The organism is Paenibacillus sp. OAE614 (genome assembly GCF_040546645.1).
GTDB lineage: Bacteria > Bacillota > Bacilli > Paenibacillales > Paenibacillaceae > Paenibacillus_AQ > Paenibacillus_AQ favisporus.
The window spans coordinates 5,520,172-5,750,857 of sequence record NZ_JBEPOD010000001.1 but is presented as its reverse complement, the minus strand read 5'-3'; the positions used below and the strand labels follow the sequence as shown (position 1 = coordinate 5,750,857).

The window sequence follows — 230,686 nt, the reverse complement described above, 5'->3', positions numbered from 1 at the left end:
GATCGAGATGCTGAATCAAACGACGAACAATATCATTGCCGGCACCTCCCGGATGTTAAAGGACCAAGGCGTGGCGATCCAGAAGCAGGCCATCGAAACCAGCGTCTCCGTCGACACGCTCAAGCAGGCTTTCTCCGATGCCATCTCCGCCTTTGAAGCGATCAGCTCTTACAAACAGGCGGCGCTTCCGAAAATGCGGGATACGATCAATCAGTTCCGTGCCTTGTCCGATGAGGGGGAGAAGCACATTCAGCGTCTGGAAAAAGGGAAAGCGCTGGGTCTGTGACCGGTTTCATGGAAACTCTATATTGGAAGTGCGAAGACAGCCGGTTTTGTGACCGGCTGTTTTTTTGAATCCATTTCTCCATCATGTCACATAATTAAATCATGAATTGTCTTTAAGAGTATCGAGACCAGGAGGGAGAGATTGAATTTATGGAAAAGCTGCTTGTCATTAATGCGCATCCGAAAGTGGAGGACGATTCATCTGTAAGCTTGACCGTGCTACGGCACTTTTTAGAAACTTATCGAAACTTAAATCCGGAGGGACCTATCGAACAAATTGATTTATATGCGGAAGATGTGCCTTGCATTGATCGGATATTTTTCAGCGCACAGGAAAAAATGCAAAAAAATGAGCACTTAACGGAAGAAGAGCAGCGGCTCACTTCGCGGATGTCGGATATCCTTCGGCAGTTCAAGAGCGCCAAGAGGTACGTCATCGCCATGCCGCTGCATAACTTTAATATTCCTTCGAAGCTTAAAGATTATATGGATAACATCCTGATCGCCAAAGAGACCTTCGCCTATACAGACAAGGGATCGATCGGTCTGCTGACCGACGGCCGGAACGTTGTCGTCATTCAGGCAAGTGACGGGATTTATACGAACCAGGATTGGTACACGGAAGTCGAGTACTCCCATCGTTATTTGAAGTCGATGTTTAATTTTATGGGCGTCGACTATCAAATCATCCGGGCACAGGGCAATCATTCCTTGAAGAGGGATGAGGTGCTGGCTAAGGCATTTCAAGAAGCCGAATCTGCGGCGGCTTCTTTGGCACATCAGGGGATGCAAGTGTCCAATCAGGCAGGGAGCAAGTAATTCATCGTGAGGGCGTCAGCCCCGGATTCACGTCGGCTATGTTACAATAAGCGAAAAAAGAGCGGGGACGGAGATGGATAGATGGCAACAGATACATCCAGTTTATATGTAGAGTATAAGCCGCTGCTGAGCAGCATCGCCTACCGAATGCTGGGGTCGCTCACGGACGCCGAGGATATTGTACAGGATATTTTTACTGCGCTGGAGACGATACCGACCGGTCATATTTTAAACATGAAGGCCTATTTGCTTAAAATGGTTACCAACCGGAGCATCAATGTGCTGAAGTCGGCCCGCAAAACACGCGAAGTATATACCGGCCCTTGGCTGCCGGAACCTGAGACGGCTGATGCAGGTCAAACTCCCGAAACGGCAGCGATCCAAGCCGAATCGGTCTCCTACGCGCTGCTCGTCCTTCTGGAACAGCTGTCGCCGGTGGAGAGGGCCGTCTTCATTCTCCGTGAAACGCTCGATTACGATTACCAGGATATCGCCGAGCTGCTGGACAAAAGCGATGCGAACTGCCGGAAGCTGTACAGCCGGGCGAAGCAGAAGGTCAGCACCGCGCCGGTTCCGGGGCGGGAGGAGAGAGCGGCCGCCGAGCCGCCGATTGCAGTGCCTGTAGAAAGCACTCGCGTCACTTCCGACCAGGCCAAGCATGCGGAGCTGCTATCCCGCGCTTTTATGGCAGCGGCGAATTCCGGCGATTTCAGGGAATTTGTCGGCATGCTTGCGGATGATGCCCGATTGTACACGGATGGCGGCGGCAAGGTTCGCTCGGCGATCTTCCCGATCATCGGCAGCAATCGTATCCTGGCCTTCCTTCAAGGGATTGCCCCAGGAAATATCAAGCCGGAGAATCAGCTGCTGATCGACGTCAACGGGCAGCCCGGCCTGCGGTTGAACCGTGGTGACGAGCTCTTTGCGGTGCTGTCCTTCCAGTTTGGCAGCGACTCGCGGCCTGTCCGTATGTTTATGGTCACGAATCCGGATAAACTGCAGCATGTGACCCTGTAACGGCTTTTTTTGGCAGACATAAAAAGGGTTTCGGAAACAACATGTAGAATATCCCATATGGTTAAAAATTCCAGAAGGGAAAGAGGTATGCATTTTGAAATTTGAACAACAAAATTTAAGCCATTCAAGCTTCAATTGCTGCGACCTCAGTGAAACGGAAATTCAATGCTGCAATGGCAGCGGGATGAGCATGAACGATGTGAATTTGACGGGAATGCATATTTCCGATGCGAATTTGAGCGAACTTGCCATTGACGGTGCTCAATGGGGCGGCGCACATTTTCAATCCATCGGCTACGGAGATCCAAGCCAGCCTGATACAGAACACAACAAGGAAGGCGTCCGTTTTACAGACTGCAGCTTCCAGAACGGGCGGATCACCGACTGTGATTTTACGAACGCCAATTTTCAAAACTGCGACATATCAGGATTGGTCATCAATGGGATCAACATCGAAGAATTAATCCAAAAGCATGTTCCTGTGGAACAGAGAGAGTAGGATACAGATAAAGCAACGAAAGCCACCCCAGGATATGGGGTGGCTTTCATGGTTATGCCTGCCGTACCACATCATCCGCATCCGTGGAATAAGCGAGATCTTTCTGTGCGTCAAGCGCGGCCAATCTGTCCAGCAGAGCTTCCCGGATTTGCTCATAGGCATCGCTGCCCAGAGCCATCCGGATCGGACCGTCTCCCTGATCGACGCGGCGGATGATCTGCTGCGCCATTTTATCGGGATCGCCGACAACCATTTGATTGAACATGCTCATATCGATGCCCGGCAGTTCCCCTTTCATCAGGCTGACGAATTGGCCTGCCTCCTTGTCCCGATATGCGTCCATCCGTTCTCCGAATACCGCATTGCTCGTAATGAAATTCGTACGGATTCCGCCCGGCTCCACGATAGTCGTCTTAATATTGAACGGCGCGGCTTCCTTGGCCAGCGCTTCAAAGGCGCCCTCGACCGCCCATTTGGAAGAACAATACAGCCCCATTCCCGGCGTGGAATAATGCCCCGCCATGCTCGATATCTGCACGATGTGCCCGCTGCCCTGTTTGCGGAAAAAAGGCAGGACGGCACGCGCTGCGCGCAGTGATCCAAGGACGTTGGTCTTGAACAGATGCTCGATCTGCCCGTCGCTTGCTTCCTCCACCGCACCGTACAATCCATAGGCTGCGTTATTGACAAACACATCGATCGTACCGAGTTCCTCCCATGCCCGTTCGATCACCTCAACAATTTGCTGCGGGTTCGTCAGATCCAAATGAGCCTGCCATAATCGGGAACCATATTGAGCTTTCAGATCGTCCAGCACGCCCGGCTTGCGCACCGTTACGGCTACACGGTCGCCTCTTTCAAGCAACCGGCGGGTGATGCGCGAAGCCAAGCCTCCTGACGCTCCTGTAATAAACCATGTTTGCATGCTAAATGCCCTCCAATCGCTGTATTCCTCTGTATCATACGAGTAGCGGAAGGGCACTAGCCACAGCATGTTTATACTATTAACGGGAGTAACAGTCTACGATCATGATCTGAATGTCCACTTGCAATCCAGGCAAGATCGGTTCTGCTCTATTGAGGCAGCCGTTCTTGTTCCAGCAGAGACATTAACCTCTCCTCCGTGCCTGAACCGGGTACCGGTACGAAGAAACACCAGTGCAGGTCCGGGTCGCCGTCAATGACGGCCGCGGAATGGAGCATAAACTCCATTTCCTGACCGTCCGGAAGACGAAACAAAGCGGTGGTTACACGCTTTTGCTTGATTTCGTAGAGGTTCCAGTAGTACTCGAATTCCTCACTTTCCCGTCTCAAGCGTTCGAAACGTTCCATATACAACGGGTTGTCTTGGCTTCGGTCAAAGCCTGCCCGCAGCACCGCCGCCGAGTAGCGGGCGAAGCTTTCCCAGTTCACAAGCCGTTTACGGTAATCCTCCTTGAAAAATATAATGTTCAGCATATATCTTTCATTCTCCGGCATACGGCCGAAGTCGGCGATGACCAGTTCTGCGGCGCGGTTCCAGGCGATCACATCCGTGCCCGCATCCGTGATGAAAGAAGGGTACCACAGTTGATCGACGATTTGCTGCAGCACGCCGGGATCCGGTTCCTCGCTGTTCGAAACGGCGCCGGCGCTTGCCGGGTCCACATGGGCCAAATCGAACAGATGCTTCTGCTCGTCTTCGTCGAGCTGCAGCGCATGGCTGATATTTAACAGCACTTCCGGCGAAGGATTAGCTTCTCTGCCTTGCTCCAGCCAGGTGTAGTAAGTCACGCTCATGTTGGCAAGATATGAGACCTCTTCCCGCCGAAGCCCTGGGGTACGCCTTCTTCCGGGCAGCGGCTGGATCCCCGCTTCAGAAGGCTGCAGCCGTTCCCTGCGCGATTTGATGAAATCACCCAATGGAGATGAAGAACGATTTGTTTTCATTTTCATGTACGTCACCATCCTTGCGTTTCCATGTAGGCCGACAACAGCCATTTAGAACATTGTAATCCTTTCAACCTGTTGATTTCCATCTTCCGCTTCTGAACGGTTTAACTGCATTGAAACAAATGGAAGTAAAGTGTTTGACGAAGAATCTTTATATTTATATTATTAGAAATATAGAAATAAAGATAACTAATGAAGCCAATATCTGAAAGAAGGTGTGGTAAGGATGACTCATAAACCTCTATTGGTAATTGTAGGGGCCGGTTCGGGCGTAAGCGCGGGTATAGCTCGCAAATTCGGGAGCAATGGCTTCCGGGTGGTTCTTCTATCGAGAACCGAGACTTCGCTGCAGCGCAGCTTGGAGGATCTTCGTCAGGTGCATATCGAATCATATGGAATAACTGCAGATGCTTCAGATCCGGATTCCATCAAAACAGCCTTTACACAGATCGAAAACTTATATGGAATCACCGATGTTCTGGTATATAATGCGGCGCACATTGCGCCAGGAGATGCGTTATCGTTAACGGAACAGCAGCTGATCGATGATTTGAAAGTAAATACGGTCGGTGCTTTGACCAGCGCGCAGCAAGTCATTCCGGGCATGGTCGAACGGAAACAGGGGACGCTCTTTTTCACAGGGGGCGGTATTGCGTTGAACCCGAATCCACTGTATGCTTCTTTATCCATTGGCAAAGCCGCGGTCCGCTCACTTGCGCTTTCCCTGGCCGAGACGCTGGGGCCCCATGGAATTTATGTGGGCCAGGTTCTTATCGCCGATCACGTTCAGAAAGGGACTTTTTACGATCCGGACCGGATCGCCGATGTGTATTGGGAAATGTATAACAATAGAAACCAGAAGGAATATTTATTTAAGGAATGATCATTGACGCCTATTCATGGGCCAGGATTGGTACATAAAAAAGGACAGCTGCAGAGCGCTCGCAGCTGTCCTTTTTTTCACCTCAATAATGCAAGTATAGACCACGCTTTAGATCATGCTCTTTTCCCATGCACCTCGAATTTCCACGCCGGTTGACTTGGCGGCCCGTTCCAATTCTTCGATTTCAGCATCCGATAATTGGACGTCCATAGCCGACACGGCGCTGGCGATATGGGACGGTTTCGTCACGCCGATAATCGGCACCGTTCCTTTGGCGATCGCCCAGGCAATGGCGATTTCAGCAGGTTCAACATGGTGACGGAGGCTGATTTCTCTCATTACCCCGATCAGATCTTCCAGCTCGGCAAGTACCTTCTCATCAAAGGCGTCTCCTCGGCGGGTCCCTGCTTTAAAAGGATGTTTTGTATTATATTTCCCGGTTAACGCCCCTTGCTCCAGCACCATATAGGAGAAGAAGATCAAATCATTGGCATTGCAGTATTCAATAATGCCGGCTTCTTCCGAGGAACGGTAGAGCAGACTGTAATGGTTTTGAACGGCTGAGAGCTGAAGCCCCTCTTGAGCTAAAATGTCCGCGGCGAGCTTGATTTCCTCCAAATTATGATTGGAGACCCCGGCGTATTTAACTTGTCCGCTCTTCATCAACGGGATCAGCTTAGAGGTCCACCGCTGGACGTCATTCGGATTGTGGATCCAATAAATGTCGGCATGATCCCTTTCAAGCCGCTGCAAGCTCCCGGCGAGAAATTCTTCAACAGCCTCGTCCGTCTGCTCGCCGCGGGGCGTGAATTTCGTTGAAATCAGGACGTCATCTCTCCCGCGGATGAACTGGCCCAAAATCGTCTCCGAAGCGCCCATGCCGTAAACTGCGGCCGTGTCCCATAGATTTAATCCGGCATCCATCGCCGCATCAAATACGGGCTTCAGATCCTTGGCAGTCAGGTCATTCCCGAAAACCGCATCTCCTCCGTTGGCGCCGTTCCCCCAGGACCAGGTACCGAGGGCTACAGCCGGGATCGTTATGTTTTTTAACTGAAAAGTTTTCATCGTATATTTCTCCTTTAACAGTGGGATAGAACAAAGACGGCTATCTTTTTCCGGGAAATCCATGCTGCTTCGCGCTCAAGGCGATGATCCAAGCGATCAGCAGCAGAATCAGCAGCACGGCCGGGAACGACTGGACGCCGATGAGCTCCAGCAAGGCTCCGCCGACGATGCCCCCGCCGGCGATGGCCAGATTCCATACGGTCGTATTGATGGGCATCACGATGTCCACGCCTTCTTCGCCGCTTGCATTCGCTTGGGCGGTTTGCAGCAGCGTAGCTGCTCCGCCGAAGGTAAGTCCCCACAAAGCGACGGCGGCATAGACGACCGGTACCGATGTGCCGCCAACCCATAATGCGGCCGAAACCAGCGCAAAACCAAGCAGACTGAGCAGCGTCAACAGGCGCAGCTTGCGGTCGATGAGCAAACCTACAATCCAGATGGACACAATCGCCGCGAGACCAAAGACCAGAAGGATCAGATCTACGCGGCTTCCCAGCCCGGAACGCTCGAGAAACGGCGCAATATACGTATATAGGATATTATGGGCCAACATCCAGGTGAGTACCACCATAAGAATGGGGCGGATGCCGGGCAATACAAACACTTGACCAATCGTCATGCGCTCGTCTGCGGGCTGCCCGGGATAATCCGGCACTTTCCACAGCACCCAAACCATGAGAACAAGGGTCAGAAGGGACATAAGCCCAAATACGGCCCGCCAGCCGATCAGGTCGCCGAGCAGGGTTCCGGCCGGTACGCCGAAGGTAAGAGCAATCGGCGTTCCTACCATGGCGACTGCCAAGGCGCGGCCTTTTAAGGCATCCGGTACCATCCGCCGCGCGTACCCGGCGATCATGCCCCACGCCGCACCGGCGGCCACACCGGCAAAAAAACGGGCTACAAGTGTCAGGGCATAACTGCTCGAAATAGCGGTAATGGTGTTGAATACCAAAAATCCGGCAATAATGGCGAGCAGCAGCGGACGCCGCCTCATCCCGGCGGTAAACATGGCAAACGGAATGGCTGCAACAAGCGAGCCGATGGCATACAGGGTGACGAGCTGACCCGCCATTCCTTTGGAAATATTCAGCCCTTCCACGATGTGCGGCAGCAGCCCGGCCGGAATGGTTTCCGTGAGAATACAGATAAATCCGGTCATGGCAAGCGCCAGCAGCGCCAGCCAGGGAAGCCTGGTTGGGACGGAAGCCGGCTGGACCACTTCCGTGGAAGATGACATATGGGACAAGTGAGTGACCTCCTTCGAATGGTAACATAATTTCTGGATCGATCATTCCATATACTAAGTTCAGCCCGGCTGACTTGTCAAGAACTTCTGGATCGATTAGTATAAAATTCATGAAGGGGGTAATCGTATGCCACGGACAGGACGCCCCCGTGCGTTTAATCGGGACGAGGCTGTACTTGCCGCGATGTTTCTGTTCTGGGAGCACGGCTTTGAATCCACTTCGCTGGCCCAATTGCGCGCGGAGATGGGGCATATATCCGCAGCTAGCTTTTATGCGGCGTTTGAATCGAAAGAGGCGCTGTTTCGCGAGACGGTGGACCGGTATAAAGCTACTTACGGCCGGGTGATGGAGAGCTTTCATGATCAGCGATTGGCACCGAAGGCTGCCATCGAACAAGGGCTGCGCCGCTCGGCGCGAATGCAGACCGAAGGCTCTCATCCACTGGGCTGTTTGGTGGTGTTATCCGGTATAAGCTGTTCGCCCGAGAACCAGCATATCCAAGAAATGCTGGCCAAGGAGCGGGAAAAAAACCGGGACGGGATTAAGGACTGTATCGAACGGGCAGTTGCCAATGGTGAGCTGCCCGATACAGTCGATGTTCCCATGCTGGTGACTTTGTTCAACACCTTTCTCCTTGGCATATCGACGCAGGCGAGAGACGGTATCCCGTTCAAACAAATTGATGCAGCCATCACTCAGTTGATGAGCATTTGGGATGCCCTGTCTCGAAAAAACGGATGACAAGGAATACAAATCGTCTGATGAAAGCAGCGGGGGAGAGAACATGAACAAAACGGAACGGCAGCTCGCCATTACGCTGGAGCTGCAGCGAAACAAGCTGGTCAGAGCAGAGGATTTGGCGGCCCGGTTCGAAACGAGCGTCCGGACGATCTACCGCGATATTCAGGCACTAAGCGAAGCGGGGGTTCCAATCGCCGGGGCTCCCGGGCAGGGATATTCCCTGATGGAGGGCTATTTCCTGCCTCCGGTCAGCTTCACGGCGGAAGAGGCCGTGGCCCTGCTGATGGGCTCGGACTTTATCGAGCAAAGGCTGGATGCGGACTACAGCCCGGTGGCGGAGGCGGCCAAACGCAAAATTGAAGCGGTTCTGCCGGAGCCGGTACGCGCTGAGTCTATGCGAGTGCGGGAAACGATGCGCCTTCTCCAAGCCGGCGAGCCGATAACCAGCCGGAAGGAAAGGGACTATCTCGGACAAATTCGGCGTGCGATTCTGGAGCGCCGCAAAATCAGGTTTGCGTATTTAAAAAAATACCCGGAAACGGACGGGAGCCGGATGAATATAAGGGAGGCGGCTCCATACGGACTGACGCTCGTTCAGGGGAATTGGACATTGGTCGCGCACTGCGACCTGCGGCAGGATATCCGCCATTTCCGATTGTCGCGGATGACGGAGCTTGCTGTGCTCGAGGAGGGCTTTGCCATGCCGGCCGGATTCGATTTGAATCGTTACCAGCCGCCCGACGACCGCAACGTACGGGTGGTGGTTCGGGCGAATCCGGATATTGCCGACAAAATCGCCGAGACCACCCATTTTTATATGGAAGAGACGGAAGAACGGGAGGACGGTCTGCGGGTCACCTTTCGTGTGCGTCAGCCGGAGGAGCTGCTCCCCTATATCCTTGGCTGGGGCGGGGCGGTTGTCGTGCTGGAGCCGGAATCCTTCCGCCGCCAAATTCAGACCGAGGCCGAAAACATATTAAACCGCTACTGACACGCTGCTGTCAGGAGCGGTTTTTTATAATGGGAGAAAATCCATAAATAAAGAGGAGTTGTTCCCATGTTGAAAAGCACAGCGAACGCATTGCAGGATTTGGAGACGTCGGTAGAACGGTATTTGATTGAACTGGAGAACTTTGATATGGAGCAGTTGCTGATAAAAACGAACGAGGAAGAATGGTCGATTGGGCAGATGTATATACATTTGATTCAAACGGCGCAGTTCATGCACCTGCGGCATGTCGATAGCTGTCTGGCCGGCAACGGGGTGGCACTCGCCACCGGTGAGGACAAGACGGAGATTGGCAGGAAGGTATACGAGCTGGGGAGCTTTCCGCCGGTCCGCGTCCGGGTACCGGCTTCACCGCAGTACACCCCGCAGCAGCCGGAGAGCAAGGAGCAGATTATCGAAGGGCTCTGGAGCGTAGTGGAACGGATGAAGCGGACGGAGCCTGCTTTGGCCGGAGCGTCTGAGCAATCTAAGATCCTGCATCCGCGTTTTGGTCCTTTAACCGCCACGGAATGGTTTTTGCTGGTTGAAATGCATTACCGGCACCATTTTATGCAGCTGGATCGGTTGAAAGGCGAGTTAAGCCTGGTTTAGCCCGTTAGCGTTGCCTCCTGTATTCTGAGGCCCCAAAAGCAGAAAATACAGCCGCAGTCCAAGGCTTTCATCTTCCTCGGCTGCGGCTGTTTTTTACTTAACGGTCGCTCCATTTAAAAACACCACAGCCAGCGGGGCATTTGCTCTAGGGAAAGGGATTTGGTTCAGAAGGAATCATAGTTATTCCAGATTGCTGTTGACAAATAAAATTTCATTGCTTAATATATCGATAAATATAGAATTATAAACCTATGGAAGGAGGGCAACCCCATGAACAAGGAGCAGTCACATCAGGAAGCTGTAAAAATATACAAAGCACTCGGGGAGCCGACCCGATTAAATATCGTCAAACTCTTATGCAAGCATGATGAATTAAGCTGCAGCCAGATTGAGGAGCAGCTGAATTATAAAGGTTCCACCCTGTCGCATCATCTGAAACAGCTGGTGGAGTGCGGGGTGTTGAGGCTGGCGCGCAAGGAAGGGACTTATCATTTTTATCGGGTCAATCAGGATACATTAGATCGTCATGTCGTGCTTCAGCCAGATTAATTTTTTTTGGCCCTATATTTCGATAAATTTAAATATATTAAGATAAGATCCAAATGAGTGTGCTGTCATTAGCGGCAGCTTCTTTTTCGACCAATAGATTGATAGTTTTAAATATATAAGAATACAAGAAGGATGTGGTTTAACATGTATGTATTTTTATGATCAATATTTCGATAAGTATAAAAACATCAAGTAATTCATGTTAATAACCTAAAAGGAGAGGATGCAATGAATAAAATGGGACTCGTTTATCTGCTTGCTTTCGGCGCTTTTGTCATGGGGACGGCTGAAATGGTCGTCATGGGGATTTTGGGGATGATCTCGAATGATTTGACCGTATCCGTAGGCACAGCCGGGCAATTAGTTACGCTGTATGCGGTTGTATTTGCGATCGGAACCCCGATCCTTGTATCGCTTACCGGCAAAATGAAGAGAAAAAGGCTGCTGCTGCTGACCTTTACTTTGTTTGTCATTGGTAATTTGGTCGCCTTCTTTAGTCCGAATTTTACCGTCCTGATGATTTCCAGAATGATTTTGGCAGCCAGTCAAGGCGTATTTACGGTGGTGGCCCTCATGGTCGGCTCCAGCCTGGTGGAGCCCCAAAAGCAAGGGAATGCCATCGGCATCATTTATATGGGATTTAGTACAGCCTTGGTTGCAGGCACTCCGCTCGGAACCATCATCTGCGAATATTGGGGATGGCGGCCGGTGTTTATGCTCATTGCGGCATTGAGTGTGCTTGCCATGATCGGAATCGCCGCGTGGATGCCGAAGGTACAAGAACAGAAGCCGACTTCGATTCGGGACCAGCTGCTTGCGCTGAAGGATCGCCGAATGGTCAGCGGCTTGATGATCACTTTTTTCTGGATTGCCGGGTATCAGTTGATGTTTACATACATTGCGCCTTTTCTTGAGACAGCCGTGGGCATGAATACGACGATGATCAGCACGGCGCTCTTCGTATGCGGCCTGTTCGCTGTCATGGGATCACGCCTTGGCGGGTACGGCGCGGATAAGTGGGGAATTGGCAAAACGCTGCTTGTCAGCCTGCTTCTTCATGCAGCCGCACTGGCCGTACTTCCGCTTGCCGCAGCCACGATAGTGAGCGCGCTGATCATTCTGGCGGTCTGGTTCGGAGCGGCTTGGATGACGACTCCCGCTCAGCAGTATTACCTCATCTCTCTTTCCCCGAAGACTTCGGGTCTTGCGCTGGGACTGAACAGTTCCATGCTGCAGCTTGGAATGGCGATAGGCGCCGGGGTAGGCGGATGGGTGGCCAATCAGACGTCTCTGATGCAGCTGGGATGGGTAGGAGCGGTAAGCATTCTGCTTAGCGTGATCACTGCGCTGTACTCTTTTTCGCTCAAAAGCAGAAAAGAATCGGTATTGAGCAACTAACCCCAGAAACTCACCGCGAAAGGGGGGATGCCTGACCTTAAAACATGCTGCAGGAATCATTTGAACAGAACATTTTGCTGTCGTATACAACCAAAACTTTAAAATGAGGTGTGAAAATATGTCTGAATATCAACTTACTTTGAAAGATAACCGTATCGTATGGGGACAGGCAATCGATGTGGATCCGCGAATTGGAAAATCTTCGAATGACTCGATCCGGCAAGGGGCGGGCAGCGCCTTGGATTGGAATTTGCCTGCTGGTGTATATCGGGCAAAAGAGGTCGTCATGGAGCTCGATCAACTGCTTGAGGCGATGCTGATTCAGCTGGGCGAACCGGTAAACAGCGATCCGACGGTGCTGCTGGACAGCCTTCAGGCGAACTTGGCGATTTCCGGACGCGTGTCATCTCTGCCGCTCGGTCCCCTGGCTTTAGAGGATAAAGCCGGCACCGAGCTTACGGCCCAAGCAGTACGTATCGGCGAGCAGCTGGTAAGCTGGGCGCGGGAGATTAATTCCGGGAAGAAAACCCTCGCGGAGTATGGGCCGGAAACGCTTGGAGAGCTGGAATTTAGAAGCCACTGCTATGGTCATGCCCTGATCCCTGACGCTGTTGCACAGGTTTGGGGACCCTTTGGCGGCCCAAGAATCATGCAGATCTATAATGAATACCTGCACCAAATGGTTTTGCTGCGGGATGCCTTGCTTCCGTTTGCCAATTGGGAGCAGGTTCCGTTTGAAGTGAAGGAACATACGGAGTTTAAAGGGCTCCGTTTTCTGGAACCAGCCCGGGAGGTCTTTTTAACTCAGCTGCTTGGGAAAAAGTTGACACACAAATCGATTGTCCAGTATGCGCAAAGTGTGGTCAGCTCGGGTCTGTCCACAGCCGGTTACGGATTCCAATATCGTCTAGGCACCGTATTGCCTGCCGGGCTGGGAGAGCCGGCCGGTACGGCGGCGCGGTACCTGCTGAAATGGCATCCGGTACGAACGATACTGGCAGAAGGAACGCAGGATATGGCTGCGATCTCGTTCGATTACGAATATGACGATTATTATGCGGCACCGCGCACCGAGGCGGGAAGCGGTACACCAGGGAATAAAGATACGCTTCCTGTCTCCTTAGGGGAGTTCGCTGGTCCGAACGTCGCGCGTTTACTGCCGATTACAGCTTCTGATCGAATGACCCTGCGATTGAGCTTGGAAGTGGACGGACGTGAATTTTCGGTGGATCTCGGTCAGCTCTTTAGAGGGCATCGCTTTATGTACCGGCCCGAAGGAAACGACAACGCCGATGTCGCTATTGTGAAGCGTACCTCTGTCAGCCTGCATTCGGCAGCGGACATCCTTGCGCTTTCCGGATTGGTGACAAATACAGACGGAATCCACTTCATTCCAACCGATAGAAACGAGCTTGTTCGGTGGGCATTGCTTGGTAAGCTGTATCCCGAAAATGTGGTTATATTAGACAACGGAGATCCAGAAGAACTGGAAAAAGCCTATGTTTCCGGTAAGGGCTTTGGGACGCAGTTTTTAGTGTTGTAAGTTCATCGGTCGGGGGTGCCTATTTGCCCCGTAGACCGTCACATATAATCGACACGATGCGCTCGGGATATGGAGCACTCCCGCAGTGCGCTTGCAGGATACCGACAAGCAGGGCCCGGATGTCCCCAACGCTGGCATCAGGCCGGACGGATCCGTTTTGCTGGGCCCGGGCTAGCAGCTTGCCGAGCTCGCTCCAGAAGTCTCCCGCAACTTCCTTGAGCGCGGCGTCCTTGTCCAAACCGCTGCCCACAAGGGCGTCGGTTATCGCTTTGTTGGCTATGGCTTCACGGATCACGATTCTAAAATAGCTGAAGAAGGCTTCGCCCGGATCCTCGTGGCGGAGCCATTTTTTTGCTTCCTCAACAAGACGCGCCTTGTAGCTGACCATCACCGCTCCAAACAATTCCTCCTTGGTCGGGAAATGCCGATAGGCGGTGCCTACGCCAACCCCGGCATGTCGGGCAATTTCATCCATCGAGACGGTGATGCCCTCAGTAGTAAAGAGTCTGTGCGCAACATCGAGCAGTTTATTCCGATTTCGTTTGGCGTCGGCACGCAGTGCTTTGGAAGAAGACATGGCACCGTTGGAGTCGGTATCCCCACCGTGATCAGCCGGTATGTTATGTTCTGACATCTTAGGATAACACCTCGCTTGAATCCATATTACACAATGAACGTATCGTTGACAAACGGAGAATGCTCTCCGTATAATAATAACCGGAGAATATTCTCCGGTTAAGATCAGTGATTCCTAATTCATGAAGCGAGGTGATCAGCTTGACAGAACGGACACAATCAGCCGGCGCCAGTCCGCGCGAAATCATTGAATGTTTTATACGGGCTACAGCTGACAATGCATGGGATGAACTTGCAGATCTATATGCTCCTGACGTGGTTATCGAAATCCCGTTCGCTCCACCTGGGGTTCCTAAACGGACGGAAGGAAGGGAGGTACTCCGCGAACGATTTAAGAGCGTCGCCGGAATGAGACGGTGCGATAAGGCTGAGTTACTCGCCCTGCACGAGACCCGGGATCCGGAAGTCGTTGTTGCCGAATGGAATGTTCACGGTCATGTGACAGAGACCGGCCGCTCATTCACCTTTTCGTATATTATGGTGGTCAGGGTTAGAGACGGACAGATCTTATCCTCACGCGACTACTCCAACCCGATCGACGGGGCGGAGGCGTTTGACAGACTGCCACAGTTATTCCAGGCGCTTACGGACCAGACGCCATCGAATTGAGCACTAAGCTGTGCAACCCAGCAACAGGCCTAGTACCTTCATTTAGGCAGAGAAGCTTTTCCCGGTAGGGAAAAGCTTCTATTTTGCAGAAAGTTTAGTTAATGAATTTTTCTCCTTGTTAACTTTGCTGCTGCACGCCTTTGAGCCACACGGCTTCGATCGACAACGTATCCGAGATATGACTTGTCGGGTCGCCATTCACCAGAATAAGGTCTGCGCGCGAACCTGCGGCTATCCGTCCGCGATCGTGAAGCCCGAAGCGGCGGGCCGGTTTCGAGGTGGCGGACTGAAGCGCTTCGATCGGAGTGAACCCGGCTTGAACGAGCAGCTGCATTTCATGATGGACGCTGGCACCGTGCGCAAGGCCGCCGAGATTTGGAACGGGAACAGGGGAGACATCCGTTCCAACCAGAATGTCGACGCCGGCCCGATGAAGATCCATCACGTTCTTAAAGCTGTTCTCCATATCGCCTTGCGGGAACGTATTGAAGCTGGAGTTCAGAATATCGATCCATTCCGGGCTTAATTTGGAATGCACCCGCGGATCATTGGCCAAATCGGATGCCGGATTTCCAAGGATGGACGAGTTCAATACGAGGCACGGCGTCACAAACGCGCCAGAATCGGCGATAGATTGGACCAGATCGGGCGTGAGTTCAGGTCTGTCGATAAACAGGTGGCCCAATCCGTCCACTCCGAGAGCGATGGCGGTCTGCGAAGAACGAGCCGTCAGGACGTGGGCGATGACGATTTTATCAAACTTGTGGGCCTCTTCCACGGCAGCTTTAAGAATTTCGTCGCTCAGGACAGGCAGGCCGGGGGCACCCATGACCGTGCCTTCTTCAATCATGATTTTAATATAGTCCGCTCCATTCTCCACCTGCGTATGCACGTGTTTGATCGCTTCTTCCACCGTCGTCACCTGGGGCACTTCTTCGTGATCGTGGGCGTAAGCCGCCAGCATCGCTTCCCGGTCTTCCTTCGATAACTTCTCCAATTCCTTTAACACGAACTCGGGGATCTCGTCCCCATCAGGCAGCAATTCATCCGGATGACCGCCCGGAGCGGTGATCGCGGTTCCGGCGGAACGGACATCGGCTGCGCCTTCTACATTTTTCAGCTGAATCGCCCGTCCTCTTTCCGTAAAATCTCCGTTCATTTCGAGTTCGGTTGTCACACCGAATTTTACAGCATCCCGTAGTCCTCCAATGGAAGTGTGAACATGGGCATCTATCAAGCCCGGCAATAATGTCGCATGGTTCGCATCCACGATGACTGCATCCTCCGGAACGTCAGTGCCCACGGCAATGATGGTCTCCCCTTGAATGAGCACATTTCTTGCCTCAATTACTTGTTCCCCGTCGAAAATCTGTGCATTTATAATGGCCGTAACCTTGTCCAGCGTATTCTTCATTTTCGTTATTCCTCCTTGGATATGTGCTTGATAACAATTCGAAGTATAACAATTAGTTTTCTAATAGTCAATAAACTAACATTTAAATTGACAAGCTTCCGGAATCCCCGTATAGTTTAAATGTTAAAAATTAGTCTCCTAATATTTTGAGGAGGAACGATCATGAAACCTCGCAAGGATACACTCTACCTGGACTTGTTTCAGATTATCGGCCTGAAGTTGAAGAAAAAGGCGGATGAAAGCATTAAAGAGCTGGGATTAAACGCGCAGCAAGGCAAAGTCCTTGATTATATTCATAAAAACCAGGATAAAGATATCATCCAAAGGGATTTAGCCGATCGGTTTCATTTGCAGGGGGCCAGCATAACAAGCATGCTCCAAGGCCTCGAGAAAAAAGGATATATTGAGCGGAAAATTCCGGCCAATAATGAACGGCAGAAGAACATCTATGTTTTACCAAAGGCCGTTGAATTGATTGATGCCTTTAACGAATCCTTTCAGAAGGTGGAGGACGAAATCGTTCAGACCCTGACCGAAGAGGAGAAGCAGCTGTTAAAGGGACTGCTGGTCAAAATTAATGAACGCTTATAATCCGTTTGCGAGAACCAATCGGACAGCCCAAAAAAGACGATCATCCCATTTAAAGGGCGATCGTCTTTTGGTGCTGGATGCGCGTTTAAAAACCGAAATCGAGGGAGCTGCCCGTCTCGGCGATGGACTTGATGTTGCTTAGAATCATCCACCAGAACTTCTCGGTTTTCAGGAACAAAGGGTTGCTGTCGGTCCATTGATCATTGATGAGGTGCAGCTTGGTGCACGATCCCACCGGCTCTAACCGAATCGTCACCCGGCTCTGCATCGTCTCGTGTTCGGCGAAGTGGGAGGGACCGGGATGGTCGGTGTAGCTGAGTACCCGGTATTTTTCATAGGCCAAAATTTCTCCGTAAATGTGCACCGTGTTTTCCCCGTCAGGCCCAGGGCCGACGAACCGGATCGGGTCGCCTGCCTGCAGATTCGATTGAATGACGCCTCCCATAAATGCGCGGGACGATTTCTCAGGGTTGAACAGCACGTCCCAAACCTCTTCGGGGCTGGCTCCAATGTAGAAGGTGTACTCTAACTGCATGTCGAATCCTCCTTGAAACAAAAATATTTACGTTGTATACATGTAACGTACCATTTCCGTCCTTCAGGTTTCTTGTAAAAACGCGCCATTAGGGGGAATTCGATGCGCCATCAGGTGAACCCTAACCGAGGGATATTGCATTTTGACTCGGCACAAACGAACGTCAGAATTACACGTCATCTGCCATCAGAACAGCTTCGGCATTTGATCCAGCATTACTGGTTCGTCGAATGGAATTTAGAGGGGCAGCCGCCGTATACGCAGGAGGTATTGCAGCATCCCGGGGTCAACATCGTGTTTGAACAAGGAAGTTCGTACGTCTGCGGAATCGAAAGCAGGAAAGCCGCTTATACGCTGCAGGGAAAGGGGATGATTGTAGGAATTCTTTATCGGCCAGGGGCCTTTTACGGTTATACGTCAGAGCCTATGTCGGAGCTGGTGGACCGTAAAATGGGTATCTCCAGGTATTTTCCGTTTGATGCGGAAGCTGCAGAGAAGAGGATATTTGCATCGAACCGTCTGGAAGAGAAGGTTGCCTTTATTGAAGGACTGCTGTCCGGTAACATTCCGGAGCCGGATGACAAAGTGGACGAGCTGAACAAGATCGTCAGGGCGATCATGGAGGATCGTTCTTTGACCAGCGTAGATTTGTTGGTGAACCGGTTCAACGCATCCAAACGCACGCTGCAGCGCTTGTTTAGACAGTACTTAGGCGTAAGCCCCAAATGGGTCATTCAGAGATACCGCATGCACGAGGCCAGCGACGCGATTGAAAATGGAGCTGATATCACGACGGTAGCCTTGGAGCTCGGTTATTTTGACCAAGCGCATTTCAGCAAAGATTTTAAGGCGATCGTAGGGGCGTCTCCTCATGCCTACCGGCGGGGGGATTAAGGTAGTCTATTTTATTTAAAGATTTTGAAATATCATTGAACAGGTTGTTCAGCCTGCAAACGTAAAGGGCCGGCAAGACGTTGTCTTGACCGGCGTTTTTGTAGATATATGAAAGTATGCGCTTCGGTGGCTTGGAATTTTATTGCATGAAGTCAGCAAAATCGGGAATGCTCGGTCCCACTCCATCAGATCCATGTTCACAACATCCAAATCCTTCTGAAGATTGGTTAAGCCTACATTATTGAACAGCACCGTAAATGTGCCAAAGTGCTTGACGGTAAACTCGACAGCTTCCCGGATCGAGCTCTCGTCGCCTGCATCGAGGAACAGGCCGTAGGCTTCTCCGCCTTGTGCGTTGATCTCAGCAGCTGCCTGCTGCGCTCCTTCCGCATTAAAATCCGCAATCACCACTTTGGCTCCCTCTTTAGCCAACAGTCTTGCGGAGGACAACCCAATTCCTGAAGCACCTCCCGTTACAAGGGCAACTTTTCCTTCTACTCTTGCCATATGAAATGAACACCCGCCTTTTTGTTTAGAACATTAATATTTATACATCTAAATAGTGTCAAAGTTTATTGGGGCAGGCAAGTTTAGGGCGTCCGCAGGGCTGGAAAGTCATGACTAATTATTAAAATTTAGTAAATCAGTTTTTGGTTTGCTCTGTTAACATGATTCGTAGACGACCGGAAAGGGGCTTTAGGATTGAAAAAGGGAATAGGATTTGTTGCATGGTTTTTGTCTGCTGCTTTTGTGTTTTCAGGATGCGCTTCGGACAAGCCGGCGAGCGGTTCACAAGGCGTCAAACAGTCCGCTACTCCTTCGATGGACAAAGAGCAAGGGCCATCTAAGCTGCTCAGCGCTTCTGAAAATGGAGAGGTAAAGCTTTTTGAAACAAAAGATGGAGTCATTGTAGACGTTAACGGCAGCCAAAAGAAATTCGATTGGAAAATACTTAAAGGTGTTTCTAATCCACAGGTGTCTTATGTTGATCTGACAGGTGATGGTAAAGAAGAAGCGGTCATCATTCTGATAACGGGATATGGTACTGAATTAGATACGAATGAAGCCCATATTTTAAACGGGAAAAACCTTGCGGAAATAAAGATACAACGTATGGAGGAGATTTTTGCGGATTTAGAAACCGAAGTTAGCCAAAAGGGCGATGAACTGCTAGTGAAGGCTAAGGCTCAAGGGAAAGAATACAAATTCAGTAAAAAAGTCAGTGAGTTAGCGTTAATGCATAATTCAGATGGTCAATATGAAAACAAACTTTGCTTTGGTAATGTAATTCTAAACAATGTGAAGGATCAGAAACTGACAGTTGATATAGTCGGATCTGTTAGACCCATTGATGGCGTGCTTCCAGACTACGTATGCACTGTTCATGTAACGTATAAATATGATCAAGCCCTAAATGAGTTTGCTGCAGATCAAATACAAATTACCTCTGATCAATAAAGAAGAAGCTGGCCCCAATTGGTCAGCTTCTTCTTGGCGTCGTACTTTACATAAAGGTTATTTCTATAGTGCAGCTATTAAATTGCCCTGAACGCATCCATTAATAATAGCGTCGCTTTGCCCAAGAGGTGTTTATCTTTATAAACGATGCCTAGCGGAACGATAGGGTGGATGTCGGAAAATGGACGGATGACCAAAGAACCCTCCAGTTCGAGTCCGCTGTACATCGGAACGACCCCCACGCTGGATGCTTCCTTAAGCATTTGCTGAATGACAAAGAAACTTCCTACCTCCATACAAGAGAAAGGATGGGGTTCCGTTTGGCTCACCGCCCTCTCCCAAAGCTTCCGATAGATACAAGTCGGTTCTTTAACCAGAACCGTATGTCCCGCGAGGTCGCTTACCGCAATCTCATCCCGTTTGGCAAGCGGATGATCCACATGCATCATCACCCCGAGTTGATCCTCGAACAGCGGTTCAAAATCCAGCATGAATTTCGCCGAGGGAACCGAGCATATCCCAAAGTCCAGTTCGCCGGACCGAACCCTGTCCGCAATCGGCTGGCTGCCGCTCACTTCCATCGTTAACTGCACTTTCGGATACAGCCTGCAAAAATCGGCCACGACCGCCGCCAATCTTTGGCTTGCGATGGGTTCGATCGCGGCGAAACGAACGGTCCCGCCTTCTCCCGAAGCGATTTCGGAAACGGTCTGCCTTATGGATTGGACGGACTTCAGCAAAGTCCCGGCTTCTTGATGAAGCCATCGGCCAGCCTCGGAGACGATCACACGTTTGCCATCCCGAATAAATAAAGAAACACCCAGATCAGCCTCCAAACGCTGGATCTGAAGGGTTACCGTAGAAGGTGCATATTGGAGCTCCTCGGCAGCTCTCTGGAAGTGGCCGAGACGTACGCACGCTTCGAACGTTTTTAAGGCTCGCAAATCCATCTTCGTCCCCTCCTCAGTTTAAGATAATTAAACAATTCATTCATATAATTCAATTTTACAAAATAATCGCGCTCTTTTAAACTAATTTCAAACCAATCAATGGAAGGAAAATCAAATGATGGACCAAAAATCGGCATGGAACGGGATCACTTTGTGGGCATCGCTGTTATTTGTCGTGATCCTCGGTTTTTCCCGGCTCTCTTACGGCATGTTTCTGCCGGGAATTCAGCGGGAAATCGGGGGGAGCTACAGTCAATTGGGTATGTTGGGGACGGTCAATTTTATCGGTTACTTGGCGGGGACCTTGTGCCTGCCTCCATTGATCTCGCGGTTTCCGGACCGGAAGCATGCCATCAATCGAACGACATGCTTTTTGCTCGGGTTGGCCATGATCGGCTCGGCATTCAGTGATCATTTGGCCCAACTCGGTTTATGGCGTTTTGCCATAGGATGTCTATCAGCTCTCGCCACGGTGCTGGTCTTGTCTATTGCAATGGACGCCGTTCGGCCGGCTGAGCAGGGATCGGCTTCGGGCTTGATTTGGCTGGGCGGCTCCGCCGGCATTCTGCTCACGGGTTTATCCGCACCCTTTACGATTGACCCGTCACATTTGCAGGGGTGGAGGTATGCTTGGGCAGCCATGGGCGTATTTGGCATCGCGGGGGCGTTCGGTTTTGCGGTGGTCACGAGCAAGCGGAGACAGGGAAATTCATCGTCCCAGGCAGAAGTGAAAAATCCGGATCAACAACGCGTCACAATATTCCGGCTTCTATTCAGCCCCGAGAAGCTCTTGTTTTTAATCGGTTCTTATTTTTTCTTTGGTGCGGGATACATTATTTATTTCACGTATCTGATCCCTTATCTGGTAAGCAGGGGCATACCGGCCCTCTTCGCCGGATTAATCTGGTCCGGTATCGGCTTGGCGGGCATGTTTAACGGCTGGGTCGGCGGCAGGGCTATCGACCGGTGGCCGAGCGGGTATACGCTGGCGGCGGGGCTGTCCTTGGGAACCGTCGGGGTGCTCGGCATAACGACCGGGAATTTGTTCTTTACCGCACTAGGAGCAGTGATGATCGGACTTGTTTCTTTTATTACTCCGCCGCTGATGACGACTTCGCTGCTTCGGCGCCACGTTCCACATCGTGCCTATGCAGCCTGCCTCAGCATCGCTACCGCCTTTTTCGCGGCAGGACAAATGATAGGACCCATCGTCGGCGGGGTAGGAGTGCAGCAGTACGGTTTGCAATTCGGCGCGGCGTCAGGCGCGATCTTTATGGGAATATCCGCCGGGTTGGCGGGCTTGTATGGACAGAAGCAGCGAAAAACGATAACACGCGACCTGCATCTTGGCGCTTGAATCGTATAAATAGGAGGGAACAGTACAATGACGGAGCATACTCCATTGGCACAAAGGAAGTATTTTAAATCGGGAAATCTTCAGCTGTCCTATCTTGATTTTGGCGGAGACAGTAGGCAGGTGCTGGTGATGCTGCATGGGTACATGGCCAATGCAAGGACCTTCTCGGAGCTGGCGGCCCGATTCAAGGATTGGCGGGTGATTGCTCTGGACCAGCGGGGACATGGATGGAGCGACCATCCTCCCGGACAGGAATACGCTAGGGAAGATTACGTAATGGATATTTGGAATCTGGTCCAGTCGGAGCTCGGGGGACAGTCGGTTACGATTTTGGGGCATTCTTTGGGTGGATTAAATGCTTATCAATTCGCGGCCCGCTATCCTGAACTGGTGAGCTCTTTGATCGTGGAGGATATCGGCGCGGAGATTAACGCAGACTTTTCCTTTGCTGCCAAGCTTCCGTTCCGGTCGCCTTCCTTGAAGCAGCTGAGGGAATCGCTTGCAGACGCAGGACTCCGGGCGATCGACTACTTTGCCGAAAGCGTGCTGGAGGATGAACGGGGCTGGGGCTTCCGAACGGATTTGAAAAGGCTGCAGGTATCCGTTCCCCAATCCAACGGGGTGTGGTGGGACGATTGGCTGCGCTCAAGCTGCCCGATCCTCCTGATTCATGGCGGCAGGAGCTTCATCATGGATACCGAACAGGCGAGACGTATGCAGGCAAGAAGACCGGGCACCAAGCTTGTCGTTTTCGAACAATGCGGTCACGGTGTCCACTCCGATGATTTACACGGTTATGCTCAAGCGGTGAACGACTTTCTGGCTGACCCGTATGGCACCTGAAAAAGAGCCGGCATCCAAACACAAGAAGGTTAACCTTAGGAGCGCTTCTTGCGCTTTAAGATTAACCTTATTTTTTGTTACTTGGTTACAACACCCAAACTCTTGTACCGAACGTTGATTCACGGTAAAGCAGAATTAATATAACCGTTCTTCGCCGGTTACCGGATTTTTGAATGCGGACTTGATGTCGCTGCGGCTGAGTTCTCCGGCAAATTCGGTGTCCGGGGCTTCCGAACCCTTGTTACGGTTTGCTTTGGCTGCTTGTTCCTTCGCTTCGGCTTCGTTGGCTAAGTGGTTATCCTTTTCCATTTCGTTTCGATGCCTCCCTTGTCTAACATCCATTTATCATTAGGATGCAACTTCCAGTCTGCGTCTATGCATCCCTGCACGGATATTAAACGGCTATATTTTTTCTTTCCCTATCCCCCTAAAGGCCAATGAACTATGATCAGAATAGCGAAAATTCAGGAAGCGAATCGGGAGGGAAAAGATGTTCGAATCGATTTACGATCAATTGAACCGATGGGGGAAGGACGACACGTTTTTCGTGCGCATCATTGAGCGGATCAAGCCTGACGGAATAGCTGATTTAGGCTGCGGAACCGGAAGGCTGACGCTACATTTGGCGAGTAAAGGTTATCACGTGACCGGTTTGGATCCCGACGAGGCGTCGATTCGGATTGCCAAGCAGAAGGACACCGAGAACGCCGTGCTATGGGAGGTTGGAACGTCCGAGAAACTGGGGGCGGAGCAGTTTGATGTAGTGATGATGACGTCCAACGTGGCACAGGTTTTTGTGACGGACGCGGAATGGACAGCCACGCTGCACAACATTTTTCAATCCTTGAGGCCGGGAGGGTATCTTCTGTTCGACACCAGAAATCCTCTCGCACGCGCTTGGGAACGCTGGACCAAGGAACACTCTCTTAGTGAAGTCGTGGATCCGGCAACGAAGGCGAACATCAGAACCTGGCATGAGACGACCTCGGTTTATCTGCCCCTGGTGACGTACGATACTTTTTATGAAAATTTGGATACCCATGAAGTTTGGAGCGAAGACGACACGCTGATTTTTAGGGAGAGGGAGACGCTCAGGCAGGATCTGCTTGCTGCAGGCTTTCAGCAGGTGAATATATACGGAGACTGGGAATTCCAGCAGGCGGGGCTCCATGCCAAATCCTTTATCTTTGCTGCTAAAAAGTAAAAAGAAACAGAATAGCCGCATGGTTTCTGCAATGAAACAGCCTGTCGGCCTAAGCCGGCAGGCTGTTCTGCTAACGTGCGAGATTCATGAGAACGACGAGGGTTAGATGCTGAACCGCCCCGGATTTTACGAAAAAGCTGCTTACTCTGCGGTTTCGTCCAAGTCTTCCGTATAGGCCAAAATGCCGCGCTTGAAATAAAGCAGCTTTTCATCCGTAGTCGATGCCATGAGATTGGTAATCAGGAGTTCGACGCTTTCTTTATACTGCTGGCCGTTGTACAGCGCCATGGCCAGAAAAACCTGGAGTGCCCGGTTGTCAGGGAACTCCTGAACGCCCCTGCGGAGCGTTGCGATCGCCTTCTCATATTGGCCCCAGTACCGGTATGTGCTCCCCAGACCGAGCAGACAGCGCTCCAGATCGTTACCGGAAAGGCCGAGCTGCAGGGCGCGTTCGTAGTAGGGGATGGCTTCTTTCCCCAATCCCGAGTTGTCATGGGCGATTGCGGTCTGGTAGTTCACCTGCGCATCATTCGGATCTTCGTTCAGCAGTTCCAACAGCCGGGCGCGCACATCGGCCAGAAGCTCTTGATCCTGGTTGGCCCGTCCCTGTTCGCGAAGAGCAATTAATTGCTGCAGTTGGTCTTTTGGCACGTTGCTTCACTCCTCTTTTTCCACATGAAGGAATTTTAACACAGCATCTGAAGGGCGTCTATTTGAAGTCTGGTTAAAATGGTATGATGACGAATAGAAACCTTGCTCTTTGGGTTAGAGAGGGTGAAATGATGCGAGTAATTACTTTATGCGGGTCTACTAAATTCAAAAGGCAGTTTGAACAGGTCAACGCTTATTTAACACTTAAAGGAAATATTGTGATAGGCCTGAGAATTACGATATTCCCCTTTTCCTTCTCACGGCGTCCCCCTTACGGGGGATTTTCTATTATACAAAATCGTTTTATAGTATTAAAATACAGCTCAAAACAATCAATAAGTATGCAAAGGAGGGGTATCATGAATACGCGCTGGAACCCATGCCTTAGAGGAGAAAACCATGGGGGATTAACATGACGTTAATCTATCGGCGCTAGAATGAGAGGCAGCATCCGCATGGATTTGATCGCATCGTTATAGCCCGGGGGCTTATGCCGTCAGCAGATCAACACGTTGATTCTAGCGATTTTATTATTTGGGAGGAAATATCCTGATGAGTTTAAAAGGGAAATCGATATCGATTCTATCGGCGGCTGCCCTGCTGGGCGCCCTGGTGCCGCATGTATCCGCAGATGCGTCCCTGTCCGACATTTCAAACAGTCATGCCAAAGACGCGATAAATGAGCTTGTCAGCAAAGGAATCATCCATGGAACAGGCGATGGAAAATTCAATCCGGCTAGCGGTATCCAGCGGCAGGATTTTGCGATCATCATGGCCAGAGCGCTCCAATTGGATCTTAGCCATCCGCCGGTAACGCCGACCTTCAAAGACGTACCGAAAGAAAACTATGCCTATGCTGCCGTGGAAGCGGCGTTCAAGGCAGGATTGATCAAAGGCATGGGGAACGGGATTTTCGGAGCGGGCCAAAACCTCACCCGCGAGCAAATGGCAGTGATTTTCGTGAACGCCCTAGGCGTCAACCCTGCAGGAAAAGGTAGTAATTTAACGTTCTCCGACGCTGCATCCATCTCCGCATGGGCCAGAGATGCCGTCGCCGCTGCCGTTGAATTGGGACTCATTCATGGATACCCCGATGGGACCTTCAATCCCGGAAATCAGGCGACCCGCCAGGACGCAGCCCTGGTGACGGTCCAGTTTCTGAACGACAAGGCAAAGGCTGACGAAGGCAGCACCCAGCCGCCCAAGGTACCGCCCGCAACGCCAACGTCGCCCACAACACCAACACCAAAACCAACACCGACTCCGACTCCGATTCCGTCGACGCCATCTTCCGGCGGGGACGCTCCCTCCGATGGAGGAGGAGAAACTCCTCACCAGAATCCGGATCAAGCCGCTGCAGAACAGGTAAAAGCCGAAATCGCAGCATTGCCTGCAAAAGCAAATATCAAGTTATCCGACAAACCGGCCGTCGTCCAAGCCCGCGCACACTATGATGCGTTAACAGATGCACAAAAAGCCTTGGTAGGCAATATCGCCAAGTTGACGGAGGCTGAACAAACGATTGCCGAACTGGAAACCCAAGCAGCGCTGGATGAGCAGGCCGCAGCGCCGGTCCGAGCCGAAATCGCGGCATTGCCGGCGAAAGCGGATATCAAGCCGACCGATGAACTGGCTGTAACGGCAGCCCGCGCCCATTACGATGGTTTAACGGATAGCCAAAAGAAGCGGGTAGGCGATATCGGCAAACTGACGGACGCCGAGGACATGATCAGGGATTTGAAAATCGTGGCCGCGGCCAAAGGGAATTTGCAGGTCGTTTACAACGGCGTTGCGGAGAAGATCGAGCTGCCAAGCTCCCAAGACGGCGCGATAATTACTTGGATCCTGAAAAACACGGATCAATCAACGATCGTGGATATAACGACCGGCAGCGTTCAGCGCGAAGGATTGAACGAAAATACGGACGTCGTCCTCGTCGCGACCATCGCCGCAGGAGCTGCTTCGGATACGAAAGAGATTAGTATTCGCGTGAAAGCTATCAAGGACGAACCAGAGGTGATCACGAGCAAAACCATCGCCGATTTTGACTTTTCCACCATCTATGCAACGCAAGCCCGAGGGGAGAGCTTCAAGGTTCGCACGACCGACTTCCAAAGCGAGCCCAAACATTTTACGATCAGCGACGGGACGATAACGATCCCTGTCGATTTGACATGGAATATCCCCCAAGGGGAGTTTACTGTAGGGCAAGTCGTTGGCTCGGCCGTCGACAGTTTTATTCAGGATTACTGCAATGCGCATGGAATCGACCTGGGGAAGCGAACTTTGGGTGCCGTCGGATTCGGGGATACGTTCTCGATCTTTGCATTCAGTACCGGCTCGGAGTCTTCCGTTACGTTAGGCGGATCTGACTGGCAATATTTCTTTCCACAGAGCCAATATAACGGAACCGATATCGACCATAGCAAGAATCGAACGTTTAACGTGAGCGATGGGGAGCATACGGCCGTCGTAACGTTAGATTGGCAGTATGCCACCATGGATGACTTGGTTGGAGCCATTAATCGCCAGCTGCAAGGTGCATCCGTATCTGCCGTAGCAGAAAAGGTAAACGACAATCAGTTCAGACTGGTTGCCAATTCGACGGACATTCAGCTAAACGTTTCCGGCGTGGATAAAAATCAGTTTTTCGAGGAATAAGCATGCAAAGCCCGTATCTACCGGCAGGTGGTTCGGGCTTTTTTCAGTACGCCCATGCCGATCAGACTAAGTAAAAGGCCCGCAAGAGATGGAAATCGCTTGATAAAAGCCATTCCACTCGGTGTCGGTGCCTAGTAAATGCCATCTTGGAGCCTGGGAGCGCTATGATGTGCCTCCAGCCTAACTGTCATGCGAATTCTGCCCTATGTTGGCGTTAAAGTAATCGACGAGCCAATTCGTCAATTGCTGCTGGGAGCCGCTAATAAATCGATCCGCATAGTACATCAGATCGAGATGACGCACCGGCGTCGGTCCGGTAATTGGGATCGATGCAATTTCGGGCCGCTCCGGATTTTGTCTGAGCAATCCAGCCGGTTGGATCGTCGCGCCTACCCTGGCTGATACGAGTTGCAGCAGCGAAGTGGCTGAACTGGCCTCCATCACCGTCGTTAATTCGAAGCCCTCTTGTCTGCATACGTCATCAACCAGATCGCGGCCGAGATACCCTTTTGGATACATTACTAAGGCATGCTCCTTCAGTTCCTCCAGCGTGATCTCCTTTCTATTGGCGAGCTCGCTTGCCGAATTTACGAATAGATGATAGGGTTCGCATCCAAGCGGAATTTGGGTCAGCCTTTTATCGACCGGCCCGCGCAATCCAATGCCGAGATCTACTTTATGATTAAGCACTTCGTCCTGGACGAAGATCGTTGAGAAGGCCTGCAGCTGGATGTCAGGATAGGTGGATTTGAACTGGACAAACAGCGGAACGAGCTGAAAATCCAGGTCAGAAGGCAGCACGGCCAGCCGAACGGTGCCTTGTTTGCCGGACTGGAGCTCCTTGATGGCATTTTTGGCATCCCGTTCCGCCTGCAGCATTTTCGTTCCATACTCCCGCAGAAGCCTACCGGCTTCCGTCGGAACCACCTTCTTGCCGATGCGGTCGAAGAGCGGTATGCCGAACTCCGCTTCAAGGATGCGAATCTGCTGGCTTAGTGTGGGCTGGGAGATACCTAGCTCATCGGCGGCTTTTGTAAAATGAAGATGCTCATATACGGCCATAAAGTACTGTACATTTCGAGTGTCCATGCAAGGTCTCCTGATTTTAATAGTATTTTACTATCATAATAATATAAATTATAGGATTGAACAATGAAAGGTGGTTCCATATACTGAATGTACATAAAGCAGATGGGTGGAGGAAATCGATGAGAAAGTTCTATTTATTATTAGCTATATTTATCGCGGCGTTGAACCTGAGGCCGATTCTTACGTCTGTTGCCCCTTTGCTCGGTACCATACAGAGCGATTTGGGAATGAGTGGGTTGACCGCAAGTCTGCTCACGACGCTGCCTGTATTATGTATGGGGATTTTTGCTCCTGCAGCGACGGCGCTGAGTGATCGGCTGGGGCTGGAACGCACGATTGTCATCGCTTTGCTGCTCATTACAGGAGGCACTGCTTTGCGAGGAATCGTCGGCTCCGTCACGATCCTGGTGGTTACTGCGCTGGTAGGCGGGATCGGGATCAGTTTGGCAGGGCCTCTATTGTCCGGTTTTATTAAAAAATATTTCCCGACGAAGCCCGGCATCGTCAGCATCTACTCCGCATCAATGACTGTGGGGGCAGCATTAGCATCCGCCTTCTCCATTCCGATATACGACCGGAGTCATCACAGCTTAACGTTGACCTTGTCATGCTGGGCTATTTTGGGTGTTATTGCCCTCTTGATCTGGTCGGCATTTCTCCGGAACAAGGCCGAGCGGAAGAGATTGGTTCGTTCCAGGCTGCCCATCCGTAATAAAAGAGCGATATTATTAACGTTATTTTTCGGTTTTATGGCAAGCATGTTCTATTCCATTACCGCATGGATTTCACCGATTGCCCACAGCTTCGGGTACAGTCCGTCGAGCTCGGCGGTGTTCCTTACCGTGTTTACGATTATCCAAGTTCCTGTATCCTTAATCGTTCCGGGTCTGGTGTCCCGCTTTGGCAAAAGAAGATTGTTTCTGGTTTTGTGCAGCGTGTTTGAGTTGATCGGCATTGTAATGTTATTGTTCCACCGGCCGATACTGCCGGCTATCATCTGTTTGGGAATTGGGGCAGGCGGATTATTCCCGCTGGCGCTGATGCTGCCGATTGTTGAGACGAACACTTCGGAGGAAGCGGGGGCATGGGCCGCGATGTCTCAGTGTGGAGGTTATATTATCGGCGCATTCGGTCCGCTGCTGGTGGGAACGATCCATGATTACAGTGGAAGCTTTCATGCTGCGCTTCTCGCGATGCTCGTAATCATCGTGGCGATGATCGGGGTGCAGCTGCTGATCGCAGGCAAAAAGGCTGAGGAGGGTGTAGGTTCTTAAAGGCTATTAGGGAGATTGACTGGGAAGATAGAACCGGCCTCGCGCCGGTTCTTCTTTTAATATTGGTAATAGAACCTCAGCTTACCGCTAATGGACAGGATACTTTAATCATAGTCATTTTCTACCGTACCTTTCCCTATTTCTTCGAGTAATATAGTTGTAGTTCTTGCAGCGTTTGAATGATCAAACCGATAAGATTAAAGGGGAACTCGCATTAGTTAGCTCCATTAAACTGCGAAATGCCCAGCCGTGGAAAGAGGGGTATATTTGAGCCAATTATCGCCAGAGACGGTCATCCGTAATTTTCAACATGCAGACATGCCTTTACTGGGTGATCTGTACCAATCGGTAACAGCCAAAGGAAATGCCGTCTTTTGGTGGGTCGGAGATGAAGACAATTGGAATAACGTGTATTGTGCATTTGAAAAGGGGAAAATGGTCGCAAAGGGTCAAGTGAGCATTATAAACGTTGTGCCTCCGGGTCGCTCCAAGGAGAACCGTCATTCCATTTATATGAATCTTAAAACCATTCCGGAAAGAAACAATGACATGGATCTGCTTGAAAAAGTCTATTTGTATCTCCTGGCCAGAGCCCATCAATTAAAAGAGACTTTGTCTGAAGAATACGGAACGATGCTTTGTGTGGGGAACGATTCATCAGAAACCGCAAACAATCAGTTTTTTATCCAAAAAGGATACCTTCATCTGAATAGTCTATACCGTATGAATCGAAACCTAGCTGAACCCATTCCTGAGTTAGAGCTTCAAGATGGGTATCAGTTTGCGTATTGGCAGATGGAGACACCTTCCGAGGAGCAACAATATTTGGACGTAGAAGCTGAAATCTGGCCAGATACGCCGCTGGGACTGAATAGACTTTCCGAATATAAGAAAAATCATATTTGGACGTCTATGGTCATACGCCAGTCGGACATTATTGTTGGTGGGTTGATGACATGGCAGGAGGAAGACCATGGCGTGATTGAGGACGTATTTGTCCGTGAACCGTGGAGGAATCGTGGTTTTGCCAAATATTTGCTTACGCAAGGCTTGAGATATCTCGGCACTAATCAGTTAAGCGAAGCTTATCTCATGCTATTAACCACGAACCGATCTGCCCTATCGCTGTATGAATCTGTCGGTTTTTATGCGGACCGGGAAGAAGTAAGGTACTTCACTCCATTGAATTAGGCAAAAAAGAGGGCTTGCTAGCCCTCTTTTTAAAAATTTAGCTGCTGTTATTCCCCCGACTTAAAATCCTCCCTCAAAAGCCCCATCACGATGGTGTCGACGTACTGTCCATCAATATAGGAATGCTCGCGCAGCCTTCCCTCAATAACGAAGCCGCACTTCTCGTAGGCGCGGATAGCCCTTGGGTTTCCGCCCCATGTTTCGAGTTGAACACGTCTTAAGTTCATCGTCTGGAACACATACCGGATCAGCGCTTTCAAGGCATCCGATCCCCAGCCTTGCCCCCAGAAGTCCTTGTTTCCAATACCGATGCCGACGGTGCAGCGGCGGGAGACGATGTTCACGTCCCGGTACTCAATGAAACCGATATGCTCGGGTTGTTCGCCGCACGTGTAAATGGAGAATCGTCCTTTTTCCCGCTTATCCAGTTCCAGGATTTCCTTTCTGTATGCATCCTCCAAATATTCCAGTGGAACATGGCTGAACAAGAACAGGGCCGAACCCGCTTCCAGCTTGGCTGTTTCCTCATCGTTCCTCCATGCGTATGCCCGTCTGTAATCATCCAGAGAGACGGGGCGCAGTTCGACCTTTTCACCAGTAATCAATGGGATCTACCTCCATAACCGTTTTTGATCGTCGCAATCTTGATGAATTGATTATTACAGAAAGGGGAGCGAGGGACAAATGCTCTTGAATGGCTGTACGGATGAATTGCCTGTTTACCCTTAACATTAATAATGGAAATTGGTAGGATAAGGGATGGGGATTGGATAAGATAGAAAACTTATAGAAGGAGCGATGACAAAACATGAAGAAGATCATCCCAAGCATTATTTTTGCATTCATTCTTGCGATCGCATCGTCGCCTGCTTATGCAGCGAACCATCCCATCCAAATTGACGGCGTCGCGGTGGCGTCCGATGTGAAGCCGGAGACGAAAAACAAGCGTACGATGGTGCCTTTGCGCGTAGTCAGCGAAAATTTGGGGGCCAAGGTCGATTGGTCGAATTCGAAAGTGACGCTTACCAAAAGCAGCATGAAAGTGACGCTGCAAACGAACAGCACGGCGGCTGTAAAAAATGGTGAAGCGGTGCAACTGGATGTCAAGCCGTATATCAAGAACAATCGCGTGATGGTTCCGCTCCGCTTTATTGCCGAAACGTTCGGCTGTAAAGTGAATTACAGCAATTCGAAGGTTACGGTCGAAACCGCGCCACTCGTCATTCACAACGTGAAAGTAAAAGCACTGCAGTATGAATACCACATGACGATGGGGGGCGTCGTTCAGCAGGTTAATGGAAATGCGTATAACGCAGCCATTTATGACGCTTTTGTACGGAACAAAGGCGCCAAAGTCGATGCCCCAGCCAGTTACTCGTGGATGGCAAACATTGATGTGCCCGGGTCGTATCAAAAAAATGCTCAGTATGATTTTCTGGATGAGAAGGGGAGCAGCGTGCAGCGGTTTGATGTTTATTCTCTCGTTCGCGCATTTCCCGATGAGCTGTTGACCGGCTACCCGGAAGTTCTCCTGTATGATGCTAACGAGGACCAATGGTACCTGTTCAGCGGAGCGGCAAGAGACTCCATCCAATCGTTGGTGGATGCGGCCGGAAAGAACGGATTTCTGAAGGTAATCAGCAATACGGTTGCATAAACAGAGGCAAGCATAGGGCCATCCTGCAAAGGGTGGCTTTTTTGCGTGATCACTTCCTCCGACAATTATTAAGTTTTATGAACGATATTTAATTCCCAAGGGTGCTTCTTACGAAAGTACTGCCTATGTGAAAAAACGGAAGTGTACGCTGCAGGCTGAACCGCTTTAGACTATTTTTGAAAGCGCTTTATTCATTGGCGAAAGGTTCTGACTGCTTTCACAGCATTCAAAGCATGGGCAAAAGTCGAGGTCATCTTGCGCCAAAAGGAGGTGGGGAAGTCTCCCGGGACGGGGAGGATGTGTGTACGATACCTAGACAGGAGGTTATTCAATTTGATGCGTAAAAGATGGAAAGCAAAGCTCGCGGTGCTTAGAGCCATTCCCGCCATCGTGCTGGCTGCCGGTACGGTTCCGTTCGGAACACAGCCGGCCAGCGCAGCCGCGGAGAAATTCCCGACCTTCGTTCAGCACGCTGTCCCCAGTCTCACTTCAGGTACGGCCGATATCGCCGGCACCGCGTTTGTGGATCAGGACGGGGAGTTTCACTGGATGTATTCCGTCTCCAACTATGAGCAGGCGGACAACGGGGGATCCTGGATCAAGTACAACACCAGCACAGACCTGGGCAAGCTGAACACGAATTGGGGCACCCCTGTGACTTATAATTCTTACTGGAACCGGCCGGGGACGATTAATTACAAAATCGACGAAACGAACGGCATTCCGACGCCTTATCAGGATGATCACAACGACGGCATCGGCATTTGGGTCGATCCGGATACCGGTTACTGGTACTCGCTCACCAATGATGAGTATCAATTTAATCCATTTGCTACCGGGAACCCGACGAATAACCAGCGAATCGCCACGGGCGTGCACAACAACCGCGTTCTCTCCATGTACTCGACCGATAAAGGCAAAACATGGAACCTGATCGGACAGGTGGCGACCTCGCCGTGGAACGACAGTGACGAAGCGGTCACCGCGAACGGTTTTCCGGGGAAGACCTGGTCGTACGGGGTGGCCGGGACGCGCTTCTTCGTCGATAACGTTAACGGCTATTTTTACGTTTTATACAACAACCATATTAATTGGAAAACGGGCTACAGCAATGTCCTCACCTACTTCCACCTCGCCCGCTCGCCAATCAGCGCAAAGATGGCCGAAGGCTCGTGGGACGTATGGTACAACGGCACGTGGACGCGCTCTGCCCTGAAAGGGTACGCCGGTTGGATCGGAAGTCCGATGGGCGCAGGCAACGATCATAACCTCACAGTCAACTATACGCCAGAGACGGATGACCTGAGGCTGACCGGCATCGGGATGGATAACTCTTCGCTCGATATCGGCTATACGAAAGTGCCGAGCAGCGGTGATTTCACTTTCAAAGACCCGGCAGGCAGCACATATACGGCGAATACGGTGAGCGGAACGATCACCGGTCCTGGCGGCAGCGTTCCTTCGGTGACGTACTCTGATCCCGCACTGGATGCAACGGTAACGGTCTATGTCGAGAGCGGCGCGGTATGGATCAAGCAGGAGAACAACGCTACCGGCTATGTGACCTCGGTCAAAGTCAGCGCAGGCAATCCGATCTTTAAAGATACCGTGACGGAACGGCTTTTTGTTCCGGTCAATACGCAGTACGAGAACGCCTTTTCGTATAACGTGTACAGCGGCAAATACCGCTCTGTCGGCTACGACGGCTACGTCTATGAGACCGATGATCTCGGCAAGCCGGACACCTTCCGCCTCGTCGGCAAGCTGCCTGCCACGGTGGGGAGCTATATGTCCCAGATCGATTCCGGAAGCCTAACGAACCAACAAGTCAGCGGCTACTCGTTCCGGGCGATCTCCGACTTGTCCGGCAAGCAGATCAGTTATTCCCTGCCCGAACCCGATGCCGGCCATGCCTACTATTCTTCTTATAATCCGCCGAAGGATAACGATGGAACGGATATCTCCCCGCTGTCCGCATACACGGTCTCTGTCGGAGGCAGCGACCTTAAGGACGGCGCGGCGAGCCAGTGGCAGTTCGTTCCCGTACCTGACGAATTCGACCCGTCGAAGAACAGCGGCTTCTACCGATTGCAAAATGTGGAGACCGGAAATTATCTGAAGGTATCCGGATCGACGCCGGCGCAGACACGGGCGATGGGCGCAGCAGTCACCACGGGGCTTGCGGATCCGAATGCCGATCCGAACGGCAACGGCGGAAACGGCGCTGCAGCCGGAAGCGATCAGTGGTATCTTCTTCCGGTCGGCAACGCGAAGGCGGCTGACCTATCCCCGGATTCTTCGGTTCCGGATATCGAGGCCGCAACGAATACGAGCGTAGCCGGGATCACCAAGTACAGGCTGGTCAACCGGGCCAGCGACCGTGCTGTTGAATTCGTGTCGGGTCAAGCGTCCATCCAGGGGATCAAGTTCGATGCCTCCAATGCTCAGGTGCTGACGATTACGCCGACGACTGCAGGATTGGCTGCACCGACCGGGTTGACCGCCAAGGCAGCGGGCCAATCCCAAATCGACGTCACCTGGAACGATGCTAATGGGGCAGCAAGCTATGATCTGTTCGTGGATGGCGCGCTGATCAGCGGAGTAAGCAGCCCATACAAGCATACGGGGCTTGATGCGAGCTCGACGCATACGTATCAAGTAAGAGCCCGCAGCAGCTCGGGATCGAGCCTGTGGAGCCTGCCGGTCCAAGCCACGACGACGTCGGGGGTCATCTCGGAAGGCAAGACGGCAACGGCAAGCTCATTCCAAACGGGGAACAATATCGAGTACGCGAATGACGGCAAAGCCGGCACGCGCTGGGCGGCCGTCACGAATTCCTACCCGCAGTGGTGGAAAGTCGACCTTGGCGACATCATGCATATCACGAAACTCGAGAGCTACTGGTACAACAGCGCAACCTACCCGAGATACTACCAATACAAAATTGAAGGCAGCAATGACGATGTCACGTACACGGCCCTCCTGGACAGAACGGACAATAAAACGCAGAGCTTGACGACGGATACCCTCGATGCGGCGTACCGCTATCTCCGCGTAACGGTGACGGGATCCAACTACAGCGGAGGAAGTGCTTCCAGCTACGAATTCAAGGTGCATGGAGAACCTGTTCATGACGATACCGTCCCTGCGCCTCCAGCCAACCTGACGGCTAAGGCGGCAGGCGACAGCGCGATTGAATTGAACTGGAACGCGGTAGAGCAGGCGGAAGGGTACAGCGTCTACCGGTCCGAAAAGGCCGACGGCGAATTTGTCAAACTTAACGACGAGGTACTGTCTAGTACGACGCATACCGACACCGGCCTGTCGGCTTCGAAGGAATATTTCTACATCGTCAAAGCCGTCAACGCAGCCGGTGAATCCGCTCCATCGGATGTGGTGTCCGTGAAGACGGATCAGCCGCACGTTACCGGCATCAACGTAACACCGGAACAAGTAGAGTTGAAGGAAGGCGAAACCGCACAGCTCACTGCGGTCGTTACACCGGAGGATGCGGGAGATACGACCATCAAGTGGACATCGAGCGACACCGGCATAGCGGAAGTGAGCGACACAGGTAAGGTAACGGCCAAAAGTCCGGGGACTGCGGTAATCACGGCTGCAGCCGCCGGCGGCGAATATACCGCGACCGCCCGCATTACTGTACTGGATACGACCTCGCCGACCGTCGTGCTGGATGAACCGGGGAAATTGACGGGCAATCACTACAATGTGGAAAAGGGAACGCTGCGCGTTACGGGTACAATCAGCGAGCCCGGCATCGTTCTCGTGAATGGAGTACAGGCTGACGTGAAGGATGACCTGACGTTCAGCGCGGATATTGACCTTCAGCCGGGCATGAACCGGATCGAAGTCACGGCATCGGATCGGGCGGGCAATACGGCCGAGCCTGTCGGCTATAACGTAGTGCCCTCTAAGTAATGATGTGAGGCAGCCGCTTTCGGTCACTGCTTGGCATCCCGCAACGCTAAAACTGCATACGTGAGTATGATGTTCGTCTCAAAAAATAAAAATCCTGAACCTTGCCGGTTCAGGATTTTTATATTCGCGGGACAAGTTGAGCGTTATTTCTTACCCTCCGCTAAGCTTATGAAATGTCAAAATGAATGCCTGTTCGTTCTTCGCCAACGCTCCACAGACGTTCAGCGGCTTTCGCATCAACAGCGCTTGGATGCACGCCGGCAATGCCGATCTGATCCTCATCAATGAGCGGAGAGACGTCGACGTTCTCACAGTATACGCCTCCCATACCGTCCAGCTGACGGCTCGCCGCGCACCAAACGATGGTGGCTGCCCCTTCCTGAACGGTCTTCCGTTCACTATCGTATTCGGTATATTGCCGTTGCCCCTGCTCGTTGATCGCGCCCATGGTCATCAGTTCGTCATCCGACAGATGCCGGGCTAACGAGGTGACAATCGAACCCGGGTGCACCGAAAATGCCCGGACACCATGGGCATGTGCTCTCCGGTCCAGCTCCACCGCGAATAGGGCATCCGCCGTTTTGGACTGCCCATAGGCAGACCATTTGTCATAGCTGCGCTCCTTGTAGTGGATGTCTTCGAACACTATCGGACTGAACTGGTGAGCCCGGGAAGATACCACGACCACGCGCGCTCCACCGGCCATCCGGAGTGCCGGCCAGAGCCGCGCCGTCAGCTGAAAAGGGCCCAAGTAGTTCGTGGAAAAGTGAAGCTCGTTGCCCCGGCTGTCATACTGCTGGGGTACGGCCATAATTCCGGCGCTGTGGACCAGCATATGAATCGGCCGCCCGGAACGGATAAACCGCTCCGCAAACAAATCGATGGACTGCGGGTCGGTTAAATCCAGAAGCTCCGCCTCTGCGCCTGGGATAAAGGCAATGGCAGCTTGAGCAGCTGTAAGGGATCGGGCCGGGACAATGACCTTGGCACCCACTTCCGCGAGCACTTTTGCCGTTTCCAAACCCAGTCCGGAATGACCGCCGGTAATGACCGCCGTTTGTCCGGTCAAATCGGCTTGTCCGAGTGCTTCAATGGCTGTAGTCCGGGGTCCAAATCCGGACCCGATCGGTGTTTGGGGAGTTTTCTGCATGATCTGATCTTCCTTTCGTTCAACCGTCTTTAATTTCCTGAAAATGATCCAGCTTATACTTGACGAGTACGAGCGTTTCGTTCAATGCGGCCATCTGTGTTTCAATGCGGATCCGGTGCTCGTCAAGCAGCCGATAGCACAGCTCCTCATCCTGATCGTCATACGCCCGAATGTACTCCTGAATGTTTTTAAGCGGCATCTCGGTATTTTTGAGATGCAGTAGAAAATGAATTTTGCCGATGTCTTCCTGGCTATATAAACGGGACCCACCCGGTCCGCGTTCGGGGGACGGAATAAGTCCAATCTTTTCATAATACCGAAGGGTATCGGGAGTCAAACCGGTTTTTTCAGCTATTTCGGAAATGGAATATTGTCGCGACATGCCTTCTCCTTTCATCTCCTTTGTCGTCCGGACAGCTATAGGATAGCCCTTGGAGTGAACTCCAAGTCAAGCGTCTGTAACTTCCTTTATTTGGATTAACCGAATGTTTGGATTGGCGCGTAAATGACATAAAAATAAAGAAAAGCAGTCCGCTGGTATTGGCGGACTGCTTTTTGGTGTTGGGAGGCGTTTGAATGTCAGCTTTCCTGCGCTTTCTCCTTATCGAGCTATGGTGTTTGTTTTAGAACGGTAATCTAAGTCGTAGAGCGAACGGGGTCAGACACGCGTTCCCGATGGACCAGTCCCCACTGGGCCATGGCATTCAAAACAGGAATAAACGTCCTGCCGTATTCGCTTAGCGAGTACTCGACTTTCGGCGGAACTTCCGGATAGACGGTTCTAATAATGAGGTTATCTTGCTCCAGTTCCCGAAGCTGTTCCGTTAACATTTTACGGGTAATTTGCGAAATCGAACGCTGGAGTTCGTTAAAGCGCCTGGTCCCACCAACCAAACGCCATAGGATCACAGCCTTCCACTTTCCTCCAACCACGGACAATGTTGCCTCTACCGGACAACCGCCCATATCCATCACATCCAATCCGTCCCATGATGAAGTTACCAAATGGGTACTATGTCACGCAAAAGTGCGTACTTACAGGGTTATTCTCCATTCAGTATACTTCATTTTGACCGGAATAGTAGCTGTCTTACCAAAGACGCTGCTCGTGAATGGTTGTTTATTCCGGATATAAGCAAGACTCGTATCCATTATATTTGATCCCTAAGGAGGAACCATCATGCCGCTTGACCCTCAAGTTCAGGTTGTGTTGGAAAATATGAAGAAACAAGGGGTCCCGCCTCTTCACACGCTATCCGTGGAGAGGGCCAGAACCGTCAACTTAAGCTCCATGGCCGCCCAGCCGGAAGAAGTATGGAAAGTCGACAATCGAAAGATCCCGGGTCCGGCCGGTCTCATACCGGTTCGGGTATATCGTCCTCAAAGCAAATACCCGCTCCCTGTTCTCATCTATTATCATGGAGGCGGCTGGGTCGTCGGGGACCTGGATGCAGCAGATGTGTTATGCCGACAGTTGGCCAATGGGGCAAACGTTATCGTAGTCTCGGTAGATTACCGTTTGGCGCCGGAGCATCGGTTTCCCGCTGCCATCGAAGATGCCTATGCGGCTGCTGCCTGGGTTGCGGAGAATGCCGTTTCGCTAGGAGCGGATCCCAACCGGATTGCGGTCGGCGGCGACAGCGCGGGCGGAAATTTGGCCGCTGCCGTAACCTTGATGGCAAGGGACCAAGGGTTGTCCTTCATCAAGTTTCAGCTGTTGTTCAATCCGGCGACCCACTACGCGTTCGATACGGATTCTTACCGTAACAATGCCGAAGGGTACGGCCTGACGACGGACACGATGCGGTGGTTCTGGGGCCAATACTTGGCGGAGGATCAGGACGGAAGGAACCCCTACGCTTCGCCATTATTGGCTGCCGATTTCAGCAGTCTTCCGCCCGCTCTCGTGATTACAGCCGAATTTGACCCACTGCGCGATGACGGGGAGGCTTATGCAGCGAAATTAAAAGCCGCCGGTATTCCCGTGGAAGCGAAGCGCTATGACGGCATGGTCCACGGCTTCATGCTTCAGACCGGCGGTTATGACCAAGGAAGACAAGCGGTGCAGCATGCCGTAAGTGCACTGCGGAAGGCTTTGCATGGACAGGAGAGAGGCGGAGAGACAGCAGTATAAAGTGTGCGAGGATTAAAACCGAACCGGTAAATGTATATTCAGTTGATCTCCGTCAAACTTCAATATTTCAGCATTAGGGCATCCTTCAGGGATGCCCTAAACTTTTTGCTGCATCATGCCTGGCATATACAGAGGCCGAATGTTCGGTGACAAGCCATTTAAACTTTATTCCGAATTATGGATTGACAGGACACCTATAGGTGTCTTATTATGAACTCATAAGACACCATTTGGTGTCCTATCATCGAGCAGAATAGGGATGATGGGAATGGATGAACAACATGAAGCGAGGGATGTATATGCCGCGGTTGCCGATCCGACGCGGCGCAAATTGCTTAGATTGCTGGCCGAGGCGGAAGAATTGCCCTTACACGAATTAACGGTGCATTTCGAGATGGGGCGGACAGCCGTTTCCAAACATCTGGCGATCCTCAAAGCCGCCGATCTGGTCAGGCAACGCAAGGCCGGGCGGGAAACAAGGTATCGATTGAACGCAGAGCCTCTGCGAGAAATTGAAGATTGGGTCACTTTTCACACGGCTTTTTGGAACCAAGGATCAGCTAAGCTGAGTCAATTGTTGAAGGAGGAAGAGGAATGAAACCGGAAGTAAAGCTTGATTTTCAATTCGATAGTCCGATTGAGAAAGTATGGCTTGCATTGACTGATTCCAACATGCTTGCGAAATGGGTGATGGATAACGACTTTAAGCCGGTTGTGGGCCATCACTTTCAATTTCGGGCCAAACCGTCGAAAATGTGGGATGGAATCGTCGATTCAGAAGTGCTGGTCGTGGAAGAACCTCACCGCCTATCCTACACCTGGGTAACCGCGGGAGTAAGTACGGTCGTTACATGGACGCTCCATTCATCCAGTGGCGCAACCCGCCTTCATCTTGAGCATACCGGATTTGAAAGCGAGAGCTTGTCGTATAACGGAGCCAGACTCGGTTGGGTCAAGATGGCCGACCAGCTTGAAGTGGTATTGGCTGAGCTGTAATCCAAATGATGTTGTGATCGAATAGGAGGAGATTGACATGGCCATTTTTACTATCGTTCTTCAATCTTTGCTGATTGCTTACTACCTCTTTTCGGGTACCGCCAAAATGATAGGGGCTAAGTACTGGGCAGACATGTTCGAACACCTTCACCTGCCGCAATGGTTCCTTAAGGTAACGGGCCTGGTCCAACTGGCAGGTGCTGCCGCGCTGATCGCTGGCTACTGGTATACCGGACTGGTCGCATGGGCAGGAGTGTGGCTTGGCGTGACGATGCTGGTGGCGAGCCTGGTGCATATCCGCACGAAAGATCCGATTGGCAAAACGGCGCCGGCTTTGTTCTTTGCCGTACTGAATATTGCCCTGATTCTTGCGAATGCCGGCCAAATGCTCCAGCCTTTTGCATAATCAAACCAGCTGCATCCAGGAATAAAAAGCTCCACATGTTCGCGGTGAACATGTGGAGCTTTTTTGCGATATAAACCCATACCAATGCAGACTCCAGCCGCCTGATCGCAAAATGGCAGTTGGATAGACCCGTTTCGGGGGCATGTACTTTATTTATAAATGGTGACATACAGCTGTCACCTCTTATTCATTATACTACTTTTATAACAAGAGGGAGGTTTTATTCAATGTCAGCGATTGTCTATTTAAACTTTGATGGAGTTGCAGAACAAGCGATTGATTTTTATGCGGAGGCTTTAAACGCAACTGAAGTAAAAAAAGTAAAATTTAAGGATTTCCCGCAAGATCCAAATCACCCGCTGCCGGAAAATGAGCTAAATATGGTCATGGAGTCTTCAATAGCATTTGCAGGCGGGAAAATCATGATGTCGGATATTTTGCCTTCAATGAAGAATGTAACGGGCGAGTTCGTTCAAGGCAACAATATGCTGATTAGTATCGTGAATGAGGATCAACAGACGTTGGAAAATTACTTTTCTAATTTGTCCGAGGGCGGTTATGTCATCATGCCGTTATCCAATACGCCGTGGTCTTCGTGCTTTGGCATGCTCGTTGATAAGTTTGGCGTATCCTGGAAGTTTAATGGTGACGCAGATCAGTTTCTTGATAACGTCATATCTAACAAACAGTAACTCATGCTGAAAAATGGTCTTGCAACGGATTGAAAGGATACTTTTTCAAACATGGAAGTAGATCGCTTAATTCCGGTCCTATCGAGAGAAGCATTAAGGTTTTGGCTGCAGGAAAATAGCAAGACTGAAAAATCTTGTTGGGTCTTGGTTCGTATGACGCCCAAATCGGATACGCTCTTATATTTGGACGCGGTCGAGGAGGCTTTGTGCTTTGGATGGATCGATGGAGTCAAGAAGAAAATATCTGAAACGGAGCTGGCTCAGAGACTGTCCCCTCGAAGCAAAAAAAGCTCATGGACTGAATTGAATAAGGAGCGTGTCCGCCGCCTCGAAAGGTTGGGGCTGATGACAAACGAAGGAAGAAAGGTCCTTCCTGATATGAATTACGATTCTTTTCGAATCGATCCGGTTATAGAGCAAAGGTTGCAAGAGGAAAAGCAAGTGTATGAGAATTTCATGGCATTTCCAGATCTTTATACTAGAGTCCGGATCGACACGATCCAAAGCTATAAGAATCAGCCCGAATTATTTCAGAGCAGATTGGACAAATTCATAACAAATACGCGTGAAAACAAAATGTACGGTCAATGGAACGATCATGGCCGTCTACTAGATTATTAAGTCATCCAATCTGGATGCTCCCGACTGTCGACAAAGTGTCGGCAGTTTTTTTCTATCGAAAATTTGGCTATTCTATAGCTCCGGTCTTACGTGAGGAGGATGTTTGGTTGAGAACTCCAAAATCATTGACAAACAGAGGAGCACACCCTTAATATAACGTTGTAAGATAAATCTAACTTAGTTAAGGGATGATGAAATGATATGGATTCACTATCTGTCCTAATTATCGGTGGCGGTCTGGGCGGACTTGCACTGGCACAAAGTTTGAAAAAAAATCACATTGATTTTCATGTTTGTGAACGTGAGCAGGCAGACCATTTTGTCCAAACCGGCTATCGAATCAAAATCAATGAGAATGGATCAAATGCACTGCGGTTTTGTCTTCCTGAAAAACTGTATGATCTCTACATGGAAACGTCTGTATTAGGACCGGCACACCCTGTTTTCTTAGATCCCATTTCTTTGGAACCCACAGAAGAACAGCATCCTATGTACAACAAAGCGGAAGCCACACCATCGGTAAATCGGTTTACCTTTCGCGAAGTTTTGCTTGGCGAACTAGGTGACAAGGTCAGCTTCGGATACCGGTTTACCCATTATGAAAGGTTAGAAAACGGACGCTTCAGAGCATGGTTCGATCATGGGGAGTATATGGATGCGGATGTCCTGGTTGGTGCTGACGGGGGAGGATCCAAGGTCCGGCATCAGTACAAACCTGGGGTGAAAATTTTTGATACGGGGGGCAGGGCTTTGTATACCAAGGTATTTCTGGATGATGAGCGGAGAAAGGAACTTAACATGCTCATTGGGGATGGCAGTATGAGATGCCTTACGAATCCAGAAGGAGATGCTTCGCTTTCCCTTCTTCTTGAAGACATGGCTTTCAAGCCGAATATTGAACAATTACCGGAATCCTTGTCCCTTAATGTGAAGATTTCTCCTCAACAGGATTACCTGTACGCTGTGTTTGCATGCTCGCCTGAATGGTTTGGGATTCCTGATGAGCAGCTCTTCCAATTGGACGGTTTGGAATTGTTGTCTTTTACGCAAGAGAAAATCAAACATTGGCATCCACAAGTAAAACGGATGTTGAAATTAGCGGAGCCCGAGAAAACGGCTGTCTATCACCTCCGTAATGTTCTGCCGTATAAGCCTTGGAAAGAAACGACTCCTCTGGTCTTGCTGGGAGATGCCCTGCATCCCATGACACCGGCAGGTATCGGTGGGAATGCGGCACTTTTTGATGCTTTTGAACTCTCGAAGGAATTAATCAACGTGAAGAGCGGGGAAAAGGAGCTTTTGACCGCTTTACGCGATTATGAAGTGAGTGCTATTGAGCGTGGGATGCGGGATGTTCGACTTTCCTCAAAGGCAGGAGAAAGCATGTTCAACCAGAAGCCGCTGCCCGCTGAAGATGTAGCATTGGAGGAATAACTATATAGAGTATAATAAGTCATATCAGAATTTTTGGAATGGAGTTGGAATGTTTTTTATGCCTAAACGCAGGCCACATATCAGCGAAGAGAAAATCATTGCAGCCTCATGGAGGCTTCTCGCTGACCAGGGAATCGAAAATTTTACGATGAGAAACCTTTCCAAGGAATTGAATGTTCAAGCCCCCACGATCTACTGGTACTTCGAGAGCAAGCAAGTCCTTTATCAAACGTTGGCCAACCTGGTTTCAAGAGAAATCATAAGTGAGCTTCCCAAGCAAGGAGACTGGCGAGAAAGGCTTCAGCTAAGCGCAACGGTCATTCGAAGCAAGCTTCAGCAATTTCCTTGCTCCGGTCAGCTTCTGATGAAGTCAAGGCCGGAGGCTGACTTTATGGAACTGTTCGAATTTCTATTGCAGATGATCGAACCGACATCATTAACGGATAGACAAAAATTTTCATATACGACCCATGTGTTGAACTACGTCATCAATTTTGTCGTTGAAGAATATGAACAACGGAAGTTACAGATCCCGTTAGAGGAGGAGCCTAACGAGAGTACCCATGTGGATCTATCCCATTTTAAATTGCTTCAGCGGATGCACGGAGAAGGTATATTTAAGTTAATTGGTTCGGATGAACTGTTTAACTCTGGAGTTTCCTTATTGCTTGATGGAATAGAGCAGCGGGTTAACAATGTTTGAGAAAACCGAAATCATGATTCGAAATGTCGGGGGTTTCCGCCGTCAATCCTTTGATTCCGTGCAGTCCCGATCAGCATAGGAATGGAGATCAGAAGACTGAATACAACCGGAACAATAGAGCCCTCAAGTCCGAATTCGCCCCCTGTGAGAAGCGCGGCACCGTTCACTTTTACAGTAAACAGACCTGCAGCAGAGTGTCCGGAAACAGAAATGCCAAGCAAGCCCTCCATGGCATTCCAGGCAAAATGCAGTCCTATGGTAAACCACAAGTTCCGCCGCCACAGGAAAGCGGCTCCGAGCAGAACACCTGCTTCCAGGACGATGGCGAATGCGCTCCATAATGTTGCCCCGGCATTTCCAAGATGGGCAGCGCCAAAGAATAGAGAGGTCACAGCAAGGGCGAGCGCTTTTCCCCCCAATTGATCAATAGCCTGAAACAGAAGTCCACGAAAGATAAGTTCCTCAACAATGGCTGCTCCTAAAGCTGTTTCAATAGTAGATATGAGAACAAAACCCGTATTCCCGGAACCTGCCCACTGAAAGGAATATCCCCCCAGAGCAATAATTATAAAAGCGGACGCTGTGATAAAAATCGCCCCGGTTAGTACGCCCAGAACCGTTTCGATCCCTGCGTGCCGTCTGGATATCTCTGGGGTGGACCGCCGGGCCAGGTAGGTCAGTGTGAGCTTGTATACCAGCATGGCCAGAATTCCCATCACTAATGTAAATATAAGGGGGACTACCCCCTCTAATCGCTCTGTCAGCTGCCGGAATAACGTATCGATGAGAATAATGCCGATCGTCCCCGCAATCATCCAGACGATTGGAAAAAGCCAAAATGACACTTTGTTCTTCATGTCTTACATCGCCACCTCTGTTGTTTGATGCTATGAGTATAGGCTGAAAAAGTCATAAAGAGACAGTGCCGTTTGGTCATCATTTAACGATCCATCATTCCCGATTCCCGGGCTTTCCGGGCGGCCTCCCGCCGTCCTTTCACATTAAGCTTTGAATAAATCGATGAGATATAATTTTTGACCGTCCCTTCGCTAAGAAACAATGCCTCGGCAATTTCTTGATTACGCAGGCCGGCAGCCAGCTTATGCAGCACTTCGATTTCACGGGCAGTGAGCCCGAATTCATTATGTTTCGCAGGGGTGGTACTGTTCATGTTCTTGATCATTTTACTCGCCATTTCCTGCGAAATTAAAGTCCCTCCCGCCTGAACCACCCGTATGCCTGCAGCCAAATCTTTTGGATGAATGGCTTTGAGCAGATAACCTTCCGCTCCGTGGCTTAACGCCGCTAACACATATTCTACTTCCTTATAGGAGGTCAGCATGATGATTTTGGTTGCAGGCATTCGCTCTTTAATCAGGGCCGTTGCGGTGACGCCGTCCATGACCGGCATGTTGACATCCATCAATACTATATCCGGCTTAAACTGCTCGCAGCCCTCTACGGCTTCTTCCCCATTCTTGGCTAAACCGACAATTTCCAGATCCGGTTCCATGGACAGCACGATATGTAAGCTCTCGAGAATCAACTCTTGATCATCAGCAAGCAGCACTTTAATCTTCTCCATGCGGCATGACTCCTTTCAGCGGGATTTTGCATCTGACTTCGGTGAACACTGGAGTACCCTCCCCGGATGATAGCTGTAAGCTGCCTCCCAGCCGCTCAACCCGATGTTTCATCGTGGTCAAGCCGAAGCCATACTCTAGTTTGTCGATCGGCCTGCCGTTATTTCGAACGGACAATTGCAGATGGCTCTTAGAAAAAGTAAGCTCCAGATGCAGTTGGGTTGCCTTTCCATGTTTTAGTGCATTCGTAAAGGATTCCTGGATGACCCGAAGGATCGCTTGCCGTACTTCGAAACGTATGGACCGCTCTGTCCTCGGCAGACTTAAGGTCAGGGCCGTACCCGTGTGCTCCCCGAAACGGGTTGCAAGGGATTCAACCTGTCGGATCAGACTGGATTCCTCTTCTTCGCCCATTTCGTGCACGATGTTCCTCATTTCCTCCAGATTGTTCTCAGCCAATGCCCTTAAGCGAATTAACCGGTCTTTGGCCTCGGCAGGCTTGCTATCCATCAGGGCAATAGAAGCATCAAGGCTGAGGATGAGTGAGATAAAGGAATGCCCCAGTGTATCATGAAGCTCCTTGGACATGCGGTTGCGTTCTTCAAGCAAAGTCATTTTCTCGACCTCGGCCGAGTAGTGAGTTAAGAGTTTATTTTGATGCTCCACTTCGGCTGCCAGTTTATTCTTCTGATCATACGCATTGGCTACGGAGCTTGCCCACATGCCGATGAAGCAGAACAGCAGATTGTCTGTTCCGATACCCAGGGTTTGCTCCCAAGATAATTTTAGGGAGGACTGAAAGGTAAAAGGAATGAAAACAAGTAAGGGAATGACCCAAAGGGTTTGCTTGGTTAATAAGTACCCGATAGTAAGACTCGGCAGCAAATAGTCCGCTTTTGAAGTCAGGTCCGGATGAATGACCGAATTCACATAATAAGAACCGCCAAGCAATAGCTCCAATATGCAAAACCAGACTTTGTTCATCCGGCGCCCGGGAAACCAGAACAGCAAAGGGGCGACAAGGGCCATGCTCAGCCAGATCACGTTTAGTAACGTCCGGTTCGAAAACTCGCTTACTGCCAGAACCCGGGACAACAGCAAAATATAATGGTATAAACGAAGAGCGAATATACCCCAATCCATGAAAGATAATATTTTTTTCATAGCATCATCATACAGGAAATCTAAAAAAACTTGCATGAAAATTACAAGAAAGTTGACCATAAACAGCAATAGAACCATGTTCTTGCCGAACTTCTATATAGCAAAAGGAGCAGTAGACAAACTGCTCCTAAGATTGATCATATAATCCTAACGAACTAGAAACTTGCACGGCCTCATTGCACACAGGGATTCATCAAATGAGGTTGTGATAAATTTCCGTCTCCAGCTTGGACTCATCCTCGTTCCAGTGGCCATAAACCTCAATCAGGGGAAGCTCTTTGTGTTCTCCTGCGGCTTGGACGAGCGCATCAATACGCCGGTAAGTGGCGTCCAATTCACTGTAAGGTCCGACGTGCTTGCCATAGGCGTATTTTTCGAGCACGACTTCTTTTTTCTTCAAGATGGAGTTCTCCTCAGGCGGAGTCACCAGCTCAATTCCTGCAAACACCATGTTTCCCTGCTCATAGACGACGTGATTGATCCCCCTGTGAGCGAGTTCTTTGCTGCGTACTTCATGCCAGACCTGGTCAAACAATTCGAAAATCGTCTCACTGTACGGCTTGCCCGGATCATGAGCTTTGGAACATCCGAACAAGGTAAACGCCTTTCTTTCCGTCTTGATCACAGGCTCCACCATCGGCTCCATCATCGGCCTCCTCTTTCCGCTATTCGCGGAATCATGTTCGATCGATGACTACTTCGGCTCGGCCGGTCACAATTCCTACTGCAAATTTACGACATTTTGGACCGAAACGCCATTCTACCAGTCCACCGCAATGCGGGTAATATCCTCTTGAGCAAGATCAGAGCCGAGCAGGACTTCCACCAGCTCCAGAGGAGTAATGGCCTTGATGCCATGATTGGCGCCGGCCGGTATCTTCAGTACGTCACCGGCATTCAGGCGGAACCGCCGCTCCTCCATGAGAATTTCCGCGCTGCCCGTCACCATGGTCAACAATTCTTGCCGGCGGTGATGAACGTGATAGCTAGTAGACTTGCCGGCGGCAAGTCGCACCTGCTTGATCATCGTCTCCACGCCAGATTCATCTTTCCCGTAACTCAGGATCCGGCAGGAGCCCCACCGTTTCTCTTCGTACATCGGGATTTGAGGCGCCAAGGCAAGCCGTTCCTTGATCCGATGCGCATGCTCCTTGCTTGCGATCAGGATGCCGTCGGTGCTGGCCGCGGCAATGATCCCAGAGACACCAATCATTTCAATGGGGTAGGGGAGCTCGTTGATGAGATGGGTATCCGCGGAATCGTCCGATATGTGCCCGAGTCCGATCACTCGATCCTTCATATGGCCGGTAAGCGCCATCCAGCTGCCCAGATCGGTCCAGTGCCCTCCGTATTCCATGGCAACGACAGGGACGGTCGTTTCGACAACTTCCCGATCGAAGCTGGCTTCGGGAAGTTGTTTGTATTTTGCCAGCCATTCCGCGATCCGGACAGGGTGGCCCTTGTCCTTCAAATAGGTCAGCATGAACCTCAAGGGAAAGGCGAAGACGCCGCAGTTCCACATCGCCTGATGCGTCATGAGGCGGCGGGCCGTGCGTGTATTTGGCTTTTCGATAAACCGCCGGACGAAAGCATACTCGCCGTCCGCCTTGGGCAGAGCCGGGACGATATAGCCGAACTGATCCGAAGGCTGCACCGGCTTTGTGCCGAGGAGAGCAAGATCCGCCCTGGAGCGTCCCAGGACGCCGGGAAACCGGTGCAGCAGCCGGAAGAATGCGGTGTCGACGTACGTGTCCGCCGGAAGGATGCAAATGGTTTCGTCCGGATCGGCCTGCAGCTTTTCATGAAGATAACTGGCGGCCAATGCAACGGCCGTGAACGTGCCTCTTTTAAAAGGCTCGCTGATGATCGGGATATTGTCGCCGACATAGCGGCGCGTAATCTCCGCCTGACTGTGATGGGTGACGATACAGGTGGATTGGAGCAGCCCCGCCTCGTCCAGCTGTCTGCAGATCCGTTCGATCATCGACTCTTTGACCCCGTCTTCAGTGGTCAGCAGCCTTAAGAATACCTTGGAGCGTATATCGTTGGATAAAGGCCACAGCCTTTTCCCCGATCCCCCGCACAACAGTACAATACGCAAGTTTCTCATCCTCCTTCCTTGGGGAACCATCACCCTTCATCTTTATTTCTTGGAACGCATCGTCTCTTCAATCGCCTGCTTCATGAGCTTTCCGGCCTGGTCCCACGAGAACTGGAGCATATCTTTTCGGCCCTGGCCTCCTTTCTGTTTACAAAGCCGGGGATTTTCGTACGCTTGCCTCATAAGCCTTTTGAGGCTGCTTAAATCCGGCTCAGCCCATCGCTGCCCCTTCTGTGCAAACAGGTTGCTGAACCTTCTTGAAATGGCGCGGTTCATGCTGCTTGCCGGGCTCTTGAGCTGATACGGGACCAGGAAGGAGTTGCGGGGCGTCAGGAAATCCATCTGCCCGCCCCAGCCGGTGGCGATGACCGGTATGCCGCTTGCCAGCGCTTCTAAATAAGGCAGCCCGACACCCTCGCCGCGCGTAGGAAGGACGAAGGCATCGCCGAGCGCATACAGGCCTTTAAGCTGGCTTTCACTCATATGGCGGCCGATGATGACGACAGGGGCCGTATCCTTTTGGATGCCCAGCCTCTTTTTATACCGCATGACCTGCTGCTTAATCCACGACTCCGTCTCATTGGCCGCATATCCGTTCGTTTTGATGACCAAGATGACGTTATCTTTGGAAGAGAACTCTTCCCAATACGCCCGGAGCAGTCCTTCCGGGTTTTTGCGGTGCTGAAAGCCGAAGACGGATACGAACGTAAACTTCCCGGCGGCAGCGGGCAACGATAGCTTCGGATGGTTCGGATGAAACTCCCGGGCGTTCACCCCATGGGGAACGACGAAAATCGGGACGGTGACGCCGCAGTTCCTGAGAACCCGCCGATTATGCTGGGACGGCACGCACACGGCATCGAATTTGTTCATATGGGGCAGCCAGCTTCTGGGGAGCCTGCTTGTTTCCCAAACCGTGTTCAACAGGATGAAGTCATACGTGCTGCGCTCTTTTTTCCACTGCATGCGGCTGGGAAGATGGTGGTATATGAGAACCTTTTTGACTTGGGCGGCGTTTGGCTTGCGGTGGTCTTGCGGACTTAACCGGACGGCGACCCCTTGCCGCTTCAAGGATTTGACATAGGCTCTGCTGGCACGGCCAAGACCGCTGGCTTTGTGGACGGGGCCTTTCCAGACAACGATATAGGGCTTCATTTAGGTCTCACCTTGGAAGATTTCGAATACCCTTTTCGTTCGTGAAAAGAAACAGACCGGTATTTTTGCTGCAGGGACGACATTTTGGAAGCCGAAATTTGAGAAAAGCTCATATGCAGGCTTTTGTTGTTGGCCTGTTTCAGCACCATCCTGCCGGGCTCCGACGAATACAGGAAGTTGCCGTACGTTTCAAACTCGGAGAAAGCAAACTGCTTCGATTTGTTCATGCTTCTCATAATGGCGGAGTACCAGCTCGTATGATGTTTGGACTCGATCGCCTGCTTTAACTGTTTGACTTTGGCCTTCTCGAACAGCATGTAATGCGTGACGAAGGAGCGCTTGGAAGCGCGGCTTTTGCCCATCAGCTTCTTGTACGTGTTGAAATATTCGGGCTGGCTCCAGTTCCGGCAGTAAAAAACGGTCTTGTCGCCCGTCTTGAACGTATGGGGGCGAATGAGCACAGTGTCGGCGTCGATCACCAAATAGTATTTGGATGAGCATACCTTATCGCCGCCCAGCTTCAGCAGCTGCTGGTACAACCAACCGGACCGGTCCCACGTTTTGGACTGGTAGTGTATGTCCTTTTTCGTAATGGGCAGAACCGTGTCTTCGTTTACGAATCGGCAGCCCTTTTTCGTACACAAATCCACAATCCGCTGCTTCCGGGGGGCTACGATGATCATTTCGTGGATCGGATGCTGTACATATTTTCTGACGGCATCAATGACATGGGGGAGGGTTGCCAAATCCTTCTCAATCGCCGGAATGAACACATCAATGGGGGTTGTCATCTGCTCATCTCCAAATATCAAATGTATGAGTATCATATGCCGGAAGAGAGAAAGGGAATGGGCATAGAGAGATTATAAAACGCACAATAATCAAGGGATTTGCCGCATTGGAGCAAACGTGGGGGTTCGCAAACACGGCTATGAAAATGATTTTTATAGATCAAAAGCAGAGAATACAAGAAGATCGAAGGGCGCCTTGGGCATGCCGATCGCAGGAGAAGGCTGAGGAAACTTGGACACTTCAGAAAGGAATCGGCATCATGAGAAAAATGAAAGTTTTTTATCTTATAATAAATTGGTGATAATTTTTTACCAAAATCGCACGTCCGCCTAACATTCCGTTGACACTCCGTCCCTATAGTGAAGAGGTAAGCGAAACATCCGGATACCAATCACGCTTCACTAATTCTGAATGAACGATGGGGAGGCCATACGATATGAGGTCAAAAAGGAACGGAAACGTGAGGAGCATTCTGACGGTAAATGCCAACGGAAAAACGGAGATCGTGCGGGATACATATGCGCCCAAAGGAAAACGGACCGCCTGGTCCTGGCCAGGCAAAGCGGCGGCGCTCATCTTGGGCACAGCCCTGCTGCTGACCGCATGCGGGCAGGGAGAAGGCGGCTCAGACGCATCGGCCAAGCCGGCGGGAACGGTGCAGAGCGCGGATACGGCAGAGGCGTCCGGCAGCGAAACGCCGGATGCGCTGTACGAGCAGGCCAAGAAGGAAGGCAAGGTCATCGTCTACTCGACTTCGGGGCGTGCCAATGACGCTGCGGAGACGTTCATGAAGCAGTATCCCGGCATCAAGGTTGAGGTAAGCAAAGTCAAGTCCGATGAGATGATGGACAAGGTGACGAAGGAGCAGGACGCCGGGCAGTTCAACCCGGACGTGATCATCACGAAGGAAGTGAGCGGGGCTGTCGAGGAGGAGATGGTGAAGCCGGGACGGTACGTCAAGTACCTGCCGGAGGATCTGGCGGAGAAGGTGGATGAGCCGTACCGCACGCAGGCCGAAGGGTATGCCAACTACCTGGAGTTCCGCACGCTTTTCTATAATACCGAGCATTATAAGTCCGCGCCGGTAACGAACTGGTGGGATCTGACCACCCCGGAATTCAAGGGCAAGGTCTATACGGCCGATCCGCTCAGCTCGCCGGCATTCATGGACCTGTTTACGACGATGGTCATCCACAGCGACGATATGGCGGCGGCGTACAAGGAGAAGTTCGGCAAGGACATCGAACTGCACGGCACGGAGAACGCGGGGTACGAGTTCATTCAGCAGCTGTTCGACAACGGGCTGGTCGTGTTAAAAGGAAGTGACGATGTGCTGGATGCGATCGGCAAGGCGAACAGCGACGCGGTCGGGCTGGCGGTATCCGGCGACGTATCCAAGGTCGAGGAGAAGGGCTGGAGCATCCTGCCGATCTATGACATCAAGCCGAAGACGTCGGTACCCGATTCGGGTTACCTGTTCCTCGCGAACAAAGCGCCGCATTCGGCAGGGGCCAAGCTGTTCATCCGCTGGATGATGGGTGAGAAGGACGGCCAGGGCGAAGGCATGGCGCCGTTCAATGAAGTGGGCTCCTGGGTGCCGCGCTCCGACGTCAAGACCAAAAACGAGGTGGCCTTCGAGGATTTGAACCTGTGGGTTTTTGACGGGGAGAAGCTGTACTTCGAGGCGCCGAAGGTCCGCGACTTCTGGATCAAGCAGAAATGACGGAACGAAAGACCGAAATGACACAAACAGGAGGGAAACGGGATGCTGCATAAGCCCGCGCTGAATACATGGCAATCAAGGTGGCTGAACCGGTGCCGGGACGCGCTGCGGAATCCGCTGTACCTGATCGGGGCGGCGGCCCTTCTGTTTCTGGCGTACACCATCGTCTGGCCGGTCCTGAACCTGATCTGGTCGACGTTCGTATGGAGAACCCAGGACGCCCGGCTTACGCCCGCGGCGGACCCGGGGCACCTGACGCTGTACCACTGGAGCCGCGTGCTGGCAAGCGATATGAGCTGGTCCCTCTTCTACAAGCCGGTGCTGAACGCACTGGCGGTGGGGGTGACCGTCTCGGCGCTGTCCATGGTGTTCGGCTGCGGGCTTGCCTGGCTCGTGACGCGGACGGACGTTCCGCTCAAGAAGACGATTACGTTTCTGGCGATCATTCCGTACCTGCTGCCGTCATGGATGCTGTCCCAGGCGTGGCTGACCTTTTTCAAAAACAGCAAAATCGGCGGCACGCCCGGCATTCTGCAGTCGGTGCTGCATGTGACGCCGCCGGACTGGCTGGCGTACGGCTTCGTGCCGATCGTGCTGACCCTGTCGATCCACGACAGCGTGTATTTCTTCCTGCTCGTGGGCGCGGCGCTCAGCTCGATGAACAGCCAGCTGGAAGAGGCGGCCGAAATGGCCGGCGCGGGGCGGATGCAGGTGCTGCGGCGGATCGTGTTTCCGCTGATGCTGCCGTCGGTGCTGTCGGGGTTCATCCTGATCTTTACGAAAGCGGTCAGTTCCTACGGCGTGCCCGCGCTGCTCGGCACCCCGGTGAACTTCTACATGATTTCGACGATGCTGTACTCCAGCATGCGGTCGCGGCTGACGACCGAGGCGAACGTGCTGTCACTGACGCTGATGCTGATCACCATGCTGGCGATCTATTTCAACCAGCGCCTGCTTGGCGGCCGGCGCAGCTATGTGACGGTGACGGGCAAGGGCAGCGCGGTGACGCATGTGCCGCTCGGCAGATGGCGGCTTCCGGCAGCGGCGGGAACGGTGGCCGGCATGGCATTGATTGCAGTCGTACCCTTTATCGTGCTGCTGCTGCAGACGTTCCTGCTGAAGGACGGCTCGCTCAGCCCGGACAACTTCACGCTTCATTACTGGGCGGGCGGATCGGATCCCGAAATCAACACCGGGGAGAAGGGCGTGCTGCAGAACCCGATTTTCCTGCTCGCGCTGAAAAATTCTTTGATCATCGCCGGCATCGCCTCGGTCGCGGCTGCGGTTATCGGACTTCTGTTCGGTTACGCGGTGGCCCGCGGCAAAAACACGGCCATGGGCAGGCTTGTCGATCAGCTGTCGTTTTTCCCGTATTTTATCCCGGGCATCTCGCTCGCGGCGATTTATATTACAATGTTTGCAAAGCCGGTGCTGTTCATTCCGGCGCTGTACGGCACCATTACGATCATTATTCTGATCACGGTGGTCAAAGAGCTGCCCTTTACCGTCAAGGCGGGCGGCGCCGCCATGATGCAGATCGGCCCGGAACTCGAGGAAGCGGCCGTGCTCGGCGGCGCCTCCTGGTTCACGCGCTTCCGGCGCCTGCTGCTGCCGCTCAGCCGCAAGAGCCTGCTGTCCGCCTTTATCCTCGTGTTCATCGGGGCGATGAAGGAGATGGAGCTGATCATCATGCTCGTGACGCCAAGGACGGAGACGCTGACGACGCTCACCTTTTATTATGTGGAAAAAGGGTATGACCAGCTCACCAACGTCGTGCTGATGATCATTATCGCGATCGTCGTGGCGGTCTACGCCCTGGCGGTGAAGTTCGGGAAGGCCGATTTGACCAAAGGATTGGGAGGGCAATGAATGAACGCGATTGAACTGCGGCAGATTCATGTGCATGTGCAGCAGAAGCATATTTTGAAGGGCATCGACCTGACCGTCGAAGAGGGAGATTTCGTGACGCTGCTCGGCCCGTCAGGCTGCGGCAAGACGACCCTGCTCCGAACGATCGCCGGCCTGCAGAAGCTGAACGAAGGAACGGTCGTCATTTCCGGGAACAAGGTGGCCGACGGCAATCTGGCTTACCATCTGGATCCCGCCAAGCGGGGCGTGAGCCTGGTGTTTCAGAGCTATGCGCTGTGGCCGCATATGAACGTCTTTGACAATGTGGCCTTTGGCCTGCAGGTGCGCAAACATCCGAAGGCCGAGATCCGCAAGAGCGTCATGGCGGCGCTGGACAAAATGCGCATCCCGGAGCTGGCGGACCGCTATCCCGGCGAGCTGTCCGGCGGGCAGCAGCAGCGGGTGGCGATCGCCCGGGCGATCGTAACGTCCCCGTCGATCCTGCTGCTCGACGAGCCGCTCTCGAACCTGGACGCCAAGCTGCGGACGGAGATGCGTGCCGAGCTGAAGCGGCTGCACCGCGAGCTGGGCACGACGATCGTCTACGTGACCCATGACCAGCATGAGGCGATCACGCTGTCGACGAAGGTCGCGGTGTTTTTCGGTGGCGAGCTGGTGCAGGCGGATACACCGCGCGAGCTGTACCGCCATCCACGGACGCTGCAGGTGGCGGAGTTTATGGGCAGCTCGGACCATCCGCTGAACCGGGTGGAGGGCGTGTGCCGCACGAGCGGAGACGTCAGCACCGTCATCACGGCGCTCGGAAGCTTCCGGGTTGCGGGAATGGACGGGGGAGCGGAGGAAGCGGAAGCGGTTGTCCTGACTGTGAGGCCGGAAGACGTTGTGCTGCACGAGACCCGCACCGCCGGTTCCATCCCGGTGAAGGTGGAGGACGTGCTGCCCGCCGGCGGCGAAACGCTGGTGAGGGTCGTCTACGGCCAGGAGAAGCTGGGCGCGCGCGTCATCGGCGACCCGGATTACGCGCCGGGACGCATGCTGTACGCGTCCTTCCGCGAAGAACGCATCAACTTGTACGTCCGGGAGACGGGCAGACGCCTGGAGACCGGCGTGAAGACCATTACACCCATATTGGAGGAAGTACACCGATGAATATTGACTTTCACTTTCATGTTAAATTGTCCAAGAAGACCGAGTTCTCCATGGACCACTTCAACGAGATGCTGGATGAAGCCCGCGATCAGGGGCTGCAGGCGATCACGCTGACCGAGCATTTCAATACGCGCCGCTTCGACGAGGTCTACGGGACGCTCGACCGGATGCTGCCGGGCAACAACCACTACTACGACCGCGACGGGTTTAAAATCTTTACAGGCATGGAAGTGGACGTAGCCGAGGGCGGACATATTCTCGTCTCCGGACCCAAGGACGCCTTGCTCGAAATCCGCGCCCTGCTTGAGCCGCATACAGCTGCCGGTTCATTCATCGGGCTGGCCGAGCTGTTTGAGCTGTGCGAGCCGCGGGGCATGATGGTGATCGGCGGCCACCCGTTCCGGGAATCCAACCATTTGTACCATGTGGACCGCGAGCTGCTGCGCCGGTTCGACGCGTTCGACCTGAACGGCAAGGACCTGCACGAGATCGGCATCCAGGAAAATATCGCCCTGGTGCTGCCGCTTGGCGCGGAGCTGGGTGTGCCGGTCGTAGCGGGCAGCGACGCCCACCAGATGTTCCAGGTCGGCTGCGTCTACAACGTCCTGCCGGGCGATTATGAGACCGTCGCCGAGCTGAAGGAGGCTATCCGGGCGGGGGCCAGCAAACGGGTCATCTCTCCGAGCTTGCACTTGCAGGTGCGCGCGGCGGGCGCAGTGAAGAAGCTATTGAAGAAGAAGGTCGAAGTGGAAGCCGTGTAACATTAACACTTCATTCCCTGCATCGTTAACACCGTTGATCATTCATCCCGCTATAGAGAGGTGGCAATAAAGACTATGAACCTTGCACTGGAAGGCTATAAGCTATCCCGCGGACACCAGCGGATCGCGGATTATATCAGCAAGCATATGGAAGACATCCCGTTTATGGTGGAGGAAGACATCGCCGCCGTCTGCCAGGTCAGCACGTCGACGGTGTCGCGGTTCTGGTCCGAGGTGGGATGCCGAAACCTGAAGGAATTCAAGCAGAAGGTGAAGGACGAAATGCTGCTGTCCCCCTCGCAGAAGCTGCAGTCGGCGTTTTCGAAAATGAACGAAAACGACGCGGCTGCGAGCCTGCTCGTCGGCGCGGATTATTTGCAGCAGACGGCCGACCGGCTCAGCCAGGAGACGTTCGACCGGGCGGCGTCGCTGCTGCGCGACGCGGGGACCGTGTACATCTACGGCCCCGGCTCCGCGGAGAGTCTGGCCGCGCTGACCGATTTCCGGCTGACGCGGTTCGGCATGCGGGTCAAGCGGCTCGACCGGGGCGGGCACGAGCTGTTTAACCTGCTGGTGCATGTGCAGCCCCAGGACGTGATCGTCATCTTCGGCTTCGTGTCCGAGTCGCCGGAGCTGTCGGTGCTGCTGGACCACGCCAAGGTGAAGGGCTACCGCACGCTGCTCGTCACCGATCTGGCGGTCAGCGGCATGCTGGAGAAGGCCGACGTGACCCTGTACACCGCACGCGGCCAGCTGTGGGAGTTCCACTCCATGGTGGCGCCGGTGGCCTTGCTCGAGACGCTGATCGTGGCGGTCGGCAAGCAGATGGAGGAGCAGGCGGTTGCGGGAAGCGAGGAGCTGCACGAGCTGCGGCGCAGATATCAGAAATTGCTGCCAAAGCGGGTCTAGAGCCGCTTGGCAGCTTTTTTTGTGCGGTAAAAAGTTAGGGGTGTTAAGGATATGATCCGTGGTGTAAAGAGCCGACGGTACGGATCCGGTCGCCTTAAATTTAACTGGTTTACTGAAAGATCGTTAACTTAGTTCTTTTCATATAAGCTAATTCACGGAATGAAAGGAGTCCAATATGATATAATAGGAGTATTAAGCGTTTGGAGCGGAGGACAACATGAAAAAGATAGAGAACAAAAATTTGTTCCTGGATAAAATCAAGCCGGTGTTGAGAAAAAGCAAGTTCAGCACCATCAATATGGACGACATGGCCCGCCACATGGATATCAGCAAAGTGACGCTGTACAAATATTTTTCATCCAAAGACGAAATCATTGAAATGTTTGTGGATCACTGCATCGCCTTTCTGCAAAATGCGGACGTCCAATTGCAGGACGAGGAGCTCTCATGGGGCAAGAGGTTCCACATGTTATACATCCAATCATTGCAATGCGTGCTGTACGTGCCCGATATTTTGCTGGAAGACCTCAAGTCGGTATACCCGGTTCTATATGACAGGCTGAGCACAGCGGAACTGGAGCGGCACCGGAATCTTCGCCGGTTTTATAAGGCAGGCGTGGAGAAGAATGTTTTTCATCCGGTTAACTCCACCTTGTCTGTTGTACAAGACGATCTCATGCTCCGCCATCTGGTAGAGCCTTCGTTCGCTGTGAGGCATGACTTCTCGTTGAAGCAGGCGCTGTTTGAATTTTATAAGATGAAAAAATACCAGCTGTTCGTCCCGGACATGCTCGATTCCGTGGATGATGCCGAGATGGAAGAGCTGCTGCTGCAGACGATCCAAAAAATATCATATTAAAAGGTCGTATAGAGCAAGACGAAAAATCCGTATCCGTCCCTTTGGTAAACTGCCCCCCTATGTAATGAACTGCTATGAACTTACAAGTAATCCTTTAGTTAACATTCTTTTTCAAAGGAAGTCAATGGCGAGATATCGCCATTTGGCTTCCTTTATGTTTTTCTTTGGTTGCATAGAGCCGGAAAGGCATTCGAAGATGTCAGGGTTGTCTGCATGTATTGCCCCTTGTCCGAATACGCTAATAAAAGAGAGATCAGGACAAACAGTGGGTGGGATGTGACCAATGGGATTGAACAAGCAAAGCTTTATCCGTGGAACGTTCGTTTTGACCCTGTCGTCTTTTTTTACCAAAGGGCTCGGGTTTGTGAACGGCATTGTGCTGGCGCGTTTTCTGGGAGCGGAAGGGGTAGGGCTCTTGATGATCGCCCATCCGCTGCTTCCGCTGTTTATTACGATGACCGAGCTCGGGCTGCCTGTTGCGATTTCGAAGCTGGTGTCCGAGGCGGAAGTCAAAGGGGACGAGGCGAGGATTAAACGGATTCTCGCCGTCTCGCTGTCGGTAACGGGAACGCTCAGCGTCGTGCTGACGCTGGCCGCGTTGTTCGGCTCCAAGTGGATCGCTTCGATCGTGCTGGCCGACCAGCGGGCGTATTATGCGATGGTGGCGATTACGCCGATCATCCCGATTATCGCCATGTCTGCCGTGCTGAAGGGTTATTTCCGCGGCCGGCAGAACATGAACCCGCTCGCCTTATCCGACATTCTGGAGAATGTGGCCCAGATCATCGTCATCATCGGCGTCGTCAACATGCTGCTGCCTTATGGCATCGCCTACGCGGCGGCGGGAGCCATGGGGGCCTCGGTGATCGGCGAAGGCGTCGGCCTGCTGTATTTGTTCTCCGTTTTCAAGTGGGCGAACCGGGGAAAATCGAAGGAGCAGCGGCGGTTTGTTCCGAGCGTGCGGCTCAAGGGGGACCGTACGCTGCGTGACCTGCTGCGCATCGGCCTTCCGATGACCGGTAGCGGCTTCATCCATTCGATCTATCATGCGTTTCTGCCGCTCGTCATTACGAAGAGTCTTGTTCTGGCCGGCGTCGGCGTGGAGATGGCCACGAAGCAGTTCGGCATGCTCGCTGGGTACGCGATCCCGCTGCTGTTCCTCCCCGGCTTCTTCACCCAGTCGCTGTCGACGGCGCTGATCCCGGCGATCAGCGAAGCCAGCGCGGAGGGTGACACCCGGCTCATGCACAGCCGCATGGACATGGCGATGCGCACGGGACTGCTGGTCGGCGTGCCCTGCACCGTCATCCTGTATATGTGGGCGGTGCCGCTGACGACGGTCGTGTACCATTCGCCGGAAGCGGGCGTGCTGCTGCAGCTGCTGGCGCCGCTGTTTTTCCTCCATTATTTTGAGGCGCCGCTGAAAGCGATTCTGCTTGGACTTGGCAAAGCATCCACCGTCATGTGGAACCATATCATGACCAACATTTTTGAGATCAGCCTGATCTTCGTGCTCGGTTCGAACCTGGGGATCCGCGGCGTGGCGCTCGGGTTCGGGCTCGGCATCCTGATGCTGACCGTGCTCAACTTCTACGCGGTAGCGGGCTCAATCGGTTTTTATTTTGACTTCCGCATGGTGATCAAAGCGGGCATCGGGGGGATCGTCATGACGGTGACGGGGCTGGCCGCGCATCGTTTCCTGGAGCAGCATGTTCAGCTGGGAGCGACGGCTGCGCTGCTTGGGGCCATTCTTGTATCGCTGCTCGTGTATGCCATCACCCTGCAGGCGACCCGGGCTTTGCGCAGCCGGCCGAAGGCGCCGACGATTCCGGTGTCCTGAGAGAGGTTGAGTTCATCCTTACTGCAGAAGAGTGGGTCGTATACTCTCATATGCATCTTTCCATAGGATCAAATGATGCAATTTTCTTGTGCTCATTGGACCGGTTGGAGGGTGCATTTTTTAATGTGCGGCTAACGGCGATCACAAAATACTCGATAGGTCCAGCCATCAGCTTAGCGGGATCATTGACGGGGCGATACGGACTTCATAGAATGAAAAGGAGAAAGAAGCGTCAAGGGAAAGAGGATGCTAACTTTGGGAAACCGTGTTAAGAGTTTTGTAGTCAGTATGGAGCGCTTTAAACCTCACACCTTTCAGGCAAGTCAAGGTGAAGGCCTCTTTATGTCGCATTCCCATGAATATGATGAGTTAACGCTTATTTTGGAAGGGGATGGATACTACAGCTCTTCCGAGCAAAATATCAAGGTGGCTGCCGGCGACCTGATCCTGATCCCTTCCGGGCTTCATCATGGCTTCGTGTGTACAAAACCTTGGAAGGGTGTTTCCGTTCATTTTCTCCATGATCTGCTTCCGGTCCACTGCCAGTATCTCTTTCATGAAGCGGAGAGTGAGTCGCAGCGCATCCGGAGTAGCCATCTCGACGCTGACGATACGCGCTGGGTGGAAATCAGTTTGTTTCAGTTGGAGAAAGAATGGAATTCCGAAAGGAAAACGATCGACTCCTACAACATGATGAGGATCGCTTTGGAGACAGCACTGCTGGTATTCCAGCGTAACATAGAATCGGCGGTGCCTGGAGCAGATATCCGTCACGGGGTCATAGAAGAAGTGTTAAAAGAAATTCACAGCAGCTATCATACCCGCATTACCGTCAATGAACTGGCCGCGCGTCATTTTCTGTCCGAAAGCAACCTTCGGAAGAAATTTACGGAGTCGGTCGGCGTCTCGCCCAAGCAATATATCATCAGCCTTCGTTTGATGGAGGCCAAACGGCTGTTACAGCAAACGAGCAAGGCGATCGATTCGATCGCCTCTGAGGTTGGGTTTACCTCATCCAGCCGGTTTTATGAGTTCTTTATCCAATCGACTGGAGTCACTCCGCTGGAATGGCGCAAACAAAATCAATGAATTGAAGGATGATGAGGACCGTTCGGCAGGACGGTTCTCTTTTTCGTCGGTCGAAAACGATTCGCTAATTCCTTTTTATGCGCAAAAAGTAAATCGCTTTCAACATTGTTTACCTTAGGATCGCACGGGATAATTAGAGGGATGACTGCTTTGTTCAGGGAAAAGGAGTGAGAAGATGTCCACCAAAACGAAGACGTTTTGCAATCCCATCGTAGCCAACGCTGCCGATCCCTGGGTGCTTAAGCACACGGATGGCAGCTACTACTTTATGGCAACAAGGTCAGGCTGCTTGGAGCTTACCCAATCTTCCAGCTTGACCGGATTGGTCTGGGGGCGCAAGAAGACCATCTGGACGCCCGAACCGGGAGGTTCCTACAGCTGCAATTTGTGGGCGCCGGAAATACATTATTTGGATCACAAATGGTACATCTACTATACTGCGAACGATGGGGGAGGCGATGAATCCCGCCGGATATGCGTACTGGAGAACGAAAATGCTGATCCGCTGGAAGGCGAGTGGAGCTGGAAAGGGGCGCTTGGAACGCTTGTCCCGGGATTGGATGGCACCGTGATGTCCTTGCGGAACGAGCTCTATTTTCTGTATGCCGGCTACGGAAACTTCCCCGACTATGGATCTGCGATTTATATTGCCCAAATGGCCAATCCTTGGACATTGATAGGGGAACATCACTTGCTCACTGCCCCGACACTCCCGTGGGAAAAGCAAGGCGGAATGGCGATTAATGAAGGTCCCGTCACGCTGCATCGCAATGGCCGGATTTTTCTGGTGTATTCGGCAAGCACCACGTGGTCTGAGGATTATGCTTTAGGTATGCTCACGATGAATGAAGATGCCGATCCGCTGGATCCGTCTTCATGGCAAAAATCGATGCAGCCTGTATTTCGCAAAAGTGTAGAAAATGGAGTATATGCAACAGGCCATAACAGTTTTACGAAGTCTCCGGATGATCAGGAGGACTGGATCGTCTTTCATGCCCTTCCTTCGCCCGGCTCCGATACGAGCCTCCGCTCGACGCGCATACAGAAGTTCGGCTGGAATCCGGACGGTACGCCCGATTTCAGCGTTCCCTGGAGCGATACGCATTATCTACCTGTGCCTTCTGGAGAGGAATAAGCGAAGGAAGGCTAGTAATATGAAAAAAAGTATCACAAAAGGCTCAGACTAAGCGGCATGTTCTTGCAAACATAACCGTTTGGCCTGAGCCTTTGGCTTAGTAGCGGATTCGAACTTGAATGTCCTGCCCGTAATTGCCGAAGTGCCTGCCGAACAAGCTGACGCCGCCGGCGTTCCGCGCATCCTCCGGCGACAGAATACGGAATCGGATTTCTTCTCTGGGCAGGATCGGAAAATCCTGTATCGATACATCCGACATCCGCACGCCGTCCATATATGTGCCGGAAGAGGTCACCAGCAGCGTTTTCAGCAGGCCGTGCTGGGAGCTTCCGGGATCCCACCACGAAGGGTTCAGCTTTCCGCGTACGCTGCCGAAGTCGCCCGGAGAGGTCCAGACGCACACGGGAACGTCATTGAGCAGAAACGTAATGTCCGACGGCCAATCTTCTGCGTAGCCGGGGGCCTCCGAGCCGATCTCCAGGGAGATGCGGAGCTCGCTGATGCTGTTTTTGCTGGAGACGTAGTTCGGAATGCGGTATTCGACATAGCCGGCGGCAAACCAAATATGCTGGGCTTTGACATGCTCCGGCTCGGCGAAATACCGCGGATCGTCGCGCATGCCGATCAGCTTGGTTTCAGAAGCCAGTCCGCAGGTGGGCTTGACTTGGCAGCTGGAGTACTGGCCGACGGGAATGTCGACGTCATAGCCGTCTTGATGCGGCTCGGACGGCAGGACATCGTCCGTTTTGAACACCAGCGATGCCTGCTCCAGACGAAGAGAGCACTGCTTCTGCATGCCGCGCTTGCCGGCGGTCACCTCTGTACGGAGAATGCCCGCTTCTTCCAGCTGCTGAACATGCTTGGTCACGATGGCGGAGGAGAGATTCAGCCTTTGCGCCATTTCCCTAATATTGAGGTTTTCTTTGCTGAGCATTTCGACCATACGAATGCGCGTATTCGACGCCAGCGCAACGAATAACGGCAGATTTTCCTGGCTTACCTTGATTTCCATAGATGCCTCCGATTCGGTCTGATAGGTGTTGTCTATCCATTGTATAACCAAATGGTTAACTAAACAAGAAAATCATTGACTAAATATCACAGGTATTTTACTATCTATGTGAGTATTTTGGGATTAATCATTAATTAATTAGTTAACTAAAAATCAACCCGAAAAGGAGCTATTCTATGGAATCGAACCTCAGCATCCCCCGTCCCGAATACCCGCGTCCGCAATGGGTGCGGGACCGCTGGCTGAATTTGAACGGCCCTTGGCAGTTCGAAATCGATCACGGCAAGAGTGGGAAGGAGCGCGGCTACCACCAGCCGGAGCATGCGCTCGAAGGAACGATCACCGTTCCGTTTTGTCCGGAAAGCAAGCTGTCCGGCGTAGAATATATGGACTTCATGGCCGCTGTGTGGTATAAGCGGGAATTCACCTTGCCGGAGGATTGGAACAACGGCAGAATCCTGCTTCATTTCGGCGCGGTCGACTATGAAACCGAGGTGTGGGTGAACGGAACCTCCGTCGGCACGCATCGCGGCGGGTATTCCTCGTTCAGCTTCGATATTACCCCGCATATCAAGGAAGGCGCCAACGTGGTGACCGTCTATGCGGAGGATGACGTTCGGTCGGGAAGCCAGCCGCGCGGCAAGCAAAGTGAACGCTTCCACTCGCATGGCTGCGACTACACGCGCACGACGGGCATTTGGCAGACCGTATGGCTGGAGCAGGTCCCTGAAACCTATCTAGCGGACATGAAGGTGGTGGCCGATCCGGCGAATGCATGCGTGCACCTGGAAGTGAAGGTCAGCGGAAATACCGCCGGAGCGCAGCTGAAGGCGTCCGCCTTCTATGAAGGAAAGGAAGTCGGCGAGGCCACGGCTGTGGTTCAAGGGCCATGCGTCAAGGTGACCGTGCCTGTATCGGAAGTCCATTTGTGGGAGGCGGGCCACGGCCGGCTGTATGACCTGAAGCTGTCGCTCGAACGGCCGGACCTGACGGATGCCGATGCGGTTGATTCGTATTTCGGCCTGCGGACGGTGCGGCTGGACGGCATGGCGTTCCGGATCAACGAAAAGTCGGTGTTCCAGCGGCTCGTGCTGGATCAAGGCTTTTACCCGGACGGCATCTATACCGCACCTACGGACGAGGATCTGCGGAAGGATATTGAGATTTCGCTGGGGCTCGGATTCAACGGGGCCAGACTACATGAGAAAATGTTCGAACCGCGCTTCTTGTATTGGGCCGACCGGCTGGGGTACCTCGTCTGGGGAGAGCATGCCAACTGGGGGCTGGATATTACTACTCCCGCAAGCTTGTCGCGGTTTTTGCCAGAATGGCTGGAAGGTGTGGAGCGGGATTATAATCATCCGGCGATCATCGGCTGGTGCCCGTTCAATGAGACGTGGGACCGGGACGGCGCCAAGCAGGATAACGAAGTGCTGCGCATCGTGTACGAGACGACGAAACGGCTGGATCCGACGCGCCCGGCGATCGATACCAGCGGTAACTTCCACGTCGTGACGGATATTTTCGACCTGCACGATTACGATCAAAATCCGGAGACGTTCCGGGCCAGATACGAGCCGATGAAAACGGGCGGCGAGGTGTATAACACGTTTCCGAACCGGCAGACGTACGGCGGGCAGCCTTATTTTATCAGCGAATACGGCGGCATCTGGTGGAACCCCGACCAGAAGGACGACAAGGCTTGGGGCTACGGCGACCGGCCGACATCCGAGGAGGCGTTTCTCCAGCGGTACGAAGGGCTGACGAGCGCTCTGCTGGAGCACCCGATGATGTTCGGATTTTGTTATACCCAGCTGTATGACGTGGAACAGGAAGTAAACGGGCTGTACACCTACGACAGACGTCAGAAGTTTGATCCGGAAGTGATTCGCCGCATCAATTCCCGCAAAGCGGCCATTGAAGATTAAGGTTTAGGCGAAGGTTGCGGTATGAGTTTATATTCCCGAAGAGGAGGATGCCTGTACATGAAGGCTATAGTGCGTAATCCGCTGCTGCTTGCGTTATGCATGCTGCTGCTCGTCCCCATGGGGCAGGTCACGGACGCGGCTTCCAGCCGGAACAATGTTTATAACGTCGTCATGCAGGATGGAGCGGACCCCTGGGTTTACAAACATACGGACGGTAATTACTATTTCACGAAAACGACGGGCGGCAACGTAACGATTTGGAAATCGGCCGAGCTGACGACGATCGACGCGGCCCCGACCCGAGTTGTCGAAACGGGCTGCTGCAATATTTGGGCTCCCGAGCTTCATTATATTGACGGGGCCTGGTACATCTATTACGCCAAGGATGACGGCGACAACGCGAATCACCGCATGTACGTGATGGAAAATACGTCGGCGGACCCGACGCAGGGAACCTGGCAGGACAAGGGGCAGATCACCGACTCTACGAATAAATGGGCTATCGACGGTACCGTGCTGCAGGCAGACGGACAGCTCTATTTTATTTGGTCGGGCTGGGAGGGGGATGTCAACGTGAGTCAGAACCTGTACATCGCCCATATGAGCAATCCTTGGACGATCGACTCGAGCCGCGTTGAAATTTCCAGGCCGACCTATCCGTGGGAGACCAACCACTCGCCTTATGTCAACGAGGGCCCGCAGGTTGTTGTGCGGGACGGCGTCATCAGCCTGGTGTACTCAGCGAGCGGAAGCTGGACGAACGATTACTGTCTTGGGCTCATCACAGCCAGCGTTTCCAGCGATTTGCTGAATCCGGCCTCTTGGACGAAACGCAGTCAGCCGATCTTTGCGTCCGGAAATGGGCTATACGGCCCGGGACATCATTCGTTTACCCAATCGCCCGACGGAACCGAGGACTGGATCGTGTACCATACGGCCAAATTCGACGGTGCCGGTTGGAACCGGGAGATCCGCATGCAGAAATTCACGTGGAATGCCGACCATACGCCCAATCTGGGCGTACCGGCCGATCCCAATGTCCCGATTCCGCTGCCTTCCGGTGAAACGCCGCATATCCGCGTCGAAGGGGAAAAAGGGACGTTCGGCGGAGCGGCGTATGCTTCGCAAAGTCCAAACGGGTCAGGCGGCATGAAGGCCGGACATATCGATACGCCGGACAGCTACGTGGAATATGCCGTGAAGGTGCCGAAAGCCGGCGAATATATATTGCTGGCACGAACCGCGAACGGAACGGCCGGTGGGGACTGGTCCCATCTTCAGCTGGCCGTCAATTCGGGCATGCCGAGCTCCTTTTACATCACGAATAAAGGCTGGGAGAACTGGGGATTGTCCACGGCGCGTATTCAGCTCCATGCAGGCACCAACACCATCCGCTTCACCAAGGGCGCAGGCTACGGGGAGATCGACTTTTTTGACATCAAGCGGGCCAAATAGAATTATGAATCTGCACGTAATCATAGGCTAAATTTAATCCGAACGTTAACGTTAAAAATTTTCGTTGGCCGGCTCATTCCTGAGCCGGCCTTTGGTTTTTGGGGCAGCCGCGCGCGGTCTGACTTCAAGGAATGTACGTCGATGCACGTTTTTCTTGCTTTCGACCGTCGAATCCGGTTTATCTTATGTTTATTTGTCCGGCAGAAATATGCCGCTTTCCGGAACTTTACATGCCTTTCCTGGCCTATAATGGTTTTTGCGTGATCGCGATCAACAAAACCACTATACATACCGGAGGTGCCAGAACAATGTATGCTGTCAGAAGAATCGGTTTTAAATGCACATCGCTCATTCTTCTCTTTATGCTGACATGGACTTCTTTTGGGGCTTACCCAACGTCAGCTGCGTCAACGATGAACTATTCAAACCCGATCAATACGGCGGGAGCGGATCCGTACGTGATGCTGCATTCGGATGGGTACTATTACTTTACACGCACGTTAGGCAACAGGCTGGACATTTGGAAATCCAGATCACTGACTGCGATCGATCTGGGAGAACGAAAGACGGTATGGACGCCCCCTTCCGGCTTGAAGGATATTTGGGCGCCTGAGATCCACAATATCGACGGCAAATGGTATATCTACTATACGGCGAATACCGGCTGCGGCGATGATTGCCGGGGAGTATACGTCCTGGAGAATGATTCCCCGGATCCTTTACAGGGCAGCTGGACGGACAAAGGCAAGTTGAATACACAGTATGCTGGACTTGACGGCACCGTATTCGACTATAATGGCAGGCTGTACTTCTTGTATGCGGCATATGGGGATTGGTCGGGCAGCCACGGCAGCGCGATCGCCATCGCACCTATGTCGAATCCGTGGACGCTGGACGGAGACAGCAGTATCCTGACCAAGCCTGAATACGATTGGGAAATGAAAGGCATGCCTGTTAATGAAGGCGCTGTCATCTTAAAAAACCAGGGGAAAATATATCTCGTCTTTTCCGCAAGCGCGTGCTGGGAAGATGACTACTCGCTTGGTATCCTGAGCGCCGATGCTGCAAGCGACTTGCTGAATCCCGCGTCATGGACGAAGAGCGAGCAGCCGGTTTTCGCCAAGTCTGTGGCCAATGGCGTCTACGCTCCGGGACATAACTCCTTTGTCCCATCCAAGGACGGGACGCAGGATTTGATCGTGTACCACGGCAACAGCGGACCCGGCCAAGGCTGCGGCGCCCGGCCGACCAGGGTACAGCCTTTTACCTGGAGTAACGACGGTTCCCCGAATTTCGGAGTTCCGACCAACGGTCCGCTGGCGGTTCCGTCCGGCGATTATCGGATTGAAGCGGAGCATGGAACACCAGCCAAAGCGTTAGTAAAGGACGGGGAAGGTGCGTCCGGCGGCAAAGTCGTGCGGCTCAATAACACGAACAGCTCCTTATCGATTAAGGATGTCATTGTGCCCGAAGAAGGGAGCTATACCTTAAACATTAGGTATTCAAACACCGCAGGTCCCGATGCCTCGGAACAGGTGTCGGTGAACGGTAGCCCAGCCGTGACAGTGGCATTGCCTCACACGGGAAGCAAGCAATATGAAACGGCTTTGATCCAGGTCGAGTTGAAGAAAGGCTACGACAACGTCATCGAATTTGCGAAAAGCAAACATGCCATTGACATCGACTACATTGAACTTGCTGGCAGCAACACATTCTCGATTAAGCCTGGGGCAGAGTATAAACTGATTAACCCGAATGGCGGCAAAGCTCTCAGTGTGGCCGACCCAAATGCAGCGGGCGAGACATGGACCCAAATGAAGGACGATTCCGACGGAGGGGCGGCGCAGCGCTGGAAGATTACCCTAAATGAGGACGGAACCTATTCATTCGTGAATCCAGAGTCCGGCAAAGCCTTGACCGTGATCGATCCTGCGGCCGCTTGGGGGAGAGCGGGCTTAGCTGAGTATCAAGGCCTGGATACGCAAAAGTGGAAGCTCGTGGATACCGGCAACGGTTACTGCAAATGGTTTAATGTACAGACGGGAAAAGCGCTTGACGTTAACGGAGCAAGCATTAATAGCGGTACGGATGTAGGAACGTGGCAGGACATTCCCGGCGGAACCGCACAGTTTTGGCTGCTGTATCGTTTGGATTGAAGATATAGGAGGTACCAATATAAGACGGCTTCTGTTACAGGAAGCCGTCTTTTTTGTTGCTGACGCCCCTTACTTTACAGTCTCTATTTCCGGCGCTCCAAGATTGCAATAGCGGGATGCGGCTGTTTCCGTTACTATGAATATGGATGACTTCAAGTGAAGCGAGGCTCAGGAGAATTTGGTTAAGAAAATCATCATATTCATTACATATTTAGCCCTCATGCTGGGGGCAAGATGGTTCTGGTGGGATACGTTTGGTACGGATGAGCAGCCCAAGGTTGTGCAGGGCACTCTTGATCTGCGCGGGCATCCTATGGAAGACAGGCATTCCCTCTTGTTGGACGGGGATTGGGAGTTTTATCCGGATCAGTTGATCTCGGACAGCCGCCAAGCGGACGAAGCTGATCAGGATAGGCGTATGATCCATGTTCCCGGAGATTGGAGCCCGGCTTGGCAGGACAAAGGCGGTTCGTCGTTCGGGTACGGGACCTACAGGCTCCGGATTCTTGTCGATGAGCAGCCGGACGAGCGTTATAAATTATGGATAAAAGAAATTAAAGCTTCATCTATTGTGATCGTCAACGGGAACATCGTCGGCGAGGCCGGCAAACCGGCGGTGAGTGCTAAAGAGTATATTCCGGTCATCCAGTCTTTCGCCGAAAACGCTGCTCCGAACGAGCAGAACGTGATTGATATTTTCGTACAATCGGCGAATTATCATGATCCCACGAGCGGGGGCATCATCGAGTCCATGCGGTTCGGGACGCAGGCGGCGATTGATTTTGAGTGGTGGTATTCGATTGTTTTTCAGGTAGTCGTGTTTACGATCCTGCTTCTTCATGCGCTGTACGCCGGTATTATGTTCTTGATCAACCCGCGAGAAAAGCTGCTGCTTGCCTTTGTGTTCCTGCTCATTTTCGCGGGATTAACGGTGGTTTCGGACCACGAGTATGTGTTAATGAGCTGGTTCCCCCTGAATTATACCTGGATGCTGAAAATTCGGATTTTGTCGTATTTGGGCGTTCCGTTCTGCATGCTGCTGATGGGCAGGGGTTTTACCGGGCAAATCCGGCGCGGGCCGGTATTCCTTACGTATTCGGTAGCCTCTGCGCTGTATTGGATCTTTATACTTGCAGCCCCCGCCAATCTGGTTCATATCACAAGGACCCATCATGTCTTTGGCTTGTTGTACCTGATTCCGAGCTTCTGGTTTTTTGGGCTCATCGGCAAGATGGTGTATCAAAAGCGGAAAGATGCCTTCATTATCCTGCTGGCGGCAACGAGCGTCATTTCCAATATCGTATGGGGATTTGTCAATTTCGACTGGAATTTCACCCCGATTTATTATCCGGTCGATATCGTGGCTGGGGTCGTCGGCTTCTCGGTGTACTGGTTTAAGCGATATTTCCGGAATGCGGCCGAAAATGCCAGGCTGAACGCCGAGCTTCGCCGGGCGGACGAACGGAAGGATCAATTTCTGGCGAACACTTCCCATGAGCTGCGGACACCTCTGCACGGGATCATCAACATTGCGCAATCGGTCCTTTCCCGCGAAGGACGCTCCATGTCGGAAGAGAGCCAGCAAAATATGGAGCTGCTCGTCACCATCAGCCGCCGGATGTCACAGCTGCTGAATGATCTCCTTGACGCCGTCATGCTGAAGGATCAGCGGATTGTGCTGCGCCGGGAAGCGCTGCAGGTTGAATCGGTCGTGTCCGGCGTGGTCAGCATGCTGGCTCATATGACGGATGGGAAACCCGTTCAAGTGGTCCTGTCGATACCGGACAAGCTTCCTCCGGTTGATGCGGATGAACAAAGACTGACCCAAATTGTGTTCAACCTGCTGCACAACGCGATCAAATTTACCGATGAAGGCGTCATCGAAATTTCGGCCGAGGCCAAGGAAGAGGCGGTTGTCATTCATGTGGCCGATTCGGGCCGAGGGATGGAACAAGGCGCATTGGAACGGATTTTTCTTCCCTACGAGCAGGCTGAGGATGAAGACGATCATGGGGGGATCGGGCTTGGCCTCAGCATCTGCAAGCAGCTGGTCGAGCTGCACGGGGGGAGGTTGACTGCCGAATCGGCCCCTAGACAAGGAACGGTATTCAGCTTTACCCTTCCTAAGGCTGAAGGTTGGCTGCAGGCGGATCTAGAGCATTCCGAGGGAGGCTGTACCGAGCCGGGGCTGGAGAATGCCCCATCGGATCCCCTGCACTTCACAGAGGCGGCAGTCTCCATGGAGACGGTTTATGCTGGCCAAGCTGGTGGATCGCTGGACGAATCGATATCTGGTGGAATCAAAATTTTAGTCGTCGAGGACGATCCGGTAAACCTGAGGGTGCTCGCAGGCATTTTTGCGGAGGAGCCGTATGAGATTCAAACCGCTTTATCGGCGAAGGAAGCGCTGCAGCAGCTCTCGTCCTCGACCTGGGACCTGCTCATTTCGGATGTCATGATGCCGCATACGTCGGGTTATGAGCTGACGCGAATCGTCCGCGAACGGTACAACAGCTTCGAGCTGCCGATTCTGCTGCTGACCGCAAGAAGCCGGCCGGAGGATATTTATGCCGGATTTATGGCCGGCGCCAACGATTATGTGGCGAAACCGGTGGATGCGCTTGAGCTGAAATACCGGGTACGTTCCTTGGCGACGCTTAAAAAATCGGCAAAAGAGCGCCTCCGGCTTGAAGCGGCATATCTGCAGGCACAGATTCAGCCTCATTTTCTGTTTAATACGATCAATTCGATTATGGCTTTAAGCGATATCGACCTGGATCAAATGCGGGAGCTGGCTGATGCCTTTACTTCCTATCTGCGGATCAGCATCGATTTTATTAACTCGGAGGAAGCGGTGCCGCTCTCCCATGAACTCGAGCTTGTCCGTGCATATTTATACATCGAGAAGGCGCGTTTCGGGCCGCGGCTGGCGGTCATTTGGGATATCGATCCGCAATTATCGCTGTTTATACCGCCGCTCACGGTGCAGCCGCTTGTCGAGAATGCAGTTAAGCATGGCCTGCTGAGCCGGATTCAAGGCGGAACCGTGCAGATTATCATCCGCCGGGAAGAGGATGGCACGCGATTTGAAGTCAGGGATAACGGAAAGGGCATGACTCCAGAGGAAGTACAGAATCTGCTTCAACCGCATTCCACGAGCGAACCGTCATCCGGTGGCATTGGACTGAAGAATACGAACCGGAGGCTTCTGCAGCGGTACGGCCGAGGACTTCAGATCGAGAGCCAGTTGGGGCAGGGGACGGTGATGTCCTTCGTGATTCCGAGCCAAGGCTCCGGGGACCATCGGGAATTCGAGCCCCCTCAAAGCATAGAATAAAGCACAAAGCAGCCTGTTCAGCAGGCTGCTTTGTGGTTTGTTCATCGTATTCAGCGTTTCATTCCCTGGCTTATTTGGTTTGGCTTGCCAACAAGCTTTGTTCCAGTGGTACCAGGATCGTTCCGGAACCCGCAGCCTTCAGGCTCAAGCACTGTGCGATTCGTTTCAGCGTGACAGCCAATCTCGCGGGTTGAACGGGCTTCAATAAATAATCGAGGGCATTCACCTGAAATGCGTGAACTGCAAACTGTTGAAAGGCAGTCACAAAAACGATGTGCATCTGCGGATGAATCGCGAGCAGCTGCTCAGCCAGTTCCATGCCGGACATCTCCGGCAATTCGATATCCAAAAAGGCCACATCGGGTACCTCGATCCTGCATGCCGCCAGCGCATCGTGCGGATTCATATAGGATCCGATCACATTCCACGGAACATGAACAGCGGTCTGTGTCTGAAGCAGTTTTTCCATTTTTAATAATGCCAGATGCTCATCATCGACGATAATTACCTTCAAGCGGCTTTCTCTCCCCTAACAGACCCTTGTTTTCTCGGATGCGGTATACTTATGTATTCTGAAACTATTCTAACGCTCCATTTTTACCCGGTTGCTCATACGTTCCTTCTTGTACGACCGAACACGTATGCCAATCATCCATGGCCATGTACCCGCGGCGGACCAGCGCAAAAATCGTATTTGTCGTACAGCACCATTCGACACCAGGCAACCTTGTCGAGCCACTTCTTGCCTTCGGCAGTACGCCCTCATACGTCCAAAAGCCTCCGTCATTCCAACGAACAAGCTTACCTCCATGCTTCCAGGCTTGTTTTAAAGCTTCTTGCTGTATTTTCGATAACATTCTTTCACCACCAAGCAAATCCATTAGTTGATAACAATACTTATGCCTCCGTTTAAAGCGATACCTCCATTAGACCACACGGCTCTGAATACGTTCTGAATAATCTCCAAGCAACAGGATTGAGCATAACTTGACGTTACCAGGGACAATCTAAGCAGAAAAGGTTGTACTTTCCTAGAAAGGAGCAATCCTGCGATGGCTGAAGAACAGCAGAAACAACCGTCGGGGAAAACGATCGCGGCCATTGCCTCGGTTCCCTTTATCATGACGTTCGGCAATTCCATGCTGATTCCAATCTTGCCCCAAATGGAGTCGAAGCTTCATATTTCATCTTTTCAAACAAGCCTGACGATCACCGTGTTCTCTTTGGTTGCAGCCTTTTTTATTCCCATCCTCGGGTATTTGTCCGACCGTTTCTCCCGGAAAATTGTCATCGTGCCGGCGCTGATCCTGTACGGAATCGGTGGTCTGCTGGCAGGATTCGCGGCTGCTCTGTTCCCCAAACCGTTCCTTTGGATTATGGTGGGCCGGACGCTTCAAGGCATAGGCGCGGCAGGGACAGCCCCGATCGCCATGGCGCTCACGGGCGATTTGTTCAAGGGATCCGCGGAGAGCAGGGTGCTTGGATTGGTCGAGGCATCCAACGGCTTTGGTAAAGTCATCTCGCCGATTCTCGGATCGCTGGTGGCCTTGATCGTATGGTACAGCGTATTTTTTACTTTTCCGGCGGTCGTGATTATTTCGATCGCGCTCACCTGGCTCCTGATCAAGGAGAAGAAAAAAGAGAAGGAACCGATGCCTTTTAAGAAATACGTCAATGGTCTTGGCAGCGTGTTTAAGCATGAGGGCCGATGGTTGATCCCTGCGTATCTGGCCGGCGCCACCTGTTTGTTTGCGCTGTTCGGCATCCTTTTTTACCTGTCCGACATGCTGGAAAAGGAACACAATATCGTGGGAGCCGTCAAAGGGCTGGTTCTGGCCATTCCTTTGCTTGTCATGTGCACCACGTCCTATGTGACCGGCAGCCAAATCGGGGAAAATAAGAAGCTGATGAAACGGCTCATCGTGATCGGATTCGTACTGATGACGATTGCCTACGTTCTGCTGGCCTTTATCGGGCATTTGACCTTGTTCATCTCCATTCTGGCCGTCAGCAGTTTGGGAACGGGCCTGATCCTGCCCTGCGTCAACAGCTTTATTACGAGAGCGGTCGGGAAGGAAAGACGGGGCATTGTGACCTCCCTGTACGGGTCGGTACGGTTCTTCGGGGTGGCCGTCGGTCCACCGCTGTTCGGATGGATGACGGGATGGTCGCGGCCGGGCATGTTTCTGTCCATTGCCGGACTGACGTTTGTGATCGGGCTTCTGGCCCTTTTCCTGATCCGGGTCGATTCCGGGGAAGGCAAGCCATCCGGCGGCAAACGCGCCAAAGCTTACCGCAACAAGCCGGCGGGCCTCATTCGGCCGTTCGGCGGACGCCAAAAAGCCGGATCTTGATCCGGCTTGTTCTATTAGATGGATCATGCGGATTGTATCAGCTGAACAGGAGCAAGCTGCTACTTTTTACTGCGCCAGGCGAATCCGGCCGTCCATCTCCGCTGCGGCTTGCGGCCGAGCAGATAGTTGATGACGCGTGTGGAGATCATTTGGCATCCGATGGCAAAAAGGATAATTCTCCAGTTGACGACATATGCCGCCAGAATAAAGATAACCCCGTTCATCCAGAAAAGGGATGTGCCGGGTTTTATTTTTTTATACTTATATATCACCAAGGCGGTATAGCCGATGCCTCCGTTGGATACCCGCTGCCTCATCAGCATGGCGACGCCTGTACCGAGAATAAGGGAACCGATCAGGAGATCGAGCCACACGTTCAGCAGCGGCGGCCGAACATATACCTCAAAAAAATTGACCGATACGGACGTGGCCGTGATCACGTAAATGGTGCCAATGGCACTGAATATGCCTAAATGATGGGCGGTAAAAATGAGAAAGGCGAAATTGGCAACCCAGAAGCCGAGGCTCATGGGCAGGCCGAACCCGTGGTTCAGCAGCACGGCAATACCGGCACCTCCCCCGGAAGGAATGCTGTGCGGGAATAAAAAAACCGCCATCGCAAAGCCTTGAAGCACCGCTCCCGCTGTAATGAGGGAGACTTTCCTGCCGAGGCGGCGGAAAAACAGGTGCCGGTGGTGCCGGTAACGGCCGGGAATTAACTGTATTTTCAACCCGATCATCCTTTGGAGAATAGTTTGGTGGTCATAAGTTGGTCAAGCCTTACTAAAATGTATGCTTGTCTGCGGACAAGGATGCCAATTCATGCCGGGCGGGCAAGGTATGCGGAACTGTGGTATGTTTACTTTTAAAAGAAGGGGGAGGAAAGCATGGAGCAGGACAAACATCAGGGGTGGGAACTGGCCACATTTGCGGGCGGGTGCTTCTGGTGCATGGTGCAGCCGTTTGACGAGCTGCCGGGGATCCATTCGATCGTGTCCGGTTATACCGGGGGCCATACGGAGCATCCGACTTATGAAGAAGTTGGGACCGAAACGACGGGGCACTATGAAGCGGTTCAGATCGCTTTTGACCCCATTGTGTTTCCGTATGAGCGTCTGCTGGACCTCTATTGGCAGCTGATCGATCCGACCGATGCGGGCGGGCAGTTTATGGACCGGGGGAACTCTTACCGGACGGCCATTTTTGTACATAGCGGGGAGCAGCGGGCCAAAGCGGAGGCCTCCAAGCGGGAGCTTGCTGCAAGCGGGCGGTTTAAGGGGAACATCGTCACCGAAATTTTGCCCGCGGGGCCGTTCTATCTGGCTGAGGATGAGCACCAGGACTACTATAAAACGCACCGCTACGACTACAACCTCTACCATGAAGGGTCGGGGCGGGGAACGTTTGCCGAAAAGTATTGGCGCAGAAAGCAGGATGATGCCGCGCTGTGCAAAAGGCTGACCCGCCTTCAGTACGAGGTCACGCAGCACGGCGCAGATGAGCCGCCGTACGAGAATGCGTACTGGAATAACGAGCACGAAGGGATCTACGTGGACGTCGTGAACGGCGATCCGCTGTTCTGCTCGCGGGATCAGTTCGATGCGGGGATCGGCCTTCCAGCGTTCACGCGGCCGATCCACGAAGGCTTCCTCCGCCGAAAGGCCGACCTGCGCAGCGGCAAAGCACGCACCGCTCTGTACGGCCGCTTGTCTGGTTCGTACCTGGGCCACCTGTTTCACGACGGCCCGCCGCCAGCCGGGCAGCATTACCAGGTCAACTCGGCGGCGCTGCGCTTTGTGCCGCGGGAGGAGCTGGAAGGCGAAGGGTACGGGAAGTACGAGGAAATGTTTGAGGGAGAGCAAGGGGGAGAGTAGGGGGGAGCAACCTAAGGCCATCCTTCAAGGACGGCCTAATAAGGGCATGGTTCGTTAAAGTGTAAAGCCTGTGGCTGGGTCAAGCCCGATGAAGTTCATGACGGAATCTTCTAAAGAAGATGCGTATATCCTCAACGAGCAGATCCGGAACCTCCATGGCCGCGAAATGCCCGCCGTGTTCAAACTCGGTCCAATGGACGATGGGATGTTGGCGCTGTGCAAGAGAATATACCGGTAATGCCAAGTCGTAAGGCAGCACGGACACGCCCAATGGTACGGGACACCGAAGGGGCCCCTTCGATTTTGTACTTTCGTAATACAACCGGGCTGATGATCCGGCGGTTCCCGTAAGCCAATAGAGCATCACATTCGTTAGCAGCCGATCGGCGTCCACCCTGCAGGCAGGATCGGTCCATTCGTAAAACTTCTCGGCGATCCATGCCAGCTGCCCGACCGGCGAGTCCGTGAGCGCATAGGACAAAGTTTGGGGCCTGGTGGATTGGAGCCTCGCATACCCTGCCGGCGCGGACCGGTAACTCTGTGCGCGTTCGAGCCTTTCACGGTTTTCTTTAGACAGTTCACACGGATCGAAGTCCTCCGCTGGAACGGTATGCAAATAATTCACATGGACGCCGCACACATGCTCACTGTCATATTCGGCCAACAATCGGGAAATGCCTGCGCCCCAATCGCCGCCTTGGGTGCCATAACAGCCGTACCCGAGGCGACTCATCAGCTCCGCCCAAGCCCGGGCAACCCGGCGCATATTCCATCCCTTATCCAGGGTAGGGCCCGAGAACCCGAAGCCTGGGATCGAGGGAATGACCAGATGGAAAGCCTCAGCCGGATCGCCGCCGTGAGACCGCGGATCCGAGAGAGGTCCGATGAGATCGAGGAACTCGATGATCGAGCCCGGCCAACCGTGAGTAAGAATCAGCGGCAGAGCATCTTTCTCCGGGGAAGGGATATGCAGGAAATGAACGTTGGCCCCGTCGATGGTTGTAGTAAACTGTGGCAGCCCGTTTAACCGCTTTTCGTACTTGCGCCAATCGTATGAATTGAGCCAGTACTCCGCCAGTTCCTTGAGATAGCCGAGCGGCACGCCGTAATCCCAACCGGCATCCGGCAGTTCGTCAGGCCAACGGATACGGGCGAGACGGTCCCGGAGGTCGTCGAGTGCACTTTGCGAAATTTCGATGCGAAACGGCTGTATTTTGGTGCTGTCCATCCTATTCATAAAAATATGCTCCTTCCCTTTATATGGTTGATAAATCAACGTTGTATGAGGAATATATCATCTGTATTGTTGATTTGTCAACCATAATAAAGCGGTGTGGATCGCAAAAATACTGCACAAAAATACTGGCACTGACATTGCGTAATTTCGAAGTGGTTACCTCTAGTGCTCCCGCAAAAATAGCTGCATGATTACAACGATTTCAACCTCGTTCTCTCGCCAAAACCACAAAGGGGCAGCCCCTCACGGATGATTCCGTGAAAGACAGCCCCTCGTTTACCACTATCCACAACCTACGCGCAAATCACTTTCCCGCGCCCTGCCACTGCGCGATCAGCGCATCCACATCCGCAGTCAGCACAGCTTTGGCGTCATCCTTGACGTTGCCGCTCTGGCCCTTGTTGTCCAGATGCTTCAGGAAGTCCTGCAGGTGCTTCACGGCCTGGTCCGGCTTGCCGCCGTCCCATTGGTGCTGCGCCTGCTTCAGCGCATTGGTCAGCTGCGGCACAAGCCCGCCGCCCAGGTCGCCTGCGGCGCTGTAACGGTCAATCAGCTGCTGGATGGAGGCCGGGCCGGTCGTCACATGCAGCTGCAGCGTCGTCCGAGCCGGCTCGCCCGAGCCGCCGTACACGTCCACGGTGACCGTCTGGTCGCCCAGCTTACCGGCCAGGGCCACGTCGACGCCAGCCTGCTGCGCATCGACCTTATATTCCTTGCCGGTCAGCGTCAGCACGGCCGATCCGCCTGCGGCAAGGCCGCCGCCGGCCTGGAAGGACAGCACCGCGCTGTCGTCCAGCGTATCGCCGTCATTCACGGCCGTACCGTTCACCGTCAGGGCGAAGGCTGGCTCAACCTTGCTGTCCACCGTGACGCCTTTGGACACGTTGCCCGATTTGTCCACAGCCTGGAGCAAGATGCTGTAGTCCTTGCCGTCCTCGATGCCAGGGATGACGGCCTTTTGAATGCCGCGCTTCACTTCCAGCACGTCACCGACCTGCTGGCCGGCGCTCGTCACGGTGACCCGGATTTTGTCCGCGTCCAAATCGTACGGGCCATCCCAGGTCAAGGTCAACTGGCCGTTACCGCGGCTGACGAGCACGTTCTCCACGTCGCCCGGCGGCACATGGTCTTCCACCGGTTCCGTCGGCGGGTTCGGTGCCGTAAAGACGGACGGGTCGCCAAAGGTGAACTTGTCGAGATTGTACAGATAGTCCGAGCCTTTAAAGAGCAGGAACACGATATGTTTGCCGGTCACCGGTGTGGTCACATCGGTCGAGAACACTTTGAAGTTCTGCCAGCCGCCCGTTCCGGTGACCTTGTTGCTGGCGATGACCGGACCGTTCAGGCTGTCGATGCGCACCTCGACCGTGCCGCCGCTCGTGTCGCTGGCCGCGTTGACGTGGAACTTCGTCGGGCTTGTGTTGCCAAAGTCAACGTAGTTGTACATGGCGTACCCGTTGTTCGGGCCGAAAATACCGGCCAGATAGGTCTGGCCACCGCCGCTTTCCGTGCCGAAGCCGACGCCGTTCGTCCGGTTTTCAGCTTCCAGCTTGGCGTAAGCGTCCCGGGCCGTGCCCTTCATCGTCGTAAAGGTGAACCAGTCCAGGTTGCATGGGAAGTCGCTGCCGTCTTTTCCGTGGAAAATGAGGTACACATCATGCACGCCGGTGGCCAGCTTGTCGTCGATGTTCGCCATGATGTCCACCCAATTATCCCAGCCGCCGAGAGCTGGAATCTCCACGACGCCTGCGGTTGGGCCGTTCAGGGAATCCAGCTTCACCTCGATCGATCCGCCCTGATTGCCGCTGGCGACATGGACCGTCATGCCGGCGGCGCCGGAGCCGAAGTCGATGCCTTTATAAGAGGCATAGGCGTTGTTGTGTATCGCGTCGAGGAACCCGGCCTGCGCTTTGCTCAGGCCCTCGCTACTGTCATAGTTAACGCCCTTGAGCTTGGCATAAGCGTCGGTGCGGGTCGGGTCGCTGGTGGTGAATTTAAACCAGTTCAGGTTGAACAGGTATTGGTCTTTCGTTTTGGTGAAAACGAGATAGACGTCATGCGTGCCGGTAATGGTAACCGGATTGCCTTGGTCATCCTTGAGCACGGTGACGGCATCGATGTAGTTGTTCCACCCGCCGGTGCCTTCGACGTTCAGCGTTCCGACTTTCGGTCCGTCAAGCGAATCCAGGTGGACTTCAATGTTGCCGCCGCCGGTTCCGCTGGCCGCTCTCGCGATCAATCCTTTGGCGCCGGATGTGCCGAAGTTGACGTTTTTATAGGCCGCAAAGTCACCCGCCTCGATGCCGCCCAGCTGCAGCGTTCCTTCCAGTGCGCCTTCCAGGACAAATCCTTGGCCGATGTTATAGCGCTCGGCTTCGATTTTGCCGTACGGGTCCTTTTCCGGATAATGAATCTCGGCATCCTGAGGCTTCAGCGCATTCAGCGCTTCCACAGCTGCAGCGGACGACCAGGACTCGTACGTGCCGGAGAGCAGCTGTCCCGCCCAGTTGCCGTCGACGATATTGTCGGCGTTCCGGTGCGTCCAGGCAAGCTCGGCATTGAAGGAGACCCACGCGTCAAACTGCGCGCCGAAGTCCTTGTATTTGCTTTCGGTCCGCTCGTCCAGCGCCTTCTGCAGGAAGGACAGGTTGCGGAGCAGGATCGTTTTGCCGCCCTTCAGGTCACCGTTCGGTCCTTCGAAGTTCAGCACGCCCCCGTTATCGACCAAATGGTCTTTGGTAAAAGCCGCCGCCTTGACCGCTTCGTCCAGATAGGAGGTGTCCCCGGTAATGCGGTACAAGCCTACCGCCGCCCCGATGTATGTACCCTGATTGTAGTGCGTCGCGTCCGGGATCGGCCCTTTTTCCGTTTCGATCCGGTCGAACACTTTGCCGTTGCCGTCGGTCAGCATCGTTTTGCCCCATTTGAAAATTTGCTTCGCGGCGTCCAGATAATGCTGATCCTTGGTGACGTTGTACAGATAGACCGCCGCCTCAGCCGCCGGGAAGTTGATGCAGGCATTCTTGGTGTTATGCTCACTGTTCAGCCACCAGATGCCGCCGCCGGCAATGTCTTCGTCCCACTGCGTATTGAATACCCAGTCAAAATGGTACTTCGCCGCGTCCAAATACTTCTGGTCGCCGGTAATTTCATACGCCCGCGCACTGCCCATCGCCCACCACATAATGTCGTCGTTGAAATGGTTGTTGGTCCAGTCGCTGCCGTATTTGGCTACCGTACCGTTATACAGGTCGTCGATTTGCTTGCGCAGCTGCCCTTTCAGCTCAGGATCCGACGTATGGAGATACGAGTCCATCACCAATTCCCACAGTTCGGCTTCCACCCAGAAATCCTGGTGATCCTTGCGATCCGTGTTCTTCCAGAACATGCCGGCCGCCGGATCCCAGAACTTGGCGTTAAACGCTTCGATGGCCGTGTCGCCGTCCTCGGCGCTGAACGCATAGGTTGTGCCCGGCCCCCAGACGGTGACGGAGCCGAAGGTGAGGGCGGCCGCCAGGGGCACGCTCAACAGCCGGGTCATGCGGCGTTTGCTCTTAGTCATTAAAGTCTCCTCCTTTATGATGGTTGTGGAACGCTGCAACGATGGATTATATGAACGGTCCCCGCCTGCATTCGGCGTTCGGATAAAGATAAAGGCAGAAATTTGCAGGATTATAAACGCCCGAAGGGCAGAGGGGACCGTTAATCCCGTGACTTGTTACTTGGCTTCCGAAATAACTTTGTTGATTTTGTCCGCCATGGTGTTCAGCTCGCTGATCGGCGCTTTGCCCATCAGGACGTTCTTCCAGGAAGCTTCGATGAACGGATTCGCTTTGCCTGCCCAGGACGAGAGGAAGCGGACCGGCTGCGTATCAGGCGATTTCAAAATGTGGTCGATGCCTTCGCCAACATCGGCATGGCCCGCCGTCTTCAGCGCTTCAAAGTAAGCGGAAGAGGATGCCTGGTACGCTGCCGGAGCGACCGGTGTTTGCGGAAGCACTTCTTCGTACATTTTGGAATCCAGGAATTTCAGCACTTTCCAGACGGCTTCCGGATTTTTGACCGTTGTCGGGCTGCACCAGCCCACCGCGTCGTAAATCTCGGATTGGGTGTTCACGACCGGCATCGGCACGAAGCCCCACTGCAGATCTTTCGGCGCCGTACGGATCAAATCGTCCGCAACCCACTGGCCTTGAAGCGTCATCGGCACCTTGCCCTGCTTAAAGGAGCTCATGACGTTGGTCAAATCAAAGGTCGGCGGATTCATGTAACCGTTTGCAATAGCGGTTTTGTATTTCTCCACGCCCTCCACGAACTTGTCGCTGATCTCCACTTTGGTCGGATTGAGGATGGAGTCGGCGAATGGAGCGGCGCCCGAGGAGACCGAATAGAGCGACAGATAGAACGGATCAAGCGGAGCGTAATAGCCGAACTGCTGCACACCGCCCTGCTTGCTGGACAGCTTCTCCATAGCTGTGAACAGATCGTTATAAGTCCAGCCGATTTTCGGCTCGGTCAGGCCGGCGTCCTGGAACGCTTTTTTATTATAGAAAATGCCGTACGTATTTAGCAGGCCGGGCAGACCGACGAGCTTGCCGTCATAATGCCAGCTATCCACGACGCCTTTGTAGAAGCCGTCCATGAATTCCTTGTCCTGCTCCGCTTGGGACGTCCAGTCGTACAGCAGTCCCTTGGATGCGTTGTCCAGCAGCATATCGTTGCCTGTCATAAAAATGTCCGGGGCCTTCTTAGCGGTCAGCATCCCGTTGACCTTGACGCCGTAATTGTCGAGTGGGGTAGGGATGAGTTTCACCGTAATGTCGGGGTTTTCCTGCTCAAACTGCTTCATGGCCGCCATGATTTTATCGTTCATTTCTTTCGATTCCCAGGTGATCATCGTTACTTCGACCTTCTTGCCGGACGATTCCGAACCGGACGTACCACCCGAATCGGACGTGCCCGTCGAACCGGCGGAATCGGATGACCCGCCACCGCCGCACGCGGCGAGCAGGCTGGAGAACAGGAGTAACGTGAGCATGCCGCTAAACCACTTTTTTGCACCCTTTGTCATAGAAAGACCTCCCTGATATCTCATTTCGAATACATTTGACAACTGTACCTGATATATCATTTCCTTGATCCCACCGCCGGCAGGCACCACCTCCTAACCGCCCGGGGCGGCCGATTTATTTTAATGAAGCGGAATTGACGGAGCCAAGCCCCTGCATGAAGAACTTCTGGCCGAAGAAAAAGATGAGCAGCATCGGCAGAATGTAGATGAGATCCGCGGCCATGAACAGGTTCCAGGCGGTCGCATAGGTGCCTTTGTAGGAAGCCATCGCCAGGGACAGCGTCCATTTGCTCGGGTCGATAATATAAATCAGCGGCTCGAGATACTGGTTCCATGCTCCCTGGAAGGAGAAGATGACCATCGTCATGATGACCGGCGTTGTCATGGGTACGAGCACTTTCATCAGAATGTAGAAGTCGGAAGCACCGTCGATTTTGGCCGCCTCGTCAAAGGAAACGGAGATTGTCTTCAAATACTGGACGTACAGGAATGAGAATGTCGCGTTCCCGAAAAAAGCAGGCACGATGATCGGCAGCCAGGAGTCATACCAGCCCAGGCTCGTGTAGAGGTTAAAGAGCGGGATCATGCCGACAAAGCCCGGCAGCATCAGGCTGCCCACGAACAGCGAGAACCACAGCTTCCGGCCGGGAAAGCTTAATCGGGCAAGCCCGTAGCCGACCAGCACGGAGCTGGCGACCTGGCCGATCGTGCACAGCACCGCGATGAACATCGAGTTGCCGAACGTCTGCCAGAAGTTGATCTCCCGCGTTCCGGTTACGAAGTTGGACCAGTGAAGCTCCCGGGGAAACCACTCGGGCGGGATTTTAAACACGTCATTGTTGCCTTTCAGGGCAATGGTCACCATCCACAGCAGCGGAAACAGCATGGCGATGGCACCGATGGTCAGGATAATAAACCGGATGGTGTCCAGGATGCTGAATTTCCGTCTGGGTTTGCGTGTTGTTGTCCGTACTTCCGTTTGCATCACCATCAGCAGGGAACCTCCTTATTTCGAATTATCGCTTTCGTAATACACGAACCGGTTCGAGTACCGGTAAGTCAGCGCGGTGAAGATCATGATGATGACGAACAGCACCCAGACCTCTGCGATCGAATAGCCGAACATGCGGCCGTTAAAGGCGTCGTTGTAAATTTTGAAGTTGAGCAGGGATGTAGAGAAGTTCGGGCCGCCGCCGGTCAGAACCTGTACCTGGTTGAAGGCCTGGAAGGCGCCGATGATGCCGAGTATGAGCTGAAGGAACAGGATGGGAGTAATCATGGGAATCGTAATGTGCAGGGCCATCCGCCAACGGACGGCTCCGTCGACTTCGGCCGCCTCGTACAGCTCCTGGGGAACAGACTGCAGACCGCTCAAGAAAATAATGACGCCGGATCCGACCTGCCACAGGCCGATCAGCACGATGGAAGGAAGTGCGGTCGTTTCGCTCGTCAGCCAGGTGCCTTCGGGCAGTCCGAGCAGCCTGAGCAGCGAGTTGGCGAGCCCGTACTGGGGCTGATAGATAAACAGCCACAGCGTGAGTGTCGCGATGGACGGCACGACGGTCGGCAGGTAATAAATCGTGCGGAACCATTTGATGCCGGGCAGGCTTTTGTTCAGCAGCATGGCCAGCAAAAGGCCCAGAATCAGAGATAAAGGAACGCTCATGATGACAAAATACAGCGTCGCCCGGACCGAAGGCCAGAAGGCCGGGTCCTCCGTGAACATGTATTTAAAGTTGTCGAAGCCGACAAAACGGGGCTTATCGTAGCCGCTCCATTCCGTTAAGGCGTAATAAATGGACGACAACAGCGGATAGGCAACAAACACGCTGAAGCCAATAATGGAAGGCAGAATAAACAGATAGCCTTTGGCCCAGCCGCGAAGCTTCTTTTTGCTTACCGTCATTTTTCATATACCTCCCTCATTCAGCATCCGGACAGGAACGGTGCGTGTACCCGCCGTTATGTCCCGCCCCTGTGCGTAAAAGTAAAGTACGGTGTAACCAACTGCATGCGGAATGCAGGCGATCCGTGGATCGGTCCGTTCTGGCTGCACTCCGGCCCCCTGTTTTTTTCTCCTTTCTTCAATTTCATCTGCTTCCTTTAGAGCAAGGTCACGTAAATAAACCGCTTACATTTCTCAATATAATGACATAACAGTATAGTGTCAATATACTAAATTAAGTTTTTTGTAACTGTTGTTATATTATTTAGTGATTGAATACGCATATCATATGAGGCGAATGGGGAAGAGGCTGAGAAAAGCGGTTCGGCATTCGTCGTGGCAGCAGCGTGAATCGGAAGCGGGAGCGTGACGAAATGGGATATAACCGACAAAACTGGGGTATAGCCGACAAATCCGGGCAGAGAGGCGAGCTCATGTCTTTTATTGCGTGCAGCAAACAAGCGTGGATACCGGATCTGTTTTTTCAATCTAGTCCGGAGAGGAGGAGGCTGCGGTAGAAAAGACATGATATATCATGCTATGTAAAAGACAAGGCTGCTATTGCGCTTATGTGCAAGGGCTTTTCGTTTTGTTCGCGGTGCGCCGTGCCTGCCGGATTCAAGTGCACTGTCGAAATTTGCTGCTAAAACAGGGCTTCAAACCTCTGGTTTTGTCTCGATCTTAGTTACAAAGCTCCTATCCAACGATGAAATATAATTTTATATTGTTAGTGAATATTTAATTTTATTTTACATTAACCTGACAAAATTTTACGAAGAGAGGGGAGATGGCTTTACACGCTACCGCTATACTTTGCTGTCGAGGCGTTCTATGAAGGACCCGAATTCTGTCAGATCGAATGGGAGGCAAGGATGGAATGATAAGAAAACGGACGAGGAGCCTATGGGCGTCGCTGCTGGCCGGCACGCTGGTTCTGACCCTGGCTCTGCCCGGCGGGCGGCCCGTGCTGGCGGCGGAAGCCGGCGGACAGGCCGCGGCAGCCGGAAGCATCGTCGACGAGCGGCAGGTCCAGATCGGACCGGGCGCGGTCTATACCTGGAAGGACATGAAGCTGGACCGCGGGTTGGAGAAGCTGCACATGGTGGAGTTCGATCCGTCCAATCCGGCGCTTACGCTTGAGCCCGGCATGACGGACGGCAAAGTATACGGCATGCAGCCGGTCAGCAAAATGGCTGCGGATATCGACAGAGCGGGGAATCGGGTGATCGCCGGGATCAACGGGGACTTTTATGATATGTCCTCCGGCGTCCCGCTCGGTTACTTCATGGGCAGCGGAAAAATACTGACGAGTCCGCCCAATGACTGGTACGGGTTTGGCATCAAGGAGGACGGCACGACGATATATGGACCGAGTCCGAAGCTTACGCGGACGCTGGAGATCGATGGACAGAAGACTGAGCTGACGTCCATCAACCGGACGCGAGGCAATAACGATCTCGTATTGTACACACCCGACTTCTACGGCACGACCATGACCAACGATTTGGGAGACGAAGTTGTTCTAGACATCGTGAAGGGAGAGGTCAAGAGCGGGGAGACGCTGGCGCTGAAGGTAGCCGACGTCCATAAAGACAAAGGCAGCACGCCGATAGCCCCGGCGCAGGTCATCCTGTCGGCTTCCGGCAGCCAGCGCGCAGTGCTCGCCGGCCTTAAGGCAGGCGATACGGCATCGGTCTCCTTCAGCCTCGAACCGGCCTGGAGCGGCGTGAGGATGGCCATCGGCGGTTCCGCGCTGCTCGTCAAGGACGGGGTGGCGCAGCTGAACACCGACCCGGCGGCCCATCCGCGCACGGCGATCGGTACGAAAGCGGACGGCTCCGTCGTCATGCTGGAAATCGACGGGCGCCAGCCGGGCTTCAGCGAAGGCGTGACGCTGGCCGAACTGGGGCAGATCATGGAGGAAATAGGCGTCGTGAACGCCATCAACCTGGACGGCGGCGGCTCGTCGACATTTATCGCCCGCATGCCGGGCGACACCAGCCGAACGCTGCTGAACTCCCCCTCGGACGGCGGGGAGCGCAAGACGGCCAACGGGCTGCTGCTTGTGAACAGGGCGGCGGAAGGGCCGGTGGACAAGCTAGTCGTCCAGCCGCAGTTGGCGAGGGTGCTGGCCGGCTCGACGGCGGCCTTTAAGGCGGCCGGCGTGGATGCCAACCTGCATCCGGCCGCGATGGACGGCACGCCGGAGTGGAGCGTCAGCCCGGCGATCGGAACGATCGACGGCGGCGGCGTCTTTACGGCCGGTTCCACGCCTGGACAGGCGGATATCGCCGTCACGTCCGGCGGCGCAAGCGGAGCCGGCAAAGTCGAGGTCGTCGATACGCTGACCGAGCTGAAATTTGGCGATCAGCTGCGCAGCTTCCCGCCGGGCCAGTCGGAGACGCTGAAGGTGACGGCGCTCCGCGACGGCCAGGTGGTGCAGGCCGACAACCGCCTGCTGACATGGCGCGTCGAGGGGCCGATCGGCTCGATCGACGAAGCCGGCGTCTTTACCGCTGCGGAAGGCAATGAGCTGAGCGGGAAAATTGTGGTGAGCTACAAGGGGGTGGAAGCTCAGATGGATGTGACCATCGGCCAGCCTCCGGTGGTGCTGGAGGATTTCGAAAACGGCCTGGACAAGTACCTGCCGTCGGCCGGCGCGCAGTTTAAAACGTCCATAGTGAGCATCGAGACAAATGAAGATTTGGTCCGTTTCGGCAGCGGTTCGCTGAAGCTGGAGTATGATTTTACCGGCACGCCGGGAACTTCGGGCGCCTACCTGCAGAGTAAGACGCAGGCGGAGGCCCTTCAAATTCCGGGATATCCGGAGAAGATCAGCATGTGGGTATACGGGGACGGCAAAACCCACTGGCTGCGTGCGCAGCTGCGCGACAGCAAGGGAACGATTCCGCTCGATTTGACCGATCAGAACATCGGCATCGATTGGACCGGGTGGAAGTACCTGGAGGCGGAAGTGCCCAAAGGCCGGACGCTTCCGCTGATCATGGACATGCCGGTGCGCTACATGGAAACTTCATCGGCCAAGAAGGATGCCGGGGCGATCTATGTCGATCAGATCCGGGCCTTGTACGGTCCGAATCAGGACGACATGGAGCCGCCGGTCCTAAAGGACTTCTCGCCGGCGGACGGAGAGACGATCCGCAGCAACCAGCCGGTGATCAAGGTGTACGGTGAAGACGCGGGATATGATCCGGCGCAGCATCCGGGCACGACGCTGATCGATCCGGACTCGATCCGGTTCGACCTGGATGGCCAACGCGTGCAGCACACGCTGTATCCGCCGGAAGGTCGGATTTATTACACACCGGCGACGCCGCTGGCGGACGGGCTGCATCAGGTCAAGGTGTCGGTGACAGACCTGGCCGGCAACCGGACGACCGAGGCGTGGACCTTCAACGTGGACACGGGTGGCTCGAAGCTGACGTATGACACGCCGAAAGAACTGTACGGGGGCCGTACCTACACGGTCGACATCAAAGGCGTGAAGACCTCCGGCTTGCAGGGAGGACAGCTTCGGCTTGCTTTTGACCTGAGCAAGGTGGAGAATCTCAAGTTTATTCCGGGCGGCAAGCTGGATGCGACCCAGGCAAGCGCAGTTATCGGCGAGGACGGTACGGCCGCGCTGACCTTCAGCCGGTTGGACCAAGCGGGGCTGACCGACAGCGATTTGATCGGACAAATCAGCTTTGACGTGAAAAAGGACGCCGCCGGAACAAACGAAATCCGGTTCGAGTCCGGTAACGTTACCTTTGCCGGTACAGGCAGCGTGGTGTATCCCTTCTTTGGGCTGCCGCTGGAATCGGATATCAAGAGCGCCCTGTCGCTGTCCTGGAACGAGAACGGCAACATCCAGGGCTACGAAACGGTCTTTTCGGTCAAAGACGAGTCAGGGGAGCCGGTGGAAGGCGCGCAGATCACCGCGGACGGCAGCCTGGTTGGAACGACCGATGCACAGGGCGAGCTGAGCACCAAGCTGCTGACGGCTGAGGTCAAGACGTATCAGGTGCAGGCGATGAAGGGAGACCAGTATAGCCCGGTGGCGGAGTTTAAGGTGTCGCCGCTGTCCGGTACCGAAACGCCGTACAACATCAACGTCGGCATGGGCGAGGATCCGGCCGCATCCCGCCGGTTTCATCTGGCATACGAGTCCGGCTGTTGAGCAGACCGTGGTTGAAGTGGTGAAAAAAGCGGATTTTACCGGGTTTGACCAGCCGAATGCGGTGAAAACGGAAGGAACAAGCTATCTGTACCAGACACTCGATCTGGGTGCGGTCCGTGTGCATAAGGCGACGGTGGGCGGCCTTGAGCCGGGCACCGAATACGTGTACCGTGTCGGTGACGGAAGCGGTCATTACAGCCCGCAGGGCACGTTCAGGACCGCTGAGGTTGACGGCGATCATACCAAGTTCCTGTATTTCGCCGACTCCCAGGCGGGAGATTTGGCAGGGTTCAAGCTGTGGGGCAGCACGGTGAAGAAGGCGGTGGAAGATTCGCCGGACGCCGAGTTTATGGTCCACGTCGGCGACATGGTCGACAAAGGCTTCAACGAGCAGGAATGGAAGTGGTGGTTCAGCGAAGCACAGGAGGCGTTCTTGAACACGACGCTGGTCGGCGCGATCGGGAACCATGAGGTGATGGGAACGAAGGAAAACAACGATTTCCTGGCCCATTTCAACCAGCCGGGCAACGGTGTGCCAAGCCTGGCGGGAAGCAATTTTTCCTTTGATTACAAGGACATTCATTTTGTCGTCCTGAACAGCGAATACCAGTACGAGGAGCAGAAGGAGTGGCTCGACCAGGACCTGTCCAGGACGGATAAAAAATGGAAGATCGCCATTTTCCACCGCGGCCCGTACGGCAGCATTTACGATACGGCCGACATCCGGCGGCTGTGGGCGCCGGTGCTCGAGCGGCATCGGGTCGATCTCGTCCTGAACGGCCATGATCATATTTACCTGCGGACCTTCCCGATGATGAACAACGAGATCGTCCCGGACGGGCAGGGGACGACCTATGTCGTGGCCGGCTCGACCGGACCGAAGTTTTACTCACTGACCAAACGGGACTGGCAGCGAATTACCGATGATGAAGCGACGCAAATGTACGCTTCGGTCGAGGTGGACGGCGACAGCCTGCACTTTGTGACCAAGACGGTCGGCGGACGAACCGTCGACGAGTTTACGCTGTCGAAGCAGACGGAGGCTCCGGCCCCGGAATCGGTCGAGATCGAGCAGCAGGACGTGAAGCTGGCCGTCGGCGAAACCCGGCAGCTGACCGCCAAGGTGAAGCCGGATGGAGCGGACCCGGGCGTCACATGGTCCGTCTACAGCGCCGAGCCGACCGGGGAGGGCGGCGAAGTGGTAACGGTATCGCCGGAAGGCCGGTTGACAGCGACCGGCACGGGATCGGCCGTCATCCGGGCGGCAAGCACGGTGAACCCGGATCTGTTCGCGGAGACGATCGTCACCGTGAACCCGGCGCCGGAAGGCGAACCGGAATCGTTGTCGCTGACGGGCAAAGTAGTGCTGAAGGAAGGGGAGACCGATCAGACGGTAACGGAAGCGGTCTACGCAGACGGCACGCGCATCCAGGTGCTGGAAGGTGTAACCTTCAGCAGCAGCCATGAGGACGTCGCTTCGGTGAGCGAACAGGGCGTAGTGACTGCGCTGGCCGAAGGGAAGACGGTGATATCGGCCGCTTACGGATCGTTGTCGGCCGAGTATGAACTTACCGTTCAAGCTCCGGAGCAGCCGGGCGGGGGAGATAATCCAGGCGGAGGTGACCCGGGCAACGGCGGGGGAGATAATCCAGGCGGAGGTGACCCGGGTAACGGCGGGGGAGATAATCCAGGCGGAGGTGACCCGGGTAACGGCGGGGGAAATAACCCTGGCGGAGGTGACCCAGGCAACGGTGGAGGAGGCTCTCCTATACCGGTGCAGCCGCCGGTGACTCCACCCGCCCAGCCGGATCCAGAGCCGGGCCAAGGCGGCAAATGGAAGCTGAACGCCGCGCAGCTGACGGCGATTCTGGCGAAAGGCGGAGCCGTATTGGACACAGATCAGCCGTTCAATGAGCTGATTCTTCCGGGCAGCGCCGCATCGCTGCTTCAGGGACAGCCGCTGACGGTGAACGCGGCTGACCTGAAGCTGTCGCTGCCCGCAGGCATCCTGCAGGCGGTCAGCGGCAAGGTGCCCGCCGATCAGCTCGAAGGCAGCACGATTCGGCTGGCGGCATCCCGCGCCCCGGAGACGGAGGCCGCAGAGCGGGTGACGAAGGCCGGGCAGGCGGAAGGCGCGGTGCTCCGCACAGGAAGCAGCCTCTTTACCCTCAACCTGAGCCTCATGTCGAAGGATGGCCAGGTTCACCCGATCACGGCGATGCAGCAGCCGATAACGCTGGAGCTCCCCGTGGCTTCGGGGCTGGATGCCAAGCTGACCGGCCTGTATGGTCTGAACAGCCAAGGTAAACTGACTTACATCGGCGGAATGGTCACAGGCGGCAAGCTGAAAGCCGAAGTAAGCTCGCTGGATGCCGCTTACGCCGTTCTGGAGTACACCAAAAGCTTCGCCGATACGAGCGGGCACTGGGCTTCCGGCGTGATCCGGGAGCTGGCGGCGAAGCATCTCATCGACGGCGTCGGCGGTGGCAGCTTCGCGCCGGATCAGCCGGTGACCCGCGCCGAAATGGCGGCGATGCTGGTCCGCCTGCTGCACCTGAAGGGCGACGGCACCGCGCCCTTCAGCGACGTGCCTTCCGCGGCATGGTACGCGGAAGCCGTATCCGCCGCCGCCAAGGCGGGCATCGTCCAAGGCGTCAGCGGCGCAAGCTTCGCGCCGGACGCCTTGATCAAGCGCCAGGAAGCGGCGGCCATGATCGTCCGCGCCTACCGGGCCGCGGGCGGAACCGCCCCAGCCGGCGGGGAAACGGCGCCGTTTACGGACGTCGCCGGTTCGCCGGCCTGGGCGCAGGAAGCCGTCCGGTCTGCGTACGCCGCCGGACTGATTCAAGGGCAGGGGCCTAGCCGGTTTCATCCGGACGGCCAGGCCACCCGGGCCGAAACGGCCCAGATCTTGTATAACGTCCTGGCCAAGCTGGGGCAGGCGGGGAAATAAATGAAGGTAACGATCCGGTAATTTACGATCCAACCAGTTACTGATCCAACAACAAGAAGACCGGTAGGGAACAGCTTGGTGAGCTGACCCTTCCGGTCTCTTTTGCCATCGTCCGTATGATATGCTGGCGGAACACTTTCATTGCGCCATCATTCCCTTGTTCCGTACTCAGTTCCGTGAAGCTTAATGCCAATTTAGTCCAAAAACATCATTTTTAAGGAAGCGGAGAAAGATTCCGCTTCTTTTTTGGTGTCCAAATGTGGTATCGTTATGTATTACGACGTAAAAGAACGGCTTGTGGTGACTTGGATGAAAAGTACACAGGTTTCGTGATTAAAGAATACAGGTTTAAAGTAAAAGGAGCATATATGAACTTTAAAGATTTGAAGCTTGACCCGAATATTTTAAAAGCGCTGGCCAAACAGAACTATACCGAGCCGACGCCGATTCAGGCACAATCCATTCCTGCCGTGCTGGCCGGACGGGATCTCTTGGGCTGCGCCCAGACGGGAACCGGCAAGACCGCTGCATTTTCCCTGCCCATCATACAGTTGTTGAGCCGGGAGCCCCGCAAACCGGGGGCGGGCCGCAGGGTCCGCGCGCTTATTTTGACGCCGACGAGAGAGCTGGCCATTCAGATTATGGATAACGTGAAGGCGTACAGCCAGTATACCGATTTGCGTGCGGTGGTCATTGTTGGCGGCGTTCCGCAAAAGCCGCAGGAACGGGCGCTGCAGCAGGGCGCGGATATCGTGATCGCCACGCCGGGCCGGCTCATCGACCTGATCCATCAGAAGCACATCGATTTGCAGCATATTCAAATGCTCGTGCTGGATGAAGCCGACCGGATGCTGGACATGGGCTTTATCCATGATGTGAAGCGGATCATCGCCGTCATGCCGAAGCGGAAGCAAACGCTGTTCTTTTCGGCGACGATGCCTCCGGAAATTAACGGTTTGATCCAAACGCTGCTCGTGAATCCGGTAAAAGTGGAAGTGACGCCGGTCTCCTCAACGGCCGAGCGGATCGAGCAGTCGGTTTATTTGCTGGCGGCAGGAAGCAAGCTTCAGATGCTCAACCAGCTGCTGCAGGATCCGTCGATCGAGTCGGCCCTGGTGTTTACCCGCACCAAACGGGGAGCCGACCGGGTGGCGCGTGCGCTGAAGAAGGCGAACATTACGGCGGAGGCGATCCATGGCGACAAATCGCAAAACAGCCGGCAGAACGCCCTGAACCATTTCAAAAACGGGACGACGCGCATTTTGGTGGCGACCGACATTGCTGCCAGGGGGATCGATATTGACGAGCTTCCGTATGTCATTAACTTTAATCTGCCGAATATCCCGGAGACGTACGTTCACCGTATCGGCCGCACGGGCCGGGCGGGGATGAGCGGGTCAGCAATCTCTTTCTGCGAAGCGGACGAGCTGCCGTACCTGAAGGACATCGAAAAGCTGATCGGCAAGGCCATTCCCGAAGTGAAGGGGCATGACTATCCGATGGAGCCCCAAGCGGCAGCGGCAAATCGCCCATTGGGGAATTCCACGGCAAACCGGCCGGGTAAGACGCAAGCTGGCCATTCCCGCAAGCCGCAGGCTGGAGATGCCCGTAAAGGGCGGACGGACGGTGGGCAGCAGCGGGGCAAACCGAAGCAGGACCGTGCCCCAAAGGCGGCGGTGAGCGGTGCCCGCAAACCTGATCGGAACGCGAACAGCAGCTTGAAGCGTGATGCGGGAGGCCATTCGAAGGGAAATGCGAACGACAAGTCCAAGGGGCATGGAAATGGAAATTCCAACGGACGCACGAACCGCAGACCGAAACCAAGCGGGGCGGACCCTCGAAATAAGGTAAGTTCGTCTCATTAACATTAACATGGAGTTTAGACTTTTTACGCGTTGACCGCAGATGATCTGTGATCAGTGACCCACAGGAAGGACACGTTGCCCGTGACCCTCCTGTGGGTCATTTGTATTTTCCATAAAAGAAGGAGTCTGAGGGAGGGTTTCAGTGGACGGGCGCTGCAGCTGCTCTTAATGGTGGATGATTGGAGGAGAACAGCAGTGTGGCTTTAAGATTGATCTGTCATGGCTGCTCCTGTAAATGAGCGTAATACTGCTGCTCGGTGCCGACATAAAACGCATTGATCGTTTGTTCTTCTTTCGTACCGTCCGGACGCGGGATCGTATTCGTGCCCATGTGCTGGCCTTGAATCATTCCCATCCCCACTTCAGTCCGTTGACCTTGATCATTTACATAAAAAAATGTCATCCCGCCGGCTGTCGGTGCGCTTGACGTCTTCAAAACTCCGTTTTTCGGAATGCGGTTTACAATGGCGTCTCCCTCTTTCGGGAGCTCGGGATAACCCTTTTGATTGTAAATGACCGCTACCCATCCTGTGTACCCGGCCGGCAGCACATAAGTATGATTTTCCTGCCCATTCAGACCCCTTGTCCCAATCACAATGGCAGCAACCACAATGACGGCAAACACGGCAATGAATACTTTATATGCTCTAATCAGACCTTTCAAATCTTCACCGCCTTTGATTCGTTCATTAAGGTTCTTACATTATATTACAACAGCTTTCCATAATGATCGACGGAAAAACCGAATAATACTTTTTCAAAAAGAGAAAGCCAAGGATCAACCTCCCACATTTCGTGCTCACCAAATCATGCAGTTCATCTATCGATTTCCTCTAAAAATTCCTCTAAAAACACTATAATGATGCTAAGAGAACATTTTGGAGGATGCCCGGCTATCTTTTCCTGAGAGGACGAAGAACATGATGCTGCTGAAAGCGGCGAATTTGACAGCCGGAGGAAACAGGACAGTTTAGCGGATATAGAAAGGGTGCAGGGATGATGATGAACCAAGAGGATTTGCTTGCCCGCCAAAAGCAGCTGCAGGTTGAAGCGGGTTCGGTTGCTGAAGAAATGAACCTAATGCCATTACTTACGGCAGCCGGTAAGCCCGTAATAGTAGGGAGCGCTGCGCTAGGTTTAATGGCTTGGAGGGACCTGGATGTGACGGTGGTCTGCTCCAAACTGGATATGGCTGCGGTCTCTGGAATTGCTTTGCAGCTGATGTCCAATCCGGGAGTACGGGAGATGAAATTTATTAACGATACGGGCCAATGGAACACCGATCCGGCTTACCCAGACGGTTATTTTCTTGGATTGACCTACGGGTCCGCAAACGGCCACCGGTGGGAGCTGGATATCTGGTTTGTAGACGAGCCTGACAAACAGCCTGATTTGCTGCATATTCAAACGATGCCCGCACGCCTTACTCCTGCCAAGACTGCTGCTATTTTAAGCATCAAAACCGAGTGGGCAAAGCGGGCTGAATATGGAAATCAAGTGAAAAGCTTCGATATTTATTCGGCCGTATTGGATGATGATGTGGGTACACCCGCCGAATTCCAGCAATGGCTGCAGAGCCGCGGCGATGTTTTTCATTAAAAAACTGAGAGCTCATTCATACATTGGATCCGTTGGGAATCGGCAGCTAGCGTGCATCAGGCCGGTGTGTTCCACAGGTCCGCCTGCAAGGACGGCTTTCAGGCGGGCGGCATGGATCCGTCGTTTGGGCCGACTTAGCGGCAAAGTTGTAGGAGCGCTGTATATCGGACTAGGTTTAAAGGTCGCATTCCAAAGGCAGTTAACGAACCTATCGCCCGCTAGCTGCATACACTATAGATGGGGGTTATGGCGGCAGGTGGCTTCTCATCCATGTAATCGGTCGTTTGCGAAATGGTCGTTGGCGGATTTGACATTCCCAACTGTGTTTAGTATCATTACAGTATATTCATTTTGTGATTTTTCTGGTTACAGTTTGTATATACTTAAAGATGGGCGGTGGAATGATGAGATTCGAAGTTAGCGATTGGGTCCAAGGGAAGACGGTAGACGGTGAGTTTATTCACGGATACATTGAGACGGTGGACGCTCAGAAAGGCATCGCGAGAGTACGCGTCGTTCAGTCCGACAACGAGGAAGCAGTCGGACGCGTGATCGGTGTACGTGAATCCTGGCTGAGATCGTTGCCGGTCAACCCGCTTGCAGATAAGAACAACGTCGAAAGCCTGATTGACATAGCACTGGCCACCTATGACGAAGCCTGGTTTAACGAATTGACAGACCGCCTGAACGGTACCAAGCGCAAGAACAGCAAGAATGGCGATGGGATCCGGTTGAACGGCCGGCCCAACAACCGTCTCGGTCTGTTCGAGAAAAAGTAAACGGCAGGCCTCGGCAGAGGCACCTCATACCATACAACAGCATGATAAATGCGCAACCTCCGCTTTTCCGTCACAAGGAGTGTAAGCGCAAAAAACGGCAGGGATTCAGCATACAGCTGACCTGCCGTTTTCCATTATCATTCGCCATTACCCGATTTCTGCTTGGCCAAAAAGTGTGAGATTCCTTCGGAGAGATCGTCGGGTGCTTCTAAGGGAGAAAGGTGGCCGGTCTGGGGAATAATGTGCAGCTCCGCATGTGGTATGCGCGGCAGCAGCTCGCTTTTTAATGTTTCCAACCGGTCAACCGGGTCAGATTCTCCGGCGAGCACAAGGGTGGGAACATGGATGTTGTTCACTTCTGCGGATATATCCTCAAGCATTGCGGCTTCAGGCCATGCCGCACGGGCTAAAGGTGCGCTCCGTTGCATATCCTCAAGCACCATTTCGCGGATATGCTCTTCAAGAGGAAGCAGGGCGATATTGCCCAAAGCGATTTCTGCTCCTTCACGCGAATCATAAAAATGAACCATGGCATTTCTCATGTCTTGCGGCATATCTTGAGGTGTCGGGGGAGATGGTGCAACTAAGACCAAAGCTTCTAAACCGACCGGATGACGTGAAGCCAACAGTTGCGCCGTTTTAGCGCCCATGGAATGACCGACAAGCACATAACGCTTCAAGCCAAGCGCTCGAATAAGCGCATGTGCGTCATCGGCAAGATCCTGAATGGTATAAGATGAAGCTGACTTATCTGAGTCTCCCCATCCGCGGTGGTCATAGGTTATACAAAGGTAATTCTCCTTGAGAACGTCAACCATTTTAGTCCAGGTTCGTGCGGACCCGCCATAAAAGTGCAAAAACACAAGTGCCATATCTCCTTGTCCCTGCTGCTCCACATGAAGTTCGACGCCGTTAACATGATAATTCATATCATCCACTCCAATTAATAGTATCAGTAACAGTTACTGTTACATATATTAAAATAACGATTCATCCTTAAGAAGTCAAGTTGATGCTTTGATTTATTATTTTAGGTTTGATTTGCTTTTCAAAAATCAATACACTAAACATAAGCTTTAATCGGAAAGAAGGACCTTGCAAAAATGGGAAATCGAAGCCAACAGTTCTCTGTAGCGGTTCATATTTTATGCTTTCTTGAATTTAATAAAAATGGCCGGACCACGTCCGAACTGCTTGCCATGAGTGTAAACGCCAATCCGGCGGTGATTAGAAGAATCATGAGAAAGCTTACGAAAGCCGGTCTTATTACATCCACTCTTGGAACGAATGCCGCGATAAGCCTGGCCCAAAAGGCGGATCAAATCACGCTGCTGGATGTATACCGAGCTACGATGGAAGATAACCAGGAGATTTTTATGATTCATCGGGATACCAACCCGACTTGTCCGGTAGGAAGTAAAATGCCGTATTTATTAGACGGTGTTTATACGAAAGTCCAAACGACGATGGAGAACGAATTGTCAGGCATTACGATTGATCATATGGTGAAGAGTGGAATCGTAGAAATTGAAAGTTAACATGAAAATGACCGGATTTCCTTGCTTAAGGAATTCCGGTCTTTCCGTTATATTGAGCACCGTGGACGGCATGCTTATGGATAACACTATTATTATCCTTTCAGACCGGTGGTGCTGATGCCCTCGACGATGTATTTTTGGAAAATGAAAAACACAATCACGACCGGCAGAAGCGACAGTGTGGCCATAGCGAACATGCCGCCCCAGTTGTTCAGCGATTCGCCGTCGAGGAACAGCTTCAGCGCAAGGGAGACCGGGAATTTATCCGGGCTGTTCAAATAGATGAGCGGGTTGATGAAGTCGTCCCATCTCCAGTAAAAAGAGAAGATCGCGCTGGTGATCAAGGCCGGTCCGATGAGCGGCAGGACCACCCGATAGAACACGCCGTATTTGCTGCAGCCGTCGATTTTCGCCGCTTCGTCCAGCTCGCCCGGAATGGTGCGGATAAACTGCATGATCAGAAAGATGAAAAACGGCGTGCCGAAGAAATGCGGGATGATCAGCGGCTTGAAGGACGAGAGCCAGCCGAACTTGGCGAACATGACGTACTGCGGCACGATGACGACGTCCTGCGGCAGCATCATCGTGGCCATCATGGCGACAAACCAGAATTTCTGGCCAAAAAATTTCGTACGCGCCAGGCCGAAGGCTACGAGAGCCGATGAGGCGACGGCGCCGACCGTTGACAGAACGACGATGATAAACGAATTTTTGAAGAAGGTCGCAAACGTCGTGCCGCCGAACCCCTTGAAGCCCGAGACGTAGTTGGCGAATTCCAGCCGGCTTGGAATGAGGCTGTAGGCGGTCGAGAAAATTTCGTCGTTCGGCTTCAGGGAGCTGGCTGCCAGCCATAGAATCGGATAGATCATGAACAGGGCGAAGATGCCGACCAGCACATGGTACAAAACGCGCTTGGGTGTGGACATGGTCATGGCCGTTAGTCTCCCTTCGTCTCGTAGTGAACCCAGCGGGTCGAGGATTTGAAGATGAGCAGGGTCAGGAACCCGACGATGAGCAGCATCACCCAGGCGAGTGCCGAAGCGTAGCCCATCTCAAAGTGCGAGAACGCCTTGCGGTACAGGTACAGTGAATAGAGCAGCGTCTGGTCGAGCGGACCGCCTTCCCCGCGGGAAATGATGTAGGCCGGCGTAAACGTCATAAATGCCGAGATCGTCTGCAGCGTCAGGTTGAACAGGATGATCGGGCTCAGCATCGGCAGCGTGATGTTGAAGAACCGCCGGATGGCATTGGCGCCGTCCACGCCCGCTGCCTCATAGTAGTCTTTCGGTATATTTTTCAGCCCCGCCAGGAAAATGATCATGGACGAGCCGAACTGCCACGTGGACAGGGCGATCAAGGTCCACAGCGCGGTGCTCGGATTGCCGATCCACGAGGTCGAGGTATGGATGCCGATCAGGTTCAGGAAGGAATTCACCAGCCCCTGATCCCCGAAAATCTGCTGCCACATGATCGACACTGCGACGCTGCCGCCGATCAGGGACGGCAGGTAGAAGGCCGAACGGTACAGGCCCACCGCTTTCGTAGCCACGTTCAGGATCATGGCGACGAACAGGGCAAAGATCAGACGGAGCGGCACGCTGGCCAGCACATACGTAAAGGTGACCTGAAACGATTTGCCGATTTTATCGTCTTCCATGAACATTCGCTTGTAGTTGTCCAGACCGAGCCAGTTCGGCGCCTCCATCAGGTTGTAGTCGGTGAAGGAATAATACAGCGAAGACAGCACCGGATACAGCGTAAAGATCAGAAAGCCCAGCACGAACGGAGACGTGAACACGTAACCGGTGAGGTGCTCGTTATCCCGCAGCCTTTTCATTATCGTCAACCCCTAAGCTTACAAAATTGGATACGTACGGTATTGTGAGCGAAAGTAGCCCACCGTTGAAGAAACCCCGGCTTTTCCTCTGGAACTAGAGAGTTTATAGGGCACGTTCTCTCACCTAAGCCAAAAGGAAGGAGCCGAACCCGACCGGGGCCCGGCTCCTTCAGGCAGTATGAGGATTCCCCTTAAGGTTATTTCTGGCTGCGGGCAAGGATGGCATTGGCCTCTTTGCGGAACTCCGCCGCCGCCTGGTCGATCGGAATTTTCTTGAACAAAATCTTTTCGCTCAAATCCCTCAGAAGCTTCTCGACTTCCACCGATCCGATCGGGTTCGGCGGGTCAGCAGGGCTGCTGTTCGATTCGGCCCAAGTGACATAATCAAAGATTTTCGCTTCGTTCTCGGTCAGGATCGGCTTCAGCGCATCCTTCACTTTGGAGGATACCGGCACGCCGCGTTCGCCCTTGATCAGCTTGTTGGCTTCGATATCGTTGATGAAGAAGCTGATGAACTTAGCCGCTTCCTCCTTCTGCTTGGACGATTCCGCGATAGAGAAGTACATGGAAGGCTTCAGGAACAGCCCTTCCTTTGTGCCCGGACCCGGCATCGGATTCAGCTCGAGCGGACGGTCCTTGACCAGATTCGCCACCGCCAGGAACTGGTTGGACCAGCCGATGCCGGAGATGGAATGGCCGAGAACGATTTCGTCCTCTTCGGCGACGCCCTTCTTCTGCGCTTCTTTGTCGAGGGAGAGGATGTAGCCCTTGTCATACCATTGCTGATATCGCGTGAAATAATCGATAAAAGCCTGGTCGTCGGCACAGCCGATCGCTTTGCCGTCATCGCTGTACATTTTCTGGCCGATCGTTCTCAGGTAATACGGGAAGAACACCTCGTGATGATAGGCGAATCCGCCGATCTGGAAGCCTTTGGCCTTGGCTTGCTCCCCAAGCTTGCCCATATCGTCCCAGGTCCAGTCTTTGGACGGGATGTCAATGCCGTTATTCTTCATCGTCTCGACGTCGAAGGTCGTCTGCAGAGCGTTGACTCCGAGGTTCATGGCGACGAGCTTGCCGTCGACCTCGCCGCCCTTCAGGGCGTTCTCGCTGACGTCGGCGACATTCAGCGTACCGCTGTCGGTAAACGGCTTCAGGTCGGCCAGCTGGTTGCGGCTGGCGTACTGGCTCAAATACGAAATGTCCATCTGGATGATGTCCGGCAGCCCGCCGGCGACGGCTTGCGGCGCGAGCTTCTTCCAATAGTCGTCGAACGGCGCGTATTCGGGCTCGATCGTGACGTTTGGATGCTGCTTCTCGTACATTTCGATCACTTTCAGGGTGTAATCATGTCTGGATTGGCCGCCCCACCAGGCGATGCGAAGCTTGACCGGATCTTTGCTCTCGCCGGCCGATGTAGTCGTCGCAGGCGCGGCGTCGCCTCCGCTGGCCGATTTGTCGCTGCTGCCCCCGGCGGAACAGCCGATCAGGCCGGTGATTAAGGAAAAAAGAAGAACGGCGCTTAACGCTTTTCTCATGTCATTTCCTCCCCCATAGGATTAACGGTAGATTGGTGTGCTTTCTCTGATACTGCTTACATTTCCAATTATCAACGCTTGCGGCGATCTGGGTAAGGAAAAAAACCGACCTGTTTGTTTAAAAAGCAGAGATGCCGCCCGTCAGCTTCCGGATATACTCCGACGGCGTGCAGCCCATCTGTTTTTTGAACACCTGGCTGAAATACTGCGGGTTGTCGCCGAAGCCGAGCTGCTCGGCCATCTCGAAGATTTTGGCATCGGGATTTTCGGCCATCAGCTCGGTCGCCCGCTGGATGCGGATGCGCATGACGTAGTTGGAGAACTTCTCGCCGGTCTCCTTTTTGAACAGCTTGCCTAGATAGTCGGCGTTCATGTACAGCATTTCGTGCGCGACGAGGTTCAGCGACAGGGAGGCGTTGCCGATCTGGTCCTCTACGATGTCAATCACCTTCCGCACGATGGCGTTGTATTTGAACGCATTCCGTTCGTAGTTGCGCCCGGTCATGTCCCGGACCGTCTCCTCCAGGAACGACTGAATCGCCTGCAGCGAGCCCATGTCGGCGATCTCGGAGATCCGTTTGTAGGCCTCCGCCATCCGGTCCGGTCCGTCCAGGCGCACCAGCGCGGCATACATCGAAATCGCGTACGACTTCGTCATTTCGATGCTGAGCTGGGCCCGTTTGAGATCGGCGATGAACTCGGCCAGTGCGAGCGAGGCCTCCTCGCGGTCACCCGAGCGCACGGGCAGCATCAGGCGCTCTTCGTCAAAGGCAAACTCGCTGACGCCGCCGTCGGGCACAAACGTGTCCTTCCGTGTAATGATCCCGCTCTCGTCCAGATAGAAGCGGTAGTTCAGACACTGCAGCGTTTCGCGGTACAGCTTCCGCGCAGACGTGATCGGACCGGGATCGCTGACGGCGACGGTCACGTTCATTTTGTAATACAGCCGGAAGGTGCGGCGGATGTCCTGCAGCCGGCTGTGTAGCAGCTCCTGATCCTCCGGATCGGAAATGAGGATCAGCGCGTGGTCGCCCAGCGTCGTGCTCATCAGCGTCGTTTGCAGCAGGTCCTCGGCGATATTTTTGACGGCAAATTGGTGCTCGTAATCGGCTTCGCCCTCAATGTGGCAGAGCAGCAGCCGGACGGGGCGCCCGAAGTCGCAGGGAAGCAGGCTGCGGTATTCCTCGAGATCGCGCCGCCCGTAGGTTTTATTGGTGACGAACTCCCGGAGGACCTGCTCTTTGACATGGGGGATGACCTTTTCAAAGCGCTGCTTCATGTCCAGGGTAAAAGCTTCCCGCTGGCGTTCCTGATCCAGCTCGGCCGTCACTTCCTTCAGCGCCTCGGCGATTTTGGTTTCGTCGGTCGGCTTGAGCAGGTAGTGCTTGACCCCGTACTGCATGGCCCGGTTGGCGTACTCGAACTCCCCGAATCCGGACAGCAGCACAAATTTGACGTTCGGGTGGGTGGCATAGGTTTGGGCGACCAGCCCAAGCCCGTCGAGTCCGGGCATCCGGATGTCGCTGATGACGATGTCCGGCGGATCAGCTGCGATCAGGTCGTAAGCCTGCAATCCGTTCTGGGCCGTTCCCATCAGCTCTGTCCCGAAGGCCTGCCAGTCGACCATTTGCGAAATGCCGTCCAATATGATGCGTTCGTCATCCACCAAAAGCACTTTATACATGTTAGGATCCCTCCGTTTCTTTCGGTAACCTGATATGAATGCGGGTCCCCTGACCGGGGATGCTGTCGATGAAAAGTCCGTAATTCTCGCCGAACGCAAAGCGGATTCGCTCGTCGATGTTAAGCAGGCCGATGCCGTTCCCCGCCGTGGTCAGCCTGCCTTCCCGCAGCAGCTCGAGTGTATCTGACGCCATGCCCGGACCGTCGTCTTCGACGATGAGGATAAACACGTCCGCTTCCTCCCGGCTGGTCAAGGAAATGGTGCACGTGCCGACGGAAGGCTCCAGGGCATAATGAATCGCGTTTTCGAGCAGGGGCTGGAGCGTCAGCTTCGGAATTTTCCGGAAGTGCTCCCGTTCGGGAACGTCCATGTGGAAGGACAGGCGTTCTTCAAACCGGAATTTCTGGATCGTGATGTAATGCTGCACCATTTCCAGCTCCTCCTTCAGCGTCAGGATCGGCTCCTTCAGGCTGACCGAATTGCGGAGCAGAAACGCTAGCGCCTGCACCATTTGCGAAATTTGCGTCTGTTTGTTGATTTTGGCCATCCAGTTGATGGACTCCAGCGTGTTGTACAGAAAATGCGGGTTGATCTGCGCCTGCAGCGCCTTGAACTCGGTCTCCTTGATCAGGAGGCGGCTGGCGTAATTTTCAGTGATCAGATCGTTGATCCTCTCCACCATAAGGCGGAACGTCCGGTGCAGCAGGCCGAGTTCGTCCATCGCGGGCGGCTCCTGGTCGCCGGCAAGAATGTTCGCTTCGGCGAAGTTCCCCTTCTCTGCGAGCTTCATGCGGGCGATCAGATTCTCGATCGGGCGGGTCAGCCCCCGGGAGAAGCGGATGCCCCACAGAATGGCGAAGGCAAATATCAGAATGAAGACACCGATAACGATTTCCTTGATCAGGACGATCTGCCGGAAAATTTGGTTGAACGGGGTCACGTTCAGATAGGTCCACCCGGTGGCGGAGGAACGGTTGTAGGCGACAAAGTACGTTTTTCCCTGAATCTCCTTGATAAAATATCCGGTCTCGGCAGTGATGGAGCTCTGGATGAGGGCGGGATCGAAATGCGGCTGCGAAGGATAAATGACGTCCGGCCCGGAGGTCACGATGAGGTCGCCTTCCCCCGCGCCAAGCTCGTGCACGATCCGCTCCATGTTGATCCGCATGAAAATGGTGCCGATATCCTGCAGGTCGAACATGGTGCCCGAGTAGGAACGGACTTGACGGGCCAGGATCAGGGCCGGATCGGATGCGTCGGGGAAGGTCCAGCGCGCCTGGCCTTCGGCGTTGTCCGCCAGCCTGAGGATCACGTCCCGCTTTCCGGCCTGGATGGGAACCAGGCTGCCTACATCCTGCTGTGCCCCGGCCGCATCGACCATGTGGATCGAGTAGAGGGAGGGCTCGGACCCGACATAGGTGAGGAGCCTGTCAACCATGTGCTTGCGCAGGGTCAGGCGATCGTAATCGGAGTCGCTTTGGGCGATGGATTTGAGCTGGGACTGGATCTGCGTGTCGGTGATGATGTTGAAGGACAGCTGCTCGAGGCGTTCGAGCTCTTTTTCGATCGCAGAAGACGACAGGTACAGCACGCGGGAGGACTTCACGTACAGCTGCTCGTCGTACACCGAGAAGGCGTACTGCTGCACAATGAGGGCAAAGGCAAAGGTCATGGCAACGATAAATGCGATCAGGATGGACAGCTTGTTCTTGATTTTCATATGCCTGAAACGGCTCTTCCAAGTCTGCACGGCTACTCCCTCCGCCCGCCTAGGCGGGATTTTTGTACAACATTATGTCATCGCTTTGGAAACGCTGTCAACAGACGGGAGGTGCATAGAACCAGGCCCGGGGGCGATTCTAAAACCTCTGGTTTATCGGTGTTGGGATGGCCTGATGTCGTGATTTTGCATGTTTATTAGACCGAAGCCTAATATGGGGTCCTCTGCAGAGACCGCCTTTTTCTGTGTAAAAAAGGTGGGAAACTTTTCAAAATAGGGGCTTGTAAATATGTCGATTCGACATATAATATATATCGAAACGACATATTTAACGGAGGTGAGAGAGGTGTACGAATTGTTCGTTCTGGGCGAGCTGATGACAGGTGAGAAGCACGGATATATGCTCCAGGACGTCTTGAATAATGCGGTGGGGCTTGGCCGTAAGATTAGTTCCGGTACGCTGTACCCGCTTTTGTCACGGATGACGGAGGCCGGGTGGATTCATCTGGGGATCGAAGAAGAGACGAAGGGCGGGCGAACCCGGAAAATATACGCGATTACCGATGCCGGCCGGCAGCGTTTTGAAGAGCTGATGAAGGAGACGCTTGAGCCGAACCCGGAAGCAGAAGCCGCGCTGATTTTCCGGTTTAAAATGGTGTATTTCGGCTACGTGACCAAGGAGGTCCGCCTGGCCTGTCTGGAGGATTACCTGCAGATCATCCGAAGAAGCCGGGAGTATGTGTCCCGGTTTGAGGCGTACCTGCAATCGCAGCAGCCGGAACCCGCCAAGCAGCGGAACCAGCTGCTCCGGATGTTTGATTACCGCAAACGGCTGGGGGAGGCGGATGAAGCCTGGATCACGGCAGAGATCGAGCGGATCCAGGCCGAGGAAGGTTGACGGGAATGTCGTGAAAGATGACGATCAGGAATATCGCCACAGGGATTGAACCAGCACTATGATTCCAGAAGATTTGGAGCGCATGAAACCACTTTAATTTATGGTTAGGGAGGAATTCATCCATGGAAAGGCTCTGGACGAGGTCTTTTATTCAAATCACGGCCGGCATGCTGGTGCTGTTCACCGGGTTTTATCTGCTGCTGCCGACGATGCCGCTCTTTATCAAGGAAATGGGCGGGGACGAATCTCAAGTCGGGCTCGTGACCGGCGTGTTCACGCTGAGCGCCGTCCTGTTTCGTCCCATTGTCGGCGGGCTGCTCGACCGTTACGGCCGAAGGCCCTTTATGATTTGGGGATTGCTCTTCTTCGTATTATCCATGTATCTGTATGACTGGGTTGGCGGGATCGCCGTTCTTCTCGGACTGCGGATTCTTCATGGAGCCAGCTGGGCGCTCTCTACCACGGCGGTGAGCACGTCGGTTACCGACATCATTCCCGCCCAGCGCCGCGGTGAAGGCATGGGCTGGTTTGGCCTGGCGATGACGATCGCCATGGCGGTCGGACCGATGCTCGGGACCTGGGTGCAGCAGAGCGGCTCATTCCACCATTTGTTCCTGCTGGCGACCGGCTTGTCCGCCGCGGCCTTCATTCTGGTCTTTCTGACCCGGATTCCGTTTCAGGTCAAGGCGGAGCGGCGGAAAATCGTCTTTTTCGAAAAATCGGTGCTTCCCGTCACCTCGTCGCTGTTTTTCCTGTCGGCGGCTTACGGCGGGATCACGACGTTTCTGCCGCTCTTTGCCGAATCGGTCCGGGTGAACGCCGGCACCTTCTTTCTCGTCTACGCCCTGGCGCTGACGCTGGCGCGGCCGGTGGCCGGCAAGCTGGCCGACCGGCTCGGCGAAGCTTACGTGATCGTGCCGGCGCTGGCCGTTACGGCGGCGGGGCTGCTCGTCCTTGCCTTCGCCGGCGGGCTTGCCGGCGTCATCACCGCCGCCGTGCTGTACGGCATCGGCTTCGGCTCGGCTCAGCCGGCCATGCAGGCGGTGAACCTGCGGCTTGCCGATCCGGAGCGGCGGGGAGCGGCCAGCGCTTCGTACATGACCGCCTTTGATCTCGGCATCGGCCTGGGTTCCATCCTGCTGGGCTGGGTATCGCAGTATACGGGGTACAATACGCTGTTCGGCGTCTGCGCAGGGTCCGTCGCCGTATCGGCGCTGATCTTTCTGGCGTTCGTCCGCAAGCCGCTGGCGAAGCGGCAGGTGGAGCAGGCGGCCGTAGAGTGAAGCGACTGGCTTAGCAGAGCGCCGCTAATAGGTCTCGCTGAGATGGCAGGCCAGGCAGACTTTGAGCCAATCGTCGGAATCGTTCATGTCCACGCCCAGCAGTTCCTCGATTTTTCGTAGTCGGTGGTACAGCGTATTGATATGGATGTGCAGCCGCTCCGCCGTGGCAGAAGGCGAACGGTTCATGGCCAGGTAGGCTTTCAGTGTCCGCTCCAATTCTTCGCCCTGCTGCACCTGGCCAGACCGGAGCGGGGACAGTATGCCGTGGATGTAGTTTTCGATCTTGGCAGGCTCTTGATTCAGGAAAAGTTGGTTGACCCCGATCTCCTCGTACCGGGTCAAACCGGTCTTGCCTCGCCGGAGGAGAAAGGAGAGGGCATCCGTCGCTTCGCCGTTGCTTCGCGCCACCTGCTGAAGACCGTCGTACAGCCCGCCGATTCCCCCGCTGACCGACTTGGACGTAAAGCGGGACCATCGCTCGACCGCCGTCTTCATGCTCGATACGATCTGCTCCCGTTTTCTCGGATGACGGGCCGCTGATATAATCGTCACCTTGTCATGCGAGCCGAACAGCAGCCTTTGCGTTCCGGCCAATTCCTTCTCAAGGCACGCTATCAGTCTCCGCAAGTGCATGTCCCGCTGCTTTAAGTCCTCATGTTCTCCCAGCAGATGCAGCACGCTGACGAACAACGGCACGCCCCTTGGAAGCCCGAAATTCTTTAATTTGGACTCGACCCGTTCCGGTTCTCGGAACGAAATGAGTTCATGGAAAAATTCATGGCTCCGCTTGTAGTACATTTCGGTGGCCGAATGCTTGGTCATCAGCTGCAGCGCGACAGCCATCCCGCCCTGTTCAAGTACAACGTGATCGATCGGCTCCAGCGGCCGGTACAGCGGAAGGAGAAAGGTGCCGAGCAGAATGTCTCCGTTCACGACAGGATACAAATAATAACCTGCGCCGGAGGAGGGGCCCTGGACCGTCACCGGACTTATGCCGGTTGCGAACGTCTGGTACATGTCCAGCGAAGCGAGTTCGTGGCCCTCAGGCTGGGGCGGATGTAAGCTGCCTACTAGTACGTCGGCAAAGACGACGGGGAGTCCGAGCATCTCGCCCATTTTGACCGCGACGGTTTCGACATTTTCCTGGCGGGCGGAGAGCTTCGTAAAGATATGGTGGATTTCGCTGCGCTTCACAAGGTAACGGTTACTTTCACGGAGCTCCGAATACAGACGCGCATTGGCGATGGCGATGGCCGCTTGGTCCGCAAAGCCCTGGAGCTGGTGCAGGTCCTGCTCGCTGAAGGGCCGCTTGCCCTCGTTCAGCTGGTGGATGAGCATAACGCCAATTTTGTCTTTGTTCATTGTGACCGGCACGGCCATGACGGCCCTCGCCCTCACCATCGAGCCTCCGAACGCCGAGACCAGGCTGTTCATATTCTCCAGGGGAATATCCTCCATCGCATCCATTGCGGTCCGGGAATTGTAAATCCGGCCTTGGCCGCTGCTGAAGACCTTGCCCGTTATGCCTTCGCTGTGCATGATCCGGAATTGGTAAATGTCGTCCTTGATGCCGATGCTCGCCTTCGGCAGCAGCCGCCCTTCTTTCTTATCGAACATCATAAAGAACCCGCAGTCCGCCGAAGGTATCACCTTCAGAGCGTTTTGCATGATTCCTAGCAGCAGCTCGCCAAGATCCAACGAGGAGGTCAGCGCGCGAAGGCCCTCAAGCCAGCGCTCATGGTCCTGTTTTTGCTTGTCGACGACTTCCTCCAACAGCAGCAACCACAGCTGTGCCAGAATCCTCTCCTTTTCAGGCAGGGAAGGGGGCTTGGGGCAGTCGACGAGCAGAAGGAGAGTCTGCCCCTCCAGCAGGCTTCCAGGCGCGTAGATCATAGATTGAACCTGTCTTCCGTTCAGCGAAGCCGAGTAATGCTCGATATGTCCGGGGCTCGGCCGCTCCGGCAAGCCATAGGATGAGGTGTACCGCTCCAGCAGCTGCTCGGCGTCTTCCGTCCCTTTCCAGCGGAATAACTGCTCGTTTTTCTCCTCAAACATCCAAATTCCGTAACAGGCATCTCCGAATACGAGCTTCATATAAGGATCAAGGCTGAGCAGCTTCAAATTAATACCTCCCATTTTAATGTTATATTACATAACGCAAATTCGTCAGATTCTTCATCGATATCGACAGCGGCAGGATCTGAATAGATAAAAGTCCAATGAAATGCCAGGAAGATTGGGGGTATCCCCAATGATTTTCGTTACCTCCCATTATAAAATGTTAGTATTCTTAACACAATGAATGGGAGCGTGATATAGGTGAAGGAATCATTATCGAGAGAAGCGCGCAGTCGTTGGATATTGGCCGCCTTGTATGCCGCCTGGATCGTTTCCTACATTGACCGGACCGTCGTCAGCCTCGCCCTGAGTCAGATTGGCTTGGACATGAAGCTGGAAGCCTCGGCGCTCGGGGTGGTGCTCAGCAGCTTCTTCGTCGGCTATGCGCTGATGCAAATTCCCGGCGGCTGGCTTGGGGACAGGTTCGGCTCCCGAAAAGTCATCGTGTTCGCGGTGCTGATGTGGTCCGTCTTCACCGGGCTGACCGGCGCCGCCTGGTCCCTGACCTCGCTTCTGCTCATCCGCTTTCTGTTCGGCATCGGGGAGGGCGCGTATCCTGCCGCGAGCACGAAGGCCGTCTCCGATTATTTTGCCAGAGCGAAGCGGACGAAAGCCCAGGCGACGATGATGTCGTCCAACGCGCTGGGCGGCGCCATAGCCCCCATCGTGTGCACTCCGTTTCTCCTATGGCTCGGATGGCGCCATACGTTCCTCGCCATCTCGTTCCTCGGCGTCATCATCGTGGCCTGGTTTCTGCTGATAACCCGCCGGGCTGCCGTTACCCAGGACGCTCCTACCGCCTCTAAAGCGGACAAGGGCGTGTACAAGGAGCTGCTTCGCAACACCACCCTCTGGAAAGTGATGCTGCTGTTCTTTTTCGCCAATATTGCCAGCTGGGGCTTATCCTCGTGGATGCCGACCTACCTGATGGAAGCGCAGGGGATTGACTTGAAGTCGGCCGGACTGATCAGCGTCATTCCCGGACTGATCGGCGTGCTGGGCATGCTCGTAAGCGGGCGGATTCTCGACCGAATCGGTGCAAAAGCCAAATACGCCGTAACCTGCTGCCTAGCGTGTTATGCCATCTCCTTGTTTTTGATTACCCAGGCGGTCAGCCTATTGCAGGTGATGACTTTGATGAGCCTGGCGACGATGTTCGGCTCGTTCACGCTGTCTTTTGTGTTTACGCTGCCGCATAGACTGATGAAGCAGCGGGTGGTGGCCTCGTCCTTCGGTATGCTCAATTTCGGCGGACAGGCGGCGGGAATCGTCTCTCCGACCATCATGGGGCTCTTGATCTCTGCGAGCGGCGGTTCGTTCAACTCGGCATTTCTGTTCTTGACCGGATCCTGCCTGATGGCTGCCGTGGTCTCGCTTACCATTCCGAAACTGAACCAGCCGAAGGAAACGTTGATCGACCCACCGGCAGCGGCTGTCCCTGCGGAACCTGTGTGAATCTGTAATAACCGTTTCAAGAACGTGAAATCTAAACGAGAAGAGTGGGAGTGATTTTGAGATGAGTAAATCCGTATTGCTACAAATGCTGAGTGCCGATGCCGAGCGGTTCGCCCGCATGGCCAAGGACATCTGGGATCGCCCGGAAGTCGGCTATACCGAATCTTTTGCCTCTTCCTTGCAGCAGGAGCTGCTGGGGAAGGAAGGATTCCGGATTCTAACCAGTATCGGGGAGGTTCCCTCCGCTTTTATCGCCGAATTCGGTAAAGGTAGCCCGATCATCGGCATTCTCGGCGAATTTGACGCGCTGCCCGGCTTGTCGCAGCAGGTGAGCCCGGTATATGACCCGGTTGTGGCGGGCGGTCCAGGACATGGCTGCGGGCACAATCTGCTCGGCACCGCAGGCGTCGAGGCGGTTCTAGCCTTAAAGAGGCTGATGGAGAGCGAGGGGATACCTGGAACGATCCGTTATTATGGCTGCCCGGCAGAAGAGTTGCTCTCCGGCAAGACGTTCATGGCGCGCGAAGGCGTCTTCGACGATCTAGACTGTGTGCTCACCTGGCATCCGGGCAGCGTCAATATGACCGCCAACCACAGCATGCAGGCGCTGACCGGCGTGGAATTCTTCTTCTCCGGCCGCACGGCCCATGCCGGAGCGGCCCCGCATCTGGGCCGCAGCGCTTTGGACGCGGTAGAGCTGATGAACGTCGGTGCCAATTACTTGCGCGAGCATGTGCCTGACGGCAGCCGAATTCAGTACCAAATCACGAATGGCGGACAGGCGCCGAATATCGTTCCGGATCGGGCGAGCGTCTATTACTTCCTGCGCAGTAAGGACCGCAAAGCGGTGGATCACCTGTTCGAGCGGCTGTTGAAGATTGCTCAAGGCGCGGCAATGATGAGCGAAACAAGCGTTACCTGGAAAATCACGGCCGGATGCTACGATACGCTGCCGAATGCGGCGCTAAATGACCTGATGCATGCCCAGGCCGAGTTCACTGGTCCGCTCGAGTTTACGCCCGAGGAGGAGGATTTTGCACGGCGGCTGCTCAGCAGTATCCACTCGGATGTTCTCAGTGCAAAGAGCATGGAGGCTTCACTGATGCCGGAAGGAACCGTCCTACCGACAGGCTTCCTGAACCTGAAGCAGGCCTTCGGCGTCAGCGTAGGCGGGTCGTCAGACATCGGTGATGTGTCCTGGATCACTCCAATGGGGCAAATTATGACGACCTGCTCGCCGCTGGGCGTACAGGTACATACCTGGCAGGCCACCGCAGCTTTCGGCTCGTCCATCGGCATGAAAGGAATGCACTATGCGGCGAAGATTATGGCTTTATCCGCTTATGATCTTCTTCTGAATACGGGCGGCATTTTGGACCGGGCCAAAGGCGAGTTTGCAGAGCAGACACAAGGGTTTGCCTTCAAGGCAGGGATCCCTGATGAGGTGAAGCCGCCGGTGCCGGCCGGGCTTCAGGTCGCCGTACCTCGGATTTGATTGAAATTCCAAACTATAAACTCCAAACCCAAACTCCCTGCACCAAACTTCGGTGCTCCTGTAATCCGGAGCACCGAAGTATTTTATGTGTAGTCACAACTAGGGAATCGTTTATATGATGTGTAAACCTCTAAAATGGAGGGATTGGAGGAGATGGAAAGGGGTAACGCCAAACCGCCGCCCTGTTTTTTAACCAAAAAGAAAGGAATATTGGATGTAATCGCTTCCCTGAGAGGTTTATAATGGAAAAAAGCCGCGTCTCCGTCTTATGGGCCTAGCTAAGGAGGCACGGCAAAACTTTTTTCGAAAAGAGGGATTCGAATGTCCAAAGGTCAGTTACAGTGGATTATTCCCGACGGGTACATTCCACCGACGAGCAGCGGCCAGCTGGAAAGCCACGAATCGATTTGCGTGCTGAACTTAAGTGGAGAAGAAGTGACGGTGACGGTCAACGCTTTTTTCGAAGACCGGGAACCGATTCTGGGCATGACGGCGACTGTGGGGGGGCAGCGGACGCATCATATCCGCACGGCCCATTTGAATGTGGAAGGGAAGTACATACCGAAAGGGGTTCCTTATGCCATGGAGGTCACCGGCAGCGCGCCGATTTTTGTGCAGTACAGCCGGCTGGATTCTACGCAGGCCGAGAACGCGCTGATGAGCGTCATGGCCTATCCGGTGAAGGAGTAACGAGCTTCAGTTTTTTTTGGCCCCTCAGGCCCTCTAGGGTACCTCAATCCCTTTAGGGCCGGGCCTTTTCGGGCGGCATTAAAGCTTGCCGTACAGACGAATTGCGGATCATCCGCAGCTTTCCGCGGTATGGCTCTACAATCTGCATAATTTCCGGCTTTTCCTTTTTCGAGTGCCGGTAGTTCCACTGGTACATTTTGCGGAGCATGCTGAACGTCTGCTTGTAGTTCCCTTGCGTAAGCCCCAGCTTTTGCACGGTAAAACGCTTCAGTATGCGGTAATTGCGGACCCAGATTGGCGTATCGACGTAAACGATCAGGTCCGCATCCGCGAAGCTCCGCTGCACCCACTGATAATGGACGCCCTCGATAATCCACCGGTCCTGCTCGAGAATGCCGTTCAGGATGCGGTCTCTTTCCTCGAAGCTGTTCTTTACGTCTCCATGGTCCGTGCGCCTCCACACCATATTATCCAATTCATAATAAGGGATGCCCAATTGGTCGGACAACGCTCTTGCCAAAGTCGATTTGCCGCTGCCGACCGAGCCGATAATGCGAATTTTGTCCGGTGTCTTCGCACTGTCCGGTCTATAAACTGCCATGTTCCTCGCCTCCCGTTAACGATAAATTCGATTCTCCGGAAGGGAGATCCTGCCTGATCAGTCCAACATTTCGATCCACCGGGTAACTAGGCCAGTTTCTATTCTTCTTCAGGAATCTGAACAATAATATAGTTTGGTTTTGCGTTATTTGGGTCCACTTCCGTTTCCTTGAACACAACATCGTTCCAATTGTCCTTATGAATCAAGCTATAGCCGATCGATCCGATATGCGGCATCCAACGGAAGGCGGCGAATGTGGAGTCTTTAACTGAAGGCCGTGTTCCAATTTCGTTGGTTATCGTTCCGTAAATAAAATACAGCCGCTTTTGAGTACTTGCTGTATTGGTGACTAGACCTTGCCATTTCAAATAAGCGGTATGACCAGAAATTTCAAAATAACTGATGGCATTGTTGTTTGTTTCGAAAAATTGATCGTGCACTTTTTTGGGAAAATAATACTGGATACTTGAAGTCTCGTAAGTGGGAGTATTTATTTTAGGCAGCAGTGACACTCTTGGAAGATTGATCGCTGCATTCCTTGCAACGCTTAACTCATCACTCATGAGATCGCTGGTCAAATATGAGCTTGCCTTTGCGATGTATGCTGTCTGAGTGGATGGATTCCAGGTAACAGAGCCGCCCATGGTTTCAGTGACAAATCGCAGGGGGATCATCGTTTTTCCATCATAGATAAACGGAGCCGTGTTCAACTTCACAGCTTTTCCGTTTTTCAGGGCGGTTGTTTTGTTGATGGTGAGCAATAGACGGGTATCCTTGCCTTTTGCGGTCACTTGTTTTGCAGCATGATTCCATTGGAAGGTTAGATTATCTAACGCTTTAGCTTCAGTGAAGCTAATAAATATTTGGTTGTTTTTTATAAGGACATCTTTTGATGCCAGATCTTGATTATTGATGATGACATGAGTTCCACTATGGGTTCTGGCTGCTGCTGTACCGATGCTGTGATCCGGCAGCATGAAAGCTGCTGCACAGAGAAATGAAATCGAGGCCATGGTAATTTTCTTCATCATTCGTCCCTCCTGTTTAGATATTCCTATATATAGACGTCAAAAAAACGATAAGGTATGACTTCATTTCATCTTAACCAGCCCCTCACACAGACAGAGGTCATGGCCTTGACCAGCCCCGTTTTCCAGTGCACTTACCAGGAAATTTACCGGACAGCCCATCGATCGGAGTGAATGATAAATCTACCCGCAAAACATCGCTTGACCTTCACATGATGTGAGGGTTTACACTTGCTTTAACAGATGGCTGCAAGGCAGATGAAAGGAGTGACGATGATGCATATCAGCGAGCTGTCCCGCGCGACGGGCGTAAGCCTGCGCTCACTGCGGTATTACGAGGAGAAGGAGCTGCTTCATCCCGTCCGGCTGGATAACGGATACCGGGAGTACAGCTTGTCCGATGTTGAGCGCGTCCGGATCATCCAGCTGTACTTCAGCCTTGGACTAAGCGCCAAAGAAATCAGCGATGCCTATCCGTGCGCCGGATCGGAGGAGGTTCGGCGGGAATGCTTGCCCGGAGCAATCCGGGTGGGGGAAGCCAAGCTGGCGGAGATTGGGGAGCGGATCGACACGCTTCGAAAAGCGGAAGACCATTTGCGGGAATGCCTAACCGCTTGGAGACTTCAACTGAAGGAAGGAGGCGATCACTGATGGGCAGCAAGCGGGTAGCGCTGGTTACTGGCGGGAATCGCGGTATCGGCAAAGAAATCGCCAGACAGTTGGCGCACAAAGGGCTGCATGTGATCATCGGCTGCAGGAGCGAAGAGAAGGGATGGCAAGCCGTATCCGAACTGCGCTCGGAAGGGCTAGAGCTGGAGGTCCAGGCAGTGGATCTGCAAGATCCGGGAAGCATTGATGCGATGATGGATCGAATCCGGCAGGGGCACGGCAGGCTGGACGTCCTCGTTAACAACGCGGGCATCATTCTGGATCGGGGCGTATCCATCCTGGAAGTGGGGGAGGATGTGATGAAAGAAACGCTGGAGACCAACTTCTTCGGCGCGCTGCGCATGATCCAGGCGGTGGTGCCGCTGATGAAGGAGCAAGGGTACGGGCGGATCGTCAACATGTCGTCCGGTCTCGGTTCCTTTGAGGTGATGCAGGGTCTCCTCGGGCTTAAGGGTTCTTCCTCCGCTTACCGGATTTCCAAAACCATGCTGAATGCGCTGACGGTGCTGGTGGACCAGGAAACCGCGGCAGACTGCATTCAAACGAATGCAGTCTGCCCCGGCAGAGTGCGGACCGATATGGGCGGGTCGGACGCTCCGCACTCGGTGGCGGAGGGGGCCGATACGGCCGTGTGGCTGGCCACTGCGGGAGAGGACGGCCCCAGCGGTGGATATTTCCGGGAACGGCGGGCTATTGCCTGGTGAACGGAAGACAGTTTCCCAAAAATTAATAGCCAGGGGTTATTCCCTGGCCTGCTTTGTAAGAAAGTACAGAAACCAAACGGCATGGTTCTGCTCATCGGCGGCTGCCCTAAGGAAGGCCTGCTTCACGGCCGGATCGGATGCCCGGTCGGCGGCTTCATGGTAGAAGTCCACCGTGTTCTGTTCGTCCTTGAAGGCAAAGTGGAGGCCATCCCGGTAGACGGAGGGGCAGGGCTCATTGATGACAGGTGCCGGCTGTCTTCCTGTCATGGACGTGTACAGCCCGGCAAACGTTTGATAGTGTCTGATTTCGTCTTTACGGATCTCCATGATCTGTGTGCGTTCTTCTTCGCTTGGCGCCGCACCCGCAAGCCGTTCATAGCAGGCGATGGCGGAGTATTCGCCATTAATGGCTTTCTCGAGATCGGCGATGGATGAGGCCGGGGCCCGATAGTCCCACGTATAGTAATACATCCTTGGTGTATCTCCCTTCGCAAATATAGGCTTTTCTTCACCCTATTCAGCTTCTTGGGCAAATGTCATTCATTTAGGAAAAAATCGTGGGGAGGGAGAAAGATAAGCCGCTATCCATAAAATGGTTATTTTTTATTTTTGAAATACCCGTTGACACCCCATCCTGGAAGCGCTATTATAGACCCATCTTAATCAAGTTGTTGCACCAAAACGGGAACGTTCCCAAAATTTTCATCGGTTTTGATCCGGTTATTCGGCTTCCTGTGAGATCCTTTCCCGTACACATGAACTCTGATGAAGCAAAGCTGGGAGAGGCATTTCCTTCATTTTGGGAACGTTCCCAAAATGAAGCTGGCGGCGGATGATTGGAGGACCGTGACGGAACCTTTTTCAAGACGGGAACCTCATAAGAGGCTGATTGGATAGCTCTAAGTCGGGGGACAGACAACCAACCGCTTGTGCCGTGAATTCTCCCGGTAAAGAAATGGCAGCTCCCGCCAAACAAGTCCTTTTCTCGGACCTAGGCTGTCTGGTAAAATGGGAACGTTCCCAAAAATGGTATTCGTGCTGTATCTTGCCATCGATTCCGCATCAGCGGGATAGGCAAGTGAAGGGGCCGAAACATGGGAAACGATACATGGAGAGAGTGATAACAGTGGGTCCAACCATTCACGATGTCGCCAGATTGGCAGGAACAAGCAAAAGCACCGTGTCCCGTTACCTGAACGGGCAGCAGGTTAAAAAAGCAACGCAGGAAGCGCTGGATAAAGCCATCAAGGAGCTGAATTTCCACCGCAACGCCAACGCCCGCAGGCTGGTGCTTGACCGGACGAACAGCATCGCGGTCGTCGTCGACAACATTTCGAATATTTTCTATTCCGGTATCATCCGGGGCATTGAGGGAGTAGCCAATCTGAAGGGATACAATTGCACCTTCTTGAGCTGGACTTCCAACTATGCCGAAGAAATATCCTTTCTCAACCTTCTGTACGAAGGGCAGGTCGACGGAGTTATCCTGGTGAGCTTCCAAAAGCGCAAAGACGAAGACCTGGAGAGAATCAGGGATTCGCAGTATCCGATCGCGCTGATCGGGGATCACGGCGGCAAGGACGGCATCTTCGCGGTCGACGTGGACAATGCGGCGGGGGTCTACGATATCGTCGGATACTTGCACAGCCTGGGCCACCAGGAGATCGCATACATTTCCGGACCGCAGCATGCCGCAGCGAACCAGCACCGTTTTAACGGATATTTGCAGGCGATGGAAACGCTTGGGTTAACCTACCGTCCGGAATGGGTAGTGGAGTCGGACTGGAGCAGCCAAGGCGGATATCAGGCCATGCAGCAGCTGCTGGAGCGCAAAGGCTTCTCGGCCGTTATCGGTTCCAACGACGAAGCGGCAACCGGGGCGCTGCGGGCGATCCAGGAGCACGGGCTGAACGTGCCCAAGCAGATGTCGGTCGTCGGGTATGACGACATTTCGATCTCGGAATGGGTGTACCCGTCGCTGACGACGGTGCGCCAGCCCTTTGAAGCCATCGGCCGAAAAGCGGCGGAAGGATTGTTTCAGCAAATCGAAGGCGTCCAGGACAAGAGTGAGGAAGCGATCCATCTGCTGAAGCCGAAGCTCATCGTCCGGGACTCTTGCGGAACCAAGTAAAGTGTAAAAAGGGGTGAATACGATGGGCTCCAAGATCAACAGGTCATTTTACGGTTACATCTTTGTGGCGCCTTTCTTCATCGGCTTTGCCGTATTCGGACTGATGCCGATTCTGTACACGCTCTACCTCAGCTTCATGAAATGGGACGGATTTTCGGATCCCGTCTATGTGGGGCTGGCGAATTATTCGCGGCTGCTGCACGACAGCTTCTTTTATCAAACGATAGGTAACACGCTGATTATCTGGATTCTATCCAACGTTCCCCAGCTCATCTTATCGGTGCTGCTCGCGCTGGTGCTGAACGAGCGCTTTATCCGGGGCAAGCATTTCTTCCGGGCGGTCTATTTCTTTCCTCACATCATTACGCCGGTCACGCTGGGGGTCATCTTCTCCCTCATGTTCGACTGGCAGACCGGGACGATCAACAAGCTGCTCATGAGCCTGGGGATCATCCACGATCCGGTCAACTGGTTTAACAGCCCATGGTGGTCCAGAATTATCGCATCGGGGGTCATCTGCTGGCAGTACTTCGGGTTTAACATGATCGTCTTTATCGCCGGACTTCAGGGCATTCCAAGAGAAGTGTATGAAGCCGCGGAAGTGGATGGGGCGACCAAAAAGCAGACGGCGATGCACATTACGCTGCCGCTGCTGCGTCCGGTATTCCTGTTCGTGTTCATTACGTCGGTCATCGGCGGCCTGCAGCTGTTCGATGCGCCGCTCATGCTGGGAGACGGGCCGGGCAACTCCTCCAGAACGATGGTCATGTATTTATATGAAACGGCTTTCAAAAACTTTGATTACAGCTACGGGGCGGCGGTCGCCTACGGAATATTCATTGTGGTCATGTTCTTTACGGCCATTACGGCCAAAGCGTCGAAGCTGAAGGATTAAGGAGGTCCACCTTCATGGCTAAAATACTTACCCGAGGCATTCTGTACCTCTTTCTCATCGCCGTGGCGGCGACATGCCTGCTGCCCTTTTACAGCATGATCATTACGTCCACCCATGCCAACTCGGATATCGCGCGCAAGCTGCTGCTTATTCCGGGAGACCAGTTCCTCGACAACTATGCGAGGCTGAAGGACACGGTCAACATTTGGCGGGGCTTCGGGAACACCGTCCTGATCACCGTCACGTCGACGATCATTAACGTGTACTTTGCGGCACTGGCCGGGTACGGCTTCTCGAAATACAACTTTAAGTACAAAAACGTACTGTTCCTGTTTGTACTCGGCACGATGATGATTCCGGGCCAGCTTGGCATCATCGGTTTCTTCAAGCTGATGGATTCGCTGAACATGCTGAACACGTATTGGCCGCTCATTTTGCCTTCGATCCACAACGCCTTCGGGATTTTCCTGATGAGGCAGTTCGCGGATTCCTCGGTGCCGACGGAAATCATTGAATCGGGCCGGATGGACGGGTACGGCGAATGGCAGATTTTTAACCGGATCGTGCTGCCGATTATGAGTCCGGGGCTTGCGACGCTGGGGATCTTCGCTTTTATCGGCAAATGGAACGATTTTCTCACGCCGATGATCGTCCTCTTCGACAACAACCTGCAGACGCTGCCGGTCATGATCGCGAGCTTGAAGTCCCAGTTTACATCAGACTTTGGCGCGCAGTATGTAGGTATCGTGATTGCGGTCGTGCCGATCCTCGTCTTCTTCTCGTTTATGTCCAAACGGATTATCGACGGCGTGGCGGCGGGAGCGGTCAAAGGCTGACCGGTCGAAGCAGGCTATCCGCGCCAGCTTGACTCTCAGATTCCAGGGAAAGAGGTGATGACCGGGAAACGGCGCAGCGACCGCCACGATAACACAGTCAAATGAAAGCGTTCTACAAGCTGCGGACAAATGTCACGCATGTACTTCAATCACGACCAAAGGGGAGATCGGTTTTGAAAACGAAGAAATGGCTGATGATGGTGCTGTCCGTCCTGCTGGTCGGCAGCATGCTGGCCGGATGCGGAAGCAAGGCTTCGGACAGCGGCAGTACGGCAAGCGGAGACGACTCGGGCAAAGCCGCTGAATCCGGCGAGCTCAAGGGCCACTTGGTCATCTGGACGTTCTTTGACCAGGTGAAGGATATGGCCGACCAGTTTCAGGCGAAAAATCCCGGCGTCACCGTAGACGTCAAAATGTTCCCGGGCGACCAATACCAGACGAAGCTGCTGACCGCGCTGCAGTCCGGCCGCGACGTTCCTGATATTTTCGACCTGGAGCGCGGGTATATCGGCAAATTCATCGATTCGAAGTTTTTGACGGACCTGTCGGCGATGGGCGCCGAGGATCTGGTGAAAGATTACATCCCTTATGTTCAGGAGCTGGGACGCTCCCAGGACGGCAAGCTGCGGGCGATTTCCGACCACTCTTCTCCGGGCGGCTTCTGGTATCTGCGCGATACGGCCAAGAAGTACCTCGGCACGGATGATCCCGACAAAGTCAGCGATATGGTCAGCTCGTGGGACAAAATCGTTGAGCTCGGCAAAAAGGTGGCAGCGGACAGCGGCGGCAAAGTGCATCTGATCCAAAACGCCGGCGACCTGTTCGACATTGAAGCCTACAACACCCAGCCTTGGGTGAAGGACGGCAAGCTGAACATCGATCCGAAATGGCAGACGGTCTATCAGACGCAGCTGGATATCCGCAAGAACAACGTGGACGCCAAGCTCCCATTCATGTCGGCGGGCTGGGGTAACGCGCTCAACGACGGAAGCGTCGTGCTGACTTCGATGCCGGCATGGGCCGGGTTTATGGTCGACAACAAGGACGACAAGGCCAAAGGCAAGTACGGCGTAGCCAAAACGCCGGAAGGCTTCTACTCGGGCGGAACGTACCGCGGCATCTACGAGAAGTCCAAGAACAAGGATCTGGCGTATGAGTTCATCAAATACATCGCTGGCGAGGAATGGCAGCAGCACAACCTGGAGAAAACGGGCAACATGCCGGGCAACGGCAAAGTGTACGAAGCCAACCTGGATACGTACAAATCTCCGTTGTTCGGCGACGAAAATGTCCTCAAGCCTTATTACGAAACCGTCGTGAAGATTCCGGCAACGAAGGCGGATAAATACGGCGAAGACATCATGAGCAAGTGGAGAAAAGTCGCAGGCGACGGCGTCACCAACAACCGCAGCTACGACGATGTCGTGACCGATTTCAAAAAAGAAGTGAAGAACGCTTTCCCTGAGCTGAATGTGGACTGATTGCCCGGTCAGGGGCAGAAACGACAGATAAATAGACGCGGCTGCTGTTCGGATGAGAAGAGGAGCAGCCGCTCCATTTTTGGAAGGAGAAAGGCCCGATGAGCAGCATACATGATTATATCAGCGAACTACGGATCATCGACGGACACGAGCATTTGGCGACTCCGCAGATCAGACAAAGAGAGCAGCAGGATTTTTTCTCCCTGATGCATTACCTGGATTCCGACTTCATTACGGCGGGGATGCAGCGCGGGGCTTTAAGCGGCCGGCTGCGCAGTGACGAAGAGAAAGCGGCCACCTTCCTGCAGTACTGGCAGCGCGCGAACAACACCACCTACGCGAACATGTTCCGGACGGCCATGAAGGACCTGTACGGCTTTGAAGACTGGACGGTTCAAGGCATTCTGGAGGTTAATGATAAAGTTAAGGCGGCGACGAATAACCCGGACTGGTACCGGGAGGTGCTGTACGAACGCTCAAAAATTGACCTGGCGTTCACGCTGATCCAAACCACGCAATTGGATTACGAATTGTTCCGGCCGATCATGTTTTTGGATTTTACCTTTAAACTTCGAACACTCAAGGATATTCACGACGTGGAGAACGCCGCAGGGGTGCATGTGCATTCGTTCCCGGGCTATCTCGAAGCAGTGGATGCCTTATTGCATAGATACAAACAGGAAGGAATGGTCGCAACGAAGCTGGGCCATGCGTATTGGCGGAGCCTCGCCAGCACTAAGCCGACGTTCCACGAAGCGGAGATCGTCTTCAACCGGCTGCTGGGCTATACGCTGCAGGACGGGCTGTCGAAGGAAGAGACGCTGGCGCTGCAGGACTACCTTATTCATTTCATCATTCAGCGTTCCATCGCTTATGAGCTGCCGATCCAGATTCACACCGGCCATCATGAATCGAGCGTGTCCGGCAACGGTAACATCCTGACCAACTCGAACGCAGAGCTGCTGCTGCCGCTGCTGGCGCAGTACCGGGACGCCAAATTCGTCCTGCTGCACTGCGGTTTTCCTTACCATCAATCGTATTTGAGCATTGCGAAAAATTATCCGAACGTTTACACCGACTTTACCTGGGTGCATATCATCTCACCGACGATCGGCAAGCAGATTTTGCATCAAATGATCGAGATGGTGCCGCAGTCGAAGATCCAGGGATTCGGCGGCGACTACAACCATATCGAAGGAACCTACGCGCACCTGAAGCTGGTACGGAACCTAGTGGGCGACGTGTTAACCGAGAAAGTTCAGGAGGGCAGCATGACGGAAAAGGCGGCGATGGAATTCGCCAAGCGCATTTTCCGGGATAACCTGATCGAGATATACCAGCTGGATATGTAATGTAGAAAAGTTTCCGGGAAAAAGCAGGCTATTGGAAGAAAGGCGGGAGTCAATCGTGGGATGGAAGGCAGAGGCAGACGGTGGTGAGCGTTACGTACTGAACGTGTATCGGCCCGGTGAGGAACAGGGGGAGGCTGCGCTGCGGTTCGGTCATTTGATCGAAGCATGGAGCCCGCAGGACGAGTCGACCCTGGAGGTTCCGATCGAAAGGGTGGATGCTTTGACGGATGGAGGGCTGACGATGTCCGGCTCTTCGGGCGAATTTGCTGCCGAAGCGAAATGGGAAGCGGTGAAGGACAGCTGTGGCGGCTATGACGTCACCCTTCATTTAACGTATAACGGGAACGTTCCCAAAAATATGGGGCTGACGCTGCGGGCTGATGTCGTCGGTCCAGGGAAGCCGGATTGGATGATCCCCGGCGCTTTCTATAAGGAAAACCGCTTTGAGAAAAATTTGCGGCGCTATCCCCGCTACGACTACCGGAGCGGAGACCCGGAGCAGATGGTATCGGATTATTGGTCCTTCCGCTCGGACCGGGCGGCGCTGCCGGTAGTGTTTGCCTGGAATGATGCGCTGTGCGGCGCGCTCTGCACGGAAGAAATGTCGGAGCTGGGCCTGACGGGCCTCGGCTTCCGGGGCAATGCGAACGGAACGGCGGTCTGGCTGAACTTTCCTTACCGGGAGGAGCCGGTGACGTTCGTTGGCGAGCCGGTTCCGGCGCCGGCGGATCTGGCGTCCGCACGGTTCGAGCCGGGGCAGCAGGTAACGCTGCGCTACCGGGTGTATACGGCGGCCGGCGATCCCCACGCGTACGATCCGTTCGTGCGCCGGATGTACCGGCTGCATGCCGAGGCCTACCCGCTCCGGCCATGGATGGATCTGGACGAGGCGGCGCAGCTGACCGCCCACGGCCTGTATACGTGGCATTATCGTCCGGAGCACCGCATATTGTACGAAACGGCGGCGTTTGACCGCGAGCTGAACAACAACGTTAAAGGGCAGGGGGACCGCCCCCATATGCACGTAGGCTGGGTCAGCGGAGCGCCTTACGCGCATGCGCTGCTGCAGTACGGACGCAGGCAGGGGATAGCCGAGTACACGGCGGCCGGCATGGACGTGCTGAGCAAAATCGCCGAAGGCTTGTCGCCGAGCGGCATTTTCTGGGCGTCCTGGATCGAGGGCCGGGGCTGGAACGCCGGCTGGAATCCGAAGCCCGATTGGCTGCAGGCGAGAACGGCGGCCGAGGCAACGCTGTTCATGGTCCGGGCGCTGGAGTTTGAGCGCGGGCAGGGAACATCCCATCCGGACTGGGAAGCGGCGGCCCTGTCGAACCTGAACTTTGCGGCTTCCTGCCAGCGGAGCGACGGCAATTTCGGCTCCTATTACCATGCGGAGACCGGGGAGGTCGAAGAATGGGACGGCGCCGGCGGCATGCTGTGGATCGCGGCGCTGCTCGAAGGCGCGGCCTTGTTCGGGGAACCGCGGTTTGCGGAAGCAGCCATACGTGCCGGCAGCTATTACGAGAAGTTTATCAGGGATGAATATATTTACGGCGCTCCGGAGGATGTGCATCTGACGCCGACCTCGGAAGACGCCTATAACGCCGTCGCCGCCTATGTGCTGCTGTACGAGTTTGACCGGCAGCCGAAGTGGCTGGAGCTCGCATCCAGCGCGGCGGACTGGATGATGACGTTCCGCTGGACGTATAATCTGTGCTTCCCGCGCCATACCCTGCTGGCGCAGTACGATTTCCGCTCGCGCGGCGCGGATCAGGCGTCCACGTCGAACCAGCATCTGCACAACTACGGCCTGTTCTGCGTACCGGAAATGCTGCGGCTGTGGAAGCATTCCGGCGACCGGTATTACCTGGACCGCACCCGCGACCATATCGCCTGCTTCCTGCAGTTTATCGCGCGGGAGGACGGGGACTTCAACGCCTATAAAGGCATGGTTACCGAGCGTTATTACAACACGAACTGCTTCCAGCCCAAAGGAATGATGCTGACCCTGTCGCACTCCTGGTGCATCGGCTTGATTCTATACGCATCCCAGGAGGCGGCGGAATACGCGGCGGAGCTGGGGCTGAGCGAGCTGATCGAAGGCTGAAGGATCGGAGACGAAAGCTGGTAGCTGGAGACAAAAAAACGCTGTCTGTTCCTTATGAAAATACGCCGGTATACGTTCTTCATCCCGTCGAACCGCCTTCCAGCGAGATAAGGATTTCATAACCCAAAAGCGGATGGCTTGAAGGTGCCCTGCTTTATGCCCTCGAAAAAGAATAAGGAAATCCATGAAATCGCTTAGGCGAGATGAGATGCAGGACGAATACGGGAGGGGACAACGTATGTTATTTGCAGGAATTGATATCGGAACGACATCGATCAGCGCCGTGCTGATTTCGGCTGCGTCAGGCCGGGCGGTCCGCGTGGCAACTTGTGCGAACGATGCTTCGGTTCGTGGGGAGCACAACTGGGAACGGCTGCAGGATCCACAGCGGATTATGGAGCAAGTCCGAGGGCTGCTTGCGGAATGCCAAGAGGAATGGTCGGACGTTGCCGCGGTCGGAATTTCCTGCCAGATGCACGGCATTCTTTATGTCAACGGAGATGGCCAAAGCGTCAGCCCGCTCTATACCTGGCAGGACGGGCGGGGAGACGAGCGGATGGAGGACCGGGATGCTTCTTACGCACGGTATCTTCGGGAAATCACAGGTTATCCGGCAGCCAGCGGCTACGGACTGGTGACCCACTTTCATCATGTGAAAAACGGGAACGTTCCCACTAATGCGGTTTACTTATGCACAATCGGCGATTATACGGCTATGCAGCTGACGGGCGCCGCCAAACCGCTCATGGATCCATCCAACGCTGCCGGGATCGGATTGTTCTCGGCGAGCCGGCACTGCTTTGATGAAGAAGCGCTGCGGCGGGCCGGGATGGATGTATCCATTCTGCCGCCCGTTTGCCAGGGCACGGAGCCGGCCGGTAGAACGCCGGACGGCAAGCCCGTAGCATGCGCGATCGGCGACAACCAGGCGAGCTTCCTCGGTTCGGTATCGCAGTTGGAACGGACGCTGCTCGTCAATGTCGGGACCGGCTCGCAAATTTCCATTTACACGGACAACGACGTGTCTCCGGAGGAGTTGGATGCTGCGGCCGGCCTTGAAATCCGGCCGTTTCCGGGAGGAGGCTCGCTGCTGGTAGGCGCCCCCCTTAGCGGGGGCAAGTCCTACGCCATGCTGCTGGCGTTCTTTCAAGAGGTGGGCAGAGCCTTCGGCACGTCTCCGGATGAAGGCGAGATCTACGAGCGGATGAATGAATGGGCCCGGGAGGCGATTCGGCGCGGGGATGCACCGCTTCAAGTTCAGACCCAGTTTTACGGAACCCGGCAGGATCCGGGCCTTCGGGGGGCCATCCGCGGCATCGGGCCGGACAATTTCACGCCCGGCCATCTGGCCGCAGGCTTCCTTCAGGGCATGGCCGACGAGCTGATGCAGTACGTCGGCGCGCTGCCGGCGGGGCTGCGCGGCAGCATCTCGGCTGCGGCGGGCTCGGGCAACGGCATCCGCCGGAACCCTCTCCTCCGAGAGATGCTGGAAGCGAAGCTCGGGCTGGCGCTTGAGCTTTCGCTTGGGGAGGAAGAGGCGGCCTATGGAGCTGCCGTGTACGGCGCAGCGGCGGCCGGATATTATCCCGATGTCCGGTCCGCGCTTAGCGAAATGAGGAAAGGGTGAACTTGCGATGGACATGGATACAGTCGAGACAAGTACAACGCGCCAGCCGCAGGAATGGGGACGCTTCAAACTGGCGGTCATTCATACGACCCCGGTTACGGTCGATCCCTTAAGGGACCTGGCGCAGCAGTTGATGCCCGGCCTCCGCGTCATCAATCTGGTGGACGACTCGATCCTGCCGGAGCTCGCGGAGAACGGCGGGGACGTCGAAGCCATCGCCGGGCGGTGGAGGCAGTATGCGCACATTGCGGAGCGGCAGGGCGCGGACTGCATCCTGAACGCCTGCTCCTCCATCGGGGAGCTGTGCGCTGCCGTACAGCCGGAGATTGCGGTGCCGATCGTGCGCATCGACGAAGCGATGGCGGAGCATGCGGTGCGCTCAGCCGGCACCATCGGCGTGGCGGCCACGCTGGCCACGACGCTCGGGCCGACGCAGCGGCTGCTGCTGCAGCAGGCAGAGCGGCTCGGAAGAGAAGTCCGGCTGGTGCCGGAGGTGATCTCTTCCGCGTACGAGCGCCTGCTGGCCGGCGACCGGCAGGGCCATGACGAAGTGCTGGCCGAGGCGCTGGCCCGGATGGCCGGTACGGCGGACATCGTCGTATTGGCCCAGGCGTCGATGGCACGGGCGGTGGAAGGCCTGCCTCCGGAGAAACGGAGCCGCTTTCTGACCAGCCCCGCCTTCGGAATGGGACGCGTGGTCGAGCAGTTGTCGGCGAACAGAATGAGCTGAGCAGACTTAACTGAGCAGACTTAACTGAAGAACAGACTTAACTGAACAACAGACTTAATGGACGGAAGTAAGATCCATTTTTCAGATTTACAAGAGAGTAGCGAGAGGAGTTTTTACCCTATGACGACCCAAGCAGGAGCTGCGGGACGGTCCAACGTCCTGACGCTGAAGCAGGCCCTTGAAGCCGCCGAAGCCGGAAAGTACGCGATCGGTTCGTTTTCACCGCGCTATACGTCCATGATCGCCGCCGTTCTGGCGGCAGGGCAGGAGGCGGATTCGCCGCTGATCGTCCAGATTTCGCAGAAGGAGCTGATCCGGTACGGCATTACACCGAAGGCATTTGCGGAGGAATTCTACCATCAGTTGGAGGAGCAGCAGATCACCGTTCCGGTGGTGCTTCACCTGGACCACACGAAGGACATGGCGGTCATCGCCGAGGCCATCGAAGCGGGCTTTACCTCCGTCATGATCGACGCGTCGGAAAAGCCGTTCGAGGACAACGTCCGCGAGTCCAAAGAAGCGGCCGACTATGCCCATGCCAGAGGCGTCTCGGTTGAAGCCGAGCTCGGCATGATCGGCACGACCGATTTCGTCGAGACGGAAACCGACGAAGAGCTGTACACCGATCCCGATGAGGCCGCGGAGTTCGTTCGGCTGACCGGCGTGGACGCGCTGGCGGTATCGTGCGGCACCGCGCATGGCGTCTACAACGTGAAGCAGCCGAAGATCGACTATGCGCGCCTTGCGGCAATCCGGGCACTGACCCCGGTGCATCTGGTGCTGCACGGCGGTTCGGGCGTTCCGGCCGACATGATGCAGCAGGCGTTCACCCTGAACGGGGGCGGCGTCAGCAAAGTGAATATCGCGACCGACCTGGAACTGTCACTGCTCGCGGCGCTGGGCCGTGAAGAGCGGATGACGGATGCGGAGTGTCGGACACTGGCGCCGGATCAGCTGGCTGCCGGCCGCGAAGCCGTCAAGCAGACGGTCATGAACAAGATGAAGGATTTCGTGCTGAGCGCCGGAAAGGCCGGACGCTTTTTCCAATAAACCGGATTGATCCTTACACCCAAGTAACCATGGATTGGAGCTGAACCACGTATGAAGGACAAAAAGCTGTACATGATCGGCAATGCGCATCTCGACCCGGTGTGGCTGTGGCAGTGGCAGGAGGGCTTCCAGGAAGCAAAAGCGACCTTCCGCTCGGCCCTCGACCGGATGAAGGAATCGGAGGATTTTATTTTTACGTCCAGCTCGGCAGCCATGTACGAGTGGATCGAAAACAACGAACCCGCGATGTTCGAGGAAATCCGCGCACGCGTCAAGGAAGGCCGGTGGAACATCGTCGGCGGATGGTGGATCCAGCCCGACTGCAACATTCCGGGGGGCGAATCCTTCGTTCGCCAGGGCTTGTACGGCCAGCGTTATTTTAAAGAAAAGTTCGGGGTGACCGCCAAAGTCGGCTACAACGTCGACAGCTTTGGCCACAACGCTATGCTCCCGCAAATATTAAAAAAGAGCGGGATGGACTACTACGTGATGATGCGCCCGATGCCGAACGAAAAAGGCCTGCCCAGCCGGCTCTTCTGGTGGCAGTCCGACGACGGGTCCAAGGTGCTGACGTTCCGCATTATGTTCGAGTACCTGTCCTGGGGCAAAGATCTGGAAAATCACGTACGCCGCTGTCTCGGCGAGTTCAAGGAACCGCTGAACGACTTGATGCTGTTCTACGGCGTGGGCAACCACGGGGGCGGGCCGACCAAGGAAAATATCGAGAGCATTCGGCGCCTGAACGAGGAGCCCGATCTGCCGAAGCTCGAGTTCGCTACGCCTGACCGGTACTTCAAGGACATGGAAGCTTCCGGACTTGATTTTCCGGTTGTGCACGACGACCTGCAGCATCACGCCAGCGGCTGTTATGCCGCGCATTCCGGCATCAAGCAGTGGAACCGCCAGGCGGAGAACCGGCTGATTGCGGCGGAGAAGTTCTCCGCGCTCGCTTCATGGATCACCGGGCAGCCGTATCCTGAGGAATTCACGCGCGCCTGGAAAAACGTGCTGTTCAACCAGTTCCATGACATCCTGGCCGGAACGAGCCTGGAACCGGCGTATGAGGACGCGAGATATTTGTTCGGAGAGGCGATGGCGATCGCCGACCGCTCGCTGAACTATGCGGTGCAGTCGCTGTCCTGGAACATCGGCATCGAGCAGGATGAAACGATGCGCCCGATCGTCGTGTTCAACCCGCATGCCTGGTCCAGCAAAGTGAACGTCGAGCTGGAGATTGGCGGAATCAAGGACAACAGCGTGCTGGTGGACGATACCGGCAAGCCGGTGCCGTTCCAGACCGTCAAGTCGCAGGCCGCAGCCAGAGGCCGCTACCGTTTGAGCTTTATGGCCGAACTGCCGCCGCTCGGATACCGGGTCTACAAGCTGTTCCTGGAATCGGCTTCGCTGAAGCCGGTCGGGGAGCCGATCACGGCCAGCGATCTCGTCTTGGAAAACAGCCGGCTGCGGCTGGAGTTCGACAAGGACACGGGCTTTATTAAAAGCCTGCGGGACAAGAAGCTGGATCATGAGGTGCTGCGGGGCGAAGGTGCGAGACCGGTCGTTATCGACGACACCTCGGATACGTGGAGCCACGACGTGCTTCATTTTAACCGGACGGCAGGGCAGTTCAAGGCGGTGAGAGTGCAGCGCATCGAGCACGGGCCGGTCAAATCGGTCATCCGCGTAGTAAGCGAATACGGCAGCTCGCGGCTGGTGCAGGATTTTGCGATGTATCCGGACCGGGACCAAATCGACGTTCGCGTGACCGTGGACTGGCGGGAAAAGTTCAAAATGCTGAAGCTCGTCTTCCCGGTCAACTGCGTCTTCAGCCGGCATACGTACGAAATTCCTTACGGAACGATCGAGCGCGAGCATAACGGCGAGGAAGAGCCGGGTCAGAGCTGGGTGGACTATACGGGGATCGTTCCGGGATCCAACCGCGTGTACGGGCTGAGCCTGATGAATGACGCCAAGTACAGCTACAGCATCCACAACAAGGAGCTGGCCCTGACCGTGCTGCGCAGCCCGATTTATGCCCATCACGATCCTTACGTGCCGGAGGCGGACGGCGAATATGCCTTTACCGACCAGGGCATGCAGCAGTTTAACTATTCGCTTCTTCCTCATGAAGAGGGCTGGGAGCAGGCCGGCACCGTGCGGCGGGCCGCGGAATTGAACTGCAAGCCGGTGGCTATCATTGAAACTTACCACGACGGGAAGCTGCCGCAGACGGATTCGTACCTGTCCGTGGACCGGGACAATATTATCGTCAGCGCGGTGAAAAAAGCGGAGGATAACGATGATCTGATCCTGCGCGTGTATGAGACGGACAAAAAAGCGACGACAGCCGAAATCCGGCTCCCGCAATGGGAACGCAGCATTCGCGCCGATTTCAAGCCGTCGGAAATCAAAACGTTCCGCGTGCCGGCGGACAAAAGCCTTCCGGTGACGGAAACCAGCCTCCTGGAGTGGGATCTGTAAAATGGGCCGCCGCGAAGAGACGGCCGCCGAGCTGCGGGCGGCCGGGAAATTCATGATGGACACAGGGCTCGCCTGGGGCAATGCGGGGAACATCAGCGCCAGGCTGGATGACTCAAGCTTCTTGATCACGGCCACGGGGACATTCCTGGGGGAGCTGGGCGAAGGAGACTTCGCCGAGTGCTATCTGGACGGCTGCGAGACGCCGGCAGCTGCCGGGCCCAAACCGTCCAAGGAAGTGCCGATGCACCAGGCCGTGTATGACCTGCAGCCTGACGTCGGGGCGGTGCTGCATGCGTCGCCTTTTTACAGCACGCTGTTCGCCTGCGCCGATATTCCGCTTCCCTCCGGCTTGTTCGTAGAGACGATGTACTACCTGGAACGCGTGGAACGCGTCCGGTACGCCCATCCCGGCTCGCTGGATCTGGGGGAAGCGGTCAGGGAGAAAGCGAAGCAGGCCAATGTGCTGCTGCTGGAGCACCACGGGGTGCTGGTCTATGACACCAGCATCAAGGAAGCACGGATGGCGCTGCAGACGCTCGAAATGGCTTGCCGGATGGTGATTGAATCCGGGAGCGCGGGCGTACGTCTGCAGGAGCTGCCGGATTCGGTCCGGCAGGACTTCCTGGAGCGCTCAGGCTACCGTCCACGGAGGAGGTGGGACGGATGATCGGCGTCATTGCCGACGACATTACCGGCGCGAACGACATCGGCATTATGTTCGCCAAAGCGGGCTTGACGACGCATGTGTATCCGGCGGATAAGCTCCGGCACGGTCTGCCGGATCCGCAGCCGGATGTGCTCGTGGTGGACACGAACTCGCGGCTCGATACCGCGGATCAGGCTTACGCCAAGGTGTACACGGCTACCGTCGCCCTGCGCGCCGCCGGATGCACACGGCTGGTCAACAAAACGTGTTCGGTCTTCCGCGGCAACATCGGAGCGGAATTCGAAGCCATGCTGGATGCGGTACCCGCCGCGTTCGCGGTCGTCGTGCTCGGATTTCCGAAGAACGGCCGCGTTACGCTGGACGGCGTCCATTACGTGCACGGCAAGCCGCTGGGCGAGTCCGAATTCCGGCATGATCCGGTGCATCCGATGCAGGAGTCGGAGCTGACGGCGATCCTGCAGGCGCAGACGGAGCGGAAGGTGGCGATGCTGCCGATCGGCGTGGTGGAGCAGGGCGCCGAAGTACTGCGCGGGGAAATCAACCGGATGCGGGGCGAATGTGCCTACCTGATTCTCGACGTCCGCGATCAGCAGTCGCTGCGGATCATCGCCGAGGCGGTACTGGATGAGCCGCTGCTGTGCGGCAGTTCCGGCCTCTATGAGGAGCTCGCGCCGCTGCTGAAGCGTGCGGATGCGGAACCGGAAAGCTCAGATCGATCTACTGCCGGGCCAGAGGAGAATGCGGCCCTTTATAGTAGGGCTGACCTGGGAGCAGATGAAGGAGAACGAACAGGGACGAACTTGGCCTCTGCCGGGACCGGGCCGCATGGCGGGCAAATTGATAGGGCGGCTGCTGACCTTATTGAAAATAGCGGGTTACTGAGCAAGGATACAGACGCCTCGCAGGTCAACGCAGGCTCAGCCGGTAATGCCACCCGAGGCGAAGGAGTGCTGCTCGCGGCAGGCAGCCTGATGCCGCAAACCGCGGCGCAGATTGCTTGCGCCCGGGAGGCGGGCGTTACGATCATCGAGCTCGATTCCTTGCTGCTGCTGGAACCGGCGCGCAAGAACGGGCACATCGTCGATGTCGTACGTCGGGCAGGTGCGGAGCTGGCAGCCGGACGCGATGTGCTGATCCATGCATCGAACGATGCCGGCAAGCTGGTGGCGACCCGCAAGCGGGCAGAGGAGCTCGGCCTGTCGGGTACGGTGCTCTCGCGCATCGTCTCGGACGAGCTGGCCGGCGCGGTAGCCGATGTCGCGGAGCGTGCCAGGCAGCGCCGGATCGTCATCGCCGGCGGCGAAACCTCTGCTGCCGTATGCGGCCGGCTGGGCATCACAGGGCTGCGGGTGCTGGAAGAGATTGAGCCTGGGCTGCCCTCCTGTATGTCGCTGGACGGCAAGGCGCGTCTGCTGGTGTTGAAATCGGGCAGCTTCGGCAGCCCGGAGTTTATCGTCAAAGCCATCGAACATTTGAAGGGAATGAACATCCATGGGGAGAGTGACTGCGATGAGCGCGATCTTTGAGCAGCTGTTTGCGAAATATCCGGATCTTCAGCCGTGCCGGGACGCGGTTTGGCAGGCGTACGAGGCGATGGAGGCTTCTTTTCGCCGGGGAGGCAAAATGCTCCTCGCCGGCAACGGCGGCAGCGCCGCCGACTGCGAGCATGTCGTGGGCGAGCTGATGAAGGGCTTTATGCTGAAGCGGACTTTGCCGCCGGCCGAACGCGATAAGATGCTCATTCACGGCGAGGAAGGCGCTTATATCGCCGACCGGCTGCAGGGTGCGCTGCCAGCCATCTCTCTCGTCAGTCAGAGCGGCCTGTCGACCGCGTTCATCAACGACGTTGCCGCCGATATGGCGGTGGCCCAGCAGGTGTACGGCTATGGCCGGCCGGAGGATACGCTGGTCGTGTTCAGCACGTCCGGCAACTCGGCGAATGTGGTTCGTGCCGTTCAGGTGGCCAAATCCCTCGGGATGACCACGATCGGCCTGACCGGCCGCACCGGCGGACGCCTGAAGGAGCTGTGCGACATTGCCGTCTGCGTTCCTTACGACGGCACGCCGGATATCCAGGAAAGGCATCTGCCGATTTACCATACGCTGTGCATGATGCTGGAGGAGGCATTTTTCGCATGAGCACACTGCTGGGAGGCCTCGATATCGGCGGAACGAAATGCGCAGCCGTGCTTGGCAGGGCGGAAGGCGACCGGATCGAAATCGTGGGCAAGCGCAGCTTCCCGACGCCGGACACGCCGGAGGAAGCGATGGCGTCGCTGTGCGACGAGCTGGCCGGCCTGGCCGCTTCGGCCGGCGGGGGCGAGCCGCTCGCGGCCGTCGGCGTCAGCTGCGGCGGCCCGCTTGACAGCCGGCGGGGACGGATTCTCTCCCCGCCGAACCTGCCCGGCTGGGATGGCATCGACGTCCTCACGCCGCTCCGGGAGCGCTTCGGCGTACCCGCCGCGCTCCAAAACGACGCCAACGCCTGCGCCCTCGCCGAATGGCGGTGGGGGGCCGGGCGCGGGGCGTCCAGCATGATCTTCCTGACCTTCGGGACAGGAATGGGTGCGGGTCTGATCCTGAACGGAGCCCTGTATGCCGGCGCAAGTGACATGGCCGGTGAGGTCGGCCATATCCGCCTGGCGGAGGAGGGGCCGGTCGGCTACGGCAAGGCCGGCTCTTTTGAGGGCTTTTGCAGCGGCGGGGGCATCGCCCGCCTGTTTGCCGGTTTAAGGGAAGCGGCGGCGGGGAGTGCCGCGCAATCCTCCTTTGCCGCCGGAGGGCCGGCCCCGCACCCGGGAGGGACCGGGAAGGCTGCATGGACGGCGAAGGACGTGTTTGAGGCGGCTGCCGCCGGGGACGCGCTGGCGTGCGAAGCGGTGGGCATCATCGGCCGCAAGCTCGGCCGGGGCCTGGCCGTCCTCGTCGATACGCTCAATCCGGAGCGGATCGTAATCGGCAGCATTTATGCGCGCCAAGAGCAGGTGCTCCGGCCGCTCGTGCTGGAGGAGCTGCGGCGCGAAGCGCTGCCGGGGACGCTCGCGGCCTGCCGGATTCTGCCGTCGGAGCTCGGCGAGCATGTCGGGGATGCGGCCAGCTTGTCCGTTGCGCTTCACGCGCTGGGGGAGCATAAACGAGGGAATAACTGATCCGGGAAACCGAAGGTTGATCCGGCGAACTTTTAACAGATGATAACAGGTTCATCATAACGTTGTGATACAGGAATCGCGGCCTGAAGGCATGGAAGTGCAGAGCCCTCAGGCCTTTGTCGTATGGATAGTTGGAAGTTGGAAGTTGGCATGTTCGTCATTTTGGGAGCAGCAGGGGGAATCGTTGATGAGTATCGAATGGCAAGGTGCGTTTCATTCCAGTGAAAACCTTGGGGCGGACGGCGTGGTGAAAGCTCTGCTCCGGCCGTTTGGCCTTTCCGTTCGGCTTCAGTCGGGGACGGAAGCGGTTCGGCTGCAGCTGACAGGGTCGGAAACAGAGAAAGGTTCGACGGAACAGGGAATTCTTGAAGAGACCCGGTTTCACTACCGAAGCGAAGATGAGTCCATTCAGGCCGGGATTTTTGTGCGGGAGAAGGCAGGCGGTACGATGCTGGTCTCCGTGGAAGCCGGCATCGCCAATGAAAATGATTTCGGCAAGCAGCGCTCGTTCGCAGGGGAGCATGCGGTCCTGCTGACGCTGCGGCCCGTTGGGCAGATCGAGGGGCTGATGGCCAACTACCAGCATAAGGACTGGTGGACCCGCCCTCATTTTGGCACCGATCTGGCCGGTTTGCCGGAGAAGATGCAGTCGGTGCTGTGGAAGACGGCAGACGGATACGGCCACCTGCTGCCGGTGACGGGACCGGTGTGGCGTGCGGATGCCGCCGGAGCCGAGGAAGGGGTTACGCTTCGATTATCCGCTTATGAGGAAGGGCATACCCGGTGTGAAGCGCTGGTTTTTGCCTTTGCGGCCGGGAGCGATCCATACGATCTCGTCAAGCGCAATGTAGCTTCCGCGCTGAAAGAGCTGGATTATCCGACGCTGCCGAGGGAACAGAAGCCGTTTCCGGCGATGTTGGACAAGCTCGGTTGGTGCAGCTGGGACGCTTTTTACCACCAGGTCAGCGAAGAAGGGCTGCTGGCCAAAGCCGCCGAGCTGCAGCAGCTTGGGCTGCCAGTCGGCTGGGTGATGATCGACGACGGCTGGTCCGATATTTCTGCGGGCAAGCTGTCTTCCTTTGAAGCGGATCCCGTCAAATTTCCCGGCGGTTTGAAGCGTGCCGTGCATGCACTGAAGGAGCGGTACGGCATCCGCCACGTCGGGGTATGGCATACCATCGCCGGTTACTGGGGCGGCATTCTGGAGGACAGCCCGATCGCCAGAACTTATGCGGACCATCTGTACCGGGTTCCCCGGGGCAATCTGATCCCTTACCCAGAAGCCGGCAAAGGCTTTGCCTTCTGGCATGCCTGGCACGGATTTTTGCGCCGCCAGGGCGTCGATTTCGTCAAGGTGGACAGCCAAAGCGCGGTTCTGAACTACCTGCAGGGACGCATGCCCATCGGCCAGGCTGCCGCCGCTGCGCACGAGGCGCTGGAGGCTTCGGTTGCGCTGCATTTTGACGGGACGATCATCAACTGCATGGGCATGGCTTCCGAAAATATATGGCACCGGCCGAAGTCGGCCGTTTCGCGCAACAGCGACGATTTTGTGCCGCAGGAGAAGCGCGGCTTTCCGGAGCATGCGCTGCAGAACGGCTACAATTCCTTTTACCACGGGGCTTTTTACTGGGGAGACTGGGATATGTACTGGTCCAAAAACCACGACGATGTGCAGAGTGCGGTGCTGCGTGCGGTGAGCGGAGGTCCGGTCTATATCAGCGACGCTCCGGGAAATACCGATCCGTCGCGCATCTGGCCTTTGATCTATGCAGACGGTACCGTCATCCGCTGCGACGAGACGGCCAATCCGACCCCGGACTGCCTGCTGCTGAATCCGGCCGAAGAGCACATTCCTCTTAAACTGTGGAATCGGGCGGGCAGCGCAGGGGTTGTGGCTGCCTTTCATATCAGTGGGGATGCTGCTCAGGTTATGGGTTCGGTCGGACCGGCCGATGTGCCGGGACTCGGCGGCGGGGAATTCGCCGTGTATGACCATTTTGCCGGCAAGGGTTGGCTGATGCGCGCCGACGAGCAGACCCCGATCCGTCTGGAGGAAGGAGGCTGCGCCCTCTATGCCATCGTCCCGGTTACGGGTAGCGTTACCCCGGTTGGGCTGGCCGACAAATACATTTCGCCGGCGGCGGTTGCCGGGTGTACTGAGGTAGGCAAGGTGACAAACGTCCGCTTGCGGGAAGGCGGCCGGTTCGTGTTTGCCTCCAAAACGGCGCCTTTAAGCGTTACTGCAAACGGCCTGATGGTAGAGGCATCTCCGATCGGGGGCGAACCCGGCGATTTTTATGAGGTTCTTTCCGGGGAGCCCGGCCAACCGGTGCAGATCGAAATCGTCTCGGTGTAAAAGCCGTGTGAAGGCTTTAATGAAAAAAATAGCAAAAGCAGCTCGTTCATCTGATGACAAACGAGCTGCTTTAACTATTTTCGCTGCGATATCAAGATCTTGTTTTGACGGCCAAACCGCTGAACGACACGGGGCCTATAACATCCGTTCTTGTATTTGACGTGGTGTTCTCGGCGGAGAACGATTGGACGATGAATATGGAGATTTTAAGCTGATGCAAATATATTGGTATATTCCTTGCCTCCTTATCTTCCGGATTTATGGATCACCCTCCGCTGGACTCGTTGACTGCCGTATAGGTACAAATTCATATAAATAGGAGGAGCTGCGGTAATTTGCAGTGTGTTGGTACTTTTAGAAAAATATTACCAGCAAGACCTATTTTGAAAACCGCTGTCGGAACATCGGATTTAAAATTTTATAGACGAAAAGAATCATTTTTCCGGGACATTTGATGAAATGGATGTACGCAGTGTGCGGTCTAGTATACGATCAAACGGAGCTTTTGGCTGATTCCATGAATAAAGTCGAATGAAATGATAACGGAGGGATAGCAATGAAAATATCGAAGTCGATGATCGCAAAGATAATACTTGGGGGCGTCTGCTTGGTAGGCATCGGATGCACCGACCGAACATTGAGCTCGGCGGATGGCGTGTTGGATCAAGCGAAACAGAACGGCAGCGAAATCGTCGTTCCGCATAATGAGCGCTTGTTTTTGTCCACCGACAAGAAGTGGATTAATGAGGAAGGGCATCAGTCCGACCTGATCCGGCTGCAGTGGACGGCCGATCGCGCCAAACCCGCGATTGCCTGGGCCGACGAAAACGGGAAGGACAAGACCGCCATCATCTCCCACGACAAAGCGAATAATCCCGAGCAGCACGACCATAAACACCTCTCGTTTGAGACGACGATGTCGCCGGACGGTCAATATGCGGACCAGCTGTTCACGCGGCTGGAAATCCCCTATGACATGGACGTCAGCGAAATCCGGACCCAATCATCCAATTTTAATGTGATGAACGGCATCCTGCGGGTTGCGGGCGAAACCGGGTCGAACCGGGACATCCAGTTCAGCGTTGCCGGCGAAGACAACAAAACGACGCCGAGATGGGCCGTTCGGGCGGACAGCACGAAAGAGAAGGGCGGCAACACAGGGTCCGACCTCCAATTCGTCCGCTATGGCGACGACGGCGAAGTGGTCGATTCCCCGCTGACCATGCAGCGGAGCGACGGCAACGTCGGAATCGGCACGGACGAACCGGACACCAAGCTGGATGTGAACGGAGACAAGCTCCGCATCCGTGAGAAGCATACGCCGAAATCATCCACCGAGCCCTGCAGTCAGGGACAAATGGCCTGGGACGACCAGTACGTATATGTGTGCGTTGCCCAAGACAACTGGAAGCGAACGGAACTCTCGTCCTGGTAAGGACTGCTCTCCCCGGAGGATGCTGGATACCCCGGCAGCGTATGCTGTTGGGGGCGTGGGGCAGTGTGATGCACGTTCCGGGCTGGGAGGGTGTTATCTTCAAATCCTACATGCTACGATTGGGGTATAAAAAATTATACATAAGGCTCCCGTAGAGGAGCCCTTTTTGGAGAGGAGGAATCGGGATGCTGCTTTCTTTGGATATCGGCACGACTCATATCAAAGCAGGGGTGTTCGGGAACGACGGCTCGGAAATGGCCGTCGTCTCGGCACCGAACCCGAAGGCGCAGGGCCCCTCCGGTACCACTGTCTATGACCCGGATGTGCTGTGGGAGACCGCGGCCGGTTTGATCCAGCAGGCGGTAGAGCGTCTTGGAGAGCGGGACGAAACGATCGATGCCGTCGGGATTACGAGCATGGCGGAGAGCGGCCTGCTGCTGAACCCAGCGGATGGGAGAGCGTGCACTCCGATGCTGCCCTGGTTCGAAACCTGCTCGGCACCGCAGGCGGAGCGGATCAGGCAGGAGGTGGATGAACGGGAGCTCTTCCGCATGACCGGACTGCGCCCGTCGTTCAAACACGGCCTGCCGAAGCTGCTGTGGCTGCGGGAAGCGTACCCGGACGCCTTTAACGGCAGCGTATGGCTGTCCGCCGCGTCATACATCGCTTACCGGCTGACCGGCAGGATCGCCGAAGATGAGACGCTGGCGGCCAGAACCTACGCATACCGGATTGACAGCCGCGCCTGGAATGAGCCGCTGATCCGCAGCTTCGGGCTGGATCCGCAGCTGTTTCCGCCCATTCAGCCGGCGGGAACGCCGGTGGGCACGGTGCTGCCGGCCATGGAAAGCCTCGGCCTCGGCAAAGCGCCGGTCATCCTGGCCGGACATGACCATGTGTGCGCCTCGCTGGCCTGCCCGGACGGCCCGGACAGCACGTACAATTCGATGGGGACCGCCGAAACGCTGGTCGGGACGTTCCCCCTGCGTCCCTTGGGGGATGCCGACGATGCATCGGGCTTGTCTTTCGGCATTCATCCAATGCCGGGCCGCATGTACTGGATGGGAGGACATTCTTCGTCCGGCGGTTCGGTGGAGTGGGCCCGCGAAGCCTTATCGGATGCCGGCATGTCCTACCCGGATATGATGCGGCTGCTGGATGAGGCGGGCGGGCAGCCCACCGGCATTTTGTATTATCCGTATTTGACCGGAAGCGGCGCCCCGCATCCCGAGCCCGGTGCCCGGGCCGCATTCATCGGCTTGGACGCCAAGCATAAGAAGGGGGACCTGGTCCGGGCGGTGCTGGAAGGAAACGCCTATCAGCTGGAGCTGCTGCGGGAGCGCGCCGAACGGGTCGGCGGCAGTCCGATCCGGCGGATGCACGTGGTCGGCGGCGGAGCCCGGAACAGCCACTGGCTGCAGATCAAGGCCGATGTATCGGGCATCCGCCTGACCATGACCGGCGCAGCGGAGGCCTCGCTGCTCGGGGCTGCCCTGGCCGCCGCCGTCGGGGCCGGCCTGTACCCGTCCTTCCGCGAAGCGGCTGCTGCCGTAACCTACCCCGAGGCGAAGGTGTACGAACCTGATCCGGAACGCCATCTGATGTACCGGAAGCTGTACGAGCAAGGCTTTCTCGGCCTGCTCCAGCCCTTGCTGTCCTATTACAAAAGCAGCTCCTGACCGAAATCAGGAGCTGCTTTTTTAACTAACGCCTTATTCTTTTGTAAATTCAATCGTGCTGCGCACGGTGTCAATCGGACGCACCAGCTTTTCGATCTGCTCGCGTTTCGGCTCCAGGAATGGAGGCAGGGACAGCTTTTCGCCCAGCGTTTCGTAAGGCTCGTCGCCCATAAAGCCAGGGCCGTCGGTCGCCAGCTCGAACAGAATTTGCGGCGCTACCCGCGCATACAGCGACTCAAAGAAGTGACGATTCACGTAACCTGAAGTCGAGAACCCGAATTCGTCCAGGCGGGTAATCCATTGTTCCAGCACGGCGCGGTCCTCAACACGGAATGCCGCGTGATGCACCGTACCGAAGCCTTGGCGGGCTGGCGGCAGCACGGCATTATATTCCACGACGACCTGAGCCCCATTGCCGCCTTCACCGACTTCAAAGAGGTGGTAGGAGCCTTCCTGGCCGATTTCTTTGAACTCGAATACTTTCTCCAGCATTTCTTTGAAGTAATCGAAATTGGCGATTCTCACAAAGACCGGGCCCAAGCCCGTGATGGCGTACTCCAGCGGAATTGGCCCTTTTTCCCACGGTGTTCCGGAAGGAACGCCCTCGTTGTGCTCGTCGGAAATGAGCTGGTACTGCTGGTCGTCGAAGTCGACGAAGGAGAGCGTTTTTTTACCAAACATCTCTTTAATGCCGTAATGCTGCACGTTCAGGCGGTCAAAGCGCTTCACCCAGTAGATCAGTGCCGCATCGCTCGGAACGCGGAACGACGTTTTGGCGATTTCGTTGGTGCCGTGAACGCCTTTCGGAATGCCGGGAAAATCAAAGAATGTCATGTCGGTTCCCGCGCTTCCTTTGTCATCGGCAAAGAACAAATGGTAAGTCTGGATGTCGTCCTGGTTTACCGTTTTTTTGACCAGGCGCATGCCCAGCACATAGGTGAAAAACTGATAGTTTTTTTCCGCACTGCTCGTAATCGCAGTCACGTGGTGAATTCCTTTTAATCCGTTCATGATAATTCCTCCTTATAATTAAGCTTCCCTTAAAACTGTTTTTCCATGATGAAATGGCTTGCGACAATTTCTTGTTATAAAGAATCTTTAATTTAAGATAAATATAGCACGTTGTTTCCGATGTGTCAAACGTTTGGCGATCCATCGGCAAAAACCTAGAGATCTATGGCGAATATTGGGATAAAGTATGGGGCCTGAACTAATTCGTCCACCCGAACCCATAAGAAAAACGTCTATCGACGTACCTTCAAAGAAGACAGACCGCGTGTAGCTGAAGTTTTTCTTGCGATTATAGAATGGTTCAGCTTCGCTGAAATTTATAAATTCTATAATCATAATAAAAACCCGGTATCGCTGGACACCGGGTTTCACAGGCTTAGATTCCTTTTGGTCATTTTTCAAGAGACATCGGGGGTTGTAAGTTGGCAGGTCAAGACAAAAGGCTTGTGTGGATGGATGAGCTTTATTAACGGAGGCCAAAGCATGTCGCCCCGTGTTTTAAGCTAGTACAGCCGGCTTGAACACTTCTTCACACCATGTGCGGAAGCTGGTGTCAGAAGGCTGTGCCTTTTGTAAATCGTCGTCGTAGATGCCTTCATTTTGGGCAATGATCATATCCATGTAGTCCTTGACCCAAGCCTCCGTTCCAAACCGAGATAGGGTAGCTTTAAACTCAGCAATGGAAACCTGCTGAAAGCGAATCGGACGCTCGAGCACTTCAGACAAGACATGCGCCATTTCATTTGGTGTTAAAGAATCGGGGCTGACGACCGGGACACTGTCTTGACCGCCCCAGGATTCATCGAGCAAGAGTGCTGCTGCTGTTGAGGCGATATCCCGGGTAGCGCAGAGCGGGAGCACCTGATCTCCAGCCATAGGCATATAGAATGTTCCGTGGCTTTTGATGGATTCCAGATCATGAAACATATTTTCCATAAAATAAGGCATACGAAGTGAACGATAGCTTACACCTGTGCTTTCGATGAGAGCGTCCATCTCAAACGCTGCGGTTAATATCCCGGCATGTCTGCCGAAGCCACGCCCCAAGCTGGACACGCCTACAACTCTTTTCACTCCAAGGTTCTGGATGGCTTGGCAAGCCGGTCTGGTGAAATTCAAATAGTATTCCGTGGAGTTCCCCGATTGAGGGTTCGGAGGCACCAGCCAAAGAACACTCTCTGCACCTGCGAATGCTTTCGAGACGACATCCATGTCATCGTGTGATCCCTGAAAGACTTCGACACGGTCGCGCACCCGCTGCGGCAGCCGGGAAGGGTCCCGGGCAATGACACGGATCGGCTTCCCGCTATCAACGATGCGTTCAAGGACTTGCTGGCCGATTTGACTTGTGGAAGTAGTAATAACTATCATGAACAATTCATCCTTTCATAGGTTATGGCTGGCCCAACTTATAAGAGAGAGCAGCTAATTAACAGTGTTGTTTAAGCGTCATTTTCGGCTAAACTATACTGTATGAATGATATTAGTTTGGTTCAGCCATGCAGGCAATCAGCAGGAAGCCGTTTTCGTTGTGTAGGCAACATCTGCACGATTTTGTTGTTTATTAGGTTATAAGTACAAGGAGTGATAGCATGCCAGTAAACCCAAACGATCCCCGCGTCAAGCGCACGCGTCAGTTATTACTGCAATCCTTTATGGAGCTGATCGAGCAAAAGAAAAATATTTACTCCATTTCCGTGCAGGACATTACCGATCGCGCGACGGTTAATCGAGCCACATTTTATGCGCATTTCGAAGATAAGTATGCTTTCCTGGAGTGTTGGATGAGGCAAAAATTCCAAAAGAAACTGGAGAGGGAATTACCTAATCATTCCATATCCAATATGAGCAGCTTGCGGTCTTTGATTCAAATCGTTTTTGATTTTCTTGCCCTTACCCGGCAATATATGATTCGTACTCCGGAGAACAGTCCGTATGAGCCGCTGTTTGAAAGCGCCATTCATAAAGAACTCTATCAACTCTTGTACATATGGCTGAGCGAAGAAGCGAAGGCGCCGGAGGCAAAAAAAGCTGTGGAATCCACGGCTCTCCTCATAAGCTGGGGCATATTGGGGACGGCCATTCAATGGAGCAGAGATCCTGAGCATCGCCCGGCAGAAGAGATGGTGCAGGAGATGCTGGTGGTCGTGGCAGCGGGATTGGCTCCCGTTTTGGAACAATCTTAAAAGGATGATCGTTAACGGAGGGCATGAATACGATGTTAAAAGACAGCAGCCGACCATAAAGATCAGCTGCTGTCTGTGCGCTAAGGAGGCTATGAGGATGAAGAAACGGATTCTAGCCATGCTGACGCTCGGCTTTATGGTTGGCTGCACGGCAAAGCATAATATGTTTACTATTGAAGGAGAGATCGAAACCATTAATTCAGATCTTAAAGAGATCTGCGTTAAGGGTACCTGTGTTCCAGTATCGAAGAATATCGATGAATTCAAAGTCCATGACCGCGTGATCCTCAGACTGGAGAGCAGCTATACCAGTCAGGACGTGTATGATCCGAAACATATCAAGGTGTTGAGTGTTGAGAAGGTTGAGTAATAATCGTCATTTCGAAGCGATGATCATAAACCGGTCGGCATTCGTAAGGATTCCTTTCGGCGTCTGATGTTCGGCAATAAAGCGGTGCAGCGTCTGAAAATCCGACTCCGTCTGTCCAAAGCCGGGGATGATCGGGGTATGCTTCAGCAAAAATATCAAGTCTTCGGCCGTTGCATAATACTCCACCGCATCATATTGCCGGCAATCAATCTGCCGGAATCCGGCTTCCTTCAGTTCGGCGGCATACCGCTCCATAAGCGTTCCCCGCTTGGCATTCCCGGATTGGCCTCTGCCGAAAGCTTGCGCCAGATTGCGTTTGTCGCTTTCGCCGACCTGCTGGGTGAGGAACACCCCGTCATCGGTCAGCACCCTGGCGACTTCGGTCGCATTGAACTCCGAATGCCTGCAGCTGATCACCTGAAAGAATCGTTCAGGAAAATGGAGCTCGGACGCCTCCATGGGCAAGAAGCGGATGTTGGCCGTGCCGGATTGTTCCTGGTTCCTGTTGGCGGTGTGAATCATGGCTTCCGAATGGTCAATTCCGATCAGAAGCAGGGCTGCTTCCGCCATGCGCAGCAGAGCCTCGCCGCCTCCGGTGCCGATATCCAGCAAAATATCTCCGGCCTTGCAGCGGGAGGAAACTTCGCTCCAAAAATTCCACAGGGCATTCTCAACAGTCACGCTCAATCGGCTGAAATCCCAGCCGTTCATTTGGCCGACTTCATTGTAAAATTTTTTATAATCAAAAGAATCCATAGATTATTCCACCTTTCAAAAAGTAAGAGAATAGTGACGTATGCAGACGTTGCCGGTTCGTTTCCAAATGGATCAAAGGACAGACGTGTCCCTTGATAGCTGGTACGCGTTTTGACCCAGCCCGGAAGCTACATACCTCGAACGAAATGCAGTGCCACGATTCGCTTCACCCCTTTGAAAGAATAGTTACATTATAAAAGGCCTAAATCCCAGAATACAAGGGGAAACGGCAATCCAATGATTGTCCTCCTATGGTTTCGTTCGTATAATGGGTAATGCTATGTTGTGGATGAAGTGTAAGGGGCAAGTCTTAAGTCAAAATGAATGGATGGATAGAGCCGGGTACCGGCTTAACCATTTTCAAGGGGGAACAGCGGGTGCCGCTAGAAATTGAACGCAAATTTTTGCTGCCGGAATTCCCGGCAGCTCAGGTTAAGGAAGGAAAACTGCGGATCGTCAAGGAGCAGCTGATCGAGCAGACGTATCTTGCGCTGTGTGAAGATCAGGAACTGAGGGTTCGGAAAATAACCGATGCCGACAGCGGTGACGTAGAGTATACGCATACGTTCAAGAGGGGGTTCGGCATCGCCCGGGAAGAGGTGGAGGTATCCATCGCCGGCGGCTTGTATGATCAGATGATTCAGGCCCATGGCGCCGTCCCTTTGATCAAAAAGCGTTCTACGGCGCTGTGGGATGGCGTGCAGGTGGAGATCGATGAGTACGATCAAATCCAGCTGATGGTGCTGGAAGTGGAGTTCGGCTCGGAGGAGGAGGCCGAAAGCTTCGTTCCCCCGGCATGGTTCGGGAAGGACATCAGCACGGATAAGGAATACAGCAACAAGAAGGTTTGGCGTGAGCTTCAGTCCCGGCGAAGTTAGGGAATGATGGAGCTCGATTGGCCACGGGACGGATCAAGTTGAGGCCGGGAATCAAGAGACCGAAAGGTCTCTTTTTTTTGGTCCAAGGATGTGATGCTGCGAGACCTGGATTCCTTTTATCGCAAGAAAAGCTTCCATAGTACAACGGTTTGGCTTCCTTGAATGACGCCGATAGACGTTTTTTTACGTTTGATGGTTAAAAAAATGTTTTTTTGAGGGGGGCTTTTTATTACGTTTTGGTCTCAAGGCGCCGACATAAAGTATAGCAGTTGCTTTGACGGAATAAAGCGCGCGAAAAGCGGCTTGAATATAGGCTTTACCCTGCGTAAAGCCCGGGGAGCGTTGGGATGAAAAGGCAATGGATTATTTTTATCATCGGCATGCTGCTGGTGCTGTTTCTGCCGGTGTACGCCGTTTGGCAGCAGTTCGTGATGGACAGGCAGCCTACGGCGGTGGAAGGGGTTCTTGACCTCAGCAAGCTGGATCTCGGGCATCACGGAGCGGTCAGCTTGAACGGGGAGTGGGAATTTTACCGGAGCCAGCTGTTGACCCCAAAAGATTTTGACCGCAGCATCACCGTGAAGGAAGACGAGCGTCCAAGGCTGTCCGGGATGGCACGCCTGCCGGGCGCCTGGAACGATTATATTGCGGAGGACGGACAGCGAATGGCCGAGGGCTACGGGACGTTTCGCCTGATCGTTCAGGTCAAGCCAGGGCAAGCGCTGACGTACGGCCTCCAGACCAACAATATCCGTTCCGCCAGCCGGGTGTTCATGGGTGGTTACGAGATTGGAGCCAGCGGAAATCCTGGGCGTACCGCCGCCGACGGCGTCCAGAATAACGTTCCCTTCTTGGGTTTTGCCACCCTTTCAGGCGGACGGATCGAAATTATCGTTCAGGTCGCCAATTACTTGTATACCACCGGCGGCGTATTTACGCCAATCCTGTTCGGGGAGCAGCACGCGATTATGCAGAGCAAGGAGATGTATTTGTTCGCCGACTGGATGACGATCGCCGGATTCTTTACCGCTGCCCTTTATTTTCTCGGATTTCAGCAAATCCGCAAGAAGGAGCCGGCCTCCCTGCATCTGGGGTTGTTTTGCCTGACCACGATTGGTTATGTCCTGCTGCACGGGGAGAAGCTGATCGCAGGCATTTTACCGGGCCTATCCTATGAGTGGATCTTAAAGAGCCAGCTGATAATATCCGCACTGATCTACTATTTTTTATTAAAGTTTGTGTCCGCTTCAGTACGCGGCGGTGTTCATCCCATCGTCATGCGTTCCTACGCGTTTCTCGGCGGGACCTCCATCGCGGTTGCGATTATTTTTCCCAGTATTTTGTTCTCCAAAATCGAACCTTTGCTGGTCGCCTTCTCAGCGTTATGCATCGCCTACATTATCGGCATCATGCTGCGGGACCTCCTCCGGCGGCGGAATTCGGGAGAATACCTGCTGACGATTCTCGGCATCATCAGCATCCTCATGGTTATTATCACCAACCTGCTCCCGTTGATCGGGGTCTACGAGAGCATGGTTTTTACTCCAGTAGAAATGCTGATGTTCGTCGTGACTCAGTCGGCCCTGCTCGCCCGGCGCTATGACCGGACGTTTAATGAAGTGGAGCAGCTGTCCCGCAGGCTCCTGACCCTGGATGGTTTAAAGGATGAGTTTATGGCGAACACCTCCCATGAGCTGCGGACACCCGTGCACGGAATGGTCAACATGGCCCAATCCTTGCTGGAAGGGGCCTCCGGGGAACTGAACCGGGAGCAGCGCGGCAATCTCAAGCTGATCATGACGACAGGGAAGCGGCTGACGCTCCTGATCAACGATATTTTGGATTTTGCCAAGCTGAAGAACGGGGAGATCGTCATGAGGAGGCAGCCCGTTGATTTGGCTTCGGTGACCGGTTCCGTGCTGGAGATCATCCGTAATCTCGCAGGGAGCAAACGAATCATGCTGGAGGAAAGCCTGCCGGAGGATCTGCCTTTCCTGCTGACGGACGAGGACCGTCTTCAGCAAATTTTGTTTAATCTCCTTGGCAATGCGGTGAAGAATACTTCCAGCGGAAGTATCCGGATTGCGGCCGGCAAACGGGGCGACGCCGTGCATATCTCAGTGGCCGACACCGGGATTGGCATTGCGGCGGATCGGCTGGAGGCTATTTTTACCCCGTTCGATACGCTGGACATGCCGGAGGGGCACGAATCTTCCGGCACCGGCCTTGGGCTCAGCATTACCAAAAGGCTCGTTGAGCTGAGCGGCGGCCGCATTTGGGTCGAATCGCAGCTGGGACAGGGTTCAACCTTTCACTTCACCGTTCCTGCAGCTGGTCCAAGACCGAAAACGGCAGATAGTGCAGCAGCCAGAGCCCGCTCGGAGCGCATCCACGAGGAGACGGCTGCGGCGCTGGCGCCTGCCGATCCGCAGATGCCTGATCATGGGGCGGAACGCGCAACCGTCCTGATGGTGGATGACGATCCCGTTAATCTTCAGGTGCTGCGCAATCTGCTGGCACTCGAGGGCTACCGGTTGATGACGGCCAGCAACGGTCAGGAAGCGCTGGAAAAGATCCAATCCGGGCAGTCGATCGATCTGGTCATTGCCGATTGGATGATGCCGGGCATGTCGGGCCTCGACCTGTGCCGAAGCGTGCGCTGGCAGTTTTCCCTGTCGGCCCTTCCCATTCTTCTTCTGACGGCCAGAAGCCTGCCGGAGGATGTCCGCATCGGGCTGTCGGCCGGAGCGAACGATTTCCTGCGCAAGCCGGTTGATGCCGAAGAGCTGCGGGCCAGGGTCAGAACCCTGCTGGAGCTGCGCAGGTCGGTCCTGAACGCCATTTCTGCGGAAATGGCCTTTCTGCAGGCCCAGATTAAGCCGCATTTTCTGTATAATGCGCTGAATACGATGATCGCCCTGCTGCCTATCGACCCGGAGAAGACGGCGGAATTGCTTCACGAGCTCAGCCGATACTTGCGGGGGAGCTTCGATTTCCGCAACCGGGACCAGCTGACCGTCCTTCGTCAGGAGATGGCCTTGGTTACGTCCTACTTAAACCTGGAGAAGGCCCGGTTTGAGGACCGGCTGCAGGTCGACTACGACATTCAGGCGGATATAAATCGTCTGGTGCCCCCGCTCACGATTCAGCCGATCGTTGAGAATGCGGTCAGGCACGGAATCATGCGCAAGGAAGAGGGCGGCAGGGTTCGGATATCGGTGCAGGAGCTGGAGGAACGGCTGGAGATAACAGTCGAGGACAATGGGACAGGCATGACCCCGGAGCGGATGGAAGCAGTACGGGAAGGCAGAGCCGGGAACGGCGTAGGGCTGAAAAATATAAACGCCCGCCTGCTGACGCTTTTTGGTACGGAGCTTATGATCGACAGCGATCCGGAGCGGGGAACCGTGGTCCGGTTCCATGTGCCGAAGCAGAAGCAGGGTGACTCTCAGGTGACACAAGAGGAGGACAAGCATGAGAGCGATATTGGTCGATGACGAAAATCCGGCGCTGCTTCAGTTGGAGCGGCTGATTCAAGGGGACGGGCGAATCGAGATCGCCGGCAAATTTACGCAGGTCCGGGCGGCATTGGAGCATGCCGAGGGGATTCCGGTGGACATCGCGTTTCTGGATATCGAGATGCCCGGTCTGAACGGGCTGGAGGCGGCGGAACGCCTGAACGCTATACATCCCGGTATTCAGGTGGTGTTCGTGACGGCGTACAATCAGTACGCGATTGAAGCGTTCGAGGTAAACGCGATCGACTATCTGCTGAAGCCGGTCGATCCCGAGCGGTTTGCCAAAACCGTGAGCCGGCTCGAGGCGCGTTTGGCGCCCCAGCAGCAGACGGCAGCACCTGTCCTTGTCCGGCAGGATCCCCAAATCATTTGCTTTAAGCGGATCGAGGTATTGGATGGCACGGGGAGCGGCAGCCGGCTTAAATGGCGGACGCAGAAAGCGCAGGAGCTGTTCGCCCTGCTGGTGCATCACCGCAACCGGTGGGTCGCGAAGGACCAGATTTTGATGACCCTTTGGCCCGAGCTCTCCGCTGATAAGGCGGTGACCCAGCTGCATACTTCCGTGTACCAGGTCCGCAAAATGCTGAAAGCCTGGGGGCTGGGCTCCACCGTGGATTACTCCCATGAGAGCTATTGTCTGGTTCAGCGGGAAGTCGAGGTGGACGTGGACCGGTTCCTGAGGGATACCGCCATGGAAGAAATCCGTGACCTGCGCGACTTGCAGCGCCTGCAGAGCGGACTAGCCCAATATCAGGGCGACTATCTTGAGGAGCATGATTACGGCTGGGCGATGTCGGCTCGCGAGGAGCTTCGGCGCCAATTCGTGCGCTCCAGCCTGCTGGCCGCCGAATATGAACAAGCCGTCGGACAGGCGCGCAAGGCGCTGGACCGGCTGCTGGGCCTGCAGAGTGTCGAGCCTTTTTCGGATGAGGTATGCCGGAAAGTTCTGCTCAGTTACGTTCTGGCCGGCGAAACAGGCGAGGCACAGAGGCATTACGATGCGTTTGTACGGGTCCTGTCCGAGGAGCTGGACGCTGAGCCGGAGATGGAGACGGTGATGCTGGCGGAGCAAATTTTTTAGCCGTACAAGTACACTTCACGACCGGCCCGATATAGGCGCACCCAATGACCAAGTTGTATGAATCGCCCAATCGATGTCCTTTTCGGGAAGCGCAGCTTACGGCAGCTGTGATATGTTAGAACCAAGGAGGGATCGGCGATGGTGGGTTTTCAGGAGCAGGAGCTGCAGGAATGGATCCGTTATTTTGAGAATAAAAACACTTCCTTCTGCACATGGGCCGGAGGCACTCAAAGCGAGGAAGGCGTGATGACGATGCCTTATCCGGTATACGACGCCGGTGTCCGGCGCTTCATCGCAGCCGTCAGCGGCAGCGGACTGATGATGCAGGATTATTTGCGGCTGCTCGAGAAGGGGGATGCTCTTGCACCGGAAGCGATCAGCGGACTGGAGATGCCCCGGGATATGGAATTGCTGCGGGCGGCGCTGACCTATTTCGTCCGGCAGGAACGCTTTTGCGACGGGTTATGGGAGAAGGCGATCCGGGAAGGCATTTTCCTGAGCATTTTGTATAAGCTGCGTGAGGCTGAGCGGGGATCAAGGCCCGGAACCTAACGGGGGAACGACGGGACTATCCAAAAAACATACGCCGGAATAATAAAAGCGGCCCATCCGGCCGCCTTTCTTTTTTTATATTCACTTCCGGGCGTGCGATAATTTTATCGCTTAAATGTCCCCGGCCTACTCCGATGGGATTTTTCCCTTTACCTGCTTTAACGTCGCTACGATCAGAAAACTGACGATCACCAACAAGAGCCATGAACTTACTTTTCCAAGATGAACGAGACTCCAGGCCTCAGCCTGGTTAGGGTATTGCCATGCTCCAAAGAACGTGGCGATATTTTCTGCGATCCAAATAAAAAATCCGATAAGCACAAAGGACAGGGCAAGCGGCATACGGTAACGCGTTCCGTTCACCTCATATTGAACCCAGGACCGCCAAAAGACAAGGATGACAAGTCCGGATAACCACCAACGGACATCAATCCAGAAATGGTGTATGAAAAAATTCAAGTAGATCGCAGCCGCAAGGGGGACAACGACCGCAAACGGCGGCCAATTCATCAGTTCAACCTTGAGTCTTCTCCACGCCTGGCAAAGATAACTCGCTACGCTGGCATACATGAACCCGCTGTATAAAGGGACTCCGTATATTTTGAAATATCCTTCACCCGGGTATGACCAAGAGCCCATATGTACCTTGAAAAGTTCAAGAGCCAGCCCGATCAGATGGAACATCGTGATCACCTTGAGTTCGTCCCGTGTTTCGAGTCCGGAGCGAACCATCCACCACTGCATCAGGAGGCAAATGATCAGCAGCCAATCATACCTGGGCAGAAAGGGGAGGGGTATGATTTTCGTCAAAGCCAAGGAGGCAAAAATCACAACAGGGAACAAACAGGATAAAGCCTGCTCCCAACCGAATCGAACGAGCTGCTTGAACGCTCTGATGACCGGTGACTCCACTATTCGGCTATGATCCATCATGATCTTCATCACTCCGATACTCTAAAATATCTCCGGGTTGGCAATCCAACGCTTTACAAATCGCCTCTAATGTCGATAATCGAATCGCTTTCGCCTTCCCGTTCTTCAATATAGACAGGTTAGCCATGGTGATTCCTACCCGTTCCGACAGCTCGGTTACGCTCATTTTTCTTTTCGCCAGCATTACATCGATATTGATTACGATAGCCATTGTTTTCACCTCAGACCGTTAAGTCATTTTCCGATTTGATATCGATTGCTTCCTTCAGGAGCCTCTGAAGAACGGCGGCAAAGAAAGCGATCACCATGGATGCAAAAATAATGACCAGTCCGATTAAAATGACACCCGGAGCGTCGTCTGCCTCCGCAATCAGATATAGGAGGGGCAAGCCGGCCACATACAAAATACTGATGGCGACGGCACAGTATTTGATATTCTTTAGCGCTCTTACGGACAACTCCGAGAAGGCTTCATTTCTGTCGATATAAATCAACAGTCTAAAGGATTGATACAGAGCGAGGTAAAAAGGGACTGCCGATGCATACAAATCAACAAACACGAGATATTTGAGATAGGCATGATCCGGATACAATTCTGCTGCGAAATTCGCGATCCCGGGCACCACAAAAATGCACAAAGCAAGGATCGGCAGTCCGATCAGAAACACAGTCACCTTTAAGAAGAGAGTCGACACCCGTTTCATAAAAACACCTCTTAATCATTATTGTTTCTCGAATTTAGCACATCATTTATCGTTTTACAATAAATAATTAATGAATAGTATTATCATTTTGTTGTTAGTCGAGTTGAGGATCTCCTCAAACGAATTATGTATAAACAAAAAAAGCCATGTTTGCTCATGGCGTCTTGATGGCGGTTATTTGAGCCTCCCATATTGCTTTGCATAAGATAGGGTTCGATGGTATAACTTTTTGTCTTTTAAAAATTTTAGCGGATAAATTTGGGGCCGTGTATTGACCTCCAATATCCACAGCTTCTCCTTGTTGTCCACCGCTACATCCAAACCCAGCTCCTGAAATCCTTTGAGATGGCGGTCAAAATTTTTCGCTACCGAAACTCCTAACTGCTTCAGCGCTTTTTCCGTATTTTGAATGGAGGCCGAATGAAATCCCGCGCCTGTCAGCGTTGGCTGAAATAAACCGAGGCTTCCTCCCTGGTTATAGTTCGTTGCAATCTTTCCAGGACTCCCGATCTTTGCGAAGACGGCCGTACTGATCCACTCCCCTTTTTTCGTTTTCTGTACCATCACGCGAATATCGAACAGCTTTCCGTTCGTTTTAGCTAATTGGATCCCCTTCTGTAACAAATACGGCCTTTTGTTAGAAAAGCGGGACAGCATATGATATAGCTCGTCAGCTGTTGCGAAGAAGGATTTTTCTTTCTTGAATTGGGTTTGGTACCCATTGTTCTTTTTAATGATCCGAATAATGCCCGCCCCACCGGAACCATGCGTTGGTTTGAAGTAAACGGTTGAATATTTGGAGAGCATGGAGAACAGGTTTTTTCTATCAAAAGTTTCCGTGTAGGGGACATGTTTCCGTAAATTGCCCTGCTCTAATAACCAATTCGTTTTCTTCCATTTATCGCTGATCGAGCTGCTTTTGTACTTAGCCAAACATACCACCACCTTCCTGACCTAACATATGAATGCAGAGATGTGCTTGCAACGATATCTGTCTATTGTGGCGATAAGAACGGAAAAAGTTAAAGTTCTATCAGCTAGATAGATTGAACTAAAGTTTTCCATTGAACTTCCTGTTATAACGGCCCAATATGGCCCTATAACATTCATTTCTTTAGTTCATTCTATATAGCAGATCAAAAAAGGCGGCTCATCCGCCGCCCCTTCCCCATTATATTAAATGGCGTTCTTTAAAAATCCGTTTTGCCTCGAATACTGCGTTCAGCACCCGGGGAAAGCCGATGTACGGCGCGCATTGGATGATGGCTTCCACAATTTCGCCGGCGGTCAGCCCGACATTCAGCCCGGCGTTGATGTGCACGTTCAGCTGCGCTTCGCATCCCCCTTGCGTCGTCAGGGAAGCGATCGTAATCAGTTCGCGCTGCCTCAGGTCCAGCCCCTCCCGTGAATAAATGTCGCCAAAGGCAAATTCGATGACGTATTTCCCCAGGTCCGGGGCGATATCGCTGAGCGAGTCTATAACACGCTGCCCGCCGTCGCCATCGACTTCCAGCAGCTTTTCCCATCCGCGTTCGTAACGTTCGTTTGTCATTGTTTTTGACCTCCTGAAATGATGTTTTAACCGCTTCTTGAGTTTTATGCTACAGCTTTGAGCGCGCTCTAAAGCAAGACTTTTTTTGCATGGAACTTTACCATTCCAGGGAGACGCAAGGAATTAAAGCAGATCGAAACAAAGGGCCCGCTGTGCAGGGGATTTAGTGATATAATGCAGCCATGGAGAACCAATACACGATTCAGCAGCTTTCCCAAAAAACCGGTCTATCCGTGCATACGCTGCGTTACTACGAGCGGATTGGCTTGTTGGAAGGGATACCCCGGGATGAGCACGGCTACCGCCTGTACCGGGAGTCCGATTTGTTATGGGTTGAATTTTTGATGCGGTTAAGGGGAACGGGAATGCCGATCAGCGGGATGAAGCGGTTTTCGGACCTGCGGAGCGAAGGCGATTCCACGATAACGGAAAGGCGGGAAATGCTGGAGGCCCACCAGGCGCACATTCATGAGCAAATGCGGGTGCTCCGGGATCATTTGCGAAGTATTGACGATAAGATCGATCATTACAAAGGTATGGAAAAAGAACAAAACCAGGCGGTTCCACCCAAAGTGCCGTCAGGTAAATGAGCATGAAGAGGCCGCGCTGGCCTCTTTTTGTTATCTGCACCATATCGTTCATTCCGAGGGAATACACTAAATCTCATTTCTAGGTAGTACGCTAAAGGAAGTTCTTAGGCTCCCATTGCGGCGACTGCCTATTTGCCTCCTAAATCCTTAAATCATCTTTGTCCGTCCCGCTTCCGTGCTCGTCTTTGTCTGCTGCGGAGACAAACGATATAAATGAATTATTTTATATAAACTTAACTAAAATAGTTAATATCAGTTTACATAGTTCATTCTACGCGCTATAATCTCCTTGTAAATGAAGATGAGGAGGAATTGGCGTGAAATCGATTTTGATTACGGGTGCTTCATCGGGTATTGGGAAAGCGGCGGCACAGTTTTTTCAGCAGCAGGGGTGGAATGTCATTGCGACGATGCGTTCGCCGGAACAGGAAACCGGACTGCGGTCCTTGGAACGGGTACTGGTGACCCGTTTGGATGTGGAGCGGAAGGATACGATCGAGGCGGCGATAGCAGAGGGGATTGACCGGTTTGGGCGGATCGATGTCCTGCTGAACAACGCGGGTTATGCGGCATTCGGCGCTTTTGAAGCGGCGACGGACGCCCAGGTGCGTAAACAGTTTGATGTCAACGTCCATGGCGTGATGCAGACGACCCGGGCGCTTCTTCCACATTTCCGGGCCCAGGGCGGCGGAACGGTGATCAACGTCTCGTCGGCCGGCGGCAGGGTGGCTTTCCCGCTGCTGTCGTTGTACCACGCGAGTAAGTGGGCGGTGGAAGGCTTCTCCGAATCGCTCTACTATGAGCTGGCTGAGCTCAACATCCGGGTGAAGCTTGTGGAGCCGGGCAACGTGGCGACGGATTTTACCGGACGTTCGCTGGATGTGCTGAAGGACGATTCGCTGGAGGTGTACGCAGCCTATACCGGCACCGTTATGAAAAAGCAGCTGGAGAGCTTCGAAACCCAGTCGTCCACACCAGAGCACATCGCAAAGACGATCTACGAGGCGGCGGTCGATCCTTCTCCCCGGTTCCGGTATATCGCCGGTCCGGACGCCGAGTTCCTGCTGGACTTGCGCAGCAGGGTGCCGGAGGAGGAATTTATGGCCGGTATTGCTCAGCAGTTCCGATGATAGGGGGCGGCTCACCCCTGAGCGCCGGTTTAGGGATTTCGCTGTTGCTCCTTCGAATCAGCTAGATAACCAAAAGAGGCGTGCCGTAAGGTGACGCGCCTCTTTTTTTGCATCCCCCACAAGCTGGGTGTTTTAAAGGTCGCGAGTGGGAAGAAGTGCTGGCGGTAGTAAGCGTAGGAAAAAACAAAAAAGCCAAACAGCTAAAGTAAGGAGACAAGGCCAGTCTCCGCAAGCTATCTCAGAGGTAGCAGTCCCCGCTAAAATGAACTCCAAAGAGGGAAAGCATATGGGGTGGAAAGTCTACGTGCCGCCTTTGAAGCCGTGTTCCCACCTCCTTGTCTCATCAAGGAACACGGCTTCAACAGCGGCTGGAACCCTAAATGCGTCCCTTCCCCGAGCGCTGGAGTATGGGTTTCGTTACTGCTTCTTCGAATCTGCAAGACACCAAAAGAGGCGTGCCGTGAGGAGACACGCCTCTTTTTTTTGCATCCTCCCCACAGACTGATTATTTTTTAAGGCCACGAGCGGAGGTGTTGTGCTGGGGCGGCAACCGAAGGCGATAAAAATGGCTAGCAGAAGGAAAGAGGGAGAAGGTAGTTTCGATTATCGAACTCTAACGCAGCAGTCACTGCCACCTGAACTCCAAAGAGGGAAAGCATATGGGGTGGAAAGTTTACGTGCCGCCTTTGAAGCCGTGTTCCCACCTCCTTGTCTCATCAAGGAACACGGCTTCAACAGCGGCTGGAGCCCCAAATGCGTCCCTCCCCCGAGCACAAAAGTCTGGGGTTCGTTGCTGCTCCTTCGAATCGGCCCAATGATCCCATCCCAGATGCTGCATGAGGTTTTCTGTCCTTTTTCCAACGACACCCACACGCCCCCAACCTTAAAAAATAACCAGCTCACCCCTGTTCATGCCAAGCATCCCCCACCCCTCCGCCATTACTATGAAAAATAAGCACAGCCATATGACGTGCGCGAAAAGGAGGACCGATATGTCGACGATCAAAACGGAAGCGGCCGAGCTAACGCCCTCAAGCGTGGTCCGAAGGCCGGGAAGGGGCGGCGGACTGATCCACCTCATGTGGAAGTACAAGGCGCTGTACGTGATTTCCCTTCCCGGGATCGTGTATTTTCTCATCTTCAAGTACATTCCGCTGGGCGGCTCGATCATCGCGTTTCAGGATTACAACATTTTTAAGGGCTTCACAGGCAGCGAGTGGGTGGGCTTCGCCAACTTTACGATGATGTTCCAGCATTACGACTTTTTGCGGATTTTGAAAAATACGCTGCTCATCGGGCTCTACGACCTGATCATTGCGTTTCCGGCCCCGATCATTCTGGCCTTGCTGCTCAACGAACTGAGGCTGGTCGTGTTCAAAAGGGTCATCCAAACCGTGGTGTACATGCCGCACTTTCTGTCCTGGGTCGTCATCGCTGGCATGTCGGTGGCCATTTTGTCCCCATCCACGGGCATATTGAACCAGCTGCTTGGACTGTTCGGTATCGAGCCGGTGTACTTCCTCGGCGACAACGCCTACATCCGCAGCGTGCTGGTCGGCTCGGGCATTTGGCGGGACATGGGGTATGGCACGATCCTGTACCTGGCCGCCCTGGCGGGAATCAATCCCGACCTGTACGAAGCGGCCGAGATCGACGGGGCGAACCGGTGGAAGCAGACGCTCCGGATCACGCTGCCGGCGCTCCTGCCGACGATCATGATTTTGTTCCTGCTGCACATCGGCAAGTTCCTCGACTTCGGCTTTGAGCGGGTGTGGGTGTTTCTGAATGCGCTCAACACGGAAAACGGGGAGATTCTCGACACGTACATTTACCGCTCCGGCCTCCTGTCACAGCAGTACAGCTACACGACGGCGGTGGGATTGTTCAAATCGGTGGTGGGGCTGGTGCTGGTCCTGATCGGCAACATGCTCAGCAAGAAAACGACGGGCGAAGGCCTGTACTAGAAGGGAGGAACGACGGTTGCACCGAATGATGTCTAGGAGCTATCAACTATTCAACGGGTTCAACATCCTGTTTATGTGCCTGCTCGGGCTCGCCATGTTCCTGCCGTTTCTGAACGTCATCGCCCAGTCCTTCAGCTCATCGGAAGCGGTCACGTCGGGCAAGGTGACGTTCTGGCCGGTGGACGCTACGACGATCAACTACCGGTACGTGTTCAGTGACGCGTCAATATGGCGCGCGTTCGCGGTATCCGTCTTCATCACGGTGGCCGGAACATTGATCAACCTGGTGGCGACGGCAACGCTGGCTTACCCGGTGTCCCGCGAGGAGTATGTCGGGCGCAAGCTGATCATGCTGATGGTGCTGATCACGATGATTTTCAGCGCGCCGCTAATTCCGAACTTTTTGCTGATGAAAAATCTGCACTTGATGAATACCCCTTGGGCCATGATTTTGCCCGGTGCGATCAGCGCGTTTAACTTTTTCGTGATGCATTCGTTCTTCAAGCAGCTGCCCGCAGAGGTCATCGATTCCGCCCGTATCGACGGCTGCGGGGAGGTACGCATCCTGATGAGCATGGTGGTGCCGCTCTCCAAGCCGGTGATGGCCTCGCTCGGTATTTTTTACGCGGTAGGACATTGGAACGCCTATATGAACGCGCTGTATTACATCGATCAGCCGAAGTGGTGGCCGCTGCAGGTGCTGCTAAAAAAGATGTTCGAGACCGACGATCTCAGCATCGACCCCGGCGCCTCGCAGTTCAGCGAGCTGGCGTTTACCTCCCCGGAGGGAATCAAGATGGCGACCATTGTCATCGCGACGCTGCCGATCATTTTGCTGTATCCGTTCCTGCAGAAGCATTTTGTGAAAGGGCTTACACTCGGGGCGGTCAAATCTTAAAAATGAACTACCCGAACTGAAGTTGCCACCTCACGGTCGGGCAAACGTTAACGATACAATCAACTTGCCAAATCCAACAAAGAGCATATACAAGAGCAATCAAAGCGGGGAAAGAGGGGATACGATGAAAAAATGGGTAAGCCTGATGCTGGCTACTGTGGTGACAGCATCTCTGCTCGCCGGGTGCGGCGGCAAGGACAATGATTCAACCGCCAGCGGCAAGGATGCGGGGACGAGCACGGAGGACAACGGGGTCACCAAATTTTCGATTTCGCTGCGGACGCTGAATTTCGGCCACGTGGAAAAGTCGCCGGACATCAACGCGGATAAGTGGGTGAAGAAGCTGGAGGAGCTCACGAATACCGACATGGACATCCGCTTGGTTCCGCACAGCGAATACGACCAGAAGATGGCGCAAATGTTTGCTACGGGCGACATTCCGGACGTGGTGCAGGGCCAAGGTGGGGTCACCGGGAAAGAGATGGCGGGGTCGGTGGAGGCCGGGGTCTTTATGCCGCTGGACGACCTGCTGCAAAAGTACGGGCAGAACCTGCTGCAAAAAATCCCGAAGGAAGCCTGGAATCGCATGACCTATGAAGGTAAAATCTATGGTATTCCGGAGTGGCTCGGCAACCCTTCCCGCCGCGCGACCTGGATCCGCAAGGATCTGCTGGACAAAGCGGGCCTGCCGGTGCCGAAGACGATCGACGACTTTATGGAGGTGCTGCGCGCTTTTAAAAAGATGGGGGTCGAAAATCCTTACATGGGCCGTCAGGACTTCAAATATGCGGATACGGTCTTCGGAGCGTACGATGTTTTCCCTTATTTAAGCCAGTTTGAGGAAGTGGACGGCCAGGTGCAGCCCAAATTTTTCGACGCGGACAATATGATGAAAGCGCTGTCCACCTACAAAACGATGTATGACGAAGGGCTGATCAACAAGGAATTTGCCACGATCAACCCGACGACGTTCAAGAACACGATTCTGTCCGGAAAAGCCGGTATCTGGTCGATGAACGCCAACGAGCTGCTCCAATGGCAGACCCAGCTTCAGGATACGGTTCCCGATGCGAAGCTCGAAGTGATCCCCTCCCCGACCGGACCGGACGGCAAGGGTGGATATTATTTGTATGGCGACGTAAACCGTTCCTATTTCATTAATGCCAAATACGAACATCCGGAGAAAATCATTCAATTCCTCGATTGGATGGTATCGGATGAAGCCGAGAAGTTTTTCACCTTCGGTGTCGAAGGGGAAACATACACGATGGACGGGGACAAAATCAACTACAAGCAGCCGACCGACTCCAAAGCGGTTGACGAGGAGCGCTATCGGCAGTCCTTCCTGTGGCTCGTGCAGGACACGACGTACAACAAAGGATCGCTCAGCCTGACGGAAGACGGGCGCAAGCTGATGGGCGTGTTCGATAACATTCTGGCGAACGAAGGCCGTGACGGCATCGAATTCGACCCCAGATTGGAAGCGCTTAAAAAGAACCCGGACATCACTCCGCTTTCGGATACGCCGCCACCGGTGCTTGTGACCCACATGGTCAAAATGGTCTACGGCCAGGAGCCGATCGAAAATTGGCCGAAGGTGATCGAGGAATGGAAGTCCAAGGGCGGCAATGCCGTACTGAAGGAAGCCAATGAACGCTACCAGAAAAAAGAGGGGATCTTCCTGCCGCGGAAGTAGGAATTGGCGGCTGTTCACCTCCTAGAGATATTGGGGCGGCGACCCGCACCGGCTCCCGCCGCCCAGAAACGAATCCTGAATACGAAATCGAAAGGAGCTCTTGAGGATGTATCGGATTTTGCTCGTTGATGATGAACCTATGATTCTGAAAGGACTAAGCGTATTCATTCAGCAGTCCGGGATCCGGATTTCATCCATCCGGCTCGCCGCTAACGGGCGCGAGGCGCTGCAGGCGATCGGGGAGGAGCTCCCCGATTTCGTGTTTACGGATATCCGGATGCCGGTCATGGACGGTCTGACCCTATGCGAGGCCATTGCCAAGCAGGAGTACCCGGTGCAGACGGTGGTCGTATCCGGTTATGGCGATTTCTCCTATGCCCAGGCCTGTATGGCTTTCGGCGTGAGGGAATACCTGCTGAAGCCGGTGGCCAGACGGGAGCTGGCGGATACGCTGCGGCGCCTGGTGCAGCGCGCGGAGAAGCAGAAGCCGGCCTCCGCCTACCTCTCCGTCGCCAAGATGGATGCGTGGCTGGAGCGGTTTGACCAGGCCATCTACTATATGAACCGCAGCCAGGTTCAGGAGCTGCTGGAGGAGTGGCGGCGGGAGAGTTCGGCTTTTCAGCTTCAGGAGCGGCAAAAGGCTGAAATGCTGGAGGAATTCCACGGCCTGCTCGTTAAGAAGCTGAGAGCCAGGGAGATGAACATCGAACTGGACGACAGCCTGGAGCTCAGCCCGGACTCCACCGGGGAAGAGGCCTTCAGGCGGTTCGCCGAGCGAATCGGCCAGACGCTGGACCGCCTGTACCGGAAGCGGAAAGGGAAATGGAAAGACCCGATCGAGGAAGCCAAGCATTACATCGAGCGCAATTTGGCCAGCGAGGTGTCGCTGGAGGAAGTAGCGGATCAACTGGGGCTGCATCCGAATTACTTCAGCGTCATGTTCAAGCAGGCGACGGGGGAGACCTTCGTCCAGTACCGCACGAAGCGGCGCATGGAATACGCCAAGCGGATGCTCGGTGAGGAATCGCACCGGATCACCGACATTTCATATGCGGTTGGATATGCCGACCATTCCAACTTCACGAAAACCTTCAAGAAATACGAAGGCATCTCGCCTTCGGAATACCGGCAGCGGCTGGGGATCTGACATGTTCCGCAGAAGCATCTCCCACCGCATATTCGGCTACTTCATGGTATTAATCGTCATTTCCTTATCGGTGGTCGGCACCATCACTTACGTGCAGTCGTCCAAACTTCTGGACCGCCAGCTGGAACGCTACCTGTCCCAAATGATCACCCACGCGGCCTATCATACGGACTTGTACCTCCAGACGTTCGACAATGCCAGCAAAATCATCCTGTCCGACCCGGACGTCCTGAAGTTCATGGAGATGGACCCGGACAACAGTTTTCAGTATTACGAGCTGTCGCGGCGGATTCAGAGCAAGGTGTTCGATTCGGCCTTTATCATTTATCCGCAGATCGAACTGATTTACGTCATTAATCAGGACGGCAAGGCGATCACGACAAAGGACATCATCCAGGATGAGGTCAAGGATTATAAATCGTACTATCGTTTAATCGAGCAAAATATTCCGAAGGACGGTCTAGGCGCGATCATCAACTCGGCAACGGTGGATCCGGGGGAAGAGCAGTACATTACGTTCATCCGCCGCGTGCGCGGGCTTCTGTCGCACCAGCCGCGGGGCATCCTCGGCATGAAGCTTAACACCAGGGAGATTTCCAAACTGTGGGGACAAATGGACCTGGGGGACAAAGGCTACTCCTTCATTGTGGACAGCAAGGGCAATTTCGTCGACAAGCCGGAGGACGCCGTCATCCCGGAGTTCATGGACGATGAAGTCAAGAAAAATCTGCTCAGCGGGCAGGGCACCTTCACGGCCGTCGTCAACGGGGAAAAGCGGATGTATGTGTCGCAGCGGCTCAGCGCCGCCGATTGGCAGATGGTCATTTCGGTCCCGGTGAAGGAGCTCCGTAAACCGATCATGAACATCCGCTATACGACGGTCATTGCCGGCTTCATCACGTTAATTGTCGCGATGTGGATTGCAGGCCGGTTCGGCCGGTCTCTCGTGCAGCCGCTCAAGAAGCTCGTCCGCAACATGCGCATGATGGAAAAAGGCGAGTGGAAGAAGATTGAGGGTGAGGAGCAGCGCCAGGATGAGTTCGGGTTCCTGATCTCGAGCTACAACCTGATGCTGACGCGGCTGTCGGAGATGATCGAGCGCGTCTACGAGGCGGAAATCCGCTCGCACAAGACGGAGCTGAATCTGCAGAAAATCGCGCTGGAGCAGCATAAGGCCGAATTCCAGGCGCTGCAGCTGCAGATCAATCCGCATTTTCTGTACAACACGCTCGAGACCATCAAATGCTACGCCGTCGTCCAGGATTCCGAAGAAATCATGGAAATGGTCGAAGCGATGGCGGCCATGCTGAGATATGCGATTCAGACGAACCTGTCGGAGATTACGGTCGTCGACGAGCTGAAGCATGTGCTGAATTACATGACCATCCTGCAGTACCGGACCCAGCGGCAGTTTGAGCTGGATGTTGACGTTCCTCCGGATCTGCTGCTGCACAAGATGGTCCGGCTGACGCTGCAGCCGCTGATCGAAAACATGTTCCAGCATGCCTTCCCCGACGGGATTCAGGATCATCACCGGATCCGGATCGGCGCGGAGGTCCGCGAAGGAGGGTTCCGGCTGACCGTGCAGGATAACGGCGCCGGCATGACGGAGGAGAAGCTTCATTCGCTGCGCCAAAAGCTGGAGCTGAACCGGCTCGCGGAGTCCGAATCGGGCTCCCTGTACCACAAAGGCGGGTTGGGCCTCATGAACGTGCACCGGCGGATTCAGATGGTATATGGAGAAGCCTACGGATTGACGATTGACAGCGCTTTGCATCACGGAACAACGATTCGGATGTCGCTGCCGTTCGACGGCAGCATCACTTGCATGTATGAGGAGGAGAACGTGGGATGAAGATCGATTTACAGGGGAAAATGGCGCTGGTGACCGGTGCCAGCTCAGGCATCGGCCGGGAAGCGGCCAGGTCGCTCGCGGCCGCGGGAGCTGCGGTGGCGGTTCATTATAACCGGGGCCGGGAGGAGGCGGAAGCCCTAGCGGTGGAAATCGCCGCGTCGGGCGGCAGGGCTGCCGTCGTTCAGGCGGATGTCACCCGCATCGAGGAACTGACGGTGATGCTGGACACGGTTCAGCGGGAGCTGGGCGGCCCGGCGGATATTTTGGTGAACAATGCGGGCCACCTGGTGAAGCGGGTACCGAATGCCGAAATGACCGAGGAGCATTATACGCACGTCATGGATGTCAATTTCAAATCCTGCGTGTTTTTGAGCAAGCTGGTCATACCGGGCATGACAACCCGCGGCGGCGGGTCCATCATCAACATGACTTCGGTCGCCGCCCATGACGGCGGCGGTCCGGGGGCATCGGTGTATGCGGCCAGCAAGGCGGCGGTCATTTCCTTCTCCAAAGGACTGGCCAAGGAAGTTGCGCCGCAGGGCATCCGGGTTAACTGCGTTTCGCCGGGCTTTATCGGCCGGACGGCCTTTCATGCGACCTTCACCTCGGATGAGGGCCGGGCCGCCACGGTGTCCAAAATCCCGCTCGGGCGGGAAGGAACGCCGCAGGATGTCGCCGATACGATGCTGTATCTGGCTTCGGACCTGTCCCGCTATCTTACGGGCGAGACCATTGAAGTGAACGGCGGCTTGTTCATGCGGTAAGGGTTTCGACTAAAGGCAGTAACGGCCAAAGGACATTGCCCTGGAAATATTTCAAACGGAAATGGACAGCTGAGCAAATGGACGGACAAGGAACGTGATATAGGGGCACAGTGAGATAAGGATAAGGACTATAAGCTTACTACAGCTTCACCCAAACTGGAGGGATACGGACAATGGCAACGGCAAACGGATTGTATCAGCCGCAAAGCGGCGATTTAACGGTGCAGTATGCGCCTTCGGGGCAAACGGAGCTGATCGAGAACCCGCCGAGGTTTACCTGGATCCCGGCGAAGCTGGAAGATGACCGGTACGTGCTGGAGGTGTCATCCGCGCCGGATTTCACCGGGGAGACGACCCGAACCTACGGGCCGATCCCCTATAATTTCTTTACGCCTCCCGAGGCCTTGGGGCCGGGAACGTATTATTGGCGGTACGCGTTGCTCGAAGGGGAAGGGCCGGAGGCGCAGCAGTCCGAATGGAGCACCGTAAGAGAATTTCAGGTGCCGGAGGGGCTGCCGGAGACGGCGCTCCCGTCCCGGAGCGAGCGCTACAGCCGCGTACGCGCCGGTCATCCCCGGCTGTGGCTGCAGCCGGAAGAGCTGGAAGCGTACCGCGGCACAGTAAGGGAGGATGCGGCAGGCAGCGGATGGCAGGCCTTCTTCGAGCAATCGGTCAAGCCTTGGCTGACCCGGGAGCTAATTGAGGAGCCGAAGCCCTATCCGGACAACCGCCGGACGGCGGCGCTGTGGCGCGGAAGCTATTTGGCCTGCCAGCAGGTGCTGTACGCCATCCGGCATTTGAGCGTTGCCGGTGCCGTGCTGCAGGACGCCGAGCTGCTCGCGAAGGCGAAAGCCTGGCTGCTGCACGCCGCGTCCTGGGACACGGACGGCCCGACCAGCCGCGACTATAACGACGAAGCGGCATTTCGGATCGCCGCGGCGCTGGCCTGGGGCTACGACTGGCTCCACGGCGAGCTGACGGAGGATGAGCTGGAAGCGGTGCGGGAGCCGCTGCTCGCCCGGACCCGGCAGGTGGCGTACCATGTGATCCAGCGCTCGAAGATCCATCATGTCCCTTATGACAGCCATGCTGTCCGCTCCTTATCCTCGGTGCTCGTGCCCTGCTGCATTGCACTGTTCGACGAAGCGCCGGAGGCCAGGGAATGGCTGGACTACACGGTGGAGTACTATTACACACTGTTCTCCCCATGGGGAGGCAAGGACGGCGGCTGGGCCGAAGGGCCCCACTACTGGACGACGGGCATGGCTTACCTGACGGAAGGCCTGAACCTGCTCAAAAACTTTTCGGAGCTCGACGTGTTCCGGCGGCCTTTTTTTCAGCGTACAGGCGATTTTCCCCTCTACTGCTACAGTCCCACCACGTCGACGCGGACGGCCTTTGGCGACAACTCGACGCTCGGGGACGATATCATCAAAAAGGTCGGCTACAACATGCGCGAGTTTGCCGGCGTGACCGGAAACGGATGGTACCAATGGTACTTCGACCAGCTGAAGGACGCGAATCCGGAGGCCGACCGCATGTTTTACAACTACGGCTGGTGGGATTTTGCCTTCGATGACCTCGTGTACCGGCACAATTATCCGCAGGTTGAACCGGTAGAGCCTTCCGGCATCGAGCCCGTCAAATGGTTCCGCGACATCGGCTGGGTGGCGATGCATCACCGCCTGCACGATCCTGCGGAGCAGATTTCCCTCATCGCCAAGAGCAGCCGGTATGGCTCGGTCAGCCACAGCCACGGCGATCAGGGCGCGTTCCTGCTGCACGCTTACGGGGAGCCCCTGGCCATTGAGAGCGGGTATTATGTCGCGTTTAACAGCTCGATGCATTTGAATTGGCGCAGGCAGACCAAGTCCAAAAACGCCGTCCTCATCGACGGGCAGGGGCAGTTCGCCGGCATGAACAAGGCGCTGAACCTGGCGGCCAAAGGGGAGGTCGAGGACGCCTGGCATGACAAGGGCGTATCCTATGCCCGCTTGAATCCGGCTGCCGCTTACCGGGAACATGTACCGTATTTGAAGCAGTATAAGCGCGAGATTTATTTTGTACAAAACAGCTACTTCGTCATTGTCGATTCGATCGATCTGGAGCAGTCGGGACGGGTGCAGTGGCTCTTTCACACGCTGTACGAGATGGAGTTGAAGGGACAGTCCTTCCACGTGAACGGCAAGAAAGCCTTGATGGAAGGCCGTTTCATCTTCAGCACGTCCGGAGAGCTTGCGCTGTCGCAGACAAGCGGATTCGAGGGCGTGGATCCAGAAGAAATCGCGGGGCTGGATACCCACTGGCATCTGTCGGCGGAGACGAAGGCTGCGTCCTCGCACCGGATCGCTACGCTGCTCGTGCCAAAGCGGCTAAATGAGGGCGGCAAATACATTTCTTATTTTATGGACGATCAAGGATTCAGTTATAATTTGTATTTGACGGACAACGGGCAAACGCAGAAGATCGAAATCGCGAAGGCGTTTTAGTCTATGAAATGAGAAGCATAAGGAGGCGGAACAATCGTGAGCAATATCGGAGTTTGGGAGGACGCGGAGCCCGGCGTAAAGCGGAAAATTTTGCAGCCGGGGGCGTCGCTGATGATGATGGAAGTACATTTTGAAGCCGGTGCAGAAGGATATGAGCATGCCCACCCGCATGAGCAGATGTCCTACTGCCTGCGGGGGCGCGTTGAGTTCACGATCGAAGGCAAGAAGACGGTCATCGCGCAGGGCGAGCACATCGTCATTCCGATGGGCGCCAGGCATGGGGCGAAGGCGCTGGAGGCCAGCGCGCTGCTGGACTGCTTCACGCCGCTGCGTGCCGACTTGATCAAATATTAATTGGCGGCACGGCGGTCACTGCTTCAGGTTCGTTTGGACGAAGTTAAGCGTGGCCAAGTTAGTACCATGAAGTACCATGATTGCCTTCACAAAGGCTGTTCCTAGACTGCCTCTTGGCACCTTTTGGACGTTGAACTGTCCATATGGAAGCCGCAGGGCAGTTTTTTTGTGTGGGACCACAGACAGTGGCGTTGCTATAATAGTTGGACCAGGGGAAAATAGCTGCACAATTGCACTTATGATCATCAGTCAGGCAGGGTATAGATGGAGTAACTGGAAAAATGCAATTTTCATGTGAAATATGATCTACGGAAAAGTGATCAGATTGAGAAAAGGAGGAACGACCATGATTATCGGTGTTGTTTCGGATACGCATTTAAGAGAAGGCAGAGTAGAGCTCCCCGCAAAGCTGACGGAAGCGTTCCGGGAGGTTGACCATATTCTTCATTTGGGCGATTGGATGACCCTGGAGGTGTACGATCAGCTGTCGAAATTAGCTCCTGTGGACGGCATTGCCGGAAATAATGACGGGTACGAGATCATTGAGCGTTTTGGCGAAAAAAAGATACTCTCCTTTGAAGGGGTACAGATTGGGCTTGTTCACGGACATGAGCCTTATTCATCAAGAATAACCACTCCGCAGAAGGCCAGGAAGGCCTTTGAGGGCGAGCCGGTTTCCTGCATCCTGTTCGGCCATTCCCACCAGCCTTACCTGCAGATGGACGACGGCGTGCTGATGTTTAATCCCGGTTCTCCTACGGACAAGCGTAGGGAGAGGTTGTATTCTTTTGGAATGCTTGAAATCAAGGGTGGCCAAGTCTTCCCCCGGCATGTTTTTTATGGGGATAAAGGATAGGGATGCCCCGCAATGTTCAGAATTGGTATAGAATCAAGCGGTATACTCATTGAAGCGTTGTACGAAGAGGGAGGTTATGTGTAATCATGAAAATCATTAGTCATTTTCAGGACGCAGCGCAAACCAGACACCGGGGAGTCGAACCCTACTCGCTTCAGGAAGTTCGGCTCACACCTGATATGAACATCGAATACACCCGGGGTTTTTACGTTCATCACAACGGCGACTTGATTGGGATCGTGGCGACGGCGGAAGGACCGGTTTTCTTTCACAACCAGGACAAATATCTTCTTCAGGAAGGCTGCTACTCCTTTTTACTCCAGAAAAAAAATACGGAGAACATTTTCTTTTTCGAATGGCAGGGCGCTTGTGCGTTGAAAATCTCGTATACGCCCGTTCTGGTCAACCATAACGGAAGATGGGTCGACGACCCGGTGTGGGATTTTTTCAGCTGGCTGACGAAGGCGGTGAGGAAAAAACGGTTCGCCGGATACTATACCGTGGACGAAATTTCCTCGCTGCTGGGCAATCGGGAAAAGGCTGCACCAGGGCAGGCGCCGGTTCCAATGCAGGCATAAAGATATGAAAGTCATCCTTTCTAAATAGCATATGTCACTTTAAGAACCGCCGCCGACTGCGGTTCTTTGTTCTTTTTGCTAATCCAGTAAAACTTTGTGGGAGAGTGTTGATTGTTGCGATAGAGCTAACACGAACACTCTGTTTGCTGCACAACACAAAATAGGTTGCCATCCGGATCTTCGAGAACAACAAAATCAGCATCACGGGGATACCGCCAAGGGTAGCGACTTGCTCCCAAGGTTAATAATCGTTCAACCTCTCCATGTTGGTTATCCGTATAGAGGTCAAGGTGTAACCAACTTTTTCTCTCTGCAGGCTCTTCCCGCGCTTGGAAAGATAAGTTTGGTCCGCTTCCTGTAGGATCACATAGTACTACCCAGTCGTCGGTCCCGGGTTCTCGGGGCACATAACCAAGTGCGGATTTCCAAAACTCCACCATGCAGTCAAATTTATAACAATTAATAACGATCGACCCTATCTTCATGGCCCTACCCATCCTTTACTAGAATAATGTCATTAGCCTCAGCTAAACGGCTCCATTTTGCTCCCGAAATCGGTCAAGGAAACCGCCTCATAGCCGATTTTTCGTTAAAGCGCACCCAACAACCTGTCGTCCTCGACGATCAGTATACGGAACAATTCTTATATTTTCAATTGGAAGCATCTTCCCAAAATCCCCTTTAACCAGCACAAAACGATTCATACCCTTCGGCAGATAATAGTGCTCCTTATTGAATTTGATCTGCGGATTCTGGTATTCCCACTTTCATCAAATTCAGCATGCCGCCGGCACGTTCGGCTTCTTACTTAAAACGCTTTGTTATAATACTGTCCGTACCGGGTTTACAAGATCAGAGATCATACAGTCAGGACTGCAAAATAGCCGTTAGGATATAATCCGCAATTGTCCCGCCTTAAGTATTGCAGGGGTGCGAGCCAATACGCTATAATAGCGTTAAATACGGTGATGGAAAACGCAACCATTTCCATGACGAAGCACATTGAACGTTTGAAGCCGCGTCGCTATGCGGTTGATTTACCGCCTTATGCGGTTCATATATCGGGGTATGGCGCAGTCTGGTAGCGCGCACCCTTGGGGTGGGTGAGGCCGTGGGTTCGAATCCCGCTACTCCGATAGTTCCCTTTACCAGCGCGGCGATGCCTGGGCATCGTCATCATATACGATGTAATTGAGAACCATTTCAGTTGTTATTTCATACAATTGAAGTGGTTCTATCATTTATTGCAAGATTTACTAAGAAATCCATAGGAAAACGGGGGTGCCGGAGATGATGATTTCAGAATGCAATCCCGGCCAATTATCGCACGAACAAATTACCGCAATGCTGTACAAGGGGATTTCCGACGACGGTCGGCCAGGTGACTGCATTTTCGTGTTCGGAAGCAACAAGGGCGCAAAGTACCGCGTTCCCGCAGCGGTTCAATTATACAAGGATGGCCGGGCACCGATGATTCTTTTTTCGGGAGGTACGATCTGGAAAGGGCAGCCTCTGCCAGAGGCGCTGATGATGAAGGAAAGGGCGGTGGAACTGGGGGTCCCTCCCGGACAAATTCTGGTGGAGCAGGAGTCGCGGCATACGAAGGAGAACGTGCTCGCCTCGCTGCTTGTCCTGGACCGGGCCATTTCGCTGCACGGCATCCGCCGGATTCTGATCGTTACTTCCGCATACCATATGCGGCGGGCGTACTTGACCTTAAAGACGTACATGCCCTCCTGGATCGAATACTCGATGTGTGCGGCAGAGGATGCGTCGACCCGGGAGGACAACTGGTGGTTAACGCCGGAAGGGTTCAACCGGGCTTCGAATGAAGCAAGCAAGCTGGTCCGGTATGTGCAGAACGGAATCATTGCGGACGATATGTTGGATTTGGGATAGTTTTCAATGCTTTAGTTAAAAAAGGACAACGGCAGCGCTGAGCGGTTCAGGCGGGCCGTGTCCTTTTTCTTTTTTTTCGAAATATCCGCCTCTTGTGTGAACGGCAGGATGGCGAGCAGTCATTTTCCCTTAAACCGCGCTCTCCATTTCCGCACCCGGTGCTTCATGTACCGTCGGTTTGGCCCGCCGCAGCGAATAGAACAGCAGTCCGAATACGAGCCAGCCGCCGCCAAGCAGCAGTGAGGAAACGTCCAGAAGGGTGACGAGGTACAGCACGAAGCCGGCACCGAGCAGCGGGCACAAAAGACGGAAAATGAGGTCTTTGGGAGTGCGGCCCTTTTCGCGGACGATGTAGTGGAAAATCACGGACAGGTTGACGAACAGGAACGCCGTCAGCGCGCCGAAATTCACGAATTTGATCGCCGTTTCTAAACTGATGAACAAGGCGGACAAGGAAATAACGCTTGCCAGCACGATATTGAACACGGGCGTACGGAACTTGGGATGGATGGAAGCGAATGTTTTGGGCAGGAGAGAGGTTCTACCCATGACGAACAGCAGCCGGGTGACGGTCGTCATGGAGGACATGCCTTGGGACAGAATGGAGAAAATGATGACGAACGTAAACACCGAGGCCAGCACGCTGCCTCCGATGGACTGCATCAGCTCAAAGCCGGCGGAGTCGGCGCTCGCAAACGAAAAGGAAGGGTACATTTGCTGGATTAAATAAGCGGTGGCAAAATACATCAGCCCGGCCAGGATGACAATGACTATAATGGCACGGGGGATCGTCTTCTTCGGGTCTTTCGTTTCTTCGGCCATCGTCGTAATGGAGTCGAATCCGAGGAAGGAGAAGCAGACCAGCGAGGCTCCGGCCAGAATGGAAGAGAACGAGACGCCTTTTCCTGCGGCAAACGGGTCGAGTCCCGCGGTAATCCCGCCTTGCAGCGCTTTGTATACCAAGAGCGCACAGAAGCCGGCGATAAACAAAATTTGCATCAGGACGAAGATTTTGCTGACATTGGCCGATGTTTTGATGCCAATGATATTGATCGCCATGACGACGGCCGTCAGGAGGATGATCCAGACCGCCGAGGGTACGGATGGGAACTGCGCGTTCAAATTAATTCCGAACATGAGCACAGCGATAATGCACGAAAATAAATAGTCGAGCAGGACGGCCCAGCCCACCACAAAGCCGAGGAACGGGTTCATCGCTTTGGTCACGTAGGTGTACGCCGAACCCGAGACGGGGAAAGCCCTCGCCATTTGCCCGTAGCTTGCCGCCGTGAAGACGATGGCTACAAACGCCAGCATGTAAGCGGCCAGGAGCATGCCTCCCGAACCCTCGTGAAGCACGCCGAAGCTGGTGAAAAAGATCATGGGCGACATCCAGGCCAGGCCCATGGTCACGACATGGGACAAGGATAAATCTCTTTTTAATGTTATGTTATTTGACATATGACATTCCTCCTCCAAAGGGATAAAGCAACTGACGGCGATTCGATATGTCATGACATCTCACATTTTTGCAGGCTATTTCCGAAAAATCAAGTCTTTTTTCTGAGTTTACATGCAAACGTATGTTCCATTATGGCCTATAACCTCACATTAAACCGCCTTTTACAGCTAAATATCCGCATTTTAATAATTTTTTTGTAAGTTTTTATTGCATGCTGCCAAGAGATCATGTTAGTATTCATAACATAAACAACCGCATACGAAATGTCTTCTAGGGTTCCGGGACGATGAAAGTCATCGGCTGGCTGGTCCGAGAGAAGGCGCACCGGGGCAGCCTGGTGTACACGGCGGGAAAAAAGCCCGGGAGAATCTATCAAAGCACGCTTTGATGTTTCTCCTGGGCTTTTTTTATTTTTAATTGGCAGGTTTGGGGCTCACTGGCGTTTATGTCCGGCCAGCAGCAGGCCTGCTCCATAGGAGGAATGAAAATGACAGCAAGCTTTTCGATTACGATGGGACCCGGCGGCAAATGGTCCGCCTATATCGGCAAGGGCAAGTCGGTCACCTTGACGGCCGCGGGCGATTCAGCGAATGTGTCTGCGCTGCTGTATCATGGGGCGTATCCGTCGGAGAGGTACAACATGCCGGATTCGCTCAAGGCGCAGCATACCGCTTTTTATACGGCAGGTCACGTGCTGATGAGCGATCAGGGCCGCGTCCTTGCATCCATCATTGAAGATACTGCCGGCTGGCATGATCCCCTGGGCGGATACACGACCCGTAAGGGAACGGACGGTAAGTATGGTCCGACTTCGTACCAGCAGGAGCGCAACGCCTGGCTGCGAAGCGGCGAGGAAAACCTGACAGTGGAGCTGTACCGCCATAACCTGACGCCGCGGGATTTGAGCGCGCCCGTGAATTTCTTTTCGAAAGTGGTATGCGAGCTGGACGGGACGATGAGGTATGTTCCCCAGCCAACCGATGGGCGCTCCGTCACCCTTCGGACGGAAATGGATGTGCTGCTGGTCGTGTCGAACACGCCGCATCCACTCAACCCCTCGGCGGTGTATCCGGGGGCAGCGGTGGAGATCCGTATAACGGATGCCGCGCCAATGACGGAAGACGATCTGTGCGTGAACCACTGCGGTGAGAACCGGCGAGCTTTTGAAAACACATGGAATGCCTATGCACTCATGAAAGGGGCGAATTGAAAATGAGCACATTTCAAGCGGTGGCAAGCGAACGAAACGCGGCGGATGCCGTGTACAATCACATCATAGCTGCAGGAGAGGGCTGGATTTATGACCTGTTCCCCGGGCAGGTGCTGCGCATCGTCGATGTGGAGGGCAATCAGGCGGTGGACACTCTGTTTTATTCCAAAGAAGACCCGGGCGATCATTACAGTGCGGTCCGTACGATTACCCGTCAAAATAACATTTATCTGACCACAGGCTCAGTGCTCGTAGCCGAATCGGGGCGGGAGCTGCTGCAGATTACGGCCGACACCTGCGGCCGGCATGACACGCTTGGCGGTGCCTGCTCGGCCCAGAGCAATACAGTGCGGTATTCACACGATACGCTCCCGATGCATAACTGCCGGGATACCTTCATGCTGATGCTGGCGGGCCGGGATGAATTCACGAAGCGGGATTTGGCCCCGAACGTCAATTTTTTCATGAATGTGCCGGTGACGCCGGAAGGGGAGCTCACCTTTGCGGATGGCGTATCCGGACCGGGACGTTACGTCGAGCTGACGGCGCTGGCGCCGGTCACCGTCCTGATCAGCAACTGCCCGCAGCTGAACAATCCTTGCAATGCCTATAACCCGACGCCGGCGCAGGTGCTGGTTTGGAATGCGGAAGGAGGCGAAGGCGATGTTTAAAAAGGTGCTGATCGCCAACCGCGGAACGATCGCGGTACGGATTATCCGGACGCTGCGCGCGATGGGCATTGCGTCGGTGGCCGTGTACACGAAAGCGGACCGGGACAGCCTGCACGTGGAGCAGGCCGACGAAGCCGTGCTCATCGGGGATGGCCCAGCAAAGGAGAGCTACGTGAATGCCGAGCTGATCCTGCGCACGGCTCTGGACACCGGGGCGGACGCGGTGCATCCCGGATACGGCTTCTTAAGCGAAAACGCCGGATTCGCCAGAGCATGCGCAGAGTACGGCATCACGTTTATCGGGCCGTCCCCCAGGCATATCGAGCTGTTCGGCCTGAAGCATACCGCGCGCTCGATGGCCGAGCAGGCGGGGGTGCCGCTGCTGCCGGGCACAGGGCTTATTTCGTCGGTGGACGAAGCCGCCGGGCAGGCTGAAGCGATCGGCTACCCCGTCATGCTCAAGAGCACGGCCGGCGGCGGAGGCATTGGGATGCGTATTTGCGGCGACGAAGCGGCGCTGCGGGATGCATTCGAATCCGTGACCCGGCTGGCGGCGGCGAATTTCAATGACGGTGGCGTTTTTCTGGAGAAGTATATTGCGCAGGCGCGCCACGTTGAGGTGCAGATCTTTGGCAACGGCGACGGCGAAGCGGTCGCTCTGGGCGAACGCGACTGCTCGGTACAGCGCCGGAACCAGAAGATCATCGAAGAGACGCCGGCTCCGCTGCTGGCGGAACCGGTGCGCCGGGAAATGCACGAAAGCGCGCGGCGTCTTGCCGCAGCCGCAGGTTACCGCAGCGCCGGCACGGTCGAGTTTTTGTACGATCCGCAGGAGGAGAAGTACTACTTCCTGGAGGTGAACACCCGGCTGCAGGTGGAGCATGGTGTCACGGAGGAGGTGCTCGGCATCGACCTCGTGGAATGGATGGTCCGGGAGGCGGCCGGCGATTTGCCGGGACTCGCGCAGCGGGTGCGTGAACCGGAGGGGCACAGTCTGCAGGTGCGTCTGTACGCGGAGGACTGCGTCAATGCTTTCCGTCCGGCGGACGGCCGGATCGACGCGGTGGTCTGGCCGGAACGCGCAAGGATCGAGACGTGGATTCAGCCGGGCCTCGAAGTGACCACGCTCTATGACCCGATGCTGGCCAAAATTATCGTCCACGCCAAGACGCGGCAGGAAGCCGTCTCCCGGATGATCGAGGCGCTGCAGGCGCTGCGCGTGTACGGTGTGACGACAAACCAGTCTTATATCGAAGCTTTTCTGGATACCGAAGCGTTCCGCGAAGGGCGGGTCTATACGAACATGCTGGCCGGTTTTGAGCCGGTCGAGCCGGCGATCGAGGTGCTGGACGGCGGCGTTCAAACCACCGTACAGGACCTTCCCGGCCGAACGGGGTACTGGGATATCGGCGTGCCTCCATCAGGGCCGATGGACCGGCTGGCTTTTGCCATCGGCAACCGGCTGCTCGGCAACCCGGAGGAAGCGCCGGGTCTGGAAATGACGCTGCGCGGAGGAAGCTACCGCTTCCGCGGCGCCATGCGGTTCTGCCTGACCGGGGCCGATATACAGGCGGAGCTGGACGGCGAACCGGTGCCGGCGTATACCCCGGTGACGGCGTCCGCCGGCTCGGTGCTGACCCTGGGCGAAGCCGCCGCCGGGATGCGCGCTTACCTGCTCGTCGCCGGCGGCTTGGATATGCCGCTGACGCTGGGCAGCGCGTCGACGTTTACGCTCGGCGGCTTCGGCGGCCATGCCGGCAGCGCGCTGCGGCCGGGGGCGGTGCTCCGGGTCCGCAGCGACTCGCCGGAACGCCAGTCCGAGCCTCTAAGCTTCCTCTCACCGGCATCGCAGCCGGCGCTGACGCGGGAATGGACCCTCGGGGTCATTCCCGGACCGCATTGTACCGCCGAATACCTGCTTCCGGCGTAGTTTGGACCAGCTAACCTCCACGGTGTGGGAGGTGCATTTCAACAGCTCGCGCACCGGCGTCCGCCTGATCGGCCCTGCCCCGCTGTGGGCCCGGGAGGACGGAGGCGACGCCGGGCTGCATCCGTCGAACATCCACGACAACGCCTATGCCGTCGGCGCCCTGGACCTGACGGGCGACATGCCGATTCTGCTCGGACCGGACGGGCCGAGCCTCGGCGGGTTCGTCTGCCCGGTCACGACCGCGACGGCGGAGCTCTGGAAGATCGGGCAGCTCCGCCCGGGCGATCAGGTCCGTTTCCGACTGATCACTGTAAAGGAAGCCGAAGAGCTGAGAGCAGCCCAGGAGGTATTTCTGCGTGAGCTCTCCGGTGGTGCGTCTGTGCCGAAGCTGCCTGAGCTTCCACATACATCCCGCGGCGACTATATGCCGCTGCTTGCATACGAGGAAGAAGGGCGGCGCTTTCCGATTGCGGTGCGCTGCTCCGGGGACGAAAATATTTTGGTGGAATACGGGGAACGTGAACTCGATCTGCTGTACCGCTTCCAGGTGTATGTTCTGATGCAGGCGGTTACGGACAGCGGAAGCATCCCGTATATCGAAATGACGCCGGGCATCCGTTCCCTGCAAATTCATGTAGATGCGGCCCGTATGTCCGTGAAGGAGGCGGCGGCGAAGGTGATGGAGATCGACCGGACGCTGCTGCCTCTCGATTCCATCGAGGTCCCTTCCAGGATCGTCAAGCTCCCTTTATCATGGGACGATCCGGCCACAAGGCTGGCGATCGAGCGCTATCAGCAAAACGTGCGTCCTGATGCGCCTTGGTGCCCGAGCAACCTGGAGTTTATCCGCCGCATGAACGGGCTGGGCTCGATCGAGGAGGTGGCGGAAATCATTTTTAACGCCTCTTATCTGGTCATGGGGCTCGGGGATGTATACCTGGGAGCGCCGGTTGCGGTTCCGCTGGACCCCCGCCATCGGCTGGTGACGACTAAATACAATCCGGCCCGCACATGGACGCCGGAGAATGCCGTAGGCATCGGCGGAGCCTACCTGTGCGTATACGGCATGGAAGGGCCGGGGGGCTACCAGTTTGTGGGGCGCACGGTACAGATGTGGAACAAATTCCGCCGAACGGCGAACTTTGAGCAGGGGAAGCCGTGGCTGCTGCGCTTTTTTGACCAGATCCGCTTCTATCCGGTGTCGGAGGAGGAACTGCTGCGAATGCGGGAGGACTTCCCGCGCGGGGAGTTTACCGTGGACATCGAAGAAACGACGTTTAATCTCGGCGACTACCTGGCCTGGCTGGACACGATCCAGGAGGAATCAGCGGTGTTCCGGACGTCCCGGCAGGCCGCGTTTCAGCAGGAGCGCGCGTACTGGAAGGAGCTTGGCATCGCGGAGCATGTATCCGAACCGGAGGCGGCCGCGACTCAAGAGCAGGGGACGCTCCCGGAAGGAAGCCTCGGCGTGAACAGCTCGATGTCGGGCAGCGTCTGGAAGGTGCTCGTGGAGCCGGGCCAGGAGGTCCGCAAGGGTGAGACTATTATAATAGAAGAAAGTATGAAAATGGAGTTTTCCCAGCCTGCCCCGTTCGATGGCATCATTGCCTCCGTCTTTGTGGCGTCCGGCGATCAGGTGCGGGCAGGCGACTGCATCGCAGCGATCTTTCCGTTGGAAAAGGAGGCGGCGTCATGAGCATCCAGGCGGTTCCTTTTGAACTGTGTATCCATGCCCTCCAGCAGGGTTATCGGAGCGGCAGCTTTACGCCGCAAGAGGTGATCGCGGCCATTATCGGGCGTGCGGAACGGGACAGCGGGATGAATATTTGGATCATGCCGCCGGAGGAGGAACGAATTGCTCCTTATCTCGAAGGGCTGAAGGGGCTGGATCAGGCGGTCTGTCCGTTATGGGGCATCCCGTTTGCGGTGAAAGACAACATCGACGTGGCGGGCTGGCCGGTCACCGCGGCTTGCCCCGACTATGCGTATGTGCCGGAACGGCACGCGCCGGTGGTGGAGCGGCTCATCCGCGCCGGTGCGATTCCGGTGGGCAAGACGAACCTGGACCAGTTCGCCACCGGCCTTGTCGGCACGCGCAGCCCCTACGGCGAGACGCATAATGCGCTCCGTCCGGAGCTGATCAGCGGCGGCTCGAGCTCCGGCTCCGCCGTCAGCGTCGCCCGCGGGCAGGCTGTGTTCGCCCTCGGCACCGACACGGCCGGCTCGGGCCGGGTGCCCGCGGCGCTGAACGGCCTGGTCGGCTATAAGCCGGCCGTCGGCGCCTGGCCTGCGGCGGGCGTCGTTCCCGCCTGCCGCAGCATCGACTGCGTGACGGTGTTCACCCGTCACGTGGACGACGCGGCCGCCGTAGATGCGGCCGCACGCGGGTGGTGCGCGGACGATCCGTACTCCGCGGACCGTCCGCTGCACCGCGGCGAGCAGCCGAAGACGTGGCTGCTCCCGCAGGGCCGCCCCGAGTTTTTCGGCCCGTTCGCGGCCGAATACGAGGCGGCCTGGAACCGGGCGGAGGAGACGATCGCCCGGTCCGGGGTCCGCGTGCAGCAGGTGGATGTGTCCCTGCTGCACGAAGCGGCGGCCCTGCTGTACGAGGGGCCGCTCGTGGCCGAGCGCTGGAGCGCGCTCGCCGGCTTCATCGAGGCGCATCCCGGGTCGACGTTTCCGGTGACGGAAACGATTCTGCGCTCGGGGGCCCAGGACGAGCATACGGCGGCAGCCCTTTTTCGCGCCCAGCATCGTTTGGCTGAGATTCGCAGGGCGGTCCGTTCCTGGCTGCGGCAAGCCGTGCTGGTGCTGCCGACCTGCGGTGGCACGTGGACGAGGGAGCAGGTCGGCGCAGATCCCATCGGAACGAACAGCAAGATGGGCCTCTATACGAACCACTGCAACCTGCTGGATCTCAGCGCACTGGCGATTCCGGCCGGACAGGCGGGGCCGGAGCTCCCCTTCGGCGTGACGCTGTTTGCGCTTCCTGAAGAAGAAGCGAACCTAACTGTGGCCGCGCGCTTCCTGCTGCGGCAGCAGGACACAATTCGTGTCGCCGTCTGCGGACTGCATATGCGCGGCATGCCGCTGGAGCCGCAGATGACGGGTCTCGGCGCGGTATTTGCGGAAGAGGCGCAAACCGCCCCGGTGTACCGCCTGTACAAACTGGCGACCGAGCCGCCGAAGCCTGGGCTGGTACAGACGCCTCAAGGCGGAGCGCCGATCGCGGTGGAGCTGTGGGATATGCCGGTGGAGTCTTTCGGCAGGTTCACAGCCTCGATTCCCGCGCCGCTCGGGATCGGTCGGGTGGAGCTAGCGGACGGGCGGAGCGTCCCGGGTTTTGTCTGCGAGGCGTACGCCGCAGAAGGGGCACTGGACATCACGGTTTCAGGGGGATGGAGAAACGCGATGGCCGAAGTATAACCGGGCTTATGAGGGCTGTCATCCTGATGAACTATTCAACAATCTGGCGGTAAGCGTTCTAGTTTTGTTGGTACAACCGGAGATTAATATTGAGCGTTTTATGGAGCGTCTATTTGAATAAAATCATTGAATCCTTAATTCACGGATGATATACTCATAAAAATTCCAGTATATCCCTTATAAAGCATTGATGAGAAAGAGTAGTTGAACCTCGTCTTTTCCAGAGAGCCCCTATGAGCTGAAACGGGGTAAAGATGAGCTCAATGAAGATGGTCTCTGAGCTGCACTTCGAAACCGTATTGGGAGTAGGTTGTGACGGGCGCACCCGTTATCGTGCTAGGGTATACAAACATTTTTTTGACGTACCCGAAATAAGGTCGATGCGTGCGTCGATGAACTTGGGTGGTAACACGGAGATAACTCTCGTCCCTTTACGGGGCGGGAGTTTTTTTAGATTATAGAATTTATCAATGTTCAGCGGAGCTGAAGCGATTCTATAATCGCAAGAAAAACTTCCGCTAAGCGCGGTCTGTCTTCGATGAAGTTACGTCGATGGACGTTTTTGTTATCCAAATTGATTTGGGGAGGTTTATGAGATGGAAGGAAAACATACCTTTAATGATGTTGCCAAGGAGTACGATCAGTATCGACCAAATTACCCGGATCAACTGTTTAAAGAAATTGTGGAGTACGCCGAATTAAAAACAACAGATGAAATACTCGAAATTGGTTGTGGTACGGGTCAGGCTACAAGCGGGTTTGTTAACTTAGGTTATTTCAACATAACTGCCGTTGAGGCGGGTGAAAATCTGGCGAATCTGACTCGCAATAAATTCAGGGACAAATCCAGTGTCACGGTTGTTAACTCGCCGTTTGAAGACTGGCAGCATCAAGGGCTACGTTTTAAGCTGGCCATTTCGGGAACTGCGTTTCATTTCATCCAACCGCAAGAAGCCGGATACCGTAAAGTCCATGACCTGCTTAACGATCAAGGATCTGCCGCCTTTTTTTGGACCGTCCATATTCCATCGTTTAATGAAATATTTAACGAAATTCGAGACATTTACAGAAAATACGCTCCCGAGCTCGATGATTCACTTAACCCTTCCCTGGAACAAATTATTGAGGAACGCTCGCACTTGACGTTACAAGGCGATCTATTCAATGAGCTCGAGGTCAAGCAGTATCAATGGGAAGACACCTATGCAGCAAGTGATTATATTTCTTTGCTAAATACAAATTCCAGACATCGGTTAATTCCGGAAAACGTGCGACATGACCTGTTTAGAGGGATAAAAGAGGTCATTGATGAACATGGAGGTACAATCGTAAAACCTCAGGCCGTTGTTTTATTCCTCGCAAGAAAAAATAAACTCGTTAAATAGGCCATCTGGGTTCATGAAAGTTAGCCAGTCCGGTCTCAACCGGTTCTGGCCTTTTTTTATGGCAACAAAAACTGCGAGTTTGTTACGAGCATACTTCAACTCTTTTTCCCAAACGGCTCAAATAGCAAGCACGATTAAAGCATGGCCCTCCGCCTCCTCGAAAATGTATTGACAACATGTGGAAGAGGGGATAGATTGAACTCATAAACACGTGTTTATGCCCAAAGGCGTTATTTTTTGGATGGCGAATGCCGGATTCGCGATCGTACATACAGGCATGGTGAAGCAGAGCCCACGGATACTGCAGCTTGCGCCGTCTTTTGTGAACACGTGTTAATGAATTTGGAGTGTGCAGGATGAGGAAGAACGACATCAATAGCATCGAAATCGCCAGAATCGCAGGCGTCTCGCGAAGCACCGTCAGCCGGGTGATCAACAATTACCCAAACGTGCCGCAGGCTACGCGGGAGAAGGTCATGCAGGTCATCGAGAGATACGGCTATTCTCCCAATTTCTCGGCACGCATCATGACTGGTATGAAAACGCTTACGATTGGTCTGTTCCTGATTTCGCCGGAGGCGATTCACGACACGCTGACCCACGCGCTGATCAGCGATGTGATCGAGAGCGCGTCCAGCCGCGGCTACTACGTCCTGACCCACATTATCCGGAGCACAGGGGATATGGAAGCCGTCCGAAAGGTGAAGGATACGTTTTATCAGCGGCGGATTGACGGCGGCATATTTATCGGCGCGGCGAATCATGAACCGTTTATCGAGGAGCTCATTGCCAAAGGATTTGTGGCGGGAATCGTGGACCAGCATCTGGAGGGGCGGCTGGAGCCGAACCGGGTGATCTGCAATTTTGACAACAAGCTGGGCATGAAGCAGGGAGTCGATTACCTGGTAGGCCTGGGGCACCGGAACATTGCGTTTATTGCGGGCGATCCGCTTCGCTGCTCCGGTCCCGAGAGAATGGAAGCTTTTCAGGATGCAATGGCGGCTCACGGCCTAAAGGTGAACCCGGACTGGGTCCTGCCATCGGATTTCTCCGAACGAAGCGGATACGAGTCGACCGCGCGCTGGCTTCAGAGCATCCCAGACCTGCCGACGGCCATTTTCGCCTGCAACGACAGTGTGGCATTCGGAGCGCTTCGAGCCTTGAACGAGGCCGGGCTGCGGGTACCTGAAGACATCTCCCTGATGGGGTTTGACGATCATCTCTTGAGCTCGCGCATTCAGCCGGCGCTAACCACGATACGCGTGAACTTTTCCGAAATGATCGACATGCTGACGCGGCAGGTCATCGAAACCATTGAGGACGGTACGCAGCTGTTCAAAAAATACGTGGGGACCGCGGAGCTGGTCATCCGGAACTCGTGCCGGAAAGTCTAATTTAAACAGTAAGGATGAAATGTGCGTCGGATTAAGTGTTTGGCGGGAACAGAAGAGGGAATCTATTGGCTGCTTAGGGTTCGTAGTAAAAAAGCTTTTCCAATTCAGGGCTGTTAAGGAGGATTTTTATATGACGGCAGGCGCATTAGGAACCAAGCTGGTTACACAAATTGGGATTGTCGTGAAAGACATCGATACCGTTTCGCAGAGCTATGCGGATTTTCTGGGGGTGGAACGGCCGAAATGGTCCTGGACGGACACCGTGGATGTCGCCCAGACGGAGTTTAACGGGCAGCCTTCGGAGGCGCGCGCGAAGCTGGCCTTTTTTGACTGCGGGCAGCTGCAGATCGAGCTGATCGAGCCGGATGAGCATCCGTCGACTTGGCGTGAGTTTTTGGATGAGCATGGTGAAGGCGTGCATCATATCGCGTTTGGAATTCAAGGAATGAAGGACAAGATCGCCGTTCTGGAAGGCCGCCACATGCCGCTGATTCAAAAAGGCGAATACACCGGCGGGCGCTACGCATACATCGACAGCAGCAACGAGCTGAAAGTTCTGATCGAGCTGCTGGAAAACGATTAATCCGATAAGCAGGTGAGGTGCTGAAGCTATGAATATTTTGATTACGGGATCGGCCCGGGGGCTTGGCTTTGAAACAGTCAAAGCAGCGCTTGCGCTTGGGCATACCGTGTTTGCAGGCGTGCGGGATATGGAGCGTCATACCGAGTCGCTTCGTGCAATGCGTGCAGTCCATCCGGACCGGCTCACGCTGATCGCAATGGATGTCACTGACGAAGAAAGCGTGAAAAACGCCAAGTCAGCCGTGCTGGAGCATACGGATGTGCTCGATGCCTTGATTAACAACGCAGGCGTGCTAATCGGCCGCGAGCATAAGCTGGAGGAGCTGGATTTTGCCGATATGGAACAGTCCATGCTGGCGAACCTGTACGGGCCGATGAAGGCCGTGAAGCATTTCCTTCCGCTGCTGCGCAGGAGCGCCCAGCCATGCATCATCAACATCAGCTCGGAGGCCGGATGCTTTGCCGGGGCCTACGGCGGGGATTATCCTTACGCGATATCCAAAAGCGGGCTGAACTACTTTACCGCCCAGCTCCGCAAGGAACTGACCCCTCAAAACTTTGCGATCTATGCTGTACATCCCGGCTGGATCAGGACTCCGATGGGCGGCGACCAAGCGCCGGGCGACCCGGCGGATACCGCGCAGGGCTTGCTGCGCATTGTGGAACGAACCGTCATCCCCGATCCGAATGCCTGGATGGTGAACCATCGCGGGGAAGCGATGCCCTTTTAATGGTTGCGATCTTTGGACCACCGTATTGCTTTCGACAATAAGGAGGAAGCCACATGAAAACGATTTGGGCGGTTGTCGGCGACTTTTATCATGAAGCCGAGCCGGCGAAAAAGTCACTTGAACAAGCTTTGGAGCCCTTCCTGGCGAATGGACAAACTGGGCTGCTGTATAAGGAAGTTTCTGATTTCGCCGCCGGGCAGCTTGGGCAGAAGCCGGACCTCGTTATTTTATTTGCGGAGAACCGCCTTGAGCCGCAAAGCGACCCGGAGGCAGCCTGGATGACCGAGGACATCGGCCGGCAGATCGAAGCATACGTGAGTGGCGGAGGTGCCTGGCTCGCATGGCATTCCGGGCTGGCGTCGTATCCCGAGGACGGCGCGTATGTGAACATGCTGCGGGGGTATTTTTTGTCACACCCGAAGGAGCACAGTGAGGTGACCTATACACCGGTCGGCAGGTTGGTCTTGGGCGAGCTGGACGGTACGTTCCGGTTTAAGGACGAACACTACTTTGTCGCTTGCTCCGAGCAGGAGACCGAGGTGTTCCTGCGGTCTTCTTCGCGGGACGGCGAATCCATTGCCGGCTGGCTGCATCCTTACGGCGAGGGACGGGTAGCCTGCGTGACGCCGGCTCATCTGCCTGAGGGATTGCTGAACGAAGGGTTCATCCGGCTGATGCAGCGGGTGATTGCATGGAGCCTGGAGCTCGAAACGGTGGATGCGTAGGGAAGGAAAGTGGCCCTGAGGAGAAGCCGTTTCTGACGAAGGCGGGGCATATAAGCTTGTATAGGCCTGGATGCCTGAGTGACTGAGGATTCTCTTGGCATGAAGAATCGGCGAGAGATGATGAAAACATAGCAGCTGGGAAGAGATGAAAAGGAAGTTGGAAAAGGCAGACGGATGCGTCTGCTTTTTTTTGTTTGTCAATCGATTGGTATGGGCGAGGTTGCGAGCGATGCAATGCGCAATAGGAGCATGGTTGATGGCTGCCATGTCTGTTGGTGTTTGTGATATCAGATGCAGGGTTCGAACTATTTTTGATGTTTAGCCCCGCACGGCATGCCCTCCCAGCACAACCCAGCGGAGGGGACGAAACAATTCCGGAGAAGCGGAGCGGTCGCCTGAAAGCTTTCCGAAGGAAAGCTCACTTCGAAAGCATAAGCAGTCCCCGAATTTTACCCTTCTATCTAATCCGCAAAAATTCGGGGGCAACAGCGATCGGAGGAATGTTTCGTACACGGAGCGCCCATCGAAGCGCCAGCATCACTACATGCCGCATTTTAACAGCCCGCGCTTCATCCAGAAGCGTTAATTCCCGCTATCAATCGGTAGATCGCTCTATAGCAAGCCGATAAAGCGCTTTCTATAATGAAGTCATACGGCTGGGGCGGAAGCGGATGCCAAGCATTCCTGACTTTTGCCCGTGCAGCCAGAGACTTGCAGAGACAGGAGGAAAATGAGGCGAATGATCACAAACAGCCAAACGGACGCGGTCCAGGTCCGGCAAACAGGCTCCCTGATCCGCGTATCCACGGATCGGATGACGCTGGAGATCGACCTGGAACAGGGCCATTACAGCGCTGCCGGCGGTACGCTGTGGGACTGGAAAGAAATCCGCAGCGCCATCCGGTGGAACGGGCGTGAATACCATACGGGCAGCTACGAACGCCACAGCATGAATGGGGAGCCGGAGTGCATCGTGGATGCCTTCGGGACCGGCATTCACTTAACGCTTATGCATGAATCCGACATGCTCCCGACACTGGAGCAGCATTTTTGGATTTACGAGGGTGCGCCGTTTTACCTGACGCAGCTGGTGGCCGTCCATAAGACGCGCATCCGTCTGAACCGGATGACGGTGCTGCGGTGCGGTCAGCTGTCCTTTGGGCCGGCCGTGGACATGGACAAGGAAGATGAGCTTACGGTGCTCCGCGTTCCCTACGACAACGACAAGTGGGTCCGCTATGAGACACAGACGGCGCCGCTGTGCACCGAGAGCTACGAGGTTACGGCCTTGTTCCGGCCGCACAGCCGGCAAGGGATCGTTGCCGGTTCACTGAGTCATGACGTCTGGAAAACCGGCATCAAAATCCAGGGCGAACAGCCGGGAACACTGGATGAGCTGGAGCTGTACGCCGGCGCTGCCGGGGAAATGACCCGGGATTTTCAGCCGCACGGATACGTCCATGGGACACGCGTGGCGTCGCCGGTCGTATTCGTCGGCGGGTACGACGATTACCGCCGCGGCCTGGAGGCTTACGGACGGGCTAATGCTACCCTGTCGCCGGCGCTTCCGTGGGAAGGCGGGGTCCCTGTTGGCTGGAACAGCTGGTCTGCCGCGATGAGTACGCTGGATTACGATCTGTACACATCAACGAGCGATTTTTTGAAACGGGAAGTCCAGGCGGATGGTTTTCAAAATAACGACACGCTGTACATCAACTTCGACGCTTTCTGGGACCGCCTGACGGATGAAGAGATGGAGGATGCGCTGAACCGGGTGCGGCAAAACGGCCATAAGCCGGGGACGTACTGGACACCTTTTGCCTTCTGGGGCAGTCCGGCCCAATTCGACAAGCCTGTGGAGGGAACGGATGGCGAGTTCACGTACAGCGACATTTTGCTGCGGGACGCCGAAGGCGAAATTCTGCCGGACATCGCCGGCGGCCTGGCGATCGATCCGACCCATCCGGGGGCGCTGATGCGCATCGATTGGTTTACGGACAAAATCATCCGGGAGGGCTTTGAGTACATCAAGCTCGATTTTATGGCGCACGGTGCGCTGGAGGGGCAGCATTACCGCCCTGAAATCACGACAGGTATTGCTGCCTATCATTATGGGCTGTCTTATTTGGCGAAAAAACTGTCTCCGGAAGCCGCCGGAAAGCCGATCTTCATCAACCTGTCGATCGCGCCGCTGTTCCCGTACGCCTTTGCGCACAGCCGGAGAATTTCCTGCGACGTGTTCGGCATGATCGGGGATACGGAGTATCTGCTAAATTCGCTGACCCACGGCTGGTGGATGAACGATACGCTGTACCGGTTCAACGACCCCGATCACTCGGTGCTGTACAAGAGCTTCAACCAGGAGGCCACCACCCGCCATGAAGGGCGGAGCCGACTGACGGCATCCGTGATCGCGGGGACGGTGCTGCTGCTCGGAGACGATTTCAGGCAGGAAGAAGCAGCCTCCCGCGCCAAGGCCTGGCTGAAGAACGGCAGCATCATGGAGCTTGCGCGGAAGGGGACAACATTCATTCCGGTGGAAAGCGCCCTGGGCGGCCGTGCGGCGGACGCCTTTATGCTGGCTGATTCGGACGAGGAGGGGACGGTCTACCTGGCTGTGTTCAACTTCGACGGCAAACAGGCGGCGAACAAGACGGTGCCCGTGGACCGCTTGGGACTCGACCCGCTCGCAACTTACCGCGTAACCGACCTGTGGGAAGGGACTGAGAGCGAGGCCAGCGGGGAAGTCCGCTTAAGCCTTGAACCGGCGGAGTCCACCATTTTGAAGTTATGCATCCAACCCTAATTCAAATTTCAAGGAGGATTGAGGATTGCCGATGAGTACACGAACCCGGTTTATCCCGAAAATATTGCTGATGGTATGGGCGGGGCTGCTGGCCCTGTCCTGGCCCGGGGCTTCCTGGGCTGCATTTTCTGAAACGGCTGCCAGAACGGGAGCCGATGCAGCAGTTGTTTCGTACGAGGCGGAAGCTGGCGCCAACACATTTACGGGCAATGCGGGTCCTGCAGACTGCGGAACCTGCTCGGGCGGCAAAAAAGCCGGCAACCTGTATGGCGGCTCCACTTTGCAGTTTAACGGCGTCACCGCGGATCAGGCAGGCGTCTATACAATGACGGTGCACTACATTTCCGGCGACCCCCGCGCGGCCGTCATTTCGGTCAACGGGGAGGAAGGTGAAAATTTCAACTTTCCCAAAACGGCGGACTGGAATACGGTCGGCACCTACGATATCCAGATCGACTTGAAGCAGGGCAGCAATACGATCCTCTTCGACGACGGCGGCGGATATTCTCCGGATATCGACTTGATAGAGCTGCGGCTGGCATCGGCCGGCGACGGCGTGCCGGACCATGACGGCAGCATTGGCGAACTGGGCAAACAGCTCCATGTCACGAAGTACGGCCCCATTACGCTGACTGAGTATCAGCGCGGATTTCGTGTGGCCAATCCGTCGTATGAGCTGCTGTACAACACTTCGACCGGCCTGTCCCAGTACAACTGGAACCATAAGCCGGTGATCAAGGGTGCCTATAGCGAAATCCAGCTCGACAAAACCGTGGCGAGCAAGGATTACGGCAAGCATACGTTTAAAGCCAAGGACGGTGTGACTCCCTTCCGTGACGCCACGGGCGAAGGCATCAAGGTTACGGTCCGCAGCGAGCAAAAAGGACTGCCGGACCTGAGCCAGGTCTTTTACATTTATAACAATGGACCGTATGTGTTGATGGAAGTGACGGCTTCCCAAGCCGCCGGGCTGACGACCAACCAAATTGCGCCGCTGGCCGTAGAGGCTCGGGGCGGCGTTGATATCGGCAGCTACGGCGACAACCGGGTGCTCGTGACGCCTTTTGATAACGACAGCTGGTCCCGGTATCAGGCGAAAAGTATCAATACTCGCTTAAATACGGATAACTATGTCAGTTCCGAACTAACAGCCATTTATGACAATACAAGCCGAAAAGGTCTGGTGGTTGGTTCCGTTACGCATGACACATGGAAAACGGGAATCCACTGGAGCGGCACCGACAATAAGCTGAACGAGCTGCGCGTGTACGGGGGCTTTACTTCCCAGGCTTCCACGCATGACAGCCTGCCGCACGGAAGCGTGTCCGGAAAGAGTGTGACTTCGCCGAAGGTGTTTATCGGTTTGTACGACGACTACCGCAAAGGCCTGGAGGGTTACGGCCAGGTGAACGCCGCGATTGCTCCGCCGCTTGCTTTTGGCCAAAACATCCCTGAAGGCGTACCGGTCGGCTGGAACAGCTGGGGCGCTTATGCCGATCATCTCAGCTACGACAACGCGGCAGCCGTCTCCAACTATGTGAAGGAGCATCTGCAGAACAACTCTTTCGAGAACAACGGGAATGTGTATATTAACCTCGATTCGTATTGGGACAACATGACCGACCAGCAGCTGACCGATCTCGTGAAGCTGATTCACGGCAACGGCCAGAAGGCAGGCATCTACTACTCCCCGTTCGTTTATTGGGGGGACAACATGGACCAGGTAGTTGAAGGGACCGACGGCAAGTACAAGTACGGGGATATCGTGCTGAGGGATGCATCCGGCAACGTTCTGCCGAAGTTGGACGGCGCTTATGCCGTGGACCCGACCCATCCGGCGGTGAAAGCCCGGATCGACTACTATATGAACCGTTTCAAAAAGGAAGGTTTTGAGTATATTAAGGTAGACTTCCTGTCCCATGGCTCTTTGGAAGGCCGGCATTACGATTCGAAAGTGCAAACCGGCATTCAGGCGTACAATCAGGGAATGGCGTACCTCGATCAGGCCATCGGCGGTACGATGTTCATCAGCGAATCGATCGCTCCGCTGTTCCCGAGCCAATATGCGCACAGCCGCCGCATTTCCTGCGACGTGGACGGAAGCCTGGGCAGCACGGAATACCAGCTGAACAACTTGACTTACGGCTGGTGGCAGAACGGGACGATTTATCATTACACCGACCCGGACTATATGACGCTGGTGAAGGGCGGCTCGTATGAAGGAGCGCAAACCCGTGTCAATGCGGCGGCCATTTCGGGTACGGTCTTCCTGAACTCCGACGATGTGAACGACCCGGCGGCGCGCCAGTACATGGAAAGCTTGCTCACCAATCCGGAAGTGAACGCGCTGGCGGTGAAGGGCAAAGCCTTTAAGCCGGTGGAAGGAAATACCGGAACGAAAGCGGCGGACCTGTTTGTGCTTGAAGACCAAGGAACGTATTACTTGGCCGTGTTCAATTACACGCAAAATCCGGAGCAGCGTCAGATCGACCTGAAGCGTGCCGGCATTCCTGTCCAAGCGGGGGCTTCCGTTCAAGTGACCGATTTGTGGACCGGGGAAAAGGTAACGGCAGGTGCAACGCTGGACGTTACGCTGAAAAGCGCCGAATCCAAGCTGTACCAAATTAGTCCTTGAATTTGACTTTGCCCATAGGCTGGTTTATCTTGGGACAGGATGGGTGGTTTTCAGTCATCCACGACATTTACCTGATTCGAAGGAGGCGTCTTACTCATGAACAATCTGCAGTCCACCACAACCTTGTCCAGCGGATATGCCATGCCATGGCTCGGGCTGGGCGTCTACAAGGCACAGGAAGGCAATGAGGTCGTTAGCGCGGTGAAAGCGGCCATTGAGCACGGCTACCGCAGTATTGACACGGCTGCGCTGTACGGTAACGAAGAAGGTGTCGGCAAGGCGGTCCGGGAATCCGGCGTTCCGCGTGAGGAGCTGTTCATTACCACCAAAGTTTGGAATTCGGATCAAGGTTATGACTCTACCCTGAAGGCGTTTGAACAAAGTATAAGCAAGCTGGGCCTGGACTATGTGGATCTGTACTTGATTCACTGGCCGGTCAAAGGCAAGTATAAGGATACATGGCGTGCGCTGGAAAAGCTGCAAAAGGACGGCAGGGTCCGTACGATCGGCGTATCCAACTTCCACGTTCATCATTTGGAGGATCTGATGCAGGATGCCGAGGTGAAACCGGCCGTCAATCAGGTGGAGCTGCATCCGCTGCTCTCCCAAACGGAACTGCGCAGCTACTGCAAATCGCAGGGCATTCAGATCGAAGCCTGGTCGCCGCTGGCTGCGGGCCAGCTGCTGGACAATGAAGTGCTGGCAGGCATCGGCGCCAAATATGGTAAATCCACCGCGCAGGTCATCATCCGCTGGGATCTTCAGCACGAGATCGTGACGATTCCGAAATCGGTCAAGGAGCATCGGATCATCGAAAATGCCGATGTGTTCGACTTCGAATTGACGGCGGACGAAATGCAGCAGATCGACGGGTTGAACCGGAACCAACGGACCGGCGGGGACCCGGATAATTTTAATTTCTAAGCAGCATCTATCAGAGCAAGTATGACCAACCCAATCGCGTATTCCGGCTGACCAGCGGATGCGCGATTTTTTTATTCCTTCCCCGGACTCATATCCGGTGCAGCGGATTCAGCCGGTACTGGCTGGGAGTCGTGCCGTGAAAGCTGCTGAAGTGCCGGGAAAACGGGTGGATGGACGGGTACCCCAGCTTTTCCGCAATCGCCGTAATGCTCAGGTCGGTTTCGACCAGCATATGGGCCGCCCGCTTCATGACGAGCTGATGATGGTAGGCCTTCGGGGTCATCCCCGTTTCGCGCAAAAACAGTTCATGGAAATAGGTGCGTTTCAGACCGCAAAACCGGGACCAGGCTTCAACCGACTGTCCATGCTCCGGACGGCTGTTCAAGTACTCCAGCAGGCGGACGATGCGGTAATCGCTCGGATGCTGCACGTTCACAGCGTTGTGCCAGGACAGCATCCAGCCGTACAGAAAGCTGTTCACCGTTTCGCTGCGGTAAAACTTGGATTCGCTGTACATCCTGGCGATCATGGCGATTCCATCATACAAATGGGGATGGGCGCGCAGGGAGAAGACGCTCGGAAGCCGGTCCAGTTCATCGCAGGGCAGTTCGATAGACAATCGGTCAAAAATGAAAGGCTCGGGCGCATGGATGAAAGACCGGCTCGGAGAGAGCGGGTTGGCGTTATCCCATAAATCGAAATACAGATTATACGAAGGCAGCGGATGGGATGGGCGGATGTGAAAAGCATGCGGCTGGCCCGGGCGCAAAAAAATGAGCGTTCCCCGCTCGATCGGATATTTGACCCCTTCGACCTCCATTTCTCCAGGGCCTTCATTAAACAAGTGGAGGGCATACACGCTGCCTGCGCGCAGATGCTCGTTGCTGCTGCCGTCGTACAGATAACTCATGGAGTCGCCTACGAATGGAGTTATCTCGGATAATGCTTTGTTCATATCATGTCTCCCCCGCATTTAGAAGGTGTATGTTTGCTGATTCAAAATGATAGATTGGCGGATGAATTGATAAATCAATGGATGCGTTAACAAAGACAGATTATACATCAAAATGATACGATAAAATCAACGGTTCTGGAATAGTATCCAGTAAGAAAAGCGGATGAATTTGCAAATGAATTTTGGTGGAGGATATCGAATGAATGACTTGAAGCTCTGGTACGAGGGCCCCGTGGCAGGCTGGGCACAGGGGCTGCCGCTCGGGAACGGCAGAATAGGCGGCGTGATTATATCGGCTCCGCACAAGGAAGTTTGGAGCCTGACCGAGGTCACATATTGGTCGGGACAAGCGGAGCCCTGCCACGGCCGCTCCAATACGAAGCAGGATCTGGAGCGGATGCGTGAGCGCTTTTTTGCGGGCGATTATGCGGCTGGCGACAGGCTGGCGAAGGAGCACTTGCAGCCGCCCAAGCGCAACTTCGGCACGAATTTGAGCATATGCGACATCATCCTGGAGTGGCCTGCGGCAGCCTCGGAAGGGGAAGCGAAAATGCGCAGGGAGCTGGATTTGCAGCAGGCGGAGGCACGCTCCGCCGGTACAATGAACGGATACCGGTTTGAACGGGAGACGTTCATTTCGCATGCGGACGATCTGATGGTGTCCCGGCTGTGGAGCGAGGATCCGGCAGGCCTTACGTTCACGCTCCGGCTCGAGGGCCGGACGGAAGAATTCTGCTGTGAAGCCCGGGAGCCGGATATGCTGGCCTTCGCCGGCAAAGCGGTCGAAACCGTGCACAGCGACGGAACATGCGGGGTGTCCTGCAGCGGACTTGTGCGCCTTCAGGTCCGGGGAGGAAGCGTGCTTGCCTCATCGGGAACGATCCGGGTGGAGCAGGCGGAAGAAGTGTGGGTGTACACCGCCGTGCACACGGATTACCGCCAGCAGGACGATGCATGGAAGGAAGCGGGCTTCCGCCAGCTGGAGCAGGCGCTGGGCAAAGGCTATGACCGGCTCAAGGCAGACCATGCCGCCGATTACCGGCCGCTGCTGGAGCGGGTGCAGCTGGATCTCGGCACGTCAGCGGCGGCCGGCCTGCCGACAGATGAGCGGATGCGCCGATTCCGGGCAGGCCAGACGGATGATCCGGCGCTGTTCGCGCTCTTCTTCCAGTACGGCCGCTATCTGATGATCGCCGGATCGCGCCAAGACTCGCCGCTGCCGCTGCACCTGCAGGGCATCTGGAATGACGGTGAAGCGTGCCGGATGGGCTGGAGCTGCGACTATCATCTGGACATTAACACGCAGATGAACTATTTTCCGGCGGAAATTGCCAATCTTGGTGATTGCCACGAGCCGTTGATGCGCTACATCCGGGAGCTGGCCCACTCCGGCCGGTCCGCCGCGCGGCAGTATTACGACGCCGAAGGATGGGTGGCCCACGTATTCTCGAACATATGGGGCTTCAGCTCGCCCGGATGGGAAACGTCCTGGGGCCTGAACGTAACGGGCGGCCTCTGGATCGCCACCCATATGATGGAGCATTACGAATACGGCATGGACGACGTTTTTCTGGCCGAAGAAGCGTACCCGGTGCTCAAAGCAGCCGCAGCTTTTTTCCTGGACTACATGACCGTGCATCCGGAATTCGGCTGGCTGGTGACTGGGCCCTCCAACTCGCCGGAGAACAGCTTCTATCCCGGATCTCCGGAGGAAGGAGCGCAGCAGCTCTCCATGGGTCCGACGATGGACCAGGTATTGGTTCGGGATCTCTTCACGTTCTGTCTGAACTCAGCCCGAAAACTGGACGTGGACGCCGAGCTGCAGCGGAAGTGGGAGCACGCCATCTCACTGCTGCCTCCATTGCAGGTCGGCCGGCGCGGCCAGCTGCAGGAGTGGCTGAAGGATTACGGCGAAGCGCAGCCGGAGCACCGGCATTTGGCCCATCTGTTTGCCCTGTATCCCGGCAGCCAGATTACGCCGCATCACACGCCGGCATTGGCGGAGGCGGCGCGGGTAACGCTGCAAAACCGCATGGAGCGCATCGACCTTGAGGACGTGGAATTTACCGCCGCCTTATTCGGCCTCTTCTTCGCCAGGCTGCACGACGCCGGCCGGGCTGAGCATCATATCGCCCATTTGATCGGCGAGCTGTGCCTGGACAACATGCTGACCTATTCCAAGTCGGGGATCGCCGGGGCCGAGACGAATATTTTCGTAATCGACGGCAACTTCGGCGGGACGGCCGCGATCGCGGAGATGCTGCTGCAGAGCCATGCTGGGGAAATTCATCTGCTGCCGGCGCTGCCGGACAGTTGGCCGGACGGGGAAGTTCGGGGGCTTCGGGCCAAAGGAAACATGGAAGTGGACTTGACATGGAAGTATGGCAAGCTTGTCCAGACCCGGATACAGGCCTTGTCGAGCGGAACCGTTCAGGTATACTGCGGGGATCGGAGCGTGACGCTGAACTTAACCGCCGGCGAGGTGCATACGCTGGACGGAGCGCTCGCCGCGAATACGGCTGCCGGACGAACAAGCTGAGCCGCGCTGAGCTTCGGTGAACTTTAGGCATAAAGGCAATTGCAGCCGTTCGGGCTGCGGTTGCCTTTTCTATATCAACAAATCATGATTTACGGCCTCCTCAGTCCCGGTGATGCTGCATTCTAACCGCAAAACAGGGAAAAATGTACCTTTTGGCTGGAGTGTACCTATACAAATTTGCGATCAAGGCTTTATTATGGAATGTACGCTGCATGAGCTGGCCATACATCTTTCAACCCACAAAATGATAGCGCTATCAAAACAAGGGGGATATCATGCTGAAACGTTCCAGCGTTTTTCGAAATTTTCTGATTTCTTATATCGTCATTCTTCTGATCCCCTGTGTGGGCGGTTACATTTCTTACCTCACCTCGATATCCGTTACACAGTCCATCTCGATCGATAACAGCTTGATTCAGCTGGAAAAGAGCCAGGAGCTGCTGGAGCACCGGATGGCGGAGGTGGAAGGCATGACCCGGCAAATCGCCATCAGCCAGGAAGTGAATATGCTGATGAACGACCGCCATCAAGTGCAGGATGTGTACGGTTTGTGGAAGGCGATGCGGAACGTGCTGACCTTTGGGCAAACCAACGATTTTCTTCAAAACTATTTCATTTATTTGGCCAATTACGATTTGATCCTGACTTCAGGCTCCACTTTCCGGCCGGAGCATTATTATGAATATTTTCATTATGACGATATGTCGTTTGACGAATGGAAGACCCAAGTGCTGCTAAAGACCCACCGCAGCGAAATCAAACCGTTGACTGCCTATACGGAGAGGGGAATGGGTACTTCCGTCATTACGTTTATGCAGTCCTTGCCGCTCGACAGCTTCAACGATTCCTCGCCGGCCAGCGTGGTGGTCATGATCGACGAAAAAACCATTACCGGTTTGCTGTCAGGTCTGACCAAAGGATTTGGCGGATGGGTGCATATCTATGACAGTCAAGGAAATACGCTTGCGCTCCAAGGGAGCGTTCCGTCGTATGTGGACAAATTGAAGGATGACCCGGCTTTTGATGCCAATAAAACGAGCCAATTTTATAAGGATGACCTGGTTATCACAACCCGTTCGGACAAGAACGGTTGGGTGTACCAGGCCGGCATTCCGCGGACCACTCTCATGGAGAACGCCAACAAGATCAGGCGCGCAACCTTTATCCTTACCGGAGGGACGATGCTGATCGGCCTGCTGGTCGGGCTGCTGCTGGCGCGTCGTCACAGCGTTCCGATCCAAAGCATGATCGGCATTATCAAAGAACAGTTCGGCCGGGACGAGCTGGAGAAAAGGAATGCGTATGATTTTCTTAGCGGCAATATCGCCAATATGATCAAGACAAACAAACAGCTCGAAGGCGAGCTGACCCTTCAGCTTCCGCTGGTCCGCGACGCTTTCATTAAGCGCCTCATTGCAGGCGAATTCGAATCGCACGATGTAATCGTGGCGGCGGCCAAACAGGCCAACATTTCGCTCGAAAAGGAGAGCGGTTATGCAGGCATTCTCTGCATTAACGGATACTCGGGTATGGACAGCGTGGAAATTTTGAATGAGCTCAGCGCCACACGCCTCCTTGTGAAACAAGCGCTGCTGGAAATCGCGGGTCCGCTGCCAGTATCCGACCTTGGATCCGATAAGCTTGTCGTCTTGTTTTTCTCACACGAGAACCGGGAACCCGGGCAGGACGAGGAGGAGCGGATAACCGCGCTGATGGAAGAGCTGATCCATCATCTGTTCCAGGAATACAAGGTTTCCATCCAGGCTGGTTTCGGCGAGGGCTTTGAGACGTTGATGGATGTGAGCCAATCGTTCGAGCAGGCCAAGCAGGCGCTGGAATATGCCGTGTTTGTGAACTCCAAGGGCATGCTGTGGAATCATGAAGCCCGCATCGAAAACACGACGTATTATTACCCGCTCGACGCGGAGCAGCGCTTGGCAAGTACGATCCGGGCCGGTGAAGAGGAGGAGGCTGGCAAGATCATCGACGGCATTTTCGAGCAAAATATCGCAAGGCGCGAGTTGTCTGTCGAGATGAAGCATCAGCTCGTCGGCGAGATCAAAGGAACCTTCCTCAAGCTGCTCGATCAGAAGGTTTTCCAGGAGTCGAACATGCTGGAAACTGTGAAGCGGAGAGTCATCGACATCGGCCCCGCCGAGCCGCTGGATTCCGTTCAGGCGGAAATCAAGAGCATTACCGCCACGCTGTGCGGCTATATCGCCAACAAGAAAAAGGACTCCCATGCCAAACTGGTTCAGCGGATGTACCAGTACACGGAGGAGATGTACGCCAATCCCGATTTGACCCTGTACCGGGTGGCCGAATATGTGGAACGGCCGGAAAAATACATTTCCCAGTTATTTAAAGAAGTGACTGGGGTCAATTACTCGGACCATCTGATTAAGGTGCGCATGGAAAAAGCTGCTGAACTGCTCAAAGAAAGCAATCATACGGTCGACGATATCGCCACCCAGGTGGGGTACAACAGCTCCCATTCGTTCCGCCGGGCGTTCAAGCGATTGATCGGCGTCACGCCGAGCGTATACAGGCAAACGCTCGACGAATAGCACCAGCTCTTGTAAGCCGCAGGATCCGTTTGAGGACGATGCGGCTTTTGTGCGTGCGGAAGCCGAAGTGGAAATATGTACAGCGCTTAGAGCGATGGACCCCCGAAAAAGGGGGAATTGGATGCAAAACGACCGAAGTGTACCTGTTCAAGCGCCCGTTTCATCCACTATGCTCAATCAAGAAAGAAAACGCTGTCATTTCATCACGCATCCACGCTGATGGCATAGGGGGGATTATTATTCTGAACAAGCAAGCCGCAATTCCAATGAAGCGCGAAAGCAGCACGCGTAAGGTCAGTTACTGGCAGATTGCCGGTAAAAGCATGAAGAAGCATTGGCAGCTCTATCTGCTCGTGATTCCTCCGTTGTTATTTTTCCTTATTTTCAAATACTACCCGATGCTTAACGCAGTCCTTGCATTCAAGGATTATAACGTCATTAAGGGGATTTGGGGCAGTCCATGGGTAGGCTTCAAGCATTTTGAGCTGTTTTTTAAAAATCCGCTGTTTTGGACGTTGCTCAAAAACACGCTGCTGCTGAGCGGTTATTTGATCCTTGCCGGATTTCCGATTCCGATTATCCTGGCGCTGATGATTAACGAATTACGCGGGAAGAGATTCAAGAAGTTCGTACAGATGGTCACCTTTGCCCCTTATTTTATTTCCACGGTGGTCATGGTATCGATCGTCATGCTGTTCCTGTCCCCAAGGCTGGGTTTCGCCAACGTCGTCCTGAATTATTTCGGGCTTGAATCCGTGAATTTTCTGGGTGACCCGGGCATGTTCCGCTCCATCTATGTCTGGTCCGACATTTGGCAGACGGCTGGCTACAGTGCGGTCATCTATTTGGCGGCCCTGGCGGGCATCGACCCGACCTTGTACGAAGCGGCAAAGGTGGACGGCGCTTCACGGTTCCAGAAAATATGGCATGTCGATTTGCCGGGCATCGTTCCGACCATCGTCATCATTCTGATTTTGAATGTCGGCAACGTCATGGCGATTGGCTTTGAAAAAGTATATCTTCTGCAAAATCCGCTGAATCAGGTGAATTCGGAAATTATCGCAACCTATGTGTACCGGATCGGATTGCTGAACGCAAACTACAGCTTTGCCACAGCCGTCGGCCTGTTCAATTCCGTCATCAACCTCATCCTGCTGCTGACCGTAAATGGATTGGCGAAGAGGCTGACGAACAACAGCATTTGGTAAGGAAGGAGCAAGGGTATGACCATTCAACTCGCAGGAAGAAAAGCAATCAAGGAGTCGAAGGGCGACCGCCTGTTTTTAGGCATCGTCTACACCATTTTGATCTTGGTCGTCCTGGCGGTTCTGTATCCGCTCGTCTACATTTTAAGCAGCTCCATCAGCAGTCCGGCGGCGGTTACCTCCGGAAAGGTATGGCTGTGGCCGGTCGACATTTCGTTTGAGGGCTTCCGCGTGCTTTTCAGCAGGCAGGAAATTATGACGGGCTATTTAAACTCAATTATTTATACGGCGGCAGGCACCCTGATCAGCGTCACGCTGACGGTCATGATTGCCTACCCGTTGTCCCGGAGGTCCCTCTTCGGGCGGAACGTATTCATGATGATCATCACGTTTACGATGATTTTCAGCGGCGGGTTGATCCCCACGTATATGGTCGTTAAAGAACTGCACTTGATCGACACAAGGTGGGCGCTGCTCATTCCCAACGCCATCTGGGTATGGCAGGTGATTATCGCCCGCTCCTTCTTTCAATCTTCGATTCCGGGAGAACTGCTGGAGGCCAGTGAGATCGACGGCTGCAGCGATATCCGTTTTATCCGCAGCGTCGTGCTGCCGCTATCCAAGCCGATCATTGCCGTGCTGGTGCTGATGTACGCCGTTGGGCAGTGGAATGCCTATTTCGATGCGTTGATCTATCTCAGAAGCGCAGACCTGTTCCCGCTTCAGCTAGTCCTTCGGAGTATTATTATCCAGAACAACAGCTCGGGAGGAACGATGGACGCCATGGCGATGGTGCAGAAGCAGCAGCTGGCCGAGCTGTTGAAATATGCGCTGATCGTGGTGGCGACCCTTCCGGTGCTTGTCATTTACCCGTTCGTGCAGCGCTATTTCGTGCAGGGGATGCTGGTCGGATCGGTCAAAGGGTAACCTTGAGGTGCTGATTTCGGCACACCATCCTGATTCTTATTCCATTTTAGATGGAGGTGGTGCCCTTTTTTGAGAAGAGGAAGGCATAAGAAGCTTGCTGCAGAACTATTAAAAAGGGAGCGATTCGATTGAAAAAAAGCCTAATACGAATGTTTATCCTGCTGATGGCCACCTTCATCGTCATCAGCGGCTGCTCCGGCAAAAAGACAGATAGCCCGGACAGCGCACAAGGGGGCGGTACCGCAGCCGACGGGGGATCGTCGAAGCCTGTACAGGTCAGCGTGTTCGCCGTCCAGGAATCGGGAATCGACATTCCGACGAACAAGTTTACCAAATTCGTCGAGGACAAATTCAACATTCAGTTTAAATGGCAGATTAACCCTTCCGACGGAGCCAAGGAGAAACGCCAGATTTCGCTGGCAAGCGGCGATTACCCCGATGCTTATCTGCTGACAGCCTACATCGATGAATTTTCACAGGCTGACGTCCTGAAATACGGGCAGCAGGGGGTGCTGATTCCTCTGAACGATCTGATCGAGCAGTATGGGCCCAACATCAAGAAGGCGATGGAAGAGAGTCCTGAAATGAAAGCTCTTGTCACGGCCCCTGACGGCAATATCTATGGGCTTGGGGCTTATACCGAATGCTTCCACTGTTCCTATCCGAATAAAATGTGGCTCAATACCGAATGGCTGAAAAAGCTCAATCTTCAAGAGCCGAAGACCACCGAGGAATTCAGAGAGGTTCTGAAGGCTTTTAAAACGAAGGATCCCAATGGCAATGGCAAAGCCGACGAAGTTCCGCTCAGCGGTTCGACAGAGGACTTCGGCGTCCGCATCATTCCTTATCTGATGAACAGCTTTATCTATGACGATGATCGGAACTATTTGACGATGAGCAGCGGCAAAGTGCAATCCGCCGCTATTACGCCGGAGTGGAAGGAAGGATTGAAATACGTTAAGTCCCTTTATGATGAAGGACTGATCGACCCGGGCGCATTTACGCAAAACGCTGAGGCCTTCAAAAAAGTCGGCGAAAATGCCGGTGCTGAAATTCTTGGCGCAGGAGCAGGCATGCACCCGGCCATCTTTGTCAATATCGACCCGGGCAACACCCGTTCCGCACACTACAACCCGCTGCCGCCATTGACCGGTCCGAACGGCATCTCGTATGCCACGCATGATGCTGGGGGCGTCACTTCCGGAGCCAAATTCGTGATTACGAATAAAGCAAGCAAAGAAGCGCAGATCGCATTAATTAAAATGGTGGATTATATGTTCACGCCCGAAGGGCAAACCAATGCCGGAACCGGTATGAAGGGCATCGATTGGACGGATCCGGAGCCGGGAGACAAAGCGCTTGGTGAAGGAGTCAAGCCGATGGTCAAAACGATTCCGACGAAGGAAGGCGAGCAGCCGCACAATGCGGGATGGAGCGGAATGGGGCATTTCTACATGCCGAAAGAATATCGCGATACCTGGGTACAGGGCACCGATATATACGCTTCGGACGGCTATGAGCGCAGACTGTACAACGCTACGCTTCTGTACCAAGGACATGAGCCTAAAGAAATCTTTCCGATTTGGTCCGTCTGGATCGATCCAACCGAAATCGATGAAGCCAGCATGCTGCAGACCAACCTGAAAAATTACATTGAGCAAAATGAACTGCAGTTCGTGACCGGCAACAAAGACCTGGACAAAGACTGGGACGCTTATGTGAAAGGCTTGAAGGACCTGCAGCTGGACCGTTACCTGGAAATTTTGCAGACGGCTTATGATAAATTAGCAAAATAATACGATTGAACAAGGAACCGGCAGCTTGGCCTGCCGGCTCCTATACGGGATGCCGGTTCTATAACAGACTGGCATCTTCCGCGTTTTCCTTTATTTTTGCAACATGGGCTGCGATTGTAATTCAAGGATGGGGCAGACAACGCATCGAAAGGAGCAAGGCATGACTGATTCTGGAAATCCGGGTCCGGCGCTGTTCAAAATGATATCACTGGCGGATTTTGGCGACGCTGAGGGCTTGCAGGCGAATGCAGGGACAGCCATGCGGCTCGCGCTTGAGGCAGCCGGTTCGCATGACGGCCCCGTCGTTTTGGACGTACCATTTGGAACATATCATTTTTATCCGGAGCATGCCGTCAGGGCGGCTTATCATATTACCAATACGGCCAGTGAGGAGGAAAACCCGGACGTCACGAAAACGGTCGCGCTGCTGCTGAAGGGGCTTCGCCGGCTGACGCTGGAGGGGAACGGTTCCCTTTTTGTGATCCACGGCAAGCAAACGATGCTGCTGCTGGACGGCTGCGCGGATATGGAAATCCGCAACCTGCGCTTCGACTATGCGGTACCGACCGTGACCGAGATGACCGTGGAGCGGCGTGGAGATCATGAGCTCGACGTTTGCGTGCATCCGGATTCACATTATGAACTGGAAGACGGACGTCTCACTTGGGTCGGTGAAGGATGGGTATTCCGGGAAGGGCCGGTACAGCACTGCGACATGGCCCAAAACGCCACCTGGCGTGTGGAAGATTGGCCGTCACGGGCTGAACGCATTGAGGAAATTGGCAGCCGGCGGCTGCGGTTTCATTTTGGGGAGGAAGCCGCTCCGCATGTTTCGGCTGGAATGACCGTACAAATGAGAGACGGTATTCGTGACCAGGTCGGCGTGCTGATCCTGGAATGCGAGAGGATCAGTCTGATCGGCATGGGCCTTCATTTTATGCATGGGCTGGGCATCGTCGGCCAGTTTAGCGCGGATTTGACCTTCGCCGATCTGGATGTGACGCCGCGCCCTGAGACGGGGAGAACGGTGGCGGGCTTCGCCGATTTTATCCATTGTTCAGGCTGCCGGGGCCGCGTCTCGATCACGGACAGCCGTTTTGCCGGACCTCATGACGATGCGATTAACGTTCACGGCACGTACCTCCGCATCGTCGGCCAGCCGGCGCCCGATCAAGTGCGGGCTCGATTCATGCATCCGCAAACGTATGGTTTCCGCGCTTTCTTTTCGGGAGACGAGATTGCCTTTGTCAATGCGCACAGTCTTGCGTCCTATGCTTTCGGGCGGATCGCCGCCGTGAAGATGCTCGGCCCCCGCGAGTTTCTTCTGACATTGGAGCAGCCGGCCGCAGCATCGATAGGGGAGCATGATGTCATCGAGAACGTGACGTGGACACCGGAGGTCGTGATCGAAAGGAACCATTTTGCCAGAATACCGACCCGGGGCATACTGGTGTCGTCGCCGCGGAAGACGGTCATAGAGGGCAACAGGTTTGAACGCATGAACATGAGTGCCGTTCTGGTTGCGGGCGACGCGAATTCCTGGTACGAATCAGGCGCTGTCACGGATGTGCGCATTGCGGGCAACCAATTTATCGACTGCGGCGGAGAGGAGCACCCCGTGATCCGGATCGCTCCCGAGAATGAGCCTTCCGTGCCGGACGTATCGGTCCACCGCAACATCCGGATCGAGGATAACCGGTTCAGAACGGCTCATGCCGTGCTGCTGTCGGCGCGAAGTACGGAAGGGCTAGCCTTTTGCCGAAACGATATTTTGCTTGCAGAGAAGGCCGGCAGCAAAGACGGGCTGTATTCGGGCGGGCTCATTAATGGGCTGAACCCCGACGGACTTTTTAAGCTGGAACGCTGCAGCGGAGTTGAAATGGCCGACAATTCGGTCGGCTTCAAGGTGGCTCCGACAGACGAATAGAACGAGGAATAAAGGAGATGGACGTCATCGACAAGAAAAGACTGATCGTATTTTTGGACAGCGGGGATACGCTGGTGGACGAGTCTACCGAGGTTCGTGACGAAGACGGAATCGTGGTCAGCGCCGACCTGATTCCGGGGGCCGCGGAGATGGTGAAGACGCTGCATTCGCTTGGCTTTACGCTTGCGCTCGTGGCCGATGGGGACGCACAATCCTTCAAAAACGTGCTGAGTCAGCACCGCCTGCACGATTATTTCGATGCGCTCATCATTTCCGAGCTGATCAAGGCCACCAAGCCGAGCCCGCGGATGTTTAAAGCGGCGATCGGCGCGCTGAACGGGTCCGAAGCGGATTTTGCCCGCACCGTCATGGTCGGCAACAATTTAAGCAGGGATATCAAGGGAGCGAACGCCCTTGGCATCATCAGCGTTTTTCAAAGCTGGACGCCAAGGTACCCCCATACGCCGGCAGATGAGTCCGAGCAGCCCGCTTATACGATCAGCGAACCGATGCAGCTCATCGAACTTGTTAACCGGCTGGAAATGGAGCTTGGGGCAGCGGAAACGGAAGGCGAGAGTTCCGAACCCCGGAAAGTACGGCAGGAGCGGCAGGAGTGGCAAGAACGACAGGCAAAGGGGGCCGGGGACCATGCCGCATTCTAAGCCGATTCATCCGCATGCGTATCCCAAACCCATCATCCATACCCGGAGCGGTCTACCCGCATTTCAGGATAAGATACGCAAGGGACTGCCCGTAACCGTTGCTTTCCTTGGCGGGTCCATCACGGAGGGAGCGGGAGCTTCGGACGCGGATAAGACCAGCTGGCGTGGGCTGACACAGACCTGGCTTGAGGATCGCCACGGTGCCGACCGGGTGGCCTGCATCAACGCCGGCGTCGGCGGCACCGACTCGACCTTCGGCGCGCACCGGCTGCAGGAGCATGTCCTGGAGCACGGGCCGGTCGATCTTCTGTTCGTCGAATTCAGCGTCAACGACGGGACGGACCGCAGCGAGTCGATCCGAGGCATGGAGGGGATCGTCCGCGGCTGCAAGCGGCGCTCACCGCAGACGGACCTTTGCTTTGTCTATACCGCAGCGGACAAAAATTTAGGACCGGGCGTCCCGTTCAACATCGCCGTACACGAGGAGGTCGCCGCTTATTACGGCATCCCTTCCGTCAACTACGCCTCAGCCATTCAGCAGGGCATCGAGGAGGGGCGCTGGTCATGGAAGGAACTCGCGCCGGATGGCGTCCATCCGAATGACGAGGGCCACGCGCTATATGCCGGCTTTGCCCGGGAATTCCTGGAGCCTTTCTTTGAGATAGGACTGGATGCGATAGCTGAAACCGGTCATGCCACCAGCATTGGAAGGGATGCCCTTTCCCTCCCGCCTTTGGAGGCGGGGAATTACGAGTACGGACGCATGATCCGGGCAGACAGTATTTTAAGCCAGAGAGGATTCGACTACAACGGGCTTCAGCACAAGCCGGTCATGAACTGGCGCTACGATGACGGTCACTTGGAGGCGCTGAACGAAGGAGCAAGCCTCAGTTATATCGTGACTGGCCGCGGAACGGGACTCTGCCTGTTCATGGGCCCCGACTCCGGCATTCTGGAATACGCCGTGAACGGAGGCCCTTTTCAAGAGGTGAACCTTTTCGACGATTGGTGCAAGCTGGCTTACAGACCCGTGATCATCATGCTAGCCAGCGGTTCCGAACCGGCCGAAATGCGGGTGGAGATCAGAAACACAGGGCGAAAAGACGTGGAGAGTCTGGGAACGCGACTGCAGGTGCTGCGAATCCTGAGCCATTAAAAAGGGGATAGCATGTCTCGCTCTGGTCGTAACACTTGAGCCATAGACCACTCTAAAAAACAGCCGGGCCACGAAAGCAGCAAGACCACCTTCCAAAGAAAAACCAGCCAGGCCCCCGTCAGGGTCCGGCTGGTTTTCGATGTTATTCACGTTCGGTGTAGGTCGCCAACGTTAGCATGTGCTGTACCTACGCTTCTTTACCTGGCTCACGCCCTGGCGCGAATATTTCAGCGGCCCCGGGTTCCAGGGTTCGGACACGCTCCAGGTATGCCATCACCCGGCGGTCATCTTCATTGGGATAGGCAAAGCCGAATTTCGTCGCCACTTCTTGCGCCGTGCTGCGGAATAGGTCGGTCATAGTAAACAGCGCGTTCCAAGCATCTTCGTATTGGCCTTTTGGATAGGTGGCCAAAAGCTGTTCCCAGCTCGATTCGGGAATGTATCCCTTTAAGTACTTCCCGTTTTTGCCGGTGCTCACCGAGAACCCGGTAAGGACGCCGGCCTGCCATTCGAGCATCTTGACCAGCATCTCTCGGATGACATTCAAATGGTCGAGCGCATACAGGATCTCCTGTCTCCACAAACCTTTGGCGACGTAGGGCGAGACCCACCAAAACTCGTTGCAGCAGTCGGCAAATAGTTTGGCGGTCGGCTGCTGTACCCAATATTCCTGATCCGTAGGCTCTGTCAGCTGCGGCAGACTCTGGTCTTTGTCGAGCAGCACCACGGCCAAGCGGTCACCGCCGTTCCAGTCATCCTTTTTATCGATCGGGCAAAGGGTCAGGTCAATCCGATTGCCATCCGTGAACAGCATGAGATACGGATAAAATCCGTCCATAGACGGAGGAATGAGCTTCATCTCCTCCGGCTTTTGCATGACGATCCGATCGCCGAATACGTTGACCCAGTCGGGATCCTGGATAAAAGACCCCACGCCAGTCACGACATACACAATATCGTAATCCTGAAAAACATCCTTCGGCGCATTCGGATTCGTCCGCGAGCCGTTCATCCCAACGGCCCGGATACGCTCGTCGCTTTTGGCTACATTCAATATCAAATCCAACATTTCTCGTTCGCTTCTCATCCCGGGTACAGCCTCCCTTTTTTATATTAATTTGGAGTTGGATCATGCTTACAAGAGGCGGTCCACGAATTCGGATACTCCAGCGAACGACGAGTTCACGTTACAAGTGGTCAAGCAGCTTCTTCATGATGATTGTCCTCCTTTTTAGTGGTGGGTGCATCATCTGTAGAACGGAATTGTAAGGATCATGACAGGCGGTATACCGCCCATACCATAATTACTGACATCTTACCACAAATTGGAGGAGGGCGGGAAAGCGTGCTGCTCAACTTAGGTGAATTTTCCTGAAGCAAATATCGGTAAATTCCGTTTGATGACCGGACCGTTTGGGGGGGCAACGAATAGTCCAAAAATCTGGATTATACAGGGGATAGCTGAATGGTCTGCGATAAAGCGAGTTCACAGTTTTTTTAGACTGTCTACATACGATGAACAAATTCAAGTTTTGTCTTTTAAATGGTGGACAGAAGTACATATCTTTTCCTAATTGTTGATTTCTATATATAGTAAAAATATTTGGGATTAGTACTAGATACAGGGATTTAGAGTCGATCCGCCAGCAGGAGAATGTAGTGTATCGAGTCCTTCTTTTGTAAGACAAAGTATGAAATTGTCCATTGAGGAAGGACGGATTTTATCCTCACTGAGGTGGCCAAGAGGCAAATGCTTTTCATTTCACAATAAAAGGGACCGGGCTTGCAAGCAACAGTTATTTAAATACATTTCGAATAGCTGCAGCATCGAAGTCGTTCGTAATTTTGTATGACCTAGATGCATTTTTAGGTGCTGCTGCATTGTACTCAAAGGTATGCATATAGTCGCTATCATAGAGAGTGATTCCGTACGCTCTCCCTTCGTCGGTTGTTTTCACAGTTATCCAGTAGGATTCGGTAAATTGAATGTCTGATGATCCGAACTTTTTTAAATTCGCCGCAAAAAGTGAGTTCAATATTTCATTGATTTCTTCCGAATTCGTTACATTTTTGGTGTGCTCACCCTGCTGATCGCGTTTGATGATTTCAATGGACGCCACACGGTTAGTATCGAGCTTATCCAGTACAGCTTCTTTAAACGTAAAGGTTTTTGGTGAAAAGTAGAAAATCCCCAAGCCGATCACGATGAGGACGGCGGCCGCAAGGTATATTAGTCGTTTCATCACTTCATCCCCCTTCGTTCTGACCAATCACGTAAAGTATGCTGCGGATTTAAAAAATTTACTTTTACTCCCAATTCTATAAATAATGAGAGGCATAAATCAAGCGATAATCAAAGTTTATCTTAATAAGGGAACCCTGCGGCCGTGGGCTTAATTTAGAGCATGGTTGATTTCGGCTACTCCGAAATCCCGGCCCTGGGGTTGAACATGCCCCCCTACACAAGTCTATCATACCCTGATATCCGAACAAGGATTTGCCGCTGCGCGTTCCTCCTTGTTCGGATAGTTCAACTACTCCGGCGGCGCGGTGCGCCTGGCGGAGTAGTTGAACTAACAGGGGAAGTATAGTCGATGATGATGATCGATATGATACGCATGTTCCAGGTGGCAAGCCTAACGGGCCGGTGATTTTAAACCAAAGGGAGCGAATCTATGAGGGCACCCTTTCAAACCTTCCTCTATACATGGATGCAATAAAATAATGGCTCTAAGCAAAACACAAGCAGCCTGGCCAAAGGCCAGGCGCTGATCAGTCTCAAGCGAGTTCACGGCCAAAGCCGCCCGGAACGAGCCTATTACCCCCGTCAAGAGATGGGGAAGAGGGCCCTCCCACGTGCAAAACTTTGGGTTTCATCATGAATTTGCTGCAACACAAGCAGCCTGGCCAGGGGCCAGGCGCTGATCAGTCTCAAGCGAGTTCACGGCCAAAGCCGTCCGGAACGAGCCTATTCCTTCCTCATCAAGAGATGGGGAAGGGCCTCACAAACGTGGAAGTCAACGGAAAAGTGGCTCCAAGAGGAGGCGGGAATTGGGGTGGAAAGTCTACGTGCCGCCTTTGAGACCGGGTTCCAACCACCTTATCAATTCCAAGGAACCCGGTCTCAACAGCGGCTGAAACCCCAATCCCGCCCCTCCCACGCACAAACGTCTGGGTTTCCTCCACTCACCCCTCGCACTTACCCCACGCGCCAAACGTCTGGGTTTCGCCAGCCATCTAGACAGCTCGGCCATATCTAATCCACTCACAGACTTACCACACTCGGTTTTGCCATCCCCGCACACACCCAGTCCTTCCTCAGCTCTTGATCGCCCCCATCATGATCCCCTTCACAAAATACCGCTGCACGAACGGATATACGAGAATGATCGGCAGTGTGGCGACCATGGTCACCGCCATCCGGATGCTCTCGCTCGATACCGGGATGCGCTTGGAGCTTTGGGCCAGCTGCTGGGCGTCGGACATCATGCTGGCCGTCTGGAACTGGTTCAGGATTTTGACCAGCACGGCCTGCAGCGTCTTCAGCTCAGGCTTGTAGGTGTACACGTAGGAATCATACCACGAGTTCCAATGGCCGATGGCCAGAAACAGCCCGATGGTGGCCAGCACGGGAACGCAGAGCGGCATGATGATGCGGAAAAAGATTTGCAGGTCGTTCGCACCGTCGATTTTGGACGATTCCTCGATCTCACCGGGGATTTGCTCGATAAAGGTCCGGACGAGAATCATCAGAAACACGCCGATCAGGCCGGGGAAAATATACACCCAAAACGAATCGATCAGCCCGACGGATTTGATGACCATATAGGTCGGAATCAGGCCGCCGCCGAAATACATCGTGAACACGAAAAAGAAGGAGAAGTACTTCCAGCCGATCAAGTTCCGTTTGCTGAGCGCGTAGGCCAGCATGGAGATGCAGAAGATGGACACGGCGGTGCCGACGACCGTACGCAGCACGGTGATTTTGATGGCGCTCCAAATTTCCGGGTTACGGAAGATGGTCATGTAGCTTTCAAAGGTCGGCACGCGCGGCCAGAAATACAGCCCTCCTTTTAACGTGTCCGTCGCGTCGTTCAGGGAAATGACGAAGATGTTCCAGAACGGATAGAACGTCGCCAGGAAGATGATGGCCAAAAAGACGTACAGTGAGGCATCGAACAGATGCTCGGGGACCGTTTTGCTGTTTTTCATATCGTAAACCTCCCGGGTCGATTAGAATAAAGACTGGCCGTTGAGCCGCTTGGCGATGCCGTTGACGATGATGACGATGATAAAAGCGACGACGGAGCTGAACATACCGACGGCGGAGGCATAAGAGAACATGCCGTTCTGAATACCGTAGCGGAACGAGTAGGTAGACAGCACATCGGAGTAGTCGCGCGTCAAATCGTTGCCGAGCAGGAAGTGCTGGTCAAAGCCGGCATTTAGAATGCCGCCGAGGGCAAGGATCAGCAAAATGACGATCGTCGGCTTCAGGTGCGGCAGCGTGATGTAACGGATCTGCTTGAAGCGGCTGGCACCGTCGACCTTGGCGGCTTCGTACAGCTCCTGGTTAATGGAGGAGATGGCGGCCAGATACATGATCGAGTTGTAGCCCATGTCCTTCCACGTGTTGCCGATCGCGACGATCCACCAGAAGTAGGAGCCGTGCTGCAGGAATAAAACGCTCTCACGAGTAATATGCAGAAACTTCAATATACCGTTGATTGCGCCGTCCGAGGACAGCAGCGTCACGATAATATTGGCCGCGATAACCCAGGAAATAAAGTATGGCAGATACGATGCGGTCTGCACCGTCTTTTTAAAGCGAACGCTCCGGATTTCGTTGATGGCGATGGCAATGAGGATCGGCATCGGAAATGAGAACAGCAGTGTAATTAAGGTCGACGCCAGCGTGTTGCGCATGACGATGAGAAAGTCGCCGTTGTTGAAAAAGTACTGGAACCACTTGAATCCGACAAATTCGCTATGAAACAGCGTATGCCAGAAGCCGCCCAGCGTCGGCTGGTAATTGACAAAGGACATGTATAGCCCCACCATGGGCGTATAAGCGAAGATGAGCGCCCAGACGATCGCGGGCAGCATCATGAGGAACAGATACTTCTGTTGTTTGACGGTCACCCACAGCTTGCGCCGGGGGATCGGGAGCTCCGATCTTTTCTGTAAAGCCAGTTCGGTTTTCATAGGGGGCACCTCGCATCTTAAGTTAACTCAAATTATAAAACCCGCAAAAAATGAGTGTCGATACGCCATTGTAACGAAAGATGCTTGAAAATGACTTACATTTGTGAGGACCCTTAGTTAAGTAACGGGAAACCACTATAATATAGAATGAACTAAAGGTTTCTATCGTTATCGCTTGATTCACGGGGCATTTCCGTGTCAGAAAAAGGACTTTCTTTAGTTCATTTCTATATAAACGTTAGCAAAAGGGGACTGGAGGGGTAGACCATGTACAGCATTTTTCTGGTAGACGACGAAGAGCTGGAGCTTGAGATGATGAGGGACTATATCCGCTGGGAAGAAATGGGGCTCTATGTCGCAGGCACGGCCGTCAATGGGCGGGATGCCGTGGAGAAGATCGAGGCGATCCAGCCCGACATCGTGCTGACCGACGTGCAAATGCCGCTGATGAACGGCCTGGACCTGGCGCGGCATATAAGGGAGCGTTATGACTGGATGCAGCTCGTGTTCCTTACGGGGCACGACGAATTTGATTACGTCAAATCGGCCTTGAACGTGGGGGCCGTCGGTTATTTGCTCAAGCCGCTCGATCTCAGCGAAATTGTAAGCGTTATCGAAAAAGTAAAGCATCAATGCGAGGAAGTGCGGATGAAGAACCGTTCGATCCGCGTGACCCGCTCCCATATTTTGAAGGAGCTCGTTCATGAATCCGATGCGGAGCGCACCGGAAATCTGGCCGCCAGCTTTCGCCGGCTATCGCGCCACCCTGAGGGTCAGAAGTACGCATTGGCCCTGCTGCAGCTGGACGGCATCAGCGCTGAGGCACAAAGCGTATCCGTGGAAGACGGACGCGACCAGGTGTCCGAGCTGATCGGGGAATGGCTGGCCGAGAAACGAATAGACGCCGACATCGTCCTGTTCAAAGAAGGCGAGATGGGCCTATTTATGGACGCTGCGGCCAAGCCGGGTGATTATGGTTGGAACGATCTGCTGGAGCGTATCCGGCAATCGCTGCATTTTACGGTAACGATCGCCACGGCACCGCAGGAGGAATCGTTGACGGGAATTCAGGCGCTGTACCGGCAAACACGGATCATATTGGCGGAGCTATTTTACACGGGAAAAGGAAAAGTCATCGGGCCGGAGGACGTTCAGCAGTCCAAGGGTGGGGAGGCGCCCGCGCTTGCGGAGAAGGAATGGATCGAAGCGCTGGACGGGCATGATCTGAAACGGGCGGGTGAGATTTTAAGTGAGCAGATCGCCAAGCTGGTGGAGCTGAGGGTTGTGAAAAACGAGGTGTGCGGCGCGGCCATCGGCTGGATCGAGCACCTGCTGGAGCACATTCACGAGCCGATTGCGGAAAGCCATAAGCGTGCCGAGCTGTACCATACCGTGTACGGCTGTCAAACCATTTACGAGATTGAAGCGCTGGTGATGGACTACGCCAAGCAGGCGGCGGATTCGGTCCGGCAGCGGTTTGCGGACAAGAACGCCAAGCTGGTGCATCAGGTGCGGACGATGATCGACCAGAACTTCCATCAGCCGATTACGATTAACAGCCTGTCAGATCAGGTGTACCTGTCGCCGAACTACCTGCGGTCCATTTTTAAAGAGAAAACGGGGATGACGATTCACGACTACCTGACCCAAATCCGCCTCGACAAGGCCAAAAGCTACCTGGCCGACGAATCGCTGAAGGTGCAGGACATCGCCCAGATGGTGGGTTACGAGAGCACGTCCTACTTTATTTCCTTATTCGTGAAAAACCAAGGAGTCACGCCGAATGAATACCGAAAACATCTCCTTCTGGGATAAAATCGCTGCGCGCATTCCGTTCACCCGGACAGGCAGGCTTGCCCGCCCGCGCCTGCGGCACAAATTTTTCCTCATCTTTCTGATCGTCATTATTCTGCCGTTCTCCATTCTGATCTATTATTCGTATACGTCGACCCGCAGCACGATTACGAAGCAGACGTATACTGCTCTCAATGTGACATTGGCCCAGATCAACACCAACGTGGAGAAGCGGCTGGATTACTATAACCAGCTGTCGAACATTTTGTACATGGATGCCCAGCTGCGCAATTATTTATCGACGGATTACGAGCAGGCCTTTTACTATTTGGACGCTTTTCAATACATCAACCGCACGCTGCCCTCGCTGATGACGCTGAATTCCAACATTCAGAACATCACGATCTTTACCGGCAACAAAACGCTGTACTCCGACGGCCAGTATGTGAAATATATGGAGGAGCTGCCCGCCGAAATCAAGGAAAAGGCGCTGAAAGCCGCCGGAAGCACCGTCTATACCCATACGGACGACTACACGGCGCCGGATGCGCATTTTACGCTGGCCCGTTCGCTGAGCTATTTCAGCCTCCAGCATCCCTACGGGATTTTAACGCTGGATATTAGCGACAACGAGCTGTACTCCCTCATCAAGATGGAAAACAACAACAAAAGCGTCTACATTATCGACGAAAACGGAAGGATCATCAGCACGGGGGATCAGAACCTGGCTTCCAGCTTGCTGTACGACCTCTATCCCATTCAGAAAGAGCTGAGCGGGACATCCGGACATTTTGACTTGAAAATGAACGGGCAGGAGCGCTTTTTCACCTATAACAAGCTGAGCAACGGCTGGAGTACGGTCATTACCGTGCCGTATGATGAGCTGCTGTCCAACACGAACAAGGCTACGGGAAAAATCATCTGGTTCTCCGCGATTACGATCAGCATCGCCATTCTGCTGCTGTATTTTACCACCAAGGTGCTGACCAAACGGATCGAGGTGCTGCTGCAGCAGATCCGCAAGGTGGAGCGGGGCGACTTCCGCCTCTCCATCAAACCGATGGGGCATGACGAGATCGGCCAGCTGTCCTTTGCCTTTAATAAGATGGCCTCAACGATCCAGAATCTGATCCAGGACGTGTACGTAAAGGAAATCGCTATGAAGGAATCGGAGCTGAACACGCTGCAGGCGCAGATCAATCCGCATTTTCTGTATAATACGCTGTCGTCGATCTCTTCGCTGGCCTTGAAAGAGGGGGCGGGGCAGGTCTACCGCATGGTCAACTATTTGGCCAAGTACTACCGGGTGTCGCTGAACAAGGGAAAGCGGATCATTCTGGTGGAGCAGGAAATCAATCTCGTCAAAAATTATTTGGCGATTCAGGACATCCGCTTCCGGGACAAGCTGCATATGCACTACGACCTCGATGAAGAGCTGTTCCAGCGGACGACGATCAAGCTGATTTTGCAGCCTTTTATCGAGAACTGCATCAACCACGCGATGTGGGACGAGTCGGGTGTTAACATTAACGTCAAGCTGAAGCGGGACAGGCGTGACATGCTGCTCCAGGTCATTGACGACGGTGCCGGGATGACGGCGGAGCAGCTGGACCAGGCGATGCAGAAGAGCGACAGTCCTTCCGGAGCTTCCGGATACGGAATCAAAAACGTGGATGACCGCATCAAGCTCACTTATGGCGGGGAATACGGGGTGTCCATGTTCAGCAAACCGGGCATCGGCACCGCCGTCACGATCCGGATACCGCTCGATCCGCCTCCGTCTGCCGTAAAAGCACCAGGATGAGAAGCCGCCTTGAAACGATGAAAGACGTTTTCCATTATGAATTGTAATATTGCGTTATAGCTAATTGAACTCCCCGTTTTTACAATTAGACATGTATTCGGGAACAAGAATATGACGACTTCAGAAAGGGGTTCAGGCAATGAAAACGATCAAAGGGATTCTCGCGGCAGCCCTCGTTATGACAGCGCTTACCGGTTGCGGCGGCGGAGGAGGCGGGAAAGCGGCATCCGGTGATGACAAGGGCGCGGCCGCGGACAGCAATGCGCCGATCACGCTGACGTGGTTCGATAAAAATACGGGGGATGCGTTCAACAACCCGGTTGCCAAAGCGATTACGGAAAAGACCGGCGTCACGGTCGAAATTCAGCAGCCGACCGGCAACCCGGTGGAGAAGCTGAACCTGATGCTGGCGAGCGGCGACCTGCCGGACGTCGTCATGCTGGACCGCGGCAGCGACATCATGAACAAATATATTTCATCGGGCGCGATTATCCCGCTGAACGATCTGATCGACAAGTACGGTCCGCATATTAAAGAAATGTACGGCGACACCCTGGCCAAAACGAAAAACGACGACGGTAAAAACTATTATTTTGCCAATTGGTACGGCCTTGAGAAATATCCGGTTTTCGGCTTTATGATGCGCATGGATATGATGAAGGAGCTTGGCGTCGGGGACAAAGTGAACAACGGCGAGCCGTTTACGGCGGAAGAGTTCGAGAACCTCCTGGTGAAGTTCAAGGAGAAATATCCGACGATCGACGGCAAGGAATCGATCCCGATGACGCTGAACGGCGAAAATATCGGCAGCGTATCCGGCACCTTCAAGGGCATGTTCGGCATGATGCCGTATTATGAAACGAACGGCGAGCTGAAGAAGGACATTCGCGATCCGCGTTATCTGGAGATGGTGAAATTCCTGAACTCCTTGTACCGTAAAGGGTTGCTCGACAAGGAATGGGCGACGATGAAGACGAAGCAGTTCGAGCAGAAGCTGGCGGGCGGCAACGTGTTCGCTACGGCCGAAGCGCTGTGGAACGTGGGCAACCCCAACTCGCTGCTGAAATCGGAAGCGTCCGATCCGGCCAAAGCCGACGAGCGCCAGTTCTATCAATATAAAGTGCTGGCTCCGGGCGTGAGCGCCGACCAGACGACGTACGGTCCGAAGAGCTCCCTGGGCTGGGACGGCGTAGCGATCACCCGCTCGAACAAGGATCCGGAGCGTACGATGAAGCTGCTGGACTTCCTGGCCAGCGAGGAGGGACAGTACCTCCTGATGTGGGGCGTGGAAGGCAAGGACTGGGACATGAAGGACGGCAAGCATGTGCCGCGTCCGGAAGTGCTCGATGCGTTCAAGAAAAACTGGGATGAGGCTTCCCGGACGACAGGCATCCGCAAATGGACGTGGATGATCAAGAACGGTCCGGGCTCCGACGGCACGCCTTACGACTTGATCGGCCGCTTCCAGTCTGATCCGGTGACCGATCTGGCGATCAAAAACCTGGCCGATACCTCCTTTGACACCGCGCCGTACGACAACCTGGGACCTGCGGGCGGCACGCCGGAAGCGATCATGGATACGAAGGTCAACGATACGATCAACAAATATTTCCTGAAGATGGCCCTGGCTCCGACCGAAGAGCAGGTGACCGAGCAGTACAACCAAATGATGAAGGAAGTCGAGGCGGCTGGCCTCTCCAAACTGGAGAAAATCTACACCGAGAACTATAAGAAGCGCCAGCAGCTGTGGACGGAGTCTAAATAACGCAAGCGGGGGAGGAGAAGACGGCCTTTGTCTTTGGCCTCCCTTTTTTTGCCGGGGCGCGGGCCGTGATGGCTTGCACGCCCGAAGCTAGCGGGAAACGATCCATTTTCAAACGGTAAAGGATGAGGGACGATGGGAAATGTAGACATGCAGTTTGAGTTTGAAGAAAAACGCCGGATCTTTGCGATTCATACGCAGCGCAGCTCCTACGTGTTCGGGATCAATGAACGGGACCGGCTGCAGCATCTGTATTGGGGCGAGTCTGTCACGATCGACGACTGCGCGCCGCTGCTGCGAGGGCGGTCGCACAGCTCCTTTGATGCCGAAGTGGATATGCAGGCCGAGGAGTACAGCTTTTGGGGCGGGGTTAACTATGACGAGCCTTCCCTGAAGGTGTGTATGCCGGATGGCGTCCGGGATCTTTCGGCCGGCTATGTGCGTCATGAAATCCGCGAGGAGGACGGCCGGCAGACGCTGGTCATTGTGCTGAAGGACCGGGTCTACCCGCTGGAAGCCCATCTTCTGTACCGGGTTATCCCGGAATACGACCTGATTGAGCGTTCCGCACGCATCGTCAATACCGGCGGGGAGGACATCGTCCTTGAGAGCGTCCAGTCGGCTGCGTGGAGCCTGCCGGATCTGCGGGATTACCGGCTGACGCATGTCACCGGCAAATGGTCGGGCGAATTCCAGCTCCGCCGCAACGTGCTGAGCGAGGGGAAAAAGGTGCTGGAGTCGCGCAGAGGCTTTACCGACAGCCACGCCAACCCGTGGTTTGCCGTCGATGAAGGCCAGGCGACGGAAACGGACGGCCGTGTCTGGTTCGGGGCGCTCGCCTGGAGCGGCAACTGGAAGATTACCGCGGAGAAAACGGTGTTCAATCATGTCCGGGTGACCGGCGGAATCAACGATTTCGACAGCGAGTGGGTGCTGGGAGCCGGCGAGTCATTCGATGCGCCGTGGTTTGTCGGCGGGTACACGGCTGGCGGCTTCGGCGGCATGAGCCGGAACCTGCATCAGTACCAGCACGCGTACGTGCTGCCAAGCTCTGAGCCGCGCAAGGTGCTGTACAACTCCTGGGAGGCGACGTATTTCAACGTGAACGCCGCAGACCAGATGGCTCTGGCCGAGCGGGCGTCGCGGATGGGCGTCGAGCTGTTTGTCGTCGACGACGGCTGGTTCGGCCAGCGGAATCACGACCGGGCCGGGCTTGGCGACTGGTACGTGAATAAGGAGAAGTTTCCGAACGGTTTGGGAGAGCTGATCGGCAAGGTTCACGAGCTCGGCATGGAGTTCGGCATCTGGGTCGAGCCGGAGGCGGTCAATCCGGACAGCGACCTGTACCGGGCCCACCCGGATTGGGTGTACCATTTTGAGACGCGGCCGCGGACGGAGCTGCGCAACCAGCTGCTGCTGAACATTTCGAAGCCGGAGGTTAAGGCGTACATCCTTCAGTTCATGACCGAGCTGCTGCAGAACCACCGCATCAAGTTCATCAAATGGGACATGAACCGCACGGTCACCGAGCCGGGCATGAAGGGCCATCCGCTGCACCGGCAGAAGGAGCTGTGGATCCGCCATGTCCGCAGCCTGTACGAGATTTGGGCCGAGCTGCGGCGCCGGTTCCCGCATGTGGAATTCGAGACGTGCGCGGGCGGCGGCGCACGGATCGACCTCGGCATCTTCCGGTATGCCGACCAGTCCTGGCCGAGCGACAACACCGATGCGTTCGACCGCTTAAGCATCCAGGAGGGCTTCTCGTACACGTATGCGCCGCGGATGATGACCTGCTGGGTGACAGAATCGCCGACAGGCATGAACAAGCGGAATGTGTCGCTGAAGTACCGGTTCCACAGCGCGATGATGGGCACGCTCGGCATCGGCTCCAACCTGAACGAGTGGAGCGACGAGCTGATCGAGCAGTCCGGCGAATTCATCCGCCAGTACAAGGAGATCCGCCCGCTTGTGCAGTTCGGCCGCCAGTACCGGCTGGCCGATCTCCAGCACAAGGGCGTCACTGCCGTGCAGTACGTCGATGATGCCGGCACCAACAGCGCCGTGTTCGCCTTCCTGCATTCGCAGCGCCTCGGCGAACCGCTGCCGCGGCTGCGCCTGCAGGGGCTGCAGGCGGACCGGGCGTACGCCATCGAGGGGCTGCCCGGCAGCTGGAGCGGACGCGCGCTGATGAACATCGGGATTGAGCTGCCGCTGCGGGGCGATTTTGACAGCCTTCTGTACCGGGTGACGGCGGTGGAGTAGGCGAATGCTGGCTGATGGCCGGTAGCTGGCCGGCAGGTTGTAGGCCGCCCCAGCTGGGGCTCACCGGCGGTAGTTTGCGAGCCGGTTCTGGGTCAAAAGGCGGTGACCCATTCAGCCGCATGAACTGATGAGAGTAGACGAAAAGGACGCCCCCGGGAAATTGCCCGGGGGCGTCCTTTTCTTATAGGGGAGGGACGTAGTACCGGCCAAGTTACTTGAGATAAAGAAACCCGGCCCACCACTTCACCCCTTCCGTGTCCCCCGGTACTCGGAGGGCGACTTGCCCATAATTTTTTTGAACAAGCGCGAGAAGTAATACGGGTCTTGGAACCCGAGACGATGACTGATTTCCTTCACACTTTGCTGGGTGAGGTCCAGGTGCCTGCAGGCCAGCTGGATTTTCAGCCGCAGGTAGTAGTCGATCGGCGAATAGCCGGTCGCCTCCTTGAAGCGCTGGGTAAAATGCGGAACTGACACACGCGCCTGAGCCGCAAGCTGCTTCAGTGTGACGGTGCCCTCCAGGCGGTCCATCATATACCGCACCGTTTGCGTGATATCGTGCTGGCTGTGGCGGAAAATCCCATCCTGCGGCTGCAGCCGGCACAGCCTCAAAATCGCCGCCAGGTGATGCGCCAGCTGCGACACATAAATGATATGGTTCAGCGTATAGCCCTGCTCCAGCAGCGCATATCCTTCCTGGAACAGCTCCGTCAGCTGGCGCGCTTTGTCCGGAGGCAGGGTGACGGGAAGGGATGCGGCGGCGGTTTTCGACGGACGGGAAGGCGGCACTATGAGGTCTCCGCTGTCCGAGGTTCCCGGTGCACCCACACCTAGGGCGGTCTTAACGTCTGATAGCCCCTCTGCTGTGCCCGCACCCGCACCGATATTATTCCATTCATCGGACTCGCTAACATGTGTACTGGCTTCCTCGGCCTCTGGCCCATGCCCTGACTCGTGTCCTGGCCCGTGTCCTGAACCGGGTCCCGGACTTAATCCATCAAAAAACGTCTCCGTCTGCTCCCCCTTGAAATGCCACCAGTAAATGCTCCATGGATGCTCCTCCGACGAGCCATAGGCGTGAGGAGTATGGGCGGGAATCACGACGGCCTGGCCCTGGCCGACCGGCTGCGCCCGGCCGCTTCCCAAGTGGTACCAGCCTTCTCCTTCCATGCAAAATATGACGATGACCGCTTCGCTGCCTTCGGGCCGCTCCCGGTAATGATGCAGCGCGCGCGGGAAGTATCCGGTATCGGTCACGTAGAGGGGACGGACCAGCGGATGCGATGATGCCTCCATCAGAATATGATCCGGCAATACGATGAGTTTCTCGGATTTGAATCCGTCGGGTTTTCGTATCTTTTCCATAGTATTTACTATGGTTTGGTCCGTGTCCTTTGTCAATGGAAACCTCCGTCTCAACAATCCCTATCAAAACTGAAAAATCATAATATAATCCATCATTCCTATGAGATCGTGAATGGAGGGCGGGGCCGCTTCCTTTTAAGATGAGGATAGAGTTTTGAAAGGTTCCCGATATGTAGACATCACCATTGCAATTATAAAAGCGTCCAAGCGAAAGAAAGGATGAGTCAGCATGGCCAAAGCGCCAGAAGAAGTAAAGGTATGGGAGGAGCGGGTGGAAATCCCGACTTACGAGGCAGGCAAGCCCGATCCGAACCCGATGTTTCTGGAGAAGCGCGTGTATCAGGGAAGCTCGGGACGGGTCTACCCGCTGCCGGTCATCGATAAAATTTACGACGAAAAAGTTCCGAAATCGTACCGTATCATCTTTTTGGAAAATGAATACGTCCAGATCCAGGTCATGCCGGAGATCGGCGGACGGATTTACCGGGCGGTCGACAAGACGAACGGGTACGACTTTGTCTACCATAACCAGGTGATCAAGCCGGCGCTGGTGGGCCTGGCCGGACCGTGGATTTCCGGGGGGATCGAGTTCAACTGGCCGCAGCATCACCGCCCGAACACGTTCGGCCAGGTGGAGCATACGATCGAACATCATCCGGACGGGAGCGCGACGGTATGGGTCGGGGAAATCGACCGCATGTACGGCACCAAGGTGACGACCGGCTTCACCCTGCATCCGGGCAAGGCCTACCTCGAAATTCAGGCCCAGCTGTACAACCGGACAGCGGCGCCGCAGACGTTTCTGTGGTGGGCTAACCCGGCGGTTGCGGTCAACGACCACACGCAGTCCGTGTTTCCGCCGGACGTGCATGCGGTGTTCGACCACGGCAAGCGCGACGTGTCCAAGTTTCCGATCGCCACAGGCACTTATTATAAAATGGACTACTCCGCCGGCGTGGACATTTCCAAATACAGCAACATTCCCGTGCCCACCTCCTACATGGCCTACCACTCGGACTATAATTTTGTCGGCGGTTACGACCACGGCGTCGGCGCAGGGCTGCTGCATGTTGCGAACAGGCATGTGTCGCCAGGGAAAAAGCAGTGGACCTGGGGGCACGGAGAGTTCGGCCAGGCATGGGACCGCAATCTGGCGGACGAGGACGGTCCGTACATCGAGCTCATGACCGGCGTCTACACCGACAACCAGCCGGACTTCAGCTGGCTCGCGCCGTACGAAGAGAAGAGCTTCAAGCAGTATTTTATGCCGTATAAAAAAATAGGTCTGGTGAAGAACGCCTCCATCGACGCGGCCGTAAACCTGGAGACGGCGGACGGGCAGGCATTAGTTCAGGTCTACGCCACCTCGGTGTTTGACCAAGCGCGCGTGCTGTTGAAGAGTGCTGGACAGATCGTTCTGGACAAAACGGTGAAGCTGTCGCCGAGCGACGTGTTCCAGGCAGAGGTGAACATCGGCGCCGAAGTCCGGGAAGAGGATCTGCGGGTCATCGTACTGGACGCGGACGGAAGGGAGCTGGTCTCCTACCGGCCGATACCGAAGAAAATCGAGCAGATTCCCGATCCGGCCAAAGCCATCGAGGCGCCGGAGCTGCTGCCAAGCACCGAAGCGCTATATTTGGCGGGGCTTCATCTGGAGCAGTACCGGCACGCAACCCGTGAGCCGGAAGCTTATTATTTGGAGGGACTGAAGCGGGATCCCGGCGACATCCGGCTGAACAACGCTTACGGGCTGCTGCTGCTGCGGAGGGGATGCTTTGAGGAGAGCGAAGTGTATTTCCGAAAAGCGATCGACACCCTGACGCGCCACAACGCAAGGCCGTATGACAGTGAGCCGTTCTATCATCTCGGCCAAACGCTCAAATGGCAGGGCCGGCTCGAAGAGGCATACGCTGCCTTCTACAAGAGCGTGTGGACGGGAGCATGGCAGGCGGCGGGATACTTTGCCCTCGCGCAGATCGCCTGCGGACAGGGACAGTACGACGAGGCGCTCGAGCTGGTGGACCGTTCCTTGAATGTCCAATACCGCCATTACAAGGCCCGTCATCTCAAAAGCGTCATCCTGCGGAGGCTGGGCCGCGCCGCGGAGGCCGAGACGCTCGTGTGGGATACGATCCGCATCGATCCGGTGGAATTCGCGGCCCGGAACGAGCTGATCGCCGTATTCCGCGATACCGGCCGGACGGCTGAGGCGCAGGAGGCGCTGAACAGCCTGGCGGGCCTCATGCGCGGCGATGCGCACAATTACATCGCCTTGGCTCAGGATTACGCCGAAGCCGGCCAATACGCGGACGCGCTGGAGGTCCTGGGCCGCATCGCAGCACCGGAACAGCCGGACGTCTATCCGATGGTCCGCTATTACCAGGCGAGCTGGAGCCGGAAAAACGGACAGGATGAGCAGGCAGCCGCTTATGATGAGCAGGCTGCTGCGGCGGATCCGGCGTACTGCTTCCCGAACACGCTGCACGATTACGCCGTGCTCCAAGAAGCGGCGGCACTGCATCCGGGAGACGCCAAGGCAAGGTACTACTTGGGCAACCTGCTCTATGACAAAAAGCGTCATGCCGAGGCGGCCGCGTGCTGGGAAGCCTCGGTGGCGCTGGACGGCAGCTTTGCGACGCCTTACCGCAACTTGGCGCTCGCCTATTACAACAAGCTGAACCGCCCGGAGGACGCGCAAGCAGCGCTGGAGACGGCGTTTCGGCTGAACCCGGCGGACGCACGCGTCTTTTACGAGCTGGACCAGCTGTACAAAAAAACCGGCCGCTCGCCTGAACAACGGCTGCAGGCATTGGAAGCGCACCGTGAGCTGGTAGAGCTTCGGGATGACCTGTACCTCGAATACTTAACGCTTCACAATACGCTGAACCGCCATGAGGAGGCGCTCAGCCTCATTCTCGCCCGCAACTTCCATCCATGGGAAGGCGGGGAAGGCAAAGTGCCGGCCCAATACGTGACCGCCCGTGTCGAAATCGCCAAAAGGCTGCTGAACGAAGGCCTGGCGGAGGAGGCTGCCGAGCAGCTGCTGCTCGCGAAGCAGTACCCGCTGAACATCGGCGAAGGCAAGCTGGAAGGCGCTCAGGAGAACAACATCGACTATTACCTCGGCGTTGCGTATGGCCTGCTCGGCCGGCAGGAGGAAGCGCAAAATGCGCTGCTGCAGGCGTCGCAAGGGCTGGAGGAGCCGGCCAGCGCCATGTATTACAACGACCAGCCGCCGCACATGATTTTCTACCAGGGCGCGGCCCTGCGCAGGCTGGGGCGGGAAGCGGAAGCGCGGAGCCGCTTCAACAAGCTGGTCGACTACGGGGAAAAGCATCTGTTCGACCGGCCGCAAATCGATTATTTCGCCGTGTCGCTTCCCGACTTCCTCGTGTTTGAGGAAGATCTGCTCAAGCGCAACGAAATTCACTGCCATTACATGATGGGACTGGGGCAGCTGGGTCTGGGCCGAATCCGGAAAGCCGAGGAGCATTTCCGGCAGGCGCTGGCGATGGAGCCACATCATCAGGGGGCCGCGCAGCATCTTGAATTATGCCGGACGGAAATATGACGTCTCAGGCCGGGGAGAAGGGGGCGAAAGATGAGCTGGACACCGCACCAAATCAACGGCTTTAACGCCTGGACGGGAAGGACCTCCGCCATGGAGGTCACCCTGCTGCCGGAGCTCGGCAGCAAAATGGTTTCCCTCCGCAACCGTCTGACCGGCCGGGAATGGCTCGCGCCGGCGGACGGACCGCTCGGGAATCGGGGCTATGCCAGCTCCTTCGCGGGCAGCGATGGAAGCGGATGGGATGAAATGTTCCCCACCATCAACGTATGCCGGTATCCGGAGCATCCCTGGAGAGGGACGGAGCTTCCGGATCACGGTGAGGTCTGGTCCATTCCCTGGAAGGCTGAGGGAAATGGTGATCGCCTTTCGTGCATCGTGCACGGCGTGAGAATGCCGTACCGGCTCGAGAAGACGTATTCTTTTGCCGCAGAGGACCGGCTCCGGATCGACTATCAAGTGACCAATCTCAGCCCGTTCCCGTTTGCGTTCCTCTGGGCAGCCCATCCGCTGCTGCGGATCGAGGAAGGGATGCAGATCATCGTGCCGGAAGGGTTGAGCGAGATTGCAATCTCCTATTCGGAACGTGACAGGCTTGGGAAAAGGGGGGATCTGCGGGCGTGGCCGCAGCCCTTTTCGAACCAACCGGAATGTCGCCTGGATCGCACGGGCCGACGTGAGGAGCGGACGGCCGAGAAATTTTACTTTACGGGTGAGCTGCCGGAAGGAAAGGTTTCCGTTTATGATCCGGTCAAGCGGGAAGGAATCACCTTTACCTTTCCGCAGGAGAAGGTGCCTTACCTGTCGGTGTGGGCGAATTACGGCGGCTACCAGGGGCAGTATCATCTGGCACTGGAGCCGGCCACGGGCTTCCTGGACGACTTGGCGCATGCCATGAAGCGGGATGCCGCTGCTGTCGTGGAGGGCTTCCGAACGTATACGTGGCATTTGGAAGTGAGCTGGATGGAAGCCAAGCGGTGAGATGAAACGAAACCGGGTGGCTGAACGACAAGCCGATCGAAATCCGGACCATTGCGGCAGGGCGTTCAACCTACGAAAACCCCGCGCCGGAGAGCAGCAGGTTCCAGACGAGGGCTGTGAATTCCCGATCCGCGATTCCTTTGCATCAGCCGACAAAAATCCTGCACCCTCTCCAGGGATGCAGGATTTTTCTATTTTTTATAGCCCCAATGTACCTATGTCAAAATAATCGGCAGTTCCTTCAGCGCGAACATCATCGTGCTGTCCATCCGCGCAAGCTCTACGGAACGGTCGCGGCGGTATTCGGGAAAACGGTCCAGCAGCGTTTCGATCGCGATTTTGGATTCGAGGCGGGCGAGCTGGGACCCCAGGCAGTAATGGATGCCGCTGCCCAGCCCGAGATGCGGGTTCGGGTTGCGGTGGATATTAAATTCCTCCGGACGCTCGAACACATGGTCGTCATGATTGGCCGACGCCATCCAGATATGGACGAATTGTCCTTCCTTCATCTCTTGTCCGCCAAGGACCGTATCCTGCTTCACGCGGCGGAACATCAGCTGCACCGGCGAGAAATAGCGGAACACTTCCTCCAGCGCGCCGGGAATGAGACTGCGGTCGGCAAGTAGCTGCGCGCGGACGTCCGGCAGGCTGTCGAACCCGAGCATCGCCGAGGCGATCAGGTTGGTCGTCGTTTCGTTGCCGGCCACGAGGAGCAGGATGCAGAAGCCGATGATTTCAAGGTCCGTCAGATGCTCATTGTCGATGCGTGCCTCCACCAGCTTGGTGACCAGATCGTCCTGCGGATGGCGTCTGCGGTCCTCGGCAATTTCGGAGAAGTATTCGCTCATCTCACGCTGGCATTGATAGAAAGCTTCGCCGCTGTCTCCCACTAGGGCGTCGGACCAGGCTTTGAACTGTTCGCGGTGTTCCAGCGACACGCCCAGCATCTCGGCAATGACGACGATCGGCAGCGGGCTGGCAAAATCAGCGATGGCGTCTATCCGCCCCTTTTTCTCCGCTTCGTCCAGCAGCGAGGTTGTGATCGACTGGATTTTGGGAGCCAGCGACTCGATGACGCGCGGCGTGAACGCCTGGGTCACCAGCCGGCGCAGCTGCCGGTGCTTGGGCGGATCCTGCCGCAGAATGCTGTGCTCGAGCGGGTCCTCGGAGTTGGGAAAGGCCGACGAGGAAAAAATGTCGTGATTCGTAAACACCGTCTTTACGTCGTCATACCCGAACACGTCCCAGATTTGTCCGTCACTCGAAAGGACCACGGGCGAGTCCCGGCGCATCTTTTTATACCATTCCAAAGGCAGCAGTCCATTTGCATTCCATTCCATGAAGCAACACCGTCGCTTTCTTTTTTAGATGAGAACAACCTAAATTTTGGGCAAAGCCGGCTTAGCGATCATTACGCGTGGAGAACTTCCGATCCATGAGGTCTGTCAACAAGTAAACGAGGTTTGTCTGCTAGAGCTGATCTTTTTCTAGATGGGATGAATTTCTGAAAATAGGTTCTGTGTCTCGGTCTCTCTCTGTTCCGAATAAAGGTCTTCTGTTTAACGCTCTACAATCTTTTGAACTGACTGGTCAGTTTGATGTGGACAAAAAAAGGTCCTGCTTAATCAAGCGACTTAAACAGACCTTCGGCGACAACCGTGAATACGAAGCTTTCCAGGTCCTCGCGGCTGTACTCCTCCTGGTGGCTCAAATAATAATTGCATGTGCTTTCCAGCATTCCGATCGTACTGGCTGCAGCCAGGTCTGCGTCGACGTCGCGCATAACGCCGCCCTCGCATTGGGCTTCTCTAAGAATGCCGGCCAGAAAGCTTAAATGCTCGCGCCGGAGCTGCTTCAGTTCATCCAGCACATCGGGCTCAATGCCGTTGGAAATTTCGTTGAATACGATATGGGCAAAATGGCGGGAGTCGAGGAACAAGTCCAGATGGTGGCGGAGAACTCGCAGAATCTGCTCTTTGATCGGAAGCGCGGAGCTAAGGTCGGTTTTCGTCCGCTCCATGATGTCCTCGAATCCGGCTTTTACCACGGCTTTGAACAGCTGGGACTTTCCCGGAAAGTTGTAGTACAAGGTGCCTTTGGCGACCTGCGCCTGCTGGGCGATCTCATCCATGCTGGCCCGGTGGTAGCCGTATTCGGAGAAGACGCGGGTGGCTGCGTGCAGAATCTTTTCTTTGCTCACGGTGGTGTATCGGTCCTTTCCATCTCATTCGTCGGTTGGACGGGATTAATCTGACTGGTCAGTTCAAAAACAACATAACATGCTGGGAATATTTAGTCAACCGGACCCGCATCGATGGGTAGGGAAACGCCCGATTTTTAAAGGTATGAGATAGAATGAAACCTGATATGTTATACTGAGCACAAATTCAATTTAGGAGTGATCTTCTGAGAAAGAATAAATCCATGTCCTTTGACGATCTGCTGATGGAATTGAAAGGCCAAAAGTCGGCGCAGGAAGAATCCGGCCGCATTGCCCTCGACAAGCTTTTAAACGGCTCGTTTATGCGCAAGCATTCGTCGTTTGCCAGCTTTCAGGATTTTTTGGAAAATGGCAATTTTCACGCGGAAACCCAAGAAGAGTTGAATAAAATACCGGATGAGCTGCTGGATCGGCATGTGTCCCGGCAGACCGACTTTAAGGATTGGAAAACCATGCTGGAACAAGCGAATGCGGATTATGCCGCGAATAACGGGTAGCCTATCCTGCGTTCGCGTGGATAGATCAAGAGAGGATCAAGCTTTGCGCTTGCTCCTCTTTTTTGTGGGCATTCCAGCATGCAACCTCGTAGTGTTCAACTTAACTCTTTCTTAAGGATTGTCTTTAACTTCTCTTTCGTTTTGGCTCCTATACTGGGCTTACGATACAAGAGGAGGAATTCAATTCATGATGAAGAGTAAAGAAAAGCGGAGGTCCATAGCCTCCATATCCCGAAAAATGATACTCGTGCTGCTCCTGGCAGCCGTCTTCTCAGGAGCTTACACCAGTTTGGCCTCAGCGGCTCCCAAGCTTGAGACAGGCCGGGAGGATCGGATCGACCGGTTCATCGAGACCCGCATGCATCAGAACCGGATTCCTGGATTGTCTGTCGCGATTGTCCACGACGGCGAAATTGTATATTCAAAAGGGTACGGGCAAACCGGAAGCGGAGCAGCCGTCACGCCGGACACGCCGCTTCCGGTCGCTTCCCTGAGCAAGTCGATCACAGCGCTGGCCGTCATGCAGCTGGTTGAAGCGGGGAAGATCCGGCTGGAAGACAAGGCGGTGGACCTTCTCCCTTCCTTTCGGATGGACGATCCGAGGGGGAAGGAGATCACGGTGCGGCAGCTGCTGAACCAGACGAGCGGTCTGACTGATACCGTGTTTCCGGAAATGGCGTTTTCGGCGCAGCCCGCTTCGCTCGGTGAATCGATCGCCCGGTTGAAAGGGGTCAAGCTCGCCAGCGACCCGGGAACGGCGTTCCATTACCATAACACCAATTATCAGCTGCTGGCGCTGATCGTGGAGACGGTGAGCAAGGAGCCTTTTCCAGATTATTTGCAAAAGCACATCTTTGCTCCGCTGCACATGGACCGTACGACGGACGCCGCGTTGACCGGTTCCTTTAAAGAAAAATCGGGGCACATGCTGCTCTATGGCCAGCCGGTCGCCTTGAAGGAACCGGATTGGTTCGTGGAGGGAGCCGCGGGTAACGTCTCGACCGCAAACGATATGGCACGGTGGCTGATGCTGCAGCTCGGCGGGGGGACTTATGGGGGAACACGTCTGCTCAGCCCGGAGGGTATTGCGGCAATGCGCGAGGTTCCCGCCGGTGTGGAGAGCCGTTACGGTATGGGATGGACGGTGGACGGTGCAAGGTTAAGCCATAACGGCATTTTGTGGACGTATCAGGCGGATCAACTGCTGATGCCGGAGAGCGGCTACGGGATCGTCATCCTGTTTGGCAGCGGGTTGAATGCGCTGGTTAACTATGGCACCTTTGCTTCAGGCATTGCCGACATTTTGAACGGGGAGGAGCCGCCAAAGTCAGCGATTTCCGTAGGCATGATCGAAGCGGGGATCGCGCTGCTGACGCTGCTGACCGTTCTGCTGTGGGTGCGTGGATTCTTTTTCCGCTGGAAGCGGTGGGAACACAAGGCCCGGCAGCGCCGCGTTTGGCTGACTTCGCTGCGGATGCTCGTCACCTTGATCCCGCTTGCGATTTTCATCAGCCTGCCGCAGATCCTTACCTTCGTTGGCGGCGGGAGAGTGCTGAAATGGGAGCAAATTTTCCTGCTGATGCCGAGCGTCGTGATTTGGCTGGCGCTGCTGTCGGCATTTGGCGCGATCGGCTTCGTCCGCAAGGCCTTCTGCATGGTTGCGATATTACGGGAACACCAAAAAGCCCAGGCCTAGTGCCTGAGCTTTTTTCTTGATGACATTTCCGAATCGTGAGCTACTTAAGTCCAGCGGGCCGCCCACAGCTTCATTTCATGGCAGATGACATGCAGGTCCTGTCCCTTAGGCGTGAGCGAGTATTCCACTGTCACCGGTACGGTAGGGAATACTTCCCGCTCCAGCACACCCTGCTCCTCCAAATGGCGCAGCGTACTGGTCAGGGCACGGGGGCTTACGCTGGGGATACGGCGCTGCAGCTCACCAAAGCGAAGAGTGCCGCAAAACAGCTCGCGGATGACGAGAAAGGCCCATTTTCCGCCCAGCACATCCAGTGTTTTTTCAATGTTGCATTCGATATGCGTCGGGTTTTTCGGAATGTAACTGCTCGCTTTTTTGACTGTTTCCATAGACTCTCCTCCTTATATGTATATAACTATACTCTATATAGTATCTACCCTTGATATAATTAAGTGAAAAACATTTCACTTCTTTAAATCATATATGAACTTTTATAGAATGAAAAGGGTAACAGGACAACAAGGAGGTAGATGGAATGAAATACCGGAGACTGGGAAGAAGCGGGCTTAAAGTCAGCGAAATCAGCTTGGGCAGCTGGCTTACATATGGCGGTTACGTGGAACGCGAAAATGCGGTGAATTCGATCAAAACGGCATACGATTTGGGCATCAACTTTTTCGATACGGCGAATGTCTATGAAAAAGGCGCGGCGGAAGAGCTGGTCGGCAAAGCGCTGAAAGCGTATCCGCGCGAATCTTACGTGCTGGCGACCAAGGCGTTCTGGCCGATGGGCGAAGGACCGAACGACCGCGGCTTGTCGCGCAAGCATATTACGGAGCAGGCGAATGCCAGCCTGAAGCGGCTCGGACATGACTATGTGGACATTTTCTACTGCCACCGCCATGATCCGGAGACGCCTTTGGAAGAGACACTGCGCGCGATCGACGACCTGGTTCGCCAGGGCAAAGTGCTGTACGTCGGCGTGAGTGAATGGCAGGCATCGCAGATCGCCGAAGCGATCGGCGTGGCCGACCGTTATCTGCTGGACCGCATTGTGGTCAACCAGCCGATTTACAACATGTTCGAGCGCTACATCGAGAAGGAAGTCATACCGCTCAGCGAACGCGTAGGAATCGGACAAGTGGTGTTCTCCCCGCTGGCTCAAGGCCTGCTGACAGGCAAGTACACGTCGGCTTCCGACATTCCGCAGGACAGCCGCGCGGCGAAGCTCGATTGGATGCGTAAGGGCATCACCGAAGAAAAGATCGCCAAAGTACAGCAGCTTGAAGGCGTCGCCAAAGAGCTCGGCATTTCCGTCGGCAACCTGGCCCTTGCGTGGATTCTGCGCAAAGACAACGTGGCCAGCGCGCTGGTCGGCGCAAGCCGTCCGGAGCAGGTGACGGAGAATGCCAAGGCTTCGGGCATCGTCCTGAGCGAAGATGTGCAGGAGCGGATCGAAGACATTCTGAAATAATCGGACCGGCCAAGGGTTCGGCCAGGTTTGAACCGAAGCGAAGAGGAGGCGTTACCTGTGGCCAAAGTCGTCATTACAGGCGGAAGCGGCATGCTTGGACAGTGGGTCGTGCGACATTTTATCGAGCAGGGGTATGAGGTGCTGAACGTGGACTTCCGGCGTCCCGACGAGAACCTCTGCCCTACGTTAATTGCGAATCTTGAGGATTTGGGAGAGACCTACGGTGCGCTGGCCGGGGCTGATGCCGTCGTTCATTTGGCGGCGATCCCGGCGGCGCATATCCGCACGCCGGAAGTTACGTTCCGGAACAACGTCATGTCGACGTACAACGTGCTGGAGGCTGCCGCAGGTCTCGGAATCCGCAAAGCAGTGATCGCGTCCAGCGAATCGTCCTACGGCATCGTATTTGCAGTCAGTCCCTTAAGCCCGCAATACGTGCCCGTGGACGAGGCGCATCCGCAGCTGCCCGAGGACAGCTACGGACTGTCCAAGGTGGTCAATGAATTGACGGCCGACATGTTCCACCGGCGCACCGGCATGCAGGTCGTCTCCATTCGCCTCGGGAATGTCATGCCTCCGGAATGGTATGAGCGTTTTCCCTCATTCATCGACAAGCCCGAAGAACGGGACCGCATTCTGTGGAGCTACATCGACACCCGCGACGCTGCTTCGGCCATCCGGCTGGCCGTCGAGGCGGACGGGCTCGGTGCGGTGGCCCTTAACTTGGCCGCCGACGATTCCAGCATGGCGGTTCCGAGCCGCGAACTGCTGTCCGCCAGGTATCCCGGCGTGACGGACATCCGCGCGCCGCTGGCGGGGCATGAGACCCTGCTCAGCAACGAGAAGGCGAAGCGCCTACTCGGCTGGCAGCCGCAGCACCGCTGGCGCGACGAGGTTGCGAAGCTTCGCTGAACGCAGCTGGGAGTACCCGCAAGAAGCATGGACCACAGAAATAGATACTCCTATGCAAACTCCAAACCAAGAAGACCCGGGCATCGTTCCGGAGTCTTCTTGGTTTTTTTGTCGGTCATTTCCTGCTATTTTGCCTTGGAGGCGTCCTTCTGCAGCTCTTTCCAGGCGGCGACCGAGTCGGCGCTCGTATAGATGTAAGGGGTCTGGGGCTGGGCAATCGGCGTGATTTGCGAAGCCTCGATCTCGATCAGATTCTTGCCCCCTTGGGACACGATCTTCAGTTTGCCCTGTACTTTGACCCAGGAATCGGCCGGCAGGGCCAGCTTCTGCTGCGGATCGACCATAATGCCGAAAGGGGTGGCGTCCGCCGTGCAGCACTGCACCAGAAAGCGGCTGACCGCGAAGGTGCCGCTTGCTCCGCTTGTCTGGTCGCGGTAAACGAAGCCGGATACGGCGATTTCCTTGCCTTCAAACTGCTCCTTGAACATCTCGATCGCCCCGAACGTCTCGGAGTAAATCGCCGGGTAGACCGGGATGACGGGCTGGGCGTACAGCAGTTTGGCGAGCTCGGCGAATTCCTTGGCATACGGATCGGAGGTCTCGAAGGTGACGGCGGTATCCGGATCTGTGGAAGCGCGGGCAATTGACTTGTTCGGCACTGTGGATGCGCTGGGTATAGCCTTCTCCGGCTCCATCGCCGAATAGGAGAGGGAGATGCCCTTCTTGGCGGCGGCGATGCTGCCGAGGGCCTTATCCGGCAGCAGAAATCCGAGCAGCAGCGGGAGCACAAACAGGCCGTACAGGCCGGTGCTTTTCAAAAAGCCGGCAGGCAGGCGGTGATCGCAGTTGCACAGCACCTGGCTGCGTCCGAGCAGCGCCTGAATCACCAGGCTGAGCGCCATCAGGCCCAGCGGAACCGGGCACAGCCGGATCCATCTCGCCAAGGCGGGCGCGACGTAATAATGCAGCGCGTCCTGCTGCATCAGGTGCAGAATATAGAGGGCGAAAGCCGCCAGCACGGCCGCCCGGAACAGGTAATGCAGCCGGATGCTGCGGGAGTCGTTCACTTGGCTCTACCTCCAGTCGGACTAGGTATTGGGTTCTCGCATCTTGCGCGGGCGAGTTCCTGGCATGGGCGTCCACAGCCAGATCGAATGTTACATCCGCCAAAAAGTTTACAACCAGGCCGAAATCAGAACCGAACCGACAAAGACGCAGGCGGCGATCAGGAAGAACAGATAGAGGGCGAACTTGGTTTTGAACAGCGCCATCAGCATCATGGCGTTTTTGAAATCCAGCATCGGGCCCAGCACCATGAACGCGATCAGCGAACCGGCGGGAAAGGTGTGCAGGAAGGTGGAAGCGACAAAGGCGTCCGACGTGGAGCACAGGGAGAGCGCAAAGGCGAGTCCCATCATGAACAGATACGAGCCCAGCGGATGGCCGCCGATGGCGGAGAGGCTTTCCCGGACCATAAACGTCTGAATGCCCGCCGTCAGCAGGCAGCCGATGATCAAATATTTGCCCATGTCGAAAAACTCGTCCGACGTATGGACGAATACCGACGCCAGCCGGCCGCCACGTGCGGCATGGAGATGAGCATTCCCGCCGGTTTCCCGCTCCAGCGACCATCTCACCGGCGATTTTTTTACCGTAACGTAGACGATGAGCCCGATCAGGAAAGCGACGGCAAAGGCAAGTCCCATCCGGGCGTATGCGAGATCCGGGTGGCTGCGGAACGCCATGAAGGTGGCTCCGTAGACAACCGGATTAATGATCGGTCCGGACAAAATGAACACGATCGCGACATACACGGGCATGCCCTTATGAATGAGCCGGCGGACGAGCGGAATCATGCCGCACTCGCACACCGGGAAGATCACGCCGAGGAGACAGGCGAACAGGATGGCCGGAACCGGCTTCTTCGGAATCCAGCGCGACAGAACCTCGTCCGGCACAAACACCTGCAGCAGCGATGAGAGCAGCGC

At 54.8% G+C, this 230,686-nt stretch carries 186 protein-coding genes, 1 tRNA gene, 2 pseudogenes, 1 riboswitch and 1 other annotated feature (2 of these 191 running past the window's edge); of the genes and pseudogenes, 126 read left to right on the top strand and 63 right to left on the bottom strand.

The features are described from left to right. From ABIE48_RS26425 to ABIE48_RS26410, 4 genes are all read left to right on the top strand, one after another. On the top strand, nucleotides 1-286 hold the end of the coding sequence (locus tag ABIE48_RS26425) for a toxic anion resistance protein (protein WP_192717079.1). The gene continues 854 nt to the left of window position 1, outside the view; 286 of the gene's 1,140 nt are visible here — the last part of the coding sequence; the start codon falls outside the window, past its left edge; its stop codon occupies nucleotides 284-286. Nucleotides 287-435: 149 nt separating this feature from the next. After that, nucleotides 436-1,104 (top strand): FMN-dependent NADH-azoreductase, encoded by a 669-nt coding sequence (locus ABIE48_RS26420; RefSeq protein WP_192717078.1) that lies wholly within the window; start codon nucleotides 436-438, stop codon nucleotides 1,102-1,104. Between the two features lie 81 nt (nucleotides 1,105-1,185). Next, nucleotides 1,186-2,121 (top strand): sigma-70 family RNA polymerase sigma factor, encoded by a 936-nt coding sequence (locus ABIE48_RS26415; RefSeq protein ID WP_192717077.1) that lies wholly within the window; start codon nucleotides 1,186-1,188, stop codon nucleotides 2,119-2,121. 94 nt (nucleotides 2,122-2,215) lie between these two features. Next, nucleotides 2,216-2,620, top strand: a complete 405-nt coding sequence (locus ABIE48_RS26410; protein WP_145028635.1) for a pentapeptide repeat-containing protein — start codon at nucleotides 2,216-2,218, stop codon at nucleotides 2,618-2,620. Nucleotides 2,621-2,672: 52 nt separating this feature from the next. On the opposite strand, the gene ABIE48_RS26405 is transcribed toward ABIE48_RS26410, so the two are convergent. After that, a complete protein-coding gene (locus ABIE48_RS26405; RefSeq protein WP_192717076.1) occupies nucleotides 2,673-3,545 on the bottom strand; it encodes an SDR family oxidoreductase in 873 nt (290 codons plus the stop codon). 149 nt (nucleotides 3,546-3,694) lie between these two features. After that, nucleotides 3,695-4,549 (bottom strand): helix-turn-helix transcriptional regulator, encoded by an 855-nt coding sequence (locus ABIE48_RS26400; RefSeq protein WP_192717220.1) that lies wholly within the window; start codon nucleotides 4,547-4,549, stop codon nucleotides 3,695-3,697. Between the two features lie 229 nt (nucleotides 4,550-4,778). Here ABIE48_RS26400 and ABIE48_RS26395 point away from each other — a divergent pair, with 229 nt between their 5' ends. Next, the gene (locus tag ABIE48_RS26395) at nucleotides 4,779-5,435 is read left to right on the top strand and encodes an SDR family NAD(P)-dependent oxidoreductase (RefSeq protein WP_192717075.1); all 657 of its coding nucleotides are present in this window, start codon (nucleotides 4,779-4,781) and stop codon (nucleotides 5,433-5,435) included. 108 nt (nucleotides 5,436-5,543) lie between these two features. Here ABIE48_RS26395 and ABIE48_RS26390 read toward each other — a convergent pair whose 3' ends face one another. Both ABIE48_RS26390 and ABIE48_RS26385 read right to left on the bottom strand, forming a co-directional pair. After that, complete coding sequence (locus tag ABIE48_RS26390; protein WP_192717074.1) at nucleotides 5,544-6,503, bottom strand: aldo/keto reductase; 960 nt, start codon at nucleotides 6,501-6,503, stop codon at nucleotides 5,544-5,546. Nucleotides 6,504-6,543: 40 nt separating this feature from the next. Beyond that, nucleotides 6,544-7,740, bottom strand: coding sequence for an MFS transporter (locus tag ABIE48_RS26385; RefSeq protein ID WP_192717219.1), 1,197 nt, complete (start codon nucleotides 7,738-7,740; stop codon nucleotides 6,544-6,546). Between the two features lie 136 nt (nucleotides 7,741-7,876). Between ABIE48_RS26385 and ABIE48_RS26380 the strand changes: the two genes are divergently transcribed. The 6 genes from ABIE48_RS26380 (at nucleotide 7,877) to ABIE48_RS26355 (ending at nucleotide 13,581) form a co-directional block, all read left to right on the top strand. Further along, entirely contained in the window at nucleotides 7,877-8,491 is a 615-nt protein-coding gene (locus ABIE48_RS26380) for a TetR/AcrR family transcriptional regulator (RefSeq protein ID WP_192717073.1), read from the top strand. A 43-nt stretch (nucleotides 8,492-8,534) separates the two neighbouring features. Continuing rightward, complete coding sequence (locus ABIE48_RS26375; protein WP_192717072.1) at nucleotides 8,535-9,482, top strand: helix-turn-helix transcriptional regulator; 948 nt, start codon at nucleotides 8,535-8,537, stop codon at nucleotides 9,480-9,482. A gap of 66 nt (nucleotides 9,483-9,548) precedes the next feature. Beyond that, entirely contained in the window at nucleotides 9,549-10,091 is a 543-nt protein-coding gene (locus ABIE48_RS26370; protein ID WP_192717071.1) for a DinB family protein, read from the top strand. A gap of 270 nt (nucleotides 10,092-10,361) precedes the next feature. After that, nucleotides 10,362-10,640, top strand: coding sequence for an ArsR/SmtB family transcription factor (locus tag ABIE48_RS26365; protein WP_076173865.1), 279 nt, complete (start codon nucleotides 10,362-10,364; stop codon nucleotides 10,638-10,640). A gap of 228 nt (nucleotides 10,641-10,868) precedes the next feature. After that, on the top strand, nucleotides 10,869-12,038 hold the full coding sequence (locus ABIE48_RS26360; RefSeq protein WP_192717070.1) for an MFS transporter: 1,170 nt from the start codon (nucleotides 10,869-10,871) through the stop codon (nucleotides 12,036-12,038). A 118-nt stretch (nucleotides 12,039-12,156) separates the two neighbouring features. Then, entirely contained in the window at nucleotides 12,157-13,581 is a 1,425-nt protein-coding gene (locus ABIE48_RS26355) for a hypothetical protein (protein ID WP_192717069.1), read from the top strand. 19 nt (nucleotides 13,582-13,600) lie between these two features. Here the strand turns inward: ABIE48_RS26355 and ABIE48_RS26350 are convergent, their stop codons facing one another. Further along, a complete protein-coding gene (locus ABIE48_RS26350; protein WP_192717068.1) occupies nucleotides 13,601-14,215 on the bottom strand; it encodes a TetR/AcrR family transcriptional regulator in 615 nt (204 codons plus the stop codon). 143 nt (nucleotides 14,216-14,358) lie between these two features. Between ABIE48_RS26350 and ABIE48_RS26345 the strand changes: the two genes are divergently transcribed. Next, nucleotides 14,359-14,826 (top strand): nuclear transport factor 2 family protein, encoded by a 468-nt coding sequence (locus ABIE48_RS26345; RefSeq protein WP_192717067.1) that lies wholly within the window; start codon nucleotides 14,359-14,361, stop codon nucleotides 14,824-14,826. Between the two features lie 118 nt (nucleotides 14,827-14,944). Here ABIE48_RS26345 and ABIE48_RS26340 read toward each other — a convergent pair whose 3' ends face one another. Beyond that, the gene (locus ABIE48_RS26340) at nucleotides 14,945-16,240 is read right to left on the bottom strand and encodes an amidohydrolase family protein (RefSeq protein WP_192717066.1); all 1,296 of its coding nucleotides are present in this window, start codon (nucleotides 16,238-16,240) and stop codon (nucleotides 14,945-14,947) included. A gap of 162 nt (nucleotides 16,241-16,402) precedes the next feature. Between ABIE48_RS26340 and ABIE48_RS26335 the strand changes: the two genes are divergently transcribed. Further along, the gene (locus tag ABIE48_RS26335) at nucleotides 16,403-16,831 is read left to right on the top strand and encodes a MarR family winged helix-turn-helix transcriptional regulator (RefSeq protein WP_089548784.1); all 429 of its coding nucleotides are present in this window, start codon (nucleotides 16,403-16,405) and stop codon (nucleotides 16,829-16,831) included. An 85-nt stretch (nucleotides 16,832-16,916) separates the two neighbouring features. Here the strand turns inward: ABIE48_RS26335 and ABIE48_RS26330 are convergent, their stop codons facing one another. Next, nucleotides 16,917-17,366, bottom strand: coding sequence for an SRPBCC domain-containing protein (locus ABIE48_RS26330; protein ID WP_145141074.1), 450 nt, complete (start codon nucleotides 17,364-17,366; stop codon nucleotides 16,917-16,919). A gap of 102 nt (nucleotides 17,367-17,468) precedes the next feature. Here ABIE48_RS26330 and ABIE48_RS26325 point away from each other — a divergent pair, with 102 nt between their 5' ends. Next, complete coding sequence (locus ABIE48_RS26325; protein WP_192717065.1) at nucleotides 17,469-18,260, top strand: AraC family transcriptional regulator; 792 nt, start codon at nucleotides 17,469-17,471, stop codon at nucleotides 18,258-18,260. Between the two features lie 147 nt (nucleotides 18,261-18,407). Here the strand turns inward: ABIE48_RS26325 and ABIE48_RS26320 are convergent. Beyond that, nucleotides 18,408-18,767 (bottom strand): annotated as a pseudogene (locus ABIE48_RS26320) (SDR family NAD(P)-dependent oxidoreductase); the annotation flags it as partial. A 195-nt stretch (nucleotides 18,768-18,962) separates the two neighbouring features. On the opposite strand from ABIE48_RS26320, the gene ABIE48_RS26315 reads away from it, so the two are divergent. Continuing rightward, a complete protein-coding gene (locus ABIE48_RS26315) occupies nucleotides 18,963-19,718 on the top strand; it encodes a hypothetical protein (RefSeq protein ID WP_192717063.1) in 756 nt (251 codons plus the stop codon). A gap of 77 nt (nucleotides 19,719-19,795) precedes the next feature. On the opposite strand, the gene ABIE48_RS26310 is transcribed toward ABIE48_RS26315, so the two are convergent. Beyond that, nucleotides 19,796-20,668 (bottom strand): LysR family transcriptional regulator, encoded by an 873-nt coding sequence (locus ABIE48_RS26310; RefSeq protein ID WP_192717062.1) that lies wholly within the window; start codon nucleotides 20,666-20,668, stop codon nucleotides 19,796-19,798. 118 nt (nucleotides 20,669-20,786) lie between these two features. On the opposite strand from ABIE48_RS26310, the gene ABIE48_RS26305 reads away from it, so the two are divergent. Both ABIE48_RS26305 and ABIE48_RS26300 read left to right on the top strand, forming a co-directional pair. After that, nucleotides 20,787-22,025 carry a YbfB/YjiJ family MFS transporter gene (locus ABIE48_RS26305; RefSeq protein WP_192717218.1) on the top strand — a complete coding sequence of 413 codons (1,239 nt, stop codon included), beginning with the start codon at nucleotides 20,787-20,789 and terminating at the stop codon, nucleotides 22,023-22,025. Nucleotides 22,026-22,052: 27 nt separating this feature from the next. Next, a complete protein-coding gene (locus tag ABIE48_RS26300) occupies nucleotides 22,053-22,868 on the top strand; it encodes an alpha/beta fold hydrolase (protein ID WP_192717061.1) in 816 nt (271 codons plus the stop codon). Nucleotides 22,869-23,003: 135 nt separating this feature from the next. Here the strand turns inward: ABIE48_RS26300 and ABIE48_RS26295 are convergent, their stop codons facing one another. Further along, nucleotides 23,004-23,177, bottom strand: coding sequence for a hypothetical protein (locus ABIE48_RS26295; protein WP_186326145.1), 174 nt, complete (start codon nucleotides 23,175-23,177; stop codon nucleotides 23,004-23,006). Nucleotides 23,178-23,358: 181 nt separating this feature from the next. On the opposite strand from ABIE48_RS26295, the gene ABIE48_RS26290 reads away from it, so the two are divergent. Then, on the top strand, nucleotides 23,359-24,072 hold the full coding sequence (locus tag ABIE48_RS26290) for a class I SAM-dependent methyltransferase (RefSeq protein ID WP_192717060.1): 714 nt from the start codon (nucleotides 23,359-23,361) through the stop codon (nucleotides 24,070-24,072). A gap of 141 nt (nucleotides 24,073-24,213) precedes the next feature. On the opposite strand, the gene ABIE48_RS26285 is transcribed toward ABIE48_RS26290, so the two are convergent. Next, a complete protein-coding gene (locus tag ABIE48_RS26285; RefSeq protein WP_192717059.1) occupies nucleotides 24,214-24,723 on the bottom strand; it encodes a tetratricopeptide repeat protein in 510 nt (169 codons plus the stop codon). A gap of 552 nt (nucleotides 24,724-25,275) precedes the next feature. Between ABIE48_RS26285 and ABIE48_RS26280 the strand changes: the two genes are divergently transcribed. Further along, nucleotides 25,276-27,384: an S-layer homology domain-containing protein gene (locus ABIE48_RS26280; RefSeq protein WP_192717058.1), complete on the top strand. Its 2,109-nt coding sequence runs from the start codon at nucleotides 25,276-25,278 to the stop codon at nucleotides 27,382-27,384. Between the two features lie 180 nt (nucleotides 27,385-27,564). On the opposite strand, the gene ABIE48_RS26275 is transcribed toward ABIE48_RS26280, so the two are convergent. Continuing rightward, nucleotides 27,565-28,473: a LysR family transcriptional regulator gene (locus ABIE48_RS26275; RefSeq protein WP_192717057.1), complete on the bottom strand. Its 909-nt coding sequence runs from the start codon at nucleotides 28,471-28,473 to the stop codon at nucleotides 27,565-27,567. Nucleotides 28,474-28,592: 119 nt separating this feature from the next. Here ABIE48_RS26275 and ABIE48_RS26270 point away from each other — a divergent pair, with 119 nt between their 5' ends. Next, nucleotides 28,593-29,747 carry an MFS transporter gene (locus tag ABIE48_RS26270; protein WP_192717056.1) on the top strand — a complete coding sequence of 385 codons (1,155 nt, stop codon included), beginning with the start codon at nucleotides 28,593-28,595 and terminating at the stop codon, nucleotides 29,745-29,747. 267 nt (nucleotides 29,748-30,014) lie between these two features. Next, nucleotides 30,015-30,938, top strand: coding sequence for a GNAT family N-acetyltransferase (locus ABIE48_RS26265; RefSeq protein WP_354519945.1), 924 nt, complete (start codon nucleotides 30,015-30,017; stop codon nucleotides 30,936-30,938). A gap of 47 nt (nucleotides 30,939-30,985) precedes the next feature. Here the strand turns inward: ABIE48_RS26265 and ABIE48_RS26260 are convergent, their stop codons facing one another. After that, the gene (locus ABIE48_RS26260) at nucleotides 30,986-31,543 is read right to left on the bottom strand and encodes a GNAT family N-acetyltransferase (RefSeq protein WP_192717055.1); all 558 of its coding nucleotides are present in this window, start codon (nucleotides 31,541-31,543) and stop codon (nucleotides 30,986-30,988) included. A gap of 203 nt (nucleotides 31,544-31,746) precedes the next feature. On the opposite strand from ABIE48_RS26260, the gene ABIE48_RS26255 reads away from it, so the two are divergent. Both ABIE48_RS26255 and ABIE48_RS26250 read left to right on the top strand, forming a co-directional pair. Next, the gene (locus ABIE48_RS26255; protein ID WP_192717054.1) at nucleotides 31,747-32,595 is read left to right on the top strand and encodes a stalk domain-containing protein; all 849 of its coding nucleotides are present in this window, start codon (nucleotides 31,747-31,749) and stop codon (nucleotides 32,593-32,595) included. Between the two features lie 336 nt (nucleotides 32,596-32,931). After that, complete coding sequence (locus tag ABIE48_RS26250; RefSeq protein WP_192717053.1) at nucleotides 32,932-36,534, top strand: discoidin domain-containing protein; 3,603 nt, start codon at nucleotides 32,932-32,934, stop codon at nucleotides 36,532-36,534. A 166-nt stretch (nucleotides 36,535-36,700) separates the two neighbouring features. Here ABIE48_RS26250 and ABIE48_RS26245 read toward each other — a convergent pair whose 3' ends face one another. From ABIE48_RS26245 to ABIE48_RS26235, 3 genes are all read right to left on the bottom strand, one after another. After that, on the bottom strand, nucleotides 36,701-37,684 hold the full coding sequence (locus tag ABIE48_RS26245) for an SDR family NAD(P)-dependent oxidoreductase (RefSeq protein WP_192717052.1): 984 nt from the start codon (nucleotides 37,682-37,684) through the stop codon (nucleotides 36,701-36,703). Between the two features lie 19 nt (nucleotides 37,685-37,703). Continuing rightward, on the bottom strand, nucleotides 37,704-38,066 hold the full coding sequence (locus tag ABIE48_RS26240; RefSeq protein ID WP_192717051.1) for a MerR family transcriptional regulator: 363 nt from the start codon (nucleotides 38,064-38,066) through the stop codon (nucleotides 37,704-37,706). Nucleotides 38,067-38,320: 254 nt separating this feature from the next. Beyond that, nucleotides 38,321-38,650, bottom strand: a complete 330-nt coding sequence (locus ABIE48_RS26235) for a winged helix-turn-helix transcriptional regulator (protein ID WP_306433704.1) — start codon at nucleotides 38,648-38,650, stop codon at nucleotides 38,321-38,323. A gap of 214 nt (nucleotides 38,651-38,864) precedes the next feature. On the opposite strand from ABIE48_RS26235, the gene ABIE48_RS26230 reads away from it, so the two are divergent. The 8 genes from ABIE48_RS26230 (at nucleotide 38,865) to ABIE48_RS26195 (ending at nucleotide 44,670) form a co-directional block, all read left to right on the top strand. Further along, nucleotides 38,865-39,818, top strand: coding sequence for an alpha/beta hydrolase (locus ABIE48_RS26230; RefSeq protein ID WP_145028697.1), 954 nt, complete (start codon nucleotides 38,865-38,867; stop codon nucleotides 39,816-39,818). Between the two features lie 268 nt (nucleotides 39,819-40,086). Then, on the top strand, nucleotides 40,087-40,416 hold the full coding sequence (locus ABIE48_RS26225; RefSeq protein ID WP_145028699.1) for an ArsR/SmtB family transcription factor: 330 nt from the start codon (nucleotides 40,087-40,089) through the stop codon (nucleotides 40,414-40,416). Then, the gene (locus tag ABIE48_RS26220; protein ID WP_192717050.1) at nucleotides 40,413-40,814 is read left to right on the top strand and encodes an SRPBCC family protein; all 402 of its coding nucleotides are present in this window, start codon (nucleotides 40,413-40,415) and stop codon (nucleotides 40,812-40,814) included. Before ABIE48_RS26225 ends, ABIE48_RS26220 begins: the two co-directional genes overlap by 4 nt. 37 nt (nucleotides 40,815-40,851) lie before the next feature. After that, nucleotides 40,852-41,220 (top strand): DoxX family protein, encoded by a 369-nt coding sequence (locus ABIE48_RS26215; protein WP_145028703.1) that lies wholly within the window; start codon nucleotides 40,852-40,854, stop codon nucleotides 41,218-41,220. A gap of 227 nt (nucleotides 41,221-41,447) precedes the next feature. Continuing rightward, a complete protein-coding gene (locus ABIE48_RS26210; RefSeq protein WP_145028705.1) occupies nucleotides 41,448-41,912 on the top strand; it encodes a VOC family protein in 465 nt (154 codons plus the stop codon). A gap of 51 nt (nucleotides 41,913-41,963) precedes the next feature. Then, entirely contained in the window at nucleotides 41,964-42,533 is a 570-nt protein-coding gene (locus tag ABIE48_RS26205) for a YdeI/OmpD-associated family protein (protein ID WP_192717049.1), read from the top strand. Between the two features lie 201 nt (nucleotides 42,534-42,734). Further along, the gene (locus ABIE48_RS26200; protein ID WP_192717048.1) at nucleotides 42,735-43,967 is read left to right on the top strand and encodes an FAD-dependent oxidoreductase; all 1,233 of its coding nucleotides are present in this window, start codon (nucleotides 42,735-42,737) and stop codon (nucleotides 43,965-43,967) included. Nucleotides 43,968-44,025: 58 nt separating this feature from the next. Beyond that, entirely contained in the window at nucleotides 44,026-44,670 is a 645-nt protein-coding gene (locus tag ABIE48_RS26195; protein ID WP_192717047.1) for a TetR/AcrR family transcriptional regulator, read from the top strand. Between the two features lie 11 nt (nucleotides 44,671-44,681). Here ABIE48_RS26195 and ABIE48_RS26190 read toward each other — a convergent pair whose 3' ends face one another. The 7 genes from ABIE48_RS26190 to ABIE48_RS26160 all read right to left on the bottom strand — a co-directional run bounded on the left by ABIE48_RS26190 (nucleotide 44,682) and on the right by ABIE48_RS26160 (nucleotide 51,464). Further along, the gene (locus ABIE48_RS26190; protein ID WP_192717046.1) at nucleotides 44,682-45,527 is read right to left on the bottom strand and encodes a CPBP family intramembrane glutamic endopeptidase; all 846 of its coding nucleotides are present in this window, start codon (nucleotides 45,525-45,527) and stop codon (nucleotides 44,682-44,684) included. A gap of 83 nt (nucleotides 45,528-45,610) precedes the next feature. Next, complete coding sequence (locus tag ABIE48_RS26185) at nucleotides 45,611-46,255, bottom strand: response regulator transcription factor (protein ID WP_145028714.1); 645 nt, start codon at nucleotides 46,253-46,255, stop codon at nucleotides 45,611-45,613. Next, nucleotides 46,242-47,495, bottom strand: coding sequence for a sensor histidine kinase (locus tag ABIE48_RS26180; RefSeq protein WP_354519938.1), 1,254 nt, complete (start codon nucleotides 47,493-47,495; stop codon nucleotides 46,242-46,244). Before ABIE48_RS26180 ends, ABIE48_RS26185 begins: the two co-directional genes overlap by 14 nt. Nucleotides 47,496-47,610: 115 nt before the next feature. Then, nucleotides 47,611-48,063: a GyrI-like domain-containing protein gene (locus ABIE48_RS26175; protein ID WP_186326146.1), complete on the bottom strand. Its 453-nt coding sequence runs from the start codon at nucleotides 48,061-48,063 to the stop codon at nucleotides 47,611-47,613. A gap of 114 nt (nucleotides 48,064-48,177) precedes the next feature. Then, on the bottom strand, nucleotides 48,178-49,518 hold the full coding sequence (locus tag ABIE48_RS26170; RefSeq protein ID WP_186326147.1) for a sugar phosphate nucleotidyltransferase: 1,341 nt from the start codon (nucleotides 49,516-49,518) through the stop codon (nucleotides 48,178-48,180). A gap of 42 nt (nucleotides 49,519-49,560) precedes the next feature. Next, nucleotides 49,561-50,673: a glycosyltransferase family 4 protein gene (locus ABIE48_RS26165; protein WP_192717045.1), complete on the bottom strand. Its 1,113-nt coding sequence runs from the start codon at nucleotides 50,671-50,673 to the stop codon at nucleotides 49,561-49,563. Then, on the bottom strand, nucleotides 50,670-51,464 hold the full coding sequence (locus ABIE48_RS26160) for a DUF6492 family protein (protein WP_192717044.1): 795 nt from the start codon (nucleotides 51,462-51,464) through the stop codon (nucleotides 50,670-50,672). Before ABIE48_RS26160 ends, ABIE48_RS26165 begins: the two co-directional genes overlap by 4 nt. Before the next feature lie 437 nt (nucleotides 51,465-51,901). Here ABIE48_RS26160 and ABIE48_RS26155 point away from each other — a divergent pair, with 437 nt between their 5' ends. From ABIE48_RS26155 to ABIE48_RS26115, 9 genes are all read left to right on the top strand, one after another. Then, nucleotides 51,902-53,188, top strand: a complete 1,287-nt coding sequence (locus ABIE48_RS26155; protein WP_192717043.1) for an ABC transporter substrate-binding protein — start codon at nucleotides 51,902-51,904, stop codon at nucleotides 53,186-53,188. A 42-nt stretch (nucleotides 53,189-53,230) separates the two neighbouring features. Continuing rightward, nucleotides 53,231-55,057, top strand: coding sequence for an ABC transporter permease (locus ABIE48_RS26150; protein WP_192717042.1), 1,827 nt, complete (start codon nucleotides 53,231-53,233; stop codon nucleotides 55,055-55,057). Continuing rightward, on the top strand, nucleotides 55,058-56,206 hold the full coding sequence (locus ABIE48_RS26145) for an ABC transporter ATP-binding protein (protein ID WP_192717041.1): 1,149 nt from the start codon (nucleotides 55,058-55,060) through the stop codon (nucleotides 56,204-56,206). After that, nucleotides 56,203-56,967: a PHP-associated domain-containing protein gene (locus ABIE48_RS26140; protein ID WP_192717040.1), complete on the top strand. Its 765-nt coding sequence runs from the start codon at nucleotides 56,203-56,205 to the stop codon at nucleotides 56,965-56,967. Before ABIE48_RS26145 ends, ABIE48_RS26140 begins: the two co-directional genes overlap by 4 nt. Nucleotides 56,968-57,042: 75 nt before the next feature. Further along, complete coding sequence (locus ABIE48_RS26135) at nucleotides 57,043-57,876, top strand: MurR/RpiR family transcriptional regulator (RefSeq protein ID WP_145028732.1); 834 nt, start codon at nucleotides 57,043-57,045, stop codon at nucleotides 57,874-57,876. Nucleotides 57,877-58,093: 217 nt separating this feature from the next. Then, nucleotides 58,094-58,735: a TetR/AcrR family transcriptional regulator gene (locus tag ABIE48_RS26130; RefSeq protein ID WP_192717039.1), complete on the top strand. Its 642-nt coding sequence runs from the start codon at nucleotides 58,094-58,096 to the stop codon at nucleotides 58,733-58,735. A gap of 283 nt (nucleotides 58,736-59,018) precedes the next feature. Then, the gene (gene spoVB / locus ABIE48_RS26125) at nucleotides 59,019-60,575 is read left to right on the top strand and encodes a stage V sporulation protein B (protein ID WP_089548742.1); all 1,557 of its coding nucleotides are present in this window, start codon (nucleotides 59,019-59,021) and stop codon (nucleotides 60,573-60,575) included. 246 nt (nucleotides 60,576-60,821) lie between these two features. Next, the gene (locus tag ABIE48_RS26120) at nucleotides 60,822-61,664 is read left to right on the top strand and encodes a helix-turn-helix transcriptional regulator (protein ID WP_354519933.1); all 843 of its coding nucleotides are present in this window, start codon (nucleotides 60,822-60,824) and stop codon (nucleotides 61,662-61,664) included. A 175-nt stretch (nucleotides 61,665-61,839) separates the two neighbouring features. Then, a complete protein-coding gene (locus tag ABIE48_RS26115; protein WP_192717038.1) occupies nucleotides 61,840-62,799 on the top strand; it encodes a glycoside hydrolase family 43 protein in 960 nt (319 codons plus the stop codon). Between the two features lie 97 nt (nucleotides 62,800-62,896). On the opposite strand, the gene ABIE48_RS26110 is transcribed toward ABIE48_RS26115, so the two are convergent. Next, complete coding sequence (locus ABIE48_RS26110) at nucleotides 62,897-63,811, bottom strand: ArsR/SmtB family transcription factor (RefSeq protein ID WP_145028740.1); 915 nt, start codon at nucleotides 63,809-63,811, stop codon at nucleotides 62,897-62,899. 176 nt (nucleotides 63,812-63,987) lie between these two features. On the opposite strand from ABIE48_RS26110, the gene ABIE48_RS26105 reads away from it, so the two are divergent. The 4 genes from ABIE48_RS26105 (at nucleotide 63,988) to ABIE48_RS26090 (ending at nucleotide 72,687) form a co-directional block, all read left to right on the top strand. Further along, complete coding sequence (locus ABIE48_RS26105; protein WP_192717037.1) at nucleotides 63,988-65,739, top strand: glycoside hydrolase family 2 protein; 1,752 nt, start codon at nucleotides 63,988-63,990, stop codon at nucleotides 65,737-65,739. 57 nt (nucleotides 65,740-65,796) lie between these two features. Beyond that, complete coding sequence (locus tag ABIE48_RS26100) at nucleotides 65,797-67,194, top strand: family 43 glycosylhydrolase (protein ID WP_192717036.1); 1,398 nt, start codon at nucleotides 65,797-65,799, stop codon at nucleotides 67,192-67,194. Nucleotides 67,195-67,607: 413 nt separating this feature from the next. Beyond that, a complete protein-coding gene (locus tag ABIE48_RS26095) occupies nucleotides 67,608-69,350 on the top strand; it encodes a family 43 glycosylhydrolase (RefSeq protein ID WP_354519930.1) in 1,743 nt (580 codons plus the stop codon). A 178-nt stretch (nucleotides 69,351-69,528) separates the two neighbouring features. After that, entirely contained in the window at nucleotides 69,529-72,687 is a 3,159-nt protein-coding gene (locus tag ABIE48_RS26090; protein WP_354519928.1) for an ATP-binding protein, read from the top strand. 70 nt (nucleotides 72,688-72,757) lie between these two features. On the opposite strand, the gene ABIE48_RS26085 is transcribed toward ABIE48_RS26090, so the two are convergent. After that, on the bottom strand, nucleotides 72,758-73,201 hold the full coding sequence (locus ABIE48_RS26085) for a LytR/AlgR family response regulator transcription factor (RefSeq protein WP_145948397.1): 444 nt from the start codon (nucleotides 73,199-73,201) through the stop codon (nucleotides 72,758-72,760). 538 nt (nucleotides 73,202-73,739) lie between these two features. Here ABIE48_RS26085 and ABIE48_RS26080 point away from each other — a divergent pair. Further along, nucleotides 73,740-75,041 (top strand): MFS transporter, encoded by a 1,302-nt coding sequence (locus ABIE48_RS26080; RefSeq protein WP_145028761.1) that lies wholly within the window; start codon nucleotides 73,740-73,742, stop codon nucleotides 75,039-75,041. Nucleotides 75,042-75,100: 59 nt separating this feature from the next. Here the strand turns inward: ABIE48_RS26080 and ABIE48_RS26075 are convergent, their stop codons facing one another. Then, nucleotides 75,101-75,772, bottom strand: coding sequence for a YitT family protein (locus ABIE48_RS26075; protein ID WP_354519926.1), 672 nt, complete (start codon nucleotides 75,770-75,772; stop codon nucleotides 75,101-75,103). 156 nt (nucleotides 75,773-75,928) lie between these two features. Here ABIE48_RS26075 and msrA point away from each other — a divergent pair, with 156 nt between their 5' ends. Further along, a complete protein-coding gene (msrA, locus tag ABIE48_RS26070; RefSeq protein ID WP_192717032.1) occupies nucleotides 75,929-76,915 on the top strand; it encodes a peptide-methionine (S)-S-oxide reductase MsrA in 987 nt (328 codons plus the stop codon). Between the two features lie 79 nt (nucleotides 76,916-76,994). On the opposite strand, the gene ABIE48_RS26065 is transcribed toward msrA, so the two are convergent. The 5 genes from ABIE48_RS26065 to ABIE48_RS26045 form a co-directional block, all read right to left on the bottom strand. Further along, nucleotides 76,995-78,152, bottom strand: a complete 1,158-nt coding sequence (locus ABIE48_RS26065; RefSeq protein ID WP_192717031.1) for an epoxide hydrolase family protein — start codon at nucleotides 78,150-78,152, stop codon at nucleotides 76,995-76,997. Between the two features lie 304 nt (nucleotides 78,153-78,456). Beyond that, a complete protein-coding gene (locus ABIE48_RS26060; protein ID WP_192717030.1) occupies nucleotides 78,457-81,714 on the bottom strand; it encodes a carbohydrate-binding protein in 3,258 nt (1,085 codons plus the stop codon). A gap of 156 nt (nucleotides 81,715-81,870) precedes the next feature. Continuing rightward, on the bottom strand, nucleotides 81,871-83,223 hold the full coding sequence (locus ABIE48_RS26055) for an ABC transporter substrate-binding protein (protein WP_192717029.1): 1,353 nt from the start codon (nucleotides 83,221-83,223) through the stop codon (nucleotides 81,871-81,873). A 115-nt stretch (nucleotides 83,224-83,338) separates the two neighbouring features. Then, a complete protein-coding gene (locus ABIE48_RS26050) occupies nucleotides 83,339-84,214 on the bottom strand; it encodes a carbohydrate ABC transporter permease (protein ID WP_076173810.1) in 876 nt (291 codons plus the stop codon). Between the two features lie 15 nt (nucleotides 84,215-84,229). Further along, nucleotides 84,230-85,129 carry a carbohydrate ABC transporter permease gene (locus tag ABIE48_RS26045; protein WP_076173809.1) on the bottom strand — a complete coding sequence of 300 codons (900 nt, stop codon included), beginning with the start codon at nucleotides 85,127-85,129 and terminating at the stop codon, nucleotides 84,230-84,232. A 916-nt stretch (nucleotides 85,130-86,045) separates the two neighbouring features. Between ABIE48_RS26045 and ABIE48_RS26040 the strand changes: the two genes are divergently transcribed. From ABIE48_RS26040 to ABIE48_RS26030, 3 genes are all read left to right on the top strand, one after another. Further along, nucleotides 86,046-89,348 carry a phosphodiester glycosidase family protein gene (locus ABIE48_RS26040; protein WP_354519923.1) on the top strand — a complete coding sequence of 1,101 codons (3,303 nt, stop codon included), beginning with the start codon at nucleotides 86,046-86,048 and terminating at the stop codon, nucleotides 89,346-89,348. Nucleotides 89,349-89,364: 16 nt separating this feature from the next. Next, nucleotides 89,365-92,301, top strand: coding sequence for an S-layer homology domain-containing protein (locus tag ABIE48_RS26035; RefSeq protein ID WP_354519921.1), 2,937 nt, complete (start codon nucleotides 89,365-89,367; stop codon nucleotides 92,299-92,301). Nucleotides 92,302-92,669: 368 nt separating this feature from the next. Further along, a complete protein-coding gene (locus tag ABIE48_RS26030; RefSeq protein WP_192717027.1) occupies nucleotides 92,670-94,166 on the top strand; it encodes a DEAD/DEAH box helicase in 1,497 nt (498 codons plus the stop codon). Between the two features lie 217 nt (nucleotides 94,167-94,383). On the opposite strand, the gene ABIE48_RS26025 is transcribed toward ABIE48_RS26030, so the two are convergent. After that, on the bottom strand, nucleotides 94,384-94,830 hold the full coding sequence (locus ABIE48_RS26025) for a DUF6843 domain-containing protein (RefSeq protein ID WP_192717026.1): 447 nt from the start codon (nucleotides 94,828-94,830) through the stop codon (nucleotides 94,384-94,386). 335 nt (nucleotides 94,831-95,165) lie between these two features. Here ABIE48_RS26025 and ABIE48_RS26020 point away from each other — a divergent pair, with 335 nt between their 5' ends. Together ABIE48_RS26020 and ABIE48_RS26015 are read left to right on the top strand one after the other, a co-directional pair. Further along, complete coding sequence (locus ABIE48_RS26020; protein WP_145028778.1) at nucleotides 95,166-95,765, top strand: hypothetical protein; 600 nt, start codon at nucleotides 95,166-95,168, stop codon at nucleotides 95,763-95,765. A gap of 404 nt (nucleotides 95,766-96,169) precedes the next feature. Further along, a complete protein-coding gene (locus ABIE48_RS26015; RefSeq protein ID WP_105444256.1) occupies nucleotides 96,170-96,544 on the top strand; it encodes a hypothetical protein in 375 nt (124 codons plus the stop codon). A gap of 137 nt (nucleotides 96,545-96,681) precedes the next feature. On the opposite strand, the gene ABIE48_RS26010 is transcribed toward ABIE48_RS26015, so the two are convergent. Further along, nucleotides 96,682-97,473, bottom strand: coding sequence for an alpha/beta fold hydrolase (locus ABIE48_RS26010; protein ID WP_192717025.1), 792 nt, complete (start codon nucleotides 97,471-97,473; stop codon nucleotides 96,682-96,684). A 174-nt stretch (nucleotides 97,474-97,647) separates the two neighbouring features. Between ABIE48_RS26010 and ABIE48_RS26005 the strand changes: the two genes are divergently transcribed. Continuing rightward, complete coding sequence (locus ABIE48_RS26005; RefSeq protein ID WP_145028782.1) at nucleotides 97,648-98,082, top strand: Rrf2 family transcriptional regulator; 435 nt, start codon at nucleotides 97,648-97,650, stop codon at nucleotides 98,080-98,082. 92 nt (nucleotides 98,083-98,174) lie between these two features. On the opposite strand, the gene ABIE48_RS26000 is transcribed toward ABIE48_RS26005, so the two are convergent. The 5 genes from ABIE48_RS26000 to ABIE48_RS25980 form a co-directional block, all read right to left on the bottom strand. Continuing rightward, a complete protein-coding gene (locus ABIE48_RS26000) occupies nucleotides 98,175-99,014 on the bottom strand; it encodes a carbohydrate ABC transporter permease (RefSeq protein ID WP_397342614.1) in 840 nt (279 codons plus the stop codon). 5 nt (nucleotides 99,015-99,019) lie between these two features. After that, nucleotides 99,020-99,919, bottom strand: coding sequence for a carbohydrate ABC transporter permease (locus ABIE48_RS25995; RefSeq protein WP_089548722.1), 900 nt, complete (start codon nucleotides 99,917-99,919; stop codon nucleotides 99,020-99,022). Nucleotides 99,920-100,116: 197 nt separating this feature from the next. Further along, the gene (locus ABIE48_RS25990) at nucleotides 100,117-101,457 is read right to left on the bottom strand and encodes an ABC transporter substrate-binding protein (protein WP_192717024.1); all 1,341 of its coding nucleotides are present in this window, start codon (nucleotides 101,455-101,457) and stop codon (nucleotides 100,117-100,119) included. A gap of 118 nt (nucleotides 101,458-101,575) precedes the next feature. Further along, entirely contained in the window at nucleotides 101,576-103,141 is a 1,566-nt protein-coding gene (locus ABIE48_RS25985) for a response regulator (RefSeq protein ID WP_192717023.1), read from the bottom strand. 1 nt (nucleotide 103,142) lies between these two features. Beyond that, nucleotides 103,143-104,891, bottom strand: a complete 1,749-nt coding sequence (locus ABIE48_RS25980) for a cache domain-containing sensor histidine kinase (protein WP_192717022.1) — start codon at nucleotides 104,889-104,891, stop codon at nucleotides 103,143-103,145. 316 nt (nucleotides 104,892-105,207) lie between these two features. On the opposite strand from ABIE48_RS25980, the gene ABIE48_RS25975 reads away from it, so the two are divergent. After that, the gene (locus ABIE48_RS25975; RefSeq protein WP_192717021.1) at nucleotides 105,208-105,759 is read left to right on the top strand and encodes a PadR family transcriptional regulator; all 552 of its coding nucleotides are present in this window, start codon (nucleotides 105,208-105,210) and stop codon (nucleotides 105,757-105,759) included. 122 nt (nucleotides 105,760-105,881) lie between these two features. Then, nucleotides 105,882-107,042 (top strand): MFS transporter, encoded by a 1,161-nt coding sequence (locus ABIE48_RS25970; protein WP_145028792.1) that lies wholly within the window; start codon nucleotides 105,882-105,884, stop codon nucleotides 107,040-107,042. A 24-nt stretch (nucleotides 107,043-107,066) separates the two neighbouring features. Here ABIE48_RS25970 and ABIE48_RS25965 read toward each other — a convergent pair whose 3' ends face one another. Continuing rightward, nucleotides 107,067-109,163, bottom strand: a complete 2,097-nt coding sequence (locus ABIE48_RS25965) for a helix-turn-helix domain-containing protein (RefSeq protein WP_192717020.1) — start codon at nucleotides 109,161-109,163, stop codon at nucleotides 107,067-107,069. A gap of 198 nt (nucleotides 109,164-109,361) precedes the next feature. Between ABIE48_RS25965 and ABIE48_RS25960 the strand changes: the two genes are divergently transcribed. The 3 genes from ABIE48_RS25960 to ABIE48_RS25950 all read left to right on the top strand — a co-directional run bounded on the left by ABIE48_RS25960 (nucleotide 109,362) and on the right by ABIE48_RS25950 (nucleotide 112,800). Continuing rightward, nucleotides 109,362-110,615, top strand: coding sequence for an MFS transporter (locus ABIE48_RS25960; protein ID WP_145028796.1), 1,254 nt, complete (start codon nucleotides 109,362-109,364; stop codon nucleotides 110,613-110,615). Nucleotides 110,616-110,676: 61 nt separating this feature from the next. After that, entirely contained in the window at nucleotides 110,677-112,110 is a 1,434-nt protein-coding gene (locus ABIE48_RS25955) for an amidohydrolase (protein ID WP_145028798.1), read from the top strand. Between the two features lie 321 nt (nucleotides 112,111-112,431). Continuing rightward, complete coding sequence (locus ABIE48_RS25950) at nucleotides 112,432-112,800, top strand: sensory rhodopsin transducer (protein WP_145028800.1); 369 nt, start codon at nucleotides 112,432-112,434, stop codon at nucleotides 112,798-112,800. A gap of 52 nt (nucleotides 112,801-112,852) precedes the next feature. On the opposite strand, the gene ABIE48_RS25945 is transcribed toward ABIE48_RS25950, so the two are convergent. Then, the gene (locus ABIE48_RS25945; protein ID WP_192717019.1) at nucleotides 112,853-113,401 is read right to left on the bottom strand and encodes an AAA family ATPase; all 549 of its coding nucleotides are present in this window, start codon (nucleotides 113,399-113,401) and stop codon (nucleotides 112,853-112,855) included. Nucleotides 113,402-113,499: 98 nt separating this feature from the next. Then, entirely contained in the window at nucleotides 113,500-114,432 is a 933-nt protein-coding gene (locus ABIE48_RS25940; RefSeq protein WP_354519915.1) for a copper amine oxidase N-terminal domain-containing protein, read from the bottom strand. Nucleotides 114,433-114,702: 270 nt separating this feature from the next. Between ABIE48_RS25940 and ABIE48_RS25935 the strand changes: the two genes are divergently transcribed. Continuing rightward, on the top strand, nucleotides 114,703-115,080 hold the full coding sequence (locus tag ABIE48_RS25935; protein ID WP_354519913.1) for a MerR family transcriptional regulator: 378 nt from the start codon (nucleotides 114,703-114,705) through the stop codon (nucleotides 115,078-115,080). Then, a complete protein-coding gene (locus tag ABIE48_RS25930) occupies nucleotides 115,080-115,802 on the top strand; it encodes an SDR family oxidoreductase (protein ID WP_145164161.1) in 723 nt (240 codons plus the stop codon). The genes ABIE48_RS25935 and ABIE48_RS25930 overlap by 1 nt, the downstream gene beginning before the upstream one ends. 36 nt (nucleotides 115,803-115,838) lie before the next feature. On the opposite strand, the gene ABIE48_RS25925 is transcribed toward ABIE48_RS25930, so the two are convergent. Then, complete coding sequence (locus ABIE48_RS25925; protein ID WP_145028808.1) at nucleotides 115,839-116,273, bottom strand: ferritin family protein; 435 nt, start codon at nucleotides 116,271-116,273, stop codon at nucleotides 115,839-115,841. 637 nt (nucleotides 116,274-116,910) lie between these two features. Between ABIE48_RS25925 and ABIE48_RS25920 the strand changes: the two genes are divergently transcribed. From ABIE48_RS25920 to ABIE48_RS25840, 17 genes are all read left to right on the top strand, one after another. Next, entirely contained in the window at nucleotides 116,911-117,933 is a 1,023-nt protein-coding gene (locus tag ABIE48_RS25920) for a LacI family DNA-binding transcriptional regulator (RefSeq protein ID WP_192717017.1), read from the top strand. A gap of 22 nt (nucleotides 117,934-117,955) precedes the next feature. Further along, on the top strand, nucleotides 117,956-118,828 hold the full coding sequence (locus ABIE48_RS25915) for a carbohydrate ABC transporter permease (protein WP_192717016.1): 873 nt from the start codon (nucleotides 117,956-117,958) through the stop codon (nucleotides 118,826-118,828). A gap of 14 nt (nucleotides 118,829-118,842) precedes the next feature. Continuing rightward, nucleotides 118,843-119,664, top strand: a complete 822-nt coding sequence (locus ABIE48_RS25910; protein ID WP_145028812.1) for a carbohydrate ABC transporter permease — start codon at nucleotides 118,843-118,845, stop codon at nucleotides 119,662-119,664. A gap of 173 nt (nucleotides 119,665-119,837) precedes the next feature. Continuing rightward, a complete protein-coding gene (locus tag ABIE48_RS25905) occupies nucleotides 119,838-121,145 on the top strand; it encodes an ABC transporter substrate-binding protein (protein WP_192717015.1) in 1,308 nt (435 codons plus the stop codon). Between the two features lie 98 nt (nucleotides 121,146-121,243). After that, a complete protein-coding gene (locus ABIE48_RS25900) occupies nucleotides 121,244-122,497 on the top strand; it encodes an amidohydrolase family protein (RefSeq protein ID WP_192717014.1) in 1,254 nt (417 codons plus the stop codon). A gap of 55 nt (nucleotides 122,498-122,552) precedes the next feature. Beyond that, entirely contained in the window at nucleotides 122,553-124,604 is a 2,052-nt protein-coding gene (locus ABIE48_RS25895) for a YyaL domain-containing protein (RefSeq protein ID WP_192717013.1), read from the top strand. Nucleotides 124,605-124,842: 238 nt separating this feature from the next. Beyond that, the gene (locus tag ABIE48_RS25890; RefSeq protein ID WP_192717012.1) at nucleotides 124,843-126,231 is read left to right on the top strand and encodes a sedoheptulokinase; all 1,389 of its coding nucleotides are present in this window, start codon (nucleotides 124,843-124,845) and stop codon (nucleotides 126,229-126,231) included. Between the two features lie 7 nt (nucleotides 126,232-126,238). Then, a complete protein-coding gene (locus ABIE48_RS25885; RefSeq protein ID WP_186326152.1) occupies nucleotides 126,239-126,961 on the top strand; it encodes an aspartate/glutamate racemase family protein in 723 nt (240 codons plus the stop codon). A 120-nt stretch (nucleotides 126,962-127,081) separates the two neighbouring features. Then, on the top strand, nucleotides 127,082-128,011 hold the full coding sequence (locus ABIE48_RS25880; protein ID WP_145028824.1) for a class II fructose-bisphosphate aldolase: 930 nt from the start codon (nucleotides 127,082-127,084) through the stop codon (nucleotides 128,009-128,011). A gap of 51 nt (nucleotides 128,012-128,062) precedes the next feature. Next, nucleotides 128,063-130,492: an alpha-mannosidase gene (locus ABIE48_RS25875; protein WP_192717011.1), complete on the top strand. Its 2,430-nt coding sequence runs from the start codon at nucleotides 128,063-128,065 to the stop codon at nucleotides 130,490-130,492. 1 nt (nucleotide 130,493) lies between these two features. Beyond that, nucleotides 130,494-131,159: a class II aldolase/adducin family protein gene (locus ABIE48_RS25870; RefSeq protein WP_192717010.1), complete on the top strand. Its 666-nt coding sequence runs from the start codon at nucleotides 130,494-130,496 to the stop codon at nucleotides 131,157-131,159. Continuing rightward, on the top strand, nucleotides 131,156-132,685 hold the full coding sequence (locus tag ABIE48_RS25865; protein WP_192717009.1) for a four-carbon acid sugar kinase family protein: 1,530 nt from the start codon (nucleotides 131,156-131,158) through the stop codon (nucleotides 132,683-132,685). The genes ABIE48_RS25870 and ABIE48_RS25865 overlap by 4 nt, the downstream gene beginning before the upstream one ends. After that, the gene (locus tag ABIE48_RS25860; protein WP_105444281.1) at nucleotides 132,669-133,298 is read left to right on the top strand and encodes a D-sedoheptulose-7-phosphate isomerase; all 630 of its coding nucleotides are present in this window, start codon (nucleotides 132,669-132,671) and stop codon (nucleotides 133,296-133,298) included. Before ABIE48_RS25865 ends, ABIE48_RS25860 begins: the two co-directional genes overlap by 17 nt. Continuing rightward, the gene (locus tag ABIE48_RS25855) at nucleotides 133,295-134,308 is read left to right on the top strand and encodes an ROK family protein (RefSeq protein WP_145028832.1); all 1,014 of its coding nucleotides are present in this window, start codon (nucleotides 133,295-133,297) and stop codon (nucleotides 134,306-134,308) included. Before ABIE48_RS25860 ends, ABIE48_RS25855 begins: the two co-directional genes overlap by 4 nt. A 187-nt stretch (nucleotides 134,309-134,495) precedes the next feature. Continuing rightward, nucleotides 134,496-136,667, top strand: a complete 2,172-nt coding sequence (locus tag ABIE48_RS25850) for a Sip1-related alpha-galactosidase (RefSeq protein ID WP_192717008.1) — start codon at nucleotides 134,496-134,498, stop codon at nucleotides 136,665-136,667. Between the two features lie 556 nt (nucleotides 136,668-137,223). Then, on the top strand, nucleotides 137,224-138,102 hold the full coding sequence (locus ABIE48_RS25845) for a hypothetical protein (RefSeq protein ID WP_145028836.1): 879 nt from the start codon (nucleotides 137,224-137,226) through the stop codon (nucleotides 138,100-138,102). 185 nt (nucleotides 138,103-138,287) lie between these two features. Next, entirely contained in the window at nucleotides 138,288-139,781 is a 1,494-nt protein-coding gene (locus ABIE48_RS25840; RefSeq protein ID WP_192717007.1) for an FGGY-family carbohydrate kinase, read from the top strand. A gap of 33 nt (nucleotides 139,782-139,814) precedes the next feature. Here the strand turns inward: ABIE48_RS25840 and ABIE48_RS25835 are convergent, their stop codons facing one another. Further along, complete coding sequence (locus ABIE48_RS25835; protein ID WP_192717006.1) at nucleotides 139,815-140,792, bottom strand: ring-cleaving dioxygenase; 978 nt, start codon at nucleotides 140,790-140,792, stop codon at nucleotides 139,815-139,817. Between the two features lie 498 nt (nucleotides 140,793-141,290). Further along, a complete protein-coding gene (locus ABIE48_RS25830; protein WP_192717005.1) occupies nucleotides 141,291-142,163 on the bottom strand; it encodes an NmrA family NAD(P)-binding protein in 873 nt (290 codons plus the stop codon). Between the two features lie 221 nt (nucleotides 142,164-142,384). Between ABIE48_RS25830 and ABIE48_RS25825 the strand changes: the two genes are divergently transcribed. Both ABIE48_RS25825 and ABIE48_RS25820 read left to right on the top strand, forming a co-directional pair. Next, nucleotides 142,385-142,978: a TetR/AcrR family transcriptional regulator gene (locus ABIE48_RS25825; RefSeq protein ID WP_192717004.1), complete on the top strand. Its 594-nt coding sequence runs from the start codon at nucleotides 142,385-142,387 to the stop codon at nucleotides 142,976-142,978. A 97-nt stretch (nucleotides 142,979-143,075) separates the two neighbouring features. Continuing rightward, a complete protein-coding gene (locus ABIE48_RS25820; RefSeq protein WP_192717003.1) occupies nucleotides 143,076-143,348 on the top strand; it encodes a hypothetical protein in 273 nt (90 codons plus the stop codon). A gap of 6 nt (nucleotides 143,349-143,354) precedes the next feature. Here ABIE48_RS25820 and ABIE48_RS25815 read toward each other — a convergent pair whose 3' ends face one another. Beyond that, nucleotides 143,355-144,104, bottom strand: a complete 750-nt coding sequence (locus tag ABIE48_RS25815; RefSeq protein ID WP_192717002.1) for a class I SAM-dependent methyltransferase — start codon at nucleotides 144,102-144,104, stop codon at nucleotides 143,355-143,357. Between the two features lie 377 nt (nucleotides 144,105-144,481). Between ABIE48_RS25815 and ABIE48_RS25810 the strand changes: the two genes are divergently transcribed. The 4 genes from ABIE48_RS25810 (at nucleotide 144,482) to ABIE48_RS25795 (ending at nucleotide 150,133) form a co-directional block, all read left to right on the top strand. Then, nucleotides 144,482-144,982 carry a CYTH domain-containing protein gene (locus tag ABIE48_RS25810; RefSeq protein WP_192717215.1) on the top strand — a complete coding sequence of 167 codons (501 nt, stop codon included), beginning with the start codon at nucleotides 144,482-144,484 and terminating at the stop codon, nucleotides 144,980-144,982. Nucleotides 144,983-145,329: 347 nt separating this feature from the next. Next, on the top strand, nucleotides 145,330-148,479 hold the full coding sequence (locus ABIE48_RS25805) for an ATP-binding protein (protein ID WP_192717001.1): 3,150 nt from the start codon (nucleotides 145,330-145,332) through the stop codon (nucleotides 148,477-148,479). Next, complete coding sequence (locus ABIE48_RS25800; RefSeq protein ID WP_192717000.1) at nucleotides 148,457-149,581, top strand: response regulator; 1,125 nt, start codon at nucleotides 148,457-148,459, stop codon at nucleotides 149,579-149,581. Before ABIE48_RS25805 ends, ABIE48_RS25800 begins: the two co-directional genes overlap by 23 nt. Nucleotides 149,582-149,719: 138 nt before the next feature. Beyond that, entirely contained in the window at nucleotides 149,720-150,133 is a 414-nt protein-coding gene (locus tag ABIE48_RS25795) for a DUF6508 domain-containing protein (protein WP_192716999.1), read from the top strand. Between the two features lie 126 nt (nucleotides 150,134-150,259). Here the strand turns inward: ABIE48_RS25795 and ABIE48_RS25790 are convergent, their stop codons facing one another. The 5 genes from ABIE48_RS25790 to ABIE48_RS25770 form a co-directional block, all read right to left on the bottom strand. Then, on the bottom strand, nucleotides 150,260-151,030 hold the full coding sequence (locus ABIE48_RS25790) for a DUF817 domain-containing protein (protein ID WP_192717214.1): 771 nt from the start codon (nucleotides 151,028-151,030) through the stop codon (nucleotides 150,260-150,262). Nucleotides 151,031-151,052: 22 nt separating this feature from the next. Continuing rightward, the gene (locus ABIE48_RS25785; RefSeq protein ID WP_076173767.1) at nucleotides 151,053-151,277 is read right to left on the bottom strand and encodes a helix-turn-helix domain-containing protein; all 225 of its coding nucleotides are present in this window, start codon (nucleotides 151,275-151,277) and stop codon (nucleotides 151,053-151,055) included. Nucleotides 151,278-151,287: 10 nt separating this feature from the next. Then, entirely contained in the window at nucleotides 151,288-151,770 is a 483-nt protein-coding gene (locus tag ABIE48_RS25780) for a DUF2975 domain-containing protein (protein ID WP_145028859.1), read from the bottom strand. Between the two features lie 174 nt (nucleotides 151,771-151,944). After that, the gene (locus tag ABIE48_RS25775) at nucleotides 151,945-152,703 is read right to left on the bottom strand and encodes a YheC/YheD family protein (RefSeq protein WP_192716998.1); all 759 of its coding nucleotides are present in this window, start codon (nucleotides 152,701-152,703) and stop codon (nucleotides 151,945-151,947) included. Between the two features lie 238 nt (nucleotides 152,704-152,941). Then, on the bottom strand, nucleotides 152,942-153,322 hold the full coding sequence (locus ABIE48_RS25770) for a carboxymuconolactone decarboxylase family protein (protein ID WP_145140803.1): 381 nt from the start codon (nucleotides 153,320-153,322) through the stop codon (nucleotides 152,942-152,944). A gap of 182 nt (nucleotides 153,323-153,504) precedes the next feature. On the opposite strand from ABIE48_RS25770, the gene ABIE48_RS25765 reads away from it, so the two are divergent. The 12 genes from ABIE48_RS25765 to ABIE48_RS25710 all read left to right on the top strand — a co-directional run bounded on the left by ABIE48_RS25765 (nucleotide 153,505) and on the right by ABIE48_RS25710 (nucleotide 167,643). Next, the gene (locus tag ABIE48_RS25765) at nucleotides 153,505-153,912 is read left to right on the top strand and encodes a MerR family transcriptional regulator (protein WP_145028865.1); all 408 of its coding nucleotides are present in this window, start codon (nucleotides 153,505-153,507) and stop codon (nucleotides 153,910-153,912) included. Nucleotides 153,913-154,229: 317 nt separating this feature from the next. Beyond that, nucleotides 154,230-155,042, top strand: coding sequence for an SDR family oxidoreductase (locus tag ABIE48_RS25760; protein ID WP_145028867.1), 813 nt, complete (start codon nucleotides 154,230-154,232; stop codon nucleotides 155,040-155,042). A gap of 992 nt (nucleotides 155,043-156,034) precedes the next feature. After that, nucleotides 156,035-157,006: an ABC transporter permease gene (locus ABIE48_RS25755; protein ID WP_145028869.1), complete on the top strand. Its 972-nt coding sequence runs from the start codon at nucleotides 156,035-156,037 to the stop codon at nucleotides 157,004-157,006. A 25-nt stretch (nucleotides 157,007-157,031) separates the two neighbouring features. Beyond that, entirely contained in the window at nucleotides 157,032-157,904 is an 873-nt protein-coding gene (locus tag ABIE48_RS25750; RefSeq protein WP_145029057.1) for a carbohydrate ABC transporter permease, read from the top strand. Between the two features lie 124 nt (nucleotides 157,905-158,028). After that, nucleotides 158,029-159,600 (top strand): extracellular solute-binding protein, encoded by a 1,572-nt coding sequence (locus ABIE48_RS25745; protein WP_192716997.1) that lies wholly within the window; start codon nucleotides 158,029-158,031, stop codon nucleotides 159,598-159,600. Between the two features lie 106 nt (nucleotides 159,601-159,706). Further along, nucleotides 159,707-160,747, top strand: a complete 1,041-nt coding sequence (locus tag ABIE48_RS25740) for a response regulator transcription factor (protein ID WP_192716996.1) — start codon at nucleotides 159,707-159,709, stop codon at nucleotides 160,745-160,747. A gap of 1 nt (nucleotide 160,748) precedes the next feature. Then, nucleotides 160,749-162,602 (top strand): sensor histidine kinase, encoded by a 1,854-nt coding sequence (locus ABIE48_RS25735; RefSeq protein ID WP_354519902.1) that lies wholly within the window; start codon nucleotides 160,749-160,751, stop codon nucleotides 162,600-162,602. After that, on the top strand, nucleotides 162,599-163,366 hold the full coding sequence (locus tag ABIE48_RS25730) for an SDR family NAD(P)-dependent oxidoreductase (RefSeq protein WP_192716994.1): 768 nt from the start codon (nucleotides 162,599-162,601) through the stop codon (nucleotides 163,364-163,366). The genes ABIE48_RS25735 and ABIE48_RS25730 overlap by 4 nt, the downstream gene beginning before the upstream one ends. 173 nt (nucleotides 163,367-163,539) lie before the next feature. Next, nucleotides 163,540-165,855 carry a DUF4962 domain-containing protein gene (locus ABIE48_RS25725; protein WP_192716993.1) on the top strand — a complete coding sequence of 772 codons (2,316 nt, stop codon included), beginning with the start codon at nucleotides 163,540-163,542 and terminating at the stop codon, nucleotides 165,853-165,855. Between the two features lie 36 nt (nucleotides 165,856-165,891). After that, entirely contained in the window at nucleotides 165,892-166,209 is a 318-nt protein-coding gene (locus ABIE48_RS25720; RefSeq protein ID WP_076175515.1) for a cupin domain-containing protein, read from the top strand. A gap of 346 nt (nucleotides 166,210-166,555) precedes the next feature. Continuing rightward, nucleotides 166,556-167,065 carry a metallophosphoesterase family protein gene (locus tag ABIE48_RS25715; RefSeq protein WP_192716992.1) on the top strand — a complete coding sequence of 170 codons (510 nt, stop codon included), beginning with the start codon at nucleotides 166,556-166,558 and terminating at the stop codon, nucleotides 167,063-167,065. Between the two features lie 86 nt (nucleotides 167,066-167,151). Next, nucleotides 167,152-167,643 carry a hypothetical protein gene (locus ABIE48_RS25710; protein ID WP_145028883.1) on the top strand — a complete coding sequence of 164 codons (492 nt, stop codon included), beginning with the start codon at nucleotides 167,152-167,154 and terminating at the stop codon, nucleotides 167,641-167,643. A gap of 125 nt (nucleotides 167,644-167,768) precedes the next feature. Here ABIE48_RS25710 and ABIE48_RS25705 read toward each other — a convergent pair whose 3' ends face one another. Next, entirely contained in the window at nucleotides 167,769-168,128 is a 360-nt protein-coding gene (locus ABIE48_RS25705) for a VOC family protein (protein ID WP_145028885.1), read from the bottom strand. A 577-nt stretch (nucleotides 168,129-168,705) separates the two neighbouring features. Between ABIE48_RS25705 and ABIE48_RS25700 the strand changes: the two genes are divergently transcribed. Both ABIE48_RS25700 and ABIE48_RS25695 read left to right on the top strand, forming a co-directional pair. Further along, nucleotides 168,706-168,779, top strand: a tRNA-Pro gene (locus ABIE48_RS25700). Between the two features lie 154 nt (nucleotides 168,780-168,933). Continuing rightward, complete coding sequence (locus ABIE48_RS25695; protein ID WP_192716991.1) at nucleotides 168,934-169,542, top strand: YdcF family protein; 609 nt, start codon at nucleotides 168,934-168,936, stop codon at nucleotides 169,540-169,542. Between the two features lie 129 nt (nucleotides 169,543-169,671). On the opposite strand, the gene ABIE48_RS25690 is transcribed toward ABIE48_RS25695, so the two are convergent. After that, the gene (locus ABIE48_RS25690; protein WP_192716990.1) at nucleotides 169,672-171,003 is read right to left on the bottom strand and encodes an APC family permease; all 1,332 of its coding nucleotides are present in this window, start codon (nucleotides 171,001-171,003) and stop codon (nucleotides 169,672-169,674) included. 260 nt (nucleotides 171,004-171,263) lie between these two features. After that, a riboswitch (guanidine-I (ykkC/yxkD leader) is annotated at nucleotides 171,264-171,372 on the top strand. Nucleotides 171,373-171,491: 119 nt separating this feature from the next. Here ABIE48_RS25690 and ABIE48_RS25685 point away from each other — a divergent pair. The 12 genes and pseudogenes from ABIE48_RS25685 to ABIE48_RS25630 all read left to right on the top strand — a co-directional run bounded on the left by ABIE48_RS25685 (nucleotide 171,492) and on the right by ABIE48_RS25630 (nucleotide 189,423). Then, a complete protein-coding gene (locus tag ABIE48_RS25685; protein WP_192716989.1) occupies nucleotides 171,492-172,214 on the top strand; it encodes an urea amidolyase associated protein UAAP1 in 723 nt (240 codons plus the stop codon). A 2-nt stretch (nucleotides 172,215-172,216) separates the two neighbouring features. After that, a complete protein-coding gene (locus ABIE48_RS25680) occupies nucleotides 172,217-172,885 on the top strand; it encodes an urea amidolyase associated protein UAAP2 (RefSeq protein ID WP_145028891.1) in 669 nt (222 codons plus the stop codon). Then, nucleotides 172,878-176,511, top strand: a pseudogene (gene uca / locus ABIE48_RS25675) (urea carboxylase). The gene ABIE48_RS25680 and the pseudogene uca overlap by 8 nt, the downstream one beginning before the upstream one ends. Continuing rightward, a complete protein-coding gene (locus ABIE48_RS25670; RefSeq protein WP_192716987.1) occupies nucleotides 176,508-178,241 on the top strand; it encodes an allophanate hydrolase in 1,734 nt (577 codons plus the stop codon). Before uca ends, ABIE48_RS25670 begins: the two are co-directional and overlap by 4 nt. Before the next feature lie 178 nt (nucleotides 178,242-178,419). Continuing rightward, nucleotides 178,420-178,675, top strand: a binding site (T-box leader). A gap of 162 nt (nucleotides 178,676-178,837) precedes the next feature. Continuing rightward, on the top strand, nucleotides 178,838-179,626 hold the full coding sequence (locus ABIE48_RS25665; RefSeq protein WP_192716986.1) for a class I SAM-dependent methyltransferase: 789 nt from the start codon (nucleotides 178,838-178,840) through the stop codon (nucleotides 179,624-179,626). 356 nt (nucleotides 179,627-179,982) lie between these two features. Next, entirely contained in the window at nucleotides 179,983-181,020 is a 1,038-nt protein-coding gene (locus ABIE48_RS25660) for a LacI family DNA-binding transcriptional regulator (RefSeq protein ID WP_105441967.1), read from the top strand. 130 nt (nucleotides 181,021-181,150) lie between these two features. After that, a complete protein-coding gene (locus ABIE48_RS25655) occupies nucleotides 181,151-181,603 on the top strand; it encodes a VOC family protein (RefSeq protein ID WP_076175540.1) in 453 nt (150 codons plus the stop codon). Between the two features lie 28 nt (nucleotides 181,604-181,631). Next, the gene (locus ABIE48_RS25650) at nucleotides 181,632-182,333 is read left to right on the top strand and encodes an SDR family oxidoreductase (protein WP_192716985.1); all 702 of its coding nucleotides are present in this window, start codon (nucleotides 181,632-181,634) and stop codon (nucleotides 182,331-182,333) included. Between the two features lie 53 nt (nucleotides 182,334-182,386). Further along, nucleotides 182,387-183,058, top strand: coding sequence for a ThuA domain-containing protein (locus ABIE48_RS25645; RefSeq protein ID WP_192716984.1), 672 nt, complete (start codon nucleotides 182,387-182,389; stop codon nucleotides 183,056-183,058). A 739-nt stretch (nucleotides 183,059-183,797) separates the two neighbouring features. Then, nucleotides 183,798-185,864, top strand: coding sequence for an alpha-galactosidase (locus ABIE48_RS25640; protein ID WP_192716983.1), 2,067 nt, complete (start codon nucleotides 183,798-183,800; stop codon nucleotides 185,862-185,864). Nucleotides 185,865-185,895: 31 nt separating this feature from the next. Continuing rightward, the gene (locus ABIE48_RS25635; RefSeq protein WP_192716982.1) at nucleotides 185,896-188,499 is read left to right on the top strand and encodes a carbohydrate-binding protein; all 2,604 of its coding nucleotides are present in this window, start codon (nucleotides 185,896-185,898) and stop codon (nucleotides 188,497-188,499) included. 96 nt (nucleotides 188,500-188,595) lie between these two features. Continuing rightward, nucleotides 188,596-189,423: an aldo/keto reductase gene (locus tag ABIE48_RS25630; RefSeq protein ID WP_192716981.1), complete on the top strand. Its 828-nt coding sequence runs from the start codon at nucleotides 188,596-188,598 to the stop codon at nucleotides 189,421-189,423. An 88-nt stretch (nucleotides 189,424-189,511) separates the two neighbouring features. On the opposite strand, the gene ABIE48_RS25625 is transcribed toward ABIE48_RS25630, so the two are convergent. Beyond that, nucleotides 189,512-190,378 (bottom strand): helix-turn-helix domain-containing protein, encoded by an 867-nt coding sequence (locus tag ABIE48_RS25625; RefSeq protein WP_192716980.1) that lies wholly within the window; start codon nucleotides 190,376-190,378, stop codon nucleotides 189,512-189,514. 199 nt (nucleotides 190,379-190,577) lie between these two features. Between ABIE48_RS25625 and ABIE48_RS25620 the strand changes: the two genes are divergently transcribed. The 8 genes from ABIE48_RS25620 (at nucleotide 190,578) to ABIE48_RS25585 (ending at nucleotide 203,157) form a co-directional block, all read left to right on the top strand. Further along, nucleotides 190,578-192,917, top strand: coding sequence for a glycoside hydrolase family 95 protein (locus ABIE48_RS25620; protein ID WP_192716979.1), 2,340 nt, complete (start codon nucleotides 190,578-190,580; stop codon nucleotides 192,915-192,917). A 275-nt stretch (nucleotides 192,918-193,192) separates the two neighbouring features. Then, nucleotides 193,193-195,484, top strand: a complete 2,292-nt coding sequence (locus ABIE48_RS25615; protein ID WP_192716978.1) for a helix-turn-helix domain-containing protein — start codon at nucleotides 193,193-193,195, stop codon at nucleotides 195,482-195,484. Nucleotides 195,485-195,750: 266 nt separating this feature from the next. Continuing rightward, complete coding sequence (locus ABIE48_RS25610; protein WP_354519894.1) at nucleotides 195,751-196,692, top strand: ABC transporter permease; 942 nt, start codon at nucleotides 195,751-195,753, stop codon at nucleotides 196,690-196,692. Between the two features lie 15 nt (nucleotides 196,693-196,707). Further along, the gene (locus tag ABIE48_RS25605) at nucleotides 196,708-197,616 is read left to right on the top strand and encodes a carbohydrate ABC transporter permease (RefSeq protein WP_076175564.1); all 909 of its coding nucleotides are present in this window, start codon (nucleotides 196,708-196,710) and stop codon (nucleotides 197,614-197,616) included. Between the two features lie 128 nt (nucleotides 197,617-197,744). Next, entirely contained in the window at nucleotides 197,745-199,412 is a 1,668-nt protein-coding gene (locus tag ABIE48_RS25600; RefSeq protein WP_354519892.1) for an extracellular solute-binding protein, read from the top strand. A gap of 160 nt (nucleotides 199,413-199,572) precedes the next feature. Beyond that, nucleotides 199,573-201,339 carry an alpha-1,3-galactosidase-related protein gene (locus ABIE48_RS25595; protein WP_192716976.1) on the top strand — a complete coding sequence of 589 codons (1,767 nt, stop codon included), beginning with the start codon at nucleotides 199,573-199,575 and terminating at the stop codon, nucleotides 201,337-201,339. A gap of 17 nt (nucleotides 201,340-201,356) precedes the next feature. Then, complete coding sequence (locus ABIE48_RS25590; RefSeq protein WP_192716975.1) at nucleotides 201,357-202,001, top strand: HAD family hydrolase; 645 nt, start codon at nucleotides 201,357-201,359, stop codon at nucleotides 201,999-202,001. Beyond that, nucleotides 201,988-203,157 carry an SGNH/GDSL hydrolase family protein gene (locus ABIE48_RS25585; protein ID WP_192716974.1) on the top strand — a complete coding sequence of 390 codons (1,170 nt, stop codon included), beginning with the start codon at nucleotides 201,988-201,990 and terminating at the stop codon, nucleotides 203,155-203,157. Before ABIE48_RS25590 ends, ABIE48_RS25585 begins: the two co-directional genes overlap by 14 nt. A gap of 187 nt (nucleotides 203,158-203,344) precedes the next feature. On the opposite strand, the gene ABIE48_RS25580 is transcribed toward ABIE48_RS25585, so the two are convergent. From ABIE48_RS25580 to ABIE48_RS25565, 4 genes are all read right to left on the bottom strand, one after another. After that, nucleotides 203,345-204,244, bottom strand: a complete 900-nt coding sequence (locus tag ABIE48_RS25580; RefSeq protein WP_192716973.1) for an aminoglycoside 6-adenylyltransferase — start codon at nucleotides 204,242-204,244, stop codon at nucleotides 203,345-203,347. 709 nt (nucleotides 204,245-204,953) lie between these two features. After that, a complete protein-coding gene (locus ABIE48_RS25575; protein WP_192716972.1) occupies nucleotides 204,954-205,400 on the bottom strand; it encodes a hypothetical protein in 447 nt (148 codons plus the stop codon). A 1,075-nt stretch (nucleotides 205,401-206,475) separates the two neighbouring features. Further along, nucleotides 206,476-207,369, bottom strand: a complete 894-nt coding sequence (locus ABIE48_RS25570; protein ID WP_076175584.1) for a carbohydrate ABC transporter permease — start codon at nucleotides 207,367-207,369, stop codon at nucleotides 206,476-206,478. Nucleotides 207,370-207,390: 21 nt separating this feature from the next. Further along, entirely contained in the window at nucleotides 207,391-208,362 is a 972-nt protein-coding gene (locus ABIE48_RS25565) for an ABC transporter permease (RefSeq protein WP_105441951.1), read from the bottom strand. Between the two features lie 267 nt (nucleotides 208,363-208,629). Here ABIE48_RS25565 and ABIE48_RS25560 point away from each other — a divergent pair, with 267 nt between their 5' ends. The 4 genes from ABIE48_RS25560 (at nucleotide 208,630) to ABIE48_RS25545 (ending at nucleotide 215,984) form a co-directional block, all read left to right on the top strand. Then, a complete protein-coding gene (locus ABIE48_RS25560; protein ID WP_192716971.1) occupies nucleotides 208,630-210,177 on the top strand; it encodes a response regulator in 1,548 nt (515 codons plus the stop codon). Further along, a complete protein-coding gene (locus ABIE48_RS25555) occupies nucleotides 210,146-211,960 on the top strand; it encodes a cache domain-containing sensor histidine kinase (RefSeq protein ID WP_192716970.1) in 1,815 nt (604 codons plus the stop codon). The genes ABIE48_RS25560 and ABIE48_RS25555 overlap by 32 nt, the downstream gene beginning before the upstream one ends. A 139-nt stretch (nucleotides 211,961-212,099) precedes the next feature. Then, a complete protein-coding gene (locus tag ABIE48_RS25550) occupies nucleotides 212,100-213,725 on the top strand; it encodes an ABC transporter substrate-binding protein (RefSeq protein WP_145164054.1) in 1,626 nt (541 codons plus the stop codon). Between the two features lie 132 nt (nucleotides 213,726-213,857). Then, entirely contained in the window at nucleotides 213,858-215,984 is a 2,127-nt protein-coding gene (locus ABIE48_RS25545; protein ID WP_483312668.1) for an alpha-galactosidase, read from the top strand. A gap of 243 nt (nucleotides 215,985-216,227) precedes the next feature. On the opposite strand, the gene ABIE48_RS25540 is transcribed toward ABIE48_RS25545, so the two are convergent. Continuing rightward, nucleotides 216,228-217,385 carry an AraC family transcriptional regulator gene (locus tag ABIE48_RS25540; protein WP_354519887.1) on the bottom strand — a complete coding sequence of 386 codons (1,158 nt, stop codon included), beginning with the start codon at nucleotides 217,383-217,385 and terminating at the stop codon, nucleotides 216,228-216,230. Between the two features lie 193 nt (nucleotides 217,386-217,578). On the opposite strand from ABIE48_RS25540, the gene ABIE48_RS25535 reads away from it, so the two are divergent. Both ABIE48_RS25535 and ABIE48_RS25530 read left to right on the top strand, forming a co-directional pair. Continuing rightward, nucleotides 217,579-220,920, top strand: a complete 3,342-nt coding sequence (locus ABIE48_RS25535; RefSeq protein ID WP_192716969.1) for a DUF5107 domain-containing protein — start codon at nucleotides 217,579-217,581, stop codon at nucleotides 220,918-220,920. Between the two features lie 30 nt (nucleotides 220,921-220,950). Then, nucleotides 220,951-221,898 (top strand): aldose epimerase family protein, encoded by a 948-nt coding sequence (locus ABIE48_RS25530; protein ID WP_145028935.1) that lies wholly within the window; start codon nucleotides 220,951-220,953, stop codon nucleotides 221,896-221,898. Nucleotides 221,899-222,113: 215 nt separating this feature from the next. Here ABIE48_RS25530 and ABIE48_RS25525 read toward each other — a convergent pair whose 3' ends face one another. Next, the gene (locus tag ABIE48_RS25525) at nucleotides 222,114-223,238 is read right to left on the bottom strand and encodes a cytochrome P450 (RefSeq protein ID WP_145028937.1); all 1,125 of its coding nucleotides are present in this window, start codon (nucleotides 223,236-223,238) and stop codon (nucleotides 222,114-222,116) included. A gap of 281 nt (nucleotides 223,239-223,519) precedes the next feature. After that, nucleotides 223,520-224,098: a TetR/AcrR family transcriptional regulator gene (locus ABIE48_RS25520; RefSeq protein ID WP_076175603.1), complete on the bottom strand. Its 579-nt coding sequence runs from the start codon at nucleotides 224,096-224,098 to the stop codon at nucleotides 223,520-223,522. Nucleotides 224,099-224,322: 224 nt separating this feature from the next. On the opposite strand from ABIE48_RS25520, the gene ABIE48_RS25515 reads away from it, so the two are divergent. After that, complete coding sequence (locus ABIE48_RS25515; protein WP_116233886.1) at nucleotides 224,323-224,616, top strand: hypothetical protein; 294 nt, start codon at nucleotides 224,323-224,325, stop codon at nucleotides 224,614-224,616. Nucleotides 224,617-224,803: 187 nt separating this feature from the next. Then, nucleotides 224,804-226,312, top strand: coding sequence for a serine hydrolase domain-containing protein (locus tag ABIE48_RS25510; RefSeq protein WP_145028939.1), 1,509 nt, complete (start codon nucleotides 224,804-224,806; stop codon nucleotides 226,310-226,312). A gap of 44 nt (nucleotides 226,313-226,356) precedes the next feature. On the opposite strand, the gene ABIE48_RS25505 is transcribed toward ABIE48_RS25510, so the two are convergent. Then, entirely contained in the window at nucleotides 226,357-226,701 is a 345-nt protein-coding gene (locus ABIE48_RS25505; RefSeq protein WP_076175611.1) for a winged helix-turn-helix transcriptional regulator, read from the bottom strand. A gap of 146 nt (nucleotides 226,702-226,847) precedes the next feature. Between ABIE48_RS25505 and ABIE48_RS25500 the strand changes: the two genes are divergently transcribed. Together ABIE48_RS25500 and ABIE48_RS25495 are read left to right on the top strand one after the other, a co-directional pair. Continuing rightward, nucleotides 226,848-227,786, top strand: coding sequence for an aldo/keto reductase family protein (locus tag ABIE48_RS25500; RefSeq protein ID WP_145948313.1), 939 nt, complete (start codon nucleotides 226,848-226,850; stop codon nucleotides 227,784-227,786). Between the two features lie 57 nt (nucleotides 227,787-227,843). Further along, nucleotides 227,844-228,698, top strand: a complete 855-nt coding sequence (locus ABIE48_RS25495; protein WP_192716967.1) for an NAD-dependent epimerase/dehydratase family protein — start codon at nucleotides 227,844-227,846, stop codon at nucleotides 228,696-228,698. 125 nt (nucleotides 228,699-228,823) lie between these two features. Here ABIE48_RS25495 and ABIE48_RS25490 read toward each other — a convergent pair whose 3' ends face one another. Next, entirely contained in the window at nucleotides 228,824-229,765 is a 942-nt protein-coding gene (locus tag ABIE48_RS25490) for a TIGR03943 family putative permease subunit (protein WP_192716966.1), read from the bottom strand. Between the two features lie 108 nt (nucleotides 229,766-229,873). Further along, nucleotides 229,874-230,686, bottom strand: the 3' portion of a protein-coding gene (locus ABIE48_RS25485; RefSeq protein ID WP_192716965.1) for a permease. 180 nt of this gene lie beyond the right edge of the window; the window shows 813 of its 993 coding nt (coding positions 181-993); the start codon falls outside the window, past its right edge — the gene reads right to left on this strand; it ends in the stop codon at nucleotides 229,874-229,876.

Bases quoted from the DNA above. Each gene is read 5' to 3' on its own strand.
- ABIE48_RS25745 (WP_192716997.1), top strand. From the start codon at position 158,029: ATGAAAAAATGGGTAAGCCTGATGCTGGCTACTGTGGTGACAGCATCT.
- ABIE48_RS26145 (WP_192717041.1), top strand. From the start codon at position 55,058: ATGAACGCGATTGAACTGCGGCAGATTCATGTGCATGTGCAGCAGAAG.
- ABIE48_RS26310 (WP_192717062.1), bottom strand. From the start codon at position 20,668: ATGGATTTGCGAGCCTTAAAAACGTTCGAAGCGTGCGTACGTCTCGGC.
- ABIE48_RS25725 (WP_192716993.1), top strand. From the start codon at position 163,540: ATGGCAACGGCAAACGGATTGTATCAGCCGCAAAGCGGCGATTTAACG.
- ABIE48_RS26330 (WP_145141074.1), bottom strand. From the start codon at position 17,366: ATGCAGTTAGAGTACACCTTCTACATTGGAGCCAGCCCCGAAGAGGTT.
- ABIE48_RS26150 (WP_192717042.1), top strand. From the start codon at position 53,231: ATGCTGCATAAGCCCGCGCTGAATACATGGCAATCAAGGTGGCTGAAC.
- ABIE48_RS26235 (WP_306433704.1), bottom strand. From the start codon at position 38,650: ATGGGCGGTTGTCCGGTAGAGGCAACATTGTCCGTGGTTGGAGGAAAG.
- ABIE48_RS26370 (WP_192717071.1), top strand. From the start codon at position 9,549: ATGTTGAAAAGCACAGCGAACGCATTGCAGGATTTGGAGACGTCGGTA.
- ABIE48_RS25645 (WP_192716984.1), top strand. From the start codon at position 182,387: ATGAAAACGATTTGGGCGGTTGTCGGCGACTTTTATCATGAAGCCGAG.
- ABIE48_RS25780 (WP_145028859.1), bottom strand. From the start codon at position 151,770: ATGAAACGGGTGTCGACTCTCTTCTTAAAGGTGACTGTGTTTCTGATC.
- ABIE48_RS25655 (WP_076175540.1), top strand. From the start codon at position 181,151: ATGACGGCAGGCGCATTAGGAACCAAGCTGGTTACACAAATTGGGATT.
- ABIE48_RS26175 (WP_186326146.1), bottom strand. From the start codon at position 48,063: ATGGAGCCGATGGTGGAGCCTGTGATCAAGACGGAAAGAAAGGCGTTT.
- ABIE48_RS25680 (WP_145028891.1), top strand. From the start codon at position 172,217: ATGAGCACATTTCAAGCGGTGGCAAGCGAACGAAACGCGGCGGATGCC.
- ABIE48_RS26230 (WP_145028697.1), top strand. From the start codon at position 38,865: ATGCCGCTTGACCCTCAAGTTCAGGTTGTGTTGGAAAATATGAAGAAA.
- ABIE48_RS26165 (WP_192717045.1), bottom strand. From the start codon at position 50,673: ATGAAGCCCTATATCGTTGTCTGGAAAGGCCCCGTCCACAAAGCCAGC.
- ABIE48_RS25930 (WP_145164161.1), top strand. From the start codon at position 115,080: ATGGGCAGCAAGCGGGTAGCGCTGGTTACTGGCGGGAATCGCGGTATC.
- ABIE48_RS25800 (WP_192717000.1), top strand. From the start codon at position 148,457: ATGAGAGCGATATTGGTCGATGACGAAAATCCGGCGCTGCTTCAGTTG.
- ABIE48_RS26010 (WP_192717025.1), bottom strand. From the start codon at position 97,473: ATGAATTATCATGTTAACGGCGTCGAACTTCATGTGGAGCAGCAGGGA.
- ABIE48_RS25785 (WP_076173767.1), bottom strand. From the start codon at position 151,277: ATGGCTATCGTAATCAATATCGATGTAATGCTGGCGAAAAGAAAAATG.
- ABIE48_RS26375 (WP_192717072.1), top strand. From the start codon at position 8,535: ATGAACAAAACGGAACGGCAGCTCGCCATTACGCTGGAGCTGCAGCGA.
- spoVB (WP_089548742.1), top strand. From the start codon at position 59,019: ATGGGATTGAACAAGCAAAGCTTTATCCGTGGAACGTTCGTTTTGACC.
- ABIE48_RS26405 (WP_192717076.1), bottom strand. From the start codon at position 3,545: ATGCAAACATGGTTTATTACAGGAGCGTCAGGAGGCTTGGCTTCGCGC.
- ABIE48_RS26050 (WP_076173810.1), bottom strand. From the start codon at position 84,214: ATGGTGATGCAAACGGAAGTACGGACAACAACACGCAAACCCAGACGG.
- ABIE48_RS26385 (WP_192717219.1), bottom strand. From the start codon at position 7,740: ATGTCATCTTCCACGGAAGTGGTCCAGCCGGCTTCCGTCCCAACCAGG.
- ABIE48_RS25590 (WP_192716975.1), top strand. From the start codon at position 201,357: ATGGACGTCATCGACAAGAAAAGACTGATCGTATTTTTGGACAGCGGG.
- ABIE48_RS26045 (WP_076173809.1), bottom strand. From the start codon at position 85,129: ATGACGGTAAGCAAAAAGAAGCTTCGCGGCTGGGCCAAAGGCTATCTG.
- ABIE48_RS25595 (WP_192716976.1), top strand. From the start codon at position 199,573: ATGACTGATTCTGGAAATCCGGGTCCGGCGCTGTTCAAAATGATATCA.
- ABIE48_RS25910 (WP_145028812.1), top strand. From the start codon at position 118,843: ATGGCTAAAATACTTACCCGAGGCATTCTGTACCTCTTTCTCATCGCC.
- ABIE48_RS26200 (WP_192717048.1), top strand. From the start codon at position 42,735: ATGGATTCACTATCTGTCCTAATTATCGGTGGCGGTCTGGGCGGACTT.
- ABIE48_RS25565 (WP_105441951.1), bottom strand. From the start codon at position 208,362: ATGAAAACCGAACTGGCTTTACAGAAAAGATCGGAGCTCCCGATCCCC.
- ABIE48_RS25970 (WP_145028792.1), top strand. From the start codon at position 105,882: ATGGAAAGGCTCTGGACGAGGTCTTTTATTCAAATCACGGCCGGCATG.
- ABIE48_RS25505 (WP_076175611.1), bottom strand. From the start codon at position 226,701: ATGGAAACAGTCAAAAAAGCGAGCAGTTACATTCCGAAAAACCCGACG.
- ABIE48_RS26215 (WP_145028703.1), top strand. From the start codon at position 40,852: ATGGCCATTTTTACTATCGTTCTTCAATCTTTGCTGATTGCTTACTAC.
- ABIE48_RS25935 (WP_354519913.1), top strand. From the start codon at position 114,703: ATGATGCATATCAGCGAGCTGTCCCGCGCGACGGGCGTAAGCCTGCGC.
- ABIE48_RS26120 (WP_354519933.1), top strand. From the start codon at position 60,822: ATGCTAACTTTGGGAAACCGTGTTAAGAGTTTTGTAGTCAGTATGGAG.
- ABIE48_RS25915 (WP_192717016.1), top strand. From the start codon at position 117,956: ATGGGCTCCAAGATCAACAGGTCATTTTACGGTTACATCTTTGTGGCG.
- ABIE48_RS25770 (WP_145140803.1), bottom strand. From the start codon at position 153,322: ATGACAAACGAACGTTACGAACGCGGATGGGAAAAGCTGCTGGAAGTC.
- ABIE48_RS26250 (WP_192717053.1), top strand. From the start codon at position 32,932: ATGCGTAAAAGATGGAAAGCAAAGCTCGCGGTGCTTAGAGCCATTCCC.
- ABIE48_RS26190 (WP_192717046.1), bottom strand. From the start codon at position 45,527: ATGAAGAACAAAGTGTCATTTTGGCTTTTTCCAATCGTCTGGATGATT.
- ABIE48_RS25545 (WP_483312668.1), top strand. From the start codon at position 213,858: ATGGGAAATGTAGACATGCAGTTTGAGTTTGAAGAAAAACGCCGGATC.
- ABIE48_RS26110 (WP_145028740.1), bottom strand. From the start codon at position 63,811: ATGGAAATCAAGGTAAGCCAGGAAAATCTGCCGTTATTCGTTGCGCTG.
- ABIE48_RS25900 (WP_192717014.1), top strand. From the start codon at position 121,244: ATGAGCAGCATACATGATTATATCAGCGAACTACGGATCATCGACGGA.
- ABIE48_RS25610 (WP_354519894.1), top strand. From the start codon at position 195,751: ATGAAGCGCGAAAGCAGCACGCGTAAGGTCAGTTACTGGCAGATTGCC.
- ABIE48_RS26185 (WP_145028714.1), bottom strand. From the start codon at position 46,255: ATGGAGAAGATTAAAGTGCTGCTTGCTGATGATCAAGAGTTGATTCTC.
- ABIE48_RS25805 (WP_192717001.1), top strand. From the start codon at position 145,330: ATGAAAAGGCAATGGATTATTTTTATCATCGGCATGCTGCTGGTGCTG.
- ABIE48_RS25855 (WP_145028832.1), top strand. From the start codon at position 133,295: ATGAGCACACTGCTGGGAGGCCTCGATATCGGCGGAACGAAATGCGCA.
- ABIE48_RS26365 (WP_076173865.1), top strand. From the start codon at position 10,362: ATGAACAAGGAGCAGTCACATCAGGAAGCTGTAAAAATATACAAAGCA.
- ABIE48_RS26245 (WP_192717052.1), bottom strand. From the start codon at position 37,684: ATGCAGAAAACTCCCCAAACACCGATCGGGTCCGGATTTGGACCCCGG.
- ABIE48_RS26140 (WP_192717040.1), top strand. From the start codon at position 56,203: ATGAATATTGACTTTCACTTTCATGTTAAATTGTCCAAGAAGACCGAG.
- ABIE48_RS26000 (WP_397342614.1), bottom strand. From the start codon at position 99,014: ATGACCATGTCCACACCCAAGCGCGTTTTGTACCATGTGCTGGTCGGC.
- ABIE48_RS25705 (WP_145028885.1), bottom strand. From the start codon at position 168,128: ATGAAGATAGGGTCGATCGTTATTAATTGTTATAAATTTGACTGCATG.
- ABIE48_RS26420 (WP_192717078.1), top strand. From the start codon at position 436: ATGGAAAAGCTGCTTGTCATTAATGCGCATCCGAAAGTGGAGGACGAT.
- ABIE48_RS26355 (WP_192717069.1), top strand. From the start codon at position 12,157: ATGTCTGAATATCAACTTACTTTGAAAGATAACCGTATCGTATGGGGA.
- ABIE48_RS26270 (WP_192717056.1), top strand. From the start codon at position 28,593: ATGAGAAAGTTCTATTTATTATTAGCTATATTTATCGCGGCGTTGAAC.
- ABIE48_RS25820 (WP_192717003.1), top strand. From the start codon at position 143,076: ATGAAGAAACGGATTCTAGCCATGCTGACGCTCGGCTTTATGGTTGGC.
- ABIE48_RS26400 (WP_192717220.1), bottom strand. From the start codon at position 4,549: ATGAAAACAAATCGTTCTTCATCTCCATTGGGTGATTTCATCAAATCG.
- ABIE48_RS25830 (WP_192717005.1), bottom strand. From the start codon at position 142,163: ATGATAGTTATTACTACTTCCACAAGTCAAATCGGCCAGCAAGTCCTT.
- ABIE48_RS25575 (WP_192716972.1), bottom strand. From the start codon at position 205,400: ATGAAACGACTAATATACCTTGCGGCCGCCGTCCTCATCGTGATCGGC.
- ABIE48_RS26060 (WP_192717030.1), bottom strand. From the start codon at position 81,714: ATGACTAAGAGCAAACGCCGCATGACCCGGCTGTTGAGCGTGCCCCTG.
- ABIE48_RS25735 (WP_354519902.1), top strand. From the start codon at position 160,749: ATGTTCCGCAGAAGCATCTCCCACCGCATATTCGGCTACTTCATGGTA.
- ABIE48_RS25945 (WP_192717019.1), bottom strand. From the start codon at position 113,401: ATGGCAGTTTATAGACCGGACAGTGCGAAGACACCGGACAAAATTCGC.
- ABIE48_RS25620 (WP_192716979.1), top strand. From the start codon at position 190,578: ATGAATGACTTGAAGCTCTGGTACGAGGGCCCCGTGGCAGGCTGGGCA.
- ABIE48_RS26095 (WP_354519930.1), top strand. From the start codon at position 67,608: ATGAACTATTCAAACCCGATCAATACGGCGGGAGCGGATCCGTACGTG.
- ABIE48_RS25765 (WP_145028865.1), top strand. From the start codon at position 153,505: ATGGAGAACCAATACACGATTCAGCAGCTTTCCCAAAAAACCGGTCTA.
- ABIE48_RS26005 (WP_145028782.1), top strand. From the start codon at position 97,648: ATGGGAAATCGAAGCCAACAGTTCTCTGTAGCGGTTCATATTTTATGC.
- ABIE48_RS26350 (WP_192717068.1), bottom strand. From the start codon at position 14,215: ATGTCAGAACATAACATACCGGCTGATCACGGTGGGGATACCGACTCC.
- ABIE48_RS26240 (WP_192717051.1), bottom strand. From the start codon at position 38,066: ATGTCGCGACAATATTCCATTTCCGAAATAGCTGAAAAAACCGGTTTG.
- ABIE48_RS25530 (WP_145028935.1), top strand. From the start codon at position 220,951: ATGAGCTGGACACCGCACCAAATCAACGGCTTTAACGCCTGGACGGGA.
- ABIE48_RS25635 (WP_192716982.1), top strand. From the start codon at position 185,896: ATGAGTACACGAACCCGGTTTATCCCGAAAATATTGCTGATGGTATGG.
- ABIE48_RS25715 (WP_192716992.1), top strand. From the start codon at position 166,556: ATGATTATCGGTGTTGTTTCGGATACGCATTTAAGAGAAGGCAGAGTA.
- ABIE48_RS26390 (WP_192717074.1), bottom strand. From the start codon at position 6,503: ATGAAAACTTTTCAGTTAAAAAACATAACGATCCCGGCTGTAGCCCTC.
- ABIE48_RS26395 (WP_192717075.1), top strand. From the start codon at position 4,779: ATGACTCATAAACCTCTATTGGTAATTGTAGGGGCCGGTTCGGGCGTA.
- ABIE48_RS25630 (WP_192716981.1), top strand. From the start codon at position 188,596: ATGAACAATCTGCAGTCCACCACAACCTTGTCCAGCGGATATGCCATG.
- ABIE48_RS26115 (WP_192717038.1), top strand. From the start codon at position 61,840: ATGTCCACCAAAACGAAGACGTTTTGCAATCCCATCGTAGCCAACGCT.
- ABIE48_RS26325 (WP_192717065.1), top strand. From the start codon at position 17,469: ATGCGCCATCAGGTGAACCCTAACCGAGGGATATTGCATTTTGACTCG.
- ABIE48_RS25695 (WP_192716991.1), top strand. From the start codon at position 168,934: ATGATGATTTCAGAATGCAATCCCGGCCAATTATCGCACGAACAAATT.
- ABIE48_RS26155 (WP_192717043.1), top strand. From the start codon at position 51,902: ATGAGGTCAAAAAGGAACGGAAACGTGAGGAGCATTCTGACGGTAAAT.
- ABIE48_RS25940 (WP_354519915.1), bottom strand. From the start codon at position 114,432: ATGATGAAGAAAATTACCATGGCCTCGATTTCATTTCTCTGTGCAGCA.
- ABIE48_RS26180 (WP_354519938.1), bottom strand. From the start codon at position 47,495: ATGGTTCTATTGCTGTTTATGGTCAACTTTCTTGTAATTTTCATGCAA.
- ABIE48_RS25625 (WP_192716980.1), bottom strand. From the start codon at position 190,378: ATGAACAAAGCATTATCCGAGATAACTCCATTCGTAGGCGACTCCATG.
- ABIE48_RS25870 (WP_192717010.1), top strand. From the start codon at position 130,494: ATGGGCCGCCGCGAAGAGACGGCCGCCGAGCTGCGGGCGGCCGGGAAA.
- ABIE48_RS25580 (WP_192716973.1), bottom strand. From the start codon at position 204,244: ATGAGAAGCGAACGAGAAATGTTGGATTTGATATTGAATGTAGCCAAA.
- ABIE48_RS25860 (WP_105444281.1), top strand. From the start codon at position 132,669: ATGAGCGCGATCTTTGAGCAGCTGTTTGCGAAATATCCGGATCTTCAG.
- ABIE48_RS26030 (WP_192717027.1), top strand. From the start codon at position 92,670: ATGAACTTTAAAGATTTGAAGCTTGACCCGAATATTTTAAAAGCGCTG.
- ABIE48_RS25985 (WP_192717023.1), bottom strand. From the start codon at position 103,141: ATGTATAAAGTGCTTTTGGTGGATGACGAACGCATCATATTGGACGGC.
- ABIE48_RS26020 (WP_145028778.1), top strand. From the start codon at position 95,166: ATGATGAACCAAGAGGATTTGCTTGCCCGCCAAAAGCAGCTGCAGGTT.
- ABIE48_RS26205 (WP_192717049.1), top strand. From the start codon at position 41,964: ATGGAAGTAGATCGCTTAATTCCGGTCCTATCGAGAGAAGCATTAAGG.
- ABIE48_RS25850 (WP_192717008.1), top strand. From the start codon at position 134,496: ATGAGTATCGAATGGCAAGGTGCGTTTCATTCCAGTGAAAACCTTGGG.
- ABIE48_RS26295 (WP_186326145.1), bottom strand. From the start codon at position 23,177: ATGGAAAAGGATAACCACTTAGCCAACGAAGCCGAAGCGAAGGAACAA.
- ABIE48_RS25535 (WP_192716969.1), top strand. From the start codon at position 217,579: ATGGCCAAAGCGCCAGAAGAAGTAAAGGTATGGGAGGAGCGGGTGGAA.
- ABIE48_RS26380 (WP_192717073.1), top strand. From the start codon at position 7,877: ATGCCACGGACAGGACGCCCCCGTGCGTTTAATCGGGACGAGGCTGTA.
- ABIE48_RS25920 (WP_192717017.1), top strand. From the start codon at position 116,911: ATGGAGAGAGTGATAACAGTGGGTCCAACCATTCACGATGTCGCCAGA.
- ABIE48_RS25670 (WP_192716987.1), top strand. From the start codon at position 176,508: ATGAGCATCCAGGCGGTTCCTTTTGAACTGTGTATCCATGCCCTCCAG.
- ABIE48_RS25740 (WP_192716996.1), top strand. From the start codon at position 159,707: ATGTATCGGATTTTGCTCGTTGATGATGAACCTATGATTCTGAAAGGA.
- ABIE48_RS25555 (WP_192716970.1), top strand. From the start codon at position 210,146: ATGAATACCGAAAACATCTCCTTCTGGGATAAAATCGCTGCGCGCATT.
- ABIE48_RS26055 (WP_192717029.1), bottom strand. From the start codon at position 83,223: ATGACAAAGGGTGCAAAAAAGTGGTTTAGCGGCATGCTCACGTTACTC.
- ABIE48_RS25605 (WP_076175564.1), top strand. From the start codon at position 196,708: ATGACCATTCAACTCGCAGGAAGAAAAGCAATCAAGGAGTCGAAGGGC.
- ABIE48_RS25950 (WP_145028800.1), top strand. From the start codon at position 112,432: ATGTCCAAAGGTCAGTTACAGTGGATTATTCCCGACGGGTACATTCCA.
- ABIE48_RS25880 (WP_145028824.1), top strand. From the start codon at position 127,082: ATGACGACCCAAGCAGGAGCTGCGGGACGGTCCAACGTCCTGACGCTG.
- ABIE48_RS26080 (WP_145028761.1), top strand. From the start codon at position 73,740: ATGGCTGAAGAACAGCAGAAACAACCGTCGGGGAAAACGATCGCGGCC.
- ABIE48_RS25885 (WP_186326152.1), top strand. From the start codon at position 126,239: ATGGACATGGATACAGTCGAGACAAGTACAACGCGCCAGCCGCAGGAA.
- ABIE48_RS26280 (WP_192717058.1), top strand. From the start codon at position 25,276: ATGAGTTTAAAAGGGAAATCGATATCGATTCTATCGGCGGCTGCCCTG.
- ABIE48_RS26135 (WP_145028732.1), top strand. From the start codon at position 57,043: ATGAACCTTGCACTGGAAGGCTATAAGCTATCCCGCGGACACCAGCGG.
- ABIE48_RS25650 (WP_192716985.1), top strand. From the start codon at position 181,632: ATGAATATTTTGATTACGGGATCGGCCCGGGGGCTTGGCTTTGAAACA.
- ABIE48_RS25815 (WP_192717002.1), bottom strand. From the start codon at position 144,104: ATGGATTCTTTTGATTATAAAAAATTTTACAATGAAGTCGGCCAAATG.
- ABIE48_RS26340 (WP_192717066.1), bottom strand. From the start codon at position 16,240: ATGAAGAATACGCTGGACAAGGTTACGGCCATTATAAATGCACAGATT.
- ABIE48_RS26225 (WP_145028699.1), top strand. From the start codon at position 40,087: ATGGATGAACAACATGAAGCGAGGGATGTATATGCCGCGGTTGCCGAT.
- ABIE48_RS25990 (WP_192717024.1), bottom strand. From the start codon at position 101,457: ATGAGAAAAGCGTTAAGCGCCGTTCTTCTTTTTTCCTTAATCACCGGC.
- msrA (WP_192717032.1), top strand. From the start codon at position 75,929: ATGGAGCAGGACAAACATCAGGGGTGGGAACTGGCCACATTTGCGGGC.
- ABIE48_RS25560 (WP_192716971.1), top strand. From the start codon at position 208,630: ATGTACAGCATTTTTCTGGTAGACGACGAAGAGCTGGAGCTTGAGATG.
- ABIE48_RS26040 (WP_354519923.1), top strand. From the start codon at position 86,046: ATGATAAGAAAACGGACGAGGAGCCTATGGGCGTCGCTGCTGGCCGGC.
- ABIE48_RS25750 (WP_145029057.1), top strand. From the start codon at position 157,032: ATGATGTCTAGGAGCTATCAACTATTCAACGGGTTCAACATCCTGTTT.
- ABIE48_RS25550 (WP_145164054.1), top strand. From the start codon at position 212,100: ATGAAAACGATCAAAGGGATTCTCGCGGCAGCCCTCGTTATGACAGCG.
- ABIE48_RS25665 (WP_192716986.1), top strand. From the start codon at position 178,838: ATGGAAGGAAAACATACCTTTAATGATGTTGCCAAGGAGTACGATCAG.
- ABIE48_RS25925 (WP_145028808.1), bottom strand. From the start codon at position 116,273: ATGTATTACTATACGTGGGACTATCGGGCCCCGGCCTCATCCATCGCC.
- ABIE48_RS26100 (WP_192717036.1), top strand. From the start codon at position 65,797: ATGAAGGCTATAGTGCGTAATCCGCTGCTGCTTGCGTTATGCATGCTG.
- ABIE48_RS25825 (WP_192717004.1), top strand. From the start codon at position 142,385: ATGCCAGTAAACCCAAACGATCCCCGCGTCAAGCGCACGCGTCAGTTA.
- ABIE48_RS25890 (WP_192717012.1), top strand. From the start codon at position 124,843: ATGTTATTTGCAGGAATTGATATCGGAACGACATCGATCAGCGCCGTG.
- ABIE48_RS26360 (WP_192717070.1), top strand. From the start codon at position 10,869: ATGAATAAAATGGGACTCGTTTATCTGCTTGCTTTCGGCGCTTTTGTC.
- ABIE48_RS25995 (WP_089548722.1), bottom strand. From the start codon at position 99,919: ATGAAAAGGCTGCGGGATAACGAGCACCTCACCGGTTACGTGTTCACG.
- ABIE48_RS25570 (WP_076175584.1), bottom strand. From the start codon at position 207,369: ATGAAAAACAGCAAAACGGTCCCCGAGCATCTGTTCGATGCCTCACTG.
- ABIE48_RS25865 (WP_192717009.1), top strand. From the start codon at position 131,156: ATGATCGGCGTCATTGCCGACGACATTACCGGCGCGAACGACATCGGC.
- ABIE48_RS25710 (WP_145028883.1), top strand. From the start codon at position 167,152: ATGAAAATCATTAGTCATTTTCAGGACGCAGCGCAAACCAGACACCGG.
- ABIE48_RS26300 (WP_192717061.1), top strand. From the start codon at position 22,053: ATGACGGAGCATACTCCATTGGCACAAAGGAAGTATTTTAAATCGGGA.
- ABIE48_RS25730 (WP_192716994.1), top strand. From the start codon at position 162,599: ATGAAGATCGATTTACAGGGGAAAATGGCGCTGGTGACCGGTGCCAGC.
- ABIE48_RS26290 (WP_192717060.1), top strand. From the start codon at position 23,359: ATGTTCGAATCGATTTACGATCAATTGAACCGATGGGGGAAGGACGAC.
- ABIE48_RS26130 (WP_192717039.1), top strand. From the start codon at position 58,094: ATGAAAAAGATAGAGAACAAAAATTTGTTCCTGGATAAAATCAAGCCG.
- ABIE48_RS25515 (WP_116233886.1), top strand. From the start codon at position 224,323: ATGTCCTTTGACGATCTGCTGATGGAATTGAAAGGCCAAAAGTCGGCG.
- ABIE48_RS25500 (WP_145948313.1), top strand. From the start codon at position 226,848: ATGAAATACCGGAGACTGGGAAGAAGCGGGCTTAAAGTCAGCGAAATC.
- ABIE48_RS25510 (WP_145028939.1), top strand. From the start codon at position 224,804: ATGATGAAGAGTAAAGAAAAGCGGAGGTCCATAGCCTCCATATCCCGA.
- ABIE48_RS25835 (WP_192717006.1), bottom strand. From the start codon at position 140,792: ATGAACGGATTAAAAGGAATTCACCACGTGACTGCGATTACGAGCAGT.
- ABIE48_RS26415 (WP_192717077.1), top strand. From the start codon at position 1,186: ATGGCAACAGATACATCCAGTTTATATGTAGAGTATAAGCCGCTGCTG.
- ABIE48_RS26105 (WP_192717037.1), top strand. From the start codon at position 63,988: ATGGAATCGAACCTCAGCATCCCCCGTCCCGAATACCCGCGTCCGCAA.
- ABIE48_RS26195 (WP_192717047.1), top strand. From the start codon at position 44,026: ATGCCTAAACGCAGGCCACATATCAGCGAAGAGAAAATCATTGCAGCC.
- ABIE48_RS25690 (WP_192716990.1), bottom strand. From the start codon at position 171,003: ATGTCAAATAACATAACATTAAAAAGAGATTTATCCTTGTCCCATGTC.
- ABIE48_RS26255 (WP_192717054.1), top strand. From the start codon at position 31,747: ATGAAGAAGATCATCCCAAGCATTATTTTTGCATTCATTCTTGCGATC.
- ABIE48_RS26275 (WP_192717057.1), bottom strand. From the start codon at position 28,473: ATGGACACTCGAAATGTACAGTACTTTATGGCCGTATATGAGCATCTT.
- ABIE48_RS26220 (WP_192717050.1), top strand. From the start codon at position 40,413: ATGAAACCGGAAGTAAAGCTTGATTTTCAATTCGATAGTCCGATTGAG.
- ABIE48_RS26335 (WP_089548784.1), top strand. From the start codon at position 16,403: ATGAAACCTCGCAAGGATACACTCTACCTGGACTTGTTTCAGATTATC.
- ABIE48_RS25685 (WP_192716989.1), top strand. From the start codon at position 171,492: ATGACAGCAAGCTTTTCGATTACGATGGGACCCGGCGGCAAATGGTCC.
- ABIE48_RS25955 (WP_145028798.1), top strand. From the start codon at position 110,677: ATGAGTAAATCCGTATTGCTACAAATGCTGAGTGCCGATGCCGAGCGG.
- ABIE48_RS25755 (WP_145028869.1), top strand. From the start codon at position 156,035: ATGTCGACGATCAAAACGGAAGCGGCCGAGCTAACGCCCTCAAGCGTG.
- ABIE48_RS26210 (WP_145028705.1), top strand. From the start codon at position 41,448: ATGTCAGCGATTGTCTATTTAAACTTTGATGGAGTTGCAGAACAAGCG.
- ABIE48_RS26160 (WP_192717044.1), bottom strand. From the start codon at position 51,464: ATGACAACCCCCATTGATGTGTTCATTCCGGCGATTGAGAAGGATTTG.
- ABIE48_RS25875 (WP_192717011.1), top strand. From the start codon at position 128,063: ATGAAGGACAAAAAGCTGTACATGATCGGCAATGCGCATCTCGACCCG.
- ABIE48_RS25525 (WP_145028937.1), bottom strand. From the start codon at position 223,238: ATGGAATGGAATGCAAATGGACTGCTGCCTTTGGAATGGTATAAAAAG.
- ABIE48_RS25795 (WP_192716999.1), top strand. From the start codon at position 149,720: ATGGTGGGTTTTCAGGAGCAGGAGCTGCAGGAATGGATCCGTTATTTT.
- ABIE48_RS26305 (WP_192717218.1), top strand. From the start codon at position 20,787: ATGGACCAAAAATCGGCATGGAACGGGATCACTTTGTGGGCATCGCTG.
- ABIE48_RS26015 (WP_105444256.1), top strand. From the start codon at position 96,170: ATGAGATTCGAAGTTAGCGATTGGGTCCAAGGGAAGACGGTAGACGGT.
- ABIE48_RS25660 (WP_105441967.1), top strand. From the start codon at position 179,983: ATGAGGAAGAACGACATCAATAGCATCGAAATCGCCAGAATCGCAGGC.
- ABIE48_RS25585 (WP_192716974.1), top strand. From the start codon at position 201,988: ATGCCGCATTCTAAGCCGATTCATCCGCATGCGTATCCCAAACCCATC.
- ABIE48_RS26065 (WP_192717031.1), bottom strand. From the start codon at position 78,152: ATGAATAGGATGGACAGCACCAAAATACAGCCGTTTCGCATCGAAATT.
- ABIE48_RS25640 (WP_192716983.1), top strand. From the start codon at position 183,798: ATGATCACAAACAGCCAAACGGACGCGGTCCAGGTCCGGCAAACAGGC.
- ABIE48_RS25840 (WP_192717007.1), top strand. From the start codon at position 138,288: ATGCTGCTTTCTTTGGATATCGGCACGACTCATATCAAAGCAGGGGTG.
- ABIE48_RS25615 (WP_192716978.1), top strand. From the start codon at position 193,193: ATGCTGAAACGTTCCAGCGTTTTTCGAAATTTTCTGATTTCTTATATC.
- ABIE48_RS25845 (WP_145028836.1), top strand. From the start codon at position 137,224: ATGAAAATATCGAAGTCGATGATCGCAAAGATAATACTTGGGGGCGTC.